Genomic DNA, 225459 nt, shown 5'->3' on the forward strand with positions numbered 1-225459 from the left:
GACGGTGCCGCTGACGCAGCGGACGGTGCGCAGCAGGATGTGCTCGGCGTCCCAGTCCATCGGGGTGCGACGGTGTGTGCGCGAACGGGTCTCGATGTCGTGCCACGGCCCCATCACGAGGGCGTCGCGCACGATGGCCCAGCCCGTGTGCGTCTGCCAGGTGGTCTCCAGGATCAACGAGCCCGGAAGGTACCGCCGCGCCGACGGCACCGTCACCCCGTAGGGCGCCAGGCGGAAGTGGCCGGCACCGCGGTCCAGGATCGAGCCGAAGACGCTGGGGGAGTCCGGTCGCGGCACGCACATCCACTCGACGGAGCCCGCGGACGAGATCAGGCAGGTGTTCTCGCAGTCGGACAGGAAGGCGTAATCCGCGATCGGCGGAAACGGCGTGCGGACCGCGGTCGAGATCGCACCGCCGGTCAGTGAATCGTCGCCCGCTGCGGCGAGGTGAGGAATCCCGTGGCCGTTCGCCAGGATGTGGCCTGGGTCGCTGGATTGGCCCGACTTGTCCGTTTGTGGCAGCACCATTCGCACATCATCGACTGCATCTACGGTTGCCGTCCACCGAAAGCCCTGACGGGGCCTGCCGGATTCGACCCAGCGCGATTCGAAAGGGCACACACCGTAGGCTGAGAATCGATGAACGGCATTCTGAATTGGTGGGACGGCGTCGAACTGTGGCTGTCCGGTCTGTCGTTCGTGGTGCAGACGATCATCGTGATGCCCGTGGTGCTGGCACTCGCATATGGCCTGGCAGTGCTGCTCGACGTGGCGCTGGGCTACTCCATCACGCTGCTGCACCGGGCCCGCCACGTCGAGGAGGACGCACTGTGAACGGACTGCCGCAGTCACGGGTGACGCTGATCCTGGTGCTGCTGGTGGTGCTCGTCATCGTCACGTGGCTGCTGACTCGCTGAGCAGTGGCTACGAGCCGGCCTCTGATATTCTTCCGGCCATGTACGCAGCGTCCGGCACAACCGAGGGCCACATCCTGGCCCTCATTGCCGTGGGTACCCGCGCTGTTGCTGACGTCGCCTGTTGTCGCTGACCCCGTTTCCGTCCGCGGTTTCCGGGATCGGCGTCGGCTTCTGCTATGCCCACGTGCTGATCGATCACCTTGCCGTGTGACGGGTAGTCCATCCGTAAACCAGCAAGGAAGGCCCATCAATGCACAAGATCATCAAGAACTGGCGGCCCGCCACCGCGGTCGCTGCCGTCGTGGCCAGCACCACGGTGCTCGCCGCTTGCGGTGGCGGAGCGAGTGACGTCGCCGGCGGTGGCGGTGCACAGTCGGGTGCCAACACCACCCTGACCCTGGTGGCCTACGCCGTGCCGGAGCCCGGCTGGAGCAAGATCATCCCGGCATTCGCCGCCACCCCTGAGGGCAAGGGTGTCGCTGTGACCACGTCGTACGGTGCCTCCGGTGATCAGTCGCGCAAGGTCGAGTCCGGTGCCCCCGCCGACATCGTCAACTTCTCGGTGGAGCCCGACGTCACCCGCCTGGTGAAGGCCGGCAAGGTCAGCAAGGACTGGAACGCCGACGCCACGAAGGGCATCCCGTTCGGTTCGGTGGTGTCGCTGGTCGTGCGCAAGGGCAACCCCAAGGGCATCAAGGACTGGGACGACCTGCTCAAGCCGGGCGTCGAGGTCGTCACGCCCAGTCCGCTGAGCTCGGGTTCGGCCAAGTGGAACCTGCTGGCGCCTTACGCCGTGAAGAGCAACGGCGGCAAGGACGCCCAGGCCGGCATCGACTTCGTGCGGCAGCTGGTCGTCGAGCACATCAAGACCCGTCCGGGTTCGGGCCGGGAAGCCACCGACCTCTTCCTGCACGGCACCGGTGACGTGCTGATCAGCTACGAGAACGAAGCCATCAACGTCGAGCGGCAGGGCAAGGACGTCGAGCACATCAACCCGCCGCAGACCTTCAAGATCGAGAACCCGGTGGCTGTCGTGACGTCGGGCCCGCACCAGGACAAGGCCAACGCGCTGAAGAACTTCCTCTACACCGCGGACGGCCAGAAGCTGTGGGCGCAGGCCGGGTTCCGTCCGGTCGATCCGGCCGTGACCGCCGAGTTCGCCAAGGACTTCCCGACCCCGGAGAAGCTGTGGACCATCGCTGACCTCGGTGGATGGAAGACCGTCGATCCCGCGTTGTTCGACAAGGAGAACGGCAGCATCACCAAGATCTACAAGCAGGCCACTGGATGACATCCGCAACCACGTTTGACGGCACCCCGGCCCGGCCCGAGTCCACCAGCAACGGTGGCTCGACCGGGCCGGGGTCCGGCGTACGGCACGCATTCGGCACCACGTCGTTGCGCGTGGGGGCGGCGAGCATCTGGCTCTCCGTCATCGTGCTGCTGCCGCTCGCCGCGATCCTGGTCCAATCCGCTCGCGGCGGCTGGGGTTACTTCTGGTCCGCGGTCACATCGAATTCGGCCATCGCGTCGTTTCGCGTGACGCTCGAGGTCTCGGCGGCCGTCGCGCTCATCAACCTGGTCTTCGGGCTGTTGGTGGCGTGGGTGCTGACCCGGGACGACTTCGTCGGCAAGCGACTGGTGGACGCCGTCATCGACCTGCCGTTCGCGCTGCCGACCATCGTGGCCAGCCTCGTGATGCTGGCGCTGTACGGTCCGGCCAGCCCGGTGAATCTGCATCTGCAGCACACCAAGTGGGGCATCGGCGTCGCGCTGCTGTTCGTCACGCTGCCGTTCGTGGTGCGGTCGGTGCAGCCGGTGCTGCTCGAACTCGACCAGGAGACCGAAGAGGCCGCCGCGTCGCTCGGCGCCAACAACTTCGTCATCTTCACCAAGGTCGTACTGCCGGCGCTACTGCCGTCCCTGCTGTCGGGAGCCGGCCTGGCCTTCTCCCGCGCCATCGGTGAATTCGGTTCGGTGGTGCTGATCGGCGGCGCGGTGCCTGGCGAGACCGAGGTGTCGTCGCAGTGGATCCGCACCCTGATCGAGAACGACGACCGTACCGGCGCGGCCGCGATCTCGATTGTGCTGCTGGTGATTTCGTTCCTGGTGCTGTTCGTGTTGCGGGTCATCGGATCGCGGGCGGCCAAGCGTGAGGAGCTGGCGCCATGACTCTCTCGCCACTGGTCCGCTACCTGGCCCGGTACGTGGCGCTGGCCTACATCACCGTGCTCGTCATCGTGCCCGTCGGCCTGATCCTGTGGCGCACGTTCCAGCCCGGCCTGGGGGAGTTCTTCGCCCAGATCACCACGCCGGCAGCCATTTCCGCGCTGCAGCTGTCGCTGCTCGTCGTCGCCATCGTGGTGCCGCTCAACGTGCTGTTCGGCGTCCCGACCGCACTCGTGTTGGCCCGCAACCGGTTCCGCGGCAAGAGCGTGCTGCAAGCGGTGATCGACCTGCCGTTCGCGGTGTCGCCCGTCGTCGTCGGTGTGGCCCTGATCCTGCTGTGGGGCTCGGCCGGCCTGCTCGGCTTCGTCGAGAACAGCTGGGGCCTCAAGATCATCTTCGGCTTCCCCGGCATCGTGCTCGCCAGCATCTTCGTCACGGTTCCGTTCGTGATCCGCGAGGTCGAACCGGTGCTGCATGAACTGGGCACCGACCAGGAAGAGGCGGCCTCCACCCTCGGCGCGCAGTGGTGGCAGACGTTCTGGCGTATCACGCTGCCGTCCATCCGCTGGGGCCTGACCTACGGCATCGTGCTGACCGTCGCCCGCACGCTGGGGGAGTACGGCGCCGTCATCATGGTGTCCTCCAATCTGCCCGGCCAGTCCCAGACCCTCACCCTGCTGGTCTCGGACCGGTACAGCCGCGGCGCCGAATACGGCGCCTATGCCGTGTCGACTCTGTTGATGGCGGTCGCGGTGATCGTGCTGATCGTGCAGGTAATCCTCGACGCCCGGCGTGTCCGGGCGGCACAATAGCTTTTCGATAGGAAGAACCGATCATGAGTGACGAGCAGAAGCAGGGCAGCACTCCCGCCATCACGGTGCGTGGTGCCAACAAGCGGTACGGCGACTTCGCGGCCCTCGACAACGTCGACTTCGACGTGCCCGAGGGCTCGCTGACCGCGCTGCTGGGCCCCAGTGGGTCGGGCAAGTCCACGCTGTTGCGGGCCATCGCCGGCCTCGACACCCCGGACACCGGCACCATCACCATCAAGGGCAACGACGTCACCGGGGTGCCGCCGCAGCGCCGCGGCATCGGGTTCGTCTTCCAGCACTACGCGGCGTTCAAGCACCTGACCGTGCGCGAGAACGTCGCGTTCGGCCTGAAGATCCGCAAGAAGCCGAAGGCGGAGATCCAGGAGAAGGTCGACAGCCTGCTCGAGGTCGTGGGCCTCAGCGGCTTCCAGACGCGCTACCCCAGCCAGTTGTCGGGCGGCCAGCGTCAGCGCATGGCGCTGGCCCGGGCCCTCGCGGTCGATCCCCAGGTGCTGCTGCTCGACGAGCCGTTCGGCGCCCTCGACGCCAAGGTGCGTGACGACCTGCGCAGCTGGCTGCGCCGTCTGCACGACGAGGTGCACGTGACCACGGTGCTCGTCACGCACGACCAGGCCGAGGCGCTCGACGTCGCCGACCGGATCGCGGTGCTGAACAAGGGCCGCATCGAGCAGGTCGGGTCCCCGACCGAGGTCTACGACAGCCCGGCCAACCCGTTCGTGATGTCGTTCCTCGGCGCCGTGTCGACCATCAACGGCACGCTGGTGCGCCCGCACGACATCCGCGTGGGCCGCAACCCCGACATGGCGATCTCGCAGGCCGACGACGACGTCGCGGCCACCGGCGTACTCCGCGCCAAGGTCGACCGCGTCGTCGTCCTCGGCTTCGAGGTTCGCGTCGAGCTGACGACCGCAGCGGACCACACGCCGTTCACGGCCCAGATCACGCGCGGTGACGCCGAGGCGTTGCAGCTCATCGAGGGCGACACCGTGTACGTCCGGGCCACCCGCATCCCGCCGATCGCGGGGCAGACGCAAGAAGTCGAGGCGGTCCTCGCCGGGGCCTGAGCCACCAGGGATCACGCACTGCGGCCGCGCAACCAGACTGGTTGCGCGGCCGCAGTGTTTTGCGTGTTGACCCGGTGGCCGGGTGCGTCAGATGTACATCGCGGGGTCGATGTAGGTTGTCGGGTCGACGGCGGGTTCGCGCTGTTTCTCGGTGCGCGGGCGCACGATCGCTGGAATGCCGGTGGCGATGGAGTCCGCCGGAACATCGTGTGTCACAACGGCATTCGCGCCGATGGCCGAGTCGTCGCCGACGAGGATGGGGCCGAGCACCTTGGCGCCGGCGCCGACGGTCACGCGGTTGCCGATTGTCGGGTGGCGCTTGCCCTTGTTGAGGCTGCGGCCGCCGAGGGTCACGCCGTGGTAGACCATGACGTCGTCGCCGATCTCGGTGGTCTCGCCGATCACCACGCCCATGCCGTGGTCGATGAAGAACCGCCGCCCGATGGTCGCACCCGGGTGAATCTCGATGCCGGTGAGGAACCGCGTCACCTGAGCCAGCACGCGGGCCGGCCCACGCCCGGCCGGCCGGGCCCACAGCCGGTGGGCCAGGCGGTGCGACCAGATGGCGTGCAGGCCGGAGTACACCAGGGCGTTCTCGAAGTCCCCGCGTCCCGCCGGGTCGTGGCTGCGCGCGTTGTCCAGGTCCTCGCGGAGGGTCGAAAGAGCCCCGGCGAACAGCGTCATTTTTGTTTCTTTTCCCGTCGCTTCGCTCGCCCCGGTCAGTCCCGGATGTGCTCGTACAGCGCCGTGGAGACGTACCGCTCGCCGAAGTCGGGGATGACCACCACGATGAGCTTGCCGTCGTTCTCGGGACGCTTGGCGAGCTGCAGGGCCGCCCACACGTTGGCGCCCGCCGAGATGCCGCCGAGGATGCCCTCCTGGGTGCCCAGCTGCCGCGCCACCTCGATGGCGTCCGGGAAGGAGACGTCGATGATCTCGTCGTACACGTCGCGGTCCAGCACCTCGGGGATGAAGTTGGCGCCGATGCCCTGAATTTTGTGCGGCCCGGCCTGGCCGCCGGTGAGGATGGGGGAGTCGACCGGTTCGACGCCGACGATCTTCACATCGGGCTTGCGGGACTTGAGGACGTGCCCGACGCCCGTGAGGGTGCCGCCCGTGCCGATACCTGCGACGAAGATGTCGACCGCACCGTCGGTGTCGGCCCAGACCTCCTCGGCCGTGGTCTTCTCGTGGATCGCCGGGTTGGCCGGGTTGGCGAACTGATCGGCAGCGACGGAGTTCGGGGTCTCGGCGAGAATCTGCTTGGCCTTGGCGACAGCGCCGGCCATGCCTTCGGCACCCGGGGTCAGCACGATCTCGGCGCCATACGCGCGCAGCATCACGCGTCGTTCGAGGGACATCGTCTCCGGCATGGTCAGGATGACCTTGTAGCCACGGGCCGCACCCACCAGCGCCAGCGCGATGCCCGTGTTGCCGCTCGTGGCCTCCACGATGGTGCCACCGGGCTTGAGTTCACCGGACTGCTCGGCGGCGTCGACGATCGCCACACCGATGCGGTCCTTCACGCTGTTCGCCGGGTTGTAGAACTCCAGCTTCGCGACGACCTGCGCGCCGGCGCCATCGGTCAACCGGTTGAGCCGGACCAGCGGCGTGCGCCCGACCAATTCGGTGACATTGGCGTAGATCTTGCCCATCGGTGACCTCTCGTCGGCGCTAGCTTGGTGAAATTGTGGTGCCCGCGCAGGCACCTGCCGAATCTGCTGAATGGCAGGTGTCCCGTCAAGGGTTTCATTCATCACAAAATCTATCTGTTTGCGACAACGCGCGAGCCCGGGGTGGGTATTTCACACCTCGATGCGGGAGCCCAGGATCACCGTGCGGTCGAGGGGCAGCCGGAAGTAGGCCGCGGCATCTGACGTGATGTAGGACGTGCCGATGAAAAGCCTTGTCCGCCATGGGGCCATCGATGGTTCCTTGCCCATCACCAGATCGACTTTGGACAGGAAGTAGGTCGCACCGGCCAGATCCAGTGGACCTTCGGTGCGAGCCGAGTCGAGCAGCGCCAGCGCGGCGGGCACGTCGGGCCGGTCCATGTATCCGTAGGTGGCCGTGACGTGGATGATGCCGTCGTCGCGGTAGCCCAGATCGTCGACCGCCAAGCGGGCGCCGTCGGCGACCCTCGGCACCGTCGCGGTCTCGAGCGACAGCACCACGACGTGCTCGTGCAGCATGCGGTTGTACTTCACGTTGGCGCGCATGGCCAGCGGTGCGGTCTCGATGCCGCGGTTGAGGAACACCGCGGTGCCCGGCACCCGCGTCAACGGCGGATCGCTGGTGACGATCGATTCCACGAACTGCCGCAGCGGGCCTTCGACCGCGTCACGGGCCCGCGTCACCACCGCGCGGCCGTCCTGCCACGTCGTCATCACCGTGAACGCGATCAACCCGATCAGCAATGGCAGCCAGGCGCCGTGGACCAGCTTGGTGAGGTTGGCGGCGAGGAACAACAGGTCCACGGTGAGCAGCGGGACCCCGATCGTGATCACGGACCACAGGGGCCAGTTCCACCTGGCACGGGCGATGTTGAGGAACAGCAGCGTGGTGATGGTCATGGTCCCGGTGACCGCCATGCCGTACGCGTAGCCCAGCGCCGCGGAGCTGCGGAAGGCGAAGACCAGGGTCAGCACCGCGATCAGGAGCATGCTGTTGATCCACGGCACGTAGATCTGGCCCATCGTGGACGCCGACGTGTGCAGGATCCGCAGCCGCGGCAGATAACCGAGGTGTGCGGCCTGGGCGGCGACGGAGAACGCCCCGGTGATGACGGCTTGCGACGCGATCACGGTTGCCGCGGTGGCGAGCAGGACCATCGGCAGCCGGCCCCATTCGGGCGTCAGCAGGAAGAACGGGGCATCGTGGACGTTCGGGTTCTGCAGCAGCAGCGCGCCTTGCCCGAAGTAGCTCAACATGCAGGCCGGGAACACCAGCAGCAGCCAGGCGACGGTGATCGGTTTGCGGCCGAAATGCCCCATGTCGGCGTACAGGGCCTCGGCGCCCGTCACCGACAGCACCACGGCGGCCAGCGCGAAGAACGCGATGTGGAAATGCCCGGCCATGAAGCCCAGCGCGTACAGCGGATTCAGGGCGCGCAGGATCTCGGGCTCCCTGATGATGCCGCCGACGCCGCAGGCGCCGATCACCGTGAACCACACGATCATCACCGGACCGAAGAACTTGCCGACGACCGCGGTGCCGCGGTGCTGCACGCTGAACAACGCGATGATGATCACCGCGGTGATGGGCACCACCCAGTCCGCAAGGCCCGGGTCGATGGTTTTCGAGCCTTCGACGGCCGACAGCACCGAGATGGCCGGGGTGATCATCGAGTCGCCGAAAAACAGTGCGGCACCGAGGATTCCGAGCGCGGCGAGGAAGGCCGCGGTGCGCCTGCCGAGCTTGTTCGACGACTGCTTCACCAGGGTGATCAGCGCCATGACGCCGCCCTCGCCGTCGTTGTCGGCGCGCATCACCAAGCTGACGTAGGTGATGGTGACGATCAGCATCACCGACCAGAACACCAGGGAGACGACGCCATAGATGTTGTCGTGGCTGATCGGCACCGGATGCGGGTCATCGGGGTTGAACAGCGTCTGCATCGTGTAGATCGGGCTGGTGCCGATGTCGCCGAACACGACGCCCAGTGCGCTGATGGCCAGGCCCGCTCCCAGCCCCTTCCGACCGGTGTCGGGGTGTGTGCCCACGCGCGGCGTCTCCTTCGTCCGGATCGTTGACCAACCGTCCGGATCGTAGGCGACGTAGCCGTGCAGTGTTGTCAGGTTCGGACTGCGCCCGACGGCGGGTTGCGCCGGTTGACGCGTCGGCACACCAGCAGCACCGTCGCCGGCAGCGCCATCATCGACAGCAGTTGCAGCAGCTCAGACATCGGCGATCCCGAAAATTCGCATGAGGCCGAGTCAACCGGCGCCGTCGGTGCAATTCCACGATCTATACGCAATCCATACGGCGCCGGCCGCGGTCTTGCCGGGATTCAGACGAGTTACGCGGCGCGTGGAATCGCGGCGACCTCGTCGAAGCGGTCCAGTACGGTCTCGGCGACGAGCCGGTGTGCGCCCAGCGGCTGGGCCATGGCGAGGTGTTGTGCCGCAGCGAATTCGGCGACGCGATCGGTGATCGTGCCGTGGGCCAGGAACCAGGGCGCGATGACCAGACGCGTCGCACCCTGATCCCGCAACAGCTCGGCGGCTCGGGCCAGGTTGGCGTGCGGGCCGGTGGCGAACGCCGTCGTGGCGTGCCAGTGGGTGCCCGCGGCGAGCCCGGGGGCCACGGTGGCGGTGCGTGCGTTGGCGGCCGCCGACGACGACCCGACAGCCGTCACCAGGACGCCGACGCTCGAGTCCAGCCGGGACACCCCGCAGTGCGTCAGCCGCTGGCTCAGCACGTGGATCAGCCGATCGTCCTCGCCGAGCACGGCCGCTTGCCGGACCGCCGGACCGGCGTCGGCGATCATCGCGGGGATGTCGACGCGCGCGTGATAGGCGTCGGCCAGCAGCAGTGGCACCACGACGCCGTCGGCTGGGGAGTCGGCCAGCACGTCCCGCAGATTCGGCGAATTCTGTTCGCAGAACGCCACTTTGACGTCGACGTCGCGCCGTAGGGCGGCCACGGTGCGGGCCACCTCACGGGCGTTCGCCGCAGACCGCGGATCGGCACTGCCGTGCGCGGTGAGGATCAGTTGCACGGGTTCCTTCCCGTCGCTGCGCTCGCCCAGGGCGAACTCAGGACGCGTGCAGACCGCACTCGGTCTTGGCCAGACCGGCCCAGCGACCACTGCGGGGATCGGCGCCCTCGGCCGGCTTCTGGGTGCACGGTGCGCAGCCGATGGACGGATAGCCCTCGTCCACAAGCGGATTCACCAGAATGCCGTTGGCTTCGATGTACGCCTGCATGTCGTCATCGCTCCACGCGGCGATGGGGTTGATCTTCACCAGACCGAACGCCTCGTCGAAACTGATCAGCGGCGCGTTGGCGCGCGTCGGCGCCTCGACACGGCGGATGCCCGTCACCCACGCCGAGTAGCCCTTGAGTGCCTTGGACAGCGGCTGCACCTTGCGCAGGTTGCAGCACTGCGCCGCATCACGCGCGAACAGGTCCTTGCCGAGAAGCTGGTCCTGCTCGGCGACGGTGTGCTCGGGCGTCACGTTCACCACGTGCACGCCGTAGACGGCCTCGACGGCGTCCCGGGTGCCGATGGTCTCGGCGAAGTGGTAGCCGGTGTCCAGGAACAGGACATCGACGCCGGGACGGACCTTCGCGGCCATCTCGACGAGCACAGCGTCCTGCATGTTGGACGCCACGACATACCGGCCGGCGAAGTTCTCGTCGACCCAGCGCAGCAGTTCCTCGGCGCCGGCGTCGGCCAGTTCGGCAGCGCCGCGCTCGGCGAGTTCCCGTAGGTCAGTTTCCGATACGTCTGTCATGTCAGCGGTCACCTCAAGTCAGCTTCGTCGGCCCGAACGGCCCACTGGGCAAAACGCTCTCCGGCCTCGCGTTGTTTCACGAAGTTGCGCACGACACGGTCGATGTAGTCACCGAGCTCGGTGGCCAGCACCTTGTGCTGACGCAGCTTGCGCCCGAAACCGCTGTCCAGGCCCAGGCTGCCGCCCAGGTGCACCTGGAAGCCCTCCTCGGGATCGTTGCCGTCGTCGATCATCTGGCCCTTGAAGCCGATGTCGGCGATCTGGATACGGGCGCACGAGTTCGGGCAGCCGTTGAGATTGATCGTGACCGGCACGTCGAGCTGCGAGTTCAGGTCGGCGAGCCGCTGCTCGAGCTCGGGCACCAGCGACTGCGCCCGGACCCGGGTCTCGGCGAACGACAGCTTGCAGTACTCGATACCGGTGCAGGCCATCAGGTTCTTGCGCCAGTGCGACGGCCGGGTCTGCAGGCCAAGCGCGTCCAGGCCGGCGATCAGTTCCTCGACCTTGTCGTCGGGCACGTCGAGGATGATCAGCTTCTGGTACGGGGTGAGGCGGATCCGGTCGGAGCCGGCGGCCTCGGCCAGGTCGGCGACCTTGGTCAGGATGGTGCCCGACGAGCGGCCGGCGATGGCCGCGACACCGACGGCGTTCAGGCCGTTCTTCAGCTTCTGCACGCCGACGTGGTCGATGGTGTGCGGCACCTGCTCGGGCGCCGGGCCGTCGATGAGCTTGCGGCCGAGGTATTCGGTCTCGAGAACTTCGCGGAACTTCTCCACGCCCCAGTCCTTGATCAGGAACTTAAGGCGGGCCTTGGAGCGCAGACGGCGGTAGCCGTAGTCGCGGAAGACCTTGGTGATGCCCTCCCAGACTTCGGGCACCTCCGCCAGCGGCACCCACGCGCCGAGGCGCTGGGCCAGCATCGGGTTGGTGGACAGGCCGCCGCCGACCCAGACGTCCAGGCCGGGGCCGTGCTCGGGGTGGTTGACGCCGATGAAGGCGATGTCGTTGATCTCGTGCGCGACGTCCTGCAGACCCGAGATGGCGGTCTTGTACTTGCGCGGCAGGTTCGAGAACTCCGGGTTGCCGACGTAGCGGCGCACGATCTCGTCGACGGCCCAGCTCGGGTCGAGCACCTCGGTGAGGGACTCACCGGACAGTGGGCCACCGAGCACGACGCGCGGGCAGTCGCCGCACGCCTCGGTCGTCTGCAGACCGACCGATTCGAGGCGACGCCAGATCTCCGGCACGTCCTCGACGCGGATCCAGTGGTACTGGATGTTCTCGCGGTCGGTGATGTCGGCGCTGTCGCGGGCGAACTCGACCGAGATTTCGCCGATGGTCCGCAGCGCGGCGCTGGTCAGGGCGCCGCCGTCGCAGCGCACCCGCATCATGAAGTAGGGCGCCTCGAGAAGGTCGGCGTTGTCGTCGCCGGTGTAGGTGCCGTCGTAGCCCTGCTCGCGCTGCGTGTACAGACCCATCCAGCGGTAGCGTCCGCGCAGATCGTCCTTGCTGATCGACTCGAAGCCCTGCTTGGAGTGGACGTCGATGATGCGCTGCCGCACGTTGAGGGCGTCGTCCTCCTGCTTGAACACCTCGTTGGGGTTCAGCGGTTCACGGTTGCCCAGCGCCCACTGGCCTTCGTCGCGGGTCTTGGCGGGTTTTGCTGTTGTCACTGGGTGGTTTCCTTCGCGCAAGAGCTGGCGTTGGATCACGCGTACACCGGGGGGCTGTCCGGCACTGCCGATCCTGTGCCGGCTGAAAGATTCTGGTGGTCAGAACTAGGGCATCAAGGCAGCATCAAGGCAGACAGCAACAGCTGCATACGCGCTTGAAGTCGACATGCCGCCGCATTACCAATGCGGAACCGAGGGCGCGGTTGAGGCTGGCGGACACCCGGCCATTCTGCCACGAACAGGACATTCGGCCTAACCGGGCCAGGTTCGGAATCATCGCGAGCAAAACCTCGCTCGCCGCGGTGGGACACTGGTTGCCATGACCGACGCCCATACCAGCGCTACCGGGCCGTTCGGCATCTATATCCACGTCCCGTTCTGCGCAACCCGCTGCGGCTACTGCGACTTCAACACCTACACCGCCAGTGAGCTGGGCGGAGCCAGCCCCGAGGGCTGGCTGACGGCGCTGCGCACCGAGCTGGCGATGGCCGCCGCCCAGGTCGACCTGCCGGTCGACACGGTGTTCGTCGGCGGCGGCACCCCGTCGCTGCTGGGTGGCTCCGGCCTGCGGGCCGTGCTCGACGCGGTGCGGGACAATTTCCACCTCGGCCCCGGCGCCGAGGTGACGACCGAGTCCAACCCGGAGTCGACGTCGCCCGAGTTCTTCGCCGAGTTGCTGGACGCCGGCTACACGCGGGTTTCCCTCGGCATGCAGTCGACGGCGCCGCACGTGCTGGCGGCACTCGACCGCACCCACTCGGCCGGCCGCGCCCCGGCGGCGGCGCGGGAGGCGCTGGCGGCCGGGTTCGCGCACGTCAACCTCGACCTCATCTACGGGACGCCGGGGGAGTCCGACGACGATCTGCGCCGGTCCGCGGATGCGGCCATCGAGGCCGGTGTCGACCACGTCTCGGCGTACGCGCTGATCGTCGAGGACGGCACCGCGCTGGCCCGCAAGGTGCGGCGCGGCGAGATCCCGGCACCCGACGACGACGTGCTCGCGACCCGCTACGAGCTGCTGGATACGCACCTGAGCCAGGCCGGGCTGGACTGGTACGAGGTGTCGAACTGGAGCCGTCCGGGCGGCGAGTGCCGGCACAACCTCGGCTACTGGGACGGCGGCCAGTGGTGGGGCGCCGGGCCGGGTGCGCACGGTTTCGTCGGCGCCCGGCGCTGGTGGAATGTCAAGCACCCCAACGCTTATGCCGAGGCCCTCGCCGCGGGCAGACTGCCGGTCGCGGACTTCGAGGAGCTGGACGACGCCACCCGGCACGTCGAGGACGTCATGTTGCGGTTGCGGCTGCGCAGCGGTCTGCCGGTCGCCGTGCTCACCGCGGCCGAGCGGGACCGGGCCGAGGGCGCGGTGGCCGACGGCCTCGTGGCGGTCACCGACGACCGTCTGGTGCTGACGGAGTCCGGCCGGCTGCTGGCCGACGCCGTGGTGCGCACGGTCCTGGACTGAACCCAGCGGGCGGGTTCTCGCATCCCACAGCCAGTCGCTATGGTTAGGCAAACCTTAGTCTACGGGTGGAGTGGGTATTCCGATGACCGACGCAGAACCGTCGCCGCGTGCGCAGCTCAAACAGGCGAAGCTCGCGGCCGCGCAGGACCGCGCGGCGCTCAAGGAGCTGCTGGCCCCGGTGCGTGGGCGCACCGCGCTCGCGCAGTTGCTGCAGCTGATCGCGGCGGCCGCGACGGTGGTGCCGTTCATCGGCATCGTCGAGCTGGGCCGGTATCTGCTGGCGGGTGGCCCGATCGAGGCGGCCCGGGTGTGGACGATCGTCGCGGTCTTCATCGGCGGCGGCCTCGGCCTGCGCACCCTGGCCGGCGGCCTGGCGCTGACGCTCACCCACCACGCCGACGTCCAGTTGCAGGGCGAGCTGCGCCGCCGGTTGGTGACCGCGCTGGGACGGCTGCCGCTGGGCTGGTTCGATGCGACGTCCTCCGGCGAGGTGCGCAAGGCCGTCCAGCACGACGTCGGCGAGCTGCACCACCTGGTGGCCCACGCCGCGGTCGAGAAGACCGGCGCGCTCGCCACACCGGCATTCGGCCTGGCGTACTGCTGGTACCTGGACTGGCGGCTGGGGCTGCTGGCCATCGGCACCATTCCGATCTACCTCGTCGTCTACAGCGTCCTGATGCGCGGCGCGATGGCCCGCATGGCCCAGATGAACGAGGGCATCGCCCAGATCAGCGCGACCATCGTCGAGTTCATCGCCGGGGTCTCGGTCGTCAAGACCTTCGGGGAAACCGGCAAGGCGCACAAGCGATTTGCCGACGCTGCTGACGAGTTCAACGACGGCTTCGCCGGATTCGTGGGGCCCATGGTGCGGCTGCGCGCGGTGTCGTCGGTGTTCGTCGAGGCACCGGTGGTGCTGCTGGTGAACCTCGCCGGCGGGCTGTGGTTCATCCGCAGCGGCTGGGTGACGCCCATCGAGGTGCTGGGGTCGACGCTCGTCGCCGTCACCATCCCCACCGCCGTGCTGGCCGTCGGGTACTCCGCCGCCGCGAGCCGCCAGGCCGTCGCCGCGGCCGGCCGGCTGACGGCGCTGCTGACCGCCCCCGAGTTGCCGATCGACCAGAACCCGCAAGTGCCGCAAGATAATTCGGTCAGCTTCTCGGGCGTCGAATTCTCGTACGACGGCACCAACACGGTGCTGCACGACATCTCGCTCGATCTGCCCGCCGGCAGCATCACCGCGTTGGTCGGCCCGTCGGGCAGCGGCAAGTCGACGCTCGCGACGCTCGTCCCGCGCTTTCACGACGTCACCGGTGGCGAGGTGCGCATCGGCGGCGTGGACGTCCGTCAGATCGACCCCGCGGTGCTGTACCGGCACGTCGGTTTCGTCCTGCAGGACGTGCAGCTGCTGGGCATGAGCGTGGCCGACAACATCCGGCTGGGCCGCGCCGGTGCCGACGACGAGGAGGTGCGGCAGGCGGCGCGCGCCGCGCACATCCACGACCGGATCCTGGCACTGCCCAAGGGGTATGACTCGGTGGTCGGCGAGGACGCGCACTTCTCCGGTGGCGAGGCGCAGCGCATCAGCATCGCCCGCGCGCTGCTCGCCGACACCCCGATCCTCGTGCTCGACGAGGCCACGGCCTTCGCCGACCCCGACTCCGAGGCGCAGATCCAGGCCGCGCTGTCGACCCTGATCGAGGGCCGCACCGTGCTGGTGATCGCCCACCGGCTGGGGTCGATCGTCGGCGCCGACAACATCGTCGTCCTGCGGGAGGGGCGCATCGCCGAACAGGGGCGGTACGACGAATTGCTCGCTGCGGAAGGGGTTTTCGCGCGCATGTGGCAGACCTACACGGCCACCGGTGACTTGGAGGCGGCGCGATGACGATGATCAACGGGTTCCTGCGGATCCTCGGCCCCGAGCGCGGGCGGATGTACAGCTTCCTGGCCTGTGCCGTCGGTTACGGCCTGCTGCACGGTCTTTCGATGACGCTGCTGGTGCCGATCTCGCTGGCGTTGTTCGACGGTGACTTCGGTGCGGCGGGTCGCTGGCTCGTCGTCCTGGCGGTGGTGGTGCTGCTCAGCGCCGTCGCGCACTACGTGCAGGCCGCGCAGTCGATGCGGATGGCCCTGACCACGATGCGGCTGCTGCACCACCGGCTCGGCGACCACATGGTGACCCTGCCGCTGGGCTGGTTCACCCGCGAGCGGGTCGGCCAGGTATCCCAGATCGCGGTCAAGGGTACGACTTTCGTCGGCACGAGCAGCGCGCACCTGGTGACGCCGCTGGTGGTCAACACCACCAGCGCACTGACCGTCGTGGTCGGGCTGTTCGTCTTCGACTGGCGGATCGGCGTCGCGGCCCTGGCGGGTGGCGTGGTCCTGATCCTGGCCACCCGGGCGTCCGCGGCGTTGATCGCGTCGGCCGAGGCGCGCACGCATGCCGCCGAGATCGAGGTGAACTCCCGTGTCATCGAATTCGCGCGCTGCCAGCCGGTGCTGCGCGCGTTCGGGCGGACCGGGGCCGAATTCGATCCGCTGACCGGGGCGCTGGCCGAGCAAGAGCGGGTCGGCAAACGGGCGCTGTGGGCCTCGGTGGCGGGCATGATGCTGAGCGGCGTCGGCGTGCAGGCGGTGCTCGGCGGACTCATCACAGTGGGCGTCTGGCTGGCCGTCGGCGGTGCGATCAACCCGGTGACGCTGGTGGCCATCCTCGGGCTGGCGGCGCGCTTCACCTCGCCGCTGTCGGAACTGGCCGAATACGGCTCCGCGATGCGGATGGCCGGTGCCGAACTGGATCGGATCACGTCGGTGCTCGACACCCCGGCGCTCCCGGAACCGGCTGCACCGCAATCGGTCTCGATGCCCGGACAGGTCGAACTGGACGGCGTCGCCTTCAGTTATCCGGGGCGCCGCGTGCTCGAGGACGTCAGCTTCGTCGCGGCGCCGGGCACCATGACGGCGCTGGTCGGCCCGTCGGGCTCGGGCAAGACCACCATCACGCGGCTGCTGGCGCGCTTCTACGACGTCGACGCCGGCGTGGTCCGCGTCGGTGGCGTCGATGTCCGGGACCAGACCACCGCGGAGCTGATGGCCCAGCTGTCCCTGGTGTTCCAGGACGTGTACCTGTTCGACGACACGCTCTGGGAGAACGTGCGGATCGGGGCCCCGGCCGCGTCCGACGACGACATCCGGGAAGCGGCCCGCACCGCCGGCCTGCAGTCCGTCGTGGACCGGCTGCCGGCCGGTTGGCAGACGCGGGTCGGCGAGGGAGGTTCGGCGCTGTCCGGCGGTGAACGCCAGCGCGTCTCGATCGCGCGGGCATTGCTGAAAAACGCGCCGGTGGTGCTGTTCGACGAGGCCACCAGCGCGCTGGACCCCGAGAACGAACGCCACGTCGCCGCGTCCATCCGCGAACTGGCGGACCGCAGCACCGTCATCGTGATCGCGCACAAGCTGTCGACGGTCACGGCCGCCGACAACATCGTCGTGCTGTCCGATCGCGGCACGGTGGACGACATTGGCACGCATGACCAGCTGATGGCGCGCGGTGGCCGCTACGCCGACTTCTGGGCGCAGCGGACGTCGGCCAGTGGGTGGACCGTCGCGACGCGGGAGGCGAAAGCCGGCGCTGGGTCCTGAATCACAGGGGCGGGCAGTGTTTTTTGGGTGAGGTTAGGCTAAATTAACTTTCGTGACTGCTGAAGCTATAGACGCGGCGTCGGTGACGCGCATTGCTTTGCCCGCCGACGTCGTCCCGGCCGATCTGATCGCGCAACTGGCAGCCGAACTTCCGGAGCGCTCCGGCGCCGACTATGTCGGCTACGAGCACTCGGGCGAGTGGGTGCTGGCCATCGGAGTGCGCACCGCCATCGAATTCGACAGCGACGAATTGCGGATCGTCGACGCCGGCGGCGCAGTCGCCCGCCAGGCGTGGAGCGGCCGGCCCGGTGAGGTGCTGGGCGACGCCGTCGACCGGCTGCTCCTGGAGACGGACCGGCTTTTCGGTTGGGTCGCTTTCGAATTCGGCACCTACCGCTTCGGGCTGGCACAGCGACTGCCTGCGGGGACCCCGCTGGCGCGGGTCTTCAGCGCGCAGACGCAGGTGGTCGTCGCCGACGGCGAGGTGTGCGTGTCGGGCGACGGGGACGTGGTGGTCGAGACGCTGAATCGGCTGCTGCAGTCGGGTATTCCGGCGGCCGGGGCCACCCGCGCCGTCGACGTGAGCGTCGACGGCAGTGACTACCCGTCGCGGGTTGCCGCCGCCGTCGCCGAGATTGTGGCGGGCGACTACCAGAAGGTCATCCTGTCGCGCCGGTTCGAGGTGCCGTTCGCGGTCGACTTCCCGGCGACGTACCGGGTGGGCCGGGCGAACAACACCCCGGTGCGGTCATTCCTGTTGCGGCTGGGCGGAATTCGCGCGCTGGGCTTCAGTCCGGAGCTCGTCGCCGCGGTGCGGGCCGACGGCACCGTGGTCACCGAGCCGCTGGCCGGCACCCGCGCCTTCGGCCGCGGCGTGGATCACGACCGCGCTGCCCGCGCCGACCTGGAATCGAACTCGAAAGAGATTGTCGAGCATGCGATTTCGGTCCGCAGCTCGCAGGAGGAGATCGCCGAGGTGGCCAAGCCCGGCACCACGGTCGTCAGCGACTTCATGACGGTGCGGGAGCGCGGCAGCGTGCAGCACCTGGGCTCGACGGTGTCCGGCGAGCTGTCGGAACATATGAACCGGATGCATGCGCTGGAGGCGCTGTTCCCGGCGGTGACGGCCTCGGGCATTCCCAAGGCCGAGAGCGTCGACGCCATCATGCGGCTCGACGAGTCGCCGCGTGGTCTGTACTCCGGCGCGGTCGTGATGTTCAGCGCCGACGGCGGTATGGACGCCGCGTTGACGCTGCGCTCGGCCTACGAGGCCGACGGCCGGACCTGGCTGCGCGCCGGCGCCGGGATCATCGCCGAGTCGACGCCGGAACGCGAGTTCGAGGAGACCTGCGAGAAGCTGACGACGCTGGCCCCGTATCTGGTGCCCCGCGCCTGAGCTAGAAGTCCAGGCCGGCCGGGGCGTCGGCGGGCGGTTCGCCGCCGGCGTCGGTGAACGCGTGGAGCGCGCGGACCAACCCCATGCGCTCACGGGCCGGCATGACCTCGACGATCCGGGCGATCTCGGCACGGCGGCGGGCGGTCACGGTGTCCACGACGGCGCGTCCCCGGCGGGTCAGCTCCACGACGATCTCGCGGCGGGAACCGGGGTTCGGGTGCCGGTCGATCAGACCGGCCGTGACCAGGCGCTCGGTCATCCGGCCGATCGTCGAGGGCTGTACGTCGAGCTGACCGGCAAGTGTCGTCAGGTTGCTCGTGCCGTGTGCCGCCAGGATCGCCAGGACCCGCAGCTGGGGGATTGTCAGCATGTCGTCGACGACCGCAACGGAGCGGGCCGTGATGTCCAGGAGCAGGCGCGATGCGGTCACGAGAGCGTCGGCGATGGTGTCGACCGACGGCTCGGCGGCGGTTCTCGGTTGGGCGGACACCGCGGTTCCTCCTCGTGGGGTAGAGATAATTTACCAGCTCGCTAATTTTGAAGCCGTTATCAAACGGTGACCTGCGGGGTATGGTGCACCGGTGGACAAGGCCGGATTAGCTACCGCGACGCGCGCCAGGCGCCGCTGGTCGGTGGCTCTGGCGGCGCTCGTCATGCCGGCTGCGGCGTTCGTCACCGCCGGCACCGCGACCCAGGCCGTCACCACCGCCGCTGACGTGGATGTCTGCTGCGCGCAGGTGGTCCTGGCCGAGCGGGCCGCTTCCCATCCGGGTTCGCTGATCGTCGCCGAGGCCGCCGAGAGTTCGCGCGCCATGGTGCGCACCATGGCTTTGCCGGTGGGCGTCGCCGCCGAACGCGGCCTGCAGGTCGACACCATCCTCGCCGAACGCGCGGTCAGCGCGACGTTCCCGGAGATTCACACCATGACCGGGGTCCGGCCGGACGCGCTGCGCTGGCATCCCGAAGGCCTGGCGCTCGACGTGATGGTGCCCGACTACGGGTCGTCGGCAGGCAAGGCGCTCGGGGACCGCATCCTGCGGTACGTGCTGGCCAACGCGCAGAAGTTCGATCTGAACCATGTGATCTGGCGGCAGGCCATCTACTTCCCGGACGGCACCGCCCACCGGATGCCGGACTACGGCGGGCCCGACGCCAATCACTACACACACGTGCACATCTCGACCAACGGCGGCGGCTACCCCACGGGCAACGAGTCCTACGTCTTGTCCGCTTCCGGGCCGACGTTGGTCAAGGGTTCATCGACGCCGACCGTGACGTTCGTCAGCGCGCACTGAGTTCGACCCGCACTGAGTCGGGCCCCGGTGAGCGCACCGATGAAGAGCGCCAACAACATCCAGCCCGCGCTCGTGCCCAGCCCGTTCTTGGCCATCAGCAGCAGCGCCACCCCGGCCACGCAGACCAGCACACCGGCCGCGGTCGACGCGCGACCCGTCGCCCGCACGCGCGCGTCCCACCAGCGCAGCGGGTTGTGCTCGAGCGGGGACAGCAGCAGGAACATGACCGTCATCACCACGGCGAAGACCAGCGCGCGGATCGCGATGTTGCGCCAGAAGTACGGGGCCGCCGGGTCGTACGCGTCCAGGCCCACGGCATGCAGGCTGAACGTCGCGATGGCGATGGCCGCGATGTGCCACAGGTACAACGTCATCGCCCCGCTGTTGCCCACCACGATCAGGTACCAGATGCGGGGACGCCCGGCCCACCGGCGGACCGCACCGGCGCAGGCGATGAACAGACTGGACATCCAGACGCATTGCAGGGCAAGCAGCAGCGTCGGCGGGGTGACGTTCGACATCCGTTCGGTGCCGGTGACCACCAGTGACACGTCGTAGGGCCCGTACCTGGCAACCAGCACCTGGACGGCCAGGGTGCCGGCGGCGACGGCCAGCGCCGTCCTCGGTGCGATGAGCCGGTGCGCGTACGCCGCGCCGATGACCATCGGAATCAGCCAGACCACAATCAGATTCGCCGCGCCGGCTTCCAGCATGTGCGTGCTGATCCGGGCCCAGTCGCCGAGCGCCGCAGCCGCCATGAGGGCCGCGACGACCAGTGCGGCCGACCGCGCCGAGCGCAAGCGCGCCAAGGCGGGGACGAACGCCAGCACGATCAGATAGGTGCCGAGGAACCACAGCAGTGCGACGGCCTCGTTGCCCAGGGCCGCCGCGGACTCGGCACCCATGGTGAACCGCACCACGATCAGGGCGACGGTCCAGGCGCCCAGGTACCACAGCGCCGGTCGGCACAGGCGTTGCGCGCGGGTGAAAAGCCAGGTGCCCCAGGGCGTCCCGGCACGCCAGCTGTGAATGCCCGCCGTGGCTCCGGCGAAGAAGAACAACGGCATGACCTGCAACACCCAGGTGGCCGGCTGCAGGCCGGGAACGGCGCCCAGGGTGTTGCCGATGTGGATGCCGTCGGCCTTGATGGTGGCGAGCAGCATCGTGCAGTGACCGAACATCACCACCAGCAGCGCACCCAGGCGCGCCACGTCGATGCTGCGGTCGCGGTCGGGCGCGGTGCCGTCGATCACGGTGTGGAAATCGGGCAACAGTCTCGGCATGAGCTGATGATGCCCGAGCGCCGGGCGGCGCGGATGAGTGTGACTACTCAGACCCGCCGGCGACCACTGCGACGTCGGCGGCACCGTCGTGCTGCCCGACGAACCGGCGAATGCGGGCCACCGCGAACACGATGCACAGCACCACGAGCGTGGGGCCGGTCGCGACGATGACGAACTGCGAGATGTCGACCGGGTAGTTGAAGATCATGTACAGCGCGAAGACGGGATAGAAACCGCACAGGAGCCCGAGCCCGACGCACAGCTGCGTGTGCAGCCGGTGCCAGTCCTGGATGCTCTGCTCGGTCCAGCCGCGTTCGGGCAGCGCCGGCTCGGCGAGCGCGGGGGAGATGACGCCGGCCATCTTCTTCGAATTCGGTTTGCGCAGTAGCCCGCTGATGGCGAAGGACCACACCAGCAGCGACATGGGGACGAGTTCGAGGGCCTGCACGATGCGCGGGTTCCTGGTGGTGAGCGCGATGATCAGCGAGCACGCGGCGCCGACGATCACCACGACGTTCGCGGGCTCGACCTTGCGCTTGCGCACCATGGTCAGCGCGCCCTGCGCGGCGGCGGTGATGATGGCCCCGACCAGCGCGAGGTACGGCTCGAAGTCGAACACGCGCAGCACGTAGTACGCGATCAGCGGTGGAATGGTGTTGATCGCCGTGTTGACGATGTACTCGCGCAGGGTCTTCGGGGTATCGGACATGGAAGCTGGCTCCTAGCGGGGGTCGGTTTATCCCGCGAGCAGACGTAAAACTGTCGATATCTGGCGAAATTCGACAGTTTTGAGTCTGCTCGCGAGGGATTTCATGGTCAGGCGGATGTGGCGGCCGCGATGGCCCGGCTGATGGCCTTCTTGTCGACCTTGCCGACAGCAGTCACCGGCAGCGATGGCTGTGCGATCAGGGTGTCGGGCCGGCTGTGTACCGCAACGCCGCGGTCGTCGAGGTAGCTGTTGAGGTTGCTGAGGCTGACGGCAGGACCGCTGAATACGACCACCGCGCATATCTTTTCGCCCAGATAGGGGTCCGGCAGCGGGACCGCGGCCGCGGCCCGGATCGACGGGTGCGTGAGCAGGTGTTCCTCGAGATCGAGCGCCGAGATCGTCTCCCCGCCCCGGTGGATGACGTCCTTGATGCGTCCGGTGACCTCGAGGTAGCCGTCGGCCCGGCGGCGCACCCGATCCCCGCTGCGGTAGAAGCCATCCGGGCTGAATGACCGCTCGTTGTCGGACGGGGCCCGGTAGTAGCCGTTCAGGGTGTACGGCCCACGCACCAGCAGCTCACCCTCGCCGCCGACCGGCACGTCGGCGCCCTCGTCGTCGACGATGCGCAACTCGTCGTCCGGGCACAGCGGTGCCCCTTGGGTGTGGTCCAGCAGTTCGGGATCATCGCCGGGACGGGTGTAGTTGATCAGCCCCTCGGCCATGCCGAAAACCTGTTGCAGGCCGGGGGTCAGCGCGGCGCGCGCGGCCGCCGCGTCCGGTGCGGACAGTTTGGCGCCGCCGACCTGGAGCAGTCGCAAGGTGGTGGGGCGCTGCGGTTCCCAATCGCAGGCCTGCGTCCACAGGGTGGCCAGGGCGGGCACCAGAGCGCAGACGGTGACGCGGTGCCGGGCGATGGTGGCGAACGCGGACTCCGGGCTGGGATCGGTGGTGAAGACCGTGGTGGCGCCGACGGACATGGCGCCCAGCATCCCCGGGCACGACAGCGGGAAGTTGTGCGCAGCCGGCAGCACCGTCAGATACACGTCGTCACCGGTCATTTCGCACACCGCGGCGCTGGCGGTGGCGTTGTAGTAGTAGTCGTCGTGGGTGCGGGGGATCAGCTTCGGCGCCCCGGTGGTGCCGCCGGAGACCAGCAGCAGGGCGGGTTCCGCGGTGTCGATCGTCGGCGCGGCTGCCGCCGCGTGGCCGAAAAGGGAAGTCCAGCTGGTGAATTCGCCGGCATCGCCGCTGACGACCACGTGCCGCAGGCGCGGGTGCTCGGCAACCAGCTCGCGCGCCATGTCGCGATAGTCGAAGCCGCCGAACCGGTCGGCGATGACGAGCGCGACGGCGCCGCTGACCGTGGCGAAATGACCGAGTTCGGCGCGCCGATGAGCGGGCAGGCACATGACGGGCACCGCACCCGCGCGCAGCAGTCCGAACAGGGCGATGGCGAAGTCGGTGGTGTTGGGCATTTGCAGCAGTACGCGGTCGCCGGTTTCGATGCCGAGAGCGGCGAAGCCGGCGGCGGCTTCGGCGGCCAGCCGATCGAGTTCGGCAAACGTGTGTGACGCGGATGAGTCGACGACGGCGACGCGGTCCGGCCACTGTCGCGCGGCGTCGGACAACAAGCTGTCCAGCGGTTTGCCTGCCCAATAGCCCGCCTCGCGGTAACGCTCTGCGCGATCGTGCGGAAACGGAACGAATCCATTCAGCAAATGCTGGTCGGCCTCGGTGGAGACAGTGGTGCGCGTCACGGCGGATCCCTCGGGGTAGGCATGGAGGTAGCGGCAATATAGGGTAGCCTAATCAAAATTAGGACAGCCTGTCTTTAACGTGTTCGGGAGGGTTTTGTGGGCGTCGTGGCAGTGAATTCGCAGGCCATCCGCGAGGAGGTTGCCGAACTGCTGGGTGCCCGTGCCGACACCCTCGACCCGGGCGCCGACCTGATCAGCCAGGGCCTGGATTCCATCCGCATGATGTCCCTCGCCGGACGCTGGCGGAAGCAGGGCATCGACATCGACTTCGCCGCACTGGCCGCCGAGCCGACCATCGCGGCCTGGTCCGAACTGCTGTCGGCGGCGGGCGGCCTGCAGCGCGCCGAAACTTCGGCACCGCAGGATGATTCGGAACATGACCAGCCGTTCGGCCTGGCCCCGATGCAGCACGCCATGTGGATCGGCCGGGAAGACGACCAGCAATTGGGTGGCGTCGCCGGGCACCTCTATGTCGAATTCGACGGCCACGGCGTCGATGCCGGGCGACTGACCGCCGCCGCAACGGCTTTGGCGGCACGGCACCCCATGCTGCGCGTGCAGTTCCTCGCCGACGGCACGCAGCGCATCAAGGCGCTCGACGGCGACTTCCCGGTGACGGTCACCGACCTGCGGGACCTGCCGGCGGACCAGATTGCCGAGCAGCTGGCCGCGACCCAGCGCCGCAAGGCGCATCAGCAGTTGACCGACCAGGTCTTCGAACTGACCCTGACCCTGCTCCCGGACGGCAAGACCCGCCTGCACGTCGACCTGGACATGCAGGCCGCCGACGCCATGAGCTACCGCACCCTGATGACCGATCTCGCGGCCCTGTACCGCGGTGTCGAGCTGGCTCCGCTGGCCTACACGTACCGCGAATACCGCGTGGCCACAACGCAATCGGCGCAAGAACCCAATCCCCGCGCCGACGCGGATCGGCAGTGGTGGGGCGAGCGGCTCCCGGAACTGCCCGACCCGCCACGCCTGCCGCTGGTTCCGGTTGCCGAGCAGAACGACCCGCGGCACACCACGCGGCGCTGGCACTGGCTGGCCCCCGACGTGCGGGACGCGCTGTATGCCGCGGCCCGCCGGCGCGGCATCACGCCCGCGATGGCCCTGGCCGCGTCCTTCTCCGATGCCCTGGCCTGCTGGTCGGCCGGACAGCGCTTCCTGCTGAACGTGCCGCTGTTCGGGCGCGATCAGCGGCACGCCGACGTCGACCGCCTGGTGGGTGACTTCACGTCGTCGCTGCTGCTGGACGTCGACCTGACCGACGCGGCCACCGCGACGGCGCGCTGCGGCGTGCTGCAGGATGCATTCCGCAGCGCCGCAGCGCATTCCGAGTACTCCGGGCTCGAGGTGCTGCGCGACCTGAGCCGGCACCGCGGCACCCAGGTGCTGGCACCCGTCGTCTTCACCAGCGCCCTCGGCCTCGGCGAACTGTTCGGCTCGGCCGTGCTCGAGACGTTCGGCACGCCCGGGTGGATCAATTCGCAAGGGCCGCAGGTGATGCTGGACGCCCAGGTTACCGAGTTCAACGGCGGCGTGCTGGTCAACTGGGATGTGCGCGAGGACGCGTTCCCCGACGGCGTCATCGACGCCATGTTCGCCCGGCACATCGCCGAGCTCGAACGGCTGGCCGGCGACGACGCCGCATGGGAGGCACCCACCCCGGAGCCCTTGTCGGCGGCGCAGCGCGCGGTCCGTGACGCGGCCAACAGCCGCACCGCGGCGCCCAGCGGCGCGGCGCTGCACACCGGCTTCTTCGCCTCGGCAGCAGCCCGCCCCGACGCCATCGCCATGATCGGCGAGTCTCGGCAGTGGACGTATGCCGAACTGGCCGAGGAGGTTTCGGCCGTCGCGTCCGCGCTGCAGATCGCCGGTATCGTGCCGGGGGACACCGTGGCCGTCCTCGGACCCAAGGGCGCCGAACAGATCATCGCGCTGCTGGCCATCCTCGCCGCCGGCGCGGTCTACCTGCCGATCGGCGTGGACCAGCCCGCCGACCGCACCGAGAAGATCCTGGCCACCGGCGGCGTCCGCATGGCGCTCTACTGCGGTGACCTGGCACCGTCCTGGAAACCGTCGCTCACCGTGACGGAGGCATTGCGGATCGGCCGTCGCGCCGAGGGCCCGTTCGTCCCGGCCGCCACCGATCCGCACGAACTGGCCTACGTGCTGTTCACCTCCGGCTCCACCGGCGAGCCCAAGGGCGTCGAGGTCACCCACGACGCGGCGATGAACACCGCGGAATTCCTGTACGGGCACTTCGACATCGGACCGGCCGACCGCTGCCTCGCGCTGGCCACCCTCGAGTGCGACCTGTCGGTGCTCGACATGTTCGCCACGCTCGCGACGGGCGGCAGCATCGTCGTCGTCGACGAGCCGTACCGGCGCGACCCGGACCGCTGGGCCGCCCTCATCGCCCAGCACGGCGTGACGGTGCTCAACTTCCTGCCGGGCTGGCTGGAGATGCTCGTGGAGGTCGGTGCGGGGCGTCTGGACACCGTCCGGGTGGTGCTCACCGGCGGCGACTGGGTCCGGACCGCCATGGTCCGGCACCTGCAGGCGCAGGCGCCCGGTGTCCGCGTCGCGGGCCTCGGCGGAGCCACCGAAACCGCCATTCACGCAACGATTTTCGAGGCCGGCGAGTTGCCGGACACCTGGTCGGCGGTGCCCTACGGTGTGCCGTTCACCAACAACGCGTGCCGCGTGGTCAACGAGTCGGGCCAGGACTGCCCCGACTGGGTGGCCGGCGAACTGTGGTTCACCGGACGCGGCATCGCCTCGGGCTACCGCGGCCGGGCCGATCTGACCGCCGACCGCTTCGTGCGCTACGCGGGCCGAACCTGGTACCGCTCCGGCGATCTGGCGCGCTACCGGCCGGACGGCATCCTGGAGTTCGTCGGGCGTGCCGACCACCGCGTGAAGATCAGCGGCTACCGCATCGAGCTCGGTGACGTCGAGGCCGCACTGCAGCGGGTTCCGGGCGTGCGTGCCGCGGTGGCCGGCGTGGTCTCCGGCGGGGAGCGTGGACATGACGTGCTGGCGGCCCTGGTCTCGGTCGACGACGCGGAGCTGACCGCCGAGCGCATCTCCGCGGCCGTTGCCGAACTCGTACCGCCGCACATGATCCCGCGGCAGCTGCAGGTGGTTGCGGCGATTCCGTTCACCGTCGGTGGCAAGACCGACCGCCGGGCTGCGGCCGGTCAGCTCGCGGCACTGGTTCAGGCGGCCGACGGCGCCGGACGGGCGCAACCGGAGACCATGCTGGAGCGCGCCCTGGTGGCGATCGTCTCCGAGCTGGTCGCGGTCGATGCGGGTGTCGAGGACGACTTCTTCGAGCTCGGTGGTGATTCGGTTCTGGCGACCGCCACCGTGGCGCGGATCCGCAAGTGGCTGGACACCCCGACCGTGGGCGTGCCGGACATCTTCGCCGCCCGGACGGTGCGGGCGCTGGCGCAGCGGCTGACCGGCCGCGAGAACGGCAGCGACCGACTGGAAATGGTCGCCGAGCTCTACCTGGAGATTGCCGAGATGAACCACGACGACGTGCTCACCGCGCTGGATCCGGCGGCCGTCTCATGACCGACGTGCATACCGCCTCCGCGACCGAGCCGAAAAGCGCCTTCGCGCCCTGGATCAAGCACTACCCGGGCTCCGGCGACGCCGGGGCGGTCGTGATCTTCCCGCATGCCGGCGGGGCCGCGGTCGCCTACCGGGACCTGGCCACCGCCTTGTCGGGCAAGGGGATCGACGCGTATGTCGTCCAGTACCCGCGCCGCGCCGACCGGCTGGCGCATCCGGCGCACCCGACCGTCGAGCAGCTGGCCGCCGACCTGTACGCCGCGGGCGACTGGTCGGGCCTCGGCCCGCTGCGACTCGTCGGGCACTGCATGGGTGCCGTGGTGGCCTTCGAATTCGCGCGCGTGGCAGAACAGAGTGGGGCCACCGTGCACAGCCTGTGGGCATCGGCCGGCCAGGCGCCGTGCGATGTGGTCGACGCGCCGCCGCTGCCGACCGGCCCGCGCGAAATGCTCGCCGAGATGGTCGATCTCGGCGGTACCGACCCCCGGCTGCTCGCCGACGTGGATTTCGTGGAAATGCTGCTGATGGCGGTGGGGGCCGACTACGAAGCCCTCAACCGCTACGTGGGTGGCGGCCGCATCGCCGCCGATATCCATGCTCTCGGCGGACGCGACGACCACCGCATCGACCGGGACATGCTGCGTCGCTGGGAGAACCACACGTCGGGCGCTTTCACGCTGGCCGAGTTCGATGGCGGCCACTTCTACCTCAATGACCAGCTGGACGCGATCGCGGAAGTGATCAGTGCGCGCTGAATCGATGAGCGCCGACTCGGCAACGGACGATCCGGTGGTCATCGTCGGGATGGCGGTCGAGGCCCCTGGTGACGTGGACGACGCGGAAAGCTATTGGCAACTGCTGTCTTCCGGCCGCGAGGCGCTCGGCGCGTTCCCGGAGGACCGCGGCTGGGCCGTGCGCGACCTGCTCGCGGGCTCGCGCCGCGACGGGTTCAAGCGCATCCACAACCGTGGCGGATTCCTGACCGGCGCAGCGCTTTTCGACCCCTCGTTCTTCGGCATCTCGCCGCGCGAGGCGGTGGCGATGGACCCGCAGCAGCGCGTCGCGCTGCGCGTGACATGGCGGGCGCTGGAGAACGCGGGCATCAACCCCGATGATCTGGCCGGGCACGACGTCGGCTGCTACATCGGCGCCTCGGGCACCGGATACGGCCCCGATCTCGCCGAATACTCCGACCTGAGTGGGCATCTGATCACCGGGACGTCGCTGGGCGTGATCTCCGGACGAATCGGTTACCTGCTGGGCCTCGACGGCCCGGCGCTGACGATCGACACGTCGTGCTCGTCGGCGCTGACCGCGTTCCACACCGCGGTGCAGGCACTGCGCTCGGGTGACTGCAGCATGGCGCTCGCCGGCGGCGTGTGCGTGATGGGGTCGCCGGGATACTTCGTCGAATTCGCCAAACAGCACGCCCTCTCCGACGACGGACACTGCCGGCCGTACAGCGCGCAGGCCAGCGGCACCGTCTGGGCCGAAGGCGCCGGCATGTTCGTGCTGGCACGAAAGTCGGTGGCGCAGCGGAGCGGTCACCGCGTGCTCGCGGAGGTCCGGGCCAGCTGCCTCAACCAGGACGGCCGCAGCACCGGCCTGACCGCGCCGAGCGGGCCGGCGCAGGCGCGGCTGTTCGCCCGCGCGCTCGATCTCGCCGGTGCCCGGCCCGACCAGATCGGGATGATCGAAGGCCACGGCACCGGAACCAAACTCGGGGACCGCACCGAATTGAACTCGCTGGCGCAGACCTACGGTGCCACCGCACCCGGCCAGGGCGCGGTCCTCGGTTCGGTGAAATCCAACGTCGGACACAGCCAGGCCGCCGCCGGTGCGCTGGGACTGGCCAAGGTCCTCGTGTCGGCCGAGCACGCCACCATCCCGGCAAGCCTGCACACCGCGCAGGCCAGCGCCGAAATCGACTGGAGCGCACAGGGATTACGGCTCGCGACCGACCACACCCCATGGCCCGCCGTCGGTGGTGAGCGCCTTGCCGCGGTCTCGGCGTTCGGCATGAGCGGCACCAACGCGCACGTCGTCGTCGCGATGCCGGAGGGATTGGTGGCGTGATGAGCCTTTCGCACTTTCCCGACGGCCGCGTCCCCGTCCTGCTCAGCGCGCACACCGAGGAGCTCCTGGCCGCCGAGGCGACCGGCGTCGCCGACTACCTGGACCGGCATGGTGCCGTGGGCCTGGGCGCGGTGGCAGCGATGCTGCTGCGGCTGCGCCGTCGCCGGCGGTTCCGGGCCGTGGTCCGGGCCCATGACGCCGCCGAGTTGGCCGCCGCACTGCGGGCACTGGCGGCGGGGGAGGAGCATCCCCTGGTGGCCGTCTCCGCGCGGACCGCGGCGCCCCGGACGGCCTTCGTGTTCCCGGGTAACGGCGGCCAGTGGCCGTCGATGGGCACCGATGCATACCGGCAGCTGCCGGTGTACCGCGCCGCGGCCGACCGCTGCGCCGCCGCATTCGTCGCCGCGGGCATCGACTCGCCGCTGGCCTTCCTGGTCGACCCGGCCGACCGCGAGTGGACGCAAATCCACAGTCAGAGTGCGCAGTTCACGCACGCCGTCGGTCTCGCGGCGGTGTGGCGGGCACTGGGCATCGAGCCCGACGTCACGCTGGGGCACAGCCTCGGTGAGATCGCCGCGGCGTATGTCGCCGGGGCCATCACGCTGGACGAGGCCGTCGCCGTGGTCATCGCCCGGGCCGGGGCACTCGACAGCCTGACCGGTGATTTCGGCGCCGCGAGCCTGGGGATGAGCGTCGACGAAGCGCAGCAGGTGGTTTCGGACGCCGCCGGGTGGATGGAACTGTCCGTGGTCAACTCGTCGGCATCGGTCGTGGTGTCCGGCGAGCGCACCGCCGTGGCCGACCTGGTGTCCGACTTGCAATCGCGCGGCCGCTTCGCGCGCGTCATCGCCATGAGCTTCCCGGCGCATACCAGTGCCCTGGATCCGCTGCGCGCACAACTGCTTTCCGGCGTGCCGAAGGCACATTTCGGTGCCGGCGCGGTGCCGTTCATCGGATCGGTGACCGGCGCGGCAGTCGAGGCGGGCACCGAATTCGGTGAGTACTGGTACCAGAACCTGCGGAACACCGTGCGGTTCGACCGGGCCGCCGCCGCGGCGCGGGACAGCGGCGTCGAGGCCTTCGTCGAGATGTCGGCGCACCCGGCGCTGTTGCACGCGCTCGCCGATACCGATGCGCCGCTGACAGTCGGCTCGGGACGCCGCGACGAGGCGCTGCCCGACGTGCTGTCCGACAACATCGCCACGGTGGCCGTGTCCGACCCCGATTACGACTGGGCCGGGCACATCGAGCCGAATCAACCCCTGCTGCACGGATTTCCGCATGCCCCCATGGCGGCGATGCACCTCTGGGCGACTCCCGAACCGCTGCCCCCGGTGGCCGGCCTGACGGTCGGTGCCGAGCAGTGGCTGCCCCAGCCGGACGAGACCGTGCCGCTGATCATCCGGCGCGCTGCCGTGGTCGAACTGGCGGGACCAGGCGGCGAGCTCGCCGACCAGCTGCGCGACGGCGTGCGGGCCAACCTCGGCACGGTGCTGTCCGAGCCGGCCGACGCCGATCTGCTCATCGTCGTCGCACCGATGCTCGACCACCCAGACACCGAAGCGGCGGTCACCGACCTCGCCGAGCTGATCGCCGGCGGGCTGTGTGACTACCCGAATGCCATTGGGCCGCAATGCGCCGACGTGTGGCTGGTCACCGTCGGCGGCGAGCACGTGCGCGACGACGAGCCGGTGGCGCTGCCGGCCCAGGCGGCCCTCGCCGCCATGCACCGCAGCATCGGCTTCGACCATCCGGACCAGTCCTTCCGGCACCTCGACCTGGCATCCTGGGAACTCGACGTGACGGCGGCCACCGCCGTCATCGAAACCATGCTGGGCACCGGAACCGAAGTGGCGCTGCGTGATTCGCAGCAGTACCGCCGCGGTCTGCAGGCCCTGCCGGACGCCGACGCACCACCGCCCGGGCTCCTTGACAACGTGGTGATCACCGGCGGCAACGGCGCCGTCGGGCTGCATTTCGCACGGGCCCTCGCCGCCGCGGGCGCCCGCCGCATCGTGCTGGTGAGCCGCAGCGGTACCGGCGCGCAGCAACTGGCCGGCCTCGACGGCACCGACGTGGTGTCGGTGCAGTGCGACATCACGTCGCCCGAACAGCTTTCGGCCGCCGCGGCCACCCACGGCGGTGACGGTGCGACGCTCGTGGTCCATGCAGCCGGTGCGGCGGCGTTCGGCACCGAGGTCGGCGCGGACGAATTCATCACCACCGCGGCCGCCAAAGTCGGCGGTCTGGCCCGGCTGGCCGAGTACTGGCCGCTGCGTCCGGACGCCCGAATCCTGGTGTGCTCGTCGGTGTCCGGACTGTGGGGCGGGCTCGGTCATGTCGCGTACGCGGCCGTCAACCGCATGCAGGACGTGCTGGCCGGGCAGTTCCGCGCCAAGGGCCTTGACTGTGTCGCCGTGCGGTGGGGACTGTGGCCCGGTGCCGGCATCGTCGGGGCCGACGAAGTAGCGCGCATCGAGCGCGCCGGACTGCGGGAGATGGATCCCGACATCGCGATCGAGGCGGCTCTCGGAACCCAGGCGCCCGCACCGCTGATCTTCAGCGCGGACGCCGAGCGGCTGGCGACGTTGCTCGGCGCTGCGCCGCTGGCCGCGGAACCGGCTGCACCGCAGCATGTTCCGGCGACCCTCGGCGCCGGCGCCGGTGCCGACGCCGCGGACGTCGTCCGGCACGAACTTTCGGCAGTGCTCAAACTGGGCGACCCCGCTGCCATCGACCTGACCGCGGCCCTGTTCGACCTGGGCCTGGATTCGCTGCTGGCACTGGACCTGCGCAAGCGACTGCGCCGGGGCACCGGCCGGTCCGTGCCGCTGGCCGGGCTGCTCAGCGGCATCACCGGTATCGAACTGGTGGATTTGCTAACCGACAGAACAGAAAAGGTGGAGAGCTAGCGTGACCGAGACCGACATCGGGGCACTGCGCACGCGAGGAGCAAACGGGGCAGACGACGCGCGCCTGGAGCTGTTGCGGCGCAAGCTGGCCGAGCGCGGCCTGCAGTCCCAGAACGGCACGCAGTCGAGCGATGGCGCCCCCGTCGTGCCGGTGCTGTCCGACGGCCAGCGCCGGATGTGGTTCGTGCAGACCGCCGACCCTGCCGGCGCACTGCTCAATGTCTGTGTGTCCTTTGCGATCACCGGTGCGCTGGACCACGAGCGTCTGCGGGACGCGGTGAACGCGGTGGCCCGCCGCCACCCGGTCCTGCGCACCACGTACCGGGCCGATGCGACGGGCGAACCCGGGCTGACGGTCCACGACGAACTGGCGCCCGGCTGGAGCACACACGACCTCAGCGACCTCTCCGAATCGTCGCGCGCCCTGCGGCTCGAAGTGCTGGCACAGCGGGAGTTCGGCACGCCGTTCCAGCTCGACACCGAATCACCCTTGCGGATCAGCCTGATCCGTACGGGGACCGACGAGCACGTCATGCTGCTCACCGCACACCACATCGCCTGGGACGACGCCTCGTGGCAGGTCTTCTTCGCCGATCTCACGCGCGCGTACGAGGGCGAGCAGCTGGCCGAGGTGATTCCGGCCGCGGTGCCCGCCGACGACCACACCGAGGAACTCGAGTACTGGCGTTCGGTGCTCGCCGATCCACCTGAGCCCCTGGAACTTCCGGGTGCGCACGGCTCCCTCGTGCCGACCGGTCACCGCTCGCAGCGGGTCATCCGGCGCATCGACGCCGACACCGTGGCCCGGATTTCCGAGCTGGCGCGCCAGACCGGCTCCACCCCCTACACCGTGCTGCTGGCGGCGTTCGGGACCTTGCTGCACCGCTACACCCACGCCGACGACGTCCTGGTCGCCACGCCGGTCCTCAACCGCAGCGGTGGCACCGAGGAGGCGCTGGGGTACTACGGCAACACCGTGGCGCTGCGGCTGCGCCCCGACGCCCGGCAGAGCTTCGGGGAGTTCGTCAGCCATGCCAAGGACACCACCCACGGGGCCTTCGCCCATCAGCAGATCAACCTCGATCGCGTAGTGCGCGAGCTGAACCCGGACCGCCGCCACGGTGTGGAGCGGTTGGCCCGGGTCTCCTTCGGCGCCCGCGAGGCCGACGGCCGGGGCTTCTGCCCCTCCGGAATCACCTGCCGCCGGGCCGAGTACCGGGGTCACCAGACCCAGTTGCCGCTGGGTTTCATGGTGGAATTCGACGACGCCGGGGCAATCGTCGAGGCGGAGTACCTGACCGAGATCCTCGACGCCACACTGGCCGACCAGATGCTGCGGCACTACGTGGTGCTGCTGGAATCCGCGCTGGCCGACCCGGGCCGGGCCCTCGCCGAGCTGGACCTGATGGACGAGCACGACGCCGACTGGCTGCGCCGGATGGCCACCGGCGAGCAGTTCAGCACCCCGGACACGACGCTGGCCGCGCTGATCGAAGCCCAGGCCGAACGCACCCCGGACGCGGTCGCCGTCGCGTACGAGGGCCGGTACTACACCTACCGCGAGCTCAACGCCGAGGCGAACCGGTTGGCACACTGGCTGATCGGGCAGGGCATCGGTACCGAGGACCGCGTCGCGGTGCTGCTGGAGAAGTCGCCCGAGCTGGTGATCACGGCGCTGGCCATCGTCAAGGCCGGCGGTGTGTACCTGCCGGTAGACCCGACCTATCCCGAGGACCGGCTGTCGTTCATCCTGAGCGACGGTGACCCGAAACTGGTCATCCGTCAGCCGATCACCGACCTCGACGGCCTGCGGGACGACAACCCGACCGATGCCGATCGGATTCGGCCGCTCACGGCGGCCAACACCGCCTACCTGATCTACACGTCGGGTTCGACAGGGCTGCCCAAGGGCGTGCCGGTGCCGCACCGTCCGGTCGCCGAGTACTTCGTGTGGTTCGTCGACGAGTACCAGATCGACGCCGACGAACGCCTGCTGCAGGTGGCCTCGCCGAGCTTCGACGTGTCCATCGCCGAGGTGTTCGGCATGCTGGCCTGCGGTGCGCGCCTGGTCATTCCGCGCCCGGGCGGCCTCAACGACATCGGGTACCTGACCGAACTGCTGCGCACCGAAGGCATCACCTCGATGCACTTCGTGCCCTCGCTGCTGGGGCTGTTCCTGTCCCTGCCCGGCGTCAACGAATGGCGCAGCCTCAAGCGCGTGCCGATCGGCGGCGAAGCGCTGCCGGGCGAGGTGGCCGACAAGTTCCACGCCACGTTCGACGCGCTGCTGCACAACTTCTACGGGCCGACCGAGACGGTCATCAACGCCAGCCGGTACCGCGTCGAGGGCAAGCAGGGCACGCGCATCGTGCCGATCGGCAAGCCGAAGATCAACACGCAGATGCACCTGCTGGACGACGCGTTGCGCCCCGTCCCGGTCGGCGTCATCGGCGAGATCTACATCGGCGGAACCCATGTCGCGCATGGTTACCACCAGCGCCCCGGCCTGACCGCCGAGCGTTTCGTCGCCGATCCGTTCACCCCGGGTGGTCGGCTGTACCGGTCCGGCGACCTGGCCCGGCTCAATGCCGACGGTGACATCGAGTTCGTCGGCCGCGCCGACGAGCAGGTCAAGATCCGCGGCTTCCGCATCGAACTCGGTGAGATCGCCGCCGCCATCGCGGTGGATCCCAGCGTCGGCCAGGCGGTCGTCGTGGCGAGCGATCTTCCCGGGCTGGGCAAGAGCCTCGTCGGCTATCTCACCCCGGCCGAGCGCGGTGACCTGGATTCGGTCGACGTGCCACGGATCAAGGCGCGGGTGGCGGCAGCACTGCCCGAGTACATGGTGCCGGCCGGGTACGTCGTGCTCGACGAAATCCCGATCACCGCGCACGGCAAGATCGACCGCCGCGCGCTGCCTGATCCGGACATCCAGTCCCGCACCGCATTCCGGGAACTGACGACCGACACCGAGTGGAAGGTTGCCGAGCTGTTCGCCGACCTGCTCGGCGTCGAGCAGGTCGGTGCCGACGACTCCTTCTTCGAACTCGGCGGACACTCGCTGCTGGCCACCAAGCTGGTCGCGGCGATCCGGGCGCGGTGCAACGCCGACATCGGGGTGCGTGAGGTGTTCGAGTTGGGCACCGTGGCCGAGATCGCCGCGCGGGTCGACACGGGCGCGCCGCGCAACCGGCCGCCGCTGCTCGCCATCGAGCACACCGGCCCGCGCCAGATGTCGGCATCGCAGCTGCGCCAATGGTTCCAGTACCGCATCGACGGTCCTGGACCGGTCAACAACATCCCGTTCGCGGCCCGGATCACCGGACCATGCGACGTCGACGCCTTCGTCGCGGCGCTCGGTGACCTGGTCGAGCGGCACGAGGTGCTGCGCACCACGTACACCGAAATCGACGGCGTGCCATACCAGGTCGTGAACGACCCGGCGCCGCTGCCGGTGCGCCGCGCGCGCGGCGCCGACGAGGAGTGGCTGCAGGCCGAACTCGACGCGGAACGTCGCTACGTGTTCGACCTGGAAGCACAGTGGCCGATCCGGGCTGCGGTGCTGTCCATCCCCGGGCAGCACGTGTTGTCGATCATGGTGCACCACATCGCCGCCGACCACTGGTCGGCCGGCGTGCTGTTCACCGACCTGGTCACCGCCTACCGGGCGCGCCTCGAACAGCGGGCACCCGAGTTCGCGCCGCTGCCGGTGCAGTACTCGGATTACGCGGCCTGGCAGGCCACCCTGCTGGCCGACGAGTCGGGAACACTTGCCGCGCAACGGGACTACTGGCGCAGCCAGCTGGCCGAACCGCCCGCCGACCCGGGTCTGCGTCCCGACTTCACGCGGCCGCCGGTGCTCTCGGGCGAGGGTGCGTCGGTGCCGTTCGTCGTCGACCCCGAGGTGCGGACCAAGCTGACCGCGCTGACCCGCGAACTCGGTATCACCGACTTCATGCTGCTGCAGTCCGCGGTGGCGGTGGCGCTCGCGAAATCGGGTGAGGGGCTGGACATTCCGCTCGGCACCCCGGTGGCCGGGCGTACCGAGGCCGAACTCGACGCACTGGTCGGCTTCTTCATCAACATCCTGGTCCTGCGCAACGACCTGAGCGGGGATCCGACGCTGCGCGAGATTCTGGTCCGGTCCCGAGACACCGCACTGGCCGCCTACGCGCACCAGGACCTGCCGTTCGATCACGTCGTCGACGCGGTGAGCCCGGCGCGGTCGCTGTCACGCAACCCGCTGTTCGGTGTCGTCGTACACGTACGCGAGGACCTGCCCACCGATCACGTCATCGATTCCCGGGCCGACGGCGACACCACGTTCACCGCACTCGAGCCGACGTTCGACGTGGCGCACGCGGACCTGTCGGTGAATTTCTTTGCCACCCAGGACAGTTACCGTGGCCACCTGATCTACCGCACCGATCTGTACACGGCGGAGACCGCGCAGCGGCTCGCCGACCGGTTGGTCCGGGTGATCACGGGCATCGCCGAGAACGCCGATCAGCGGCTGCGGGACCTGCGGGTCGACGAAGCCGTCCGAGGCAAAGACGGCATGCAGGTGCTCGATGAGTGGCAGCAGCCCGTGGGCGTCGGCGTGGTGGGCGACATCTACCAGGATTCGGCACCCACCGGCGAACGCGGCAGGTGGCTGGCCGACGGACGGCTCGAGCGCATCGAGGCCGTCCAGTTGCGCGCCGTGCGCACCGGGTCGGCGGTGGCAGAGCCCGCGCGTACCGACACCGAACGCGCCCTCATCACCCTGCTGACCGAGGTGCTCGACGCCGAAGGCGAGATCGGCCGGGGCGACGACTATTTCAGCCTCGGCGGCGACAGCATCAAGGCGGTCCAGCTGGCGGCGCGGGGCCGCGACGCGGGCATGAAGCTGACGGCCCGCATGGTCTTCGAGTACCCGACGGTGCACGAGCTGGCCGCGGCGATCGACGCCCGGTCGTCGGCGGAAACCCAAGGGGCACCAGGTGAGGACCGCGAACACGCGCCGATGACGGTCTCGGGCCTGTCGGCCGACGAACTCGCCGAGCTGACCGCATCGTTCGCGTCATCGTGGAACGCACCGCAGGAGCCGCAGTGACAACGGTGCAGCCGGCGCCGGTCATCGAGGACGTCCTGGCGCTCAGCCCGCTGCAGCAGGGGCTGTACTCGATGGCGCAACTCGATCAGGCGGACGACCCGTATCTGATCGCGATGTCCGCCGACATCGACGGCGACGTGGATGCGGCGCTGCTACGGGACTGCGCGGCCGCACTGCTGGTGCGTCACCCCAACCTGCGGGCCAGCTTCGTGCAGGCCGGAGCCCGCACGGTGCAGGTGATCCCGAGTGCGGTCGACCTGCCGTGGCGGCAGCTGACCGCAGCGTCGCCCGATGCCGCCGACGACCTCGAAGCGCAGGAACGGCGCCGGCCCTTCAGCCTGGAGCGCGGCCCGGCGATCCGGTTCCTGCTCATCGAAATGCCGCAGCAGCGTTGGCGTTTCGCGGTCGTCGCGCACCACATCGTCATCGACGGGTGGTCGCTGCCGTTGTTCGTCGGTGAACTGCTCGCGCTGTATGCCGCCGGCGGCGACATCTCCGTGCTGCCTGCCGCGCCACGCCCGTACCGCGACTACATCGGCTGGCTCGCGGCCCGTGACCCGGAGACCAGCCGCGGGCTGTGGCGGCAGCACCTGGCCGGGCTCGACGGCCCCACGATGCTGGCTCCGGCCCTCGGCTCCGGTGAACTCGGCGACGACCTGCCGCACACCACCGAGATCAAGGCACCCCGCGACGAGACGCACCGTCTGGTCGAGGCCGTGCGGGCCCGCGGTGTCACACTCAACACCCTCACCCAGATGGCCTGGGCGGCAATCCTGTCGGTGCTCACCGACCGCCGCGACGTTGTCTTCGGCGTCACGGTCTCGGGCCGGCCGGGCGAGCTCGCCGGCGTCGAGACCATGGTCGGTCTCTTCATCAACACCGTGCCGCTGCGAGTTCGCCTGGACCCGCTGCGCCGCGTCGGCGAGCAGTGCCTGGCCCTGCAGCGGGACGCCGCCGAGCTGCGCGAGCACAGCTACCTGTCGCACACCGAGCTGCGCTCGCTCGGCGGTGTGGGCGAACTGTTCGACAGCCTCCTGGTCTATGAGAACTTCCCGCCGGGCGGCCTCGTCGGCGGTGGCGAATTCGACGTCCGCGGAGCCACATTCCGGCCCCGGGCTCTGCAGAGCCTGGCGCATTTCCCGGTCACCGTCGCGGCGCACCTGACGGAAGGCGAACTGACCATCCTGGTCGAGACGAAAGACGGTGCCACCGGACTCGTGCCACCGGAGAGCCTCGGCCGGCAGGTGCTCGCGGTGATGCAGCGCCTCGTCGACGGCTGGGACCGACCGTTGCGCGACGTCGGTATCCATCTCAACGCGCCCACCGTGGCAGCACATCCCGCCAGCACCGAAACCGGTGGCATCCACGAGAAGTTCACCACTACCGCGCGCAGCAAGCCGGGTTCGGTGGCACTGAGCTATGACGGCGGCGCGCTGACCTTCCGCGGTCTCGACGAGGCGTCCGACCGCGTCGCCACCGAACTGCGGCGCCGCGGCGTCGAGACCGAGACGCCGGTGCCGGTGCTGCTGCGCCGGGGACCCGACTACGTGGTGGCGATGCTCGGCGTGCTCAAGGCCGGTGGGTTGATCGTGCCGCTGGATCCGTCGATGCCCGCCGACCGGATCGAGGAGATCCTCGGCCAGACCAATGCGTCGGTGGTCGTGGACGACGCCCTGCTGGCGGCCGCGGGCAACCACCCGGCCGGTGAATTCACGCCGCTGCCAACACATCCCGGACAGGGCGCCTACATCGTGTTCACGTCGGGTACCACCGGCAAGCCCAAGGGCGTCATCGGTACCCATGACGCGGTGCTGGCCTATGCTGCAGACCATGCCGCCCGGGTGCTGCGGCCCGCGGTGGCGAAAGCCGGTCGGCCACTTCGGGTTGCGCACGCCTGGTCGTTCACGTTCGACGCGGCCTGGCAGCCGCTGGCCGCGCTGCTGGACGGCCACGGTCTGCACATCGTCGGCGACGAGGTGCAGCGTGATGCCGAGGCACTGGTGGCGACCATCGGGCAGTACGGCGTCGACCTGATCGACACGACACCGTCGATGTTCACGCAGCTGCAGGCCGAAGGCCTCCTGACGACGGTGCCGCTGACCGCGCTGGCGCTGGGCGGTGAAGCCGTCGACCCGAACGCGTGGGCGGCCATCCGCAACGAGTGCGACCGCACCGGCATGTCGGCCTACAACTGTTACGGCCCAACCGAAACCACGGTCGAAGCCGTCGTGGCCGCATTCACCGAGCACGACACCCCCTCGATCGGGCACCCGACCACTGCGACGCGCGCCTACGTCCTCGACGCCTGGCTGCGCCCGGTGCCGGACGGTGTCACCGGTGAGCTCTACCTGGCCGGTGGACAGCTCACGCGCGGCTATCTGGGCCGCGCCGCCGAGACCGCCGCGCGATTCGTCGCCGACCCGTTCGTCGCCGGCGCGCGGATGTACCGCACCGGCGACGTGGTGCGCCGCGATCCCGGCACCGGTGGCCTGCAATTCCAGGGGCGGTCGGACGATCAGGTGAAGATTCGCGGGTTCCGGGTGGAACCCGGTGAGGTCGCCGCGGTCCTGCACGCGCACCCGGGTGTGCGGCAGGCGCACGTCACCGTCCGGCGGCACGGCAGCGGGCCGCGGCTGGTCGCGTACGTCGCCGGGGCGGCAGGGGCCACCGAGTTGCGGCGCATGCTGGCGTCCCGGCTGCCCAGATACCTGGTGCCGCACCACATCATCGCCGTGGACGAGATTCCGCTGACGGTCAACGGCAAAGTGGACGACGCGGCATTGGCCGCGATCGATGCCGCCGCCGGCACCGGGCAGGCGGCAGCGCCGGCCACCGCGACCGAACTGGCCGTGGCCGAGTTGTTCGCCGACGTGCTGGAGGTGGCCGACCCGGCCGGACTCGACGTCACCGCCGATTTCCTGGATCTGGGGCTCGACAGCATCGTCGCGCTGTCGGTGGTCCAGGCCGCGCGCCGCCGCGGCCTGGCGCTGCGCGCGCGGATGATGCTGGACTGCAGCAGCATTCGCGAACTGGCCGACGAACTGGACGCCGAGAACGAATTGGCCGCCACGGCGGTCGAGGAGGCGGGCCCGGTACCCGTGCTGCCCAACGTGCATTGGCTGTATCAGTACGGCGACGGCCGCCGCCTGGCCCAGACCCAGGCGGTGCGGCTACCGGATGCCATCACCGCCGAGCACCTGACCACGTTGCTGCACAGCGTCATTGCCGCGCACCCCGCCCTGCGCAGCCGCTTGGACCGGGCCACCATGACCCTGGTCGACCATCCGGTGGACGACGTCCTGTCCGAGGTCACCGTCGACGGTGACGTCGTGGCCGCGGTGGCCGAGCAGACCGATCTCGCGGTCGAACGACTCGATCCCGAGCAGGGGCGCCTGCTGCAGGCGGTGCTGCTGAACACCAAGTCCAGCGGCAAGGTGCTGGTCCTCAGTGCTCACGTGCTGGCTGTCGACCCGGCATCCTGGCGAATCGTGCTCGGCGAGTTGGAGAATGGCTGGCACGCGCTGGCCTCCGGTGCCCGGCCCGCAGTCATCCGCGAGCACACCAGCTACCGGGCCTGGTCACGGCTGGTCGCCGAACGGGCGCAGCACCTCGACACCGTGGACTTCTGGGAGGCACAGGTCGCCGGCCCGGATCCCGCGCTCGGCCGTCGCCGCGTGCAGCCCGAGACCGACTGTGCCGCAGACGTGGTGGTCGCCATGTCGATCCTCGACACCGACCTGACGGCGCGCGTACTGGGCGCCGGCCAACCGGTCACCGATCTGCTGGCCGCGGCGACCGCGCGCACCATCACCCGGTGGCGGCAGCGTCGCGGCCAGGACACCCCGGCGCCGCTGGTGGCGCTGGAGACCCATGGCCGCGCGGACACCGTGGTCGCCGGTGACGAGGTAGACACCGGCGACACCGTCGGACTGTTCAGCGCCATCTACCCGGTGCGCATCAGTTCCGAAGCGCCACAACAGGTCAGCGCCGAGATCGCCGCGGTCCCCGGCCACGGCATCGACTTCGGGCTGCTGCGGTATCTGCGCGCGGACACCGCGGAGCGGTTGGCGGCCTACCCCGAACCACAAGTGCTGCTGAACTACCTGGGCCGGGTACACCTCGGGGCGAGTGGGGCCGCACTGCAGCTCGACGGTGCGCTCCTGGCCGGTGCGTCACCGGTGCCCGAACCGAACTACGCGGTGCACCACGACCTGACCCTCCTGGCGGGAATCATCGACCATGACGGCACCGCGGCGCTCGGTGTCCAATGGCGCACGGTGCCAGACATTTTCAGCGCAGACGACATTGCCGAATTGCAACAGCTGTGGGAATCGCAGCTCAGGGAAGTGATGAAATGACCGACACCCGAAATACCCTGGCCGTCATCGGCGCCGGCGCCAAGGCGGTCGCCGTGGCCGCCAAGGCCGCCGAGCTGCGGGCCATGGGCGTGGACGCGCCCGACGTCATCGCGGTGGAGCGCCTGGGCGTCGGCGCCAACTGGCAGGCCGCAGGCGGCTGGACCGACGGCCGGCACCGGCTGGGCACCGGCCCGGAAAAGGACGTCGGCTTCCCGTACCGGTCGGCGCTCGTGCCGCGCCGCAACGTCGAGCTCGACGAACGCATGATGCGGCACAGCTGGCAGTCGTACCTGATCTCGACGGGACAGTTCGCCGAGTGGATCGACCGCGGCCGGCCCGCACCCACCCACCGGCGCTGGAGCCAGTACCTGGCGTGGGTCGCGGAAAGCGTTGCCATGCAGGTGGTCACGGGTGAGGTCACGCAGCTGTCGGTCGACGGCGACCAGTGGGTGCTGCACTGCCGCGATCAGCAGGTGCGCGCCGATGGCGTGATGATCACCGGTCCGGGACAGGCCGAGCGGTCCATCCTGCCGGGGCATCCGCGGGTGCTGTCGATCGCTCAGTTCTGGCACCGCGTCGCCCAGGACGAGCGCATCAATGCCGAGCGGGTCGCCGTCATCGGTGGTGGCGAAACCGCCGCCACCATGCTCGATGAGCTGTTTTCGCACCGGGTTTCGACCATCACGGTGATCTCCCCGGGCGTCACGCTGTTCACCCGCGGCGAGGGCTACTTCGAGAACACCCTGTTCTCCGACCCCACGGGCTGGGCCGGGCTCAGCATCTCCGAGCGCCGAGATGCCATGGCCCGCACCGACCGTGGCGTGTTCTCCGCCCGCGTCCAGGACTCACTGCTGGCCGACGACCGCATCCGGCACCTGCGCGGCCGCGTCGCCCATGCCGTGCCCCGCGAAGACCGGATCCGGTTGACCCTGCAGACCGAACGCGACTCCGGCTGCCTGGAGACGGTGCACGGCTTCGATCTGGTGATCGACGGTTCCGGCGCCGATTCGATGTGGTTCGCGCCGCTGTTGAGCCAGGACGCGTTGGACGTGCTGGAGCTCGGTATCGGTGCGCCGCTGTCGGCCGACTCCCTGCAGCGGTCCATCGGCTACGACCTCGCCGTCAGCGGCGTCACACCGAAGTTGTTCCTGCCCAGTCTGTCCTGGCTCACGCAGGGCCCCGGATTCCCCAACCTCAGCTGCCTCGGTCTGCTCAGCGACCGCGTGCTGGGGGCCGAATATGCCACACCATCCGTGAGGAGAAGCGATGAGCAGCAATCCGTTCGATGACGACAGCGGCGCGTTCTACGTCCTGATCAACGACGAAGAGCAGCACAGCCTGTGGCCGGTGTTCGCCGACGTGCCCGCCGGCTGGCGGGTCGTGTTCGGTGAGAGCACGCGCGCCGACTGCCTGGCCTACGTCGAAGAGACCTGGACCGACATCCGGCCGAAGACGCTGCGGGAGACCCTGGCCGGCTGAGCCGGGGTAAAGTCGCGGAAGCCAGAGCTGACCAGGGGGAGTGCAGCAATGACGTATCCGGATCCGCGGTATCCGCAGCAACAACCGCCGGCGGGGTCGTATCCGCAAGGCCATCCCGCCAGGCATGGGTACGGATATCCGCCGGCCGGCGACCCGTACCCCCAGCAGCCATACGTCCCACAGCAACCGCCCGAGCCGAAGAGCAATGGCAACTCCGCGGGCTGGCACGCCGCGAGCATCGCGATGGCCACGTTGTTCCGTGGCACCTACCGGCTGGGTGGCGACGCCCGCAGCCGCGTCGTCACAGCGCTGATGTGCCTGGGCATCGGGCTCGTCGCGCTGGTGCTCGTAGTGCTGGTCGGCACGTACCTGCGCTAGCGCACGCTCATTCGCCGGCCGGCGAAAGCTGCTGCGACAGCGGCACATCCATGTCGTACACCCGGGCGTGCAGCACCACCCGGTTCCGCAACGCCGACCGCACCGCACGGTGCAGGCCGTCCTCCAGGTAAATGGTGCCCTGCCAGCGCACGGCATGCGGGAACAGATCGCCGTAGAACGTCGAATCCTCGGACAGCAGCCGGTCCAGGGCGAGCACCGTCGTCGTGGTGACGATTTCGTCGAGACGCAACTGGCGCGGCGGAATCTGGGCCCATTCGCGGTAGCTCAGCCCATGCTCCGGGTAGGGCTTTCCGTCGCGTACCCCTTTGAAAATCATGAGTAGATCACTCTGCAAAGCTCCCCGTGAGCCGAGCGGGTCCGCGGTGACAGCGTCGGCATACAGGTGACCCTAGCGGGTCGACTCGGCGTTTGCCGAGGCATCCGACCACCAGATGCTGCCGAATGACGTCTGTCGACCGCCCGAATCCATCGTCACCGTAAAATGGCGGTGAAACTGGAGGTGACGAATGGGTAGTGCCGACGACCGTCGCTTTGAAGTGCTGCGTGCCATCGTTGCCGACTTCGTCTCCACGAAGGAGCCCATCGGCTCCAAGACGCTTGTCGAGCGCCACAACCTCGGCGTTTCGAGCGCCACGGTGCGCAACGACATGGCTGTGCTGGAGGCGGAGGGCTACATCACGCAGCCACACACCAGCTCGGGCCGGGTGCCCACCGAGAAGGGCTATCGCGAGTTCGTCGACCGGATCGACGACGTCAAGCCGCTGTCGTCCAGCGAGCGCCGGGCCATCCTGAGTTTCCTCGAATCCGGCGTCGACCTGGACGACGTGTTGCGCCGCGCGGTGCGCCTGCTCGCGCAGCTCACCCGGCAGGTCGCCATCGTGCAGTACCCCACCCTGTCGCGCTCCACGGTGCGCCACCTCGAGGTCGTGGCGCTCACCCCGGCCCGGCTGTTGCTGGTGGTCATCACCGATACCGGACGCGTCGACCAGCGCGTCGTCGAGCTCGGCGACGCCATCGGTGAGCACGAGCTGTCGCAGCTGCGGGAGCGGCTCGGCGCGGCCCTGGAAGGCAAGCTGTTGTCGGCCGCGTCGGTCGCGGTGGCCGACCTGGCATCGCAGATGGACGGTCACGGCGGCCTGGGCGACGCGGTGGGCCGCGCGGCGACGGTCTTGGTCGAGACGCTGGTCGAGCACCAGGAGGAGCGGCTGTTGCTCGGCGGCACCGCCAACCTGACGCGCAACACCGCCGATTTCGGCGGGTCCCTGCGGTCGGTGCTGGAGGCGCTGGAGGAGCAGGTCGTGGTCCTGCGGTTGCTGGCCGCCCAACAGGAGGCAGGTAAAGTCACGGTACGCATCGGCCACGAAACCGAGGCCGAGCAGATGGCTGGGACGTCCGTCGTGAGCACCGCCTACGGCAGTTTGGGCAAGGTTTACGGCGGCATGGGCGTGGTGGGCCCCACCCGGATGGACTATCCGGGCACCATCGCCAACGTCGCGGCTGTCGCCCGGTACATAGGCGAGGTACTGGGCACCCGGTGAGGGTGCCCAGCAGTTCGAGAGATTAGGCAAGGTTCTTAGGCGTGGCACGCGATTACTACGGCCTGCTCGGCGTGAGCAAGGGCGCCAGCGACTCGGAGATCAAGAAGGCCTACCGCAGGCTGGCCCGGGAGCTGCACCCCGACGTCAATCCCGACGAGGGTGCACAGCAGCGGTTCGCCGAGATCAGCACCGCGTACGAGGTCCTCAGCGACCCGGAGAAGCGGCGCATCGTCGACCTCGGCGGTGATCCCATGGAGAGCGGCGGCGGTGGCGGCGGTGCCGGTGGCTTCGCCGGTTTCGGAGGCCTCGGCGACGTGTTCGAGGCCTTCTTCGGTGGCGGCGCGTCCGCGCGCGGTCCGATCGGCCGGGTGCGCCCGGGCTCGGACTCGCTGCTGCGCCTGCGGCTGAACCTCGAGGAGTGCGCGACGGGCGTCACCAAGCAGGTCACCGTCGACACCGCGGTGCTGTGCGACCTGTGCCAGGGCAAGGGCACGCACGGCAATTCGCAGCCCGCCCGCTGTGATACCTGCCACGGCCAGGGTGAGGTCCAGACGGTCCAGCGCTCGCTGCTCGGGAACGTCATGACATCGCGGCCCTGCCCGGTGTGCGGTGGTGTCGGCGAGGTCATCCCCGACCCGTGTCACCGCTGCGGCGGCGACGGCCGGGTGCGCGCACGGCGCGACGTCAGCGTGAAGATTCCGGCCGGCGTCGGTGAGGGCATGCGGGTGCGCCTGGCGGCGCAGGGCGAGGTCGGCCCGGGCGGTGGCCCCGCCGGCGACCTGTACGTCGAGGTCCACGAGCAGCCTCATGAACTGTTCCTGCGCGACGGCGACGACCTGCACTGCACCGTCTCGGTGCCGATGGTCGACGCCGCGCTGGGCACCACCGTCACCGTCGACGCCATCCTCGATGGGCCCACCGAGATCACCATCGCGCCGGGTACCCAGCCCGGTTCGATCACCACGCTGCGCGGCCACGGTATGCCGCACCTGCGGTCCGGGGTCCGCGGCAACCTGCACGCGCACATCGACGTCGTGGTGCCGACGCGGCTCGACAACCGTGACCTCGAACTGCTGCGCAAGTTCAAGGAGCAGCGGTCCCGCGACGTCACCGAGGTGCGCTCGACGCAGGCCGTCGCCGGCGGCGGGGGCGGCCTGTTCAGCCGCCTGCGCGAAACCTTCAGTGGCCGTTAGCCTTCGGGGCTATTGGTGAGCCGGGCGCTGTTCTACGTCGACGCGGTACCGGAGGTCGGCGGTCTCGCCGTCGTCGACGGCGACGAGGGCTTCCACGCGGCGACGGTGCGACGCATCCGTCCGGGCGAGGAACTCGACCTGTCCGACGGTGCCGGGGCGCTGGCGCACTGCGTCATCGAAGACGCCGTGAAGGGCCGGTTGACAGCACGGGTGCTGTCGATCACCGACGTCCCGGCCGCGGTGCCGGCGGTGACGGTGGTGCAGGCCCTGCCCAAGTCCGAACGCTCCGAGCTGGCCATCGAATTGGCCACCGAGGCCGGTGCCGACGCGTTCGTCGCGTGGCAGTCCGAGCGCTGCGTCGCGCGCTGGGACGGTACGGCCAAGGTGGAGAAGGGTTTACGGCGCTGGAGTGCGGTGGCCCGGTCGGCGGCGCGGCAGTCCCGTCGCCCGTACGTACCTTCGGTCAGTGGCCCGGTGTCGACGGCTGAGCTGGTCGCGTCGATCGGCGAGGGAAGCGACGGGACGGGTCACGTCACGCTCGTGTTGCACGAATCCGCGGAAGTTCCCCTGCGCGAGGTGGTTTCGGCAGCCACCGAGGCGGTGACGCTGATCGTGGGTCCGGAAGGCGGCATCACCGACGGCGAGGTGGCGGCGTTGGTGGGCGCCGGCGCCGTTGCCGTTCGGCTGGGGCCGTCGGTGTTGCGCACGTCGACTGCGGCCGCGGTTGCCTTGGGTGCGCTGGGTGTGCTGACGCCGCGCTGGCAGGTCTAGAACTCAGCGCGGCCGGTCAAGGGCAGCCGAACCTCTCAGCCGCCCAACCATGTTCGGGCAGGTGTCGCCGGCCGGCTAGCGATGCTCACCGCGCAGGTATGCCGCCTCTGCCTCGGCGACCGCGTCGTCGGCCTGTCGCGGTGTCGGCAGGTCGGGCGCGTTCATCTCGATGATGGTCTCGACGCGCTCTTCGTCGAGCCCTTCGGCCGCGAGGACGCCTTCGATGAGTGCCCGTTGCACCGCACGGCCCTTCATGTTCGCGAGCTTCGCGGTCGCCAGGATGCTGCGGGCGAGTTCGGCCTCGGGCATCGAGGCCGCCTTGGGCGCCAGCTTGATCCGCTGGATCGACCCGGCGATGGACGCCTCGGCCGTGACGTTTCCGGCGGGATCGGAGACCGCGAACACCACCACCCGGGGTGCGTCGTCGTCCGACGTTTCGTCGTCGGCGTCGTCCACCGCGCCACGGACATTCGGCGCGATGGCGTCCGCATAGGAGCCCGCCGTCTCGTCGTCGTACGTCTCGTGATCCGACGTCACCAGGTGGTCGAGACCCGAATCGCCCGGGTCCGGGTCGTCAGTGCCGTCGGTGGTGAAGTAGTCGAGCGAGCTCTCGGGTTCGGCGAGATGCTCGTCGTCGTCGTGGTCGTCCCAAGAATGGTCTGACATCGATCAGATCTGCATCTGCTTGCCGAGGTTGGAACCTTCCTGCGCATCCGTCTGGTCGTATTGCGCCGCGGCCTTTTTCAGGTTCGAGGCCAGGTTGCGCGACTTGTTCATCATCTGCTCGCAGGCGGCCTTGCGCGCGTTGTTCGCAGCACTCAGTGCCGACTGTGTCGACATGCACAGCGGCCCGTGGGTCGCGAGCACCTTGACCTCGACGTAGGACGTGGTGTTGCCGGCGGCGCTGAACGTCGCGGCCGCATCGGTCTGTTTGGTGGAGAGCGCCTGCAACTCTGAGGTCTCCACGGTGAGCTTGCCGCCCATGTGTTGCTCCTTTCGGGAAAGCCGGAAAAACTAGGTTTCGGTCGTGATGCGCGGGGGCGCAGTGGGATTCGACGGGTCCAGGCTCACGTGCACGGGGCCTTTGGCGGTGTCGGGATCGACGGCCACCTCGACGTGGTGCGCGCCGTCGTCGAACGACACCTGGATGGGCGCCCGTCCCGCGCGCGACTCCGTCCCGGCTGCCGCGCCCGGCGGATTCGCTTCCGCGGGTTGGGCATTGGGGTCGGCGGCCGGATCGTCCGGCTTGCCGTCGCCGTCTTTGTCTTCGCCGAGCGCGTTGGGGTCCTGTGCGTTCGGATCCTGCTTGCCCTGCTGGGCGGCCTGGGCCGCCTGCGTCGCGGTCTGTGCCGCCTGGCCGGCCAGGCCGGCGAGGGTGCCGAGGAGACCGCCGCCTCCGCTGCCGGAGCCACCGCCGCCCATCTGCGGCAGCGACGGCATACCGCCCATACCGGACCCGGCGCCGGTGCCGGCACCCGATGCCGCTGGGGCGGAAGGCATCTCGGGTACCTCGGGCATCTTCGGCATGCTCGGGGTGCCGCCGCCACCGGCGCCCGAACCGCCGCCGGAGCCCGAGCCGCCGCCACTGCCCGAACCGCCACCGCCGCCACCGGTGCCCGTCGGGCTGCCGGTGGCGGGCGGGTTGCCCGTGGGCGGACCGGACGGCGTGCCCGTCCCCGGCCGCCCGGGCTGGTTGGGATTGCCCGGCGCGTTGGGGTCGGCATTGCCGAAATCCGGTCCGTCGCCCGGCTTTTTGGCCGGGGGCGGCATGGTGCTCAGCGGCGGAGCGTGCGAGGCGCTCTGGTACATGCTCGTCGCCTGGCTCAATTGCGCTGCGTTGCTCGATGACTGAGCCATCATGTTGTTCATCGTCACGGCCGAAGCCGCGGCGGCGACGGCGACGGATGCGGCCTGCAGCGCGAGCGACTCGGGAGCGCCGATGACCGTCGCCTCCAGGGCGAGGCAGACGGGGATCATCGCGCCCAGGCAGGTGGCGATGTTGTCCATCTGCTGGCGGCCCGCGTCGACCTGCTCGGCTTCGGCGCTCAGGATTTGTACGACGAGATTGTCGGCCTGCAGCAGCTGTTCGGCGCTGCCGATCTGTTCGGCGTTCCGGTTGGAGTAGGCCGTGGAGGAGGTGCCCTGCCAGACGGTCGGATAGGCGCTGCTGAGTCCGTCGCCGGCGGCCTGGAAGAGCTCGGCACCGTCGGAGAACGATTCGCCGGTGTCCGGATCGCCGATGCCGAAACCGAGCCCCGCGAGATCCAGGGCCCACAAGCCGCCCTCGATGATGGGCGTGCCGGCGGCCGCGGGCATCAGCATCTTGGCGATGTCGCCGGCATCGCTGATCAGCCCGACGGCGCCCATCGGATCGCCTTCCATCAGCTTCTTGACGTTGTCGGCGATGTCCGAGGCGGTGTCCAGGACGTCGTTGGCCTTGTCGAGGATGTCGTTGATCTTCTCGCCGAGGCTCGGGCTGTCACCGCCGTCGTGGTCACGCTGGTGCGAGTTGCCGTCGTGATCGTCGTGGCGCCGCGGGTTGTGGTCGTTGCGGTCGTTGTGGTTCGGCCGGGGGATGCGGACGGTGGGCTCGTCGTCGTGGCGCGGATGGCGGTTGCTCGGCGAATTGTGCGAACCGCCGTGATGACCGCGACCCCTACCCATGCAGAACCCTCCCCGATTCCTCATCGCCCCGGCGGACCCTCGCCGGTGAATCGAGCGTAACAGCGGCCGGCGCCCCTCCAATGCGCTAATTCCGAACTCCGCGACGTGGCCTTTCGGGCCATTCCTGTGGCCTGGGTTACAGCAATTCCTGCCAGTAAACACTAATTTCCTGCCAGCGGAATTAATCCTTTGACCTGCCTGTTTACATGGATGTCACAGCGGCTCGGGCCGCCAGGGGACAAAGACGGACAGAAGACGCGAAGGGAACACTCCATGAAGAATTTCGGAATTGCAGCAGTTATCGCCGGTGCATTGGCCGCCGGTGCCATGGGGTTCGCCGTTCCCGCCGTAGCCGCCACCGGACCGGCCCCGACAGGGGTGCAGGCAACTGTGGTGCCGACGGGAGTTGATCACCTGAACTGGCTGGACGACGTGCACCAGGGCGCCAAGTCGCCCAAGGTCGACACCAACGTCCACCAGAGCCGGTAATCGGCGACCCAACTACTACGCAACCCGCGGGCGGTACCGAAAGGTGCCGCCCGCGGCTTGCGTGACCAGCCAACTCGTTGGGCGTGCCTTCGGCCCGGCGGTAGAATGTGCTCCTCAGCTCGACACCAGAAAGCAGGCATCGAAAACCACGTGACGCCCCGCGATACGAACGCCGCCGCGTCGCGCTCCTCGGAGCTCGACCCGTCGGTTCGAAGCAGCATCACTGTTCCGCCTGATCTTGTCGTGGGCCTGCTCGGCTCGGCCGACGAGAATCTGCGAGCTCTCGAGAACCTGCTGGCGGCCGACATCCACGTCCGCGGCAATTCGCTCTCGATATCGGGCTCGCCCGCCGACGTGGCGAAGGCCGAGCGCGTGGTCAGTGAGCTCATCACGATTGCCGCCGGCGGGCAGACACTGACCCCGGACGTCGTGCGCCGCAGCGTCGGCATGCTCGACGGCGCCGACGCCGAGTCGCCGGCACAGGTGCTGACGCTCGACATCCTGTCGCGGCGTGGCAAGACCATCCGGCCCAAGACGCTCAACCAGAAGCGCTACGTCGACGCCATCGATGCCCACACCATCGTCTTCGGCATCGGCCCCGCCGGTACAGGCAAGACCTATCTGGCAATGGCCAAGGCCGTCAGCGCTTTACAGACCAAACAGGTCAGCCGGATCATCCTGACGCGTCCCGCCGTCGAAGCGGGGGAGCGCCTCGGCTTCCTGCCGGGCACGCTCAACGAGAAGATCGACCCGTATCTGCGGCCGCTGTACGACGCGCTGCACGACATGATGGACGCCGAGATGATCCCGAAGCTGATGGCAGCCGGGGTGATCGAGGTCGCGCCGCTGGCATACATGCGCGGCCGTACGTTGAACGACGCCTTCATCATCCTCGACGAGGCGCAGAACACGACCGCCGAACAGATGAAGATGTTCCTGACCCGCTTGGGTTTCGGTTCGAAGATCGTCGTCACCGGTGACGTCACACAGGTCGACCTGCCCGGCGGATCGAAGTCGGGTCTGCGGTCGGCCATCGAGGTCCTGGACGGTATCGACGACATCCACATCGCTGAGCTCACGAGTGCAGACGTGGTGCGCCACAAGCTGGTTTCGGAGATCGTCGACGCATACGAAGCGGCGGAAGCCAAAGTGAGCGAGCACGGTCTGGCCAACCGCGCGCACCGTCGAGCCACCGGCCGGACGAGGCGGTGACGCAGTGACGGTCGAGGTTTCCAACGAGTCGGGAATCGACGTATCCGAAGACGAGCTGATCAGCGTGGCGCGGTTCGTCATCTCCAAGATGGACGTCAACCCCGCCGCTGAACTCTCGATGGTCCTGGTGGACCAGTCGGCCATGGCCGATCTCCACATGCGCTGGATGGACCTGCCGGGCCCCACCGACGTGATGAGCTTCCCGATGGACGAGCTCGAGCCCGGCGGCCGGCCGGATGCGCCCGAGCCCGGGCCGTCGATGCTCGGGGACATCGTGCTGTGTCCCGAGTTCGCCGCGAATCAGGCTGAGGCCGCCGGACATTCACTGGGTCACGAGCTGGCGCTGTTGACCGTGCACGGCGTGCTGCACCTGCTGGGCTACGACCACGCCGAGCCGGACGAGGAAAAAGAAATGTTCGACCTGCAGCGTCAGCTGCTCGAGGAGTGGGTCGCCGACCAGGTGCACGCCTACCACAAGGATCGGCAGACCGAGAAAGACCGCCGGCTGCTGGACAAGTCGCGGTACTTCGACGAACCGTGACCGGGTTGACGCCGTTGATCGGCGCCATAGTGCTCGTCGTGATCGGCGGGGTGTTCGCGGCGATCGATGCCGCCATCAACACCGTCTCGATCGCGCGGGTCGACGAGCTGATCCGTGATGAGCGGCCCGGTGCGGTGCGGCTGGCCAAGATCGTCCGGAACCGGCCGCAGTACGTCAATCTCGTTGTGCTGCTGCGGGTTGTCTGCGAGGCTTCGGCGACCGTCCTGCTGGTCGACTACCTCGACGAGCTGATGACGCGCGGGTGGGCCCTGGTGTCCGCCGCGGCCATCATGGTTGTCGTCAGCTTCGTCGCCATCGGTGTCGGCCCCCGCACCGTGGGGCGGCAGAACGCCTATTCCATCTCGCTGCTGTCGGCGCTTCCGCTGCAGGTGATCGCGGTGCTGCTGACCCCGATCAGCCGGCTGCTGGTGCTCATCGGTAACGCCCTGACGCCGGGCCGCGGTTTCCGCAACGGACCCTTCGCCTCGGAAATCGAACTGCTCGAGGTCGTCGACCTCGCGCAGCAGCGGGGTGTCGTGGCCGCCGAAGAGCGGCGAATGATCAAGTCCGTCTTCGAACTCGGTGACACCCCGGCACGCGAGGTCATGGTGCCCCGCACCGAGATGGTGTGGATCGAGAGCGACAAGTCGGCCGGGCAGGCGACCTCGCTGGCGGTCCGCAGCGGACACTCCCGCATCCCGGTGATCGGGGAGAACGTCGACGACGTCGTCGGCGTCGTCTATCTCAAAGACCTTGTGGAGCAGACCTACAACTCCACCAACGGCGGCCGCGAGACCAAGGTGGCCGCGGTGATGCGTCCCGCGGTGTTCATGCCGGACTCCAAACCGCTCGACGAGCTGCTCAACGAGATGCAGCGCACCCGCAACCACATGGCGTTGCTGGTCGACGAGTACGGCGCGATCGCCGGCCTGGTGTCGATCGAGGACGTGCTCGAGGAGATCGTCGGTGAGATCGCCGACGAATACGACACCGACGAGGTGCTGCCGGTAGAAGAACTGGGCGACAACCGGTTTCGGGTGTCGGCCCGGCTACCGCTGGAGGACCTGGCCGAACTGTGCGGCTTCGAGGTCGACGGCGACCTCGACGTGGACACCGTCGGCGGGCTCCTGGCGCACGAACTGGGGCGCGTGCCGCTGCCGGGCGCCGAGGTCCGGGTGTCGTTCCCGTCGCATCGATCGCAGTACCCGGCGACCCTCCAGCTGCGGGCCGAGGGCGGCCGGGACCATCGCGGCCGGGTCCGGATCGGCACCGTCCTGGTGACGCCGGTGGAGCCGGAACGCACTGATGACGTGGAAGAAGGAGAACCCGATGAGTGACGAATTCCGTTCCGGCTTCGTCTGTTTGGTCGGCCGGCCGAACACCGGCAAGTCGACGCTGACCAACGCGCTCGTCGGCACCAAGGTCGCGATCACGTCGAATCGCCCGCAGACCACGCGGCACACCATCCGCGGCATCGTGCACCGCGAGGACTTCCAGATCATCCTGGTGGACACGCCCGGTCTGCACCGGCCGCGCACGCTGCTCGGCCAGCGGCTCAACGAACTGGTCAAGGACACCTATTCCGAGGTCGACATCATCTGTCTGTGCATCCCGGCAGACGAGGCCATCGGGCCCGGCGACCGCTGGATCTACCAGCAGATCCGTGCTGTCGCACCGCGAACCACGTTGCTGGTGGTCGTCACCAAGACCGACAAGGTGCCGCGCGACAAGGTGGCCGCGCAGCTGCTGGCGGTCAGTGAGCTCACCGAGGGCAAGGCCGAGATCGTGCCGGTGTCCGCGGTGGCCGGCGAACAGGTCGACGTCCTGATCGACGTGCTGGCCAGCAAGTTGCCGCCGGGTCCGGCGTTCTACCCGGACGGCGAACTGACCGACGAACCCGAGGAAGTGCTCATCGCCGAGCTCATCCGCGAAGCCGCGCTGGAAGGCGTCCGCGACGAACTGCCGCACTCCCTGGCGGTGGTCATCGAGGAGTTCACCGAGCGCGAAGGCCGCACCCCCGAGCAGGGCGAGATGTGCGACATCCACGCCATCATCTACGTCGAGCGCGACAGCCAGAAGGGCATCGTGATCGGCAAGGGCGGCTCCCGCTTGCGTGAGGTCGGGACGGCGGCGCGGACGCAGATCGAGAAGCTGCTCGGCACCAAGGTGTACCTGAACCTGCGGGTCAAGATCGCCAAGAACTGGCAGCGTGACCCGAAACAGCTTGGCAAGCTGGGCTTTTAATCTCGCGCGAGCGGCCGTGTCTGTACGCGACACGCGGGTCGTGGTGCGCCGTCCGCGCACGCTCGCGGCTGGCGAGCGCGACGATAGTGCTCGGTTCACGCGGCGTGTCGCGGGCAGACACGCACGCTCGCGGAAAATGAATGGCCAGGGCCTAGGGCTGAGTCCACCAGTTGTCGGGCTGCTTGGTGGCCCAGCCGCTGATCGCCTCCAGACTGGCGGCCAGGGAAATCAGCAGCGGCTCGCTGCCTTCGGGACCCATCAGCTGCACACCGATGGGCAGCCCGTCGGCGGTGAAGCCGGCCGGGACGTTGATCGACGGCCAGCCGAGCGCGTTCCACGGCCAGCACACCGGGCACGCCGCGATGATGGCGCGGTCGGTGGCGGTGCTGCCGAGCCGGTCGAAGGCGTCGATCAGCGGTGGCGGCTGCGCGGTGGTCGGCGCCAGCACGACGTCGACGAGATTGAAAATCCAGCCGATGCGGCGCTGATGGGCGGCTTCACGCCGCCGTGCCTCGCGGAGCGCGTGCTCCGACAGCAGCCATCCCGTCCGGATGTTGGCCCGGGTGCGGCGGTCGAGGGTCACGTCGGGTCCCACCCGGTCGCGCCATTCGGCGAGTCCCGTCGTGGAACGGGCGAGGAAGTCCACGGACAGCTGCAGTCCGTACTCCGGATCGTCCGGCCGGACGGTGTGCCCGAGTTCTTCGAGTTGTCCCGCAACGGTGTTCAGCGCGGCCCGGATCTCCGGATGCAACCGGGCGGGGAACAGGGTGAACGGAAACTTGGTCGACAACGCGACGCGCAAAGGACCCGGTGCCCGGCCGACGGCCTCGGCCGCGGCGATGGGCGCCGGTTTGTGGAGATCACCGTCGACGTTGCCGGAGGCGGCGTCGAGAACCAGGGCCGCGTCGGCGACCGTCCGGGCCAGCACCCCGTTGACCGTGATGCCGTTGAAGGCCTCGGGCAGCGGCCAGGTGGAGATGCGTCCGCGCTGCGGCTTGATGCCGACCAGATGGGTCCATGCGGCGGGGATGCGGACGCTGCCCGCACCGTCGGATCCGATTGCGGCGGTGACCAATCCGGCCGCGACGGCCGCGGCGCTACCGCCCGACGACCCGCCCGGGGTGTGCTCGCGCGACCAGGGATTGCGGGTGTGCCCGAAACCGGGCCCGCTGGTGAACGGCCACTGGCCGAGTTCGCAGGTGTTGGTCTTGCCGACGATCACCGCGCCGGCCGCCTTCAGCCGGCGCACCACCTCGGCGTCCGCGGTGGCCGGGGGCACGTCGCCGTCGGTGCCGAACCGGGTGGGCACGCCCGCGACGTCGACGTCGTCCTTGATCGCGATGGGTACGCCGAGAAGCGGAAGATGTTGTCCGGCAGCACGTTTGCGGTCTGCTTCGGCGGCGTCGGCGAGCGCCTGTTCGGTGAAGACCACCCGGAAGGCGTTCAGCTCGAGCTGACTGGCCGCGATGGCATCCAGCGACTGCCGCACGATCTGCTGTGACGTCACCGTGCCGCTCGCGAGGCGGTACAACTGCTGGGTCAGAGTCGGGAATCGGGGCTGCGCGGAACGTTCGGCCATGTCGGTTCCGAGGATAGTGGTGCGCACTTGCCCGGCGCTGCCTAACGGAAGTTGTCGGTCCGTGATGGGACAATCGCCCGATGCGGTTGTACCGGGATCGAGCGGTCGTGCTGCGCCAGCACAAGCTCGGCGAGGCCGACCGGATCGTCACGCTGCTCACCCGCGAACACGGGCTGGTCCGCGCGGTGGCCAAGGGCGTGCGGCGGACCCGCAGCAAGTTCGGCTCGCGGCTGGAGCCGTTCGCCCACATCGACGTGCAGCTGCATCCCGGCCGCAACCTCGACATCGTCACCCAGGTGGTGTCCCTCGACGCGTTCGCCGCCGACATCGTCAACGACTACGGCCGCTACACCTGCGGCTGCGCCATCCTGGAGACCGCCGAGCGGCTGGCCGGTGAGGAACGCAACCCGATGCCGGCACTGCAGCGGCTCACCGTCGGCGCACTGCGGGCCGTCGCCGACGGCAGCCGGCCCCGTGAACTGGTCCTCGACGCCTATCTGCTGCGGGCCATGGGGATCGCCGGCTGGGCGCCGGCCATCACCGAGTGCGCGCGCTGCGCCGCACCCGGTCCGCACCGGGCGTTCCATGTCGCGGCAGGCGGCAGCGTGTGTGTGCACTGCCGGCCGTCGGGATCGGTCACCCCGCCGCAGGGTGTGCTGGATCTGATGGCCGCGCTGCACGACGGCGACTGGGAGTTTGCGCAGGCCTCGCCGACCGGGCACCGCAGCCAGGCCAGCGGGCTGGTGGCCGCGCACCTGCAGTGGCATCTGGAGCGTCAGCTGCGGACATTGCCCCTCGTCGAGCGTGCGTACCGTCCCGATACCGCACTCATTGAGCAGCGCGTGACCCTACTCAGGCAGGATATTGCCCATGGCACTCAACCGGGCGCGCAAGACCAGCTATCCACAGCTGCCTCAGGCGCCTGACGACTATCCGATCTTCCCGGACGTTTCGACCTGGCCCGTGGTCTTTCCGGAGCTCCCACCGAACTCCAACGGCCGCTTCGCACGGCCGCCGCAGCACCCGTCCAAGGCCGTCGCACCGCAGATTCCCGCCGACCAGGTACCCAACCACGTCGCCGTCGTCATGGACGGCAACGGCCGGTGGGCCACCCAGCGCGGGCTCGGACGCACCGAGGGCCACAAGATGGGTGAGGCGGTGTTGATCGACATCACCTGCGGAGCCATCGAACTGGGCATCAAACACCTGTCGGTGTACGCGTTCTCCACCGAGAACTGGAAGCGCAGCACCGAAGAGGTGCGGTTCCTGATGGGCTTCAACCGCGAGGTGGTGCGCCGCCGCCGCGAGAACCTCAACGCGATGGGCGTCAACATGCGGTGGGTCGGGTCGCGGCCGCGCATGTGGAGCAGCGTCATCAAGGAGTTCGACATCGCCGAGCAGATGACCGTCGGCAACGACGTCATCACCGTCAACTACTGCGTGAACTACGGCGGGCGTACCGAGATCGTCGAAGCGGCGCGCGAACTCGCCGAGCAGGCGGCGGCCGGCAAGATCAACCCGAACCGCATCTCCGAGGCGTCGTTCGCCAAGCACCTGCACCGCCCCGACATCCCCGACGTCGACCTGTTCATCCGCACCTCGGGCGAGCAGCGCGCCAGCAACTTCATGCTGTGGCAGGCGGCGTACGCCGAGTACGTCTTCCAGGACAAGCTCTGGCCGGACTACGACCGCCGCGACCTGTGGGCGGCGTGCGAGGAGTACGTCAACCGCAACCGACGGTTCGGGAGGGCCTGATGGCGGACTTGTTGCAGCGGTTGGCAGCCGTGCTCGCGGATTCGGTGACCATCGTCGAAGAGACCGACGGCGCCCTCACCGTCGCACACGACGGGACGGTGGCGTCACTGCGCGTGGTGAACATCGGCGAGGGACTCGACCTGGTCTCACTGACGCAGCCACTGGCATGGGATATCAAGCTGGACAACAAGGTTCGGGACCGCGTGGCCGATCACGCGGGTCGCACCATGCTCGGCTCGGTGGTGCTGGTGGAGCGGGCCGGTGATCCGCGGTCCAACGGCGCCAAGAAGGTCGGCGACGTGATGCTGCGCTACAACTTCCCGGCCGCCGGACTCAGCGACGACGCCTTGTCCACCCTCGTCATGCTGGTGCTGTCCACCGGCGTCGACGTGCGGGCCGACCTGACGTCGTGACGCCGGCGTGACCGTCATCCGGATCGTCGCCGCGGTGGTCGCCGACGAACGCGGGCACCTGCTGGTCGTCCGCAAACGTGGCACGACGACGTTCATGCAACCCGGCGGCAAGTTCGAACCGGGGGAGTCGCCGGTCGACGCGCTGGCCCGCGAGATCCGGGAGGAACTCGGGGTCGGCATCACCGACGTGCGGGAGTTGGGTCACCACACGGCGGTCGCGGCCAACGAGCCCGGGCACACGGTCGACGCCGAGCTGTTCCTCGTGCAGCTCGACGGCGCGCCGCAGATCGCGGCCGAGATCGAGGAGATGGCCTGGATCGATCCGTCGGCACCCGGCGACATCAGGCTGGCGCCGCTGACGGCCGAGGCGGTGCTGGACTGGGCGCGGAGCCGGGCGGCTCTGGAGCCCTGAACGTCAGGCGCCGGTGCAGGCCGAGCACACCCCGAAAATCTCGATGGTGTGACTGACATCGGAAAAGCCATGGGCGGCAGCGGTTTCGGTGGCCCACGCCTCGACCTCGGTGCCGGCCACCTCGACCGTGGCGCCGCACTGCCGGCACACGAGGTGATGGTGATGGTGGGCCTGCGAGCAGCGCCGGTAGAGCGCCTCACCGCTGTCGTTGCGCAGGCTGTCGACCTGTCCGGCCGCGGCCATCGACTGCAGGGTGCGGTAGACGGTCGTCAGGCCGATGCCCTCGCCGCGGCGGCGCAGTTCGTCGTGCAGCTCCTGTGCGGACCGGAATTCTTCGACGTTGGTGAGCAGCGCCGCGATCGCGGTGCGCTGCTTGGTGGACCGGGTGGGAGCGCTCACGACCGGTCCTCCTCGACGTGCGCGATCGCGTCGACGACGATGTGCGCGAGGTGATGGTCGACCAGGCGGTACATCACCTCGCGGCCGGCGCGTTCACCCGCGACGACCCCGGCCGACTTGAGGATGCGCAGGTGCTGGCTGACCAGGGGCTGCGGGACTTCCAGGGCGTCGACGAGTTCGTGCACGCAGCGCTGTGACTCGCGCAGCTGCATCACGATGGCGATGCGGATGGGCGCGGCGAGGGCGCGCAGCAGGTCGCCGGCGGCGTCGAGCGTGTCCCGCGGCGGGGACGACGGAAACGGCGCGCCGCTGTGCTGGTGGTCGAGCTCGTCATGCGTAGTGGTGGGTGGCACCCCGGTAACTCCCGGCTATTGGAAATAGTTTTCATTTAGCTTTCCATGCGCGCATACGCATGTCAAAGGTGGGTGCGACATTGGCCGATCAGCGGGGCCTTTAGGCTGGACGGGTTGCATCCCAGCTGACTCGAGGAGTGCTCGAACATCGTGGCGTCCATCATCGACACCGTTGCCAACCTGGCCAAACGCCGTGGTCTGGTCTTCCAGTCCGGCGAAATCTACGGCGGCACAAAGTCTGCGTGGGATTACGGGCCACTGGGTGTCGAGCTCAAGGAGAACATCAAGCGCCAGTGGTGGAAGTCCGTCGTCACGTCCCGCGACGACGTCGTCGGCCTGGACAGCGCGATCATCCTGCCCCGTCAGGTGTGGGTGGCCTCGGGCCACGTCGCGGTGTTCAACGACCCGCTGGTCGAGTGCCTGAACTGCCACAAGCGGCACCGTCAGGACCACATGCAGGAGGCCTACGCCCTGAAGAAGGGTCTCGATGACCCCGATGCCGTGCCGATGGACGAGATCGTCTGCCCGGACTGCGGCACCAAGGGCCAGTGGACCGAGCCCCGTGACTTCAACATGATGCTCAAGACCTACCTCGGGCCCATCGAGTCCGAGGAAGGCATGCACTACCTGCGCCCGGAGACCGCACAGGGCATCTTCGTGAACTTCGCCAACGTGGTGACCACCGCGCGCAAGAAGCCGCCGTTCGGCATCGGCCAGATCGGCAAGAGCTTCCGCAACGAGATCACGCCCGGCAACTTCATCTTCCGCACCCGCGAGTTCGAGCAGATGGAGATGGAGTTCTTCGTCGAGCCCTCGACCGCGCCCGAGTGGCACAAGTACTGGATCGACACCCGCTTCCAGTGGTACGTCGACCTGGGCATCAACCCGGAGAACCTGCGGCTCTACGAGCACCCGCTGGAGAAGCTGTCGCACTACAGCGCCGGCACCACCGACATCGAGTACAAGTTCGGCTTCGCCGGCAACCCGTGGGGTGAGCTCGAAGGTATCGCCAACCGCACCAACTTCGACCTCAGCACGCACGCCGAGCACTCGGGCGTCGACCTGTCGTTCTACGACCAGGGCACCGACACCCGCTACGTGCCGTACGTCATCGAACCCGCGGCCGGCCTGACCCGCTCGCTGATGGCGTTCCTGGTCGACTCGTACCACGAGGACGAGGCCCCCAACGCCAAGGGCGGCGTCGACAAGCGCACGGTGCTCAAGCTCGACCCGCGCCTCGCGCCGGTCAAGGCCGCGGTGCTGCCGCTGTCGCGCAACGCCGATCTGTCGCCCAAGGCCCGCGACCTGGCCGCCGAGCTGCGCAAGAACTGGAACGTCGAGTTCGACGACGCCGGCGCCATCGGCCGCCGCTACCGTCGCCAGGACGAGATCGGCACGCCGTTCTGCATCACGGTCGACTTCGACTCGCTCGAGGACCACGCCGTGACCATCCGCGAGCGTGACGCCATGACCCAGGAGCGCGTCGCCATCGACGCCGTCAGCGACTACCTCGCGGTGCGCCTCAAGGGCTGCTGACGGCCAACTGCCAACCGTCGTATGCGCACCGGTGAGAAATTGCCGCCGGGGACCCGCCGCGGGCTCGAATAGGCTTGTGGGCCAGGGGCAAGGGACGCCGGAGGGGGCGACAGTGACGGTTCTCGGCGCATTTCTTTCGACGTGGGACGACGCGCGCGCGACGTTCGGGTCGGGTACGCCGGTCGGCGGTGCCGAATTCGACATGAGCGACCAGTTCCACGAACTTCGCAGCACAGTGCTGTCGGCGGCGAGCGGCGGCGAGTGGACGGGCACCGCGGCCGAGGCGTACGACGACCGCAATCGCGCGCATGCCGGGGCCATCGGCAGGCTCGCCGAACTCGACCGACGGCTCGGTGTCGAGGTCGACCGGTCGGCGGCCGTGGTGACGGCGGGCCGCCGCGATCTCGACTCCGTCAAACAGTGGGTGGTCGACGCGGCCGCCAGCGTGCCGCCCACCGCCGCGGGCGACCGTGTACTGCTTCCCGTGGTGGTGAAGGGGACGGCCGAGATCGCCGACATCATCAGTCGGTCGAACGCCGATATGGATGCCATCGCGGCGCGCATCCGCGAGATTGGTTCGGGCTATGAGGAAATCGCCGGGCGGGACGGACGCGATCCCGGCGATCCGAACGGAAAACCGGAGGACCCGCCGGCCGACAAACACCCGGGCGACACCATTCCGGCGCCGCCGCCATGGGCGAAACATGATGGCGGGGCTGGAGAGTGGGGTTCGCAGCCGTGGTACGCGCGGGGTGACGACGCCGCCTTCAAAGCCGCCATCGAGGCCGGGTTGCCATTGATCGGGCTCAAGTGGCCGCATGCGGCCGACCTGATGGATCACTATCTCGACAACACCGGGAAGCCCTACAACCTCGATGTGAATTCGATGATGAACGACATCCCGCAGATGCGCGCGCGAGCCGACGCCAGGATCAACGACGAGGTCAACCGGATTGTCGCGGACGCCGCGGCGACGGGGCAGTACGGCCGGCCGGTGGCGTTCCGGACGGGCTGGGACGGCTATTACATGGACGCCGAGGCCAATCCCGACTGGTACCACGCTGTCGGCGGCGTCGACATGTCGGTCGGTGGGGTGGTCACCGTCTACCCGCCGGACACTCCGGGCGGGCCGCCTCGCGTCCACGTCGAATCGCAGGTGAACGTGGCGGATCAGTACAACTGGGACGAAGGGAAGGAGACCAAGGTGGGACCCATCACGATCACCGACAAGGACATGGGCGGCCTCCAGACCGCCGGCATGGCAAGGGAATTCGAGATCGCGGGTGCGTCGTCGGTCACGACGTACGACGGGGTGCCGCGGTGATGCGGCACCTGGGAATGTTGGCCGCCGTCCTGGTGATGTGCGCGTTCTCCGCGTGTTCGGTCGAGAAAACAGGAGAGCAGAAGGTGTCTGCGGAAACGGCCGCGGCGTTCGGCGATGTGACCCTGCCGCAGGGCGCGCAGGTTCTGGCCACCGCCACCGATGCGGGCCGGGACACCCGCTACCGGCTGTCCCTGCGGCTGACCGACAGCCAGCTGCGCGAATTCCTGGGCCAGTTCCCGGCGCAGCCGCGGCCGTCCGAGATTCCGAAAACCATCACCGTGCTCGCCGGGCCGTCGCCGGTGACCGCGTCCAAGCCGTTGTTCCTGCAGGACAAGGTCACGACCAAGGACCACAAGCTGGTCAACCGTGAGGTCGTCGTCGACGAGCGCGGGCCCGACGAGGTGTACGTCCACCTGTCGCTGTACACCACCTGACCGAAGTGCTGAGCAGTCTCTCAGCACCCGTCGTCGATCCCGTTGCACTCTCGGTATAGCGTGGCGCCCATGACACGAGTTTCGGTGATCACCGGCGGTGCCGGCGGGATGGGCCGGGCGACGGCCAAGATCGTCGGGCGGGACCACACGGTGGTGCTGGCCGATGTGCGTCAGGACCGTCTCGACGCCGCGGCGGCAGAACTGTCCGGTCTCGGAATCGCCGCAATACCGGTCCACGCCGATGTCACCGACCGGGTCGCAGTGGACCAATTGTTCGCCACCGCAACAGAGTTCGGTCCGATCGTGTCGGTGATCCACGCTGCCGGCGTCAGCCCGAGCATGGGGCCGGCGGAGTACGTGGCACGCACCAATGCGATCGGCACCGTCAACGTCAACGAGGCCTTCTACCGCTTCGCGGACGCAGGTGCGGCGATCGTCAACGTGGCGTCGATGGCGGCACACCTGCTGCCCGACGAGATCATCCCGACGGCGAAGTTCCCGCTGGCCCTCACCGATGAGGCCGCGTTTCTGGCCGAGATGCTGGCGGCCTGTGCGTTCGCGCCCGAGGAACTGCGCTCGGGCATGGCCTATGGCGTGAGCAAGAATTTCGTCAAGTGGTGCAGCAGCTCGCAGGCCGAGCGCTTCAACGGCAAGGGGCTGCGCATCGTCTCGGTGTCACCGGGCTCGGTCGACACCGAGATGGGACTGCTCGAGGCCGACGCGGGCGCCGGTGCGATGGTCATGAACGCCGCGGTACCGCGCTGGGGCAAGGCCGAGGAGATGGCCGAGCTGTTCGCATTCTGCGCCAGCGACAGGGCCGGGTACCTCACCGGCACCGACATCCTGAACGACGGTGGCGTGGTCGCCTCGATGCGCGAGCGGGCCCGTCGCGACGCCGCGGCGGGCTGATCGCTCACCGCGACTAGAACCGCCCGCCACCGCCGGAGAAGCCGCCGCCGGAGCCACCGAAACTCGTTGAGCTCCAACCGCCTCCGTGGCTGCCACCACCGCTGCCGCCGCCGCGGATCATCCCCGACAAGATGCCGCCGATGATGATGCCGCCGATGTCGCCTGCGGTACTCGTACCGGTCCCGGCGTAGGCCTGGCGGGCGGCGCGGACGTCGTCGTCGGCCAGTCTCTGGGCCTGAGCTGCCAGGGCGTCCGCGGCGTTGGCCTGTTCGATGGCCGCCGGCAGGTCGGTGGCCTGTGCTGCCTGGGCGGCTTCGAGGCGGCGCTGCGCCTCGGCCAGGCGGGTACGGGCTTCGGAACCGACGCTGCCGCGGCGGGTGTCGATGAAATCCGAGACGCCCCGCACCCGGGACTGGGCCGCCAGCAGTGCCTGACCGAACGACTGCCGGAGCCGGTTCAGGGCAGCGGTTTCCTCCGAGATGGTCGCGAGGAGCTTGTCGAGCTGCGAGTCGGCGGCGGTCAGTTGCGTGAACGCACTCAGCGGATCGGCCGCACCCGACGCCTGCGCGTTCGAAACCGCTTGTACCGCAGCGGTACGCGCGGCCATCAGCTCGGCGTAGTGCGCGCCGGGCGGTGTGGCCTCCGCCGCCGCGATGCCGTTCTGGATGTCGGTGATCGCGGCGGGCAGCGCGCTGATCGCGTGGGCGATATCGGACGCGGCGCTGTCGACCGAATCGAGCAGGCGTTGCGCCTGGCCCACTGCGGATTCCGCGGCCCGGATGGCGTTGACCAGCGCGGCCTGACTGTCGCTCGGCTTGCTGACCAATCCGCGGGCGGCGGTGATGTTCTGATCGGCGAACGCGAGGCGCTCTCTGGCGCCGTCCACATTGCCGGCCACCGAGGCCAGTGCGGTCTCGGTGAACTGGCCGTGCAGCCCGGTCAGGGTCTGCTGGGCCGGCTCGATGCGGGCGGTCAGGGCGACCATCTGCTGTGTCAGCGCGTCCAGCCGGGTCGGTGCGTTGATGACAAGGTCGCGCATCTGATGGAAGGCAGTGCGCTGGTTCTCCAGTTCTCTGTCGGCGCGGGCCGCCGAGACGACCACCTGGGTCAGGAGATCGCGGCGTTGTTGCGGCGTCTCGGGCACCGCGTCGTCGAGCGTCTGGCGCACGCTGAACGCCTGTGCTATGGCGGCTTTCGCGTTCTGCACGGCGGCGATGAACGGCGCGGTGTCGCGCTCGCCGAATTCGCCGACGGCCAGGGCCAGCTCGTTGTCGCTGGTGCGCACGGCGTTGTCGACCTCGACGAGGATCGACTTGGACAGGTCCTCCAACGTCTCCGGCGACATCTTCGCGAGGACCGCGGGATCGGTGGCGTCGGCCTGCTGTGCCGCGTTGAGGTCGGCCTGCCGGCGCTGCCGACGCCGCCGCCGGGCCCACCAGATGAGCCCGGCGAACGCGACGCCGATGACGGCCAGCGCAATCACCAGCCCGACCCAGTTGAACGGCGCAGACGAGGCACCCCGAAGTCCGTCGGCTGCCGCGACGGCCGCGCCCGCCCAGTCGCCGTCGTGCAGCTTGGCCTCGACGACCTCCTGGCGCAGGCGGTCGACGTCCACATCGCCCGTCGCGGCCTCGGGGACCAGGAGCGCGTAGGCACGATCCTTGATCGCCACGGCGAGGATGGCGTCGTGGTTGCCCAGAAAGCTTTTGCGCCAGGTGCTTTCTGCCCAGTCGCGGGGACTGGACTCGGAGAAGGTGTCGACATAGACGACCCACAACCGGGTACCGCGCTTGTCGTACAGCTGTTGCACCGCGCCGGAGACCTGGCTGTGTTGTTGCGCGTTGAGCGCACCGGCCTCGTCGGTGACGTAGTCCGGGAGCCGCATGGGTGGTTCAGCGCACGCGACCGGGGCCAGCAGCGTTCCCACCAACAGGACCGAAATCATCAGCCAGAGCACTCGCACGATGCGCATGTCGCTCAATGTAGTGACAGGGTATGTGGTAGGCGGACGCGCCCGGGCTGGCAGACTTCGGCCGTGGGCATTGCAAGCGACGGATACAGCGACTTCGACCGGCAGCGGCTGGTCGGGGAGGGCACGAAGAGCGCCACGCTGCCCGGCACAGATTCCGGCCACCGTACGGATTTCGCGCGGGACCGGGCCCGTGTGCTGCACAGCGCCGCGCTCCGCCGGCTCGCCGACAAGACACAGGTGGTCGGACCCCGGCAGGGCGAGACCCCGCGCACCCGGCTCACCCACTCGCTCGAAGTGGCGCAGATCGGACGCCACATGGCGGTGGGTCTGGGCTGTGATCCCGACCTGGTCGACCTCGCCGGTCTGGCCCACGACATCGGCCACCCGCCCTACGGCCACAACGGCGAACGCGCGCTCGACGAGATCGCCAAGCCGTTCGGCGGGTTCGAGGGCAATGCCCAGAACTTCCGCATCCTGACCCGGCTCGAACCGAAAACGCTTGACAGCGAAGGGCGTTCGGCCGGACTGAACCTGACCCGGGCCGCACTGGACGCCGTGATCAAATACCCGTGGTTCCGTGAGGACCGCGTGAAGTTCGGCTTCTATGACGACGACGCGGCGGCCGCCGCCTGGGTGCGGGAGGGCGCGCCCGCCGAGCGGCTGTGCCTGGAAGCCCAGGTCATGGACTGGGCCGACGACGTCGCGTACTCCGTGCACGACGTCGAGGACGGCATCATCTCGGGCCGTATCGACTTGCGCGTCCTCGCCGACGCCGACGCCGCCGACACCCTGGCCAAACTGGGTGCCCGGTCGCATCCGACGGTGACGCACGACGACATGCTGGCCGCCGCCGCGCGGTTGTCGCAGCTGCCCGTCGTCACCGCCGTCGGCAAGTACGACGGTTCGGTCGCGACGTCGGTGGCGCTCAAGCGGCTCACCAGTGAGTTGGTCGGCCGGTTCGCCAATGCCGCGGTCACCGAGACCAAGAAGCAGGCGGGCCGCGCGACGATGCGCCGTTTCGACGCCGAGCTCGCGGTGCCGACCCTGGTCCGGGCCGAGGTGGCGGTGCTCAAGATGCTGGCCCTGCAGTTCATCATGTCCGACCACCAGCACCTGCAGATTCAGGCCGACCAGCGCACCATGGTCCGCGAGGTCGCGCTGTCGCTGTGGGGCCAGGCCCCGGCGAGTCTCGACCCGCAGTTCGCCGCCGAGTTCGCCCTCGCCGACGACGACGGGGCCCGGCTGCGGGTGGTCGTCGACCAGATCGCGTCGTACACGGAGACCCGGCTGGAACGCGTGCACGAGGCGCGCTCGCCGCGGCCGCTGGACTGAATCCCGCGCCGCCTACACTGGGCGCGTGGCCGGCCGGATTCCTGATCGCGATATCGCGGCCATTCGTGAACGCACCCGCATCGAGGACATCGTCGGCGAGCACGTGCAGTTGCGGCGCGCGGGCGCCGACTCGCTCAAAGGCCTGTGCCCGTTCCACGACGAGAAGTCGCCGTCGTTCCATGTGCGGCCCAACCACGGGCTGTTCCACTGCTTCGGCTGCGCCGAGGGCGGCGACGTCTACGCGTTCGTGCAGAAGATCGAGCACGTCACCTTCGTAGAAGCCGTGGAGCTGCTGGCCGACCGGCTGAACTACACCATCAGTTACGAGGGGTCGTCGACCACCAACGTGCAGCGCGACAAGGGCAGCCGCAGCCGCCTGCTCGCCGCCAACGCCGCCGCGCAGGAGTTCTACGCCGAGGCGTTGCAGTCGGCAGAAGCCGCCGCCGCCCGCCAGTACCTGATCGACCGGAACTTCGATGCCGACGCCGCCAAGCGTTTCGGCTGCGGATTCGCCCCGTCGGGCTGGGACACCCTGACAAAACACCTGCTGCGCAAGGGATTCACCTTCAAGGAGCTGGAGGCCGCCGGGTTGTCCCGGGAGGGTCGCCGCGGCCCCATGGACCGCTTCCACCGCCGGCTGCTGTGGCCCATCCGGGGCGCGACGGGTGAGGTGATCGGGTTCGGCGCCCGCCGCCTGTTCGACGACGACCACATGGAAGCCAAGTACGTCAACACGCCGGAAACGGTGCTGTACAAGAAGTCCCACGTGTTGTTCGGCCTCGACCTGGCCAAGCGTGACATCGCCAAGGGCCATCAGGCCGTCGTCGTCGAGGGCTACACCGACGTCATGGCCATGCACCTTGCCGGGGTGACCACCGCGGTCGCATCGTGCGGCACGGCCTTCGGCGACGAGCACCTGTCGATGCTGCGGCGCCTGATGATGGACGACAACTTCTTTCGCGGCGAGCTGATCTACGTGTTCGACGGTGACGCCGCCGGACGCGCCGCCGCCGTGAAAGCCTTTGAGGGCGAACAGAATCTGACTGGCCAGTCGTTCGTGGCGGTCGCCTCCGACGGCATGGATCCGTGCGATCTGCGGCTCAAGTCCGGTGACGGTGCGCTGCGGGATCTAGTGGCGCGCCGAACCCCGTTGTTCGAGTTCGTGATTCGCACCGCGCTCGAAGAGCACGACCTGGACAGCGCGGAGGGCCGCGTGGCGGCGCTGCGCCGGTGTGTGCCGCTGACGGCCCGGATCAAGGACCCCACCCTGCGTGACGAGTACGCCCGCCAGCTCGCCGGCTGGGTCGGTTGGGACGACGTGGCACAGGTGATCGCGCGGGTGCGCGAGACCGCCAAGTCGGGCCCGGTGGCGTCGAAGCGGGACGCGCGGCGTCCGGCGGCGCCGGCGGCCCCGGCCGCGGCAGTGGGGCGCCCGAACCCGAAGGACCCGACGCTGTGGCCGCAGCGCGAGGCACTCAAGTCGGCTCTGCAGTACCCGGCGATGGCCGGCCCGGTGTTCGACGGGCTGCCGGTCGACAGCTTCACCCATCCCGGGTACGCCGCCGTCCGGCAGGCGATCACCGCGGCAGGCGGGACATCGTCGGGCCTGGGCGGTGCGGAATGGATCGAGGCGGTCCGGGCGGCCGAGCCGTCGGCCGCGAACCTGATCAACGAACTGTCGGTCGAGGCCTTCCAGGCCGAAGAGGACAAGCTGCCGCGGTACATCGCGAGCGTGCTGGCCCGCTTGCAGGAGGTCTGGGTCGGCCGCGAGATCGCCGAGCTGAAGTCGAAACTGCAGCGCATGTCGCCCGTCGAGCAGAGCGACGAGTACCACGCCCTGTTCGGCGACCTCGTCGCCATGGAGCAGTACCGGCGCAGCCTGCTGCAGCAGGCCAGCGGCGACGATCTCAGCTGAGGGCTTTCGTCTGCTGTAACGCGGGGACGCAGTCTGCGCGATATGGTGGGGCAGAACCGACCCCAGGGGAGAGGCCAATCATGACCTTCGGAGCAACCCGGCTCTTCGCCGCAGCAGCGCTCGTGGCCACCGCAGTGGCCGCCCCCGTCGTCGTTGCGCTCAGCAGCGCCCCGTCATCGCAGACGACGGCCGACGGTGGCTGCCTCGCCTGGTTCGGTAACAAGGAAGACGGCTACTGCATGGGCCGTTCCAACGGCCAGCCCGTGAACGTGGGCACGCCGTGGGGCGTCTGGGGACCGCAGGGCGGCATCAGCAGCGGCCCGCTGCTGCCGGGCCAGAGCTGGAACCAGCCGCTCGGCTGACGCCGCCCGCACCGATAACCGCCCGATTGTCGGTCGGGTCAGTCGTGAACCGACTCCGGATGCAGCACAGCGGTCTGTGAGTCGATAGCCGTCAACCGCACCATGTTCGGGTCCGGTGACACCTTGTCGGCCAGCTTGCGCCGCCCGGCATCCAGCATCGCCTTGGTCATCGGGCTCTCGGTGATGGCGCGGTATGTGCCGGCGATCTGCTCGTAACGGCGACGGCCTGCTTTGGCTCCCAGAACATAGCCAACGGCCATGACGGCGACGGCTCGGATCACTGGACCCCTCCCTGATGACGGTGCGTGGCTCCATCCTGCCTCACGATCGCCGATGCGTCTGGCCCGACCGGCAGCTACCAGCCGATTCAAAGATCCGCGCAGTCATGCGCTAGAGTCATGCCTCGGTTCAGGGACACGCGCCCAGGGCCTGAGCACAATCCCCTGTAGCTCAATTGGCAGAGCTCCCGACTGTTAATCGGGCGGTTATTGGTTCGAGTCCAATCGGGGGAGCAACGGTGACCAGCACGGAAGTGCTGGTCATTTTGCATTTCAGGGTCACGTGACCACCGAAATCTGGCCGCGTGGGCACAATTTGGGCACAACCGAATCGATCTTCTGTGCGACGGCAGCCAGATCGTCGTCAAACAGATCGGCGTAGGTATCCAGCGTCATCGCCGCCGACTTGTGTCCGAGCATCCGCTGCACCGCCTTCACGTTCGCGCCCACGCTGATGGCCAGCGAGGCCGCAGTGTGCCGCAGATCGTGCGGCGTGAGGTCCGGGAAGACCGGCGTGGTCGGCAGCACGGTGGCCGGCGTCCTGTCCGGGTGCGCGGCCAGCTCGGCCGCCCGGGCCGCCTCGGCTGCCTTCAGCTCGGCCGCGCGGGCCGCTGTCGCCGCTTTCTGACACCTGCTGACCGCACCGGACCACCACGAGTCATGCGTTGACGGTGGCTTGAGCCAGCCGCCCTTCTCCGACGGCCAGATCGGCGCGTCCAGCGCTGTGCCCCGGCAGGTGGCCGCCAGCTCGTCCACGACCTTCTGGGGGAGCACTACCGTTCGGTGCTCGGAGCCCTTCAGCGTTCGGGATCCAGCGCGCGTGGCGTTGCGGTGAATCAACGCGGTCACCGGCATCGGCCGCCCCGCGCTGTCGCGGCGGCCGGCAGCCAGGAAATCGATGTCACCGGGCGTCAGGCCCAGGGCCTCACCGATCCGCAGACCCACCGTGCCCAGCAACAGCACCAGCGACCGGTACCGGCCCGCCTCATCAGCCAACGCGCCCAGCTGCTCGGCCGTCAGGTAAGTGTTCGGCTTCTTGACCAACGCCGGCAGGTCCACCCCGGCCGCGGGATTGTTCGCGATCCGACGGTCTTTCACCGCGCCATTGAGGATGCCCGACAACACCCCGTGCGCGTTGCGGACCGTCTTCGCGCCGTCCTTGCCGCCGTCCTGGAACTGCTGATACAGCTCCGTGAGCCACGACTGCACCGCAGTGTGCCGAATATTGCTCAAACGCGTTGAACCCCAACGAGGTTCAACATGATTGCGCCACGTTGACTCGTACACGTTGTAGGTACTCGCCGCCCGGGCCTTCTTGCTGGCCAGCCACACCGGCCCCAACGCACCAACGGTGATCTTGCCGGCCGACGGGTCGACATACTCACCGCGATTCGACGCCACAGTGATCTCAGCCAGGTAATTACTCGCGTCGAGCTTGCGCACAAACCCACGCTTTTTCTTCTGCGCACCCGTATCAGGATCACGCCACCGAACCACGTAACGCGTTGCCCCGCTGGACAATTGGTACGGCTCAATCGACCCGATCATTCCGCATCCTCGGCGTCCTCGGCCACGATCAGCCCGAGCTCGCGCATGCCGTCGATGATCTTCCGGCGCTGCTCGCGTAGGAGCCGAAGCTGTGCCATCCACTGCTCAAATGGGACCTTCGACAATCGCGCCTCGGCATGCAGCATCGGCGCAGCCACGTCGTACTCATGGCGCTCCCGGACCAGGTCAAGTGCGTTTCTGGGTTCGTCGATCGGGATCAGCGAGCTAGATAGAACAGCCAGCTCATGAGCAGCCTGGTCGTAGTCGAGCGGAACTTCTCCAGTAGTCCACAGCGCCGCGTGCGCAGCGGTAGTCGCCACCCCCGGCAGCACCTCCACCGTGCCATCCGCGAACCGATCCTCATAAAGCAAAGCGACGGGCGAAATCTCAAGTGCCGCAGCGAAAACAAGCAACTCGGCGACGGAGATCGACTTGCGGTTGCCGTTTTCGAACTGGCTTATCGTCGCTCTGCCTATCGGGTGGCCGAGTTCGGCGGTCCGGTCGGCCAGCCATTGAGCCGAGCGCTTGCCCCTGGATTTGACGAGCTGTCTACCAACTCGGTTGGTCAGCTCCTGCTCCCAGTCTTGCTTCATGGTTGAGCAATCTACCGATATTTCTGCGCGTGTTGCTTGATTGCCGGACACCCGTTCTGATATTGCTATCTCAGGTTGCAGATATGAACACATAACGTGACCTATTGCTACAAAATCGAACAAGAGAGGTTTGCTATGGAGCAAGTGAAGCCAGAGCTGGTCTCGCCAGCAGATGTGGCCAAGGCTTTGAGCACGTCGACGCAGGCCCTGGCCATGATGCGGTACCAGGGAACCGGCCCGAAGTTCATCAAGCTCACCACTGGAGCGCGTGGGGCTGTGCGTTACCGCTGGTCAGACGTTCAGGCCTGGCTGGACCAGAACACCCGCCAGTGCACCAGGCCAGGTGTCGCCTGATGCACACCCTCAACGCCGAAACGGCACCCGCTTATCCCGAGGTTGCCGCCTCGGGCGAGTGCCGTTCGAACCCCACCAACCATGAAAGAAGAGAGGTTGACTCGATGATGTCACACGCAACCGACACGGGGCGGCAGCTCAACTATGTCGCCAACCTGGTGAGCAATGCGCGGTGCGAGCTGAAGAACGCGCTCGACGTGCTGCCGGACGATGCGCCACTGTTCGCGGCTGTCGACATCGTTGCAGCGCTGGACACCCTGAGCCGCGTGCGCGATCAGCTCGCCAAGGCAGCTGCCGAGCAGGTGACCCGATGAGCGATCTGAATACGCAAGTGGAAACCTGGCGCGACCTGGCAGGCCAGCTCACGCCCGAACAGATCGCCTACATGGAGCGCTCCGAGCATTTCCCGATTCCGTCTGCGGACGGGACTTTCGACGCGGAACGTCAGCGTGGGTTGCTGTTGTTCGGCGCTCGGGAGTTCGCCGAGCAGAACATCGCCGCTGAACGCTTCCGTCATGTGCAGCTTCCGGCCGGTTCCGAGCAGGTCGACGCCTGGTGGCCGGGCGATAGCGACGACGACAGTTGGGCACGCGCATGGTGGGGGACATCGCGCGCCGTCAAGATCGCTGCGGGCAAGCGCCCCGTCGAGGTCCAGTTGACGGGCACTCAATGGTCAGACGGCCGCGTCGAAACTGGTGCCACGGTGTACGCCAGCGACGACCGCATGACCGCTGACGAAGCGCGAAGACTCGCCGCCGCCCTGGTTGAAGTGGCGGCCGAGCTCGACGCGCTGGACACCCGCACGGAGGTGCCGCAGTGACCAGTGTCGACAAATTCAGCCCGTCCACAGTTGCGTTGTCGGGCCTGCTGGCTAAGTGGCGGACGTATCAGCGCGGCAAATCGCTGTCGGAGAGAACGATCACCGAGCGTGTTGGTGCTGTTCAACGGTGCGCTCAATGGAACGAGATTTCACCGGAACATCTTGATGCTGAGCAGATTTCGGCGTGGCTGGCACACGACGACAGCTGGTCGCCGCGTACGCGCTGGTCCTATCACCAGTGCCTGTGGTCGTGGTTCACCTGGCTCGAACTGAAAGAGCACATCAGTGCGAACCCGATGGCCCGTGAGCAGGTGGGCCGGCCTAAGCGGTTGCGATCAGTGCCGAGGCCGATCACCACCGAGCAGGCCCGCCGGCTGTGGTCCTCCAACATCCGCAACCGTCGCACTCGCGCCATGATCGCGCTCGCACTGTTCCAAGGCTTGCGCGCTCACGAGATCGCCAAAGTGAAGGGCGAGGACCTGGACCTGATCGCCCGCACGATCGTGGTTACTGGGAAGGGCGGCTACACGCACACGCTGCCGCTGCATCATCTGGTGGTCGAAACGGCGTATCAGATGCCTAGGCAAGGGTTTTGGTTTCCGGGCACAGTGAAGGGCCACCAGCGGCGCGAATCGGTCGGGAGCACCATCGCTGACGCGATGCGCCGCGCGGACATCAACGGCACGGCGCACCAGCTGCGCCATTGGTTCGGTACGTCGCTGGTGCGGGCCGGGGTCGATCTGCGCACCGTTCAGACGCTCATGCGTCACCAGGAGCTGTCCTCGACCGCGATCTACACCGAGGTGGCCGACGAGACGAAAGCTGCGGCGATCGACCGACTGGACCCGTTCGCGCTCGGAACACTCTCTAGCCCGGACGGGCGGTAGGGAACGGCGATGGGTGCGACGCGGCCGGAGTTCATTCGAGTAGTGCCCGGGGAGGTGGAGCTGTACGGCGGTAACGCTGCTTTGGTGCTGGCTCATATCCGGTTCCGGTGTGAGTCGGATGGCCCCGGCCGCGTTGTGCTCGGCGGCGTGAGGCACTGGCGGGTGTCCCGCAAGGACCTGGGTGAGGAGATCGGGTTGATCGCGGAGTCATGCCGTCGCGCCATCGAGAGGTTGACCAAGGCTGGCGTGATTACAGCAAAGTCTGTAGCGCCGCTAAACGACAAGGCAATGGCATATGCCTTGACCTGCGATAAGGCATCAGTGCCGTTCCGTGACCAGCCAGAAGGCGCCAGTGCCGCACCGAACGGCACCAGTGCCGCACCGAACGGCACCAGTGCCGCACCGAACGGCACCAGTGCCGTTGCCACTACTTATAGAGAAGTTGGAGAAGGGGGAGAAGGCGTAGGGCCTGTTGGGGATGGAACGGACGGCGCCGTCGTGGCTGAGTCAGCTAACGAGCAAAAGCAACCCCAGCGGTATTGCGATCTGCATATGCCTGACGGCACCGACGCGCCTTGCGGCGCGTGCGGTCGCAGGCGTGAGGCTTTCGAAGCCAGGACGTGATCCGGGCCGGAATTCGGTTCTTCGTCGGCGGCCGCCGGGGGCGTCAGCAGGTCGCCCCAATGCTTCAGAGCGATTCGCATCGCGTCGGGTCGAGACCCTCCCGCCAGCCGCAGCGAATGGCCACCGGACAGTTCGACCAGGGCCTCGGCCAGGACGTACGGCGACATGTCGGAATCGTGGGCGACGCCGATCAACTCGACGGCCGCATCCTGCCACCGCCGTCGCTGCAGTCCGACGAGAACGCCGACGGCAAGGGCCAGTACGCGACGTTGCGCCTTGCTGCCCGCGGCCGGCCAGGTGCCGCCGCCGTAGAGACCGGCGACGCCTCCAGGCAAATCACCGTCATACTCCGGTGGCCCACTACCGACCGTGATCGACATGGCCATTGTTTACCCGCGCGACAGTGCGGCGAAACGCACAGCTATCCGGAGCGGTGCAGGCGCACCGCCCCGGATGACTCGCTGACGCTACTTCTTCGTGGTGTTCTTCGGCGCGGTGTTCTTCGGGCCGGAGTTAGTCGGCGCCGACTTCGCCTTCGGGCCCTGTTTCGGTGCTGTTGCCTTCGAGGACGCCGCCGGTGCTGCGGTATCGGCGGTTGCCGTCGAGGTGGCCGCTGACGCTGTGGGCGCCAACGCCTTTGGCGCGGCAGGGGCCGTTGGCACGGCCGGCGCCGAGATGGGTGCGGCCGGCGTCGCCGGAGCTGCCGGTGTGGCCGGAGTGGCCCGTGTTGCCGGGGTGGCCCGGGTCGCCGGCGTGGCTGCGGTGGCCGGGACTGCCGGCGTGGCTGCGGTGGCCGGGGTGGCCGGAGCGGCAGGCGTCGCGGGAACGGCAGTGACGGGCGCGGTGGCCGCGGCTATCGGGCCGGCGATCACGGGCACCGCCGCCGGGTCGGTCGCTGCCGAGGTCGTGCTCGTCGTCTTCAGCGCTGCCGCAGGCTCACTGGAGGCAGTGCGCATCGTCGAAACCGACGGGTCGGCGACGGGATCGGCGGTGGCGCTCAGTGTCGAAACCGATGGATCGGCAAGGGATTTGGTGGCGCTGAGTGTCGTGATGGCCATCATCGGGCTCGAGACCGTCGCCGGGTCCGACGCGCCGATCGGCGTCTGCGGATGCGTCGCCGTCCATTGGGCGATGACGTTCGCTGCGGGCTTGGGCGTCCAATCCGTCTGGAAGACACCGAGAGTGTCCTGGTCGCTCGTGCTGGCGGTGTTCCGGTCGCGGGTGGTGTAGATGAACATCGGCCCGGTGTAGTCGAAGCTGCTCCACGAGTTCAGGAAGTTGGAGATGAACGCCGCCTGGGTGTTGTTGTCGACGACCGAGGTCGGCTCTCCGTACTCGGTTGCCCAGATATGCTTGCTGCCGTCGCCGGCCGCGACCATTTCCTGATGGATCGTCGCGAGCTGGTTGATCGGGGCCACCTGCCCGTACGGCGTGCCGTTCCCGAACGGCACCTGGTACTGGTACGGGTGGAACGAGAGCGCGTCGAAATACCCTTGGGCTCCGTTGTCGTACATGCCCTGGACGTATGAGGCCGCGTTGATGGCCAGGCCAGGGGTATCGGTGACCCAACCGACCACGCCGCCGATCACCGTCGCGTTGGGGTCAGCGGCCTTGATCGCCGGATATGCCGCCTGCAGCAGCCGGGTGTACGCCGCGGGATCGGGTGTCGGGTACCAGGAGGGTGCCGCGTTGGGCTCGTTCCACACTTCGTAGGCCGACACCTTGCCCGCGTAGCGCTCCGCCACTGCGCTGACGAATTGCGCGTACTGAGTGTTGTCGGCCGGCGGCGCGGCCACGGCCGGATAGCCGGGCTGCACTGCCCACGCCGGCGTCGCGTTGAGCACGCCGAGGATGCCCATGTTGCGTTCGGCGGCAGCGTTCACCAGGGTGTCGACGGTGCTCCAGTTCCAATAGCCCGGTGCGGGCTCGATGTTGTTCCACGGGAGCAGGATCCGCACGTTCTGCACGCCGAGGGACTGCATCTCGTCGAGTGTCTTGTTGATGTCGGCAGTCGACATCCCGATGATGTCCGAATCGGCGAAACCCACCGTCGTGTTCGATTCGGTGATCGCCGCGGACAGCAAATAGGGCACCGGTCCAGGACCGGTGCCCACGCTCGCAAAAATCAGACCTGCAACCCCAACGGGCAATGCCGCCGAGATTGCCACTCTCACACCGGTCTTGATCACCGGCCGTTGCTGTTGACCTCGCTTCTGTCTGTGCCACATCGAAATTCCCCTAATCACAATTGATTTCGCTCCCGGCTAACCCCGCCGGGGCGTCAAAGACAAGGTTTGGGTGCCCCGTGCAAACTGTGGGCAAACCAGGTTCCTGTCAAAAAGCTTGGTGCGCTTGGCCGTAGGCTGGCCGCATGCGGTCCTCCGGCTACCTCTCGGCGTTCGTCCTGCTCTCGGCATCTGCCCTGCTCACCGCGGGATGTGGGTGGAGTCCGAAAGGTCCCGACCCGATGCCGCAGGCTGACAAATGCACACCCTCCGACGGGCCGGCGCAGAACGTCGTGACCGCAGCCATCTACGCGCTGCCGGCGCCGCCGTCGGGCAAGTGGACCCAGATGGGCAGTGGCCACACCGCGAACTGCGCGTTGTACTGGGTGCAGGTGGGGCAGAACAATTCGACGCCGGACAGCCTGCAGCAGGTGGTGTTCTTCAACAAGAACACGATGATCGGCACGCCGACGCCCGACGCGCGGCCGTACATCACCGTGACCGCGAGCGCTCCGGACACCGCGACGGTGCAGTACCAATGGCAGCAGCCGAAGGATCAGCCGGGGATGCCGACCGGTATCGGCAGCGTGCGGTTCACCGTCGACGGTGGCGCGCTCAAGGCGCTGGACCCGATCCCCGGGCCGTGAGCGTCAGTGCGCGGCGAGCAGCCCGCGCATGATCTCGACGGCCGCGGCCAGGGTGTCCCGATCGGCGCTGTCGAGTTCCGCCAGGAACGGGTCGATGGCGTTGCCGCGGTCGGCGCGCACCTGCGCCAGCGTGGCGATGCCCTGCGGCGTGATGCTGATGAGGACGGCGCGGGCATCGTCGGGGTCGACGGTGCGGGACACCAGTCCGGCGTCCTCGAGGCGACGGACCTGGGTCGTCATCGTCGGTTGTGAACAGTGGTCGAGCGCGGCGAGATCGGAGATGCGCGCGCGGCCCTCGGCTTCGATGGTGGAGAGCAGGCGGGCCTGGGCGAAGGGCAGCGGGAGCCGGACGCGCTGATTGGCCAGGCGGTTGATGCGTGCGACGACGGCGAGCAGATCCGAGGCGAGGGTCGTTTCGGTCGCCGGTGCAACTGTCATGTTCAACATGGTTCCATAGATTCTCTATGTAGTCGAACCTGTCATCGAGAGTGGTGACGGTCACAACACCGTCGAGTTTACGCGTCTGCGCAGCTGGCAGAATTGTGCAATGACTGCTGCCGGCACCAGAGATAAGGCCGGTCCCCTCAATCCGGGCGAGTACGCCCAGGCCGCTGTGATGGCGGCACTGAGCGCGGCCACCGCCATCATCGCCGTCGTCGTCCCGTTCGCCGCGGGGCTCGGCATGCTGGGCACGGTCCCGATGGGACTGCTGGCCTACCGCTACCGGATTCGGGTGCTGGTCGCCGCGACCATCGCCGGCAGCACCATCGCGTTCCTCATCGCCGGCATGGGCGGTCTGATGACCGTGGTGTTCTGTGCCTACATCGGCGGACTGACCGGCATCGTCAAGCGCACGGGGCGCGGGATCGTCACGGTCCTGTGGGCGTCAGTGGTCGCGGGCGCCGCATTCGGCGCCTACGTCATCGGCATCCTGCTCGTGGTGGCGCGGCTGCGAGAGCTGATCTTCGCGTCGATGACCTCGAACATCCACGGCATCGCCAACGTCATCGCGGCGGTCCCGGGCGGGGAGCGCGCGGCCGAGGATCTGCGCACCGATTTCGCCGTGTTCCTGCACTACTGGCCGGTGCCGGTGATGATCTCCGTGATCATGCACATCATCGTCGTCACGCTGCTGGGCTGGTGGGCGCTGTCGCGGGTGCTGAAGCGGCTCTTCGGAATTCCCGATGTGCACAAGCTCGACACCGTCGAATCCACCGGCCTCGTCGCGCCGGTGCCGGCGCGCCTGCGCGATGTCCGATTCCGGTATCCGGGTACCGATCGCGATGCGCTCGGCCCGGTCAGCATGGACATCGACGCGGGTGAACATGTCGCCGTCACGGGCGCCAACGGATCGGGCAAGACCACCCTCATGCTGACGCTCGCCGGCCGTGCGCCGACTGCCGGCACCATCGACCGGCCGGGTGCGGTGGGGCTCGGCAAGGCCGGCGGCACCGCGGTCGTCATGCAGCATCCGGAGAGTCAGGTGCTCGGCACCCGCGTCGCCGACGATGTGGTGTGGGGTCTGCCGTCGGGGACGACGATCGACGTCGAAAAGCTGTTGGGCGAAGTCGGTTTGAGCGGCATGGCGGACCGGGACACCGGCGGGCTGTCCGGTGGTGAACTGCAGCGCCTCGCAGTCGCCGCCGCCCTGGCCCGCGAGCCGGCACTGCTGATCGCCGACGAAGTCACCAGCATGGTCGACCAGGAGGGCCGCGATGTGCTGCTCTCGGTGCTGTCCGACCTCACCCGTCACCACCGCACCTCGCTGGTGCACATCACGCACTACAACGACGAGGCCGACTCGGCTGACCGGGTCGTCCGGCTCGACGGCGCCAGTGACAACATCGAGATGGTCGCGACCGCACCGGTGCCGATCGTGTCCGCCGGCGTCGAACCCGACGGCCCGGCGGTGCTCGAGGTCCAGGGTGTGGGACACCAGTACGGCAGCGGGACGCCCTGGGAATCAACGGCATTGCGCGACATCAGCTTCACCGTCCACGAGGGCGAGGGTGTGCTGATCCACGGGCTCAACGGCTCCGGCAAGTCGACACTGGCCTGGATTCTGGCCGGCCTCACGGTGCCGACCACCGGCAGCTGTCTGCTCGACGGCAAGCCTGTTTCCGACCAGGTTGGCGCCGTGGCGATCTCGTTCCAGGCGGCGCGGCTGCAGTTGATGCGGTCCCGCGTCGGTGCCGAAATCGCCTCGGCTGCGGGCTTCTCGAAGCGCGACACCGTCCGGATCACCGAGGCGCTCGCGATGGTCGGGCTGGACCCCGAACTGGCCGACCGCCGCATCGATCAGCTCAGCGGCGGCCAGATGCGCCGGGTCGTGCTGGCGGGCTTGCTGTCTCGTCGTCCGCGGGCGCTGATCCTCGACGAGCCGCTGGCCGGCTTGGATGCGGCCAGCCAGCGCGGCCTGGTGACGTTGCTCGCTGAACTGCGCCGGACCACGGGGCTGACGGTAGTCGTCATCTCGCATGACTTCGCCGGGCTCGACGAGCTGTGCCCGCGCATCCTGCGGCTGCACCGCGGCGAACTCGTCGAGGCTCCGATCACTGCGGGAGGACGATCATGACGGCTCCCGCGACGCAGCGCCGTTCGATGGTGCTGTTGCGTCCCGTGCCGGGGACGTCGCCCATTCACGAACTGTGGGCCGGTACCAAGCTCATCGTGGTGGCGCTGATCGGCATTGTCCTGACGATGTACCCCGGCTGGGTGCCGATCGGCCTGGTCGCCCTGCTGGTGCTGTTCACGGCGTGGCTGGCCCACATCCCGCGCAGCGTGCTGCCGTCGGTACCGCGCTTGGTGTGGGTGCTGCTGTTGCTCGGTGGTGGAACGGCGGCCCTGGCCGGCGGCGAGCCGTTCCTCGACTTCGGGTCTGTGCATCTGGGAGTGGGTGGTCTGCTGAACTTCCTGCGGATCACCGTGCTGTCGATCGTGCTGCTGGGACTCGGCGGGCTGGTCTCGTGGACCACCAACGTCGCTGAAATCGCGCCCGCGGTGGCCACTTTGGGTCGGCCGCTGAAGTGGCTGCGCATCCCTGTCGACGAGTGGGCGGTCACGCTGGCCTTGGCGCTGCGCGCCTTCCCGATGTTGATCGACGAATACCGGGTGCTGTTCGCGGCCCGCCGGTTGCGGCCGAAGGTGCGGCCCGAGACGCGACGGGAGCGCAGCCGGCAGCGCCGCGCCGAGATCGTCGACCTGCTGGCGGCCGCCATCACGGTGGCGCTGCGCCGCGGCGATGAGATGGGCGACGCCATCACGGCGCGCGGTGGTGTGGGCCAGATCGTCGCCAGTCCGGCACGGCCGGGACGGGCCGATACGGTGGCGCTGCTGATGGTCGTCGCGATGTGCGCGTTGTCGCTGTGGGTCGAGGTGGCCACGCCGCTGGCCACCCACCGGCTTTAGCGATCAGAGGCGGCATTGGCTGCGCGCTGGGCATCGGCCAGGGTTGATGCGACCGGCGCGCGGCCCAGGAACATCTCGTCGAAAAATGGCCTGATGGCGAGGAACCCGGCCGGGAAGCCCGCGCCGCCGGGGGCCGGGAGACGGGGGCCGTCCAGCACCGAGAAGAACGGCTGCACGTCGACACCGCGCCGTTTCCAGTAGTCGAAGTAGACCGGCTGGGCAGCCAGTACGGCCGGCACTGCCGCCCCTTTGGTGCCCAGGAACGCATTTCCGTCGGCGCTGCCCATCCACTGCAGTACCGCGCGCACCGCATCGGGATGGCGGGTGGCCGAATTGGCCGCGGCGGCAATCCCGTTGGTGACGCTGACGCGGCCGTCCGGTCCGCTGGGCAGCATGGCCACACCCCACCGGAAGCGCGCCTGATCGGCGATGGCGGCCAGGTTGTAGGTGCCCGACTGGAACAGCGCCATGCGGCCCTGCAGGAACTGGTTGCGGGAGAAGTCGCCGTTGCCGTTGGTGTCGGCGGCAGAAGGGGAGACGTGGTCGGTGTTGATCAGCCGCACCAGGTACTCGAAAGCCTCCCGGGCTCCCGGATTGTCGAACGCGAACCGGTCACCGTCGCTGAATATCCCACCGGCCGAACCGATGTAGTTGAGATAGATACCCTGCAGATCGTTGGCGGCGTTGTAGCCCCACTGCCGTACCTGCTCGGGGTCGAATCCCGGTGTCCCGGCCTGGTTTCCGTGCCGATCCAGCGTCAGCCGGGCCAACAGCGGACGCAGCGTGTCATCGGCGCCGGGAGACCAGCGCACCGCATCCAGGTCGGCGGGCTCGACGCCGGCGGCCGCCAGCAGGTCGGCGTTGTAGTACACCGCGATGCCGCCGTCGGTCAGTTGCGGTACCGCCCACAGTGTCCCGTCGCGGGTGAACTGCTGATTCACCGACGGCTCCCACGCATCGGCGGCGCCGCGGCCCAACAACTTTCCGATGTCGAGCAGCCGGCCGGTGTCCGCGTAGCCGGCCAGGTAGGCGTTGGACAGCCAGAAGATGTCGTCGGCGCCGCCGCCGGCGACATCGGTGCGCAGCGAATCGAAGTACGACGCATAGGCGACGACGTCGACCCGGACCTCGATGCCCGGGTGCCGGCGGGCGAACTCCGCGAATGACGACCGGTACGCGGCTGCGACCTGCGCGTCCCACAGCCGCACCGTGACAACGGTTTTCCCGGTGTCCTGCGTCCGGCCCATCAGCACGGCGGCCACCAGCAGCACCGCCATGGTGGCGGCCAGCGCGATGACGAACCGGGTCGAGAACTTCATTTCAAGCCGGTGACGACGATCGAGCGGACGATGTGCCGGCCCAGCACGCTGAACAGCAGGATCAGCGGCACGATCGCGACGGTCGTCGCGGCGAGTACGACGGTCCACTGGGTGTCGAACTGGGATTGCAGCCCTGCGGTCGCGACGGTCAGCACCCGCCAGGACGAGCCGCTGGTGATCACCAGCGGCCACATGAAGCTGTTCCATTGCGAGACAACGGTGATCAGTCCGAGCGTGACGAGAATCGACCGGCTGGCTGGCAGCACCACGTGCACGATGACGTCCAGCGTGCCGGCACCGTCGATGCGGGCGGCGCGGATCAGGTCGGCCGGGATGGACCGGAAGTACTCGCGCAGCAGGAAGATCGCGTAGGGCGAGCCGAACATGAACGGCAGCACCAACGCCCAGAAGGTGTTACGCAGCCCGGCCTCGGCCATCATGAGATACAGCGGCACGACCGTCACCGTCGCGGGCACCATCAGCGTCGCCAGGTACAGCCAGAACAGGGTGTCGCGTCCCGGAAATTCGAGCCGGGCGAAGGCGTACGCGGCGGTCACCGAAAACGCCAGCTGGCCCAACAGGATCACCGCGGTCATCAACGCGGTGACCAGCGCGGCCCGGCCGAAGCCGGCGTCGGACAGGGCGGTGTAGTTGGCCAGCGTCGGTGGATTCGGCAGGGACAGCGGCGATTCGGTGTTGAACTGGCGCGCCGAGGTGAACGACGTCAGCAGGCCCAGGCCGAACGGCACGAGGGTGATCGCAGCGGTGAGCACCAGCACCGTATAGATGAGTGCGTTACGTGAGGTCATAGGTGACCCGCCGGCGGAAGTAGAGGTGCTGCACCAGCGTGATGCCGAGCAGCAGGACGAACAGGATGAGGGCCATGACCGCGGCGCGGCCCACGGCCGCCGAGCCGAAGGCCTCGGCATAGATGCGGTGGGCGATCAGGTCGGTGCGGCCCTCGGGGCCGCCGCCTGTGAGCGCGTAGACGGTGTCGAAGACCTGCGCCGCGCTGACGACACCCGTCACCAGGACGAAGAAGAATGTCGGCCGCAGCATCGGCAGCGTGATGCGGCGGAACCGTTGCCAGGCGCTCGCCCCGTCGATGCGGGCCGCGTCGTGAACGTCGTTGGGGATGGCCAGGATTCCGGCGAGGAAGAACAGCGTCACATAGCCGACGTTGGTCCACACGGTCACCGCCGAAACCAGCGGCAGCGCCAGGGTGGGGTCGGTCAGCCATTCGATGCGGTGCCCGAGCACGGTGCTCACTGCGCCGTCGGTGGGGCTGAGAATCCAGCGCCACAGCACCGCGATCGCCAAGGGCGAGCAGATCCAGGGCAGGACATAGAGCGTGCGGAAGAATCCGGTGCCCGGCAGTCCGCGGGCCAGCTGCATCGCGGCCGCCAGACCCAGCACCGTCTGGACCGGCACCACCAGTGCGACGAAACCCAGCGTCACCGCCAGCGAGCGGTCGAATGTCGGGTCGGTCAGCACGGCGTGCCAGTTGTCGAGTCCGACGAACCGGATGGGTCCGAGCAGGTCCCACCGCTGCAGGCTCAGCCAGCCGACGACCAGCATGGGGAGCAGCAGGAACATCACCACGCCGAACAGGCTGGGGGCGAGCAGCGCATAGCCGGTCAGGGTGTCCCGAAACCTGCGGCGTGCCACCGGATCATTAAAGCGTGTGGTGCTACTACGGTGTAGCCGTGACTGCGCTGCGACGGGTTGACGCCGACTTCCTGGCCTTGCCGCGCCATTTGCTGGCCGAGGCCGCGGTGTCGGCCGCGCTGGCTGCCGGTGCGAGCTACGCCGACCTCCGGATTCACCGGATCACCACCGAACACATCCAGCTGCGTGACGGCGAGCTGGAATCCTCGGTGGTCAACCGGGAAATCGGGCTGGCGGTGCGGGTGATCGTGGACGGCACCTGGGGTTTCGCCTCGCACGCCGAGCTGAACCCCGAGGTCGCGGCCGAGACCGCCCGTCGCGCCGTGCAGGTCGCGGTGGCGCTGGCGCCGCTCAATGCCGAGCGCATCGAGCTGGCTTCCGAACCGGTCTACACCGATGTGTCATGGGTGTCGCCGTACCGGATCGACCCGTTCGAGGTCACCGCTGCCGACAAGATCGCGCTACTGGGCGAGTACTCGGGCCGGTTGCTCGCGGCCGACGGCGTGGACCACGTGTCGGCGGGACTGCAGGCCGTGAAGGAGCAGGTGTTCTACGCCGATGCGTTCGGTTCGTCGATCACGCAACAACGGGTCCGGGTGCAGCCGACGATCGAGGCCGTCGCGGTGGATGCCGCAGCCGGTGCGTTCGAAACGATGCGCACACTGGCGCCGCCGACCGCGCGTGGTTGGGAGGCCGTCGCCGGTGACGAGGTCTGGGACTGGACAACCGAATTGGCGGAGCTGCCGACGCTGTTGGCCGAGAAGATGAAGGCGCCCAGCGTGACGGCCGGTCCCACCGATCTGGTGATCGACCCGACCAACCTGTGGCTGACCATCCACGAATCCATCGGCCACGCCACCGAATACGACCGGGCCATCGGCTACGAAGCGGCGTACGCCGGTACGTCGTTCGCCACCCCGGACAAGCTGGGGACCATGCAGTACGGGTCACCGATCATGAACGTCACCGCCGACCGCACCGTCGAACACGGTTTGGCCACCATCGGATTCGACGACGAAGGCGTCCGCGCGCAGAGCTGGGACCTGGTGCGCGACGGTGTCTTCGTCGGCTATCAGCTGGACCGCGTGTTCGCGCCGAAGCTCGGGGTCAGCCGGTCCAACGGCTGCTCGTACGCGGATTCGCCGCATCATGTGCCGATCCAGCGGATGGCCAACGTCTCGCTGCAGCCGGGTACTGACGACCTCAGCACCGAGGATCTGATCAGCCGGGTCGAGAACGGTATCTACATCGTCGGCGACAAATCGTGGTCAATCGACATGCAGCGGTACAACTTCCAGTTCACCGGGCAGCGGTTCTTCAAGATCCGCGACGGCAAGCTGGACGGCCAGGTGCGCGACGTCGCCTACCAGGCGACCACCACCGACTTCTGGGGATCGATGGAAGCCGTTGGCGGAGAGTCGACCTGGCGACTCGGTGGCGCGTTCAACTGCGGCAAGGCCCAGCCCGGCCAGGTGGCCGCCGTCAGCCACGGCTGCCCGTCCGCGCTGTTCCGCGGAATCAATGTGCTCAACACGCGAACTGAATCGGGGCGTTGATGCTGAATAATTCTCCCGGTCGCTACGCTCGCCCTGCTGCACCGCAGGTTGTCGACCTGGTGTTGGACGAGGCTGCCCGCCGGGGTCGAGCCGACGAGACCATCGTCCTGGTGACCGACAGGTCCACCGCGTCACTGCGCTGGGCCCGCAACACCATGACCACCAACGGTGAGTCGGTGAGCCGCGAGACCACCGTCATTTCGATTGTCCGCCAAGGGGATAAGGCCCGGGTCGGCGTCGTGAAGTCCAGTGAGGTCGATCCGTCGACCATCGCGGGCCTGGTGGCGGCGTCGCAGGACGCCGCGGAGGCGGCGCCCGAGGCGCGTGACAGCGCGCCGCCGCTGGCCGGCGTGGAGACCTCCGACGACTGGGACGCACCGTCGCCGTTGACCGGTGCCTCGGTGTTCGGGAACGTGGCCACGCGTCTGGTCGACGGCTTCCACCGCAGCGACGCGCTGTACGGGTTCGCGCGGCACGAACTCGACACCACGTACCTGGCGACGTCCGGTGGCATCCGGCGGCGGTTCACCCAACCGACGGGCTCGGTGGAGATCAACGCCAAACGCGATGGTGCCAGCGCGTGGGCGGGCGTCAGTACCGCCGACTTCGTCGACGTGCCAGTCGATTCCATGCTCGACGATCTGTGCCTGCGTCTCGGCTGGGCCTCGCGGACCGTCGAGTTGCCCGCCGGTCGGTACGAGACGCTGATGCCGCCGTCGACCGTCGCGGACATGATGATCTACCTCGGCTGGAGCATGGACGGTCGTGGCGCGCAGGAAGGCCGAACCGCGCTGTCGGCGCCGGGCGGCACCCGGGTGGGGGAGAAGCTCACCGACCTCGGGCTGACGCTGTACTCGGATCCCTTTGCGCCCGGGCTGGATTGCCTGCCGTTCGTGGCGACGTCGAGTTCGTCGGAGCGGGTGTCGGTGTTCGACAACGGCTTGGACATCGGTCGCGTCGACTGGATTCGCGACGGTGTCGTGAACGCGTTGGCGTATCCGCGTTCTGCCGCAGCCGAATTCGACGCGCCCGTGGCCGTGCCGGCCGACAATCTGCTGATGACGGGCGGCACGGTGAGTCTGTCGGACATGATCGCCGGCACCGAACGCGGCCTGCTGCTGACCACGCTGTGGTACATGCGTGAGGTCGATCCGACGGTGCTGCTGCTGACCGGCCTGACGCGTGACGGCGTCTACCTCATCGAGGACGGGGAAGTGACGGCCGCGGTCAACAACTTCCGGTTCAACGAGAGTCCGCTGGACCTGCTGCGGCGCGCGACCGAGGCCGGCGTCAGCGAAACCACGCTGCCGCGCGAATGGGGCGACTGGGCCACCCGGGCCCAGATGCCGTCACTGCGGATTCCGGACTTCCACATGTCGTCGGTCAGTCAGGCGCAATAACTTTCAGCGCCCCGGCGACGTCGTCGTTGGTGGTGGCCCAGGAGCAGACGAAGCGCACGATCGGTCTCAGCGGGTCGGGAGCATGGATCGCGAACCGCTCCCGGACACGCGCTGTGGTCGCGGCGTCGAGGATGACGAACACCTCGTTGGCCTCGGTCGGCGCCGCCAGCTGCAGCCCTGCCTCCGCGAATCCGGCGCTCAATGTCGCCGCCATGCGGTTGGCGTGGGCTGCCGTCTGCAACCAGAGATCGTCGTGCAGCATGGCCTCGAACTGAGCCGAGATGAAGCGGTGCTTGCTGGCGAGGTGGCCGATCTGCTTCTGTACGAAGCGAATTCCCTCGAAATGTGCGGGCCGGCGGATCAGTACCGCGTCGCCGAACAGCATGCCGTTCTTGGTGCCGCCAACCGTGACGATGTCGGCGTCACCGATGGCTTCCTGTGGACTGATACCAAGGGCGGCAATGGCATTGGCGACCCGCGAGCCGTCCACGTGGACCAGCAGGTCGTGCTGGTGGGCGTAGTCGATGAACTCCGTCAGCGCGGCGGGCGACCAGACGCGGCCGTTCTCGGTCGACTGGGTGATGGTGACGATGCGCGGCTGCGAGTGGTGCACCTCGCCGCGGCGCGCAATGTGTCGATCGAGCTCCTTCGGTGAGATCAGGCCGTCATCGCTCGGTAGTGGTGTCAGTTGTGCCGCCGCGATTCGTACCGGCCCACCGGCTTCGTCGAGCAACGAGTGCGCGATATCGCTGCACAGAATTTCCTGCCAGGGCCGCACTGCCGAAGCCAGCGCGATGATGTTGGCCGCGGTGCCGGTCAGCGCGAACAGGACCTCGGCATCGGGGGCCCCGAAGGCCGCTCTGAGGGCCTGCGCTGCGCGTTCGGTGCCCGGGTCGGTGCCGTACGAGCTCACCGGGCCCTGGTTGGCGGCGACGATCGCCTCCAACACCCGTGGGTGAGCACCAGCAGCGTTGTCGGAGGCGAATGCGGCCGAGACGGTCGAACTCATGCGTCGATGGTCTCATCGCGGCAATAATCCGGGGTGTGGAGGAGCTACTGACGTCCCTGATCGCACTGTCGCCACCCGCCGATCGGCGGCTCAACGCGGCGATGCGGCAGACGTGTGCCGAGACCCTGGGCCTCGCGCCATTGCCCTATGAAGCAGTGTTCGGGCCCGTGTCCGACGCCGAGCCGCTGGTGGCTGAGTTCGCCGAGCAGTTCAGCACCGACGTGTCGGTGATTTCTGTGGCTCAGCGCGGAGAGCTCACTGCAGCGCTGGGCGCCAACAGTTTTCGCATCGTGGCGTTGATGTACGTCGCGGACTTCGTGCCGCGAGTGCGGGCCGGATTTGCGGCGCTCGGGCTGCCGCCGATCGCCGATCCCGACGGCTGGGACCACGACACTGACCCGGTGGACCTGCTGTTGAACCGCTTCGCAAGTTCGGTAGGGGCGCGTCGCGAACTCGATCCGGTGATGACCGAGGTGGTGCGACTGCGCGGCGCGGCCGCGCACAACTGCCGGCTGTGCAAGTCGCTGCGCGAGGGCACAGCATTGGATGCCGGCGGCAATGAGTCGCTGTACTCGGAGATCGAGCTGTACGAGTCGTCGACGCTGCTCGACGAGAGGCAGAAAGCCGCGCTGCGCTACGTCGACGCCCTGGTGTGGACGCCGTCGCGGATACCGGCCGACGTTGCCGCGGGCGTACGGGCGCACTTCTCCGACGCGGAGGCCACCGAGATCACCCTCGACGTGATGCGCAACGGCATCAACAAGATTGCCGTCGCGTTGGGTGGGGACGCGCCGCGGGTCAGCGAGGGCACCGAGCGCTATCTGCTCGGAGCCGACGGGCAGCCGGTGTTCTCCTAGGCGTTCTTCGGGAGCTCTCTGAAAAACTTTGGTCACTTTGTTTGCGCTGGTCACAGTGGGTAACTAGCGTCACATTCGCGGCGGCTTCTTGTCGGTGGTTCGAACTAATGTTCGATGTATGGGGTTGACCGATCCGGCTGTTGTCGAGGAGGCGTACGCCGCCTACGAAGCGGCGCACGCGCGGCTCGCGTCCCTGGATTACAGCGGTCTGGATGTGGCGACGTTGTTGGCGTTGAAGTCGCGCCGCGAGAGGTTGAGGTGTGCGGCCGAGGCGGTGGATCACCGGATCTTGGTTGCGGCGCAGTCTCAGGTCACGGCCCGAGAACTTGGCGCGAAAAACTGGGCCGAGGTGCTGCGTATCCGGCTGCGCCTGGACACCACCGAAGCCAACCGCCAGGTCCGCGACGCCCAGTATTTGGCGCCCCGCACCGGGCTGACCGGCGAACCGTTGCCGCCGCTGTGGGAGTTCGTCGCCGCCGCCCAGGCCGAAGGCGCGCTCAACACCGAGCACGTGAAAGTGATCGGCCAGTTCATCAACAAACTCCCCGGCTGGATCGACCCCGCCACCCGTGGGCAGTTCGAACAGTCCCTCGTTGCCGGGGCGCGGCACCAGACCCCCGAAGAACTGCGCGCCGCCGCCGAGGCGCTGCTGTACCTGCTCGATCAGGACGGGCCGCTGCCCGATGACGCCGAACGCGCCCGCAAACGCAGCTTCCGCATCGGCAAACAACAACCCGACGGCATGTCCAAAGTGGACGGCTGGCTCGACCCCGAAGCACGCGCCACCCTCGAAGCAGTCCACGACAAACTCGGCGCCCCCGGCATGTGCAACCCCGCCGACCCCACACCCTGCCAATCGGGCACCCCCACCCAGGCCCAGATCGACCACGACACCCGCAGCACCGACCAACGCAACCACGACGCCCTGGCCGCCATGGGCCGCATCGCCCTCGGCACCGACCTCGGCGACCACAACGGCCTACCTGTGGCCATCGCGGCCACCTGCACTGTCGCCGAATTGGAGCGCGGCACCGGCCACGCACTGACCCTCACCGGCAGCCGGTTACCGATCCGCGATCTCATCCGCATGGCTGCCCGCGGCGCCGACCACTACCTCGTCGTCTTTGACGACCACACCGAACAACCGCTGTACCTGGGCCGAGCGCGTCGCACCGCCACCGTCGCCCAACGCTTTGCCCTGTTCGCCCGCGACCTGGGCTGCACCAAACCCAACTGCACCGCCCCCGCCTCCCGCTGCCAGGCCCATCACGTCGACACCGACTGGCGCGATGATGGCCCCACCGACATCACCAACCTTGCCCTGGCCTGCGGCCGCGACAACCGCCTCGCCGACACCGGCGGCTGGACCACCACCATGGCCAACGGCCGCGCCCACTGGACCCCACCACCACTACTGGACGTCGGCCAACCCCGAACCAACCACTACTGGCATCCCACGCTCTACCCACCCGAGAGCGGCGATGATGACGGTGAAACAGACAGGCCCGCAAGCTAACTCGGCACCGCGCCACGGCATCCGATGCCGCGACGGCAGTGCCACGTGCGTCGCAACGAGTCGCTCGCCGGTGAGGACGTCAGCCCTTGAAGTAGACGACCTGGTGGGTGCTGGCGAGCAGCGCGCCGTCGCGGGCCCACGCATGCGCACTCTGGTCGAAGTATCCGTCCGAGAAGCGATTTGCGTGCGCACTGCCCAATACGTAGTCCCCGCCGATGCTTTCGAGCTCCTGCCCATTGGCGTGGAAGTACGTGGTGAGTGAGATGGTGCCGGCCGGGAAGAATCCGCCGCGCCGCAGGAAAACCCGGGGATAGAAGATGTCGGACATCGCGGCCAGGGCGGCGAAGTCGAGGCCGCGCTGGTTGGCGTCCCGCACCCACAGCGTCGTCCGCGAGGACTCACTGGGCTCGGCATCCTCTGCCGGGAAAGGGTTTTCGACGAAACGCATGTCGTACTGGCTGACCCATGGCAGGGGAGGGCCGCTGACTTCGAGTCCCTCGGGCCCGGGCGCACTCGGCATGCGTGACTCGTCGTCCGACCAGGTGTCGCGGCGGATGCCGAAAACCATGGTGGCCGTGGTCTTGATGTCGCCGTCCTGGCTGAGTTCGGCGATCCAGTGCTGGTTCGTCCGGTTGGTGCGGGCGGGCTTCAGTGCGATATCGAACTCGCCGTCGGCGATGGGTGCCGCGAAGTTGACCGTGAGTGCCAGCGGTTCACCGATGCGGTCGGGCCGCAGCTCGACTGCATGCAGCAGCGTCGCCGCAGTGATGCCGCCGAAGGGGCCGACCATGTTCGCCCAGTCCGGGTGCGTCTGCCCACGCATGCGCGTGTCATCGACGGGCTGTAGTTCCAGGGCTTGGTCGAACGGATGAGAGTCGGTCACGCTCCACATGATGCCTGGTGGCAGTGCGGTCAAAGAGACGCATCCGCTCAGGGCCGATCAGATGCCCGTTTACACAGAGCCACGATGACAAACGGCGCGGTGCGCAGTCTCGATAGATAGGCGGTGAATTCGCAGAGGAGATCAGTGATGGCTATCCAACACAGCCGCATACAGGTATCGCGTGTCGTGGACGCGAGTGCAGATCTCGTGTTCGCGTTTCTGACCACGCCGGACAACCATGTTGTGCTCGATGCGAGCGGCATGATCCTCAGTGCGGCCGACCATCGCCCCTTCAGCGAATTGGGTGCGGTGTTCGTGATGAACATGCGTGCGGGCAACCGCGTCGAGAACCACGTCATCTGTTACGAGCCCGACCGTGCTGTCGGATGGGCCCCCGCCGAACCCGGCCAGGAACCTGCGGGTCACACCTGGATATGGCGGCTCACGCCGATCGGACCGGAGCGGACACTTGTCACTGAGACATACGACTGGTCGGCATTCCGACACACCGACATGCTGGAGCACCTGCCGGTCATCGGCCGCGCGCAGATGGAAGAGTCGACGGAGCGGCTGGCGGAAGCGCTCTGCCGGCGTGGCATCTCTTAGACCGCAACGCCGATGGCAGCCCATGGGGTGCCCGCCCGTGGCGCCATGCGAACATGGTGGCCGCGATCTTCGCGATGGGGCGGTAGCTCAGTTGGTTAGAGCCGGGGACTCATAATCCCTTGGTCGCGGGTTCGAGCCCCGCCCGCCCTACTCAAAGCCGCTGGGACGGTGGACTCAACGACACCCGCCGCGTCACCCGTGCCGAACTGCCCCGACTATCCGTCGCTTCGACTTCGATCACGGCGATGACGGGTTCGCCTCGTTTCAGTGCGCGAGCGGCCTTGCGCTGCGCGACGGGAGGAATCTCGACAGCAAGCGTGGCTTTGCGCAAGGGCGGCAGGTTCAGCATGGCGGGCCGCAGATGCAGTGTCCGCGGCTGGCGCATCCGGCGCGGGACGTCGATCTCGCCGGTGGCGATGACATCGCAGGGCAGGCCGGCCGAGCGCACTTGCAGAACCACCGAATCGCCAAGTGGCTGATTGCGTTCGCCGCCGAGCCACAGCCGCACGTTCGGCAGCGTCATCCCGCCGACTTCTTCATCGCGACTTAGCCGCGATGCGATGGCAGCGCTGATCAACCTGCTGGTCAGCCCACCTTTGCGACGCGCCACGACGGTAACTTACGCCCGTTGGCAACGCTGCGAAGCCAGAACCGCGACGTCCACCGAGCTGGACATGCCACACAGGCTGATGCCGCAGAATTGGCCTGTGCAGGTAGCGGCGGTGGTGCGGAGAGCGAGTGTCCTCGGCGCTGCCGACCCCGGACGCATCCGGTTGCGCAGCGCGGCGGCGACCACCTTCTCGCTGCTGCTGGCGATCGGCGCGATGCTGGTGTTCACCCGTGCGGCCGGCCAGCCGGTGACGGTCGCGATGCTGGGCGCGGTGGTGGCGATGCAGGCCTCGGCCGCCGTGAAGGACCGAGACCAGCGCAGCCGCAACATCACGACGCTGCTGCTGTTCTTCCCGGCGATCGGCGCCATGGCCTTGGCCGCATTCCTGGTGCCCCACGGGAAGATCGTCGACGTCGGCTTCATCGCTGTTCTCTTCGCCGCGGTGTGGGTGCGGCGGTACGGCCCGCGCGGAAACGCGCTCGGGATGGTCGCCTTCATCTCGTACTTCTTCGTCATGTTCCTGCGGACCCCGGTGCATCAGATTCCGGTGTTGGCAGTGGCCGTTGCGGTGGGCATCGTGTCGTCACTGTTGGTGCACGTGCTGCTGTTTCCCGAACGGCCACGTGTCGAGGCACGTCGCCTCCTGTCGGCACTGCGTGCCGCGTCGCTTTCGACACTGGATGTCGCCACCCGGCGCGGCGAGGTGAGTGTTGAGGTCGCCCGGCACCAACTCGACCAACTCGGTGAGACGGCGCTGCTCATCGACGACTGGCTCGATCGGCACGAGGCCGCCAAATCACTGAGCGTCACCAGTAAGGACCTGGCGCTGCGGGTTTTCGAGGCGCAGATCATGCTGGAGCAGGCGGCGTCGTTCCTGTGGTGGCTGGACCAGGACGAGCCGTGGCCCGACGGCCTGGTTGATGCGGTCGCGGCGCTGCGGATCTGCCTGGACAACAACCCCACCGACGAACAGTTGCGGCAGGCCCGGCGGATGGGTGCCGCAGCGGCGGACAAGGCTGACCTTTCGACCTCGGCGGGCGTCGCGACCGTCACGGCGTACCGGGCGATGCAGGCGCACTTGGCAATTCACCACATCACCACCAACGCCCGCGGCATCAGCGACGACGATATCGCCGCCGCCGAGACCGACGGCGACGACGACCACGACACGCCTCAGGGGCTCAATCCCAGCACCAAGGCCGCGATTCAGGTCGCGGTGGCGACCAGTGCCGCAACGGTTCTGGGCAATCTGATCTCGCCCGATCGCGGATATTGGGCGGTGCTGACGGCCTTCCTGGTGTTCACGGGCGTCTCGACGCGCGGCGAGATCCTTTCGCGTGCCGGTCATCGCATCGTCGGCACCATCGCCGGGGTGGTGGCGGGCGTGCTGCTCGCCGCGGAGATCGGGCGGAACCCGGCGCTGCAGATCGTCGTCCTCGTGGTCTGCGTGTTCTTCGCGTTCTACCTGGCAACCGTCGCCTACTTCTGGTTGACCTTCTTCGTGACGGTCCTGCTGGCGATGTTGTATGGCCTCCTCGGCAATTTCAGTGCCCAGGTGCTAGAGGTGCGCATCGCGGAAACAGCAGTGGGAAGCCTGGTGGGTATCGCGTCCGCGTACTTCGTCTTCTCCACCAAGACCCGCGCCACGTTCGCCGAAAAGGTCACCGATTACCTCGACCAGATGGAGCGGGTGATCGACACCGCGGTGACGGCGGTACTGACCGCCGGCGATGCCGGCGATCTGGTTGTCGACACCCGCCGGATGGACAACTCGTTGAAGGCAGCCATCACTGCCGGCAAACCGCTCCAGATGGGCCCGGTTTCGGAACTGCGGCACGGGGTGCGGCGGCTGATGCGCGGATTGCAGGTCGCCAACCGTTCGGCGCATGCCCTGGCGCGTGCCGGGGTGACCGCGTCGCATGCCGGGCAGCCTCCCGATGGCGCCGACGACGCGTTGCATCAGGCCGCCGCACGCGCCGATGAAGCGATAGCGCGGGTGCGGAGACTGATCGCCGGCGAAGACGTCGGAGCTGAGAAGCGAAGCGACGCAGCCGTATTCGATGTCGGTCTACCGGAGATGCGGCCGGGCCCGGTGCGTGCGTCGGTGCGTGCGCTCAACATGCTGGATCGGGCGCTGACCGAGGTCACCAGCAGGGTCTGAGTCATGCGTAGGGCCTCCGAGAATCGGGGCTGCCGTTTACGCATCTGAAAGCGGGGAATGCCGGTCGATGAGAGGAGTCGATCGATGTCACTGCGAACCCTGGGCAGGCACGCGTCAGCGCACGTCATCCGCTCCGTCGCGATCGAGGCGCCCGACGGGGTACCGCCGGTGGACGTGCTGGAACAGCTGATCGGCGATGCGCGAATCGTCCTCATCGGGGAGGCGTCACACGGAACGCATGAGTTCTACGCCGCACGTGCCGCGATCACGCGGTGGCTCATCCGGCAGAAGGGATTCTGCGCCGTTGCGGCCGAGGCGGATTGGCCGGACTCCTACCGGGTGAACAGGTTCGTTCGTGGACTGGGCGACGATCGGTCCGCGGATCAGGCGCTGAGTGGGTTCGAACGATTTCCGGCCTGGATGTGGCGCAACATCGTGGTCCGGGATTTCGTCGATTGGCTGCGCCGCTGCAACACCGAATTCGCCGATCGCAGCGGCAGGCCGGCCGGTTTCTACGGCTTGGACCTCTACAGCATGCACCGCTCCATGAGTGAGGTCATCGCGTATCTCGACAAGGTTGATCCGCGAGCCGCGGGGAGGGCCCGCGAGCGCTACGCCTGCTTCGACCATGTCGCGTCGGCCGAAGACGGTCAGGAATACGGCTATGCCGCGGCCTTCGGCGCGGGACGGACGTGTGAACGCCAGGCGATCGAACAGCTCTTGGATATGCAGCGCAACGCGGCGGATATCGCCAATCAGGACGGCCTGCTCGGTGAGGACGAGGCGTTCTACGCCGAACAGAACGCGCAGGCCGTTCGTGACGCCGAAGAGTATTACCGCACGATGTTCGGTGGCCGGGTTTCGTCATGGAATCTGCGCGACGAACACATGGCTCGCACGTTGAGCGCGTTGCTGGACCACCTGGACCGCGACGGCGCCAAAGACTCAAAAGTCGTTGTCTGGGCGCATAATTCGCATGTCGGTGACGCTCGCGCGACGGAGGTGGGTCGTGATGGAGAGCTCACGCTCGGCCAGTTGGTCCGGGAACGGTATGGCCGTGAATGCCGGTTGATCGGCTTCAGTACCTACGCAGGCACCGTGACCGCGGCGAGCAGGTGGGGTGGCGTCGCCCAACGCAAGGCGGTCCGGCCTGCACTCAGCGGCAGTGTCGAGGAGCTCTTGCACGCAGTGGGTGGCCCGTCATTCTTCGTATCGCCCCTGCTCACTCGCCAAGCCGCCGAACCGCTTTCGGTCGCGCGCCTGAGCCGCGCCATCGGCGTCATCTACCGCCCCGAGACGGAACGGCAGAGCCACTACTACCACGTGCGTGCCGCCGATCAGTACGACGCGATGATCCACATCGACCGGACCCGGGCGCTGGAACCACTCGAGCCGACCAGCGTCTGGCACGAAGGGGAAACGCCGGAGACGTATCCGAGTGGGCTCTGAACCGCTCGCCTCAGCGTGAGGTCGATGCCGCGCCTACGGGAGGGAGCGGACGACCGTCAGCCGTGCAGTCCGTTCTTGATGGCCAGGGCCTGTTTCTGGCCGACGTCGAGCACGAAGTCGGACGGCGGGGTGGCGTCCTTCGGTCCGTCGAATTCGAGGGTGACGAATGCGCGGCCTTCGGTGAACAGCACGACGGTCACTGATTTGGAGTCGTCTGGCGAGTTCCCCGACACCGAAATGCCGCCGCTACCAACCTCGATCGGCGTGGGGGTACCGCCGACCACGCTGCCCCCGAGCGTGGCTTTGGCTGCCTCGAGCGCCGCGGTGGCGGCGGCCGGGTCCGGCAGGATCAGGATGGTGTCGCCGACGACGTGGGTGCGGTCGGCGTTGCCGAACGACGTTGCGACACCGGGTTTACCGCCCGGGTCCGGTACGGGCGGGGTTGCGATGAATTCCTCGGGTGCGACGAGGTCGGTAGCCTTGATCAGCAGCGCCGAGTAGTCGACGGGCTGGGCCGGAGTGGAGGCGGTCGTCGACGTGGCGGCGCTCGACGACGTCGCCGACTTCGACGCGGCGGGTGGCGCAGAATCCTTGCTGCATCCGGTGATCGTCACGATCACCGCCGCGCTGACCGCAACCGCGCCGCCGGCCACCCTCATGCGAGAGCTCATCGGTTTCACTCCTCTCCGGCCCCCGCCGTCAGTTCAGCGGACCGTCCGGCATCGGGGCGTTGCAGCGCGCGCGGAAGTCGGCCGCAGGCTGGCGGATACCCTCGATGTCGGTCTTCACCTGCGGGTTCGCATCCATGTACGCGGTGATATCGGTCCGCATCTGATCCCGAGTCTTGCCCTTGAGACCCGTGAAGAACGCATTCACATCGGGGTGCGTGAACAGGTACGACGCGGTTGCGGCGTTCACGCCGGACATCACGTTCGCGAGGTCGCCGGCAGTGCAGTCCGGCGGGTCGGCAATGGCGGTCGTGGCTGTGCCGATGAACGTCGCACCGGCGATCAGGCCGGCACCGATGATGTTGCGGATTCTCATGTTTGGTTGCTCCTCGAGGTTGTCGAAATAAAGGGATCAGCGACGCGGACCGATACCGCCACCGCCGCCGGGGCGCAGCGGCGGGCGCGGGGGCAGGGGCACGATGACGTCCACGCCCCAGCCGTCGTCGCAATACCAGGGATCAGCGCAGTACGACGGGTAGGCCGCGCTGGGCGGCGTGGGGCCGCCGCCACGAACGTCACCCTGTGCGCACACGGTGGCGTATCCGGCGCCGGTGCAGTCGGCCGAGGCCGGCGCTGCCGCACTGAGGCCGATGGGCACAAACGTGAGCGCCAGACCCAGACTCAGGGAGCGCTGCTTCAGTCGCATGGTCTTCTTCCTTCGAACGGCTGGCTCGCGGTGGTCGGCACGGTGCCGGTGCGCGGAACCGGTGTCGGCTGAGCATAATTGGGCGTTGCCGCTCAAGAAGCGGTTGCGCGATTATTGCGTTGTTTAGGCTGTGTTAATCCTTGGTGCGGTTTGCTGAGCGGCCGGGCCACAATCGCCGAGCGAAGCATGGCGGCGGTGGTACCGTCCGTCCCGTCGAGTATGCGTGACGAAGGGGTCAATATGAGCGAGAACAGCCAGGATTGGACCAAACCGGCGGCCATGGCGATCCCCAAGGAGGGCTACTTCGAGGAGGTGCGGGGCCGCTACGGCCCGGTGTTCCCGAAGACGCCGGCCTGCTACGGCTTCTCAATCATCGCGAAGGTGAAAGAGGGCCGCGAGGAAACGGTCAGGGCGTACGGCAAGACCATCGAGGAGACCATCAAGGCGAGCCCGGACGCGTTGGCGCCGCTGCGCTTGCACTACCTGCGCTGGAACCTCTTCGACGTGGGCTCGGGTCTGCACTTTCAGTACATGGGCATCTTCGACACCGATTTCGACAAGTACACCGAGGACGCGGTGGCACTGTTCAGCGCGACCGGCATCACGACGGTGTTCACCAATCTCGAAGGCTTCCCCGAGGATTGGAAGACCAACACCGAGGCGTTCATCAAATTCGTCCGGGACCACCAACAGCCGAGCTTCCTGGAGTACGGCGAGTACCCCTACGTGACCGCGGACGAGATCAAGAAGGCGTTGCGGCTCAAGGCGGCGTTCTCGACGATGCTCGATCAGATGCAATGACCGATACCCCACTGGGTGCGGTCCGTGCCTACATCGATGCGTTCAACGCCAACGATCCGGATGCGATGTCGGCTGCCTTCGCTCCCGATGGGGCGATCCTCGATGGCATGACTCCGCACCTGTGGGTGGGTCCGACCGCGGCGAAGGACTGGCATCGCGATGTCGTCGCCGAAGGAGCCCACCTCGGAGCCGCGAACTACCGGGTCACCCTCGGCGACCCGCTGCACGACGAGACTTCCGGCGACAGTGCGTATGTGGTGGCCCCGGCAACCATGACGTTCGACCTCAACGGCGTCCCCGTGACCCAGACGGGAGCGGTGTTCACCGTGGCGCTGCGCCGACTTCCGGACGGCTGGCGAGTCGCGGCATGGGCTTGGGCGAAGGGGCAGCGCACACCGTGACGGGCACTCCCAACCTGGAATTCGACGATATTCAGCACATCCTGCTGACCCGGACCCCTGCGCTGACCGGGCGCTACGAGCTCCTGACGTTCGACACCCCTGAAGGTGGCCGGGCATGGCTGGCAGAGATGCAGGACAAGGTGCAGTCGGCGACCGACGCCAAGGCCACGATGGACGAGTCCGATCGTTGGGTCACGTTGGCGTTCACGTGGAATGGCCTGCGCGCGTTGGGCGTGCCCGAGGAGTCATTGGCGACGTTTCCCGATGCGTTTCGGGAGGGTATGGCATCGCGGGCCGCCATCCTCGGTGACGTCGGGCCCGCGGCACCGGAGCACTGGGTCGGCGGGTTGGCCGGTGACGACCTGCACGCCATCGCAATCCTGTTCTCCCGCACGGACGAACAGAATGCGAAGTCCATCGCGGCGCATGACGACCTGCTCGCGCGGACCGACGGCGTGCGCAGCCTGTCGTATCTGGATCTCAATGCCACGCCGCCGTTCAACTACGCCCACGACCACTTCGGATTCCGGGACCGGTTGTCGCAGCCGGTCATGAAGGGGTCGGGGGAGGAGCCGACGCCAGGCTCGGGCGACCCGTTGGCGCCCGGGGAGTTCATTCTCGGGTACGACGACGAGAACGGGCCGGTGGTGGATCTGCCTCAGCCCGAGGTGCTTTCGCGCAACGGCAGCTACATGGCGTACCGCAGGCTCGAGGAGCACGTCGCCGTCTTTCGCGAGTACCTGCGCCAGAACGCGGACAGCCCGGAAGGTGAAGAGCTGCTGGCCGCCAAGTTCATGGGCCGGTGGCGCAGCGGCGCCCCGCTGGTGCTGGCTCCGGACAAGGACGACCCCGAGTTGGGCGCGGATCCGATGCGCAACAACGACTTCAACTACAAGGAAGAGGATCCGTTCGGTTACGCGTGTCCGTTGGGGGCGCACGCACGGCGGCTCAATCCGCGCGATACCGCGCACTACATGAATCGCCGCCGGATGATCCGGCGCGGCGCGACGTACGGTCCGGCACTGCCCGACGGAGCACCGGACGACGGTGTCGACCGCGGTATCGCGGCCTTCATCATCTGCGCGGATCTGGTGCGCCAGTTCGAGTTTGCGCAGAACGTCTGGATCAACGACAAGGCGTTTCACGAACTCGGCAACGAGCATGATCCGATATGCGGTACGCAGGACGGCACGCTCGACTTCACCGTCCCGAAACGGCCGATTCGCAAGGTGCACAAGGGACTTCCGGCCTTCACCACATTGAAGGGCGGCGGCTACTTCTTCCTGCCGGGTATCGGCGGCATCCGTTACCTGGCGTCGTTGGGGGACTGAGACTTCTCCGCGGCCGGCGTGGGCCGATGTTGTGCAGCCACGTGGGCCCATGTTTCGCATCCGACGGTCGGGGAACCCATCCAGTGGCGGCTGGATGGCTCGGCCGTCGCGAAACCACGACCGGAAAGAGGAGCTCATGGGTAAGAGCGGTCCGGAAGAAGCTGCCAGGGGTGTCGTCGAAGGCATCAAAGGCAAGGTGAAGACGTTGCTCGGTGCGCTGATCGGCCGCGACGACCTGTTCCGTGAGGGGCAGGCGCAGCAGGACAAGGGCGAGGCGCAGCGCGATGCGGCGAAGCGGGAAGCCGAGGCGGAATCCGCCCGGGCGGCCGCAAAGGCGGCAGAGGCGCGGGAGCGCGCGAACCAGCAGGATCAGTAGTTGGCGCTACATCGGAGAGGCGCGCGTATGACTTCATTCGGCTACACCTTGATGACTGAACAATGCGGCCCGAAAGAGCTTGTCAGACATGCTGTTCGGGCCGAGGAAGTGGGCTTCGACTTCGAAGTCTGCAGTGACCACTACTCGCCGTGGCTGGTCTCGCAGGGGCATGCGCCGAACGCCTGGGTGGTGCTCGGTGCCGTTGCGCATGCGACCAGCCGGGTGGAGCTCTGTTCCTACGTCACGTGTCCGACGATGCGGTACCACCCGACCGTCGTCGCACAACAGGCGGCGACCGCACAGATTCTCGCGGACGGCAGGTTCCTCCTCGGGCTGGGCACCGGCGAGAACCTCAACGAACACGTGGCGGGTCAGGGCTGGCCGGCCTACGAGCGCCGGCTCGACATGCTGTGCGAGGCGACCAAGATCATCCGCCAGCTCCTCGACGGCGCGGTCGTCAACCACAAGGGTGAGTACTTCCAGGTCGACTCCGCGCGACTGTGGGATCTGCCGGCCGATCCCGTCCCGATCGGCATCTCGATGACAGGGGAGAAGGCGGTCGGGCGGTTGGCTGACTTCGCCGACTTCATGATCGACGTGTCACCTGACAAACCGATCGTCGACCAGTGGATCCATGAGCGTCGGGTGCAGGGCCTGGAGACGACGGGACGCGCGGTGGCGCAGTTGCCGATCTGCTGGGACCGCGATCGCGACAAGGCAGTGGCGCGTGCGCACGAACAGTTCCGGTGGTTCGGCGGTGGCTGGCCGACGAACGCGGAATTGCCCAACCCCAAGGCTTTTGATGCCGCGACGCGGTTCGTGCGACCGGAGGACGTGGCAGAGCAGATTCCCTGTGGCCCGGACATCGACGCCGTCGTTGAGGCCGTCAGCGCCTACCGGGACGCCGGCTTCACCGATATCGCACTCGTGCAGATCGGCGGAGATTCCCAGGACAGCTTCTTCGATGAGGCGGCCCCGGCGCTGTTGGCGGCACTGCGCGCCGACGCCGCCTGACGGGCGTCGTGTCGCGGAGCGCGGCACGGTCTCACGACGATTGCGCGCGACACGCGCACGGCACGCCAACGTGCGCGACATGTGATGCAGCCGTATCCAAAATGTGACGCGTGTAGACCAGTGTGATCAGAGTGGCCGGAGGGCAGTCAGGCCATTCAGTTCGTGGTTGGGAGCGTCCAATGATGTCTACAGCTCGCAAGGTGGAACGCATCGTCGCGCAGGTCACCGCCGCCGTCACCCGTCGTCCGTCCGACGACCAGGCCTACCGGGCCGAGATGGAGCGCTTGGTCACCGAGCAGGAACTCGCGATGCTGACCAGCAGGTAGTTCTCCTGGCCGTCAGCGGAAGACGCTGAGCAGCGTCCGGCACAGGAACGGCAGGTTCGACAGCGGGATGAACTGCACGAGAGTGCGGCACACGTTGGGCGCTTGAGCCTGTCCAGCCGCGCTACCGCATACCGGCCATGCGCCGATTCCCTGTGTCTTCATGACATTTCGGGCCACGCGGATCTGTTCTCCGCGGCTGGCCGCCGCCGGTGAGCCGGTGCCGCCGTTGGCGGTCCAGGTGCCGGGGCTGAATTGGAGCCCGCCGTAGTAGCCGTTGCCGGTATTGGCCGACCAGTTGCCCCCCGATTCGCACTGGGCGATGGCGTCCCAGTTGGGTTCGGCGTTTGCCTCGGAGATCGCCAACGACAGTTGGGAGATCGCGAGGACGCCGGAGATGGCGACCGCACGAACAAATAGGTGCCCGCTCATACCCACCTCGATCCTGTTGTGCGAACGGCCTGATTCCGCTCGCAAAAATGGTTCGCAATTGACGCATGGTGCTGTCTATACAGACGTTAAACCTGATAATCAGCTGTGCTAATGGGGTAATTGTTATTCTTCGAGTAATTTTAGTGTTTCTGCATATTTCTGATGCAGAAGCGACGGCGCTGACTGTTGTTACTGGGCGTGTCGCTGCAGGTCAGTGAGTTGTTACGTGAGTAGTGTTTACCGTGTGGTTATAGGCACTACTGGGGCCTGTGATTCTTTTGTTATTAGTGATTCAATCGCGCTCAGTGATGCAATTGTTATTGAAGTGATCTGAGTTACTAATCCACATTAGAGTTTCCTATGTGACAGCTGTGACTGCTGTTACTAGAGTGAATTGGACCGTCTGGCATTCGTTCGGAATGGTCCTGGCGTCCCGAATCGGCCGGGCGCAAACTGGTCACAAGGCGGAAACCGGCATGGCGACGAATGCCCGAGCAATGACGAGTGCAATGAACGCGATGAACAAGACAGCGCGGCTGGCCGCCGGACTGTCGGCGGCTCTCTGTGCCGGATTCCTCACGGCGCCGACCGCGACCGCCGACCAGCCGGCCACCTGCCAGAGCCGGCACGTCGACGGCGTCGAGGAGGACGTCTGCGTCGGCATTCCGGGACAGGCCGGCGGCGCCAACCCGCGCGACCTCTTTCCGGGCGTCGTGCCCGAGCTGTATTTCGGCGTGGGGATCGGCTAGCCCGAAGCTCACGAGCCTCATGCGGTCAGCACAGCCGGCGCACAGCTACCGCCACCATCATCGAATTCTGTGACGACGACGCTCCTTGCCGACGCCTCCGGCGGCCCCGCCGCCCCGACTCTTCCGCCCGTTGTCGCCCCCAATCACCACGGACTGTCCCTGCTCTACGGCTGGCTGCCGGTGACCATCCAGGTGATCGCCGCGATCGTGCTGCTCGTCGCCATCGGCTGGCGGGGCCGGCGGTGGCGCTACCTGTGGCTGCCGGTCTGCGCCATTCTCGGCATCGCGGCCGCCGCATGGGCGAACTGGTTCACCACATCGCAAGGCCTGGCGGGGAACCCGGCGCCGCCGGCCCTGTGGATCTGGGTGGGCCTGTCGGGCCTGGCGCTGGGCGTGCTGATACTCGGCTGGCGCGGCACCCCGTGGTGGCGCCGCGGCGTCGCGGTCCTCGCCGTGCCGCTGTGTGTGCTCAGTACCGGCGTTGCCCTCAACGACTGGGTCGGCTACTTCCCGACGGTGCAGACCGCGTGGGGCGAGCTCACCGCCGGCCCGTTGACCGACGAGACCGAGATGTCCAGCGTCACCTCGATGAAGGCCGCCGGTGTCGTCCCGTCGCACGGCGCGGTGGTCGAGGTGGACATCCCGGACACCGCATCGGGCTTCAAACACCGCACCGAGATCGTCTACCTGCCGCCGGCATGGTTCGCGCGCAACACCCCGCCGCTGCCGGCTGTGATGATGGTCGCCGGCGAGTTCAACACCCCGGCGGACTGGCTGCGCATCGGCAACGTCGCCAGCCTCTTCGACAACTTCGCCGCGACCCACGGCGGCAACGCGCCGGTGTTCGTCTTCGTGGACGCGGGCGGTTCGTTCAACAACGACACCGAGTGCGTCAACGGCCCGCGCGGCAACGTCGCCGACCACCTCACCAAGGACGTCCCGCCCTATATGGAATCGACGTTCGGCGTCAGCGCCACACCCGCCAACTGGGGCGTCGTGGGCTGGTCCATGGGCGGCACCTGCGCGGTGGACCTCTCGGTGATGCACCCCGAGCAGTTCGGCACGTTCGTGGACATCGCCGGGGACATGGGACCCAACGCGGGTACCAAGGAGCAGACCATCGCCCGGCTCTACGGCGGCAGTGAAGCTCAGTGGGCGGCGTTCGATCCGCGCACGGTGATGGCCAAACACGGTCCTTATCAAGGTGTTTCGGGCTGGTTCGCCATCTCGTCGGATGCCCCGACGCAGTGGAAGGGCGCCAAGGCACACCCCGATGCCATCGGCCTCGGCGGCCGCGACGGCGCCGGCAACCCGGGCGACCAGACCGAGGCCGGGAAGACGCTGTGTGCCCAGGGGCGTCAGCTGGGCATCGACTGCGCCGTCGTGGCGCAGCCGGGCAAGCACGACTGGCCGTTCGCGGTGACGGCGTTCCAGACCAGCCTGCCGTGGCTGGCGGGACGCGTCGGCACTCCCGGTGTGCCGGTGACCGGGTTCCCGGCGGGATCGACGACCCCCGCACCGCCCGCCGGCCCGGCCGCGACGATCGCGGCCGGAACAAACCCGGGCAAGTAGACGTCGAATGTAACGCCGAGCCCGTCTAAGTAGATGGACTCGGTGAGACGTTGCGACACAGCAGGGAGTCGATGCGCGATGGGTACTCGAACCGATAAAACCGATAACAAAAATTTTGGCCAGGCACGCCGGCAGAGCCGGCTCGTGGGAGTCGTCGCCACTGGTGTGGTGACGACGTTGACCGCGCTCACCGTGGGCGCGGCGCCGGTGTCCGCCAAACCGAGCAGTGATTCAGACAGCTCGAGCACCACCACGCTGGTGCCGAAGCCGCCGCGGCAGGATTCGTCCGCTGCGCAGGACGGCTCCGGTTCCGGTGGCGGCTACGGGCAGGACGGCGGCCAGCGGGGACGCAAGCAGCGCGAGCAGCCGGTAGAGGCAGAGGCGCCGAGCCGGCCTGTTCCTGCCGACGTTCCCGCCGTTCAGGCCAAGCCGCCGGCCGATCCGCCCGCGGCGCCCGTCACCCCGGTGGCGCCGGTGATCGCCGCTCCGGAGAACAAGGTCCCGGAGAACAAGGCTCCCGAGAAGGCACCGGAGAAGACGCCACAGGCTCCGGCGACCACGACCCCGCCGGTCGAGACGCCTGTCGTCGCGGCCCCGCCGTCGCACACCGAGGCTCCCGCGCCGACCACCAAGGTCACCAAGGCGCAGGAAGCGCCTGTCGACCCGACCACGCCGGCGCGGCCATCGACCGCCGTCGCCGAGCCCGACAAGTCGGCGCCGTCCGCCACCTCGGTGACGCAGGGCCCGACCACCGCGCTCGCCGAGCGTCCGGCGCCGGCCGGTGCTGTCGATCCGGACAAGTCGACGGCGCCCACGGATCGCACTGTGGCAGAAGGCAAGCCGGTCGCCGGTGTGGAGGGCCAGCTCGGTGAGCGCGTCGAGGCCGGGCCGGGACGGGTCGAAGCCTCGGCCTCCGCGTCGGCCACGGTGACGGCAGGTTCGTCGAAGTCGGCGTCGCCGTCGACCGCCGCGGCCCGCGAAGTCCGCGACGTGAAGCCGATCGAGCTGCTCAAGCCCGAGACGCTGACCGCTCCGGTCGAGGACATCGCCACCGCAAAGGCCGCCGCAGCAGTCGACGTGAAACTGCCTGCGCCGGCCCCGGTGCACGACGTGGCCGATCTCGCCAAGGTCGTCAACGTCGCCAACTTCCAGTTCGACAGCCGCGCCGACTGGAACCTTCGTGACAACCGGCGGGACTGGGACCGTCGCGACGACCGGCCCATGGGCCGGGACTGGGACAACCGCGTGCGGCAGTGGCGGCCGGACTGGGTGCAGTACGACGACTACTACCGTCCGGTGCTGTTCAACCCGTACCGCGACCCCGTGCGGGTGGTGTACGTCTACCGGAACGCGCCGCGCATCGTGTACATCCCGCCGCTACAGCGCATCGTCATGGAGGTCGCCGACCTCGCGGCGTACAGCTTCACCGCAGTCGTGGTGAACGCCGTCAACACCGCCGTCAACGTGGCAGTCGGCAGCTTCTTCGGTGGCGGCTACTACCCGGGTGTCGGCGTGCCGCTGCCCCCGCCGCCTCCGCCGGTGCTGAGCTACGCGAATGTGCCTGTCCAGGTTCGCTATTCGGATGCGGTCTACCAGCCGTTCCGGGTGCAGCGCATCGTCGACGCCGGTGACGACGTGCAGTACGGCGAACGCCGCGTGCTGCTCGACGGTGTCACCCCGGCCTGGGGTCAGTGGACCCAGAGCCCCAGTGGCGAACGGCAATTCGAGGTGCACCGGACGCAGCAGTTCCCGGGCCTCGACGAGCCGCGTGAGGCGCCGCTGCCCGGTGACTACAACCTGCAACTGGTCAACGACCAGAAGGGGCTGGAGAACCCGAACAAGGCGCTGACCATCGCCGCGGTGACCTGCGGCGTGCTGAGCCTCGGTGCGGTCGGCCTGGCCGTCTACATCGGGCGCCGTCGCCGCGAGGTGGTCTGACGTTGTCCCCGCGGTCAGTCGCGCTGCTCGAGCCGGCTGCCGCGGGGAAACGTGATCGACATGATGTCGCTGGGACGTGACAACGCGATGCGGTGCCACGTCCCACTCGGCACGACCAGCGCGTGTCCCGTCGTCAGGGTGACACCTGGACCGTCGTCGGCAGCCCTTAGGAACAGCCGAATCTCCCCGGCGAGGCAGACGACGAGTTCGTCTGCCTCCGTGTGGATTTCCCAATAGTCCGCATGCACCTCGGCGTCGGTCTCCGCGTGGAATGTCATGACGTGCCACCCTGGCTCGCCGGAGCCGAACGTGCGCTCGGCCGGTTCGATGCGGCCGTCGTCGTAGAGATGGACGAACGAGGCGAACAGATCGACGGCGGTGGTCATGCCGGCACCGCCCGCAGGTCCGCCGAGCCGGCGGTCAACCCGCGGCGCAACGCACCGCTGATCTCGGCGAGCAGACGAACCGAGACGTCGGCACCGAGGATCACCTGAGATCCGTGGAACGTGCCGGGCCACTGGTGCAGTTCGACGGACACGCCGGCCTGCAGCAGCCGGATCCCGAATTCGAGCGCTTCGTCGCGGTTGGGGTCGAACTCCGCGGTGGCGAGGTACGTGGGCGGCAGCCCGGACAGATCCTCGGCCCGGGCCGGTGCCGCGTAGGCCGTCGCGGGTCGGCCGCCGAGATAGTGCCGCCAGCTGGCGGCGACCTTGGCGCGCGTCATGAAGACGGTGTCGGTGAAGGTGCGGGCCGACCAGCTGCGCTGACGGTCGTCGAGCGGTGGCTGGTTCAGCAGTTGAAAAGCGATCCGGGGGCCACCCTCGTCACGTGCCCGCAGCGCGGCCGCGGCGGCCAGGTTGGCGCCCGCCGCGTGACCCCCGACGGCGATGCGGCCCGGCTCGACACCGAGCAGTGACGCATTCGACGCCAGCCAGGTCAGTGCCTCGTAGACGTCGTCCAGCGCTGCGGGATAAGGGTTTTCGGGTGCGCAGCGGTAGCCGACGGACACCACGACGGCGTTGGTGGCCTGGGCGATGCGCGCCGCCCAGGGGTGCTCGGTGTCGAGATCACCCATGACGAATCCGCCGCCACGCAACCACAGGATCGCGCCGACCGGTTCCGCGGGTTGGTACAGCCGTACCGGAACGTCGGGGCGGCCGGGAACGCTACGGTCGCTGATCTGCAGGCCGGCGGTGTCGGGGGCGGGCACGGCGGCGGACAGTTCGGCGAGCCGCCGGCGGGCGGCCACGGGATCGTCCAACTCGGCTTTCGGGAACAGCGACAGGAAGGGCTGCAGCTCGGGGTCCATGCCCCCACGATGGCGGCCCGGTGCGGCGGTGTCTTGGAGGAATGTTCCCGCGGACTACCGCCACGCCACGGGGTCGACGTCGAGCCACGGTGCCTCGGCGACACCCGCCGGTGTCAACCCCGCGAACAACCGGGCGTCGCGGTGCAGATGCGACTGGTCGGCATAGCCGCAGGCGTCGGCCACCTCGGCGGGCGCGGCGCCGGTCGCAAGACGGTGCGCGGCATCGTCGAACCTGACCAGTCGCGCGGCCCGCTTGGGTGGCAGGCCGATCTGCGTGCCGAACCGATGCCACAGTCGCTTGCGACTCCAGCCGATCTCGTCGGCGATGTGCTCGATGCGGACCTGTCCACGGCTGCGCACCATCGCGCGCCAGGCGGCAGAGACCTCAGGGTCCACGGCGGGCCCGGTTTCGCGCCGGTGCGCCAATTCCGTTGTGGCGATGGCGAACCGCTCGTCCCACGACGCTGCCGTGTGCAGCCGGTCGCACAGCCGCTCGGCGGCACGGCCCCAGACCGCGTCGAGGGACAGCACGCCGGTGGGGTCGCAGCCGCCGAACACCGTGTGGGCGAGTGTCGGCGACAGTCGGATCTGCAGGCAGTCGACGTTGCGGCCGACGGCGGTCACGGTGCCGGGCGTCAGGCCGACGACCCCGCCGCCGGTCCGGCGTACGCCTGTGGCGTCGACGAGTACACCGTCGCCGAACTCGATGAACACCGTCACCGCGGGGTAGGGCACGTGCTGCAGCGCGAGCTGCGACGGCGCCCGGCCGCGGAAACCGGCCATCGCCATCCCCGGCTGCCGATGCGCCGGAATCGCGAGGTCCCACACGGCGGCACTCAGCCGCCGCGTGCTCGCTTCCATGTCTCGATGGTAGGCGCGGCGCGGGCTTGCCGAGGGTTCTCGACACAGCCGAATCCGGACTCCGTAAGGTGGCTCTGTAACAGCGTTACGGAACGCCGGATCAGCAGAGGTGGACAGTTGAGAACCGTATTGATCGACGCCCCCGGGAATGTCTACGTCGACACCGTGCCCGACCCGGCGCTGCCGGGGCCCGACGGCGCCGTCGTCCAGATCACCACGGCGGCCATCTGCGGATCGGACCTGCATTTCTACGAAGGCGACTACCCGTTGGCCACGCCGCTGGCGCTCGGTCACGAGGCCATCGGCACGGTCGTCGAGGTGGGTCCGGAGGTGCGCACCGTCAAAGTCGGTGACCCGGTGCTGATCTCGTCGGTGGCCGGTTGCGGCCACTGCGTGGGCTGCGACACCAAAGACCCGATCACCTGTGTATCGGGCCCGCTGATCTTCGGCTCCGGCGTGCTCGGTGGCGCGCAGGCCGAACTGCTCGCGGTGCCGTCCGCCGATTTCCAGTTACACCGGCTGCCAAGCGATCTCAGCACCGAGGCCGCACTGCTGCTGACCGACAACCTCGCCACCGGCTGGGCGGCGGCGCAACGTGCCGACATCCCGCCCGGCGGCACCGTCGTCGTCTTCGGTCTGGGTGCGGTCGGCCTGTGTGCCGTGCGCTGCGCCATCGCGCAGGGCGCGGGTCAGGTGTTCGCCGTCGACCCGGTCGAGGGGCGCCGCGAGATGGCCGCGCTCAGTGGCGCCACCGCGATCACGCCGGAGCAGATCGGCGCCGTCCACGAAGCGACGGGCGGCAGGGGAGCAGCCGCGGTCATCGACGCTGTCGGCAACGACACCACCATGAACGCGGCGCTGGCCACCGTGCGCGCCGGCGGCACGGTGTCCGTCGTCGGCGTGCACGACCTCAACCCGTTCCCGTTCCCCGCGACCCTGTCACTCATCCGCAGCATCACGCTGCGCATGACCACTGCGCCGGTCCAGCAGACCTGGCCGGCGTTGATCCCGCTGCTGCAGTCGGGCCGGCTCGACGTCGACGGCATCTTCACTCACGCCATGTCGCTCGATGACGCGCCGAAGGCCTATGCCGCGGTTGCGGCCCGGACCGCGGATTGCATCAAGGTCACGCTGACCCCGTAGTGATGATGGCCAATCAGGAGACCCTGGACCTCACGCTGCCGCGACTGCGCATGCGGGCGCTGGCGTGGGGGCCGGCTGACGGACGATTGATGTTGTGCCTGCACGGTTTTCCGGACAGCGCACATGGCTGGCGCCGGGTCGCCCCGCTGCTCGCCGAGGCGGGCTACCGGGTTGTGGCACCCTTCATGCGCGGCTACGCCCCGAGTGGCGTGCCCGCCGACGGCAACTACCACGTCGGCGCGCTGGTGTCCGACGTGCTCGACCTCTACGACGCGTTGGGCGGCGGGCCCGACGCGGTGCTGGTGGGGCATGACTGGGGCGCCTTCGCCGCCAATGCCGTTGCCGCGTATCAGGATTCGCCGTTCGCTGCGGTGGTCTCGATGTCCGTCCCGCCGCTGGCGGCAATGAGCCAGGCCAAGTTCAGCCCGGCCCGCACCGCCCGGATGGGCCTGGTCCAACTCCGAATGAGTTGGTACATCATGTACTTTCAGCTCCCCTGCCTGCCGGAACGCACGCTGCACCGGGTCATCCCGCGACTCTGGCGCGACTGGTCGCCGGCCGGCACCGACGTCGCCGCGGATGTCGCGACGACGCTCGCGGCGCTGCCGACACCCGAGCACCGTGCGGCCGCCGTCGGCTACTACCGGGCGCTGGTGCGGCCGGGCAGTGTCGGTGGGCCGTACGCCGAGTTCGAACGCTATCTGCGGGAGCTGCCGTGCGCGCCGATCCTGTACCTGCACGGTACGGACGACGGCGCCATGCAGGTGGGCTACACCGAGCAGCTGCTGACCGCGCTGCCGGCCGGTTCGGTGGTCCGAACCATCGACGGGGCAGGGCATTTCCTGCAGGTCGACCGTCCGGCCGACGTGGCCGCGGCGATCCTGAGCTACGTCGGGCGCAGCTAGGCGGCGCCGTTGCGGTGCTCGCGACCCTGACAACAGGGTGATTTTCGACGCCGGTTCCGCCACCTGGTCAGGGCCGCGGAACCGGCGGCCGGCATGTGCCCCCTTCAATTACATCGTGTCATTGACAACGCGTAATTATGGGCGCAAGCTGGTGCCATGACCACGACAAAGCGAATTGTCTTCATCGGTGCAGCCGGCGAGATGTGCCGCGTCGCCATCGAACGTTTCGCCACGGCGGCCGGCGACGGCGGCTGGGCGCTCGAGCTCTACGACATCCGGCCCGAACTCCTGCACGACTTCGCGGCGAAGCTGCCCGGCACCGCGACGGTCGGCTCGTTCGACCTCTTCGACGGCGGCGCGTTGCGCCGGGCCATCGAGGGTGCCGACCTCGTCGTCCTCGGCGCGGGGCCGTACAACCGCACCGCCGAGCCGGTGATGGCCGCCTGCATCGAGAAGAAGGTGCCCTACCTGGATCTCGACGACGACGAGGCGAGCACCCGCGCGGCGCTGGCACTCGACGCCAAGGCGAAGGCCGCGGGCGTGCCGATCCTGATCTGTTGCGGGGCCTCACCCGGATACACCAACGTGATGACGGCGGACGCCGCTCGCGACATGGATGTTGTTGAGCGCATTGACATCTGCTGGGTCACCGGCGACGAAGGACCGGTGCCGTATGGCCGCGCGGTGCTCGACCACGCGATCCGGGGCTTCGCCGGGCCGTGCTGGACCTGGGAAGGCGGCCGCGCCGTGCAGCATCAGACGTTCATCGAGAACGACGTCTTCGACGTCGGCAACTCACTCGGCGATGCCTACCGGTTCTACGAGTGCGCGCATCCGGAAGCGGTGACGTTGCCGCGGCGCTGGCCGGGCGCCGACCGGGTTCGCGTGCTGGGCGCGCTCGACCCGCCACCCACGAACGGCATCATGCGCGGCGTCGCAGTTGCCGTACAGGACAACAAGATCACCATGGACGAGGCCATCGACTTCGTCAACGACCTGCTGACCGACAAGACCGGCTCGGTCAAGGTGTGGCGGCACGCGCTGTCCGGGCTCTGGGGCACCATCCGTCGCGGCGAGATCGGGGCCGTCGAGGTGCTGAAGTTCATGGCGACATCGGCGGCCAAGAAGCACCCGCCGTTCCGGGGCACCAACTACGTGCGGGTGACCGGCACCCGCGATGGGCAGCCGGTGGTTTCCGTGCGGCGGGCGCCCGTGAGTGGGCCGGGCACGCCGTGGACCACCATGGCGTCGCTCACCGGATCGGCCACCGCGGCGTTCATGCTGTTGGCACTCGATCGGTTGGGTGAACGGTCGGGTGTCCTGGCGCCAGAGGACTGGGCGGACCCGGAGACGTTCTACCGCGCGCTGGCGGCGACCGGCCGGGCGCCGCTGCACCAGGTGGTCGAGGCAGTGGTCACGCCGAGCACCGCGGTGACCTCCCGGAAGGCGGTCTCGGCATGAACCTGTTGACGGAAACCGGTTGGGCCGAGGTACCGGTCGGCGAACCCGCGCTCGCCGGCGAGGTGACATGTGATGTCGCGGTCGTCGGGGGCGGCGTCGGCGGGATGACGGCAGCCCTGCGGCTCGCCGAGTCCGGTGCCGACGTCGTGCTGATCGAGGCACAGACCTGCGGCTGGGGCGCCAGTTCGCGCAACGCCGGCTATGTCACCAACTCGATCGCCGCTGACCCGGCGCTCCTGGCGCTGCTGTTCCGGCGGGAAAAGGTCCGCGCGCTGTTCCAATTCGCCGAATGCGCAGTCGAATTCACCGAGGAAGCCATTGCGCGCCGGGGCATCGACTGCGACTTCGAGAAGGTCGGCATCGTGCAGGCCGCCGTGTCGAAGGGGCAATTGCGCAAGGCCCGCCGCAACGCGAAGATCATGGCGGAGGCCGGATCGTCGGCCGAATTCGTCGAAGGACCCGCGGCGGGGTTGCCGGACGGGTTCCTCGGCGGCATGCGCGAGGGCATCGGCGGCACCCTGAACCCGGGCAAGTACGTGCTCGGTCTCCGTGACGCCGTCTTGCGCTCGGGGGCAAGGGTTTTCGAGCATACGGCCGTGCAGGACGTCGATGCGGGTCCGGCCGGGGTGACGGTCCGGACCGCAGGTGGTCGCGTCCGCGCCAAGCAGGCGCTGCTCACCGCCAACGCCTACGGCAAGGACCTCGCCGTCACGCCGCGGCGGCTGGTGTCGCCGGTGTGGACCTCGCTGGTGGAGACCGAGCCGGTCGCACCGGAACGGCTGGATGCGATCGGCTGGACGAGTCGTGCACCCCTGGTGACCGCCCACATGATCCTGGAGAGCTACCGCGTAACCCCCAGGAAAACCATCGTTTTCGGCACGCGCCGGCTGGAGACCACCAACGGCCCGCTGCGCGCACGGACGCCGTCGGCGCCCGTCGTCGACGACCTCGTGCGCGGCTTCCGGGAACGCTTCCCCGGACTGAGTGATGTTGCGCCTGGGCGGGCGTGGGGTGGCTGGATCGGCATGAGCTCCACGTGGCTGCCGGTCGCCGGAGAAGCGGCGCCCAATGTCCTGTATTCGTTGGCGTGCAACGGACATGGCTTCGCCCAGGCACAGTATGTCGGCAGCATGCTCGCCGACAGGCTGTCCGGCGCACCCGTGCCGGACGACCTCGCGGCCATCTGGCACGAGGGCCGATTCTGGCCCAGCTTCGTCAGCCAGCCGGCGCTGACCCTCGGCTGGTTCGGCGACCGGGTTCTCGACCGTCTGGCCCGGGTGTAGCCATGGACGTCATCGGCGCGCTGTTCGTCCTCGCGGACCTGCTCATGATCTTCGCCGGGTTCACTTACGGGTGGAAGTTCATCCGGCGCCATGGGAACTACCTGCTCGGCCTCGAATGGATCATCGTCGCGACCTCCGGGGTCAACTTCCTGCTCTACGCGGTGCTGCGGCTGAGCCAGGACAGCCCGAGTTTCCACGTCGCGATCTTCTTCGACGCGTTCTCCCGGTCGGTCGGCATCACCTTGATCCTCGTGTTGGGGTTGATGGCGGTGACCCACGGCTACAAGCCGTCGCGCGCCGTCGACATCGGTGTCTTCGCGCTCGCCGGTGCGGTCGGTCTCGGCCTGACGTTCTACGCGCTGCGGACGGCGTCGCCCGTCACCCACCACATCGGGTTGGCCGGCGCGGTGTTCCTGGTCACGGTCAACGTCCTCACGAGCATCTTCCTCGTCTATTTCGCGGCCCGGCTGTGGCGCGTGGGGGAGCGCAAACATGCGGTTCTCGTCGGCGCCGTCACGGCGATGGGAGCCGTCATCGCCGCGACGTACGACTTCTATGACGTCCCCGGTGATGATCCGAACCGGACGATCTTCTACACCGCGGCGTTGACGACGTGGGGGCTGCAGTTGATCGTCTACTACTACGCCTACCGCGCACTGGACAAACACAATCGAGCGGTTGTGATGAACTAGGGACACGATGAGCAGACGTCCGAAGCACGACCCCAAAGAGTCTGAACGCGAGATCCTCGTCGCCGCGGAGGAGTTCTTGCGGGAGCGGCCCTTTCGCGAGATGACGGTCGACGCCGTGATGAGCCGGACCGGGCTCAAGCGGCCGGCGTTCTACGTGCACTTCCGCGACCGCCACGACCTGGCGCTGCGCGTCGTCGAGCATCTCGGGATGGAGATCGGAGAAATGGTCGACCGGTGGCTCGTGGGAACCGATCTCGTCAACGATGCCCGGTCGGCATTCCGGGGCCTGACCGAGGTCTACTCGCAGCACGGGCGCGTCTTGCGTGCGCTGTCGGATGCGGCGGGCTCCGACGAGAAGGTCGAGGCCGCATACGCACAACTGATTCAGCAGTTCATCGACGCCACCGCCAAGCGCATCGCCGACGACCAGGCGGACGGGAAGATCAAGGCCGGCCTCGATGCGGTGGAAACCGCGCGGGCCTTGGTGTGGATGGACGAACGCTATCTGACACAGTCGTTTTCGGCCGAGCCGCACCCGGATCCCGATGTCGTCGTCGAGGTGCTGTACAACATTTGGATGGCAGCGTTATACGGACCGCGGTAGTCATGCGGGTACAACTGCAGATCGACGGAGCACCGCAGCGGGCGGCCGACCACGCCCGCGAGCTGGCGGGTCTCGGTGCCGACGGGGTGTTCACCTTCGAAGGCCCGCACGATGTCTTCCTGCCGCTCGTCGCGGCGGCCGGCGCGGCGAACGTGGACCTGATGACCAACGTCGCGATCGCCGGCCCGCGCAGCCCGCTGCATCTCGCGCACGCCGCCTACGACCTGCAGGTGTACAGCGGTGGCAGGTTCCGGCTGGGCCTGGGCTCACAGATCAAGGTGCACATCGAAAAGCGTTACGGCGCACAGTGGGCCAAACCCGCCGAGAAGATGGCCGAGACCGTCACCGCGATCAAGGCGATCTTCGACTGCTGGGAAGGCAAGGCGCCGTTGAATTTTCGCGGCAAGCACTTCACCCACACCTTGATGCCGCCGAACTTCAACCCCGGGCCCAACCCCTTCGGTCCGCCGGCGGTGCTCATGGGGGCGCTGGGGCCGATCATGACCCGCACCGCCGCGCAGGTCGCCGACGGGCTGCTGGTGATGCCGTTCCACAGCGCGCGGCATTTCGCCGACCGGACCCTGACGGCAGTGGGGGAGGGCTTGCAGATCGCCGGGCGCGCGCCCGGCGATCTGCAGATCATCGCGCAGGCCATGGTGGCGGTGGCACGGACCGAGGTAGATCTGACCGCGGCGATCAACGGCGTCGCCACGCTGATCGCGTTCTACGGCTCCACGCCCGCCTACCTGCCGGTGCTCGAGACCGAGGGGTGGGCGGACCTGCAGCCCCAACTCAACGCGATGTCCAAGGTCGGTGACTTCGCGGGCATGCGCGCCTTGATCAGTGACGACATGGTGCGCACCATCGGCATCGTCGGCACCCCGGAGGAATGCGCCGCCGAGATCGGCCGCCGCTTCGGCGGACACGTCGACGAAATCTGTTGCTATTTCCCGGGTTACGAACAGCGGCCCGAGGACGTACGGGACCTGGTCACGGCCCTGCACACCCAGTGATTTGTGCACGAAAATCCGCGGTCCGCGCGGAAAATCGTGCACAAATCGCTAGGAGACTACGGTGCCTGGACCCAGTTCCAGACGCTCAGGTCGCCCTTGGGGTAGTTCTGGCAGACGTCGGTGGCCTTGGCGACGACGCCCTTGTTATTGAAGAAGATCTTGGCCCAGTTGCCCCAGTGCGTGGCCACCTGCTCGTAGTAGACGTTGGTGGCGGTGTCCTCGGAGTACTGGCGGCGGCCGACCGGGTCGAGCGAGAAGAACCAGTGGATGCGGTCCTGGGCCATCTGCTGGATGTCGGCCGGGCGGTTGTGCATGTCGATCATGTACCGCGAGTAGTAGACCGGGCTGGTGTCGCGGGCGGCGGCCAGGTACTGCTCGGCATCACAGGTGGTGATGATGATGCGGTGGGGGATCGGGTAGTCGTCGGTGGCATCGGCGGCTGCCGGTCCGGCGAGCGTCGTCGCGACCGCGCCCAGGGCTGCGACCGCGGTACCGGCGCGCTTCAGGCCACGCTTGATCTGGACCATAGTCATTACTCCTGTTTCCTAGATACCTGTGCTGCTGGAGGCTGATTGCAGTTCGCCGGTCGGCTTGGGCTGGGGCCACGGCTCTGGCACCGGACGCTGACGCACCCGCTGCGGCCACCAGAACCACTTGCCCATCAGGGCGGCGATGGCCGGTGTCATCAGAGATCGGATGATCAACGTGTCGAACAACAGACCCAGACCGATGGTTGTTCCCACCTGACCGACCACGTGCAGCTCACTGACCGCCATGGACATCATGGTGAAGGCGAAGACCAGGCCGGCCGAGGTGACCACGGAACCGGTGCCGCCCATCGACCGGATGATGCCGGTGTTGAGGCCGGCGTGGATCTCTTCCTTGAACCGGGCGACGAGCAGCAGGTTGTAGTCCGCGCCGACGGCCAGCAGGATGATGACCGCCATCGCGATGACCATCCAGTGCAGGTTGAGCCCGATCAGGTGCTGCCACAGCAGAACCGACAGACCGAATGATGCGCCGAGTGAGAGCACCACGGTGCCCACGATGACCGCCGCGGCCACCACGGACCGCGTGATGATCAGCATGATGACGAAAATCAGTGCGAGGGCGGAGATTCCGGCGATCAGCAGGTCGTAGTCGGCGCCCTCCTGCAGATCCTTGAAGGTCGCCGCGGTGCCGCCGAGGTAGATCCTGGAGCCCTCCAGGGGAGTGCCCTTGATGGCCTCCTTGGCGGCGTTCTTGATCGCGTCGATGTGCGAGATGCCTTCGGCACTCATCGGTTCGCCCTCATGCGAGATGATCAGCCGCACGGCTTTGCCGTCGGGCGAGATGAAGTTCTTCATGCCGCGCTTGAATTCGGCGTTGTCGAAGACCTCGGGCGGCAGGTAGAACGAGTCGTCGTTGCGGGAGTTGTCGAACGCCTCGCCCATGGCGCTCGCGTTGTCCTGCTGCGCCTGCATCTGATCCTGCAGACCTTTCTGGGTCTGGTACATGGTCAGCATGTACTGCTTCATGTTGGTCATCGTCGAGATCATCTCGGGCATCAACGCGACCATCTGAGGCATCAGCTTGTCGAGCTTCAACATGTCCGGCATCAGGTTCTGGATGTCGTCGGTCATGGTGTCGATGCCGTCGAGGGTGTCGAAGACCGAGCGCATGGTCCAGCAGACCGGGATGTCGTAGCAGTGCGGTTCCCAGTACAGGTAGTTGCGGATCGGCCGGAAGAAGTCGTCGAAGTCCGAGATGTGGTCGCGCAGGTCGGCCACGTCCAGGGTCATGTTCACCATCTTGGCGACCATGCTGTGCGTGGTGGCCGCCATCTGGGTGGTGATGCCCTGCATCTTCTTCATCGTGTCGATGTTGATCTGCATGTCGTTGGCCTGCTTGAGCATGTTGGCCATCGAGTCCTGCGCGTACTTCTCGTTCATCTTCTGAGAGGTGCCGCTCATGCTCATCAGGAACGGGATCGAGGTGTGCTCGATCGGCTTGCCCTCGGGGCGCGTGATCGTCTGCGACCGCGAGACGCCGGGGACCTTGAAGATGGCCTTGGCGATCTTGTCGATCACCAGGAAGTCGGCGGAGTTGCGCAGATCGTGGTCGCTCTCGATGAGCATCAACTCGGGGTTCATCCGGGCCGGCGAGAAGTGCCGGTCCGCCGCCGCATAGCCCTCGTTGGCGGGGATGTCGGCGGGCAGGTACAGGCGGTCGTTGTAGGCGGGCTCGTAACCCGGCAGCGTCAGAAGGCCGACCAGGGACAGCGCGATGGTGCCGACCAGGATGGGAGCCGGCCACCGGACCACGACGGCGCCGAGCTTGCGCCAGCCGCGCACGCGCATGGCGCGCTTGGGCTCGAGCGTCTTGCGGAACCGGCTGGCGAGCGAGATCACGGCCGGGCCCAGGGTCAGGGCGGCGAACACCACGGTGATCATGCCGATGGCCAGCGGGACGCCGAGCGACACGAAGTACGGCATGCGGGTGAAGTGCAGACAGAACGTGGCGCCGGCGACGGTCAGGCCGGAGCCGAGCACGACGTGGGCGGTGCCCTCGAACATCGTGTAGTAGGCGTCTTCGCGGGATTCGCCCGCGCCGCGCGCCTCCTGATACCGGCCGATCAGGAAGATGGCGTAGTCGGTGGCTGCGGCGATGGCCAGCGTGACCAGCAGGTTGGTGGCGAAGGTCGACAGACCGATGATGTCGTAGAAGCCCAGCGCCGCGACGACGCCCTGTGCCGCGGACAGCTCGAGGACCACCATCAGCAACGTCAGCAGCACGGTGATGAACGACCGGTACACCAGCAGCAGGGTGACGATGATGACGAGGAACGTGACGCCCTCGATCATCTTGACGCTGCGGTCACCGGCGATGTGCTGATCCGCCGCCAGTGCCGCGGGGCCGGTCACGTAGACCTTCAGGCCGGGCGGCGTCTTGATGCTCTTGATGATGTCCTGCGCGGCCTGAACGGACTCGTTGGCCAGCGCCTCGCCCTGATTACCGCGCAGGTAGACCTGGACGTATGAGGCCTTGCCGTCATTGCTCTGGGAGCCGGCGGCGGTGAGCGGGTCGCTCCAGAAGTCCTGGATGTGCTCGACATGCGTGGTGTCGGCCTGGAGCTTCTTGATCATCTCGTCGTAGTAGGCATGTGCCTCTGCGCCGAGCGGCTGATCGCCTTCCAGCACGACCATGACCGAGCTGTTCGACTTGAACTCCTGGAACACCTCGCCGACGCGCTTCGTCGCGATGACCGACGCGGCCTGGTCCGGCGACATGGAGACCGAGCGCATCTTGCCGACCTCGTCGAGCGACGGGACGGCGCTGCCGAGGAAGACGATGACGCCGATCCAGAAGAGGATGACCGGGATCGCGAAGGTGCGGATCAGGCGGGCGATGAGCGGCCGGTGCGGCGGCTGCTCGGCCTTCGGGAAGATGACGGTGTCTTCGTCTGTTGGCTGTGTCATGCGGATTTCACCAGGCAGAAGGTCTGGGCGTGCACGCCGGTGGAGGTGCGGGTGTCTTTGAGTTCGTCGTCGACGTGGACGGTGCAGGTGATGGAGTCACCGTCGCCCTGGGCGACGATGTTGGGCGATGCTGCCGGTGCGGTGGTGGACAGGGTGAGCTTCCAGGGCAGCGGCGCGTGGTCGATGCGCTGGGGCTTGGCGTCCAGGTCGAGGTAGTTGATGTCGGCGTAGCTGCCGGTGCCGGTGATCTCGTAGGTGACGACCTTGGGTTTGAACGGTTTGGCATCGTCGGCGAAGTTGCGTGGGGTGACGATGACGGGGTTCTGGCCGAAGTAGGTGCGTACGCGCTGCACGGTGAAGCCGGCGACGAGGGCCACGGCGAGGATGAGCAACGGGATCCACGCCTTCTTGAGCGCATTGCCGATCACGCTGCGGACACCATGGTCGACTGCACTCGCTGTTCCCCGCTTCCCGTACCCTGACCCCGACAGATTAGGTCATTTAAGTGTTAGATTAGACCAGTTAAGTTAATCATGGGAAACCTACGCTGCGGGTGGCTCGTATCACCGTAGCCGGTAACGCGCAGCAGATCGAACCAAATACGCAGCAGTTCAATGGGATTGAACAGGCGGCGACGACTGTTCAGGGAGCAGGGGCACATGGCAACCAGCACGAATAGACTCCGTCACATGAAGGCACGCACTCTGGTCGCAGTTGCGGGTGCCGTGGCGGCTGCCGTCACCATGGCGGCTCCCGCGCAGGCCGACCCCGACACCGATTTCGCCAACCAGCTGCACACCTACGGGATCTACGGCCCCAAGGACTACAACGCCTGGATCGGCAAGATCACCTGTCAGCGGCTCGACAACAACGTCGACCACAGCGCCACCGACTCGGCGGCGTTCCTGAAGAAGAACCTGCCCCGCAACAGCAGCTCGGAGCAGCAGGTGTACCAGTTCCTCAACGCCGCTTTCGACACGTACTGCCCCGAGAAGCACGACCTGCTGGTCGCGCTCGCGCACTAGTCGCCGGACTCGATTCCGGCCGGTCAGGCCGGGCCCTTGCCGTTGTCGACGCGGTACACCGAGCCGTGGATCGCGGCGGCGTCGTCGCTCGCCAGGAACGCGATGACGTTCGCGACGTCACGCGGCTCCATGAAGCCACGCGGCGCGGCGATCCGCATGATCAGGTCCCAGTCGGCGTTCTCGGGCGCCGCGAACTCGGTGACCTGTGCGGTGAGCATGCCGCCCGGGCACACCGCGTTGACCCGGAGCTTTTCCTTCGTGTACTCGACGGCCAGTGCCCGCGTCAGACCGATCAGCCCGTGCTTGGCGGCGCAGTAGCCCGCCGAGTAGATCTCGCCCTCGACGCCGGCGATCGACGAGACGTTGACGATGTTGCCGCCGTTCTCCAGCAACTGCGGCAGCGCCGCCCGGGTCAGGTAGAACGGGCCGTTCAGGTTCACCGCGAGGTCGCGGTCCCAGTCGTCATCGGTCATCGACAGGGTGTGCCGCATGACATGGAATCCCGCGACGTTCACCAGCACGTCCAGCCGCCCGAATTTCGCGATGCAATCCTCGACCGCCTGCCGGCAGGCGTCGGCCGTGCTGATGTCCACCGCGGCGAACGCGCCGCCGGGCTCGTCGCCGTAGGCGTCGGCGAATACCGTCGCCATCCGCTCGGCGTCCCGCGCGATACCGAAGACCGATGCGCCGCGTTCGGCGAAAACCTTGACCGTGGCCGCGCCCAGGCCGGCCGAGGCCCCGGTGATCAACGCGACCTTCCCGCTGAGTGAACTCATACGGTGACTTTCTCACGCCGTGGGCAAGTCATTTGCGATACTCGGGCGGTGAAAATGAAACGTGTTCTCGCTATGGTTTCGAGTTTTGGCTTCGTCGCAGCGGGCGCACTCTTCGGCACGGCGGCGCCGGCGCAGGCCGACAACATCCGGCTGCCCGAAGGCATCTACACCTACATCCAAGAGGGCACGCCGATGAGCGTGTGGACCATCTGGCCCGTCTGCGCCCCGACCGTCGGCGATCTGCGCAACAACCTGGAACTGCCGGTGGGCTGCCTCGTGCACGTCGGCTCCGACCAGTACGGCGGCACGCTGGGCGGCGATGCCCGCCAGACCGGCGGTGAGGGACATTGGATGTTCACCCAGACCGACCTCCAGGGTTTCACGTGCCCGGACGGCACCAAGTCGAAGCTCGTAGAGACCTACGAGTGGGAGGACACCAACTGGACCGGTACCCGGACCACCACCAACAACGAACAGTGCGGCGTGCAGGCGGCCATGACGAAGAAGTCGTTCCGGCTGGAATTCCAGAAGCCGCTGCCGATTCCGGTGCAGCAGTTCCCGTTGTTCTGTGATCCCAACGACGGCCTCAAGCGCTGCCGCTGACGGCCGGGCCGGTCAGGCCGAGCCCTGCTCCTCGGCGACCGCGGCGGCGGCCTCGTCGATGATGGCGCGCATCGCGCGTTCGGCGCCGGCCTGATCGCGCATCCGCACGGCGCGGGCCACTTCGTCGTGCAGCGCGATGGCCGCCGGGTTGGGGGAGTCGGGCATCATGCCGTGGTGGGTGCGTCCCGCCAGGACCTCCGACACCACCGCGGTGAGCGCGCGGAACATCTCGTTGCCGCTGGCCTCCAGCAACGTCTGGTGGAAGATCTTGTCCGCCAGCAGGTATGCCTCGAGATTGCCGTCGCGCCCGTGTACCGCCATGTCCGACACGGCGGCGGCCATGATCCGGCACTGGTGCGGGTCGGCGCGCTCGGCAGCCAGGGCGGCCGCGACGGGTTCGAATCCGCGCCGCAACTCCGACAACGACACCAGTTGGGCGGCCCGGTCGCCGGACTCGAGTCGCCAGCGAATCAGCCTGGGGTCGAACACATTCCAGTTGGCCGCCGGCTGAATCGTGATGCCGACCCGGCGGCGGGAGGCGACCATGCCCATCGATTCGAGGACCCGGATCGCTTCCCGGACGACGCTGCGGGAGACGCCGTGTTCCGCGCTCACTCCTTCGAGCGTGATCACCTCGCCGGGGGCGTACCTACCGGAGACCACCGCGGCCCCCAGCGCGCTCAGCACGTTGTCGTGGAGAGCGCCGACGTTTGACGGGGTGGACACGCATAACATCCTGTCATAACTCCGGAGATCTGACTTAGAACCGATGTTTTTCTGTGGCCTCTTGAAAAAGTATGACTTTTGAGTCACGCTGTGTGAGTCAAACCACAACAAGGGGCGGGTGCAGAACATGCCATCACCCATCGTCGTCATGGGCGTTTCAGGATCCGGTAAGTCCACCGTCGGCGCGGCGCTCGCGCAGCGGCTCCGCGTGCCGTTCGCCGATGCGGACGACTTCCATCCCGCCGCCAACATCGCCAAGATGAAGGCCGGTCACCCGCTGAACGACGACGATCGCCGGCCCTGGCTCGAGACCATCGGCCGATGGCTCGGGGAGCACTGCGGCACCGGCGGCGTGATGAGCTGTTCGGCGCTGAAATACAAGTACCGCGTGCAGCTGCGCAGCCACTGCCCGGAGACCCGGTTTCTGCACCTGTTCGGCACCCCCGAGGTCATCGGCGCCCGGCAGGCCAGCCGCCCCGGCCACTTCATGCCGGCGTCGCTGCTCGCCTCACAGTTCGAGACCCTCGAACCCCTGCAAGCCGATGAGGCCGGCATCGTGATCGACGTCGGGCAGAGCATCGATTCGATTGTCGACGAATACATTTCGCGCACCCAAGGGGAGAACCGACGGGGCGAGCGGAGCGACGGGGAGAAGATCTGATGCGCACCGCCGTCACCGTCCTCGCCGACGCACCCAAACTCATCGAACCGGTCTCCTCGGCCACTCAGCTGATCCTGGCCTTCGTGGCCGGCATCAGCGTCATCGTCGTGCTCATCACGCTGCTCAAGCTGCACCCGTTCCTGTCGCTGATCTTCGGTGGCCTGACGGTGGGGCTGACGGCCGGCGAGAACCTCGCCGCGGTTCTCAAATCGTTCTCCGACGGGTTCGGCGCGACGGCGGCCGGCGTGGGCATCCTGATCGCGCTCGGCGCGATGTTCGCCAAGCTGCTCGCGGACTCCGGTGGCGCCGACGAGATCGTCGACACCATCGTGGGTGCCGCCTCGCCCCGAGCCCTGCCGTGGGCGATGGCGCTGGTCGGCGCGATCATCGGGCTGCCGATGTTCTTCGAGATCGGGCTCGTGCTGCTGATGCCCGTCATCTATCTGGTGGCCCGGCGCTCGCAGCAGTCGCTCATCACCATCGGCATCCCGGCACTGGCCGGCCTGTCGGCCATGCACGGCTTCGTGCCACCGCACCCCGGGCCGCTGACCGCCGTCGGACTGCTCAATGCCGACCTCGGGGTCACGCTCGGCCTCGGCGTGCTCGTCGCGGTCCCGACGATCGTCGTCGCGGGCCCGCTGTTCGGCCGCCTCGCCGGCAAGTGGGTCGTCGTCGCGGCACCGGACACCTTCACCACCGATCCGGAAGCCCTTCGGGCACATGGCAAACGGCCCCGCTTCAGCGTCACGCTGTTCTCGGTGCTGCTGCCCGTGGCGCTCATGCTGGGCAAGGCCCTCGTCGACATCTTCATCGACGACAAGACGCAGTGGTTCCGCCGGATCTTCGACGCCGTGGGCACTCCGCTGGTCGCGCTGCTCATCGCCGTCGTGGTCGGCACCGTCACCCTCGGTCGCGGCGCCGGCATGGACCGCACCGCGATCACCAAGTGCATCGAGTCGAGCCTGCCCCCGGTCGCGGGCATCTTCCTGATCGTCGCCGCCGGCGGTGGCTTCAAGCAGGTGCTGGTCGACACCGGCATCGGCACCATGCTGGCGCGCTGGGCCGAAGGCGTGCACATCTCGGTGCTCGTGCTGGCCTGGGTGCTCGCGGTCCTGATCCGGCTGGCCACCGGGTCGGCCACAGTCGCCACCATCACGGCGTCGTCGCTGGTGCTGGGTCTGGTGCATGGGATGGGCACCGGCGAACTGTCTCTGGTGGTGCTCGCCGTGGGCGCCGGCTCGCTGTTCTTCTCGCACGTGAACGACGCCGGCTTCTGGTTGGTCAAGGAGTACTTCAAGCTCAGCGTCGGCCAGACCATCAAGACCTGGTCGATCATGGAGACCGTGCTCTCGGTGTCCGGTCTGGCCATGGTCCTGATCCTGGACGTGTTCGTCTAACTTTCGCGCTGCTGTTTCTCGACGACGATGTGCGCCACCGGAATCGGCATCGGGCGGGGTGCGGCGGACAGTAGCTCCACCAGTGCGGCGTCCAGGGCATCGGCGAGCTGACATCGGCGCGCCGGGTCGGCCGGCTCCAACGCTTCCAGCAGGGTGTCGAACACCGCCGCCCTGGTGAAACCGACCCAGCTCTTGGCGAAAGCCGTTGCGTCACCGTCGGTCTGGTATCGCTGCCAGAAGCGGTCCGGTTCGTCGGCGACCACGAGGTGGGTGATCCGCAGGCGCTCGAAGCGACCCGAAGGGGCGAACGGTGAGCGGAAGTCGGCTTCACTGCGGCCCACGATCGGCAGCCGCATGCGCCGCACCTCCTCGGAGGTGACGAGCCGTTGGTCCTGCAGGTCGGACAGCGCACGCATCAGTCCGTCGAAAAGCGGCTCGAGTCCGAGCCGTCCGTCGTCGTGCTGGCCCATGGTCATGACCACGAGGCGGCCGCCCGGACTCAACTCGCGGCCGCGGAACGCGATGAACTCATGCCAGTCGTGCGCCGCCTGCCGCGCGTACGCGGCGCGCACCTGCGCGTCGGCGCTGTAGGACGGCTGGATGTGATCGGGGATGTCGGACGGCATGCGGCTGAGCCAGTGGATGGCCCACGCCGACCAGCCCAGGTGCACGCCTTCCGACGGCAGGATCTGGCTCAGATACGACCGCCCCACCGCCGAGGCGAACGTGGCCCGATCGGTCCGCAGGTAGCTGAATGCGTCGTCGCGCAAGGTGCGGAACAGGGCGCTGAAATCGTTGTCGGGGATGTCGGTGTGCGTCACCGCGATGGGGTGCTCGGGCCGGATGCGCTTGCGCAGCGCGGTGATGCCCGCGCCGATGGGCAGCAGGCCGTTGTGCGCGTTGCCGCAGCCGTACTCGGCGATCACCACCGGCCGCGGCGCCGCCGGGAGCGGCACCTCGGCGGCGGCCTGTTCGAAAAGCTTTGTGGCCGTGCGGAGTCCGACGGTCTGCAGGCGCGCGCTCCCGATCGGGTCGGGCTGCACCACCACGCTGGACTCGGGCATGTCTCACGGTAGCGCCGTGAGCTGTGTGGCGCGCTCTGAACCAGCGTGGAATCAGTGGCCGGTGCTCGATCGGCAGCTCAGCTGCCGCGGGCCACCCATTCGTCGTAGTGGACCAGCTCGCCGCCGATGGTCGTGGTGTCACCGTGGCCGGTGTAGACGACAGTGTCGCCGGGCAGCTTGCCGAGCTTCTCCGATATCGACGCCAGGATGGTCGGGAAATCCGAGTACGAGCGGCCGGTCGCGCCGGGGCCGCCGTGGAACAGGGTGTCGCCCGAGATCACCGCGCCCAGTTCGGGGATGTGCCAGCACACCGAGCCGGGGGAGTGCCCCGGGGTGTGGATGGCCTTGATCTCCAGGCCGCCCACGGTGAGCACCTGGTCGTCGTCCACGGTGTGAAAAGGGTTGTCCGGGTGGACATCCCGCCACAGCATCTCGTCGGCCGGGTGCAGCAGCACCGGGGCGTCGAGGGCCGCGGACAGTTCCGGGGCGACGGTGATGTGGTCGTTGTGGCCGTGGGTGCAGACGACGGCGACGACGTTGCGGCCGTTCACCGCCTCGATGATGGGCGCGGCGGTGTGGGCGGCGTCGAACACGATGACGTCCGTGTCGTCGCCGACGAGCCAGATGTTGTTGTCGACGTCCCAGGTGCCGCCGTCCAGGCTGAAGGTGCCGCTGGTGACGACGCGCTGGATGGCACTCATTTGAGGACCACCACCGAGCGCAGCACCTCGCCGCTGTGCATCTTGTGGAAGGCGTCCTCGATCTGGTCGAGCCCGATGCGTTCGGTGACGAACTTCTCCAGCGGGAGCCGGCCCTGCAGGTACAGGCTGATGAGGGTGGGGAAGTCGCGTTCGGGCAGGCAGTCGCCGTACCACGACGACTTCAGCGACCCGCCGTGGGAGAAGAAGTCGATCAGCGGCATCTCGAGGGTCATGTCGGGCGTCGGAACACCCACGAGGACAACGGTTCCGGCGAGGTCGCGGGCGTAGAACGCCTGCTTCCAGGTCTCGGGCCGGCCGACGGCGTCGATCACGACGTCGGCGCCGAAACCGTCGGTCAGGTCCTGGATGGTCTCGACGGCGTCGAGGTCGCGGGCGTTGATGGTGTGGGTGGCGCCGAACTCGCGGGCCCAGTGCAGCTTCTTGTTGTCGGTGTCGACGGCGATGATGCGCTTGGCGCCGACCAGGGCGGCGCCGGCGATGGCCGCGTCGCCCACGCCGCCGCAGCCGATGACCGCGACGGTGTCGTCACGCGTCACGCCGCCGGTGTTGATGGCGGCGCCGATGCCGGCCATCACGCCGCAGCCCAGCAGTCCGGCGACGGCCGGGTCGGCCTCGGAATCGACCTTGGTGCACTGGCGTTCGTGCACGAGGGTCTTGTCGGCGAAGGCCCCGATGCCCAGGGCGGGGGTCAGTTCGGTGCCGTCGGTCAGCGTCATCTTCTGGGTGGCGTTGAAGGTGTCGAAGCACAGGTGCGGGCGGCCGCGCTTGCAGGCGCGGCACTCGCCGCACACGGCGCGCCAGTTGAGGATGACGAAGTCGCCGGGGGCGACGTGGGTGACGCCCTCGCCGACCGACTCGACGGTGCCGGCGGCTTCGTGGCCGAGCAGGAAGGGATATTCGTCGTTGATGCCGCCCTCGCGGTAGGTGAGGTCGGTATGGCACACCCCGCAGGCGATGATGTCCACGACGACCTCACCGGGTCCGGGATCGGGGATGACGATGTCGACGAGCTCGATGGGCTGCTTCTTGGCCCGGGAAATCACACCACGCACTGTCTGACTCATGGCTATAACCTAATGCCTCCGGGAAGGGTTGGAATGGTGTCCATACAAATGTCTGGTCAACGGCGGCTCGGCGCCCGCCCATCGGCGCTGCGATGTGTGACAGGGTCGATGACGTGACCGCTCTCGAGCTGCTGGATTCCTGGCCGGTACCGAACGCCGCGGCGGCGGTCGTGTCGCCCGCCGGTGTGCTCGCCACGCACGGACCCGTCGACCGCGCGTTCCGGCTCGCGTCGGTGACCAAGCCTCTGGTGGCCCGCGCCGCGCAGATCGCGATCGAAGAGGGCGTCGTCGAGTTGGACACCCCGGCCGGCCCGCCCGGGTCGACGGTGCGCCACCTCCTGGCACACACCTCGGGTCTCGCGATGCAGACACCCGACGCCATCGCCGCGCCCGGCACGCGCCGCATCTACTCGAATGTCGGGTTCGCGGTACTGGCTCAGGTGCTGCAGCACGAGTCCGGCATCGAATTCGCGCAGTACCTGCGGGAAGCGGTTTTCGAGCCGCTGGGGATGAGCGATTCCGACCTGCCGGGCGCGGCCGAAACCGCCGGCTACGGCGCCTGGTCCACGGTGGCCGACCTGGCGGCATTCGCCGGTGACCTGCTGCGTCCCGCCCTGGTGTCGACGCCCATGCATGCCGACGCGATCTCGGTGCAGTTCCCGGGTCTCGACGGCGTGCTGCCGGGATTCGGATCGCAGCGCCCGAACGACTGGGGTCTGGGTTTCGAGATTCGGGACGGCAAGCAGCCGCACTGGACGGCGGCGGGCAACTCGGGCCGGACGTTCGGCCACTTCGGTCAGTCGGGGACGTTCCTCTGGGTGGATCCCGAAGCGGACCTGGCGCTTGTCGTGCTGACGGACCGCGATTTCGGCGACTGGACGCACGCCGTCTGGCCGGAAGTGTCCGCCGCGGTTCTGCGCGAGTTCGCCTAGCGGACGACCCCGATCATGCTGTCGATCCAGCCGCGCGCGAAGAACAGCAGGAACCCGGCGGCGACGACCCAGAGCAGCGGACTGATCTCTTTGATGCGGCCCGACGCCGCACGCAGCACCGCCCAGGCGATGAAGCCGACGCCGATGCCGTTGGCGATCGAGTAGGACAGCGGCATGACGGCCACGGTCAGCACGACCGGCAGGGCCACCGAAAAGTCGGAGAAGTCGATCTCGCGGAGCACCGAGACCATCAGGGTGCCGACGATGACCAGCGCGGCGGCCGCGACCTCGGTGGGCACGATCTCCGTCAGCGGTGTCAAGAACATTGCGGCCAAGAACAATCCACCGGTCACGAGGCTGGCCAGACCGGTGCGGGCACCTTCGCCGATGCCGGTGCCCGATTCGACGAACACCGTGTTGGACGATGCCGACACCGCGCCGCCGACCACGGCGCCAGTGCCCTCGATCACCAGCGCGGACTGCAGGCGCGGGAAGTTGCCGTGTTCGTCGGACAGACCGGCCTGCCGGGACAGGCCCGTCATGGTGCCCATGGCGTCGAAGAAGTTCGTGAAAAGCAGCGTGAACACCAGCATGAGCGCGGCGATGGCGCCGATCCGGCCGAAGCTGCCGAAGTCCACGTGACCGATCAGGGCCAGGTTGGGCACCGCGAACGGCGAACCGGACAGCGTCGGGACGGACAGGCTCCAGCCGCCGGGCTTTTCCGTCGCCGAGCCGAGGTGCCAGATCGCCTCGATGATGGCGGCCAGCACGGTGCCCGAGATGAGGCCGATGAGGATGCCGCCGCGCACCTTGCGGGCCACCAGCACACCTGAGGTCAGCAGGGTGAACACGAACACCAGGGTCGGGATGGCTCGGACCGAGCCGGTGCCGCCGGCGCCCAGACCCAGCGGCGGCGACGGGTGCCCGGTCGACGCGACGAAGCCGGCGTTGACCAGGCCGATGAACATGATGAACAGCCCGATGCCTGCGGTGATGGCCAGTTTCAGAGGCATGGGCACGGCATCGAAGATCATGCGCCGCAGGCCGGTGACGGCCATCGCGACGATGATCAGGCCTTCGATGACCACCAGCCCCATGGCTTCCGGCCACGTCAGGACGCCCACCACGGAGCTGGCCAGGAACGAGTTGATGCCGAGGCCGGCGGCGAACGCGAAGGGCAGGCGGGCGACGACGCCGAACAGGATCGTCATGGCGCCGGCCGCCAGTGATGTCACCGCCGAGACCTGGCCGAACGGGAGCTTGTGCCCGGCGATGTCTGCCGTGCTCGACAGGATGATGGGGTTCAGCACGATGATGTACGCCATCGCGATGAAGGTCACCGCGCCGCCGCGCAGTTCAGCAGCGACAGTCGAGCCGCGTGCGGAGATCTCGAAGAACCGGTCCAGGGCAGTCACGGCTTAGAAGATAGATGGCGCGCTGGTGCTCCGCGCGGGTGTTTGGGTGTGTCCGGTAATTGCCGGGATCGGCGACGCCGAGTCGGCAACGCCCCTGATCGCGGTGCGATTCTGTGGCCGTCCTGAGAGATTGCGCGACAGACTAGCGCAACAGGGGTCTCAGGCGGCACAATAGACACGCACTAAACAACTGCAACATTTCAGCAACACCAGGTCGTTGGGGAAGACGTCCCTCGTGTAGCTGAAGGAGCAGATGATGCGTGCGTCGAACCAACTCGCCGACGCGACGACGGGCGTGGTGTATATCCATGCCTCTCCCGCGGCGGTATGCCCGCATGTGGAGTGGGCACTTTCGTCGACTCTGTCGGCGCGGGCGAACCTCAAGTGGACGCCCCAACCCGCCATGCCCGGTCAGCTGCGCGCCATCACCAATTGGATGGGACCCGTCGGCACCGGAGCTCAACTCGCCAGCGCTTTGCGGTCGTGGTCGGTGCTGCGCTTCGAGGTGACCGAGGATCCGAGCACCGGCGTCGACGGCCACCGCTGGTGCCACACCCCGACGCTGGGCCTGTGGAGCGGATCGATGAGCGCCAACGGCGACACCGTGGTCGGCGAGCAGCGGCTGCGCGCGCTGATGGAGGGCGGCGCCGACATGCTCGCCGCTGAACTCGACACCGTGCTCGGCACCGCCTGGGACGAGGCGCTGGAGCCGTATCGCGGCGGCGGCGCCGAGGTCGGCGAGGTCAGCTGGCTGAACCGGGGCGTCGGCTAGTTCGACCGGTCCACGCGGCTGTCGCATCGACGCGAGCGTGCACACAGCTCGCCGAACCGGCGAGATTCGCGATCCACGTGCACCTTCGCGGTCGATAGAGTTCTACGCGCCGATCCATCCCCGGCTAGCTGACCCGGTAGTGCTCCGGTTCGGGCTCGCTCAGCATGCTGGTGATCGTGGCGACGTCGAACGGCCACAGGTCGATGGTGCCGCCTTCGCTGAAGTACCAGGAGTTGCAGCCGGTGTTCCACACCGTCGGCTCCATGGCCTCGACAGCGGCGGCGTTGAATTCGTCGGTGGCCGCCTCGGTCACTTCGACCTCGTTGATCTCGCCACGCTCGAAACGCTTGAGCCACTTCACGATGTACCGCGCGGTGAGTTCCGCGGTGTACTGCAGCGAGATGGACCCCGTGGGTGAGTTCGGGCCCAGCACGGTGAACAGATTCGGGAAGCCGGGGATCGCGGTCATCCGGTAGGCGCGCGGGCCTTTGACCCAGGCGTCGTCCAGGGTGACGCCGTCGCGCCCCACCACCTGCATCGGACGCATGTAGTTGTGCGCCTGAAAACCGGTGGCCAGCACGGCGATATCGATCCTGTGGTGCTCGCCCTCCGTGGTGCGGATGCCGGTGGGCGTGAACTCCGCGATGCGATCGGTGACGAGTTGGGCATTGGGGGCCTTGATCGCCTGGTAGTACGTGCCCGACAACACCTGCCGTTTGCACAGCGGCTGGTAGTCGGGCGTCAGCTCGGCACGCAACTTCGGGTCGCGGACCTGGGCCCGCAGGCTCAGTCGGGCGTACTGCTGCACCAGCTTGCGACGCCACGTCGGCTTGGTCACGATGTCGACGAGAACGCTCGAACCCCACAGCGGAATGCGTTCGGCGACAGCCTGATACAGCTGCGGCATGGCGCGCAGCAGCGCGGTGACGGCACCCAGCTGCGGCAACTTCATCGGTGCCCACAGCATCCACTGCGGCGACCGCGCGAAGTGCAGCAGCCTGCCGGCGGTGGGCTGCAACGCCGAAACCACCTGCACGCCGGTCGACCCGGTGCCGATCACGGCGATGCGCTTGCCCGCGGTCTCGAGTTCGGGATCCCACCGGGCGGTGTGCACGACGGTGCCCTCGAAGGCGTCCATGCCGGGGATGTCCGGCGTGAAGGGGTGGTGCAGCACGCCCGTGGCACAGATGACGAAATCGGCTGTCAGCGTCTCGTTCTGGGTCGTGACGGTCCAGGTGTGTTCGTCCTGGTTGTAGTGCAGCGCCGTGACCTCGGTGTTGAGGCGCAGGTGCTTGTCGAGCCCGAAGCGCTCGACGACGTCGCGGTGATACTCCTGAATCTCCTGGCCACCGGCCCAGATATGGCTCCAGTCGGGCTTGGGCGCGAAGGCGAACTGGTAGATGTGCGACGGCACATCACACGTCAGCCCGGGGTAGCGGTTCCAGTGCCACACCCCGCCGACGTCCGAACCCTTCTCCAGGATGGTGAAGTTGGTGAACCCGGCCTGCTGGAAGGTGTACGCGGAGGCGATCCCGGCGACGCCGGCGCCGATGATGACGATGCGCGGATCACGTGTGCTCATCAGGACTCCCAGGCTCGACGCACCGTGTTCGGTGCGGTGGTCATGGCGGATTCGAACGCCGCGCGCCGCTTGCCGCGCAGCATGAAGTTGGCACCCAGGCCGGCCAGATCGTCGGCGTCCGGTTGGATCACGACGACCTCGATGCCGCGGGCCCGGGCGGTGGCGACTTCGGCATCCAGCACGGTGGACATCGGGCGGCGCAGCAGTCGGTGTTCGAGGATGCCGCCCAACCCCGGTGCGCGAACGCCGCTTTCGGAGGCCATCGGCGTGATGACGTAGATGAGGTCGGCGTCGTCAGGGCTGATGAGGTCGACCGACGCGGTGGACGCGGCGCCGCCGTCGACGAACGTGCGATCGCCGATACGGACCGGTGGCATCCAGCCGGGGACACCCCATGACGCCCGGAGTGCTTCGCCCGCCGTGGCTTTCGGCGCGCCGGGGGCGCCGAAAGCCACCCGCTCGCCGCGCTGGTAGTCGAATGCCACCATGCGGGCGCCCGGGTGATCCAGCCAACCCGATTTGTTGGCGAAGCCAGATGCCAAGTGCTGCAGCCAGTCTGCGTTGCCGCGGCCGGTCGGTGCGATGCCGGTGACCGCGGCCAGGCCGTTCTGACTGCGCAGAAGTGCGGGGTTGAGCAGGCGGGGTGCCGGCAGCGGCGGCAGGCTCGGCGGCGTCGCCTCGATGTGCCGGCGCAGACGTTCGTCGGTACTGGTGCCGCGGTGCATCGCGACCAGGTCGTCGACGGACGCGCCGCCGCCGAGCATCGTGACGATCTCGGCGCCCGCCGAGGTGCCCTGCAACACCGAGGCTTCCCGCGGGTCCCAACCGGTCTGCTCCTGGAGGGCGTGCAGGGCCGCGACGATCCAGGCGCCGCCGATGGTCCCGCCGCAGCCGATGACGAGCGCCCGCTTCATCGGCGCGCTTCCGAGTTCGACTCGACATCATGGTCTTTCGACTGCCGCTCGATCCGATCCAGGTAGGCCGAACGGCCGACGGGGTCGAGGGCGGTCAGGGCGCGGCGATCGTCGATGAGCGCGCGTGCCGCACGCTGGACGAACTCCGGCACCAGCGCGTCGACCAGAGCCCAGCCTGGTGCCACCCATTGGGGTACCGAGGTCCGGGCGGCCTTGGTGCGCAACGTCTTGAGGACCGCCTGCGCGACATCTTCCGGGTCGACCGTCGGCATGCCGCCGCCGAGTTGGACGCCGGAGGACAGTTCGGTGCGGACTGCTGACGGCAGCACCGCGCACACGGTGACGCCCGTTCCGGCGTATTCGGTTCTCGCCGCCAGCGACGCCCCGACGGCGGCGAACTTGCTGGCGTTGTAGGTCACCATGCCCGGGACGGGAATCATGCCCGCCATCGATGCGATGTTCACGACGTGGCCGCTGCCGCGCGTGATCATCAGCGGGATCACTGCCCGCATGCCGTTGAGCACGCCCCGGACGTTGACGTCGAGGATCAGGTCGGTCGTGGCCTCGGCTTCGGACTCGAAAGCGCCCAGCGGCATCACGCCGGCGTTGTTGATAAGGATGTCGATGCGGCCGGACTCCTTGACCACCTGCCCGACGAACTGGTCCCAGGAGTCACGCCGGGTGACATCGAGGCGTGCGCTGCGACAGCGGGGGATTTTGCGGGCCGTCTGCTCGGCGATGTCGGCGTCGACGTCGCCGATCCACACGGTGGCGCCGTGCTGAGAGAACAGCTCGGCGGTCTTGGCGCCGATGCCCCTGGCACCTCCGGTGATGATGACTGTGGCGCCGTCGAGTGACATGGCGCGTCGTGCTAGCTGCATCGATAGCCTCGAATCTGCTGGTAGGAGCCTTGCTGGCTCGTTCGAATACTCACGGTATCCGAATTCTCCGAGTAAAGCCAGTACTCCCGGTATCGCAAACCATTAATATCAACGCATGCCGCGATTGACCAGGGTGCAGCGTCAGGAACAGACGCGTGCCGAACTGCTCGACGCGGCGAAGGCCCGGTTTCTCGAGCACGGTTATGCCTCCACGAGCCTCGAGGACATCGCCGACGACGCCGGCTACAGCAAGGGCGCGGTGTATTCGAATTTCGGCAGCAAGCCGGTCCTGTGCCGGGAGGTGCTCGAGGCCATCCACCGCGAGAAGTTCGCCGAGATGTCAGAGCTGGCGATGTCGGATGCCGATGTGCCGAGCCGCGTCGAGGCGGTGAACGCCTGGCTGGAACGGACCGCCGGCGACGTGGGCTGGACGATGCTGGAACTCGAATTCGTGGTGCTGTCGCGCAACGATCCCGAGTTGGGGCAGATGGTCACGGACCTTCGCAACGAAGCCGCTCAGATGGTCGTCGACGTATTGCGTTCGCTCGCGGTCGATTTGGGGCTCGGCGAAGAGCAGATGGTCGCCGCCGGGGTGATCGACAGCTTCGACGACATCGGCAACCTGTTTCTCAGCGCCGGCATCGGGCTCGGGATTCAGCGTGCCGTCGATCCGACACTGCCGGCCCGGCCGGTCACCGGCGCCATCACCCGGTTGATGAATCTGCTTGCGCTGCTTGCCGCTACGCAGGACTGACGACCGCCGGACTACGGAACCAGGACCCGCAGCGCGTTGGGCACCGCGGACACCGTCACCGGCAGCGGGCACACGTATTCGCCGTCGGCATAGGCGTTGATGCCCGGCACGTCGATGGTGACGGTTCGGGCCCGCCGCGTGGTCACCTCGTCGAGGTGGACATGCGTGCCCTTGAACACCGTGGGGAACAGCCGGATCAGTTTGGTGCGCGACGCCGAGGCCGCCATCGTGACATCGAGCAGGCCGTCGCCCAGGTCGGCGCCCGGGCAGATCAGCATGCCGCCGCCATAGCTCTTGCCATTGCCGAAAGTCGCCAGTGTCACGGGGATTTCCTGCTCGGGACCGCCGTCGAAACTGACCCGCGCCGTGTGCAGCCGCAACTGCGACAGCTCGACCAGCATGGCCGCGTTGTAGCGCATCCGGCCCCGCGGCCACGTCATCCGGTTGGCGCGATCGGTGACCAGCGAGTCGAAGCCTGCTGACATCACCGTGCCGAACCAGCGGACGGTGCCGTCGGCGCCCTCGATCCGGCCCAGGTCGATGGTGCGGGTGCGGCCTGTCGCGATGATGTCGGCGGCGGCTTCCGGGTCGTCGCGCGGAATCTCGAACTCGCGGGCATGGTCGTTGCCGGTGCCGGCCGGGATGATGCCGAGCGGCACGTCGCCCTGCGCAAGTGCCTGCAGCGCAAGGGAGATGATGCCGTCACCGCCGGCCACCACCACCGCGTCGGTGCCGTGGTCGAGTGCCTCGTCGAGCAGTTGGCGGGCATGGGCGGCGTCGGACCCGATCAGCTCGACCACGTCGACACCGCGGCGTTGCAGCCGCACGACGGCGCGCTGCGCTGCCGCCGAGCCGCGTCCCTGGCCCGAGGCGGGGTTGGTCAGCAGGGTGACTCTCACGGGATCAGCTTGCCCGGGTTGAGGATTCCGCCGGGATCGAGCACGTTCTTGACGGCGCGCAGTACCTCGACGCCCAGGTCGCCGACCTCGGCCGTCATCCACGGCTTGTGGTCGGCGCCGACGGCGTGGTGGTGGGTGATGGTGGCGCCGCAGCGCACCATGGCCTCGGACGCCGCGGTTTTCGCCGCGCGCCACTGCTCGATGGGGTTGCCGCGCTGGCCGGCCACGACCGTGAAGTACAGCGAGGCACCGGTGGGGTAGACGTGCGAGATGTGGCACATCACCAAAGCCGGTGTGCCGCTTTCCTGTAGCGAGCTGGTGAGGGCCTCGGTGACGGCCGCCTTCAGCGCCGGCACGTTGGACCACGTCGTCGCGGTCTCCAAGGTCTCGCACAGGGCGCCGGCCGTGAGCAGTGAGTCGCGTAGATACGGGGCGCCGAACCGGCCGTGCTGCCACGCGCGGGCCGGGGCCTCGCCGAGCGAGGTGCCACCCTGAGCGGCCAGCAGCGCACGCGTCTCGTCGTGGCGGCTCTCGGTGTGCGCGGCCGTGCCTTCGAACAGCGTGATGGCCAGGCAGCCACCGGTGATGGTCTGCTCGCCGATGCTGTCGGTGGTGGCCAGGTTGATGCCGGTCTCCACCTCATCGGACAGGCGGATGACCGTCGGGCCGGTGCCGGTCTGCACGACGGCGCGCAAAGCCGCTGCGCCGGTGGCGAAGTCGGGGAAGGACCACGCCTCGTAGCGGGTGGTCTCGGGCACCGGGTGCACGCGCACCCGCACCCGGGTGATGACGCCGAAGGTGCCCTCCGAGCCGACGATCAGCTGACGCAGGTCGGGCCCGGCTGCCGACGCGGGGGCGCGGCCCAGGTCCAGGACGCCGGCCGGGGTGACGACGGTGAGTCCGCGCACCATGTCGTCGAACCGGTTGTAGCCGGCCGAGTTCTGCCCCGACGACCGCGTCGCGGCGAACCCGCCGATGGTCGCGAATTCGAAGCTCTGCGGGAAGTGGCCGAGCGAAAAGCCCTCGGCGCCAAGGAGTTCCTCGGCCTGGGGGCCGGTGACGCCGGCCTCGAGCTCGGCCTCGCCGGATTCCTTGTCGAGCCCGACCAGCCGGTCCAGGCGGCGCAGGTCCAGCGATACGACGGCGCTGAAGCCGTTCCGGATCGGGTCGAGTCCGCCGACCACACTGGTGCCACCACCGAACGGGACGACGGCGATGCGGTGTTCGGTGCAGTACTGGAGCACCCGGGCGATCTCGTCCTCGGAGCCGGGCAGCAGGATCGCGTCCGCTGCGTCCTGCTCGCCGGTGTCCTTGCGGCGCAACAGGTCCAGTGTCGACTTGCCGCCGGCCCGCAGCAGGCGGTCGTGATCGTCGGTTCGGCAGAACTCGTCGCCGACGATCGCCGCGAGTGCAACGCGGTCGGCGTCCGCCAGGGCGGACGGGCGCAACGTGACCTGGTCGGCCTCGAGCTCGTCGGCCGGCGTCGCGTCGATGCCCAGGGCCGCGGTCAGCAGGCCGCGGATGCCGTCGGACAGGGGCTTGGCTGCAGCGGGGTCACCCCAGGCGTTCCACTTCATCGGCGGTTCGAGGTGGTCACGTGTCGCGGTCATGCGTTACAGTATTACACATGATGTCAATCAGTAACGATGAAGCTCGGGATTCTCTGGATGCCCGAATCATCGACGCTGCGGCTGATTGCGTGATCGCCTTCGGCGTGGATCGCGTGACGTTGGCCGAGATCGCACGTCGTGCCGGCGTCAGCCGGCCGACGGTGTACCGGCGCTGGCCGGACACGCAGGCGATCCTCGCGGCGCTGCTGACGGCACGAATCACCAACGCGCTCAATGAGGTTGCCGTCACTGGCGACGACCGCGAGGCGATCGTCAAACGCATGGTCGGCATGGCGGAGCGGCTGCGCGCCGACGAAGTCATCATGTCCGTCCTGAGCAGCGCACCCGCGCTGGCGATGGTCTACATCTCGCAGCGCATGGGCACCAGCCAGCAGATCCTGCTGGAAGTGCTGGCCGGCGCGCTCGCCACGGCGCAGGCCGACGGCAGCGTCCGCCCCGGCGACCCCAGGCAACTCGCCGCCATGTGCCTGCTGATCGTCCAGTCCGCCATCCAGTCGGCGCAGATGGTCGCGCCTGTCCTCGACGTTGCCGCGCTGGACATCGAACTCGCGCACTCCCTGAACGGATACCTGAAACCATGAGCAGCAGTGCCCTCAACGCCGCCCGCCGCACAGCCGAGCTGACGGCGCTGGCGGACGGCGAGACCGTCGACGTCGTCGTCATCGGCGGCGGCATCACCGGCGTGGGCATCGCGCTGGACGCCGCGACCCGCGGACTGTCGACGGTGCTCGTCGAGAAGCACGACCTGGCGTTCGGCACCAGCCGGTGGAGTTCCAAACTCGTGCACGGCGGCCTGCGCTACCTGGCCACCGGAAACGTGGGCATCGCCCGGCGCAGCGCCATCGAGCGCGGCATCCTGATGAGCCGCAACGCCCCGCACCTCGTGCACGCCATGCCGCAACTCGTGCCGCTGCTGTCCGAGATTAACCGGGCCTCAAGGGCTTTGGTGCGTACCGGATTCATCGCCGGCGACGGCCTGCGCCGGCTGGCCGGCACATCGGCGTCGATCCTGCCGCGGTCGGGACGGGTCGACGCGGCCCGCGCGGCGGAGTTGGTGCCCGCGGTGCGCCGCGACGGACTCGACGGCGCGTTGCTCGCCTACGATGGCCAACTGATCGACGACGCCCGTCTGGTCACCGCGGTGGCGCGCACCGCCGCCCAGCATGGCGCCCGCATCCTGACCCGGGTGGCGGCGTCCGACGCCACCGGCACCTCGGTGCGGCTGACCGACCAACTCACCGGGGAAACTTTCGATCTGACGGCGCGCGCGGTGATCAACGCCGCCGGCGTGTGGGCCGGTGAGCTCGACGGCGCGATCAAGCTGCGGCCCAGCCGCGGCACCCACCTGGTGTTCGACGCCGCGGCGTTCGGCAATCCGACTGCGGCGCTGACGGTTCCGATCCCGGGCGAGCTCAACCGGTTCGTCTTCGCCATGCCCGAACAGCTCGGCCGCGTCTACCTCGGCCTCACCGACGAGGACGCGCCCGGCCCCATTCCGGATGTGCCGCAACCGACTCCGGCCGAGATCACGTTCCTGCTCGACACCGTCAACACCGCGCTGGCGACGAGCCTGGGGCCGGACGACGTCCTGGGTGCCTACGCGGGGCTGCGGCCATTGATCGATACCGGCGAGGGCAACACCGCCGACGTGTCGCGCGATCACGCCGTCGTCGTGTCCGGCAGCGGTGTGCTCAGCGTCATCGGTGGCAAGCTCACCGAATACCGGTACATGGCCGAGGATGTGCTGAATCGGGCGATGTCGCTGCGCGGGCTCGGCGCGGGGGAGTGCCGGACCCGGAATCTGCCGCTGGTCGGCGCTCCGGAGAACCCGGTGTCAGTGGATCGTCTTGCGGCGCTGCCGGAGTCGCTCGTGGCGCGCTACGGCGCCGAGGCGCCGAACGTGTTCGCCGCCGCCACGTGTGAGCGTCCCACCGAGCCGGTGGCCGACGGCATCGACGTCACCCGCGCCGAATTCGAATACGCCGTCACGCACGAAGGCGCGCTGACCGCCGACGACATCCTGGACCGCCGGACCCGGATCGGGCTCGTCGACGCCGACCGCGACCGCGTCGCCGCGGTGGCGCAGGAGTTCATCTAGCTGCCGGATCGGCGGCGTTGGAATCAGCATGATTCTGACGGAATCGCAGGCACGTCCGGTGGTCACGCCTGTCGCGGCGCCGGGATCCGAGGCAACGGCAGTTCCCGGTGACGGCGCTTGGCTCTAGATTCCGGAGAGAAGTCTGCATTCGCCACTGCTCTTCTCGTGTGGTGGCATCACGTTCCCGGGAGTTGAGACATGCCTGTTCTGACCACGACCACTCGCAACGGCAGTCGCGTCGAGTTCTCGCTGTAGACCGATGGCAATCACCCTGCACTGGTTCCTGCCGACCAACGGTGACTCGCGCACCGACCTGAGTCTCGGCAACGCGGTCGGTGGCGCAGGCAGCCGGGCCGACGCCTTCGGCGCGGATCGGGCTCCCGACCTCGAATACCTCAGCCTGGTGGCCGGCGCCGCGGAGAAACTCGGGTTCACCGGGGCGCTGACCCCGACGAGTAGCTGGTGTGAGGACGCCTGGGTGTTCACGGCAGCGCTGACGCAGCGGACCGAACACTTCAAGTACCTCGTGGCCTTCCGGCCGGGGCTGCAGGCCCCGACCCTGGTCGCCCAGGCCGCCGCCACGTACCAGCGCATCTCGCGAAACCGATTGCTGCTCAACGTCGTCACCGGCGGTGATGACATCGAGCAGCGCCGCTTCGGCGACTACCTCGGCAAGTCCGAGCGCTACGAGCGGGCCGCCGAGTTCCTCACGATCTTCCGGCAGCTGTGGTCCGGCAAGCCGGTCACCTTCACCGGCAAGCACCTGTCCGTGGAGAACGCGACGATCATCCCGGCCGAGACCTGGCCGGACATCTACCTCGGCGGCTCGTCGGCCGAAGCGCTGGAAGTGGCCGCCGAACACGCCGACGTGCACCTGACGTGGGGTGAGCCACCCGCTCAGGTCGCGGAGAAGCTCGACGCCGTGCGCCACCAGGTCAAGAACCTGGGCCGAGCGCGGCGGGCGGCCGGGGAACTGCGGTTCGGTATTCGTTTGCACGTCATCAGCCGGCCCACCGAAGAAGAGGCGTGGGCGCAGGCCAACAAACTGCTGGCGGGCCTCGATCCCGAGAGCATCAAGCGCGCCCAGCAGGTGCAGCGCAGCTCGCAGTCCGAGGGGCAGCGCCGGATGTCGGCCCTCCACGGCGGTCGGACCGACAACCTGGAGGTCTCGCCCAACCTGTGGGCCGGTATCGGTCTGGTCCGTGGCGGCGCCGGCACCGCACTGGTCGGCAGTCATGAGCAGGTCGCCGACCGCATCGCCGAGTACCACGAGCTGGGCCTCGACGAGTTCATCCTGTCCGGGTATCCGCATCTGGAAGAGGCCTTCAGCTTTGGCGAGGGCGTCATCCCGATCCTGGCGGAGCGCGGCCTACTCGCTGATCGGCGCTCCTGAGACATGGCCCGCACCCGGGCTCCCCGGAGCCACGCCGACGTCGTCGCCGTCGCGGAAGAGTTCGCGGCATCGGTGAAGCCCGGTGCGGCAGAACGTGATCGGGCCGGTGCGGTACCCCGCGCCGAAGTGGCCGAGTTCGACAAGCTGGGCCTGCCGGCCATCACGGTGCCGATCGACGACGGGGGAGACGGGCTCGGGCCGCGCACGCTGGCCGAGGTCATCAGGATCGTCGCGGCCGCGGATCCCGCGCTGGCACAGACGCCGCAGGGTCACTACCTGGCCGTGGACATCCTGCGCCTGCTCGGCACACCACTGCAGCGGGCCCGCATCCTGCCCGCTGTCGTCGACGGCGCGCGCATCGGCCCGGTGCTCGCCGAGCGGGGTGGCCATCATGCCCAAGACCTCAAGACGCGCCTGATCCGCGATGGGGCGCGGTGGCGACTCGACGGCACCAAGTACTACTGCACCGGCGCCATCACCTCGCAGTGGCTCGCGGTCAGCGCGCTCGATCCCGACGATCGTCTCGTGCTGGCGTTCGTCGAACGTGATGCGCCCGGCGTGACCATCGACGAAGACTGGGCCGCCATGGGGCAGCGCTCGACGGTGAGTGGCACCACGACGTTGGATGGCGTCGCCGTCGACGGCGACCTGGTCCTGCCCTACTGGTCGGCATTCGAGAAGCCGCAACTGCTCGGTGCCCGCGCCCAGTTGGTCCACACCGCCATCGAAGCCGGTATCGCCGAAGGCGCCCTGGCCGACGCCGCCGAGTTCGTCCGCACCCGCAGCCGGCCGTTCTTCGAGGCGGTGCGTTACGGAGCGGCGACGACGGCAAGCGACGATCCGCACATCCTGCTGCGATTCGGCCAACTCGCCACCCGCACCCGGGCGTCGACCCAGCTCTTACGTTGGGCCGCAGGCGAACTCGAGGAGATCGGCCTCGATGTCGCCGATCCCGACGCGGCCGCGCACGGCTCGATAGCGGTGGCGCAGGCCAAGGCCTTCGCCAGTGATGTGGCCGTCGACGTTGCCAGTCAGCTCTTTGCGCTGACCGGCGCGAGCGGCACGGACCGCCGTCACGACCTCGACCGGCACTGGCGCAACGCGCGGACCCACAGCGTGCACGACCCCGTCGACTGGAAATACCACCACATCGGCGCGTGGGAACTGTCCGGCGTGGCACCGCCGAATCACGGGCAGATCTGAAAGCACTTGCGATCCTGCGGATTCTGAATATTCGGACGCGGTCTGTTACCCGATAGCGTCGCGAGATGTCCGCGAATCTAGAAGAGGCACAGACCGATTCGCCATCGGCTAAATCACAGCCGTTCAAACCGGCGCTGTTCGTGGCGGTGACGGCCGGGCTGGGGTACGGCTTCGACTCGTATGCCGTCAACATCTACGGCCTGGTCCTGCCCGAGATCAAGAAGACCCTGCAGATCACCGAGGCCCAGGCCGGGTACATCGGGTCGATCTTCCTGGTCGGCTACACCATCGGGACCATTGGCTTCGGCATCGCTGCCGACCGGTGGGGACGCAAAACCACTCTGGGTGCGTCGATCCTGCTGTACGGCATCACCACGGCACTGGCGGGCATCACCACCAACCTGTCCGCATTCACCGGCCTGCGGTTCCTCACCGGAGTGGGCGGCGCCGGCGAGCTGGCGGTGGGCGCGCCCTACACCGCCGAGGTATGGCCCACCAAGACCCGGGCGATCGGCGTGGGCGGGGTGATCTTCTCGCTCTTCTCGCTCGGTTATGTCCTCGCGGCCGCCGTCGCGCTCGTGCTGGTGCCGCGGTACGGCTGGCAGTCGTCGTTCATCGTGGCCATCGTGCCGGCCATCATCTTGTTCCTTGTCCGCCAGGGCATCACGGAATCGCCGCGCTACACCGAGGTCAACGAGACGCGCAAGCGAGACGGTATCCCGCGCGCCAAACTGTGGCAGCTGCCCGGCGTACGGCGGCGGCTGGTCGTGGGCTGGCTGATCTACACGGCCAACGCGGTCGGCTACTGGGGTTCGACCCTGTTTCTCACCACGTACATCGTCAAGCGATTCCATGCGTCCACCACCGACGCGATCCGTTACGCCCTGGTGTTCTTCCTGCTGCAGGTTGTCTTCGTCTTCATCGGCACCGCGTTGGCCGACAGATTCGGGCGCCGCCCCTCGGCCATCCTCGGCGCCGTCATCGAGGCCGGTTCCGCGATTTTGGCGGCCACCTCGGATTCGCTGGCCGAATACCAGGTTTACGGCGCCATCTCCATCGCCACGCTGGGCTGGCTGTGGGGCGTCGGGGACGCCTACATTTCCGAGTTGTTCCCAACAGTGCTGCGCGGCACCGGATTTGGTGTGGCCGTCGGCGGCGGCCGCATCGTGTCGATAGCGGCGCCGACCGTCGTGGGCTGGGCCATCGGCCATTACGGCGTGCAGACGCCCTATCTGGCGCTCTCCGGCATCTGGCTGCTGACCGTGATCGGTTACCTGTTCGGGCCCGAGACCAAGGGCAAGGAGCTCGACGACCTCGCCGACGAGGCTCTGGTGGCGCGCGCCTGACTACCCCTGCTGGGCGAGCAGCAGGTCCCGGATCGGCGACCGCGTATGCCGCTGCCACATGGCCTGCACCGGGACGAGTAGTGGCGGCCGGAGGTCGACGACCGTCACCCGGCCGCTCATCACCGGACCCACCGGATGCGTCACGAACGCCACCGCTCCCGTCGTCAACGGCGCGGCAATCGTGGCCGCGCCCTGCACGCGGCTGACGACGTAGTCCGGCTCGAATCCGGCTCGGCGACAGGCGCCGAGCAGGAGGTCGCTGTAGTACGACGCGCCAGGCGGTGCCCAGAGCGCGATCCGTTCGTCGGTCAGATCGGTGAGGTCGACGGCGTCGCGCTGCGCCAGGGGGTGCGAACTCAGCACCGCCACGCACACCTGGTGATAGCCCAGCACCGCGGTGGCGAGGTCGCGGTCCGGCACCACGCCGCGGCGCAGTGCGAGCTGGATCGACCCGTCGAGGAGCGCGGGAGACAGCTGGTCCGGAAACATCTGGCGGAACGTGAAGGACACGTCGGCGAAGGCGTCGATCACCGGCTCCAGCAGCGCGTACGCCTCGATGCTCTCGAGGGCGGGGGTGTGCCCGACGACGTAGTTCTCCCGCGCGGCGCTGGCCGCGCGCTGCACGTGATCGGTGACGGTGTGGGCGGCGGCGAGCAGGGTCCGGGCATCGCTGTGCAGTTGCCGGCCCGCCGGCGTCAAGATGACCCGGCGGCCGTCGCGGTCGAAAAGCGTTGCGCCCAGCTCTTTTTCGAGTTGGCGGATCGAGCTGCTGAGGGCCTGCTGGCTCAGGTGCAGCTGGTCCGCGGCGCGGGTGAAGCCACCGGCGTCGGCGACCGCGAGGAAGTGCTGCAGCCGACGCAGATCGGGATACGGCCTGGTCATGCCGTCACCCTATCTACAACTGCTGCTTGTGGATAGGTAGAAAAGTTTCGTTTCTATTTGTGGCTGGCCGTGGCTAGCGTGGGCGACATGAGCAATCTCGAAGGTAAGTCAGCAGTCGTCGCCGCCGGAGCCAAGAACCTGGGCGGTCTGATCAGCACCACCCTCGGCGCGCGCGGCGTCAACGTCGCGGTGCACTACAACAGCGCCGCGACCGAGGCCGACGCCGACCAGACCGTCGCCGCCGTCGAGGCCGCCGGCGCCAAGGCCATCAAGGTCCAGGGCGACCTGACGGTGCCCGGCAACGTGGGGAAGTTGTTCGACGCGGCGGTCGAGGCATTCGGCGGTGTCGACGTCGCGATCAACACCGTCGGCAAGGTGCTGCGCAAGCCGATCGTGGAAACGACTGAGGCCGAATACGATTCGATGTTCGACATCAACGCCAAGGCCGCGTACTTCTTCCTGCAGCAGGCCGGCCGCCGGCTCAACGACGGCGGCTCGGTGATCACCATCGTAACGGCGCTGCTGGCGGCCTTCACCGACGGTTACAGCACCTACGCCGGCGCGAAGAGCCCCGTCGAGCACTTCACCCGGGCCGCCGCGAAAGAGTTCGCGGCCCGCGGCATCAACGTCAACAACGTCGGCCCCGGACCCATGGACACGCCGTTCTTCTACGGCCAGGAGACCCCGGAGCGCGTGGAGTTCCACAAGTCGCAGGCGATGGGCGGCCGGTTGACCCTGATCGAGGACATCGCGCCGCTGGTCGTGTTCCTCGCCGGCGAAGGCCACTGGATCACCGGCCAGACCATCTTCGCCAACGGCGGCTACACGACGCGGTAGCTACTGCCGAGCAGACGTAAAACTGTCCAAAATCAAGGTTTTTCGACAGTTTTACGTCTGCTCGCGGGTGAACTCTGCTCGCGAGTGAAGCTCAGCGGCGCCAGAACAAGTGGTGAATGACGCCGCTGGAGCTGGGTACCACGTCGCAGTGGTAGCGGTCGAGCAGCTCGTCGGGGGATTCCCAGAGTCGTGAGCCCTCGCCGAGCGTCACGGTGGGGGACACCACGATGTGCAGGGTGTCGATGAGGTCGGCGTCGAGGAACTCGCGGACCGTAGTGGCACCGCCGCCGATGCGGATGTCCTTGCCCTGCGCGGCCTCCCGCGCCTGCGCCAGGACCTCGGCCGGTGCCGCGTCGACGAAGTGGAAGGTGGTGTCCGACAACGTGAACGACGGCCGCACGTGGTGCGTCATCACGAAAACCGGGGTGTGGAACGGCGGCTCGTCGCCCCACCAGCCCTGCCAGTCGAGCCGGGCCGGCCCGCGGTAGGGGCTGAACTTGCCCGCGCCCATGATCTCTGCGCCGATGTTGTGGTGGAAGTCGCGCACGAGGTGGTCGTCGAGCCCGCGGGTGCCGCCCGGATCCGTGCGGTTGGGCCAGCTGGCGGTGGCGCCGGCCCAGGCGAACATGGTGCCCGGGTCGGCGTGGCCGAAGGGCCGCTCGAAGCTCTGCCCGACACCGGCGCCGAAGCCGTCCGCCGAGACGTTGAAGTTCTGCACTTTCACCAGTTGCGTCATGGACGTGTTGACCTCCGTGGTTACCGAAACTCATCGCGACGGTGGGGGCACCTCCCGCTTGCGGGGGAACGCAAAACTGCCCCTTTTCCAACGAAAAGGGGCAGTTTTGCGTGAGTCGCGAACGAACTACAGCGCGATGTTCTTGTGGCGACCGCGGCGGGCCGGGGCCTCGGCGAGGGCCTGGGTGATCTTCGACCGGGTGTGGGCCGGGTCGATCTTCTCGTCGACCACGCCGATCTCGATGGCCGAGTCGACGCCACCGGCGATGCGTTCGTGCTCGAGGGCGAGCTCTTCGTGCAGGGCCTCACGCTCGGCGGCGTCCTCGACGGCGGCCAGCTTGCGCTTGTGCAGGATGCCGACGGCGGCCTTGGCGCCCATGACGGCGACCTCGGCGTCCGGCCACGCGAACACCTTCGTCGCACCGAGCGACCGCGAGTTCATCGCGATGTACGCGCCGCCGTAGATCTTGCGGGTCACCAGCGTGACGCGGGGGACCACGGCCTCACCGAACGCGTGCAGCAGCTTGGCGCCACGGCGCACGACGCCGCCCCACTCCTGGTCCACACCGGGCAGGTAGCCGGGGACGTCGACCAGAACGATCAGCGGGATGCCGAAGGCGTCGCACAGGCGCACGAAACGTGCTGCCTTCTCGGCGCTTTCGGAGTTCAGGCAGCCGCCCAGACGCAGCGGGTTGTTGGCGATGACGCCGACGGAGCGACCGGCGAGGCGGCCCAGGCCGACCACGATGGACGGCGCCCACTTGGACTGGAACTCTTCGAACGGCACGCCCTCGTCGAGCAGGGCCTCCACGATCGGGTGCACGTCGTAGGCACGACGTGCCGACTCGGGCATGAGGGCCTTGATGTCGGTGTCGCCGGCCTCGGCCTTGGTGCGGTCGAAGTGGCCCTGCTGGCTGAACAGGCCGACCAGGCGACGGCCGCGCTCGTAGCAGTCGAGTTCGTCGTCGGCGACGATGTGGCACACACCGGACTTCTTGTGGTGGGTGTCGGGGCCACCGAGCGAGACCATGTCGACGTCCTCGCCGGTGACGCTGCGGACGACGTCCGGGCCGGTGACGAAGACGCGGCCCTCGGGGGCCATGACGATGACGTCGGTCAGGGCGGGGCCGTACGCGGCACCACCGGCGGCGAAGCCGACGACCAGCGAGATCTGCGGGATGTAGCCCGAGGCCCGGATCATGGCCTCGAAGACCTGGCCGACCGCGTGCAGCGCGCGCACACCCTCGGCGAGGCGGGCACCACCGGAGTGCCAGATGCCCACGATGGGCGCCTGCTCATCGATGGCGGTGTCGTAGGCGCGGACGATGTGCGCGCAGCCGTCGACGCCCATGGCACCACCCATGACGGTGCCGTCGGTGGCGAACGCGATGGTGTGCACGCCGTTGACGGTGCCGGAGGCGGCCAGGACGCCCGACTTGTCGCGCTCGTGCAGCGGCTTGACGCTGCCCGGGTCGAAGAAGGTCGAGAGCCGCAGCAGCGGGTCGCGAGGATCAAGTGATTCGGCGGCCGTCGCCTCAGGTGCCAGGGTCGTCATTTTCTAATCTCCTTGATCTCGCGGTATGCGCTTCGTCGCTCAGTACCGGCCGAATACGAGTGCGACGTTGTGTCCGCCGAACCCGAACGAGTTGTTGATCGCGTACTTGTAGTCGCCCTGCCGCGGAGCCTTGGAGACCACATCCAGATCGATCTCCGGATCCAGGTTGTCCAGGTTCAGTGTGGGCGGAATTACGCCGTCGCGCAGCGCGAGCACGGTGAGGATGGACTCCACCGCACCAACTGCACCCACCGAGTGGCCCAGCGCCGACTTGGGGGCGTACACCGCCGGCCGGTGGCCCTTCATGGCGTTGTTGATGGCCACGCCCTCGGCGACGTCACCGACGCTGGTGCCGGTCGCGTGCGCGTTGACGTGGTCGATGTCGGACGGCACGAGCCCGGCCAGTTCGATGGCCCGGGTCATGGCGTAGCCGGCCTGCTCACCGTTGGGGTCCGGCGCCACGATGTGGTAGCCGTCCGAGGTGACGCTCGCGCCCATCAGGCGGGCCAGAATGTTGGCGCCGCGGGCCTTGGCGTGTTCCTCGGTCTCGAGCACCAGCATGGCGCCACCCTCGCCGAACACGAAGCCGTTGCGGTCGCGGTCGAACGGGCGGCAGGCACCGGCCGGGTTGTCGTTGGTGTTGGACAGCACGATGCGCATCTGGGCGAACCCGGCGATCGGCACTGCCTCGATCTTGGTTTCGACACCGCCGGTGATGGCGACGTCGGCCTCGCCCAGCACCAGCTGGCGCCAGGCGTTGGCGATGGCTTCGGACCCGGACGCGCAGGCCGAGATCAGGGTGGACACCCCGGCCTTGGCCTTGCGCTCCAGTCCGACAGCGGCCGCCGCCCCGTTGGGCATGTACATCTGCACGACCAGCGGCGAAACCGCTCGCAGGCCGCGCTCGCGCATGCCGTCGTAGGCGAAGACCAGTTCCTCGGTCGAGCCGAGGCCGGTGCCGATCGACACCATCAGTCGTCGGGGGTCAACGTCCGGCGAGCCTGCGTTTTCCCAGACTCGCCGGCCGATGACCGTCGACATTTTCTGCAGATATGACAGCCGACGCAGTTCGACGCGCGTCAGTTCACTGTCGAAATCCTCGTGCAGATGCCCACCGATACGGACGGGAAGGTCGTACTTCTCGATGAAGTCATCTTCGAGAAGACGGATCCCGCTCTGCCCGTCAAGGAGCTTCTGCCACGTGGTTTCGGCATCGGTCGCCAGGGCAGTCGTCATGGCTACACCAGTGACGACCACATTGGGGAGACCATTCCCCGTTGACAACCTCTGTGCGGTTACCCCTGCCATTACTGCTCAATGTCCCTTCGACTTAATAACGCCCAAAGGCCAGGGCGACATTGTGTCCACCGAACCCGAACGAGTTGTTGATGGCGTACTTGTAGTCGCCATAACGAGGCTCGCCCGCAACAACATCGAGATCGATGGCGGGATCCGGCGTCTCGTAGTTGAGCGTCGGGGGGATGACCCCGTCGCGCAACGCGAGCACCGTCAACACGGACTCCAGCGCACCGACCGCACCGATGGAGTGGCCGAGCGCCGACTTCGGCGCGTACACCGCGGCGTTCTGACATCCGGCGACGCGGATGGCATTGGCCTCGGCGGTGTCACCGATCGGGGTGGCAGTGCCGTGGGCATTGACGTGGTCGATGTCCTTGGCGTCCAGCCCCGCGGTCTCCAGTGCACGCTTCATCGCGGCACCGGCGCGCACGCCGCCGTCTGCCGGGGCCACCATGTGGAACGCGTCCGAGGTGATACCGGCACCCAGCAGGCGGGCGATCGGCTTGGCGCCACGCGCCAGCGCGTGCTCTTCGGTCTCGATGATCATCATCGCGCCGGCTTCACCGAACACGAAGCCGTCACGATCCTTGTCGAACGGCCGCGACGCACCCGCGGGATCGTCGTTGCGGGTCGACATGGCGCGCATCATCGAGAACGCCGCGATGGGCAGTGCCTCGATGCCGCCTTCCACGCCACCGACGACGGCGAAGTCCGCGTCGCCCATGACGATCTGACGCCAGCCGTGGGCGATGGCCTCAGAACCCGACGAGCACGCCGACACCGGGGTGATGACCCCGGCGCGGGCGCCCAGCTCCAAGCCGGCGACCGCAGCCGCGCCGTTGGGCATGATCATCTGAACGGCGAGCGGGCTGACCTTGCGGATGCCGCCCTCGTTCATGGCGTCGTAGGTTTCGACGATCTTCTCGCCGCCACCGAGACCCGTGCCGATCACGACGGCGAAACGGTCGGGATCGACCTCGGGCGCACCCGCGTTCTTCCACAACCGTCGCGCCAGCACGAGCGACATGCGCTGCACGTACGAGTTACGGCGCAGTTCGACGCGGGTGAGCTCGGCCTCGAGATCGTCGACCAGGTGGCCACCGATACGCACCGGAAGGTCCCACTTGGTGACGAAATCGTCGGTCAACTCACGGATGCCGCTTTCGCCTGCCAGGAGGCCCTTCCACGTGCTCTCGATGTCAGCAGCGAGCGCCGTGGTTGCCTCCACGGCGGTCACCACGACGTTCGGGAAGCCTCCGTTAGCCGTGGAAGGCCTGGTCACTTGCTGAACTTATCGCGCAGCGCGGCAGCAGCCTCGGGGTTCTCTTCCTCGAGCTTCTGGATGTAGGCGACGACGTCACCAACGGTGCGCAGGCCGGCCAGGTCCTCGTCCGGGATCTTCACGCCGTACTTGTCCTCGGTCTGGACGGCGATCTCGACCATCGACAGCGAGTCGATGTCCAGGTCGTCGACGAAGGACTTCTCGGGGGTCACCTCAGACGGCTCGATGCCGGTGACCTCTTCGATGATCTCGGCGAGGCCGGCGATGATTTCTTCTTGACTGGCAGCCACGATGGCTCCTTCTTTTTGTTGTGTCGGCACACCGGATTTGGTGTGCCGGGTCGGTTGATTCGGGTTGGTTGCTTTTCAGGCCTACAGCCCTGTCAGAACTCGGTGAGTCCGTCCAAATCTGCGGGGGTCTTGATGGCGAAGGTGGGCACGCCCTTGACTTCGCGCTTGGCGATACCGGTGAGGGTGCCCGCCGGGGGGAACTCGATGATGCCGGTCACTTCCTGGCCTTCCTGTGCGGCACTGAAGCGCTTCCGCATCGTTTCCGAGCACAGGTCCCAGCGGACCGGGCGGGTCATCTGGGCGACCAGCTTGGCCATGGCGTCCGCGGCGTCGGCGACCGGCTGGCCGTCGGCGTTGGACAGCAGCGTGGTGGTCGGCTCGCTGGGGGTGACGGTCGCCGCGGCAGCCGCGTACGGCTCCTGCGCCGAGCCCATGAAGTGCGTGTGGAAGGCGCCGGCGGTGGCCAGGACACGGACGCGGGCCTTGGCCGGCGGATCCTCGGCCAGCTTCTCCAGCGCCGAGACGGCACCGGCCGCGACGATCTGACCCGCCGCGTTGCGGTTGGCCGGGACCAGTTCCAGGGCTTCCAGACGTGCGAGCACCTCGGCCTCGTCGCCACCGAGCACCGCGGCCATGCCGGTGGGCTCCAGGGCGCAGGCCTTGGCCATCTCGGCGCCGCGGGTGGCGGCGAGCTTGATGGCCTCGTCGGCGGAGATGACGCCCGCGATGGCGTAGGCGGCGATCTCGCCGACCGAGTGGCCGGCCACGATCGTGGTGGCACCGGCCAGGAGGCCGCGCTTGGTCAGCTCTTCGTGTGCGAGCAGCGTGGCCGCGACGACCAGCGGCTGGGTCACCGCGGTGTCGGTGATCTCCTCGGCGGTCGCCGTGGTGCCCAGCTGGGCGAGATCGAGACCGCTGATCTCCGACCAGGTGGCCAGACGGTCAGCCGCACCGGCCAGCTCCAACCATGGGGTGAGCATGCCGGGCGTCTGAGATCCCTGCCCGGGGGCAAGCAGCGCAAGCACAGGTGTTTGAGGCACGGATTAAGAAAACACTGTGAAGCGGGATTTATGCCGTGTAAGAGATTATGAACCTGGTCTTAAAGTTTTGTGGAATGTCTACAAAAACGCACGTTATGCAACGTTGGCGAGACCTGGCTGCGATGTGGATCACAGTCGGGGGTCGATAGCTACCGGCGGGTAGGTTTGCTGTAACTGTGCTGATCAGGCCGTTTGCTGGTTGGCTTGAGCGGGGGTACGGCTCAATCGACCCACTGTCGAGGCCACTCGGAGCACATAGGCGTCCCTGGGCACCATCGGATCGCGGCCGGTGAAGTCCGCGATCCGGCGCAGCCGGTACCGGACGGTGTTTGGATGAACGAACAATTTACGGGCGCACGCTTCTATGGCGCCGCCGGCGTCGAGGTAGGCGTCGAGCGTCTCTGTCAGCGCCGGACCCGCGTCTGCCAGCGGCCGGACGACCTCGAGTTCCAGGGCCGCGATGGCCGTGCGGTCCCCGAGCAGGGCGCGTTCGGGCAGCAGTTCGCGCGCGGCGACGGGGCGCGGTGCACCCGTCCAGCCGCTCACCGCATTCATTCCGGAGATGGCTTCGGTGGCGCTGTAATGGGCGGCTGCCAGCGTGGCGGCGGTCGGGCCGATGACCACCGGGGCGTCGGCGAACACGCCCATCAGTTCGCCCAGGAACCGATCGGTGGGCGAGATCTGTCCGGAGATGATGGCCACCAGCCAGGTGCCGTGGACGTCGGACAGGGCGACGCGACCGTTGCGGCTGGCGACGTCGTGGACGTCCTCGCTGGCCAGATCGGCGCGGTCGGGTTGCGGGTAGCCCACCACGACGGTGGCGGGCGCGGTGGCGTCCCAGTTCAGTGCCGCCGCCTGCGACTGCAGGCTGGTGCCGACGTCGCCACGCACCACGGCGTCGACGACGTTGGCCTCCATCCGGGTGTCCCAGGCGCCGCGGGCCTCGGCCTGATCGGCGTACGCGCTGGCGGCAGCGAACGCCAGGTCGCGGCTGTACCGCAGGATGCCCGCGGTCAGCGCCGTCAGCTGTTCCTCGGTGCGGGCCAGTAGCGGCACCACTTCCTCGAAGAACTCCATGGTGGTCCGCACCATCTCCACCGACTGCCGCAGCGCGATGCGGCGCCGCAGATCCTGGGGCACGACCTCGAAGGCCTCCGCGGTGTAGCTGACGTCGCTGTTCGGGTCGCGCATCCACTCGACGAAGTTGACGACGGCGGTCTGCACCACCAGGTGAACGCTGGCGCGCTGCGAGGCCTCCAACTCGGCGAAGAACGGCAGGCGCTCCTCGAGGGCGTGCACGGCCTGCGTCGCCAAGGTGCCGGAGTACTGCTTGAGGCGACGCAGCACCGTGTCCGGGACGTTCTCGAGGACTTCGAGCGTCGACTTGGGCGGAACGAACCGCTTACCGCCGTTCGTGTTGTCAGGCATGACTAAAAGCTACGCCTGATTTCTGGAGACTTCTGCCAATCCGGTCGCGCCGAGATGACGGTTCCTGTCGGAAACCGTCATCTCAGCGTCTGCGGACTACGCGCTGCCGGTGTCGGCGTACGACACCTCGGCGGCCGAGACGTCGTCGATCCGGTACTGCTTGGCCGCCGCGACGGCCACCGACGGGTCGATCTCGCCGTCGCGGGCCAGGGCCTCCAGCACCGCCACCACCACCGACTCGGCGTCGGTGTTGAAGTAACGCCGGGCCGCCGGGCGGGTGTCGGAGAAGCCGAACCCGTCGGTGCCGAGCGTGACGTAGGTGTTCGGCACCCACGGCCGGATCTGCTCGGGCACCGCGCGCATCCAGTCGGACACCGCGACCACGGGGCCCGCGGTCTTCGCGAGCTGGGCGGTCACGTACGGGACGCCGGCCTGCTGGTCGGGGTGGCGCAGCGCCTGCCGGTCGATGGCCACGCCGTCGCGGTTCAGCTCACCCCAGCTCGTCACCGACCACACGTCGGCCGCCACATCCCAGTCGGCGGCCAGGATGTCGGCCGCCCGCAGCGCGTCGGGCATCGAGACGCCCGACGCCAGGATCTGCGCCGTGCTGGAGCGCTTCTCCGTCGCGGCGCGGAACCGGTACATGCCGCGCAGTACGCCCTCGGGGTCGAAGTTCTCGGGCTCGGCCGGCTGGACGTACGGCTCGTTGTAGATGGTGATGTAGAAGTAGACGTTCTCGGGGTTGTCGCCGTACATGCGCTCGAGGCCGCTCTCGATGATGTACGCGATCTCGTAGGCGAACGCCGGGTCGTAGGCCACCACCGCGGGGTTGGTCGAGGCCAGCAGCAGCGAGTGACCGTCCGCGTGCTGCAGGCCCTCACCGGTGAGCGTGGTGCGCCCGGCTGTCGCGCCCAGCACGAAGCCGCGGCCCATCTGGTCGGCGGCCGCCCAGAAGCCGTCGCCGGTGCGCTGGAACCCGAACATCGAATAGAAGATGTAGATCGGGATCATCGGCAGGTCGTGCGTGGCGTACGACGTCGACACCGCGGTGAACGACGCCGTCGACCCGGCCTCGTTGATGCCCTCGTGCAGAATCTGGCCGACTTCGGATTCCTTGTACGCCAACATCAGATCCGCATCCACGGCGGTGTAGAGCTGGCCGTTGCGGTTGTAGATCTTGAGGCTCGGGAACCACGAGTCCATGCCGAAGGTGCGGGCCTCGTCGGGAATGATCGGGACGATGCGCGGTCCGATGTTCTTGTCCCGCAACAGTTCTTTGAAGGTTCGCACCGTCGCCATCGTGGTGGCGACGGCCTGGTTGCCCGAGCCCTTCTTGAGCGACTTGTAGACGTCGCGGCCCGGCAGCTGCAGCGGCTTGGACTTGGTGCGCCGCTCCGGCAGGAAGCCGCCGAGCGCCCGGCGCCGGTCGAGCATGTACCGGATTTCCGGCGACTCCGAGCCCGGGTGGTAGTAGGGCGGCAGGTACGGGTTCTCCTCGAGCTGGGCGTCGGTGATCGGCACCCGCGTCGCGTCGCGGAACTTCTTGAGGTCGTCGAGCGCCAGCTTCTTCATCTGGTGCGTCGCGTTGCGGCCCTCGAAGTGGCTGCCCAGGGTGTAGCCCTTGATGGTCTTGGCGAGGATGACGGTCGGCTGGCCCTTGTGCTCCATGGCCGCGCGGTAGGCGGCGTACAGCTTGCGGTAGTCGTGGCCACCGCGCTTGAGGTTCCAGATCTCCTGGTCGGTCATCGGGTCGACCAGCGCCTTGGTGCGGGGGTCGCGGCCGAAGAAGTGGTCGCGGACATACGCGCCGTCATTGGCCTTGTAGGTCTGGTAGTCACCGTCGGGCGTGACGTTCATCAGGTTCACCAGTGCGCCGTCCTTGTCGGCGTGCAGCAGGGCGTCCCACTCGCGGCCCCACACCACCTTGATGACGTTCCAGCCGGCGCCGCGGAAGAACGACTCCAGCTCCTGGATGATCTTGCCGTTGCCGCGGACCGGGCCGTCGAGGCGCTGCAGGTTGCAGTTGACGACGAACGTCAGGTTGTCGAGCGCCTCGTTGGCGGCAACCTGGATCAGGCCGCGGCTCTCGGGCTCGTCCATCTCGCCGTCGCCGAGGAACGCCCACACGTGCTGATCGCTGGTGTCCTTGAGCCCGCGGTCGTGCAGGTAGTGGTTGAAGCGGGCCTGGTAGATGGCGTTCATCGGGCCCAAACCCATTGACACCGTGGGGAATTCCCAGAAATCGGGCATCAGGCGGGGGTGCGGGTACGACGGCAGGCCGCCGCCGAGGCCGGCATGCGAGTGCTCCTGGCGGAAGCCGTCCAGCCGGTGTTCGTCGATGCGGCCCTCGAGGAAGGCGCGGGCGTAGATGCCGGGGGAGGCGTGGCCCTGGATGAAGATCTGGTCGCCGCCGCCCGGGTGGTTCTTGCCGCGGAAGAAGTGGTTGAAGCCGACCTCGTACAGCGAAGCCGACGACGCATACGTCGAAATGTGGCCGCCCACACCGACTCCCGGCCGCTGTGCGCGGTGCACCATGATGGCGGCGTTCCAGCGGATCCAGCGGCGGAAGCGGCGCTCGACCTCTTCGTCACCGGGGAACCACGGCTCCAGATCGGTGGGGATGGTGTTGACGTAGTCGGTGGACGTCAGCGCGGGGATGGACACGCGCATCTCCCGCGAGCGCTCCAACAGCCGAAGCATCAGATACCGCGCACGTGCGGGCCCGGACCGAGCCAACAGGTCGTCGAACGATTCCAGCCATTCGGCGGTCTCGTCCGGGTCGATGTCGGGAAGATACGACGCGACGCCATCACGGATCACCCGAACCCGGTCCGGTTCGGCTGAGGTACTGGAGTTTTGAGCCAGGTCTTGGCGCACGAACTCAGTGGTCAACTGCCACTCCTTGGTATGCGATTTTGGGGATGCTTTTGGCACTGCCCATGGTCCCCCCATCGTTCCGCAGATTAGGCGTTGGGGTGGGCTACCGGCGAGTACGCGTTCGGATGCCTGTGATTGCCGCATCGACCCTGTACGGTCAGCTGATGATGACCAGCGCGGCTAGTGTGTCGCGGCTTCGCGCAGCCGCTTTGGTATCCGGGGCCCTGGCGATGGTCGGGATGATGATCGTCGGCTGCAGTAAGTCCGTCGAAGGCAGCTCCACGGTCGACCAGCCCGGCGCGGCGGCGTACCGCACCTCGGTGTCGCTGTCCGCGGCAGCGTCGGCCAGTTCCAGTTCGTCGAGCGCCTCCGCGGCGGCGACAGAGGCTGCGTGCCAGACGTTCGTCGACACCGGCAAACCGGCGATGCAGGCGGTCAACGCCTACGTCGACGCCGAGAACGCCGGTGGCACCGACGCCGCCAAGCTGCAGGCCGCGGTCGACGCACTGCACCATGCCGCGGACGCGGTGACCAAGAGCGCCACGACGGTGCAGTCCGACACCCTCAAGGCGGCGCTCGCCGGCTGGTCGGCGGCGGCCCAGGCGCTGGCGACGGCGATCAGCACCAACGCGTCGACCTCTGATTTCAATGCGGCGGTCGACTCGTTCAACAACGCCAAGTCGGCCACCGAGACCGCGTGCGGGTAACACGTGCGCTGATCTTGTCGATCAAAGATGTGTCTTGCGTCGAATGAATCGTCGTCGCGTGCGACTATTGGGTTCCACACACACGGGCTGCAAACAAGCAGGTTAGAGGAGGACACCGGTGGCCGCGGCGGACGCGCCGAACTACGCCCAGAGACTGGGCATTCACAAAGATCAGATCGTCCAGGAGCTGGGTTGGGACGAGGACACCGACGACGACATCCGCGCTGACATCGAAGATGCGTGCGGCGGAGAGCTTCTCGACGAGGATTCCGACGAAGTCGTGGACGTCGTGCTGCTGTGGTGGCGCGATGACGACGGCGACCTGGTCGACCGTTTGATGGACGCGATCACCCCGCTGGCCGATGACGGCGTCATCTGGGTGGTCACTCCGAAAACCGGCAAGGGTGGCCACGTCCAGCCCGCCGAGATCGCCGAGTCCGCGCCCACCGCCGGGCTGGTCGTCACCTCGTCGGCCAACCTCGGGGACTGGATCGCCAGCCGCCTGGTGCAGCCCAAGTCGAAGGCCGCGGGCCGGCACTAGTGGTGGTCGGTGCCCTGGCGCCGCGGTCTCGTAGGTCCGACGTGCCCGGCTCCGTGCGAGGTTTGTGGGCCGCTGTCAGTTTGCGGGCCGCTGTCGCCTCGAGTGCAACCCCACGGCGGAAAAACAGCCTGATCTCCGCCACCAGGTTGCGTTCGCGGGTTGAGTCGTGATCCCGGTCGGGTCCGTCGCGCCGGACTTCACTCTCAAAGACCAGCACGGTCGCGCCGTGACACTGTCGGCGTTGCGCGGTCGGAATGTGCTGTTGGTGTTCTTCCCACTGGCGTTCACCCCGGTGTGCGCGGGGGAGCTCGGCGAGATTCAGGAAAACCTGGCCCGGTACCGCAATGAGTCGGTGGAAACGCTGACCATCTCGGTCGGACCGCCGGCCACCCACAAGGTGTGGGCGCGGGAATCGGGCTTCGAGTTCCCGATCCTGTGCGACTTCTGGCCGCATGGCGAGGTGGCCCAGCTCTACGGGGTTTTCAACTCCGATGCCGGCTACCCGGACCGTGGGACATTCCTGGTGGATCGGGAGGGCACCGTGCGGTTCGCGGAGTGCACATCGCCTGGCGAGGCCCGGGACCAGTCGGTCTGGGTTTCGGCGCTCAACGCGCTGGAGTGATTTTCACTTGGCCGCCATCGGCGTGTAGCGTGCCCGGGGCGGGGCGCGTAGCTCAGTGGTAGAGCTCTGGTTTTACACACCAGCGGTCGGCGGTTCGATACCGTCCGCGCCCACCATCAAAATCCCATTTCAGCGGCTCGAGCCGATTTCTCTTGTGCAGCCCCGGCCCCCGTTGTGCCATGCGTGTGCCAACAGTTTCGAGTGCGGGTTCGGTGTCGTACCTGACAAGTAGTGTGCCGTCATGCGGTTCAAAGCACTAACTGTTGCCAACATCGGTGGTCTTGTAGATCAGCGTCTCGAACTACCAGAATCGCCGGTCGTGGCATTCGCAGGCCCAAACGGAACCGGTAAAACCAAATTACTTGCGGCATTGCTCGGCTTCTGGGCGGGAGACCTTCCAACACCACGCTCCAAGACAAAGGCTCTGGTGACTCTGGAGGCGACGCTCGATCAAACCGATCGCGTAGCCCTCGACGCACTCAGCCGTGAAATGGGTTGGGGCGAAGTAGCGGTGCCAGAAACCGTCACTCTCAAGACCTCGCAGAGCGAGATGGCTGGCATGGCACGCAGCGCCGAGCCGGCGATGACTGTCGTCGCACACTTCCCGACCAACCAACCGTTCCTGCGAAGCTCGCCGAACTTGAACCCGATGTACTTGCCAGCTGAGCGACGGCTACTTGCTGCCAGAACGGGTGGCATCGATCTTGCCCAGCTCGCTGAGGCCTTTGCCTTCCAACAGAGTGAACAATCGCGTGCCGCAATCAAGAACTATGGCCGCCTCGACGACCAGGAGTTTGAGCAATTCGCCAAGGCCTTATGCGTTGCACACAGTCTTGAGGATGATCCCAACGAAGAACCAGCTGCACCCCTGTCGCGAATCCAATGGCCTGAATTTCTCGATACGGTCAACGCTCTCCTGCACCCAAAAAAGCTGCTGCCCCTCAGCAGGCAGCACGCCGATCAATTGCGCATACAGCTCCCGAACGGTGACGTCCATGCCGTGCCGGACCTGTCCAGCGGCGAACGTCAGGCGCTAATCATCATCAGCCGCGTGCTCCGGGCGGGTGCGGGTCACAGCGTCGTAATCATCGATGAACCGGATGCGTACTTGCATCCCAACCTCAGTCAGCGCCTTATCCAGGCTCTCCAACGCGGAACGGGTAACGCAGGGCAGCTGATTGTTGCCACCCACAGCCCGGCGATCCTCGATCGCATCCCGACCGACTCGATCGTGAGGCTTAACTACGACACGGCTGCTACACGAGTCGGCAACGAAACCGGATTGATTGAGCTATATAGGACGACCGGCTTCAAAGCCAGCGCGTTGACGCAGTCAGAACTGCTGGTAGTAACTGAAGGCGATTCAGACGATGTCGTGCTTAAAGCGATGTTTCCGTGCCTTGCTCGTGCGTCAGTCCAACAGGGCCAGGGTCGGCGCGGAGTGATTCAGCGAGTCCAGCACCTACTCATCTACAACATTCCCGTGATCGGATTGATCGATCGCGACGTCGCGCCGCCAGCCCTCGACCCAGCGATCGAGTCTCACGTTTGCGTACTGCCCACTGCGGATCTCGAAGGCGCATTCCTCTCTGACGATGCCGCGCTTCAAGTCATGCTTGATGAGCGTTATGTGAAGCCGGAATATCGCGACATCGCAAGCATCCGCGCCGTTCGCGACCGCTTGTACGTGAGCAAACGTGACAACACAATCGCCGAACTAGTGTCCTGCGCCGTAAATTAGTTGATTAATTGTAGAATTGGCGGGTGGGAACCAGGGGTAGGCCGGTAGTCGAGTTGGTGTTGACCGACGACGAACGTGAGACGTTGCAGCGGTGGGCCCGTCGATCGAAGTCCTCGCAGGCGTTGGCCCAACGTTGTCGGATCGTGTTGGGTTGCGCGGCAGGGAAATCCAACAAGGAAGTCGCCGCTGATGAAGGTGTGTGGCCGCAAACGGTCGGCAAATGGCGTGGACGGTTCCTGGAGGCGCGACTGGAGGGTCTGGCCGATGAGCCGCGTCCTGGTGCGCCGCGCAAGATCACCGACGAGGCGGTCGAGCAGCTGATCGTGGCCACGTTGGAGCGTCAACCCAAAGGCGCCACGCACTGGTCGCGGTCTTCGATGGCGGCTGAGACCGGGTTGTCGAAGTCAACGGTCGGACGGATCTGGAAGTCGTTCGGCCTCAAGCCGCATCAGGTGGACACCTTCAAGATCAGCAACGACCCGCAGTTCGTCGACAAGGTCCGTGACGTCGTGGGGTTGTATCTGGACCCGCCGGAGAAGGCACTGGTGCTCTGCGTCGATGAAAAATCGCAGATCCAGGCCTTGGATCGCAGCGCGCCGGTGCTGCCGATGATGCCCGGCATGCCCGAGCGCCGCACCCATGACTACGTGCGGCACGGAATCACCACCTTGTTCGCCGCCCTGGATGTGGCCACCGGCGAGGTCTACGGCTCGATTCACCGCCGGCACCGCGCGATCGAGTTCAAGAAGTTCTTGACCAAGTTGGACAACACCGTGCCCGCTGACCTGGACGTCCATCTGATCTGCGACAACTACTCGACGCACAAATCGCCGACAGTAACCAAATGGCTTGCCGCCCATCCCCGATTCCACATGCACTTCACCCCGACCTACTCGTCGTGGCTCAACCAGGTCGAGCGGTGGTTCGGGTTACTCACCGACCAGAAACTGCGCCGCGGCGTTCACCGCTCAATTCAGGCCCTCGAGAAGGACATTCGCGAGTGGATCGCAGACTGGAACGACAACCCCCGCCCGTTCAACTGGACGAAGACCGCCGACGAGATCTTCGAACGACTCGGTTCATATCTTCAACGAATTCCCGGCGCAGGACACTAGCTCAGCAAGAACTCCGCAATGCCTTCGGTGTGCGGTGGCCGAGTTCTCGAGGCGATGACGCGCTTGCGTTACTACGCGCAACGTCCAATCTAGCCTCAACTCCGCCTGTGGCCAACGTGGAAGAGGCAATAACGAGGGCGACTGCCTTATGGGATGCAAATGCCGCGACTCCCTGGAGGCTAGTGCGTGGGAAATATATCCTGGGCGAATTCACTCGGACGTGTACCAACTGGACCAAAGGTTCCACGCTGCTTGAGGCGGTAGCGGGTAAGCGGCCGAAACTTACTGCACTGCAACAGTTTACGGAGAGAATCGACACTCTCCTCGCTTAGCGTCGCGGGCCTGAACGTGCCACAAGAAAATGACTACCACGGCGCGTCTCGGGTATCGATACCGAGAGCAATCTCCTTGGTGCCGAACGGCTTGACGACGGCACGCGTGTTCTCCTTGGCCTGGACTACTTCCGCGAGCACATCAGCCTCGGCTACGCCACCGTGCACTCCGCCCTAGGAATCACCGCCGACACCAGCCTTGCCGTCCTGCGCGAGGACGCCAACCGTAGCCAGCTCTACGTCGCTATGCCTGCGGACGCCACGCCAACATCGTCTATATCTACGGACGCGGCTCTCAAGCAGACGAATTCAGCCACCGCGACGCCACCGCAATTCAAGTCGCCCGACGGCGTGACACTCGGGAAGCCGCCATCGTCGTTCACGGCATATTGGCCAACGACGAACGGGCCACCTCGGCCCACGATTATGCGGCGCGGGGCTCGGGCGAGGCACTACCCCCTGTCGATGACCTCATCAACATGCGCGCGCAGCCACCGATTACCGGCGCGACAGCTATCAAGCGTGGAAGGCCTGACGCAAGAACAGGGCCGCAGCGCGGACGAACGTTGAGCGCAGGACATTGACGAAAGCTAATATCGTAGTGCAGATTACAGATTCGAACTCGGACGAGGTGACACAAGTCCTTGTGACAGACCGCGGTGAGGATTCTGTACTGAATCAAGTTTGCTGCGTACTAGTTGTCCGCGAAGAGCTCGGTCTCAAGTGCATCGAGTCGTTGCCGTGCGGTCGCGATGAACTTGCGGGCACAGTCCGTGCAGTAGTGGGGCTTGTCACGATCGACCTTGACGATCAGGATCGGATCACCTTTGAGCAGAACGTGATTCGCGTTGGTTCTACAAGTGTGTCGCTTACCGGCCGTGCCCGCTGACACGGACCGTAGTAGTGACCGTTGACCACTCATTTGTTCAACCTTTTCTCGACAGTCTCTACGATCTGGGGCAGCTGGTCGATGAGGTAGTCACAGTCTTCGGAGGTGTAATCTTTGCGGGCTGTCGCCCCACTGGGCACCAGTTCTTTGATCCGCCTGTCGATCGCGGCCTTGACAGCTTTGAAGTTCTCCTGGGTCTTGTCGAGGTCACGGCCGGCGTGCTTAAGGCTGTTCTCGGCCAAGAACTTTCCAGCCGCAGTCTTGACCAGCTCGTCGAGCAGGGCGCGTTTGGCCTGGCGCGACTTCTGTTTCGTGGGCTGGATTCGTTGCAGCTGATCAAACTGGGTGCCGCCCGTGATGCCCTTGCCCCGCAACACTTCTAGCGCCTTCACTACCTCGGGATCGGCACTGATGCTGATCAAAGAAAGGGACTCCAGCTGAACATCGTCCTGGGCGGTGATCACCGGCTGCGGGTTGTCCGTTTCGCGCGGGCCGGTGGGTTCGCGGGTGGGGGTCGGCTCCACGACGGTCTCGTCGATCAGCTGAGCGAAGAAACTCTGATCGGCCTCGGCGAATTCCTGGAAGTCGTTCCAGACTCCGGTGACATTGCCGCCCACGTGGAATACGACGACCCCCTCGTTGACCGGATCGAACGCGTCGACGTTGGGGATGACCCGCATGATACGGCCAACGAACTGCATGAACGGCCCCAAGTTGCCGAAGATGCTAAACACCGCCGCCACACTGAGATAGGGATGATCGAACCCCTCGCCGAGCTTGCGGACCTGGACGATGACATCGAGTTGATGGTTGTCGAGCTTGTCGTGTACTCGATCGTTGGCCTTGCCGTCCTCTTTGCTATGGACGTAGTCGGCTCGCAGGCCCAGTTCGCGGTACTTTGCGACGACCTGCTTGCAGTGCTCCATGTTCAGCGCCGAGGCGATGATCTTCAATCGGTTCTCGCCGGTCTTCTCCCTCAGTTCGAACAGCTTCTGGCGGGAGGCCTCGGCGATGGTCGTCAAGCTGGCTTCGGAACTGACGATGCTGCGCCGGAAGCCGGAATCGGTCTCCCCCAGGCGGCGGACCTCTTCGAGCGGGACCTCGACTTCGGCCGCGCCGTCCCGGCGCACGTAGTGCAATGTTGTGGGGTTGAGCCGGTAGCCGTTGATGCGCTTGACGTAGCCCTTGTCGACTGCGCGGGAGATCGGGTAGCTGTAGATGATCTCACCCGCCATCACCAGCCCGTCAGCGCGGGTGGGGGTCGCACTGACATTAAGGATTCGCGCGGTCGCGAAGTGCTGGCGCAGCGTGTCCCAGCTCTCGGCGACGTTGTGGTGACCCTCGTCGAACATGATCAGGTCGAAGAAATCGCCTGGCAGGGCGGCCAGCCAGGTGTTGTCATCGCGCTGCAACTGCTGGATGTTGGTCACCACGATGTCGGCTTCCTCCAGATCGCCCACGTTCGTTTTCGGGCCCCGGATCTCGGCTGGCTCGGGGAACGGCGGCCCGCATAGGACCCCGCGCTTGGCGTAAAAGTACTTCGGGTCGCTCGGGGTGAGGTCCCTGAGCAGTTGCTCGGCAATCTTGACATTGGGCGCTACCAGCAGAGCCCGCCTCGACTGTGTTGCGAAGGGCGCCAACGCCAGAAGGCCCGACTTTCCGCAACCAACTGGCAGCACCATGGCCACCTCGCGCTGGTCAGGCTGGCCGAAGTCGTGCTGGGCCAGCGCGTCGAACGCGTCGATCTGCGGCTCCCGCAGGTTCGCGTTGCCGTCGATGCAAGGCCGCAGGCTGATGTACTGGTCAGGCTTCACTGTGGTCTCCAGTCCGTGAAATAGTCTGATAGATAACGTATTTTGTGATGCGGCCGCGCCATCGTGGTCGGTCCATCACCGGGCCGTGCGCAACAACTCGACACCAGATCGCACGCCCGGCGGCAGAGTCCGGAGAGCGAAGTCGCTGATTGACCACTCCACTGCGTCGGGGTCAGCGGCCCGCAACGCCTCGATGGCGGCCATGGCCGCTTCCTCTTTCTTCACGTCCTGCAGGATGCTCACGACGACGTCACGTACGTGCCAGCGGTTGTGGTAGTGGCCGAGACCGAGCAGGGCTTCGACGGTCATGCGCAGGATGTCAGCGTCCTTGGTCTCGATAACGGCGCGTTTGCCGAAGTCGGCTAGCAGGTCGCAGTATTCGAAGGAGAACGGTGTGTGTTGCACATGGTCGGCGAACCGCTGATACACCCGTCGGAAGGTAGTGCGGTGGTTGTTCCACAGGTACTTGACCGCTGGTCTCCGGCACCACGGCAGCACCCTGGTCAGCGCCTGCATGTCGTCGTGATCAGACTCGTTCAGCGCGGCGGCCCATTCGATCATCTCGACCAAGTCGGCGTCGGTGATTGAGGGACTGCGCATCCGGTCTCGCAGCCGCTCCGCGGCGTCGTCCTGCGATTCGTACGAGGAGAGCTCTTCGTGGGCGTCGACCGCGCGCTCAAGTGCTTCCATGAACTGGTCGACGGAACGATAGCGGGCATCGGGCTTGTTGGCGATCGCGGTCTCGACAACCGCGCGCAGTGGCCCAGCCGGGATCTCGGTATTGACCGGAGGTTCCTGGGTGACCAGCTCCTGCAGGATCTTGCCCAGGCTGAAGATGTCGGAGCGGTGATCAGCGCTCCGTGCTTTGGCCCACTGCTCAGGCGCGGTGTACAACCAGGTGCCCATCCCGGCCCGCAGTGTTGAGGTCACGGGGTTAGAACCGCGCTCGGCTTGGACCGCCAGTCCGAAATCCGACACGGCCCAGTCGCCGTTAGCCAATCGCAGCACGTTGGCCGGCTTGAGGTCGCGGTGATACACGCCTTCTCGGTGCACATGACTCAAGCCCGCACACACCTGGCGCATCACCTCGACGATCAGCTTTTCCTGATCTTCGAAGGTGCCCACAAAGTCGGCCAGGCTGCCCTGCGCCAGCGGCATCGCATACCAGATGTCGTTGTCATCGGTCTGTCCATGCCCGATCACGGAGATCACGTTCGGATGGTCCAACTTCTCCAAGATCTTGAGTTCGCGTTGGAATCGGTGAATCGCCTCAGGATTCATGGCCGCGGTGTCGCGCAGCACCTTCACGGCGGCGAGTTCGCCGGTCTTGCGGTCGGTCGCGCGGAAGACCTCAGCGAAGCCGCCGTCGCCGATGGGGTCGGGCTCCAGCACGAAGCGCTTGCCCAACGTCCTGTTCGCCACGTCAGCTTTCGGTCGGCCTGCCTTCGTCTGTCGCAGGCCAGATCCATTCCATGCGGCCACCACGTCGAGGTCCCAGATGGGCCCCTGCGCGATCTCGGCAATGGGGTCGGGGAAGTCTTCGCGCTGCCTGATGGTCGCGAAGCGCTGGGCACTGATTTTGAGTAAGTCTGCGACCTCTGCAGATCCGCCGAGCGGCATGAGTCACCTCCAAATGGTTGTTCTTAACCCAACCATATCAGCTTAATGCTTGAGCTCTAATCAACTATTAGCGCAGTAACCTCGTTGGGCGCCCGTGAGGAGCGCGCTCGTCGTATGGCAGCGGCATTGCCCGGTCGCAGACCCTCACGGCCGAGCGGCGATCGGAGATCGCGCGCCAAGCGGTCGGCGCGACCGGAGCGTGGATGCGCCGCCGGCCATTGCCGGCTTCGATCAGCCGTTGACGATCGAGGCTGTCCAGCTTCGCCCAGTCCTTGGGGGCCAGACTTGGGAACGCTGGGGACGTAACGCTGCGAAAGAGCTGACCGGTGGCACCGAACTGCGTGAGGTCATCGGCAGGCAGATCGACGGGCTCCTCGGCCGCCATCCGGGCATGCAGCTCCCGAAACGCTCGCCAGGGAGCAGTCGGCCCCGGCCTGAGCTTTCGTTTTCGAGTCAGTCCACCGGGCTCATATCGTCGGCACTCCACCGCACCGCGGTGACCGCAGGTGCCTTGATGACATCGGCAAGCGCGGCCTCGATGCGGTGGTCGTCGCGTTCGTCGGCGATGACGGTGGCGGTGATGCGCACCCCTTCGTCATCGGGCAGATCGACCGCGGAAATGGAGCGCACCGTGAGGTTGGGGTGCGAGATGGCATCGAAGATGAGGCTGCGGATGTGCAGCTCGGCGGTCGTGGCGCACCGAACCTCGAACCGGTATTCGGCGGAGGACTCTTCGGCGCCCGGGCGGCGGTGCCGGTCCAGCGTGCGTCCGACCGGCCGCAGGAAGATGTTGGCGGCGATCACCGCGCAGCTGCCGATCACGGCGGGCCCCAGCAGGCCTCCGCCGGCCAGGGCGCCGATGGCGGCGGAGGCCCACAGGGTGGCCGCGGTATTGAGTCCGGAGATCCTCGCGCCCTGCTGCATGATCACGCCGGCGCCGAGGAAGCCGATACCGGACGCGACCTGGGCGGCGACGCGGGTCGGGTCGGCGTGTTCGCCCGCGAACGTGTAGCCGCCCATGATGACGAACAACGTCGACCCGAGGCTGACAAGCGCGGCCGTGCGCAATCCGGCGTTACGGGACCGCCACTGACGCTCCAGCCCGATCGCCGCGCCGAGGCCGAGGCCGGCGGCGATCCGCAGCGCGGTATCCAGTGTGTCGATCACGTTGTGCTCCTGTTGCTTTCGAATCCCGCGGGGCGCGCTCTCGGCGCGTCCGCGGCTGCGACGGCAGTAGGGGCGGATGGTAGGGATCGACTACGAACTCAAGGTGAACGGCGGGCGACCCGCCGTTCACCTTGAGGCGCGGATATCGTTGAATCAGTGCGTATTTCGCTTAGCTGGGGTCGCCTGTGAATTACCTTCGGCTGTGCTGGGCCTCAGGCGGCGGCCTGCGATGTCGACGCGGCCTTCTTGCCCGGGGTCTTCTTGCCGGACTTCGACTTCGGCTTCTTCGGGGTGGTCTGCTTCTCGGCCTTGCTGCCGGTGTCCGACGATCCCGAGCCGGCGTTCGAGTTGGTTGCCGCCCCGGTGGTGTCGGGCTTGGTACTGGCGTCGGTGTCGTGCTTCGTCGTCGAGACGGTGTCGGGCGCCGTTGAATCCTTGGTGTCTGTCGGATCTTTGGTGTCCTTGGGGTCCGTCGCCGTGGGCTTGGCCGCCGTCGGCGCAAGTTTGACCGTGGGCTTGACCTTGGTCGTGGTGATCTTCGGTATGGCGGTGGCTTCGACCCCGGATGCCGCGGTCGGCGCGGGCGTGTCGACCGCGGCGACGGCCGCGGGCTTCGTCGCGAGCGCGTTGGCAATGGTGTTCTGCGCGAAGGCGATTCCGTCGATGACGTTGGCGGCGCCGGTGTTGAGGCCCTGGACGACGAGTTTGACGCCGTCGACGACGGCAGTGACGAGATTGCCGATATTGATGGGCAGTAGGGCCGCCACGACGTTCTGGGTGGCGATGATCGCCGAGGTCGCGAAAGCGTTGAATCCGCCGAGCAGACCGGTGCCGAGACCGATCAGCGCTACCGGTACTGCTTGCACCAACGCCTGGTCCACCGCCAGCACGCGTTGGTCGCGCGCGATCATGGACACCAGGAGCGGTCCGCCGATGACGGTCACCGCACCGATGAGTCCGGCTTCGACGGTGCCGAGGGCGCCGATGAAGTCTCGGGCCAGAACCTGCTGCGCGACGGTGACCACGAGCCCCGGGATGGCGCTGATGGTCTGACCGACGCCCTGGCCTGCTTTGGCCAGGCCCGCGCCGATGGTCACGAAGTCGGTGATCTGGTTGGCGACCCACTGCTTGAACGCGGGGAACTGCAGGATGTCGGCGATGGTGGCAGTGAGCTGGATGTCCGGCGTCTGCACGCTGTGTATCACCGGTGCGGGCAGGGCCCGCAACACCGGTGGCGGGGGAGCGGTGACGATGATGCCCGCGGCCATCACGGCAGCGGCGGTGGGCAGGCTCAAACGGGCGGTGAGTGTATGCATGTGAAGCTCCTGACCGAAGGGGAACTCAAGCAATATTGACGGTAGCGACAAAATTGCCACGGCGTGGAGCTATCGGAATGTTGGTGACGCGACGTCGCCGCGCCTAGTGCTGTGGTCGGTGCCCGTCGGGGTGGAAGGTCCCCGGCGCCATCTTCGGCGCCTCGGGTTCGGAAGCCAGGGTCCGGCGCAGGCGCTGGCCCAGTTCGTGGTTCTGCACCGGCTTGCCGACGTGCGGAGCGAGCGTGCGGGCGATGGCCTGCAGTGCGGGCTCCCGCGGCGGGATCGGATAGAAGTGATCGCCGATGACCAGCCAGCCGTTCCCGCCTGCGGCCGCCCCGCCGATCAGCTTGCCGACCAGATCGGGAAGGTCGATGCCGCCGGCCGGAACGTGCAATTGGGCGAGCACCGACACGGTGTTGTTGTAGCGATTGGTCACGTAAATCCGCGAACCGTCGGGTGAAACGGCAACTGCCCCCGCATAATTCCCGATGTTGACGGTGTCTGACACGGTCATGGTGGCGGCGTCGATCCGGCTCACATCGCCGGTCAGTTGGCTGGCGTAGATGGCCGAACCGTCGGGCGCGACAGCGATGTCGGTGAGCTCTTCGCCCAGGGGGTAGGTGATGCCGGTGGTGACCGTACCGGTGGCGACGTCGACCACGGTCACGTTGCTGGTGGTCACACCGAACTGGACCTCGCCCAAGACGTAGAGGCGACTGCTGTCGGGGCCGACGACGAATCCGCCGATCGGCTTGTTGAACGCAAACGTTTTGACGACGCTGTGGCTGACGGTGTCGACGGCCCAGATCAGTTCGTCGTTGTAGCCCGAGACGTAGAGCCGGGCGCCGTTCGGGCTGACGGCCAGGTAGTACGCCCCGTCGACTTCGATGGTTCCGGCCACGGTGTTGGTGGCGGTGTCGATCACCATGATCTTCGGGTCGGGATTGCCACTGCTGTCCCCGCCCGACGCGACGTAGACGGTGGAGCCGTCGGGGTGCATCGCTATCTGCCCGCCCCACGAGAACGGAACCACGGCCACAACGGATTTGGTATCGATATCGATCACCGACATCCCGCCGAAGCCGTTGCAGTACAGCCGTTTACCGTCCGGGTGCACGATCAATTGCTGTGGGCTCTGCAGTCCGGCGCCGGGTCCGATGGTGTCGACGACGGTGTTGGTGACGGCGGCGACGACCGAGACCGTCAAGCTCGCGGAGTTCCCCACGTAGATGCGGTCGCCGCTCGGGCTCGGCGCGGGCGCGGTGGGGCCACCGCTCACCGGAATCGTGGCAATTACCGCGAGCATGGCATCACAGGGATTCGATGACCCGCGTCGCGGTGGGCAGGTCGACGCCGGCCTCGTCGCGGTATGCCTTGACGGCGGCGATCTTGTTGCCGGCGGCAAGTAGCTCGAGCACGCGGTTCGACACCTGTGTTTGCGCCATCGACCGCACATCGGGCAACGGGATGCCGGTCTGCGCGTAGAGATGTCGGACCAGCTGTTCCAGTGCGCCGAGTCGCTCGTAGACATCGTTCGTCGTCACGTGGCCAGTGTGGCACCTATGCGCCGGCTGTGGGCCGAAAGCGCCATCAGGTATCGGCGGACTCGGGGCCGAATTCGTTGGCCAGCACCGCGACTTTGTCGGCGGGGAAGCCACCTCGGCGCGCGTGCTCGCGGATCGCGTCCTCGCTGGGTGCCTCGTGGATGCAATAGATCCTGTCGCCCGCCACATAGCTGGTGATCCAGCGATAGGGCACGCCGAGGTTCGCCACGACTTCGTTCGACTTCGCCGCGATGTCGGCCAGCTCCGCTTCGGTCAGCTCGCTGGCTCCCGGAATCTCCCGCTCGATGAGGTAGCGCTTCATGATTTCTCCGTCCCTGGTGCTGCTGTCCGCGACGGTCGCCGCGGTCGTCTCGAACAATGCGCTCGGTCGATTGCCGTGGCTTTGACGGAATCCTGAAATCTGCAGGTCACGGTGGTGCCTGGCAGGTCGCCCGGCGCAGTTTCGCGTGCCGGTGTTTCACAACTGCTTCAGCCGCACGCAACGGCCCAGGTGCACCGTCGAACCGTCCGATGGCTTCGTCGGGCAGCGACCTGATCGGGAACGGAGAAGACGGTGGTGGACATGAAGTCAGTCGGGTGGGTGGGCCCGCCGGTGGTCGCAATGGGTATTGGAATTGCCATGCTGCCAATGTCATTCGCCTCGCAGGAGGCGGCGCCGGCACTGCCGCGCCACGTTGATGTGGTGACAGTGCGGGCCGCGGCGAAGGAACCGGTCCGAGCTGCTGCGGGCCGGACAAATCCGGCTGCGCCGCAAGTGCCAGTGGAATCCATTGCGGGGCAGCGGCAGTCAGACGTTCCGCTCGACAGTTCTCCGGATGTCGCGAGCCGTCCATCGCACCACGAACCACGGGTGCGCGTCGCGGGCGACACGGCGCTCGTCTTCGGTCCCGCGCCGCTCGCTCCCAAGACGGTGCGCACGGTCGCGGGGAACGGGGCGCCGACGGCACTTCAACCCGGCGTCGGCGGCAATCCTCTCGGCGAGCTTGTCGGCATCTTCGTGAGCAACGGCGACGCACCGGGTGAGAACGGCGGGCTGTTGATCGGCAACGGCGCAGACGGAGCCGCGGGTCAGAACGGCGGCCGGGGCGGACTGCTCTTCGGCAACGGCGGCAAGGGCGGCGATGCGACCGCAAACCAGGGACCGGGAAACGGCGGCAACGCGGGCTTGTTCGGGAACGGCGGCGACGGCGGCGCGGGCGCCAACGCGTCGTCGGCCGACGGCGGCATGGGCCATCCGGGCGGCACCGGCGGGAACGGTGGCACCATCGCCGGGAATGGGGGCAACGGGGGTCGGGGTGGCAACGCCACCAATGTCGGTACGGCGGTGGGTGGCACCGGCGGACATGGCGGCAAAGCCGGGACGTTCGTCGGGACAGGCGGCCGCGGGGGTGACGGCGGCAACGGCGCGAGCAGCCAGGGCCAGGGCGTCGGTGGGAGCGGCGGCGCGGGCGGCGACGGTGGATTCTCCGGGACCGGCGGCGCGGGCGGAGCCGGTGGCAGCGGAGCGGGGGTGAGCGCCAGCGGCGGCTACGCCGGTTCCGGCGCGAATTCACAAGTCGGACGGGGTGGCGCCGGTGGTACCGGCGGTGCGGCGTCGTCGACGTCGGGCGCGGCGAAAGCGGGCGGTGGCGGTCACGGCGGCAACAGCGGCCCGCTGGGCACCGGCGGCCGTGGTGGCGACGGCGGAAATGCAACCACGAAAACCGGGACCGCCAAGGGCGGCGACGGCGGTGACGGCGGTAGCCCGCGAGGTACTGGCGGTACCGGCGGCCAGGGCAACAACGGCAACGGCAACAATGGCAGCAACGGGTAGGTGGTGCACCGGCACTGATTGCCGCGATTGCCGGGCGTCGCGCCGAAACTTGGAGGACGCTGTACGTCGATGGCGGTGGAGTTTCGGGTGCTCGGCGACGTCGAGGTGCTGGTCGATGGCCGGCGCCTCGATGTCGGTCATGCGCGCCAGCGGTGTGTGCTGGTGTCGTTGGTGGTCGACGTCAATCGTCCGGTGTCGTCCGATCAGCTCATCGACCGGGTGTGGGCCGATGAGCCACCGCACAAGGCGCGTAATGCGTTGGCGGCGTATATCTCTCGACTGCGTCAGCTCTTCTCGGACGCCGATGGCGTGCAGATCGTCCGGGGGCCCGCCGGCTACGCGCTGCAGGCCGATCCGCGTACCGTGGACGTGCATCTCTTCCGGGACATGCTGGCCCGGGCCCGGGCGGCGTCCGCCCCGGCCGAGGCCGCCGGCCTGTTCGACGCCGCACTGGCGCTGTGGCGCGGGGAGCCGTTCGCCACGATCGACACGCCGTGGGCCAACGAGGTACGGGGTTCGCTTGAAGCCGAACGGTTTTCGGCTGTGCTCGATCGCAATGACGCGGCGCTCGGCGCGGGGCGCCACGGTGAGTTCCTCAATGAGCTGACAACGACGCTGCAGGCACATCCGCTCGATGAGCGGGTGGCCGGACAGCTGATGCTGGCGCAGTACCGGTGCGGGCGACAGGCCGCCGCCCTCGATACGTACCGCGCGATGCGCGAACGGCTCGTCGAGGAATTGGGTGTCGACCCCAGTGCCGCCCTGCAGGCCGTCCAGCAACAGATCCTCGACGGCAACCCGGCTCGTCGGTCGCGACGACGACGTGCGGCGCGTGCTGTCCGCGTTCGGCGACGGGCCGGTCGTCACCCTCACGGGAGTCGGCGGCGTCGGCAAGACCCGGCTTGCCCTCGAAACGGCGGCGCGCGAAGAGAGCAATTTCGTTGACGGCGTGTGGGTTTGCGAGTTGGCGCCGCTGAGTGACGGCTCGGCCATCGGCCGCGCCGTCGCTGCCGCGCTGCGGGTGCAGGCCGGGTACGGCCAGGACGTCGATGATGCCGTGATCGATCATCTGCGTCCGCTGGCACTGCTGCTGGTCATCGACAACTGCGAGCACGTCCTCGCCAACGCGGCCGCCCTGATCGACCGGATCACCTACGAGTGTCCCGGCGTGCGGGTATTGGCAACGAGCCGAGAATCCCTCGGGGTGGAAGCCGAACGCCTCGTGCCGGTGCATCCGTTGTCGGAGGACGACGCCGCCGTGCTGTTCGTCGATCGGGCCAGGGCCAGCCGGCCCGACTTCGATCCCGATCGCGAGCCGGTGGGCGCAGTGGCGGAAATCTGCCGGCGGCTCGACGGCGTGCCGTTGGCCATCGAGCTGGCCGCCGCCCGGATGCGGGCGATGTCGAGTGGGGACGTCGCCCGCCGACTGGACCGGTTACGCCTGCTCAGCGGCGGTAAGCGCGGCGCGCACCCGCGGCAGCAGAGCGTCACCGCGACAATCGACTGGTCCTACCGATTGCTCTCCGAAACCGAACAACAGTTGTTCGCGCGATTGTCGGTGTTCGCGGGCGGGTTCGATCTCGACGCGGTTCACGGTGTGTGCGCCGATGCCGGCACCACCGACGACGACGTGTTGGACATGCTCATGGGCCTGGTCGACAAGTCGATGGTCATGGTGCGCACCGGCCCGACCGGCACCCGCTACGACGTCCTGGAGACATTGCGCGCGTACGGGCGGGAACGCCTGCAGGACAACGGGACCGCCGACGCGGTGGCGTCGCGCCACGCGACGTACTTCGTCGAACTCGCCGAGCGCGCGTCGGCGGGAATGCGCGGCCGTGACGAAGCGGCCTGGGTGCAGCGGGTACTGCCCAAGGCCGGAACAACTTTTGTCGCACCGGATTTCGACAATCTGCGGACGGCATTCGAGTTCGCGATGGCGAGGCACGACATCGACCTGGCGCTGCGGCTGGCCACGTCGCTGCCGGAGATCCATCTTCGGGTGGGTTATGACCCCATGGACTGGGTGGAGCGGGCGATCCAGGCCGCCGACCGCCAACATCCGTTGTTTCCGGCCGCGGTCGGCACCGTCGCGCGCGGCTACCAGGTACTCGGGGAGTTCGCACACGCGCGGACGATCATCGCCTTGGCCGAAGGCCGCGAGCCGGCCGCGGGTGTGTCCTTTCTCGCGTACCCGGCCGATGTGCTCGCCGACGTGGTGATGAATGACGGCGACTTGTCGACCAGCACAGCATATTTCGAGGACCTGTTCTTCCGGTCGGGCGAAGGCACCGATCCACTGCGGAGGCTGCTGGCGGCGGAGCGGATCTCCCTCGGATACCAGGCGATGGAGACCAACGACGCGGCGTTGCCGGCCGCGCGGGAAGCGGTGCGGATCGCGGACAGCGTCGGGAACCCCACGGGACGGGCGTTGGCGCGCTGCGCGCTGGCGCGGGCGCTTGCCGTCAGCCGGCCGGACGATGCGTTGCCGATCATCAGCGACGCCCACGAGTTGGCCTCCGCCGTGGAGAACACCTGGCTCATCGCCATGGCCGAAATGGAGTCGGCGACCATTCACGCCGCCCGCGGTGACCGGCGCGCGGCAGCGCGGGGCCACCACGTGACACTCGAGATGTTCGTGATCGCCGGACCGTCCAAAGTCATTCCTTTGCAGTGGGACAACCTGGGACGCATGGCGCGGTTCCTGCTGCAGGCGGGCGCCACCGTAGAAGCCGCGGCGCTGCACGGGGCTGCCGTCGCGGCAGGCCGGCGACCACCGCTCAACGCCGCCGAGGTGGCGCAGTTGGACGGCGTCGAGGGCGTTGTGCTGACGGGTACGGAAATCGTCGACTACGCGCGAACGGCGTTGCGCCGCTTCATGTGAGACATCCACAATTTGTCGGACCCTTCTGCTTTGATGGTGTTATGTCCAGCAGCGCAGCGGCTTTCGATGTTGAGTCGTCGCCGTGTGAGCGTATGGATGCGTTCTTCGCCGAGATCGGTGAGCTGACCGGTCAGCGCAATGCGATCGACGCGCGGCTGGTGGAGATTGCCGCCGAGATCGATCGTGGCGGGCTGTGGGGCGCGACGGGTGCCCGGTCGATGGCGTCGTTGATGGCGTGGAAAACCGGGGTGTCGCCGCGTAATGCGGAAGTGATGGTGGCGGTGGCGCACCGGCTGGAGGAGTTCCCGCGCTGCGCTGAGGCGATGCGTGCGGGCCGGTTGTCGTTGGATCAGGTTGGGGTGGTCGCCGAGCATGCCGCCGACGGTTCGGATGAGCATTACGCCCAGTTCGCCGAGAGCGCCACGGTCACCCAGTTGCGGACTGCGGTGAAGTTGGAGCCGCGCCCCGAGCCGGAGTCGGCGCCGGAGCCGGAGCGGTCGATCCGCAAGACCAGCCATGAGGACGGGTCGGCCACGTACAAGATCCGGCTGCCGAAGTTGGAGGCGGTGAAGTTCGATGCCGCGGTGGCGTCGCATCAGGATGCGTTGGTGGCGGACTGGAAACGCGACCACGAGAATTCAGAAACCGGTGACCCGGTGTGGGATGTGGTGCCGCCGTTCCCGAACCAGGTGGATGCGTTCATGAGCCTGATCGAATCCGGCTGGGACGCCGACGTGGAACGTCGTCCGCATGGGCAGCACACCGCCGTGGTGGTGCACTTTGACCTCGAACAGCGCACGGCCGCCTTGCATCTGGGGTTGCTGCTCACCGACGACGAACGCCGGCTGTTGTTGTGCGATGCCACCTGCGAGGTGTGGTTGGAGCGGCGTGGTCAGCCGATTGGCGCCGGGCGCAGCACCCGCACCATCAGCCGGCGGCTGCGCCGCGCGCTGGAACACCGCGACCGCTGCTGCCGGGTACCGGGTTGCGGGGCGACCCGGGGCCTGCACGCCCACCACATCATTCATTGGGAGAACGGCGGTGCCACGGAACTGCACAACCTGGTGTTGGTGTGCCCGTATCACCACCGGCTGCATCACCAGCGGGTCATCACGATCACCGGACCCGCTGATCGGCTGGTCGTCACCGACGCCGCGGGCCGACAACTCGACGGTGGATCCCTTGCGCGGCCACCCACCACAGCCCGCCCTGAGGTTCCGCCGTGCCCCGGGCCGACCGGTGAACGCGCCCAATGGTGGTGGTACCAACCCTTCGAACCACCACCCACACCACCGGCAGCCTAGGAACAGCACCCGTCGCAGATGCCGGGCGCGGTGAAGTCCTTGGTGATCTGCTGGCTGATCTGCGTCCGCGCACCACCGTCGGCGTCGATGAATGTTGCCGCGGCATAGATCTCGTCGAGGTCTTCGCCGGTGACCCGGTCGGGGTCGTACCACTTGGTGCCGTCGGCATCGAGGTCGTAGGTGCGCACCGACAGCTCGCGCTGATACTCCAATCCGCCAGGGCCGGCTCGGAGGAATCCACCCGCATCCGAATGCCGATGCGGCACTTGAAGGTAGGCGATGCTGCTGTCTCCTTCGTGGCCATGGCCGTCGTCGTCCTGGAGGTAATATTTCATGTGGCCCGGCTTGGCCGGATTGTCGTCGATGTGGATGAGGTAGCCCTCGGCGTCGGCCTGCGTCATCGGGAAGACGCCGCGGATGGTCACCCGGTAATAGCCCGGCTTCCCGAAATCGGGGCAGAGGAAAAGCGTTGCGCCGCTGGGCTTGGGAGCTGCGACCGCGGGTGCGGTGGCAACGGCGGTCAGCGCGAGAACGGCTGCGGCGAGTTTCACCGGCCATGAGTTGTTGTTCATTGTCGTGTTCCTCGTGTCTCAGTGGCAGCAGCCGTCGCAGATGCCGGGCACCTCGAAATTGCGCGTGATCACCTGCGTCACGGCACGCCGTTCACCCCCGCCGCCGTCGCGGAACGTCGCGACGGCGTAGACCTCGTCGACGTCGTCGTCTGACCCGGGCTGTCGGTAGTCCTCGTTGAAATTCGGTCGGGGAACGACCATTTCGCGTCGATACTCCAGACCACCGGGACCCGCCTGCAGATAGCCCTCGCTGGTGGTCTGGGTCGTGGGGTAGAAGCCGTAGCCGATGTCGTAATCGGAGTTGTTGCCGGGATTGTCGGCCTTGAGCTGAACGCGCAGCCCGCCGGGACCGGAGCCACCGGGATGATTGCCGTCGTTCATGTGGATCAGGTAGCCGGCCGCGTCGGGCTGCTGCATCGGATAGGCGCCCTTGACCGTGATCCGGTAGCTGCTGGGGTTCCCGACGTCCTGGCAGATGTAGAGCATGGCGCCGTCGGTCTGCGCGGGCGCCGCTACGGCGGTGCCGGTGCCGAGGCCGACGATCGTGGCGACGGCGGCCACGCCGCCCAGGTGGATGATTCCGTTCATTGCTGCTCTCCTTCGGCAGTGGTCGTTGTCGGACTGATGGTGCGCGCGTGGCGTTGCCCGCTGCTGAAGAAGTCGTGAAAGGCGCAGGTGGCCGGCATGCGCCGACGGCGGAGGCGGCGCCGCACGAGGTGGGCGTGCCTGTCGGCGACCGCGTTGACCTCGGCATTTCATAGCGGTGCAACGTTTGGTGCAGAGCGGGGACGCATCGTCGGGTGACTACCAAACCGCACTACCCGAGAGGAACTCCCATGAGCTCGACCCCGCCGCCGGATGTTGTTGCCGGACCGAAGATCACCAGTCGTCCGGTGCTCCGTCACCCCACCCACCGGCCCGACGATCGACCGGGAGTCCGCGCGGCCGCGCTGGCCTACGGCGCGGTGAGCTACGCGTTGTTTCTCGGTGTGTTCCTGTACGCCATGTGGTTCGTCGCCGATGTCATCGTGCCGCGCACCGTCGACCGCGCAATCCACGCGCCGGTCGGACAAGCGGTGATCATCGACCTCGGCTTGTTGAGCGTTTTCGCGGTCCAGCACAGCGTGATGGCCCGGCCGGCTTTCAAACGGTGGTGGACCCGTCTCGTGCCGGTCGCCATCGAGCGGAGCACCTACGTGCTGTTCGCCTCGGCGACGCTCGCCCTGGTGTTCTGGCAGTGGCGCTCGATCGACGCGGTGGTGTGGCGGGTGGATTCCGAGCCGGCTGCCGTGGCGCTCTACGCACTGGCGACCGTGGGCTGGATGACGGTGCTTGCGTCGACGTTCATGATCGACCATTTCGAGCTCTTCGGCGTCCGTCAGGTGGTGCTCGCGTGGCAGTCGAAAGCCCATGTGGACAAGGGCTTCCGCACGGTGCTGCTCTACCGTCTGGTGCGGCACCCGCTGATGCTCGGATTCGTCATCGCGTTCTGGGCCACGCCGACCATGACGGCCGGGCATCTGCTGTTCTCGCTCACCACGACCGCGTACATCCTGGTGGCGATCCAGCTCGAGGAGCGCGACCTGACGGCCGCGCTGGGCGATCAGTACCGCACGTATCGCGACCGGGTGCCGATGCTCGTGCCGAAGCTGTGGCGGTGATCAGCCGCCGGTCAGGCCTCCAGCCTGGCCCGCACGCTGGCGAGTCGTTCCTGCAACTCGGCTTCGCTGATGACACCGCGCGCGACCAGTGAATGTGCGAGTGAAACCAGCTGGCTCTCGGGGTACGGCAGGCTCGCATACACGCTGGCCGAGAGGGCGTCCTCCTCGTCGCGGCGGTCCTTGAAGTTGAGCACCCCGGTATCGCAGGCCGAATGGTCCAGTGCGTCACACAGGCCGTCGAGGCTGGTTTTCCATGGGGGAACAGGGTTTTCGACGCCCCACTTGGCGGCCATGCGCGACCACACCTGGTCGCGGGCCACGATGTCCCGCAGCGGCGCGATCTCACTCATCCGGCCGTCCCCGGGTGCATGGCCGGGCGCGTCGTCACGATCGCATTGGTGGTCACGCCCGGCTTGGGGAGTGCCACGCCGATCAGGCAGTCGCGCGTGATGATCTCGGCGAGTTGATCTTCGGTCCACCCGTCGGTGCCCTCGGGGCGCATCGGCATCACCATGAACCGGTGCTTCTGGTTGGAGTCCTCTACCCGGACTTCGATGTCGTCGGGCAGATAGAGCCCGAACTCGGCCAGCACCTGACGCGGCCAACGGACCAGGCGCCGACGGTAATTGGGCGTGCGGTACCACTCGGGGGAGTTCCCGAGGATCGGCCGCGGATAGCACGAGCACAACGCGCAGACGATGACGTGATGCACCGTTGGCGTATCCGCGAGAATCTGGAACGCGACGAAATCGCTCGGGGTCCCGAAGCCCGTCGGCTCCAGCCAGTCGACGCCGACGGCCTTGCTGGCGGCCAGCGAATCGTTGACGGCCAGTTCCTTGAACTCGGGATCGAGCCACGCGCGTGCGACGAGCCGGGCTGCCGGGGTGGGGCCGATCTGTTCGGCGAACTCGGTGAACCGTCGATGCTCCTCGGCGGTGAAAATGCCCTTTTCGATGCACAATTCGCGCAGGGCGATCTCGAGGACCTCGAAGTCGGTGATCTCGTCGACCATGGGCTTCACGGTGCGGGCGTGGTCGTGGTCATGATCGTGATGGTGATCCGACATGCAAATCCTTTCTGGCTGAGGTGATTCGAGCTAGGTGGCTGCTTCCAGCCAGCGTTCGGGGATTTCGGTGCGCAGGGTGTCCTGCGACGTGCCGGTGTAGTCGTGCCACAGCTCGGACTGGTTGAACTCGACGACGTAGAACCACTCGGGCGGCGCCTCGGGGATGTCCCAGGTCTCGTCCTCGGGCGCCGGACTTTCGTAGGCCAGCACGGCGATCTTGCCGGTCGCGCCGCGCACGTACTCCGGGGTGCGGGTGTAGAAGATCACCGGCAACTCCCGCACCCGCACAGCGTCGCCGACCTTGAACTTCGGGTTGCCGGCCTTACCGGCGTAGATCTGCGGATCACCGATGCCGACGGCTTCGATGTGGTGCTTGTTGCGCTTGACGTTCGCGCCGTCGCCTTCGGACCGGGGCGTCGCCTCGAGCGTCTTGCCGTCGAGCCCGCCCTCGTAGCGCGCCTTGACCTCGGCCATGCGCTCCATGAGCTCGCCGAGGCTGATGTGGTGTTTCTCGATCAGCACCCGGGCGACCGACAGCAGCCAGCGGCCGTAATACGGGAGGCCCAGGTACTCCGCGCGGCCGACGTCGACGTTGCCGATCCGGCGGCGCTCCTCCGACAGCCAGATGCCGCGCCAGGCCAGCACCTCGCAGATCACGTACGTCATGTGTTCCCACAGTTCGTACTGCTTGTTGACGTACTCCATGGGCGCATCGGGCTCACCGCCCACGTCGTGCACCGGCTTCAGATACGCCTGGATCCGGGCCGCGTCCAGCATGTCGGGGTACGGGGCGTCGGGAAGTTCCGGGTAGGACGATTTCAGTCGGGACACCAAGCCCAATTGGGCTGCGCGCTCGGCCGCTGTGCTCATGGCAGCTCCTCGGGTTGTGCTGACGCAACAAACTGACGCGAGGGCCGATTCGGCATCCAACACGTGCTGAGGAACGAACGCACCCCCGCGTCCTGGCTCACATGACTACGTACCGACGATAACTCTGCAGTGTCGGTCGCGGGCAGGTTTGGTCGTATTCGTCAAAGGCATTGCCATGCAACGCTATTCAATGTTCACGCGACAGTATCGGACGGGTTGCTGCCGCAGGTGTGGTCCGGCGGCCGTACCGATCGAGTTCGCCGTGGCACTCGCCGGCAAATCTCGTCTTTCGTCGGCAGGCATGACGTGTGATGCTGTGCTCGGGGATCGGCGGAAGGGCCTGGCGGTGGACGTGAGCACGATCGGCGACGACATGCGGGAATTGTTGGAACGCGCACTGGGCCCCTTGCCCGACCCCTGCGATCTGCCACTGCCGCCCATGGGTCTGTCGGTCGAAGAGGAACGCGAGCAGCGCAAGCGCGACCTCGCCGTCGCGTTCCGGGTGTTCGGCAAGTTCGGGTTCTCCGAAGGTGTCGCCGGGCACATGACCGCTCGCGACCCGGAGCACCCGGAACTGTTCTGGGTCAATCCGTTTGGCATGAGCTTCAACCAGATTCGTGTCAGTGACCTGATCTGCGTCGACCATCAGGGTCGCGTCGTGCACGGTACGCGGCCGGTCAACGCGGCGGCGTTCACGATCCATGCGCAGGTGCACAACGCCCGGCCCGACGCCGTCGCCGCCGCACATACTCACTCGCTGTACGGCAAGGCGTTCTCGGCGCTCGGCATCCCGCTCGAGCCGCTCACGCAGGATGCCTGCCCCTTCTATGAAGACCAGGGGCTGTACCTCGACTACCGCGGTGTGGTTCTCGCGGAGGAAGAGGGCAAGAACATCGCCGCCGCGATCGGTGACCACAAGGCGGCGATCCTGCGTAACCACGGCCTGATCACGGTCGGCACGTCAGTTTCGGCGGCTGCGTGGTGGTTCGTCACCATGGAGCGGTCGTGTCAGGCGCAACTGCTCGCGATGGCTGCGGGCACACCCACCGTCATCGACCACGACACCGCCAAACTGGTGCACAGCCAGATCGGCAGCGACCTGGTCGCCTGGTTCCAGTTCCGGCCGCTGTGGGAGCAGGTCGTCGCGAGCCAGCCGGACGTCTTCGACTGATGGGCCTCTTCCCGGGGTTCACCGACGAACGGTTGGCCGTCAACGGCGTCGAGATTCAGGCCGTCATCGGCGGCGCCGGCCCGCCGCTGCTGTTGCTCCACGGCGCACCGCAGTCCCACGTCATGTGGCACCGTCTCGCGCCGCGACTGGCCGAGCGGTTCACCGTCGTCGCGACGGACCTGCGCGGCTACGGCGACAGCTCGAAACCACCCGGCGGTGGCGACCACGCCGACTACAGCTTCCGGACGATGGCCGCCGATCAGGTCGCGGTCATGAACCAGTTGGGCCTGGGCGAGTTCAGCGTGGTCGCGCACGACCGCGGTGCGCGCGTGACGCACCGGATGTTGCTCGACCATCCCGAGGCCGTCACCCGGGCCGCGCTGCTCGACATCCTGCCCACCAAGTACGTCTACGACCACACGGACCGGGCCCTGGCCACCGCCTACTTCCACTGGTTCTTCTTCATCCAGCCGGCGCCGCTGCCCGAACTGATGATGGAGTCGAACGCCACGCTGTTGCTCAAGGCCTTTCTCGGAGCCTTCGGCGGCACGGACTGCTACGACCCCGCGGCCATGGCCGAGTACGAGCGCTGCTTCGCCACCCCGGACGCCATCCATGCGATGTGCGAGGACTACCGCGCCGCGGCGAGCATCGATCTGGTGCACGACGCCGCCGACGCGGGCCGGAAGGTCGAGTGCCCGTTGCTGATCCTGTGGGGGACGCGCGGCGTCGTCGGGCAGCTCTACCGTCCGCTCGAGGTGTGGCAGCAGTACGCGAGCGATGTGCGCGGCCAGGGCATCGACGCCGGCCACTTCCTGGCGGAAGAGCGCCCCGACGACACACTCGTGGCGTTGGCGGCATTCCTCAGCTGACCGTCGCGCCCAGCGTCTTCATATCAAGATCTGAGCTGATTCATGGCTGGGCCGGTCACTGTGGGCTCATGTCCACAACATCCCGTTCCCGGCGCTGCGGCGTCGTCACCCTCGCCGGATTCGCTGCGCTGTCCCTGGCGGCATGCGGATCATCGAGCACCCCGTCGGCCGGCTCGACCGCCGCGGGCAGCTCATCGCCGTCGTCCACCAGTCCGGCGCCCCAAGGTCCGGGCGGCAAAGACCGGCTGTCGGGTCTGGTCAACTCGGTCTCGGGCGGCACCGTGTCGATCACCGGGAAAGACGGACCGGGGACCGTGGACATCACGCCCTCGACCCGCATCACGCAGCTCGGCCCCGGTCAGCTGACCGACGTCACGGCCGGCGAGTGCGTCGCGGTCCGCCCGGTCAAGGGCGCCGACACCGGTTCCGCGGTCACCGCCGCCAACGTCCTCGTCGGCCAAGGCGGCAACGCACAATGTGGTCAGAAGGGCGGCAAGCGCGAGCACGGGATCAACGGCACGGTCGCGTCGGTGAACGGCAGCACGATCATGGTCACCGACGCCGACAACGCGCAGGTCACCGTCACGGTGACGCCCGATACCCGCTACACCAAGAGTGCCGCCGCGGACGCGAAGGTGATCGCGGCCGGGATGTGTCTGGGCGCGCGCGGCACCAAGGACGGCAACGGCGCCCTCCAGGCGACATTCGCGATGGTGCGGCCGGCCGTGAACGGGGCGTGTGGCGGCGGGCACCGCTGACGGTCACTCCGGCGGCGCGAAGAACTCCAGGGCGATGCCGTCGGGGTCGCGGAAGCTCAGGCCGGAGCCGTAGGGCGCGTCGACCACGCCGCCGTGGGTGATGCCCAGCGCCTCGAGTTTGGCGGCCCAGTCGACGAGCTCGCCCCGGGAGGCGCAGCCGAAGCCGACGTGGTCGAGGCCGGCCCGGAACTCGCTGAACTGGCCCGGTTCGATGGCGCGGTCGTGCTGATGGATGCCGAACAACGTGCCGCCGGGCAGTGCCCACACCAGGTGTCGGTAGCCGGCGTCGGTGTGTTCGTCGAGCACCGGATCCTCGCCGATCAGGTTGCGGTACCAGGGGCCGCTGACCGCCATGTCGCTGACGGTGACCGCGACATGGTTAAGGGCCGCAAATGCCATGAGATGCCTCCTGATCGTGAATGTTGTTTCATACCACTGGTTTTCCGCGCCGGGCGCGCGACCGCATGTCCCACAGGTACAGCCGGTAGCCCAGCAGCCAGACGTCGCGCGGGATCACCCGGTCGGCCAGCCGCACCGCCGTCAGCAGCCGGTCGAACCAGCGCTGCTGGGTGGGTGTCCACGCCAGCTTCATGTGGGTGCGGAACTCGGCGGGCAGGAAGCCCGTCGTCGCGAACAGGTTGAAGGGACCGGCCAGCTGCCGCAGTGGGGTGGGCAGGAACGCCAGGGCCGCCACGCCGTGCAGGTGTTGGCGGACGGGCTCGTCGATCTGCAGCTCGTCGAGCGTGCGTTTCCAGTACTCGTCGAAGGCGACGCGGTCGGCCGGCCACATGCCCTCGCGCACCTGCAGCGTGGTGCCGAGGGTGCGGGCGTCCTGATAGATGGCGTCCGCGGCCGCGGCCGCGGGGCTCAGCGGGCCGTAGAGGAACTCGTGCTGGTCGATGTAATAGCGGTAGAGGCACGACGCCACCCACAGCTGCAGCTTCGGATCGAACGCGGTGTATTTCACGGGGCTCGACGCCGTCGACCGCACCAGCGCGTGCACCCGGTCGACTTCGCGGCGGATCAGCGCGCGGTCGTCGTCGGTGCCGTACACCGCGGCCGCGAGATAGGTGCCGGTGGTGCGGGCGCGTTTGAACGGGTGCTTGTAGACGTTGCCGCTGTCGACGGGACTCTCCAGCACGCCGTAACCCACGCCGGGCAGGGCCAGTTGCATGATGACGTTGGCCGCCGGCGCCAGTGCCGCCGCGGGGTTGATGAGGTCGACAACCCGCTTCGGATGCCGAGGTGGACCGAGCCGCATGGTGCCGAGTAAACACCCTGTGAGACGCTGCCCGGCGTGTTTGACAGAAGCGCCCCGCGGGCGGCCGGTCTGGCGCTCGGCTACCTGGCCGACGTGTGCTGGGCCGACCCCCGCCGCGGCCATCCGGTAGCGCTGTTCGGGACGACGGCCGCCGCCCTGGAACGGCGTACATACAGCGACAACCGACTGGCGGGGGCCGCCCACACCGCGGCGCTGCTGGTCGGGCTGGGCGCACTGGGTCTGGGCCTGGAACGCGTCGCGCGGGGTCCGGTGGCGAAGACGCTGGTGACCGCCGCGGCGACCTACACCGTGCTGGGCGGGACGTCGCTGGCCCGGACCGGCGCCGACATGGCGGCGCGGCTCGAGCGCGGTGACGTGGCTGCGGCGCGCGAGCTACTGCCGTCTCTGTGCGGGCGTGATCCGTCGGCGCTCGACGCCGACGGGCTGGCCCGGGCCGCGCTGGAGTCGGTCGCGGAGAACACCTCCGACGCGCAGGTGGCACCTATCCTGTGGGGTGCGGTCGCCGGGGTGCCGGGCCTGCTGGTGTACCGCGGCGCCAACACCCTCGATGCCATGATCGGCCACCTCAACTCGCGCTACACCCGGTTCGGTTGGGCGGCAGCCCGATTCGACGATGTCCTCAACTACCTGCCGGCCCGCGTGACGGGGCTGTGCGTCATGGCGGCGTCGCGCCGGCCCGCCGCGGCGTGGCGGGCGTGGCGCGCCGACGCGCACAAGCACCCGAGCCCCAATGCCGGGGTGGCGGAAGCGTCCTTCGCCGGCGCACTGGGCGTGCGGCTCGGGGGAGCGACGCAGTACGCGCACCGGCTGGAGATGCGGCCGACCCTCGGTGCCGGGCCCGCGCCGGTGCCCGCCGATCTGCGTCACGCGGTACGGCTGACCCGCCGGGTACAGGCGCTGGCGACGGTCGTGGCCGTCGGGCTCAGCGGCGCCGGCCGTAGCGGTCGGCGAGCTTCTGCTCGGTCTTCTCCTCGGCGGTGAGTGGCGTGGCCGGTTCCTCGGGGTCGGGCCCGCCGGAAGTGTCGGTGGCCGAGCCGGATTGGGCCTTCTCCAGCCGGCGCTGCCGGATTTCGGCCATCACGAAGTAGCCGAGCCCGATGGGTGCGACGATGCCGAACGCGATCCACTGGATGCCGTACGACAGGAACGGGCCGGCATCCAGATGGGGGAGCGCGATGACCCCGAGACCGCCCGGCTGGCCGTCGACGAGCTGCAGGTACTCCGCCGTCAGCGGCACCCCGGTCAGCTGCGAGATCTGCGTCGGGGCGATCGAATAGACCTGCTGGATGCCGTCCTGCTTGAACGGTTCCTTGCCCGACATGACCGGCTCGGCGTCGCGTAGGCGCCCGGTGATCGTGACCGTGCCCGTCGGCGGCGCGGCGAACGGCGGCACGCCCGGCCCGTCGCCCTGCTTGACGTAGCCGCGGTTCACCAGCACGGTCGGGCCACCGTCGACCGCGAACGGGGTCAGCACTTCGTACGACGGGTCGCCGTCGTCGGTCCGCAGCCGGACCAGCACCTGCGCCTCGGGGCGGTAGTGGCCCGTCGCCGTGAGCCGTCGCCACTGCGCGTCCGGGGCCGACGAATCCTGGTGCGGCAGGACCGAGATCAGGGGCGCGGGTTCGGTGTTCAGCGACGACGCGATCTGGTTGTTCTCCCGCGAGGTGCGGGTGTTCTTGCCCAGCTGCCACGGCGCGAGAACCGTGAAGCACAGGTAGGCGAACGCGATCACCACGACGAACAGCGCCAGCCACTGCGGCCGGAGCAGGAACCCGAGCCGGCGCATCAGTCGCCTCGCTCCGCCAGCTGCTTGTCGACCCAGTCGTGCAGGCCCGGCAGCGCGGCCTCGATGACCGCGAAGGTCTCCTCGAAATCGTCGATGCCGCCGTAGTACGGGTCTTCGACGTCCAGGGCGTGGGCGCCCGAACGCGGGTCGAACGAGCGCATCATCCGGACCCGGTCCGGGTCGGCGCCCAGGTCGCTCAGGATGCGGGTGTGGTTGCGGCCCATGGGAACGATCATGTCGGCGGCGAGATGGTCGTCGTCGATCGCCGCGGCGGCGTGCGCGGTGGGGTAGCCGTGCGCGCGCAGCACCCGCTCGGCGCGGCTGTCGGCCGGGTCACCCGCGTGCCAGCCGCCGGTGCCGGCGCTGGTCACCCGGACCAGGTCGGCCAGCCCGCGCTCGTTGATCTGGTGGGCGAACATCTTCTCGGCCATCGGCGACCGGCAGATGTTGCCCGAACAGATGAACGTCACGTGCACGGGGTCAGACACCCAGCACCTCCCGTAGCTCGGCGACGGTGGCGACCCGCCGGACCGTCGAATCGTCGGCGAAATCGGTTGCGCCGTAACCCCAGTCGACGACGACGGTGTCGATGCCGTGGTGCGCGGCGCCATGCACGTCGTGCGACCGGTCGCCGACCATCAGCACCTGTTCGGGTACCGGGGCCAGCTGGGCGAGGGCATGGGCGACGACATCGGCCTTGGCTGACCGGGTGCCGTCCACGCTGGCGCCGGCGACGACCTCGAAGTGCTCGTGGATACCGAAGTGCTCGACGATGCGCCGGGCGGTCGGTTCGGCCTTCGACGTCGCGACGGCCAGGCGCACTCCCGCGGCCCGCAGGTCCGCCAGGAGATCCTCGATGCCGTCGAACATGCGGTTCATGGACCAGCCGCGGGTGGTGTAGTCGGCGCGGTAGGCGGCGATGGCGTCGGCGGCCTTCTCGCCGAGGCCCAGCGAGCCCAGCGTCACGTGCATCGGCGGGCCGACGATCCGTTCCACGAGGTCACCGTCGGGGATGTCGGCGCCGACAGCGCCGAGCGCATGACGGAAGCTGGCGACGATGCCCTCGGCGGAGTCGGTCAGCGTCCCGTCGAGGTCGAATAGCACCAACTGCGGGGTCACGGTGTCATTGTCCCTGATGTGTCTGGCCGCCTGCGCCGCGCATTAGGGTCTACCTGTGGAACTCGGGGCGCGCTATCACGGCGATCAGGCGGTGGCGCCCGGCATGCTCGACTTCGCGGTGAACGTCCGCGGCGCCGGTCCGCCGCAGTGGCTGGCCGACCGCCTCGCGGCCCGGCTGGCCGAACTGGGCAGTTATCCGGCCTCCGCCGACGTGGCTGCAGCCCAAGCGGCCGTGGCGGCCCGGCACGGCCGTGACCTCGACGAAGTGGCGCTGCTGGCGGGCGGCGCCGAGGGTTTTGCGCTGCTCCCGTTGCTGCAGCCCAGCCTGGCGGCGCTCATCGCGCCGTCGTTCACCGAGCCGCAAGCCGTCTTCGACGCCGCCGGCGTGCCCGTCGCGCACGTGGTGCTGGACGCGCCGTTCCGGCTGTCCGGCGCGGCGGTGCCGGCGGACGCGGACCTCGTGGTTGTGGGCAATCCCACCAATCCGACCGGCGTCCTGCACCGCCGCGACGAGATTCTGGCGCTGCGGGCACCCGGTCGCATCGTCGTCGTCGACGAGGCCTTCGCCGACGCGGTGCCCGGTGAACCGGAGTCGCTGGCCGGGCGGTCGCTGCCCGACGTCGTGGTGCTGCGCAGCCTGACCAAGACGTGGTCGCTGGCCGGGCTGCGGGTCGGCTACGCGCTGGGCGCGCCCGAGGTGCTGGCGCGGCTGACGGCGCAGCGGCCGCACTGGCCGCTGGGCACGCTGCAGTTGGAGGCGTTGACGGGGTGCAGCACGCCGGCCGCGGTCGCCGAGGCCGAGGCCGGGGCGCGCCGGTTGGCCGACCTGCGGGCCGAGATGGCGGCGGGTCTGACGGCGGCGGGTTTCGCGGTGGCCGACGGTGCCGCACCCTTCGTGTTGTTCTCGGTGCCGGACGCCGAGCTGGCCCGGAAGCACCTGGCGGAGAAGGGGATTGCGGTGCGCCGCTGCGACACGTTCGTCGGCCTGCCCGGCGGCTACCTGCGCGCCGCGGTCCGCCCGGAATGGCCGGTCCTCGTCGAAGCCCTACAGGAGGTGCCCTGGTGAGTGTGCCGCTGCGTGACGTCATCGCCGCGCTGGACCGCGCCTACCCGCCGGCGCTCGCGCACAGCTGGGACTCCGTGGGCCTGGTGTGCGGTGACCCGTCCGAGGCCGTGGAGTCGGTGACCGTCGCGGTCGACGCCACCGCGGCCGTCGCCGCGTCGGTGCCCGAGGGCGGACTGCTGCTGGCGCACCATCCGCTGCTGCTGCGCGGCGTCGACACCGTGGCCGCCGACACCGGCAAGGGCGCCCTGATCCACTCGCTGATCCGCCGCGGCGCGGCGCTGTTCAGCGCGCACACCAATGCCGATGCGGCCGCGCCCGGGGTGTCGGACGCCCTCGCCGAGGCACTGGGCCTGCAGGTCGAGGGTGTGCTCGACCCCGCCGAGGCGCGCGCTGACCTGGACAAATGGGTCGTGTTCGTGCCGCACGTGAACGCCGACGCGGTGCGGGACGCGATGTTCGCCGCCGGTGGCGGCCAGATCGGCGACTACTCGCACTGCAGCTGGGCGACCATGGGCGTAGGCCAGTTCCTGCCGCACGAGGGCGCGACACCGACCATCGGCATGGTCGGCGCCATCGAGCAGGTCGCCGAGGACCGCGTCGAGGTGATCGCGCCGTCCCGGCTGCGGCGGGCGGTGCTGACGGCGATGCGCGCGGCGCACCCCTATGAGGAACCGGCGTTCGACGTGCTCACGCTGGCGCCGCTGCCGTCGGACGTCGGGATCGGGCGCATCTGCTCGTTGCCGGAGCCGGAACCGTTGTCGGCCTTCGCGTCCCGCGTCGCGCGCGGCCTGCCCACCACATCGTGGGGGGTACGGGCAGCGGGCGATCCGGACGCCCTGGTGTCACGCGTCGCGGTCTGCGGGGGCGCCGGCGACTCGCTGCTGGGCGCGGTGACGAGGTCGGGAGTCGATGTCTACGTGACGTCCGATCTGCGCCATCATCCCGCCGACGAGCACCGCCGCGCATCGGACGTGGCGCTGGTCGATGTAGCGCATTGGGCGAGTGAATTTCCGTGGTGCGAGCAGGCCGCCGGGGTCTTGCGTGCACAATTCGGTGATGCGTTGCCGGTGCGGGTCAGCCAGATCCGTACCGACCCCTGGAACGTCGAGATAACCTGCTGAGAGACGTGAAGATGAAAGCTGAAGTGTCGCAACAACGTTTGTTGCTCGAGGTGGCCGAAGTGGACGCCGCGCTGACCCGCCTGACGCACCGGTCGACGCACCTGGTCGAGCAGCAGCGCTTCGACGCCGTGCAGGCAGAGCACCGCGAGGCCAACGATCGGTTGGCGGCGCTGAGCATCGCTGTCGAGGATTTGGACGCGCAGATCGCCAAGTTCGAGTCCGAGATCGACGCCGTGCGTCAGCGTGAGGCCCGTGACCAGAAGCTGATGGACAGTGGTTCGGTCGGCGCCAAGCAGGTGGCCGAACTGCAGCACGAGCTCGAGACGCTGCAGCGCCGGCAGGCCGCTCTCGAGGAGCAGCAGCTGGAGATCATGGAGCGTCGGGAAGAGCTGCAGGGTGAGCGGAACGAGGAACTGGCCCTGATCGACGCGTTGCAGGGGGATCTGACCTCGGCGCAGGTCGAGCGCGACCAGGCGCTGGTGTCCATCGACGAGTCGCGCAAGGTCGCTGCCGACCGGCGCAAAGCGCTGCTGGACTCGGTGTCCCCGGAACTTGCCGAGATGTACGAGAAACAGCGCAAGCTGGGCGGCCCCGGCGCGGGGCTGCTCCAGGGCAGCCGCTGCGGCGCCTGCCGCATCGACCTGGATCGTGGTGAGCTGTCCCGGGTTTCGGCGGCCGCCCCCGACGACGTGCTGCGCTGCCCCGAGTGCGGGGCGATCCTGGTGCGGGTCAAGGACTTCCGTGCGGGAGAAACCGGTCTGTGAGAGTTCTGGTCGAGGCCGACGGTGGGTCGCGCGGCAACCCGGGACCCGCAGGCTATGGCGCCGTGGTGTTTTCCGCCGACCGGGCCGAGGTGCTCGCCGAGAGCAGCGCCTCCATCGGCGTGGCGACCAACAACGTCGCCGAGTACCGAGGTCTGATCGCGGGGCTGGAGGCCGCGGCCGCACTGGACGCCGACGACGTTGCGGTGTCGATGGATTCGAAGCTCGTGGTCGAGCAGATGTCGGGCCGCTGGCAGGTCAAGCACCCGGACCTGATCCCGTTGAACCGCGAGGCGGTGGCGCTGGCCCGGCGGTTCGGGCGGGTGAGCTACACGTGGATTCCGCGGGCGCAGAACGCGCACGCCGACCGGTTGGCCAACGAGGCCATGGACGCCGCGGCGTCGGCGCCGGTGGCGGCCCCGGTGCCTGTGGTGGTTCCGGAGCCGAAAGCCACTGCGGCACAACCGGCGGCCCCCGGGTGGACCGGTGCCGTCGGGGCGCCGACGCGGTTCCTGCTGCTGCGCCACGGGCAGACCGAGCTGTCGGTGCACCGCCGCTACTCGGGTCGGGGCAACCCTCCGCTCACCGATTTGGGGCGCGAGCAGGCCGCGGCGGCCGCGGCGTATGTCGCTGGTATCGAGGGCATCTCGGCCGTGATCAGCTCTCCGTTGCAGCGGGCGCTGGACACCGCGAAGGCGGCGGCGAGTGCGCTCGACCTTGATGTCACCGTCGACGACGACCTGATCGAGACCGACTTCGGTGCCTGGGAAGGCCTGACCTTCCGCGAAGCGGCCGAACGGGATCCGGAATTGCACCGCAGCTGGCTGGGGGACACCAGCGTCGCGCCGCCGGATGGGGAGAGCTTCGATACGGTGACGCACCGGATTCGCCGCGCCCGCAACCGGATCATTGCCGAGCACGGCGCGACGACGGTACTCGTGGTCTCGCATGTCACGCCGATCAAGACGATCCTGCGGCAGGCGCTCGATGCGGGGCCCGGCATCCTGTACCGCCTGCACCTGGATCTGGCGTCGCTGAGCATCGCGGAGTTCTTCGGCGACGGCGGTTCCGCGGTCCGGTTGGTCAATCAGACCGCTTATCTCTAAGCCGGTCTGTAGCTCCGGCGGTTTGCTGACTCACAGATTTGTCGTGTCAGGACAGAGCAGAGCGGGCGACGCTGGTTTTTTCGTCGGTTGCGGACATAGGTCGAAAGCTGTCGCCCACGCAGAATCTGCGTAGCAACATTTCAAACGGTTGTTGAACGCGCATCGGTCGCAGCTGGGCAGAGCTGCCGCGGGTCCGACCCGTCTGGCCGCGCACACCGCGGAACATGTTGGCACCAGTCCCGTTTTCGACCTCGAGGCAGGGGAGTGAATGGCCACGCTCATCGCCGGGCACGCTGCGACGACGACGGGAGCGGACCGCCTGCACTCGCTAGGCCGCAATCTTCGCGATCCCGGCGCATACCACGAGCTGGACCGGCAACTCGACCGCTTCCGCCGCCGCCTCGAACGCCAGCGCAGTGCCGGCACCGCGACCGAAGACGTGTTGGCCGGCGTCCAGCGGCTCCGTCGTGAGCTGAGCCGTCGCGCGGTGGCCCATGGTGCCGGGCGCGTGACCGCCATTCGCCACGCCGTCGATTCGTTGCGCGGCACCTCGTCGCGGGAGACCATCAAGGCCGCCATGACACTGCTGTGCCGGGACTTCGGATTCAGCCGCGTCATGGTCTCCACGGTCCGCGAGCACGATTGGCTGCCGCGGCATCTGCATGGCCGCGGTGCGACATCGCTGTCCTTCCATGGGTTCTCGGTGGGCGTGCCCGTCCGGTTCGAGGAAACCGAGGCAGAGGCCGCCCTGATCCGCGGGCGACACGGCGTCGTCGTGTCCCGCCCGACCGCGTCGGCCCGGCTGGACTACCTCGCGGCACCGATCACCGTCGGCGGCGCGGTGATCGGGATGCTGCACGCCGATTTCCCCGAAGCCCCCGGCACCACGGTCATGGATCAGTTCGATCTGCTCGAGGCATTCGCCGAATGCCTGGCCGTGGTGTACGAGCGGGCCGTTCTGGCAGAGAAGGTCTCGCAGCAGCGCGTCGAGGTCGACAAACTCTGCGCCACAATGGATCACCTCATGACGCGGCCCGCACCGGGTGGCGCTGTCGTGTCGGATGCAGGCGAGTGCGAGCCGGATGTCCAGCCGACGAGCGCGCCCGTCGTCGCGGCCGAGCTGACCCCGCGTGAGCGGGAGGTCATGTCCTACGTGGCGACCGGAGCCACCAATCGCGACATCGCGCGCTGTCTGGAGATCTCCGAGGGCACCGTCAAATCCCATCTCAAGCGCATCGCCGAGAAATTCGGCACCACCAACCGCGCGGCCGCCCTCGCGATGTATCTGGCCATGGATGCCGGCGTGGGGAGCGGACGGTCGCGATGACGCGCCGTGCGATGGTGACCAGGCTCAACCAGATCGACGGACACCTGCGCAGCGTGCTCAACCTGCCGAGACCGGCCGATCGCGATCAGCTGATCGGACAGGTCGTCACCAACCTGAACACCGTGCTCGGCACCTTCGGCGGCAAGAGCGACAAGCTCGACAAGGCCGTGGTGTCACTGTCGGAGCTGGTCGACCGGCTGGCACAACGCAAGACCGACATCTCGCAGGCCGTGGCCTACACCGACGCGGCGGCCAACTCGATCGCCGGCCTGCTGACCGAGGCCCGGCCGCCACTGGCCAAGACCGTCCACGAAGTTGACCGGACCGCCGGAATCGTGCTGGCCGACCACGACTACTTCGACAACTTCATCAACACCCTGCCCGACAAGTACAAAGCCCTGACGCGCCAGGGGATTTACGGCGACTTCTTCAGCTTCTACTTGTGCGACGCGGTACTCAAACTCAACGGCAAAGGGGGACAACCGGTTTACGTGAAGGTGGCCGGACAGAGCACGGGACGGTGCACGCCGAGATGAAACCTTTTGCCGAGCGAAGTCATTTCGCCCTGGGCGCGATCGGGATCAGCGCCGTGGTGGTGATCGCCACCGTCGCGCTGCTGTTCCAGAAGATCCCGTTCGTCAGCGGCACCACCACGTACTCCGGGTACTTCGAAGACGCCAGCGGCCTGCACACCGGTGCGCCCGTAGACATCTCGGGGTTTCCGGCCGGTCGGGTCGCCAGCATCGACCTCGACGGTCCGCGCGTGCTGATCAAGTTCACCGTCGACGACAACGTGCATCTCGGCGAGCGCACCGAGGCCGCCATCAAGACCAAGGGGCTGCTGGGCAGCAAGATGCTGGAAGTCGTCCCCAAGGGCGACGGCGACCTCAAGGGCACCATCCCGCTCGAGCGGACCGTGTCCGCATACCAGCTGCCGGACGCCCTCGGTGACGTCACCAACGCGATCAGCGGCCTGGACACCCATCAGCTGTCGGACTCGCTGGCCACGGTCTCGGAGGCGTTCGCGAACACCGCCCCGGATCTGCGGGACGCGGTGAACGGCATCGCGCGGTTCTCCAAGACGCTGAACGATCGTGACGCGCAACTGCGCGGCCTCCTGGACAACGCCGCCAAGGCGACGACGGTGCTGGCCAAGCGCAGCGATCAGGTGGTCAGCCTGGTGAAGAACACCAATGCGCTTCTCGTGCAACTGCGTTCGCAGAGCGCCGCGGTGAGCCGGCTGTGGAACAGCCTGTCGGCGGTCTCCCAGCAGTTGAAGGGACTGATCGCGGAGAACAAGACGCAGCTGCGGCCGGCGCTGGACAAGCTCAACGGCGTCGTCACGATGCTCGACAACCGCAAGGAACGGCTGCAGGAGGCCGTCAAGCGACTCAGCCAGTACGCCATGGCACTGGGTGATGCGGTCGGTTCGGGCCCGTTCTTCAAGGCGCACATCGTGAACCTGTTGCCGGGCCAGTTCGTGCAGCCGTTCGTCGATGCCGCGTTCTCGGACCTCGGGGTGGACCCGAACACGAAACTGCCGTCGCAGCTTCAGGATCCGCAGGTCGGCCAGCCGGGCACCCCGCCGTTGCCGGTGCCGTTCCCGCGGACCGGCCAGGCCGGCGACCCACGCATGACCATCCCGGACGCGATCACCGGCAAGCCCGGCGACACCGCGTGTGGCCCGCCCGGAATCCCGCTGCCCGGGCCCGGCTGCTACCCGGCTCGGGAAACGCAACCGGCGCCGCCGCCCGGTGGGCCGCCGCCCGGACCGCCGGCGCTCGCACCCGGCCAGACCGCCATGCCCGAACCACCGAAAACCCCGCCACTGCATGTGTCGGACCCCGTTGAAGTACCCACACCGACGCCAGGAGGACAGTGATGAGCAAGCTGTCCACGCGTCTGCTCGCGGTGGCAGCCGCACTGGCCCTTGTCGTGGGCGGTGGCTATTTCGCCGTGACGGCGTTCCAGCGGGCGTCACGCATCCCACGGTGCCGTTCCCGAGCGACACCATCGAGAAGTGGCAGCGCGGCGACTACGCGAACCTCACCGCGATCGTCGACCTCACCCTCAGCCGCATCGATCAGGCGTTCTTCACCGGTACCCGCTGGGAGTGCGACCTGACCGAGCTGGAACTGCAGTGGGGCCGCACCATCGGCCAGTTCCCCAGTCCGTGCACCGCCGGCGGGCCGAACAACCCGGGTAATCCGCTGACCATTCCGTACCGCTGGGATCAGGGGCCGTAAATGCATCTCGACAAACGCGTGAGAATTCAGCTCGCGATCTTCGCCCTCGTCGCCCTGGTCGCGGTGACGATGATGAGCCTGATCTATATGCAGTTGCCCGCCAAGCTTTTCGGCATCGGGCGCTACGTGGTCAAGATGGAGTTGCCCGAGACCGGCGGCCTCTACGCCACCGGCAACGTCACCTACCGCGGCACGGTGGTGGGCCGGGTGCAGTCTGTCGGGCTCACGCCCACCGGGGTGCAGGCCGAGCTGTCGCTCAATTCGGGCACCGACATTCCGTCCGACGTGCAGGCCGACGTGCACAGCCAGATGGCGATCGGTGAGCAGTTCGTGTCGTTGACGCCCCGGGGTACCGGCTCGCGACCACTGAAGGACGGCGACGTGATCCCGCTGGCGCACACCTCGGTGCCGCCCGACATCAACACCGTCATCGACTCGCTGACCAAGGGGCTGCAAGCGGTGCCCAAGGACAACCTGAAGACGGTCATCGACGAATCCGCCACGGCTGTGGGCGGTTTGGGGCCGGAGCTCTCCCACATCGTGAAGGGCGGCAGCCAGCTGGCCATCGACGCGCGCGCCAACCTCGACCCGCTGCTGAGCCTGATCGATCAGGTCAAACCCGTGCTCGACTCGCAGAACAACACCTCGGGTGCCATCCAGGCGTGGGCGGCGAACCTCGCCACGGTGACCGGTGAGCTGCAGGCACAGGACAAGGCCGTGGGCACCCTGCTCGACAAGGGCGGACCGGCATTCGGCGAGATGGGGCAGTTGTTCAACCGGCTGCGTCCGACACTGCCGATCCTGTTGCAGAACCTGGTGTCCATCAACAAGGTGGCGATCACCTACCAGCCGAACCTCGAACAACTTCTGGTGCTGCTGCCGCGCACAACCGAAGCGGCGCAAGGCGTCACGTTGGCCAACCGCGACACCAAGCAGGCCTACAAGGGCGCGTATCTGAGCTTCAATCTGAACCTCAACCTGCCGCCGCCATGCACCACCGGGTATCTGCCGGCGCAGCAGATGCGCAACCCGGCCTTGGAGGACTACCCCGAGCTGCCGGCCGGTGAGCTGTACTGCCGGACCCCGCAGGACGGCATGTTCAACGTGCGCTGTGCCAAGAACCTGCCGTGCGAGACGGTGCCCGGCAAGCGCGCCGCGACCGTCAAGCAATGCGAGAGCAACGAGCCGTACGTGCCCCTCAACGACGGCTACAACTGGAAGGGCGATCCCAACGCCACCTGGACCGGGCAGGACGTGCCACAACTGCGGCCGGGCGCGGCCCCGCCTCCGGGCGCGCCGCCACCGCCACCGCCACCGGTCGCCGTGGCCGAGTACGACCCGGCCAGTGGGTCGTATGTCGGCCCGGACGGAAAGACCTATACCCAAGCCGATCTGGCCCACACGGCTCCGAAGGAGAAGACATGGCAGAGCATGATGACGCCGCAGCCGGGGAGCTGACCGACGGCGGTGGGGTCGCCGTCCTCGACCCCGAGATCGATGACATCGACGAGACGGATGCCGATGACGCCGGTGACACGGACGGTGCCGATGAGCGCGTCGACGAGCCCGCGAAGCCGAAGCGGGTGCGCCGGCTCGCGGCGGTGCTCGGGCTGGTCCTGGTGGTCGCGCTGAGCACGCTGGTCGGCTGGCTGGTGGTCCGCACGCACCGCGCGACCGACGTCGACGAGCGGCAGAGCCAGATCGTGCAGGCCGCCCGGCAGGGCGCCCTGAACCTGACGACCATCGACTGGCAGCGCGCCGACGCCGACGTCCAGCGCATCCTCGACAGCGCGACCGGCGAGTTCTACGACGACTTCGCCAAGCGCTCAGCACCTTTCATCAATGTCGTCAAGGAGGCGAAGTCGACGTCCACCGGGTCGATCACCGAGGCCGGGCTGGAATCGGAGTCTGGCGACTCGGCTCAGGTGCTGGTCGCGGTGGCCGTCAAGACCTCCAATGTCGGTGCGCCGGAACAACAACCACGCGAGTGGCGGATGCGCCTCGCGGTGCAGAAAGTCGGTGATGTGATGAAGGTGTCGAACGTGGAGTTTGTGCCGTGAAACTGATCAAGACCAGCGGCGGCGAGGCCGCAGCCGAAAAATCTTTCGAGGCAACGGCATCGGTGGATGAGCTCGCCGCCGATGAGGGTGAAGGTGCGGCCGAGTCCGATGCCGCAGAGACCACCGACGCGGCGCCTGCCGCCGGGCGGCGCCGCGTCGCGTGGGCGAACGTGGCGGTCTACGGACTGCTGCCCGCCGTCGTCCTCGCGCTCGGTGGCGCGGCCGGCTACCTGCAGTGGAAAGACGTGTCGCTGAGCCGATCCGACACGGCCAAAAAGGAATCCACGAAGGCCGCCACCGACGGCACGGTCGCGCTGCTGTCCTACAAGCCCGAGACGGTCGACAAGGATCTGGAGGCCGCCAAGAAGTACATGACCGGCAACTTCCTGAACTCCTACACCTCGCTCACCCGCGACGTGGTGATCCCCGGGTCCAAGCAGAAGAAGATCTCGGCCGTCGCCACCGTACCCGCAGCCGCCTGGACGAAGGCGACGCCGAACCATGCGGTCGTGATGCTGTTCGTGGATCAGACGATGATCATCGGCGACAGCGCCCCGACGAGTACCGCGTCGAGCGTGCGTGTGACGCTCGACAAGGTCGATAACCGTTGGCTCATATCGCAATTCGATCCGATGTGAGCGCCATGATTCGACGCTGGACCTGTGGGCTGCTCGCGGCGGCGACGCTGGCCGTCCCGGCGGTATCCGCGCCGTCGGCTCATGCCGATGCGACGGCGTATCTGATCGGTGTGACCGTGCGACCGGGCTACAACTTTCCCAATGCCGATGCGGCACTGGGCTATGGCTACGGCATCTGCGACAAGGTGGCGGCCGGCCGACCGTTCGCCGAGGTGATGGGCGACGTACGAGGCGATTTCGGCACCGACGACGACTATCAGGCGTCCTACCTCGTCTCACAGGCCGTCAACGAACTGTGCCCCGCGCAGATCTGGCAGCTGCGCAACTCCGCGGCGCACTACCAGTCACCGCCCGGTGTTCACCCCTGATGCAAAGGAATTCACGATGAGGTGTCGGCCGCTGGTGATGTCCGCGTTGACCGTCGTGCCCGTCACCGCGGCGCTGTGCGCGCCGCTGGCGCACGCCGACAACGGCAACACCCTCATTCCGAACAACAAGCGGCTCAACGATTCCGTCGTGTCGAACGTCTACACCGTGCAGCACCAGGCCGGTTGTACCAACGACATCGCCGTCAACCCGCAACTGCAGCAGGCCGCCGCGCGGCAGGCCCGGGACATGATGGCCAACCGGGACCTGGACGGGGACATCGGTTCTGACGGATCGACGCCGCAGATTCGGGCCGAGCAGGCGGGCTACCGCGGTGGCCCGGTGGCGCAGACGGTGGCCACCAACCCGGCGCTCGCGATCAGCGGCGTCGAGCTGATCAACCGGTGGTACTACGACCCCGTCATCAAACAGATCATGTCCAACTGCGCCAACAACCAGATGGGGGTGTGGTCCGAGAACAGTCTGGACCGCACCGTCGTCGTCGCCGTCTATGGCCAGCTGCCCGAGCCGCCGCACCGCGACGAGAAGGAAGGCGGCGGCAACAACGGCTTCGACCCGAGCCCCGACTACGACGGCAGCGACGAAGTCGAGCATTTCTTCAACTGGTTCCCCTGGATCCTGCGCGAGGTGAACCCGCCGCCGGCGTATCCGGCGAACTAGCCGGACCGTCGCGGCATGTCCGCATTGGTTCTGCGCTGGGGGCGACAACTGTCGAGTAGATGCCGCCCTGGCCGCAGGGTCGATTGTGGTGCCTGGTTGATCCTGCGGTTGTGGCGGGAAAAGCCGAGTGCCTGACGCCGCTGACGCAGAGCCAACGACCGTGCTCAGTTGCGGATGTGCAGCTTCTCGCCATGCGGCCCGAAGATGGCGATCGCCTCGACGGGGCCGTCCACGGTGCCGAACCAGTGCGGGGTCCACGTCGAGAACTCCACGGCCTCACCGGGTTTGATGGTGAAGTCGCGGTCGCCCAGCAACAGTCGCAGATTGCCCGACAACACGTAGAGCCACTCCTGGCCGTCGTGCACCGGCAGCTCGGCAGGTGGCGTCCGGCGCCGGGTGCTCACGCGGATCTTGAAGGTGTGCAGCCCGCCGGCCGGCCCGCCGCGGGTGAGCGGCCAGTAGGTGATGCCGTCCCGGCTGTGTGACGCCCCACGGACCCGCGGGTCCTCGGCCTCGGGTGCGCGCATGAGTTCGTCGGTGCTGATCGACAGTGCCGCGGCGAGCCTGGGCAGATGGTCGAGCGCGAACCGCCGCTTGCCCGATTCCAGACGGCTCAACGTCGAGATGTCGATATCGGCCGCGCGCGCAACATCTTCCAGCGTCATGCCGCGTTGCGTGCGCAGTTCCCGCAGTCGCCGCCGGACCCGCGCTTCGATGTCGTCGTCCTCAGGGTTTGCCTGCATGGCAAATCAGCTTGGCATTTTCGCCGGCGCCCGGCAAGGTCGATGTCATGAACAACGAATGGGAATGCGCCATCGTCGGTGGCGGCGCGGCGGGGCTGAGCGCCGCACTGGTGCTCGGCCGCGCGCGCCGGCGGACGCTGGTCATCGACGCCGGCGAGCAGAGCAACCGCGCGGCCCACGGCATCGGGGGTCTGCTGGGACAGGACGGACGGCCGCCTGCCGAGCTGTACGCCGACGGCCGCCGTGAGCTGACCAAGTACCCGTCGGTGCAGGTCGTCGAGGGGGAAGTCACCGGTGCGACGGCGCAAGAGGGCCCCGCGTTCCGGCTCGAACTCGCCGACGGCTCGGTGCACCACGCCCAGCGGGTACTGCTGGCCGGCGGCATGCAGTACGACGCTCCCGACATCCCGGGGTTGCACGAGCACTGGGGCCGGGCGGTGTTCCACTGCCCGTTCTGCCACGGCTGGGAAGCGCGCGACCAGGCGCTGGCCGTCCTCGCCGACGGCGACCGGGCCGTGCACATGGCGCTGATGCTGCGCGGCTGGACCGACGACGTCGTCGCCCTCACGAACGGTTCCTCCGGCCTGGACGACGCCCAGAACCGCGCCCTGGCCGACGCCGGTGTGCGGGTCGACGAACGCAAGGTCGTCGAATTCGCCTCGCGCAATGGCGAATTGGCTGCCGTGGTGTTCGCCGACGGCGACGAACTCAAGCGCGAGGGCGTGCTGGTGGCCAGCGCGTTGCGGCAGCGGACCGACCTGGCGACGCAGCTCGGTGTGCGGATCGCCCCGCCCGGCCCGGTCGTCGTCGACGCCGTGAAGGTCGACCCGATGCAGCGCACGTCGGTGCCCGGCGTCTTCGCCGCGGGCGACGTCTGCGCTCAGATGCCTCAGGTGGCGGCGGCGATCGCCACCGGTTCCGCCGCGGCCGCCGCGATCGTGCAGAGTCTGCTGCACGACGAGTTCGGCCTACCCGTCATGCCCTGGCCCCATTTCGATCAGCAGGAGGATTGATGTCCACGACGGAAACGCCCCAAGAGCACTGGGAAAGCCGGTACGCCGAGAAGCCACAGATGTGGAGCGGCCGGGTCAACGCCCATCTCGCGAGGATTGCCGGCGAGTTGAGCCCGGGCCGGGCGCTGGATCTGGGGTGCGGCGAGGGCGCCGACGCGATCTGGCTCGCCACCGAGGGCTGGCAGGTCGTCGCGGTCGACATCGCCACCAATGCCCTCGACCGGGCCCGCAGCGCGGCCGAGGCCAGGGGAGTGGCCGAGCGCATCGACTTCCAGCATCACGACCTGTCCCACAGTTTCCCGGCGGGCAGCTTCGATCTGGTGTCGGCGCAGTTCCTGCATTCCACGGTCCATCTCGAGCGCCGGCAAATACTGCAACAGGCGTCAGCGGCCGTCGCTCCCGGCGGCACGCTGCTGATCGTCGACCATGGCGAGGCGCCGCCCTGGGCCGCCAAACACGTCCATGACCACCACTTTCAGTCCGCGGACGAGGTCGTCGCAGAGCTGGACCTGCCCGACGAAGGCTGGCAGCGGCAGCACGTCGGTACTCTGGAACGCGAGGCGATCGGCCCCACTGGCGAAGCCGCCGTTTTGCGGGACAATCTGATTGTCCTGCGCCGCACGCACTGATCGGAGGTCACCAGGTGGTCAAGCACCGGCTCGACGTCCGGCTGATTGCCGAGTCGATGCTCCTGGTGACCGCGTGCCTGTGCCTGCTGTTGGGTGGTCACCAGGCCATTCAGCTGCTGACCGATGCCGTGGGAAACTCACTGGCCACCTCCGGCGACTGGTCGCTGGGTCCGGCTGCCGCGCTGCTGGTGTACGGACCGCGGCAGGTGTGGTCGGAGTGGGCGATCACGGTGCCGCTGATCCTGGTGCTGGGCATCGGCCTGGCGCTCGCCCGCACGCATCGCGACGGGCCGCGCTGGCTGGAACAGGTGCTCTTGGCGTACGGCGCGGTCGTCGTCCTGGACTCGTTGGTCGCGGCGCTCTGACCAGCTGATATGGTGGTCGACGCGGACGAGTTGGCCGGGCGGCCGCGGGACCGGAAGGTTTCGAGGAAAGTCCGGACTTCACAGAGCAGGGTGATTGCTAACGGCAATCCGAGGTGACTCGCGGGACAGTGCCACAGAAAACAGACCGCCGTCTGAGCCTGGTGCGAAGACGGTAAGGGTGAAACGGTGCGGTAAGAGCGCACCAGCATTCCGGGTGACCGGAGTGGCTAGGTAAACCCCACCCGAAGCAAGGCCAAGAAGGCCGCAACCTGGTTGCGGCCCGCGCAGGTGCCCGAGGGCTGCTCGCCCGAGCCTGCGGGTAGGCCGCTCGAGGCACCCGGCGACGGTGTGCCCAGATGGATGGTCGCCGCCCCGGCACCAGTGATGGTGGCGGGGAACAGAATCCGGCTTACAGGCCAGCTCGTCCGCCCGCCACCGTTTAACAGGCAATATAAGGCCGCTGGGCCCAGCCGCTACGCAGAGGCTACGCACGGCAGATTACGATCCCGTCTCGTGAGCACACCGGGCGTGAAGCGTCGTTCCCCAGGGGCACGCGTTGAAGATCAATGGCACCGAGTACCCCGTAAGGGTGAGCAGGTGTTTTACCCCGCCGACAACGCAGACGGCGCGTTGTGGTGCACCGACCGCACCCACTTCAAAACGCCCGGCACGATGGTGTGTACCAAGCTCCATGACAAGGGCCGAAGGTGGCGTTGCCGGTGGGTCGATGAGACGGGCAGGGAACTCACCAAGTCATACGCGAAGCGCGCCGAAGCAGATGCGCATAAAAGGCAAGTTGACTCCGACTTGCACACCGGCAGTTACATCGACCCCGGCGGCGGGACAGGTCACGTTCCGTGACTACGCGGAGGCGTGGCGCAAGCGACAGGTTCACCGGGACAGCTCAGCGGACCACGTCGAGAGCCGCTTACGGCTCCACACCTATCCGGTGTTCGGTGACCGCCCGATATCTGCGATCCTCCCGAGTGAGATACAGGTGTTGACGACGCCTGAAAACTGACCCCCTGTCGACGGGTGAATTTTGACCCCCGTCATTGATAGGAGGGTGATTTCAGTGGAGCAGTGGGCGGAGATCCGCCGTTTGCATCGCACGGAGCAGGTGCCGATTAAGGAGATCGCGCGTCAGCTCGGTGTGGCCCGTAATACGGTGCGGTCGGCGTTGGCGGCCGATGCGCCGCCGCAGTACTCGCGGGCACCGCGGGGTTCGGCAGTGGATGCGTTCGAACCGCAGATCCGGGCGTTGCTCAAGGACCATCCGCGGATGCCAGCGACGGTGATCGCACAGCGGATCGGGTGGACCAGGTCGATCACGGTGCTCAAAGACCGGGTGCGGGTGATCCGCCCGGAGTACCGCGGCCTCGATCCGGCTGATCGAGTGATCTACGAGCCGGGGGCCTGTTCGCAGTGGGACCTGTGGTTCCCCGACTACCGTATCCCGTTGGGCCACAACCAGTTAGCGATCTTGCCGGTGTTGGTGATGACGTTGGCGTATTCGAGGTTCCGGGCCGGGTTGATGATCCCCTCGCGCCAGGGCGGCGACATTCTGGCCGGGATGTGGCAGCTGCTGAGCCGGATCGGCGCGGTGACCGCCAAACTGGTGTGGGACCGCGAGTCTGCGATCGGCGGCACGGGCCGGCCCACGGTGGTGGCCACGTCGTTTGTTGGGACGTTGGGCACCCGCCTGGAGCTGGCTCCACCGGCGGACCCTGAGTACAAGGGCATGGTTGAACGCAACAACAGGTTCTTTGAGACCTCGTTCCTGCCAGGCAGGGTGTTCGGTTCGCCGGCCGATTTCAACACCCAGTTCGAGGCGTGGCTGACCGAGCACGCCAACACCACTCGGGTGCGTTCGATCCGGGCCCGTCCGATCGATCTGCTGGCCGAGGACCTGGCCGGGATGACACTGCTGCCGCCGGTACCCCCGGCGACCGGCATCTGCCATCGGGTGCGCCTGGCGCGGGACTACTACGTGCGGGTCGCCGGTAACGACTACTCGGTGCATCCGGCGGTCATCGGTCGGCTTGTTGATATCACCGCCACCCTCGATCGCGTGATCGTCACCTGCGAAGGGCAGGTAGTCGCCACCCATCAGCGGTGCTGGGCCCGGCACATGACGCTCACCGACCCGCAGCACGTGGCCGCCGCCGCGCTGCTGCGCCGCCACTACCACCAACAACGCACCACCGGCGATAGCGGTCGGGTGCGCACCCACCGTGACGGGCACCTGGTGCCGATCCGTTCCCTGCCCGATTACGACGACCTGTTCGGCGTTGATTTCACCGTCCTGGGAGAACCATCATGAACGACCCAAACATGCACGGCCACAGCGAGATTGGTAAACAGATCGAGTATCTGGCCCGGGTGTTGAAAACCCCGACGATCCGGCGGATGTGGGCTGAGCTGGCTGAGCGGGCTCGCGCCGAAACGTGGAGCCACGAACAATATTTGGCCGCGGTCCTGGAGCGCCAAGTCAACGAACGCGAAGCCAACGGCACCGCATTACGTATTGCCGGTGCCCGGTTCCCGGCGACAAAAACGTTGGAAGACTTCACCTTTGACCATGTACCGTCATTGCCGCGGGATGTGATCGCACACTTGGCGACAAGCACATGGATCGCCAAGGGCGACAACGTGATTCTGCTCGGACCACCCGGGGTCGGCAAAACTCATCTGGGCATCGCTCTGGGCATCAAGGCCGCCCAGAGCAGCTACCCGGTGCTCTTTGATACCGCGACCGGCTGGGCGGCCCGGCTCACCGACGCCCACAACAGCGGCCGCCTGCCACAAGAGCTCAAACGGCTGCGCCGCTACCGACTGCTGATCATCGACGAGATCGGCTACCTGCCGTTCGATTCGGACACCGCCAACCTGTTCTTCCAACTGATCGCCAGCCGCTACGAACAGGGATCGATCCTGATCACCTCGAACATGCCGTTCGGCCGCTGGGGCGAAGTCTTCGCCGACGAGATCGTCGCCGCCGCCCTGATCGACCGACTGGTCCACCACGCCGAAGTCATCACCATCAACGGCGACTCCTACCGGACCAAAACACGCCGAGAACTGGTCAGAACCAGCAAGTAACCACAACCAAGGGGGTCAAAATTCAACCGACGCTACGGGGTCAATTTTCGACCGTCGTTGACAACAGGCATGGATTGCCGGGGTTGAGCTGGCACCTGCGACCGTGGGGGTTCTCCACGGCGTCGTGTTCGGCATCTTCAAGGATGCGGTGCGCGACAAGTGCATCGCGTCTAATCCGTGCGATGGCACCAAGCTCCCGAAAGCGGAACCCAAGCGGGTTGTGCCGCCGACGACTGAACAATTCGAGATTGTGCGGAGCAAGTTGCCCGTAGAGCTGCAAGTGTTGGCGACGTTCGCGGCTGGAACCGGGATGCGGAAAGGGGAGTGCTTCGGCCTGGTCGTAGATCGGCTTTACCTGCCCGAGAAGCCCGGCGACCGTAGTGGCACCGTGAAAGTTGACCAGCAACTCGTCCGAGCGAACCCCCTGACGTTGGGGCCGCTGAAAACGCGGGCGAGCTACCGGACTATTCCGCTGCCCGATGTGGTGGTGGCGGCACTAAAAGAGCACTTGGAACAGTTTCCGCCCGGTCCCGATGGGCTGGTGTTCACGTGGCGCGGAAAGCCTATCCCTCGTTTGTCAATGGCCAGGTTGAAGTATCCACTGGTGGCCGGAATAAAGTATCCGCCCCGTGTTTGGTGATTGTTAGGTCGGTGGTGGGTTCTCCTTTCGGTGTTGGGCGTCTTTCATGCGGTAGGAGTCGCCGTCGGTGATGACGACGGTGGCGTGGTGCAGGAGGCGGTCCAGGATGCTGACAGCGGTGGTCTGCTCGGGCAGGAATCGACCCCATTGTTCGAAGGGCCAGTGCGAGCCGATGGCCAGGGAGCGGCGTTCGTAGGCGCCGGCAACCAAGCGAAACAACAGTTGGGTGCCGGTGTCATCCAGCGGGGCGAAGCCCAGCTCATCCAAAATGATGAGGTCGACCCGCAGTAGGGATTCGATGATCTTGCCGACGGTGTTGTCGGCCAGGCCGCGGTAGAGGGTTTCGACGAGGTCAGCGGCGGTGAAGTAGCGGACCTTGTGCCCGGCGTGAATCGCGGCGGTCCCCAGCCCGATCAGGGTATGGCTTTTGCCGGTGCCGGCGGGGCCGATGATCGCCAGATTCTGGTGCGCCCGTATCCATTCCAGGCTGGCAAGGTAGTCGAGAACTTTCGACTGGATCGACGAGGCGGTGACGTCGAAGGACTCCAGTGTCTTGGGTACCGGGAAGGCTGCGGCCTTGAGTCGGTTGACGATGTTGGAGGCATCGCGGGAGGCCAGTTCGGTATCGATGAGGGTGCGCAGCACTTCCTCAGGGGTCCAGCGTTGCGTCTTGGCGGTGAGCAGAACCTCCGGTGCGCTGCGTCGTATCGCGGCCAGCTTCAACCGCCGCAGCCCGGCATCCAGATCAGCGGCCAGCGGTGGGATCGAAGGTGGTGCAACAGGTTTGGCGGATATCACCGATGATGTCTTGGTCATGGGGTGGCCTCGCCGTCGAGGGCGGGGGTGATTTTGTAGGCGTCCAGGGAGCGGGTCGGGGCCACGGGTAGGTCCAGGATCAACGCATCGCCGGCCGGTCGGGGTTGCGGTGTTCCGGTGCCGGCAGCCAGGATCGAGCGCACGTCAGCAGCCCGAAATCGCCGAAACGCCACCGCCCGGCGCAGTGCGGCCACCAACGCCTGTTCACCGTGAGCGGCACCTAGGGCGAGCAGGATTTCCAACTCCGCGCCCAGGCGGGTGTTGCCGATCGCTGCCGCGCCGACCAGGAATGCCTCGGCCTCGGCGCCGAGTTCGCAGAACTGTTTCTCCACAGTGGTTTTCGGTCGCGGGCCACGGCTGGGTTCGGGCCGTGGCCCGTCGTAGTGGTCATCGAGAATCGATGCGCCGCCAGGGGCAACCAGTTCGTGTTCAGCCACGATCATTCCCGTACTGGGTTCGACCAGGCAGACCGCGCCGTGATCGACCACCACCGCCACGGTGGACCCGATCAGCCGGACGGGTACCGAGTAGCGGGCCGAACCGTAACGGATACACGAGAGCCGGTCGACCTTGCGGAGCACCGACGGCGCCCCGATCTGCAGCCGCAACGACGGCAAGCGTTGCAGCAGTTCACGTTCGGCTATCAGCCGCTCATCGGGGATCGCGCAGATCTCCGAGTGCATCGCGGCGTTGACTTCGGCGCACCACGCCGCCGCAGCAGCATTGGCGGACCGCAGATCGACCGCCACGCCATCAACAGCGGCCTGGGTCAACAATGGCACCGCGAGGTCGCGTTGGGCATACCCGCACAGGTTCTCCACAATGCCCTTCGATTCGGGATCAGCTGCGTGGCAGAAGTCCGGGGCGAACCCATAATGAGACGCCAAACGGACGTAATCAGGCGTGGGGACAACAACATTGGCGACCACACCACCTTTGAGGCAAGCCATCCGGTCGGCCAGCACCCGCGCCGGGACCCCGCCGATCGCGGCCAGGGCCTCGCCGATCAACGCCAACGTCGTCGACGCCCGCTGATCGGCGGCGAACCGCACGAACCGCCATCGGGAGAACGCCAGCACCGCACAGAACAGGAACAACCCCGGCGCGGCCTGGGCCCAGTCGATCACCAGATACTGTCCCGGTGACCACACCGCCGGGCGGCGGCCACGGTGATTCTCACTGCGCCACAACGCTTTCGCATCAGCGACCAGGCGCCGAAAGTTCCGATCAGAACCGACATAGCCGGCGGCCACCGCGATCGGCAGCAGTCGCTTGGCCGAGATGCGGCCCTGCGATTTCTCGACACGCTCGGCGACCAGGTCGGCCACCGCATCGTAGTTGTGGGTTCGTTCGGCCCGTGGTTGCGGCGGCACGCCCGCCTGGTCGGCTTCGAACCTGTCCATGACCTTCTTGACGGTCCGGTGAGTGGTGCCGCACGCATCGGCGGCGGCTCGGTACGACCCGAGCTGTTGATAGGTAGAAATGATGTCCATACGGTCCCTCGCAGACTTCAATGGAACTCCCCGGTGGTGACGGCGATTGGTTGGCGCCTTCACCGTCACCATCGGGGCCCGCAGTTCCTGATCGACACGACGAACACAGGGTGGATACTTTTACCTGGCCAAAACTGGATACCTCTACCTGGCCACCAGTGGGTACTTTTTCATGGCCGCGGACATCGTTCGTCGTTTAGCTACCACTGGAACGTGGGGGCGCGAGCTGCGAAGCTCCCGCCACGTAGCGGGCTGCATACCTTGAGGCACTACTACGCAAGCTTGCTTATCCGGTACGGGGAGTCTGTCAAGACGGTTCAGGCCCGCTTAGGCCATGCGTCGGCGGCGGAGACGCTGGACACCTATTCGCACTTGTGGCCGGACTCAGACGACCGGACGCGGGACGCGATTGACTCAGTGCTCAAGTAGGGCGACGCGCCGACATGAGCGCGGTGTGCCGCCGTCGCACACATGTTCGGTACACTTCTCACCAGTGGACGCCCACAGCAGCTAGAAACGACAGCTAACCCAGCAACTTCACGTAACCCCGGTGTCCAGTGCGCAACCGCGCAACGCCTATACGGCACGGGTTATTCATGGTGCCGAGGAAGCCAGGGTTAGAAAGTGTCAGATCAGCCATTTATTGATGCTGCCGGTATCGCTGGGGTCTGCGGTCGGAGCATCGACACTGTGCGCTACTGGGAACGGCTAGGTCAACTCCCCAAATCGGCCAAGTTGGGCCGTCGTCGCGTATGGAAGCGCGATGAGATTGTGGCGCATTTCGACGCCATGTTTAGCGCCGCTTAGCTGCGCTTAGCAGGTTCGGCAATTAACTAAGCGCATCTCTATTTGTGCTGCAAAATATGAAAGATGGACGATGAATAGTGATGAGTTCTTCCTGAACTCTGGTAGTGAACAGTTAGAAAAAATTCATGGATGGGCGAGGGCACGTTATGCGGCACCGTGGGCGGTGTTCTTCGGCGTGTTGTTGCGGGTCGCTGCCAGCGTTCCGGCTGCCGTGCAATTGCCGCCCGTTATTGGTGGTCGTGCCAGCCTGAATCTGTTTTGTGCATTTGTGGGTAAGTCGGGCAGCGGTAAGGGTGTTAGCGATAGCGTGGCGCGGGCCGCATTGCCCGGTGACATCTTTGAATTGCCGCTAGGTTCTGGCGAAGGTATAGCGCAACAGTTCACGAACGGTAATAACGACCCGGTTATTTTCACGGTGTCCGAGATTGACAAGCTGGCCGGTATCGCGGGCCGGGCAGGCAGCATCCTATTGGCGGAACTTAAAGCGGCTCTTCACAGATGAGGGTGTAGAGGTGGTTGGCGCGTCGTTGCCGGGATAGAGGTCGAGGTCTCTCGAAAATGAGGGTTCCTACACTCCTCATCCGAAAGACCTCGACGTGCCTGACGCTACCGGTCGGGCGGGCTTCGCCTGCGCTGACCTGACGACTTTCTGCCGCCTCGACGAACTTGGGCTGCAGGTGACCGGACAACGCCTTGAGCCCGGCCGTGCTGTGCTGGCGTGCCGGGTGACCGACGAGGACCGGTGGTGTCGTCGCTGCGGCGAAGAAGGCATCCCACGCGACAGCCTCACCCGTACTCTGGCCCATGAGCCGTTCGGGTGGCGCCCCACCACACTGCTGGTGACCATCCGTCGCTACCGGTGCGCCGGCTGCGCCCACGTGTGGCGACAAGACACCACCAGGATGGCCGAACCACGTGCCAAGCTGTCGCGGCGTGCTCTGCGGTGGGCGCTGGAAGCCATTGTCTGCCAGCATCTATCCGTGGCTCGCATCGCCGAAGCGCTCGCGGTGTCGTGGAACACCGCCAACAACGCGGTGCTGGCAGAAGGCCGACGGGTGCTGATCGCCGATCCGGCCCGTTTCGACGGCGTGGCGGTGATCGGCGTCGATGAGCACGTCTGGCGGCACACCCGTCGCGGTGACAGGTACGTCACCGTCATCATCGATCTCACCCCTGTGCGTGACGGGACCGGTCCGGCTCGGCTGCTCGACATGGTCGAGGGTCGCTCAAAAAAGGCGTTTCAGGACTGGTTGGCCGAGCGGCCGCAGGACTGGCGTGACGGCGTGGACGTTGTTGCTATGGATGGCTTCTCCGGGTTCAAGACCGCTACCGCCGAGGAACTGCCCGAGGCGGCGACGGTGATGGACCCTTTCCACGTGGTGCGCCTGGCTGGCAACGCCCTCGATGAGTGCCGCCGCCGGGTGCAGCTGGCGACATGTGGGCACCGCGGCCGCAAGTCCGACCCGCTCTACACCTGCCGACGCACCCTGCACACCGGTGCCGATCTGCTCACCGACCGCCAGCGCACCCGGCTGGCCGCCTTGTTCGCCGCCGACGCCCACGCAGAAGTCGAGGCCACCTGGCAGATGTATCAGCGCACCGTGGCCGCGTATCGTGAACCCGACCGCACGAAAGGCCGCACGATGATGGCGGCGCTGATCACCACGCTGAGCACCGGCGTTCCCAAGCCGCTGACCGAACTGATCACCCTGGGACGGACCCTGAAGAAGCGTGCCGCCGACGTGCTGGCCTACTTCGACCGCCCCGGCACCTCCAACGGGCCCACCGAAGCGATCAACGGCCGCCTCGAACACCTGCGCGGATCCGCGCTGGGCTTCCGCAACCTCACCAACTACATCGCCCGGTCACTGCTCGAGACCGGAGGCTTCCGAACTCAGCTCCTTGCACCTCGGCAGTGAAGAGTCCTCAACGCATATTCGACGCGGCCAGAGCGTCATTGGTCTCGGTCACCGAGAAACGATCGGGGTGCCAGCCTCGGGGCAGCCAGTCGCGCATCTCCTGCGCACCCAGCCCCATCGGTGTTGCCCGCGGGTCGTACCCGCCACGAACCCACGCAGCCAATTCCTCATAGCCGCCCAAGCCACCACAATCCTCCGGCGGGCAGGCCATCTTGCCCGCCAGGCACACCGGAGCCGAAGGTGGATCATCGAGAACGTCTTCGACCACCAGCACGTGCTCCCATCCGTCGCCGAAGTCGTAGTCATAGAACAACCGGTCGCCCTTACCGGAGACCACCTGATCCAGGCGCACACCGTCCTCGACGAGACCGTCGTCGCCTTCGCTGAGATCAAATCTGGTGACGAAGTAGACACGGGTACGCCGGTCCGCCCCGACACCGAACTTATGCAGATGACCGTCCTGCCAGCCCATCGCAACCTGCAGCACGTCATGCAGCTCATCGAGCACGAGGTCACCCGGCAGGACCAGACGACGCCAGATCGGCGGCTTGGCGTACATCAGGTCGACCCGCACCCGGAAACCCCGCACACGCTCCGGCACAGCTCCCACCTCGGGTGTCGGTTCATCGAACACTCCCGCGAACAAATCCCGGCCAGCATCGGCCATCAGCTGTTGCAGCATCGACAGGTCCACACCACCCCCGGACACCGCGCTCTTCCTCTTACTCTTCCGCTTCTCCTCCGGCACACACCCAGCCAACCAGACACCCCAATCACAGGCCGACAGCAGCTGACCGTTCTACACCCTCAATCATGAAGAGCCCTTAAAGCTGCCGCGATGGGTGAGCCGATTGGGCAGGCGAATGCCAAGGCCGACACCCGCCGGATAGTTCCTGCACACTCCTACCGCATGTGCCTGTCCGTGGGGGCACAGCCCGGCCATACAGGCGTCATCTTCGGCGACACGACAGGTGGTACGCCGCAGCGGTTCTTGTGGGCACCGACCACTGACCCGACTTAGGACATTTGGCTTAGTACCCCGTTTTGATCCCGAGTGAGTCGAGAATGTGGCGTTGATGTGGGGGAATGTGTGGCGGGAAGGTTTGGGTGGTGCCGTTGATGGTGATCGTGGCGCTACGCAGGGGCCGGAGCTGTTTGACGACTTGGGCTATGGATAGGCCGGTGCGGGACTGGATGGCGTGGGAGACGGCCAGGGCGGTGAACACGATGCTCAGGTGCGCTTCGATCGAGTCACGGGTGTGGTGGAAGATCGGTCGGGCCGCCAGGTCAGACTTGGACATCCGGAACGATTTCTCGACTTTCCAGAGGTCGTGGTATTTGGCGATCACCTCGGTGCCCGCCATCACGGTGACGGGCACGTTGGTCACATAGCCTTTGAGGCCGACCAGAGACTGCGCCCGCGCCAGGGCGGTTTCGTCGAGATGGCGGTCGGAGCCTTTGACCTTGACGAAGCGTACTGACTTGCTGGATCGTTCGCCGTCGACGATGGCGCGGGCGCGTTCCTCCTGGGCCGCCAGAGTCTTCTGGTCGCGGCGGGCCCGGGTGGCCGAGTAAGCCCAGATCGCCCGCCACGCCTTGGGATGCTGATCGGGATCCCAGACCGGTTCGGCCCTCAACGCGGTGTCGTTGACTTCGCTGTTGCCGTGCCGCGGGGTCACGGTGTCCACGATCTGCCCGTCGGTGAAAACGTCGCCGTTCCAATGGAAATGGGATTCCAGGTCCCCCGGAGCCTTGGTGGTGCGGGAGCCGACGATAAAGGAGCAGCCGAGCTCGTCGAGAGCTTTGAGGTTGGCCGCCGACAACATCCCGGCGTCGGCGGCCACCACCACCGGCGTGCCCTCCAGATGGTGGCGTTGCACGAAGGTGGTGATGATCGGCACGATCGTGGTGGTCTCGGCGGTATTACCTTCGTGGCAACTGATTTCGAGCGGGAACCCCGTACGGTCGACCAGCAGCCCGACCACGATTTGCGGGTCCACCCGCCGTTCCTTGGAATAGCCAACCTTACGCAGATCGTCCTCGCGCTCGGCCTCGAAGTACAACGTCGTAGCGTCATAAAGGATTAAGCTCAACCCACCGCAATCCGATGAATAGACGAAGCATTTCGCGGCGATCATGTCCCGGTACCGGCCCTCGATGGTCTTGACCAGATGCCGCTGAACGCTGCGGTAGGACACCGTCTTGACACCCAGATCGGCCAACACCCTCGCCGAGTCAAGCTTGCTGGTCGGCTCAACGATCCGGGCGATCGGAGGTTCCCCAGTTTCAGTGGACACCTGAGATAGCGGGACGGTGTCCTGCTGGAAGGATGTCGATATGTCGCGGACGCGTCGGTCGTTCACACCGGAGTTCAAGGTGGAGGCTGCTCGTCGGGTGATTGACAGGGGCCGGCCGGTCTCGGAGGTGGCCCGCGAACTGAACCTGCACGAGAGTCTGCTGGGCAAGTGGGTGCGTCAGGAGAGGGTCCGCGACGGGGTGGCCAGCGATGCCCGCCATGGGCCGCCAGAAGGCGATCTGACGGCCCGTGAACGCGCCGAATTGGTGCGGCTGCGTGCGGAACTGGCCGAGAAGGACCGAGATATCGCCTTCTTGAAAAAAGTATCGGCGTACTTTGCGGCACAGCAACATCGGTGAGTCGGTTTGAGCTCATCGCCGCGGAGTGCGCCGACCACGACATCGCCACACTGACCGAGCTCCTCGACGTCTCACGCTCGGGCTATTACGCCTGGGAAGCACGGCAGCGACGCACCGAACCCACGCCGCGGCAGCAGTGGCGCCGCGATCTCGAGGTCAAGATCCTGGCCCACTGGCAAGAATCCCGACGCACTTACGGTTCACCACGGATCACCGCCGACCTGCACGCCGCTGGGGTCTCGGTGTCGGTCAACACCGTCGCGGCGATCATGGCCGAGATGGGCATCGAAGGCATCAGCCCGCGCACCTTCAAGGTCAAAACCACAGTCGTCGACCCGGCGGCGTCTTTCCCACCCGACCGGGTGGGCCGGGTCTTCGATCAAGGCCGCCTCGATGCGGTATGGACCTCCGACATCACCTATCTGACCTGCGGTGAAGGCGATGCCTACCTGTGCGCGATCCGCGACGAGCACTCGCGACGGGTGCTGGGCTGGTCGGTGGCTGACCACATGCGCACTGAGCTCGTCGAGCAGGCGGTGGACGCGGCGGTGTTCACCCGCGGCGGGTCGGTGGCCGGCACCATCTTGCACTCGGACCGGGGCAGTCAATACACCAGTCACGACTTGGCCACAGTCTGCTCCGATCACGGCCTGCGCCGCTCTATGGGGGCCACCGGCATATGTTGGGACAACGCCGGGTCCGAATCACTGTGGTCGACGGTCAAGCACGAGTACTACAAGCGGCATGCCTTCACAACGTATGCGAATCTTGCTGCGGGACTTGACAATTACCTTCGCTACTACAACCATGACAGGCGGCATAGTTCACTGGGAATGATCTCACCTATCGACTTCGAGATCACCGCACGGATCAATCAGCAATCAAGCTAACCGTGTCCACTTTTTCAGGGGAACCCCAATCACCAAGTCCCGGAACACCGGATCATCGACGACATCGAAACCCAACCAGTCATAGACCGCGCCGAGCACCCCGTAGAGCAGCCGGGAACCGGTACCGGTGGTGCGCCCCGGCGGCGCGACCAACGCCCGGCCCGCCGTCGATGCCTTCAGCAGCGCCGCCTCGCGGTAGTCGGCGACGTCGGTCAGCGACTGCGCGCGAGCGCTGACCTCAAAATCGAGACTCTGCTGGCCATCGGCCACCACCTCCTGGGCGCGCGCCAACAGAACCCCCAGCTCGGCATCGGTATGCGCCGAACCCAAGTGCGCCAGCACCACCACCCGACCGTTGTCCTTGCGCGCGACCTGCACCGCGACCGCGCCCGAGGTCGTGCGCACCTTCCGCACGTACGCCACGGCCCAAAACTACTCGCCTAGTACCCCCAGCACCGAACCCCACCCAGAGAACCCGCAGGTCAAACCCACGCGCGCCAAGTTACCAACCGGTAATGTCCTAACTCAGGTACGACGCGGCGACGTGGGACCCAGTGCTGCGAGTTGCAAACTCTAGACGTAACGATCAGCGCGGCCCATAATGACGTGGAATCGGTCTGCAATCGGGAGGACTTGTGCCGGTATCAGTTTCGTTGACGTCCATAAAGTGCAATCAGAAGGCCCTGCAGGGTGACTACGTAGACCATATTCTGGTCTATCTGGAAACAATCAACACCAGCGGCGATCGTGTGGGCACTCCGCGGGCGATCGTGATTGGCGCGCCGAAGCCCATGGGCTTCAAGCCCTCGGTAGAGGCCACATTTGACGACAAAATGACGCTTAGCGTTGACGGTGGGCCAGCCCAGCAGTGGGAGCCGGGATTGACCACAGTGTATGAACCCGTTCCTCACTCAGACTCTCACTCCCTGCGCGTGACCGTCGTTAACGTTCGTGGGGTCGATGACCCGTACAAGCTCGCGAAAGCGCTGCTATTGGTGGGCTCTGCGGCAGCGGCGGCAGCCGCAAGTGCCGCCTTGTATAAGGCCCTAGGGGCACTCTTCGCCGCCGAGAAGGGAAGCGACATCCTTGATCTGACCAAGAAGATCGTCGCTGGTGGAGGTGGTGGTTTGGTAGAGGCAGGCATCGAGTACTTGGCTGGACTGCTCACCGACATCTTCGATGACTGGCCTGACTGCAGCGGGACAGTACTGGACGGAACTATTTCGTTCCAAGAGCCTGGCGGGACGAACTTCACGCTGAAAACCGAATTAGACAGGGAGTTTCCCAAAGGCTGCAACCAACCGAGCTACGAGGCCGAGTTGTACGTCCACTTCGACGACACGCTGCCGCCGGTGAAGCCTGTCAAATGGGACTGCCGCTATCGCCCTCACACGAACGTCAACGTTCGAACCTTCACGCCCTGGTGGCGTAGCCGCGAGGGCACCCGAACTACGTCCTACGCCGTCATTGACCATTCCCTAGAAGGAACGCCCATCAAGGTGTTCATTGAACCGACGCAAGACGGCACGCTCGACGTACATGTCATCGAGAAGTCGCGTGACGGCAAAGGTAACGTTCTCGACCAGACAGTTAGCGGTGTCAAACCGCAATTAGCCGGGGTACGGATGAATTCACCAATTGCCGTGCGACTTAAGCCCGATCCTGGCGAGGACGAAGGCTCTCGGCGACCGCTGGGTCTTACTCATCAAGTGGACACCACCGAGGTCAAGTTGAAAAGAGGGCAGCTTCCATGGTGGCAGGCACCGATGCTGCGGGTCCAGAATCCAGACCGGTTCGTTTCCCGAATCACGCTGCCTGACATAGATGTTCAGATGGATCTCTACGAACGGTTTTGCACCGCCAAGGACGATGCCGGACACGACAGATATCAGACCGAGACCGTGATCTACTACCGCCGCGGCGGCCGAACTGCTCGACAAGCACAGGGCAACCCCGGATACACGGTGTCGACTGCCACTCTGGTCGTCACTACCCGTGCCCCGGGTTAGCCGACACTTTTAACACGCACGCATCAGCCTCACTCGCGACAGTCTGTCAGTTCGTCTACATGCTGAGAATCTGGTTACTCTGCTTCATGATGGTCCCCTTGCTGTAGGAGTTCTTGGCGGAACCCTGCGTGTCAGGGTGAGTTGAGTCCACTGGTTCATAGCAAACCGGCCTGACGCAGGGCGGAGGAATTGTCAATACCTGTGGATCGGCTTGTTTCAGGCGACCTCCGTTCCAGTTGATTCGGTCGGTGCCGAGTCCGCCGACGGGGTGATGTCGGTGGGTCGCTCGAGCAGTTTGCCTTTGTGGAAGATCGCGCCGGCCCGGACCAGAGCGACCAGGTGCGGTGCGTTGACGGCTCGCCAGCGGGCTTGCGCGGCGTCGATCAGCTTGTAAGCCATGGCCATTCCGGCGACGCGTGAACCCGGCCCCTTGGTCACCTTGGTCCTCAAACGTACCGTGGCAAACGTTGATTCGATCGGGTTGGTAGTGCGCAGATGGACCCAGTGCTCGGCCGGGTACTTATAGAACTCCAGCAGCACATCGGCGTCATCGACGATCTTGGCGACCGCCTTGGGGTACTTGGCGCCGTAGTCCACCTCGAACGCCTTGATCGCCACCTGCGCGTGGTCGATATCCTCGGCGTTGTAGATCTCCCGCATCGCCGCGATCGCCCCCGGATGAGCCGACTTTGGCAGGCAGGCAAGAACATTGGCCTGCTTGTGAAACCAGCACCGCTGCTCGCCGGTGGCCGGGAACACCTCACGCACGGCCTTCCAGAACCCCAGGGCCCCATCGCCGACGGCCAGCACCGGTGCGGTCATCCCGCGACGTCGGCACGACCGCAACAGATCAGCCCACGACTCGGCCGACTCCCGGTACCCGTCGGTGAGCGCGACCAGCTCCTTGCGGCCGTCAGCGCGCACACCGATCATCACCAGCAAACAGAGCTTCTCCTGCTCCAGGCGCACCTTGAGATGGATGCCGTCGACCCACAGGTAGACGTAGTCGGTGCCCGACAGATCACGGGCCTCGAAGGCCTTGGCCTCGTCCTGCCACTGCGTGGTGAGTCGGGTGATCGTCGTGGCCGACAAGCCGGCACCCGAGCCCAGGAACTGCTCCAACGCCGGACCGAAATCACTGGTCGACAAGCCATGCAGATACAGCAACGGCAACACCTCGGTCATCTGCGGCGACTTGCGCACCCACGCCGGCAGGATCGCCGAGGAAAACCGTTGCCGCTCACCAGTGTCCGGGTCAACACGTTTGTCATTGACCCGCGGCGCGGTCACACTCACCGCGCCCGCCGCGGTGAGCACCTCGCGCTCGCGGTGATAGCCATTGCGCACCACCAGCCGGTGCCCGTTCTCATCAAGCTCACCGGCATGAGCCTCGATGTAGGCGGCGACCTCAGCCCGCAACGCTGCGGCCAGCATCTGGCGGGCACCGTCGCGGACAATCTCATCGAGCAACGACCGCGACGAGCCAGCATCCTCGTTGGATGAATCCGCATCGTGAACTACCGTGAGCATGGGCGTACCTTCCCGAACCAGCGCGCCAACGCCGGCTCTTGATCAGACCTTCGACATTCAGATCATCCTCGGGAAGGTGCGCCCTTTCCTACGCCGCCTCGCCGAGGCTCATCCACAGGTTCTGATCATTGCTCCGCAGGGCGAGATACGGATCGGCACATCATGACGAGCTCCACGATTATCCCGGTGAACGACAATGAACGGATGGATCCGACTCACCCGAGAGCTGACGGGCCGCGGCGGCGTCGCGTGTTCACAGCGTCCGAGAAGCTGGCCCATTTGCAGGGCTACGAGCAGGCGTGCGAGCACGGCGACGGCGGTGCCTATTTGCGGCGTGAGGGGTTGTATTCGTCGTTGATCTGCGAGTGGCGCAAGCAGCGCGACGCCGGGGTGCTGGCAGGCAAGAAGCCCGGTGAAAAGGTCGGCAGACTCACCGCCGAGCAGGCCGAGATGGCTCGGCTGCGGCGGGAGAACGCCCGAATGAGCAAGCGGTTGAGCACCACCGAAGCCGCCCTGGACATCATGGGAAAAGCGCACGCTCTCTTGGAGACTCTCTCCGAGAGAGCGGATTCCGACGAGCAGCGCAAGAAGCGATGACCGAAACCTACGTGTCGCTGATCGCCGGCGGTGTGCCCACGAGACGGGCAGCGGGGTTGACCGGGATGGTGCGCTCGACGGCGACCCGGCGGCGCACCGCCGCTACCGCGCCCACGCCCGCGGTGGCGGCCCAACCAGCGCCCGATCCGGTCAACAAGCTGACAGAGCTGGAACGGCGGCGGGTCCTTGAGGTGCTCACCAGCGACCGGTTCGTCGATCTCGCGCCGTTGCAGATCTATGCCCAACTGCTCGACGAGGGCGTCTACCTGTGTTCGGTGTCCACGATGTATCGGGTGTTGGCAGAGAACACGCTGGTCGCCGAACGCCGCCGGCTGGCGCGGCACCCGGCCAAGGTGTGCCCGGAGTTGGTCGCGACCGCTCCGCGGCAGGTGTACAGCTGGGACATCACCAAACTCGCAGGGCCGGTGAAGGGCACCTACTTCGATGCCTACGTGATGATCGACATCTACTCCCGCTACATCGTCGGTGTCGATGTTCATGCCCACGAATCCGGGGTGCTGGCCAAGGAACTGATGGAGCAGATCTTCACGGTGCATGGTGTACCGCAGATCGTGCACGCCGACCGGGGAACGTCGATGACCAGCAAGACCGTCGCCGCGCTGCTCGCCGATCTGGAGGTCACCCGGTCGCATTCGCGGCCACGGGTGTCCAACGACAACCCGTACTCGGAGTCGCTGTTCAAGACATTGAAGTACGGGCCGCAATTTCCTGAACGCTTCGGATCACTCAGTGAGGCAAGGCACTTCATGAACACCTTCACCAACTGGTACAACCACGAGCATCGGCACACCGGCATCGGACTACACACACCCGCCGACGTGCACTATGTGGTTCCCCCGAAATCGTGGAGGGTTTCCTATGCCGCTTGCGGCTTGGTCTTGGATTCCCTGATCTCGTAGTTGACGGGCGAGAGCCCGTCGGCGGCACTGTGCCGGCGTTGGTGATTGTAGAAGGTGTAGCACCAGTCGATAACCGCCGCCTGCGCATGAATGGTATCACGGAAACTATTGCGCGACAACACTTCCCATTCCAGTGAGGAAAAGAACGCCTCGGCGGCAGCATTGTCGAAACACGACCCGACCCGGCCCATCGACTGCCGAATCCCCAACTGCCGGCACAGCGTGGTGAACGCGTTCGCGGTATAGGTGCTGCCGCGGTCGGTGTGGAAGATCACCCGATCGGACTGCTCATCGCGCCAGATCACCTGGCGGCCGCCGCGCGCGGCCACCGCCATCTTGATCGCCGCACACGCCAGCTCAGCATCAGGATGCAGGCCCATCGCCGCCCCCAACAACCGGCGGCTATAGAGGTCGATCACGGTCGCCAAATACAATTTCTGACCGGACTCAGTGGGGATCTCGGTCATGTCACCGACCCACTTGCGGTTCGGCGCCGCCGCGGAGAAATCTCGTTTGACCAGGTCAGGGAACTTCGGTGCGGTCTTGTCCTGCTTGGTGAGCCCGTTACGGCGTTTGATGCGGCGCGCCACCAAACCCTGGCGGCGCATCGAGTCGGCCACCGACTTCTCCGAGACCTGCCAGCCCAGATCACGCAGGTCGGCGATCAGCCGCGGCGAACCATGCAGCCCCTTGGCCGCCGTGAACGCCGCCGCCACTGCCGTATCGAGGCGCGCGCGGCGCCGATCGGTGTCGGTGTGCAACCCATCGGTGAACTCAGCGCGGGTGATCCACTTGTAGAACCACGACACGCTCACACCCAACAGCACGCACGTCATCGTATGCGGCACTCGGTATTTGGTCCTCTGGTCGGCGATGAAACGTGCCACGCTCACTTCGTCGCCTCCTTCACCCACAGGACCACTGATCGCTTGAGGACATCACGCTCCATCCGCAGCTCAGCATTCTCGCTGCGCAGGCGTTTGAGCTCCTCGACATCGTCGCGAGTCAACTCACCCCGGCCCTCCCGGGCCTCGCGGTCCTGGGCCACCCAATTGCCCAACGTGCCCTCGTGGACGCCAAGATCCCGCGCCACCGCCGCGATCGACTTACCCGTCTCACGCACGATCCGAACAGCCCCCTCACGGAACTCCCGGTCGTACTTCTTCCGCTTCTCTGACATCACTACCCCTTATCCTGGATTCACCGATTGAGGTGGTGTCTGGGGCGGGTTGAATCAGTGAAATGCCCTGTCGTAGTGAGAGAATGAGATTTCTCTAGGATCAAATTCGGCCACTACGAAGGGCATCTCGTAGATGCAACTATCTCATACTCGGCCCGTCGCGTCGGCTATCTTCGATGACCCGAACCTGGTGTCGTGCGCCGGGCTGGTCCCGATCGCCGCGTTGGCCCAGCAGTGCGGTCTCAAGGCTTTGACTGACGAGCACCTCAGCGTGCCGACCGACAAGGGCGCCAACGCCGGAGCGAAAGTCAGTGCGCTGGTCGCGGGCATGATCGCCGGCGCCGACAGCATCGACGACATGAGGCTGCTGCGCCACGGCGCGATGGGCACCCTGTTCGACCGCCCGTATGCGCCCTCGACGCTGGGATCGTTTCTGCGGGAATTCAGCTTCGGCCACGTCCGCCAACTCGACGCCGTGGCATCGCGGCTGCTGGCCGGCCTGCACGCCCGTACGCCGCTGCTGGCCGGGATCGACGGCGCGGTCATGGTCGATGTCGACGACACCATCATCGAAGTGCATGGTTATGCCAAACAAGGATCGGGATACGGCTACTCCGGGGTCCGCGGGCTCAATGCGCTGATCGCGACCATCACCACCGACGAGGGCGCACCGGTGATCACCGGCCAGCGCCTACGCAAAGGATCCTGCGGCTCCCCACGCGGGGCGGCCCGGATGATCGGCGACACCCTGGCCACCGTGAAACGGCTGCGTAGCACCGAGGCCACCGGCACGCCGCTGCTACGGGCTGACTCCGCGTTCTACGGCCATCGGACCGTCGCCGCAGCCCTGCGCGGCGGCGCCGAGGTGTCGATCACCGTGCGCCTGGACTCGACAGTCAGGACCGCGATCGCCGCCATCGACGACGACTCGTGGACCCCCATCGAGTACACCGACGCGATCTACGACGACACCACCGGCCAGTGGATTTCCCGGGCCGAGGTCGCCGAGATCGGATTCACCGCGTTCAGCTCCAAGAAAGCCAGCCAGCAGGCCCCAGGCAGGCTGGTGGTGCGCCGCATCCCCGACCTCAACCCCACCGCCGACAAGCAGGCCACACTGTTCGACGTATGGCGTTTCCACGCCTTCTTCACCACCACAGACCTCGACACCGTCACCGCCGACAAGACCCACCGCGGCCACGCCATCATCGAGCAGGTCCACGCCGACCTGAAAGACTCCGCCCTGGCCCATCTGCCCTCCGGACGATTCGCCGCCAATAGTGGCTGGTTGGTGCTGGCGGTGATGGCATTCAACCTCACCCGCGCCGCGGCCACCCTCACCGGGCCGGCGCTGGCCAAGTCCCGCACCGCGACCATCCGCCGCACCCTGATCAGCGTGCCGGCACGCATCGCGTCCTCAGCCCGACGCCTCCGGCTGCACCTACCGCGCGGCTGGCCATGGGAAACAGCATGGAACACGCTGTTTAACAGCCTGTTTGGCAGAAACCAGCCGATCATCGCCTAACAGAACACCCCGGCCGCTCACCCGACACGAAAAACCCACAGGAACAACCCGATACCGAGGTCGGGCGATCACCCACGCCCTCACCACCGCGCACCCACAATTCAACGCACATAACCGAACTCGACTCCACAACCACAGCCCATCGGTGGATCGAGGCTTATAGCTGATGCCTCCACGGTTTCGGGGGAATACCACTACGGGTTGGCCACCGACAAAGCCGCCGACCGGCACACGGTACTGACCCAAGCCCGCGCCCGACACCCGCACCGCTTCGGCACCACCCACGCGCCGAAGATCCTCGACCTACCCGACACCGCCTGGATCAACCGACCAGCCGAAAACACCACCCAGGAGACCGACACGACAGCCGCTTAACTCATCCACCTTGACAAGTTCCGGAAGCCCGATACCTACCACACGGCAGGTTTCGAGCAGGGGACCGCCACCTCAACTTCTACGAGACTCGGGACAACCTCAAGACGATGGCCGGTGTCAGAGTCAGCGCTTAACCTCAACCCATGCTCGTAGCTTCGCCGGCTCCAGGCCTCGCCGCCCAATGGCATCACGCGTTGAACGTTGCGGCCGCCAAGCTCGCGGTCGCCGCAGGCGTCGCACCCGACTTAGGACATTTGGCTTAGTACCCCGTTTTGATCCCGAGTGAGTCGAGAATGTGGCGTTGATGTGGGGGAATGTGTGGCGGGAAGGTTTGGGTGGTGCCGTTGATGGTGATCGTGGCGCTACGCAGGGGCCGGAGCTGTTTGACGACTTGGGCTATGGATAGGCCGGTGCGGGACTGGATGGCGTGGGAGACGGCCAGGGCGGTGAACACGATGCTCAGGTGCGCTTCGATCGAGTCACGGGTGTGGTGGAAGATCGGTCGGGCCGCCAGGTCAGACTTGGACATCCGGAACGATTTCTCGACTTTCCAGAGGTCGTGGTATTTGGCGATCACCTCGGTGCCCGCCATCACGGTGACGGGCACGTTGGTCACATAGCCTTTGAGGCCGACCAGAGACTGCGCCCGCGCCAGGGCGGTTTCGTCGAGATGGCGGTCGGAGCCTTTGACCTTGACGAAGCGTACTGACTTGCTGGATCGTTCGCCGTCGACGATGGCGCGGGCGCGTTCCTCCTGGGCCGCCAGAGTCTTCTGGTCGCGGCGGGCCCGGGTGGCCGAGTAAGCCCAGATCGCCCGCCACGCCTTGGGATGCTGATCGGGATCCCAGACCGGTTCGGCCCTCAACGCGGTGTCGTTGACTTCGCTGTTGCCGTGCCGCGGGGTCACGGTGTCCACGATCTGCCCGTCGGTGAAAACGTCGCCGTTCCAATGGAAATGGGATTCCAGGTCCCCCGGAGCCTTGGTGGTGCGGGAGCCGACGATAAAGGAGCAGCCGAGCTCGTCGAGAGCTTTGAGGTTGGCCGCCGACAACATCCCGGCGTCGGCGGCCACCACCACCGGCGTGCCCTCCAGATGGTGGCGTTGCACGAAGGTGGTGATGATCGGCACGATCGTGGTGGTCTCGGCGGTATTACCTTCGTGGCAACTGATTTCGAGCGGGAACCCCGTACGGTCGACCAGCAGCCCGACCACGATTTGCGGGTCCACCCGCCGTTCCTTGGAATAGCCAACCTTACGCAGATCGTCCTCGCGCTCGGCCTCGAAGTACAACGTCGTAGCGTCATAAAGGATTAAGCTCAACCCACCGCAATCCGATGAATAGACGAAGCATTTCGCGGCGATCATGTCCCGGTACCGGCCCTCGATGGTCTTGACCAGATGCCGCTGAACGCTGCGGTAGGACACCGTCTTGACACCCAGATCGGCCAACACCCTCGCCGAGTCAAGCTTGCTGGTCGGCTCAACGATCCGGGCGATCACCAAGTCCCGGAACACCGGATCATCGACGACATCGAAACCCAACCAGTCATAGACCGCGCCGAGCACCCCGTAGAGCAGCCGGGAACCGGTACCGGTGGTGCGCCCCGGCGGCGCGACCAACGCCCGGCCCGCCGTCGATGCCTTCAGCAGCGCCGCCTCGCGGTAGTCGGCGACGTCGGTCAGCGACTGCGCGCGAGCGCTGACCTCAAAATCGAGACTCTGCTGGCCATCGGCCACCACCTCCTGGGCGCGCGCCAACAGAACCCCCAGCTCGGCATCGGTATGCGCCGAACCCAAGTGCGCCAGCACCACCACCCGACCGTTGTCCTTGCGCGCGACCTGCACCGCGACCGCGCCCGAGGTCGTGCGCACCTTCCGCACGTACGCCACGGCCCAAAACTACTCGCCTAGTACCCCCAGCACCGAACCCCACCCAGAGAACCCGCAGGTCAAACCCACGCGCGCCAAGTTACCAACCGGTAATGTCCTAACTCAGGCGGTATCGCTGGGGTCTGCGGTCGGAGCATCGACACTGTGCGCTACTGGGAACGGCTAGGTCAACTCCCCAAATCGGCCAAGTTGGGCCGTCGTCGCGTATGGAAGCGCGATGAGATTGTGGCGCATTTCGACGCCATGTTTAGCGCCGCTTAGCTGCGCTTAGCAGGTTCGGCAATTAACTAAGCGCATCTCTATTTGTGCTGCAAAATATGAAAGATGGACGATGAATAGTGATGAGTTCTTCCTGAACTCTGGTAGTGAACAGTTAGAAAAAATTCATGGATGGGCGAGGGCACGTTATGCGGCACCGTGGGCGGTGTTCTTCGGCGTGTTGTTGCGGGTCGCTGCCAGCGTTCCGGCTGCCGTGCAATTGCCGCCCGTTATTGGTGGTCGTGCCAGCCTGAATCTGTTTTGTGCATTTGTGGGTAAGTCGGGCAGCGGTAAGGGTGTTAGCGATAGCGTGGCGCGGGCCGCATTGCCCGGTGACATCTTTGAATTGCCGCTAGGTTCTGGCGAAGGTATAGCGCAACAGTTCACGAACGGTAATAACGACCCGGTTATTTTCACGGTGTCCGAGATTGACAAGCTGGCCGGTATCGCGGGCCGGGCAGGCAGCATCCTATTGGCGGAACTTAAAGCTGCCGCGATGGGTGAGCCGATTGGGCAGGCGAATGCCAAGGCCGACACCCGCCGGATAGTTCCTGCACACTCCTACCGCATGTGCCTGTCCGTGGGGGCACAGCCCGGCCATACAGGCGTCATCTTCGGCGACACGACAGGTGGTACGCCGCAGCGGTTCTTGTGGGCACCGACCACTGACCCGGATATGCCCGAATTGACGACCAACCCGCCGGCCTCACTGGACGTGGTGCTACCGCCATGGGAACCCGGTGAGGATGGCGTGGTGGAGGTGGTCTACGGGCCACCGGAGATAGGACAGACGCTTGTCTCGGCTCATCTTGCGCGGCAACGCGGCGAAGGCGACGCTCTGGACGGGCACGCCTTGCTCACTCGCTGTAAAGTCGCGGCGCTGTTGGCGATCATGCACGGGCGTCTCACGGTGAGTCAGTGGGACTGGGACCAGTCAGCGACGGTGATGGCGGTATCGGAGCAGACGCGCACCGAACTTGTCGCGTATGAAGAGCAGGCGCGGCTGGAGCATGCCCGGCGCGAAGGCGAAAAGCGTGCCGTGATAGGCGCTGCACAGGACGATGCCATGTTGCTATCTACTAAAAGCAGCATCGTTGGCTTCCTTGGCGAAGGTGAGCAGTCGGGCGGTGACCTCAAGCGCAGGTTGGGTAGCAGTACCGGGCGGGGTAAGTGGTTTGATTCGGCGGTTGCGGAGTTAGCTGCCGAGGGCGTCATAGAGGCGGTTTCAGTTCCTGGCGGAAACCGCTATCGACTCACTAATGCTGGTCGTGGTGACCACGACGGTCACCCCCGATATTTGCAGTTCAACACCGGTGACCAGGTTGGTCACGGTGACCACGCCGGTAATGTCGTAAGTTTGCAAAATAGCAGGTCACGAAAAAGGGGTCAGCCCAAGCTGTCGTGCCAGAAGTGGTTCGACCAACACATAGCGGAGTTGGTTGCGTCAGGAAAATCCACCGCCGAATCGTTAGCCGTGAACGAAGCCGGGCGCGCTGCGGGCTACAGCGACATCAGCCTCAACGTCGCCAAGACGAAGCGTCCTGACATCAAGGTCATCGAACGTCGTGGCCGTCGCGGGAGTACCTGGTCGCTGACCGACGTGGCGTAGGGGTCGTACCCGAGTACATGCGTGCCGTCGCGGGCCGCGTACTCGGGATACAGCCGCATTTTCCGGAGAGAAAAGACACGCTGGCCATACGAGGAGGTTGACAGCTCGTTGCTTTGGGCACCCCCCAGGGGGTCGTCGCAGCGAGCCTGTCAGGCCGCGTAGTTGTAGACGGTCTGACGGCTGATCCCGTACTCACGGGCGAGGGCGGTGACGGACTCACCGGCTGCCAGGCGTGCACGAAGCTCACCGGCCTGGTCGTCAGTGAGGGATGCCTTGCGGCCCTTGTACTTGCCAGCAGCCTTGGCAATAGCGATGCCTTCGCGCTGACGCTCAAGGATCATTGATCGCTCGAACTCCGCAACGGCTCCCAGCATCGACAGCAGCAGCGTGTTCATGGGCGAGTCGTTCCCGGCGAAGATCAGGTTTTCTTTGACGAACTCGACTTTCACGCCCTGGCCGGTTAGTTCCCTCACCAGACGACGGAGGTCTTCGAGGTTACGTGCGAGCCGGTCCATTGAGTGCACGACGAGCGTGTCACCTTCGCGTACGTAGTCGATGGCGCGGGCCAGCTCGGGGCGGTCGGTGTTCTTGCCGCTTGCCTTGTCGGTAAACACCTTGTCCAGCTCGACACCATCGAGTTGCCGGTCAGTGTTTTGGTCGACTGTGCTGACCCGCTGGTATCCGATGCGCTGTCCCATGTCCATCTCCCTCGCTGGCCGAACTGTCAAGTTAGATTCTATGGGGTTGATAGACATGTGTCAATCAATTGGCCAATGGACTCTATTTTGACATATCGGGAGGTGGCGGCGAGTGTCGAATATGGGCGTACCTCAATTGGATATCGGTTGTCGCCGATACGTCCCACAGGGCACGTCCGCCCTCGTGCGTCATGGGCTCGCCCTGTAGGCGACAGTCCGGGCCGGCTCGATGCGAGACAAGCGCGTCGGGGTGGCAAGCTTCCGCGATGTCATTTGGTTTACCGCCACGCCCGCTGGCATACGCCGATTGAATGCCCCGTCGCATTACCCTGATCAACACCACTACCGTCGTCATCGATGGCCAGGGGAGAGCTGGAAGGCCATGACGCATGTTGGACCAAGACCTCGACTCGCTGCTCCGATGCATCGACACGTGCACATCGCGAGCTCTAGAGGCATTGGACGGTGACGGCGGCCCGAGGGAGGCTCAGCAGTGGGTGATTCGTATACGCAAGTCTGTGTTTGACTTCGTGATCGCCAACGCGCCAGAAGGCGACGAGAGTTGACTCTCGCATCGTCTATCGACGCCAGCCCACATCAAAGGAGGAGATACCGATTCCAACGTTACCGCCGTTGACCTTGGAGCTGTTTCAAGCGGCTGCAACCGAGTTCGCTGATCAGCTATCAGTGACGCCACTGCCAGCAATCTACGGCGCGACCGACGGCAAGGCTGTGGGAACGTTGGTGGAGGCGATGTTTAAGGGCTCTTCATGATTGACGGTGTAGTTGGGGTCTGAATCCGCCGGTTTCGAGTAGGGATCGGGCGATGTAGTGGGTGAGGTTGCGAAAGCCCAGGGCGGAGCCACGGAGGTGTTCGAGACGGCCGTTGATCGCTTCGGTCGGTCCGTTGCTGGTGCCGGGCCGGTCGAAATAGGCCAGCACATCGACAGCCCGCTTGGTCAGTGTGCGTCCGAGGGTGATCAGCTCGGTCAGCGGTTTGGGAACGCCGGCGCTCAGCGTGTCGATCAGCGCCGCCATCATGGCTCGGCCTTTCGTGCGGTCGGGTTCGCGGTAGGCGGCCACGGCGCGTTGGTACATGTGCCAGGTCGCTTCGACCTCCACATGAATGTCGCCGGTGAACAAGGCTGCCAGCCGGGCTTTCTGGCGGTCGGTGAGCAGATCGACGCCGGTGTGCAGGGTGCGTCGGCAGGCATAGAGCGGGTCGGTCTTGCGGCCGCGGTGCCCACACGTGGCCACCTGGATACGGCGGCGGCAGTCGTCGAGAGCGTTGCCGGACAACCTCACCACGTGGAAGGGATCCATCACCGTGGCTGCCTCAGGAAGTTCTTCGGTGGTGGCGGTCTTGAACCCGGAGAAGCCGTCCA

General features: G+C 67.3%; 211 protein-coding genes, 3 tRNA genes, 1 other RNA gene and 6 pseudogenes (2 of these 221 cut by a window edge). 129 read left to right on the top strand and 92 right to left on the bottom strand.

All coding sequences use genetic code 11. The features are described from left to right. Positions 1–528 carry the start of a glycoside hydrolase family 15 protein gene (locus ACZ5IQ_RS08775; RefSeq protein WP_110767782.1) on the bottom strand. Its footprint begins 1509 nt before the window's first position, so 528 of the gene's 2037 nt are visible here — the first part of the coding sequence; its start codon is at positions 526–528; its stop codon lies off the left edge, out of view. A gap of 111 nt (positions 529–639) precedes the next feature. On the opposite strand from ACZ5IQ_RS08775, the gene ACZ5IQ_RS08780 reads away from it, so the two are divergent. From ACZ5IQ_RS08780 to ACZ5IQ_RS08805, 6 genes are all read left to right on the top strand, one after another. Further along, positions 640–834 carry a hypothetical protein gene (locus tag ACZ5IQ_RS08780; protein ID WP_020102126.1) on the top strand — a complete coding sequence of 65 codons (195 nt, stop codon included), beginning with the start codon at positions 640–642 and terminating at the stop codon, positions 832–834. A gap of 121 nt (positions 835–955) precedes the next feature. Beyond that, entirely contained in the window at positions 956–1048 is a 93-nt protein-coding gene (locus ACZ5IQ_RS08785) for an Ms4533A family Cys-rich leader peptide (RefSeq protein WP_353651654.1), read from the top strand. 119 nt (positions 1049–1167) lie between these two features. Further along, a complete protein-coding gene (locus ACZ5IQ_RS08790) occupies positions 1168–2208 on the top strand; it encodes a sulfate ABC transporter substrate-binding protein (protein ID WP_061006468.1) in 1041 nt (346 codons plus the stop codon). Further along, positions 2205–3089, top strand: a complete 885-nt coding sequence (cysT, locus tag ACZ5IQ_RS08795) for a sulfate ABC transporter permease subunit CysT (protein WP_346414399.1) — start codon at positions 2205–2207, stop codon at positions 3087–3089. The genes ACZ5IQ_RS08790 and cysT overlap by 4 nt, the downstream gene beginning before the upstream one ends. Then, positions 3086–3898 (top strand): sulfate ABC transporter permease subunit CysW, encoded by an 813-nt coding sequence (gene cysW / locus ACZ5IQ_RS08800; protein ID WP_318985331.1) that lies wholly within the window; start codon positions 3086–3088, stop codon positions 3896–3898. The genes cysT and cysW overlap by 4 nt, the downstream gene beginning before the upstream one ends. Positions 3899–3921: 23 nt before the next feature. After that, complete coding sequence (locus ACZ5IQ_RS08805) at positions 3922–4983, top strand: sulfate/molybdate ABC transporter ATP-binding protein (protein ID WP_318985330.1); 1062 nt, start codon at positions 3922–3924, stop codon at positions 4981–4983. Positions 4984–5070: 87 nt separating this feature from the next. Here ACZ5IQ_RS08805 and epsC read toward each other — a convergent pair whose 3' ends face one another. The 7 genes from epsC to ACZ5IQ_RS08840 form a co-directional block, all read right to left on the bottom strand. Continuing rightward, entirely contained in the window at positions 5071–5667 is a 597-nt protein-coding gene (gene epsC, locus ACZ5IQ_RS08810; RefSeq protein WP_318985329.1) for a serine O-acetyltransferase EpsC, read from the bottom strand. 35 nt (positions 5668–5702) lie between these two features. Continuing rightward, a complete protein-coding gene (gene cysK, locus ACZ5IQ_RS08815) occupies positions 5703–6638 on the bottom strand; it encodes a cysteine synthase A (protein WP_318985328.1) in 936 nt (311 codons plus the stop codon). A gap of 150 nt (positions 6639–6788) precedes the next feature. Then, complete coding sequence (locus ACZ5IQ_RS08820) at positions 6789–8705, bottom strand: potassium transporter Kup (protein ID WP_318985327.1); 1917 nt, start codon at positions 8703–8705, stop codon at positions 6789–6791. A gap of 296 nt (positions 8706–9001) precedes the next feature. Beyond that, positions 9002–9703 (bottom strand): sirohydrochlorin chelatase, encoded by a 702-nt coding sequence (locus tag ACZ5IQ_RS08825; RefSeq protein WP_406804037.1) that lies wholly within the window; start codon positions 9701–9703, stop codon positions 9002–9004. A gap of 37 nt (positions 9704–9740) precedes the next feature. Beyond that, positions 9741–10442, bottom strand: coding sequence for a phosphoadenylyl-sulfate reductase (locus ACZ5IQ_RS08830; RefSeq protein WP_318985326.1), 702 nt, complete (start codon positions 10440–10442; stop codon positions 9741–9743). A gap of 8 nt (positions 10443–10450) precedes the next feature. Then, on the bottom strand, positions 10451–12115 hold the full coding sequence (locus ACZ5IQ_RS08835) for a nitrite/sulfite reductase (RefSeq protein WP_464481140.1): 1665 nt from the start codon (positions 12113–12115) through the stop codon (positions 10451–10453). Between the two features lie 124 nt (positions 12116–12239). Further along, on the bottom strand, positions 12240–12449 hold the full coding sequence (locus ACZ5IQ_RS08840; protein WP_406804039.1) for an Ms4527A family Cys-rich leader peptide: 210 nt from the start codon (positions 12447–12449) through the stop codon (positions 12240–12242). On the opposite strand from ACZ5IQ_RS08840, the gene hemW reads away from it, so the two are divergent. The 4 genes from hemW (at position 12435) to ACZ5IQ_RS08860 (ending at position 18615) form a co-directional block, all read left to right on the top strand. After that, entirely contained in the window at positions 12435–13577 is a 1143-nt protein-coding gene (hemW, locus tag ACZ5IQ_RS08845) for a radical SAM family heme chaperone HemW (RefSeq protein ID WP_346414400.1), read from the top strand. The genes ACZ5IQ_RS08840 and hemW overlap by 15 nt on opposite strands. 82 nt (positions 13578–13659) lie before the next feature. Then, on the top strand, positions 13660–15462 hold the full coding sequence (locus ACZ5IQ_RS08850) for an ABC transporter ATP-binding protein (RefSeq protein WP_346414401.1): 1803 nt from the start codon (positions 13660–13662) through the stop codon (positions 15460–15462). A gap of 2 nt (positions 15463–15464) precedes the next feature. Beyond that, positions 15465–17219, top strand: a complete 1755-nt coding sequence (locus tag ACZ5IQ_RS08855; RefSeq protein WP_464481450.1) for an ABC transporter ATP-binding protein — start codon at positions 15465–15467, stop codon at positions 17217–17219. A gap of 52 nt (positions 17220–17271) precedes the next feature. After that, positions 17272–18615 (top strand): salicylate synthase, encoded by a 1344-nt coding sequence (locus ACZ5IQ_RS08860; protein WP_318985323.1) that lies wholly within the window; start codon positions 17272–17274, stop codon positions 18613–18615. A 1-nt stretch (position 18616) separates the two neighbouring features. Here the strand turns inward: ACZ5IQ_RS08860 and ACZ5IQ_RS08865 are convergent, their stop codons facing one another. Continuing rightward, entirely contained in the window at positions 18617–19105 is a 489-nt protein-coding gene (locus ACZ5IQ_RS08865; RefSeq protein WP_318985322.1) for a MarR family winged helix-turn-helix transcriptional regulator, read from the bottom strand. Positions 19106–19196: 91 nt separating this feature from the next. On the opposite strand from ACZ5IQ_RS08865, the gene ACZ5IQ_RS08870 reads away from it, so the two are divergent. After that, the gene (locus tag ACZ5IQ_RS08870) at positions 19197–19910 is read left to right on the top strand and encodes a VldE C-terminal domain-containing protein (RefSeq protein WP_244872614.1); all 714 of its coding nucleotides are present in this window, start codon (positions 19197–19199) and stop codon (positions 19908–19910) included. Here ACZ5IQ_RS08870 and ACZ5IQ_RS08875 read toward each other — a convergent pair. From ACZ5IQ_RS08875 to ACZ5IQ_RS08885, 3 genes are all read right to left on the bottom strand, one after another. After that, a complete protein-coding gene (locus ACZ5IQ_RS08875; protein ID WP_464481141.1) occupies positions 19832–21193 on the bottom strand; it encodes an acyltransferase family protein in 1362 nt (453 codons plus the stop codon). The two genes, ACZ5IQ_RS08870 and ACZ5IQ_RS08875, sit on opposite strands and share 79 nt — an antisense overlap. Positions 21194–21236: 43 nt before the next feature. Further along, a complete protein-coding gene (locus ACZ5IQ_RS08880; RefSeq protein WP_318985320.1) occupies positions 21237–21902 on the bottom strand; it encodes a VC0807 family protein in 666 nt (221 codons plus the stop codon). A gap of 107 nt (positions 21903–22009) precedes the next feature. Beyond that, positions 22010–23659 (bottom strand): (2,3-dihydroxybenzoyl)adenylate synthase, encoded by a 1650-nt coding sequence (locus tag ACZ5IQ_RS08885; protein WP_318985319.1) that lies wholly within the window; start codon positions 23657–23659, stop codon positions 22010–22012. Between the two features lie 105 nt (positions 23660–23764). On the opposite strand from ACZ5IQ_RS08885, the gene ACZ5IQ_RS08890 reads away from it, so the two are divergent. The 9 genes from ACZ5IQ_RS08890 to ACZ5IQ_RS08930 are packed head-to-tail and all read left to right on the top strand — an operon-like array spanning position 23765 to position 43542. Next, positions 23765–27244: a non-ribosomal peptide synthetase gene (locus tag ACZ5IQ_RS08890; RefSeq protein ID WP_318985318.1), complete on the top strand. Its 3480-nt coding sequence runs from the start codon at positions 23765–23767 to the stop codon at positions 27242–27244. Next, a complete protein-coding gene (locus tag ACZ5IQ_RS08895; protein WP_318985317.1) occupies positions 27241–27999 on the top strand; it encodes a thioesterase II family protein in 759 nt (252 codons plus the stop codon). Before ACZ5IQ_RS08890 ends, ACZ5IQ_RS08895 begins: the two co-directional genes overlap by 4 nt. A 4-nt stretch (positions 28000–28003) precedes the next feature. Then, a complete protein-coding gene (locus ACZ5IQ_RS08900) occupies positions 28004–29320 on the top strand; it encodes a beta-ketoacyl [acyl carrier protein] synthase domain-containing protein (protein ID WP_318985316.1) in 1317 nt (438 codons plus the stop codon). Continuing rightward, positions 29320–32232 carry a mycobactin polyketide synthase MbtD gene (gene mbtD, locus ACZ5IQ_RS08905; protein ID WP_318985315.1) on the top strand — a complete coding sequence of 971 codons (2913 nt, stop codon included), beginning with the start codon at positions 29320–29322 and terminating at the stop codon, positions 32230–32232. Before ACZ5IQ_RS08900 ends, mbtD begins: the two co-directional genes overlap by 1 nt. A 1-nt stretch (position 32233) precedes the next feature. Beyond that, entirely contained in the window at positions 32234–37327 is a 5094-nt protein-coding gene (locus ACZ5IQ_RS08910; protein ID WP_318985314.1) for a non-ribosomal peptide synthetase, read from the top strand. Beyond that, entirely contained in the window at positions 37324–41685 is a 4362-nt protein-coding gene (locus ACZ5IQ_RS08915) for an amino acid adenylation domain-containing protein (protein ID WP_318985313.1), read from the top strand. Before ACZ5IQ_RS08910 ends, ACZ5IQ_RS08915 begins: the two co-directional genes overlap by 4 nt. Continuing rightward, positions 41682–42974, top strand: coding sequence for an NADPH-dependent L-lysine N(6)-monooxygenase MbtG (gene mbtG / locus ACZ5IQ_RS08920; protein ID WP_318985312.1), 1293 nt, complete (start codon positions 41682–41684; stop codon positions 42972–42974). Before ACZ5IQ_RS08915 ends, mbtG begins: the two co-directional genes overlap by 4 nt. Then, positions 42952–43164, top strand: coding sequence for an MbtH family protein (locus tag ACZ5IQ_RS08925; protein WP_318985311.1), 213 nt, complete (start codon positions 42952–42954; stop codon positions 43162–43164). The genes mbtG and ACZ5IQ_RS08925 overlap by 23 nt, the downstream gene beginning before the upstream one ends. A gap of 48 nt (positions 43165–43212) precedes the next feature. After that, on the top strand, positions 43213–43542 hold the full coding sequence (locus tag ACZ5IQ_RS08930) for a hypothetical protein (RefSeq protein ID WP_318985310.1): 330 nt from the start codon (positions 43213–43215) through the stop codon (positions 43540–43542). Positions 43543–43549: 7 nt separating this feature from the next. Here ACZ5IQ_RS08930 and ACZ5IQ_RS08935 read toward each other — a convergent pair whose 3' ends face one another. Next, the gene (locus ACZ5IQ_RS08935) at positions 43550–43879 is read right to left on the bottom strand and encodes a type II toxin-antitoxin system VapB family antitoxin (RefSeq protein WP_064860908.1); all 330 of its coding nucleotides are present in this window, start codon (positions 43877–43879) and stop codon (positions 43550–43552) included. A gap of 190 nt (positions 43880–44069) precedes the next feature. Here ACZ5IQ_RS08935 and hrcA point away from each other — a divergent pair, with 190 nt between their 5' ends. Genes hrcA through ACZ5IQ_RS08950 form a run of 3 tightly spaced genes read left to right on the top strand, consistent with a single transcriptional unit; the run spans position 44070 to position 47065 of the window. After that, the gene (gene hrcA, locus ACZ5IQ_RS08940) at positions 44070–45101 is read left to right on the top strand and encodes a heat-inducible transcriptional repressor HrcA (protein WP_212812251.1); all 1032 of its coding nucleotides are present in this window, start codon (positions 44070–44072) and stop codon (positions 45099–45101) included. A gap of 41 nt (positions 45102–45142) precedes the next feature. Beyond that, positions 45143–46294: a molecular chaperone DnaJ gene (gene dnaJ / locus ACZ5IQ_RS08945; protein WP_212812250.1), complete on the top strand. Its 1152-nt coding sequence runs from the start codon at positions 45143–45145 to the stop codon at positions 46292–46294. A 15-nt stretch (positions 46295–46309) separates the two neighbouring features. Next, the gene (locus tag ACZ5IQ_RS08950; RefSeq protein ID WP_318985309.1) at positions 46310–47065 is read left to right on the top strand and encodes a 16S rRNA (uracil(1498)-N(3))-methyltransferase; all 756 of its coding nucleotides are present in this window, start codon (positions 46310–46312) and stop codon (positions 47063–47065) included. Positions 47066–47140: 75 nt separating this feature from the next. Here the strand turns inward: ACZ5IQ_RS08950 and ACZ5IQ_RS08955 are convergent, their stop codons facing one another. The 3 genes from ACZ5IQ_RS08955 to ACZ5IQ_RS08965 are packed head-to-tail and all read right to left on the bottom strand — an operon-like array spanning position 47141 to position 49729. After that, positions 47141–47731 carry a hypothetical protein gene (locus ACZ5IQ_RS08955; protein ID WP_212812248.1) on the bottom strand — a complete coding sequence of 197 codons (591 nt, stop codon included), beginning with the start codon at positions 47729–47731 and terminating at the stop codon, positions 47141–47143. 3 nt (positions 47732–47734) lie between these two features. Next, positions 47735–48049, bottom strand: a complete 315-nt coding sequence (locus ACZ5IQ_RS08960) for an ESX-1 secretion-associated protein (RefSeq protein ID WP_464481142.1) — start codon at positions 48047–48049, stop codon at positions 47735–47737. A gap of 30 nt (positions 48050–48079) precedes the next feature. Next, a complete protein-coding gene (locus ACZ5IQ_RS08965; RefSeq protein ID WP_406784136.1) occupies positions 48080–49729 on the bottom strand; it encodes an EspA/EspE family type VII secretion system effector in 1650 nt (549 codons plus the stop codon). Between the two features lie 273 nt (positions 49730–50002). Here ACZ5IQ_RS08965 and ACZ5IQ_RS08970 point away from each other — a divergent pair, with 273 nt between their 5' ends. The 5 genes from ACZ5IQ_RS08970 to era all read left to right on the top strand — a co-directional run bounded on the left by ACZ5IQ_RS08970 (position 50003) and on the right by era (position 54215). Then, positions 50003–50218, top strand: coding sequence for a hypothetical protein (locus ACZ5IQ_RS08970; RefSeq protein ID WP_029105369.1), 216 nt, complete (start codon positions 50003–50005; stop codon positions 50216–50218). 150 nt (positions 50219–50368) lie between these two features. After that, positions 50369–51430, top strand: coding sequence for a PhoH family protein (locus ACZ5IQ_RS08975; RefSeq protein ID WP_064982702.1), 1062 nt, complete (start codon positions 50369–50371; stop codon positions 51428–51430). A gap of 4 nt (positions 51431–51434) precedes the next feature. Then, a complete protein-coding gene (gene ybeY, locus ACZ5IQ_RS08980) occupies positions 51435–51971 on the top strand; it encodes an rRNA maturation RNase YbeY (RefSeq protein ID WP_020102089.1) in 537 nt (178 codons plus the stop codon). Beyond that, on the top strand, positions 51968–53308 hold the full coding sequence (locus ACZ5IQ_RS08985; protein ID WP_212812245.1) for a hemolysin family protein: 1341 nt from the start codon (positions 51968–51970) through the stop codon (positions 53306–53308). Before ybeY ends, ACZ5IQ_RS08985 begins: the two co-directional genes overlap by 4 nt. Continuing rightward, positions 53301–54215 (top strand): GTPase Era, encoded by a 915-nt coding sequence (gene era, locus ACZ5IQ_RS08990; protein WP_406801276.1) that lies wholly within the window; start codon positions 53301–53303, stop codon positions 54213–54215. The genes ACZ5IQ_RS08985 and era overlap by 8 nt, the downstream gene beginning before the upstream one ends. A gap of 151 nt (positions 54216–54366) precedes the next feature. Here the strand turns inward: era and ACZ5IQ_RS08995 are convergent, their stop codons facing one another. Beyond that, positions 54367–55794, bottom strand: a complete 1428-nt coding sequence (locus ACZ5IQ_RS08995) for an amidase (RefSeq protein WP_464481143.1) — start codon at positions 55792–55794, stop codon at positions 54367–54369. Positions 55795–55874: 80 nt separating this feature from the next. Between ACZ5IQ_RS08995 and recO the strand changes: the two genes are divergently transcribed. From recO to ACZ5IQ_RS09015, 4 genes are read left to right on the top strand one after another with little or no spacing between them, the layout of a single operon-like run. Further along, positions 55875–56720 carry a DNA repair protein RecO gene (gene recO / locus ACZ5IQ_RS09000; protein ID WP_212812242.1) on the top strand — a complete coding sequence of 282 codons (846 nt, stop codon included), beginning with the start codon at positions 55875–55877 and terminating at the stop codon, positions 56718–56720. Next, positions 56665–57549 (top strand): decaprenyl diphosphate synthase, encoded by an 885-nt coding sequence (locus ACZ5IQ_RS09005; RefSeq protein WP_212812241.1) that lies wholly within the window; start codon positions 56665–56667, stop codon positions 57547–57549. Before recO ends, ACZ5IQ_RS09005 begins: the two co-directional genes overlap by 56 nt. Then, on the top strand, positions 57549–57962 hold the full coding sequence (locus tag ACZ5IQ_RS09010; RefSeq protein ID WP_212812240.1) for a hypothetical protein: 414 nt from the start codon (positions 57549–57551) through the stop codon (positions 57960–57962). The genes ACZ5IQ_RS09005 and ACZ5IQ_RS09010 overlap by 1 nt, the downstream gene beginning before the upstream one ends. A 7-nt stretch (positions 57963–57969) precedes the next feature. Beyond that, positions 57970–58374, top strand: coding sequence for an NUDIX hydrolase (locus ACZ5IQ_RS09015; protein WP_212812239.1), 405 nt, complete (start codon positions 57970–57972; stop codon positions 58372–58374). 3 nt (positions 58375–58377) lie between these two features. On the opposite strand, the gene ACZ5IQ_RS09020 is transcribed toward ACZ5IQ_RS09015, so the two are convergent. Both ACZ5IQ_RS09020 and ACZ5IQ_RS09025 read right to left on the bottom strand, forming a co-directional pair. Continuing rightward, a complete protein-coding gene (locus ACZ5IQ_RS09020) occupies positions 58378–58773 on the bottom strand; it encodes a Fur family transcriptional regulator (protein WP_212812238.1) in 396 nt (131 codons plus the stop codon). Further along, a complete protein-coding gene (locus ACZ5IQ_RS09025) occupies positions 58770–59126 on the bottom strand; it encodes an ArsR/SmtB family transcription factor (RefSeq protein ID WP_212812237.1) in 357 nt (118 codons plus the stop codon). The genes ACZ5IQ_RS09020 and ACZ5IQ_RS09025 overlap by 4 nt, the downstream gene beginning before the upstream one ends. 150 nt (positions 59127–59276) lie before the next feature. Here ACZ5IQ_RS09025 and ACZ5IQ_RS09030 point away from each other — a divergent pair, with 150 nt between their 5' ends. The 4 genes from ACZ5IQ_RS09030 to ACZ5IQ_RS09045 all read left to right on the top strand — a co-directional run bounded on the left by ACZ5IQ_RS09030 (position 59277) and on the right by ACZ5IQ_RS09045 (position 63329). Beyond that, on the top strand, positions 59277–60662 hold the full coding sequence (locus ACZ5IQ_RS09030; RefSeq protein WP_464481144.1) for a glycine--tRNA ligase: 1386 nt from the start codon (positions 59277–59279) through the stop codon (positions 60660–60662). Positions 60663–60774: 112 nt separating this feature from the next. After that, complete coding sequence (locus ACZ5IQ_RS09035) at positions 60775–61986, top strand: EspA/EspE family type VII secretion system effector (protein WP_212812235.1); 1212 nt, start codon at positions 60775–60777, stop codon at positions 61984–61986. Then, the gene (locus tag ACZ5IQ_RS09040) at positions 61986–62420 is read left to right on the top strand and encodes a hypothetical protein (protein ID WP_212812234.1); all 435 of its coding nucleotides are present in this window, start codon (positions 61986–61988) and stop codon (positions 62418–62420) included. Before ACZ5IQ_RS09035 ends, ACZ5IQ_RS09040 begins: the two co-directional genes overlap by 1 nt. Before the next feature lie 69 nt (positions 62421–62489). Beyond that, positions 62490–63329: an SDR family oxidoreductase gene (locus tag ACZ5IQ_RS09045; RefSeq protein WP_212812233.1), complete on the top strand. Its 840-nt coding sequence runs from the start codon at positions 62490–62492 to the stop codon at positions 63327–63329. Between the two features lie 13 nt (positions 63330–63342). Here the strand turns inward: ACZ5IQ_RS09045 and ACZ5IQ_RS09050 are convergent, their stop codons facing one another. Further along, on the bottom strand, positions 63343–65301 hold the full coding sequence (locus ACZ5IQ_RS09050; RefSeq protein WP_212812232.1) for a TPM domain-containing protein: 1959 nt from the start codon (positions 65299–65301) through the stop codon (positions 63343–63345). A gap of 63 nt (positions 65302–65364) precedes the next feature. Here ACZ5IQ_RS09050 and ACZ5IQ_RS09055 point away from each other — a divergent pair, with 63 nt between their 5' ends. The 3 genes from ACZ5IQ_RS09055 (at position 65365) to ACZ5IQ_RS09065 (ending at position 68910) form a co-directional block, all read left to right on the top strand. Continuing rightward, the gene (locus ACZ5IQ_RS09055) at positions 65365–66633 is read left to right on the top strand and encodes a deoxyguanosinetriphosphate triphosphohydrolase (protein WP_346414413.1); all 1269 of its coding nucleotides are present in this window, start codon (positions 65365–65367) and stop codon (positions 66631–66633) included. Positions 66634–66658: 25 nt separating this feature from the next. Next, entirely contained in the window at positions 66659–68548 is a 1890-nt protein-coding gene (dnaG, locus tag ACZ5IQ_RS09060; protein ID WP_212812230.1) for a DNA primase, read from the top strand. A gap of 80 nt (positions 68549–68628) precedes the next feature. Further along, positions 68629–68910, top strand: a complete 282-nt coding sequence (locus tag ACZ5IQ_RS09065; RefSeq protein ID WP_212812229.1) for a DUF7155 family protein — start codon at positions 68629–68631, stop codon at positions 68908–68910. A 38-nt stretch (positions 68911–68948) separates the two neighbouring features. Here ACZ5IQ_RS09065 and ACZ5IQ_RS09070 read toward each other — a convergent pair whose 3' ends face one another. Next, entirely contained in the window at positions 68949–69191 is a 243-nt protein-coding gene (locus ACZ5IQ_RS09070; protein ID WP_212812228.1) for a hypothetical protein, read from the bottom strand. A gap of 158 nt (positions 69192–69349) precedes the next feature. On the opposite strand from ACZ5IQ_RS09070, the gene ACZ5IQ_RS09075 reads away from it, so the two are divergent. Further along, a tRNA-Asn gene (locus ACZ5IQ_RS09075) sits at positions 69350–69422 on the top strand. 45 nt (positions 69423–69467) lie between these two features. On the opposite strand, the gene ACZ5IQ_RS09080 is transcribed toward ACZ5IQ_RS09075, so the two are convergent. Together ACZ5IQ_RS09080 and ACZ5IQ_RS09085 are read right to left on the bottom strand one after the other, a co-directional pair. After that, a complete protein-coding gene (locus ACZ5IQ_RS09080) occupies positions 69468–70631 on the bottom strand; it encodes a tyrosine-type recombinase/integrase (protein WP_464481145.1) in 1164 nt (387 codons plus the stop codon). 101 nt (positions 70632–70732) lie between these two features. Further along, positions 70733–71329 carry a hypothetical protein gene (locus ACZ5IQ_RS09085; protein ID WP_464481146.1) on the bottom strand — a complete coding sequence of 199 codons (597 nt, stop codon included), beginning with the start codon at positions 71327–71329 and terminating at the stop codon, positions 70733–70735. Positions 71330–71464: 135 nt separating this feature from the next. On the opposite strand from ACZ5IQ_RS09085, the gene ACZ5IQ_RS09090 reads away from it, so the two are divergent. From ACZ5IQ_RS09090 to ACZ5IQ_RS09105, 4 genes are read left to right on the top strand one after another with little or no spacing between them, the layout of a single operon-like run. Then, positions 71465–71683, top strand: coding sequence for a helix-turn-helix transcriptional regulator (locus tag ACZ5IQ_RS09090; protein WP_464481147.1), 219 nt, complete (start codon positions 71465–71467; stop codon positions 71681–71683). Continuing rightward, the gene (locus ACZ5IQ_RS09095) at positions 71683–71997 is read left to right on the top strand and encodes a hypothetical protein (RefSeq protein WP_464481148.1); all 315 of its coding nucleotides are present in this window, start codon (positions 71683–71685) and stop codon (positions 71995–71997) included. The genes ACZ5IQ_RS09090 and ACZ5IQ_RS09095 overlap by 1 nt, the downstream gene beginning before the upstream one ends. Beyond that, entirely contained in the window at positions 71994–72503 is a 510-nt protein-coding gene (locus ACZ5IQ_RS09100; protein ID WP_464481149.1) for a hypothetical protein, read from the top strand. The genes ACZ5IQ_RS09095 and ACZ5IQ_RS09100 overlap by 4 nt, the downstream gene beginning before the upstream one ends. Then, positions 72500–73390: a tyrosine-type recombinase/integrase gene (locus ACZ5IQ_RS09105; RefSeq protein WP_464481150.1), complete on the top strand. Its 891-nt coding sequence runs from the start codon at positions 72500–72502 to the stop codon at positions 73388–73390. Before ACZ5IQ_RS09100 ends, ACZ5IQ_RS09105 begins: the two co-directional genes overlap by 4 nt. 431 nt (positions 73391–73821) lie before the next feature. Here ACZ5IQ_RS09105 and ACZ5IQ_RS09110 read toward each other — a convergent pair whose 3' ends face one another. Continuing rightward, on the bottom strand, positions 73822–74394 hold the full coding sequence (locus tag ACZ5IQ_RS09110) for a hypothetical protein (RefSeq protein ID WP_464481151.1): 573 nt from the start codon (positions 74392–74394) through the stop codon (positions 73822–73824). Positions 74395–74481: 87 nt separating this feature from the next. Beyond that, positions 74482–76128 (bottom strand): cellulase family glycosylhydrolase, encoded by a 1647-nt coding sequence (locus ACZ5IQ_RS09115; RefSeq protein ID WP_464481152.1) that lies wholly within the window; start codon positions 76126–76128, stop codon positions 74482–74484. A gap of 257 nt (positions 76129–76385) precedes the next feature. Between ACZ5IQ_RS09115 and ACZ5IQ_RS09120 the strand changes: the two genes are divergently transcribed. Continuing rightward, positions 76386–76886 (top strand): LppP/LprE family lipoprotein, encoded by a 501-nt coding sequence (locus ACZ5IQ_RS09120; RefSeq protein WP_406804045.1) that lies wholly within the window; start codon positions 76386–76388, stop codon positions 76884–76886. Between the two features lie 3 nt (positions 76887–76889). On the opposite strand, the gene ACZ5IQ_RS09125 is transcribed toward ACZ5IQ_RS09120, so the two are convergent. Beyond that, positions 76890–77333 (bottom strand): MarR family winged helix-turn-helix transcriptional regulator, encoded by a 444-nt coding sequence (locus ACZ5IQ_RS09125; RefSeq protein WP_212812223.1) that lies wholly within the window; start codon positions 77331–77333, stop codon positions 76890–76892. 100 nt (positions 77334–77433) lie between these two features. Between ACZ5IQ_RS09125 and ACZ5IQ_RS09130 the strand changes: the two genes are divergently transcribed. Both ACZ5IQ_RS09130 and ACZ5IQ_RS09135 read left to right on the top strand, forming a co-directional pair. Then, positions 77434–79461, top strand: a complete 2028-nt coding sequence (locus tag ACZ5IQ_RS09130; RefSeq protein ID WP_318985292.1) for an ABC transporter ATP-binding protein — start codon at positions 77434–77436, stop codon at positions 79459–79461. Continuing rightward, positions 79458–80294, top strand: coding sequence for a CbiQ family ECF transporter T component (locus ACZ5IQ_RS09135; RefSeq protein WP_406775429.1), 837 nt, complete (start codon positions 79458–79460; stop codon positions 80292–80294). The genes ACZ5IQ_RS09130 and ACZ5IQ_RS09135 overlap by 4 nt, the downstream gene beginning before the upstream one ends. On the opposite strand, the gene ACZ5IQ_RS09140 is transcribed toward ACZ5IQ_RS09135, so the two are convergent. The 3 genes from ACZ5IQ_RS09140 to ACZ5IQ_RS09150 are packed head-to-tail and all read right to left on the bottom strand — an operon-like array spanning position 80291 to position 83281. Next, positions 80291–81613, bottom strand: coding sequence for an ABC transporter substrate-binding protein (locus tag ACZ5IQ_RS09140; protein ID WP_406775428.1), 1323 nt, complete (start codon positions 81611–81613; stop codon positions 80291–80293). The genes ACZ5IQ_RS09135 and ACZ5IQ_RS09140 overlap by 4 nt on opposite strands. Further along, on the bottom strand, positions 81610–82422 hold the full coding sequence (locus ACZ5IQ_RS09145; RefSeq protein WP_406801289.1) for a carbohydrate ABC transporter permease: 813 nt from the start codon (positions 82420–82422) through the stop codon (positions 81610–81612). Before ACZ5IQ_RS09145 ends, ACZ5IQ_RS09140 begins: the two co-directional genes overlap by 4 nt. Further along, on the bottom strand, positions 82409–83281 hold the full coding sequence (locus tag ACZ5IQ_RS09150) for a carbohydrate ABC transporter permease (RefSeq protein WP_406801290.1): 873 nt from the start codon (positions 83279–83281) through the stop codon (positions 82409–82411). Before ACZ5IQ_RS09150 ends, ACZ5IQ_RS09145 begins: the two co-directional genes overlap by 14 nt. A 38-nt stretch (positions 83282–83319) precedes the next feature. On the opposite strand from ACZ5IQ_RS09150, the gene ACZ5IQ_RS09155 reads away from it, so the two are divergent. Next, a complete protein-coding gene (locus tag ACZ5IQ_RS09155) occupies positions 83320–84837 on the top strand; it encodes a TldD/PmbA family protein (RefSeq protein ID WP_212812217.1) in 1518 nt (505 codons plus the stop codon). Then, the gene (locus ACZ5IQ_RS09160) at positions 84837–86237 is read left to right on the top strand and encodes a metallopeptidase TldD-related protein (protein WP_212812216.1); all 1401 of its coding nucleotides are present in this window, start codon (positions 84837–84839) and stop codon (positions 86235–86237) included. The genes ACZ5IQ_RS09155 and ACZ5IQ_RS09160 overlap by 1 nt, the downstream gene beginning before the upstream one ends. Here ACZ5IQ_RS09160 and ACZ5IQ_RS09165 read toward each other — a convergent pair. After that, positions 86221–87246, bottom strand: coding sequence for a threonine aldolase family protein (locus tag ACZ5IQ_RS09165; RefSeq protein WP_212812215.1), 1026 nt, complete (start codon positions 87244–87246; stop codon positions 86221–86223). The two genes, ACZ5IQ_RS09160 and ACZ5IQ_RS09165, sit on opposite strands and share 17 nt — an antisense overlap. 14 nt (positions 87247–87260) lie before the next feature. Between ACZ5IQ_RS09165 and ACZ5IQ_RS09170 the strand changes: the two genes are divergently transcribed. Together ACZ5IQ_RS09170 and ACZ5IQ_RS09175 are read left to right on the top strand one after the other, a co-directional pair. Then, entirely contained in the window at positions 87261–88103 is an 843-nt protein-coding gene (locus ACZ5IQ_RS09170; protein ID WP_212814887.1) for a carboxymuconolactone decarboxylase family protein, read from the top strand. Between the two features lie 118 nt (positions 88104–88221). Beyond that, positions 88222–89619, top strand: coding sequence for an HNH endonuclease signature motif containing protein (locus tag ACZ5IQ_RS09175; RefSeq protein WP_212812214.1), 1398 nt, complete (start codon positions 88222–88224; stop codon positions 89617–89619). 79 nt (positions 89620–89698) lie between these two features. Here the strand turns inward: ACZ5IQ_RS09175 and ACZ5IQ_RS09180 are convergent, their stop codons facing one another. Next, positions 89699–90502, bottom strand: a complete 804-nt coding sequence (locus ACZ5IQ_RS09180; protein WP_212812213.1) for an acyl-CoA thioesterase — start codon at positions 90500–90502, stop codon at positions 89699–89701. Between the two features lie 123 nt (positions 90503–90625). On the opposite strand from ACZ5IQ_RS09180, the gene ACZ5IQ_RS09185 reads away from it, so the two are divergent. Beyond that, positions 90626–91108 (top strand): SRPBCC family protein, encoded by a 483-nt coding sequence (locus ACZ5IQ_RS09185; RefSeq protein ID WP_212812212.1) that lies wholly within the window; start codon positions 90626–90628, stop codon positions 91106–91108. 76 nt (positions 91109–91184) lie between these two features. After that, positions 91185–91258 (top strand) — tRNA-Ile (locus ACZ5IQ_RS09190). Position 91259: 1 nt separating this feature from the next. Here ACZ5IQ_RS09190 and ACZ5IQ_RS09195 read toward each other — a convergent pair. Continuing rightward, on the bottom strand, positions 91260–91631 hold the full coding sequence (locus ACZ5IQ_RS09195; protein ID WP_212812211.1) for a hypothetical protein: 372 nt from the start codon (positions 91629–91631) through the stop codon (positions 91260–91262). A 166-nt stretch (positions 91632–91797) separates the two neighbouring features. Between ACZ5IQ_RS09195 and ACZ5IQ_RS09200 the strand changes: the two genes are divergently transcribed. Then, a complete protein-coding gene (locus ACZ5IQ_RS09200) occupies positions 91798–93879 on the top strand; it encodes an FUSC family protein (RefSeq protein WP_371824561.1) in 2082 nt (693 codons plus the stop codon). A gap of 117 nt (positions 93880–93996) precedes the next feature. Further along, a pseudogene (locus ACZ5IQ_RS09205) lies at positions 93997–95328 on the top strand (erythromycin esterase family protein); the annotation flags it as partial. Positions 95329–95384: 56 nt separating this feature from the next. On the opposite strand, the gene ACZ5IQ_RS09210 reads toward ACZ5IQ_RS09205, so the two are convergent. The 3 genes from ACZ5IQ_RS09210 to ACZ5IQ_RS09220 are packed head-to-tail and all read right to left on the bottom strand — an operon-like array spanning position 95385 to position 96702. After that, positions 95385–95999 (bottom strand): hypothetical protein, encoded by a 615-nt coding sequence (locus ACZ5IQ_RS09210; protein WP_244872610.1) that lies wholly within the window; start codon positions 95997–95999, stop codon positions 95385–95387. A 28-nt stretch (positions 96000–96027) separates the two neighbouring features. Further along, the gene (locus ACZ5IQ_RS09215; protein ID WP_212812209.1) at positions 96028–96372 is read right to left on the bottom strand and encodes a heme-binding protein; all 345 of its coding nucleotides are present in this window, start codon (positions 96370–96372) and stop codon (positions 96028–96030) included. 36 nt (positions 96373–96408) lie between these two features. Continuing rightward, positions 96409–96702, bottom strand: a complete 294-nt coding sequence (locus tag ACZ5IQ_RS09220; protein WP_064860199.1) for a hypothetical protein — start codon at positions 96700–96702, stop codon at positions 96409–96411. 240 nt (positions 96703–96942) lie between these two features. Here ACZ5IQ_RS09220 and ACZ5IQ_RS09225 point away from each other — a divergent pair, with 240 nt between their 5' ends. The 6 genes from ACZ5IQ_RS09225 (at position 96943) to ACZ5IQ_RS09250 (ending at position 100951) form a co-directional block, all read left to right on the top strand. Further along, positions 96943–97503 carry a hypothetical protein gene (locus ACZ5IQ_RS09225; RefSeq protein WP_212812208.1) on the top strand — a complete coding sequence of 187 codons (561 nt, stop codon included), beginning with the start codon at positions 96943–96945 and terminating at the stop codon, positions 97501–97503. Next, positions 97500–97904 carry a YybH family protein gene (locus ACZ5IQ_RS09230; RefSeq protein ID WP_212812207.1) on the top strand — a complete coding sequence of 135 codons (405 nt, stop codon included), beginning with the start codon at positions 97500–97502 and terminating at the stop codon, positions 97902–97904. The genes ACZ5IQ_RS09225 and ACZ5IQ_RS09230 overlap by 4 nt, the downstream gene beginning before the upstream one ends. Next, positions 97871–99235, top strand: coding sequence for a Dyp-type peroxidase (locus ACZ5IQ_RS09235; RefSeq protein ID WP_212812206.1), 1365 nt, complete (start codon positions 97871–97873; stop codon positions 99233–99235). The genes ACZ5IQ_RS09230 and ACZ5IQ_RS09235 overlap by 34 nt, the downstream gene beginning before the upstream one ends. 136 nt (positions 99236–99371) lie before the next feature. Continuing rightward, on the top strand, positions 99372–99611 hold the full coding sequence (gene mbp1, locus ACZ5IQ_RS09240; RefSeq protein WP_212812205.1) for a microaggregate-binding protein 1: 240 nt from the start codon (positions 99372–99374) through the stop codon (positions 99609–99611). Positions 99612–99638: 27 nt separating this feature from the next. After that, a complete protein-coding gene (locus ACZ5IQ_RS09245) occupies positions 99639–100625 on the top strand; it encodes a TIGR03557 family F420-dependent LLM class oxidoreductase (protein WP_212812204.1) in 987 nt (328 codons plus the stop codon). A gap of 179 nt (positions 100626–100804) precedes the next feature. Then, on the top strand, positions 100805–100951 hold the full coding sequence (locus ACZ5IQ_RS09250; protein WP_212812203.1) for a hypothetical protein: 147 nt from the start codon (positions 100805–100807) through the stop codon (positions 100949–100951). A 12-nt stretch (positions 100952–100963) separates the two neighbouring features. On the opposite strand, the gene ACZ5IQ_RS09255 is transcribed toward ACZ5IQ_RS09250, so the two are convergent. Further along, on the bottom strand, positions 100964–101380 hold the full coding sequence (locus tag ACZ5IQ_RS09255) for a transglycosylase family protein (protein WP_020104397.1): 417 nt from the start codon (positions 101378–101380) through the stop codon (positions 100964–100966). 518 nt (positions 101381–101898) lie between these two features. Here ACZ5IQ_RS09255 and ACZ5IQ_RS09260 point away from each other — a divergent pair. The 3 genes from ACZ5IQ_RS09260 (at position 101899) to ACZ5IQ_RS09270 (ending at position 105639) form a co-directional block, all read left to right on the top strand. After that, a complete protein-coding gene (locus ACZ5IQ_RS09260; RefSeq protein WP_212812202.1) occupies positions 101899–102129 on the top strand; it encodes a hypothetical protein in 231 nt (76 codons plus the stop codon). A gap of 69 nt (positions 102130–102198) precedes the next feature. After that, entirely contained in the window at positions 102199–103701 is a 1503-nt protein-coding gene (locus ACZ5IQ_RS09265; protein ID WP_212812201.1) for an alpha/beta hydrolase, read from the top strand. Between the two features lie 144 nt (positions 103702–103845). Further along, entirely contained in the window at positions 103846–105639 is a 1794-nt protein-coding gene (locus tag ACZ5IQ_RS09270; protein WP_212812200.1) for a hypothetical protein, read from the top strand. Positions 105640–105653: 14 nt separating this feature from the next. Here the strand turns inward: ACZ5IQ_RS09270 and ACZ5IQ_RS09275 are convergent, their stop codons facing one another. Genes ACZ5IQ_RS09275 through ACZ5IQ_RS09285 form a run of 3 tightly spaced genes read right to left on the bottom strand, consistent with a single transcriptional unit; the run spans position 105654 to position 107809 of the window. Next, positions 105654–106025, bottom strand: coding sequence for a cupin domain-containing protein (locus ACZ5IQ_RS09275; RefSeq protein ID WP_212812199.1), 372 nt, complete (start codon positions 106023–106025; stop codon positions 105654–105656). Next, positions 106022–106948, bottom strand: a complete 927-nt coding sequence (locus ACZ5IQ_RS09280; protein WP_406804051.1) for an alpha/beta hydrolase — start codon at positions 106946–106948, stop codon at positions 106022–106024. The genes ACZ5IQ_RS09275 and ACZ5IQ_RS09280 overlap by 4 nt, the downstream gene beginning before the upstream one ends. A gap of 54 nt (positions 106949–107002) precedes the next feature. Further along, on the bottom strand, positions 107003–107809 hold the full coding sequence (locus ACZ5IQ_RS09285; protein WP_406804052.1) for a helix-turn-helix domain-containing protein: 807 nt from the start codon (positions 107807–107809) through the stop codon (positions 107003–107005). Between the two features lie 117 nt (positions 107810–107926). On the opposite strand from ACZ5IQ_RS09285, the gene ACZ5IQ_RS09290 reads away from it, so the two are divergent. The 7 genes from ACZ5IQ_RS09290 to ACZ5IQ_RS09320 all read left to right on the top strand — a co-directional run bounded on the left by ACZ5IQ_RS09290 (position 107927) and on the right by ACZ5IQ_RS09320 (position 114910). Beyond that, a complete protein-coding gene (locus ACZ5IQ_RS09290; protein ID WP_406804053.1) occupies positions 107927–108952 on the top strand; it encodes a zinc-binding dehydrogenase in 1026 nt (341 codons plus the stop codon). A gap of 5 nt (positions 108953–108957) precedes the next feature. Then, positions 108958–109857, top strand: coding sequence for an alpha/beta fold hydrolase (locus tag ACZ5IQ_RS09295; protein WP_212814884.1), 900 nt, complete (start codon positions 108958–108960; stop codon positions 109855–109857). A 156-nt stretch (positions 109858–110013) separates the two neighbouring features. Further along, positions 110014–111318, top strand: coding sequence for a saccharopine dehydrogenase family protein (locus ACZ5IQ_RS09300; protein ID WP_212812195.1), 1305 nt, complete (start codon positions 110014–110016; stop codon positions 111316–111318). Continuing rightward, positions 111315–112601 carry an NAD(P)/FAD-dependent oxidoreductase gene (locus ACZ5IQ_RS09305; RefSeq protein WP_212812194.1) on the top strand — a complete coding sequence of 429 codons (1287 nt, stop codon included), beginning with the start codon at positions 111315–111317 and terminating at the stop codon, positions 112599–112601. The genes ACZ5IQ_RS09300 and ACZ5IQ_RS09305 overlap by 4 nt, the downstream gene beginning before the upstream one ends. A 2-nt stretch (positions 112602–112603) precedes the next feature. Further along, positions 112604–113293 (top strand): transporter, encoded by a 690-nt coding sequence (locus tag ACZ5IQ_RS09310; RefSeq protein WP_212812193.1) that lies wholly within the window; start codon positions 112604–112606, stop codon positions 113291–113293. 7 nt (positions 113294–113300) lie between these two features. Continuing rightward, complete coding sequence (locus ACZ5IQ_RS09315; RefSeq protein ID WP_212812192.1) at positions 113301–113897, top strand: TetR/AcrR family transcriptional regulator; 597 nt, start codon at positions 113301–113303, stop codon at positions 113895–113897. A 2-nt stretch (positions 113898–113899) separates the two neighbouring features. Further along, entirely contained in the window at positions 113900–114910 is a 1011-nt protein-coding gene (locus ACZ5IQ_RS09320; RefSeq protein ID WP_212812191.1) for a TIGR03617 family F420-dependent LLM class oxidoreductase, read from the top strand. Between the two features lie 56 nt (positions 114911–114966). Here ACZ5IQ_RS09320 and ACZ5IQ_RS09325 read toward each other — a convergent pair whose 3' ends face one another. From ACZ5IQ_RS09325 to ACZ5IQ_RS09335, 3 genes are read right to left on the bottom strand one after another with little or no spacing between them, the layout of a single operon-like run. Further along, on the bottom strand, positions 114967–115437 hold the full coding sequence (locus ACZ5IQ_RS09325) for a DUF5078 domain-containing protein (protein WP_020104387.1): 471 nt from the start codon (positions 115435–115437) through the stop codon (positions 114967–114969). Between the two features lie 18 nt (positions 115438–115455). Further along, on the bottom strand, positions 115456–118368 hold the full coding sequence (locus tag ACZ5IQ_RS09330) for an MMPL/RND family transporter (RefSeq protein ID WP_212812190.1): 2913 nt from the start codon (positions 118366–118368) through the stop codon (positions 115456–115458). After that, on the bottom strand, positions 118365–118796 hold the full coding sequence (locus ACZ5IQ_RS09335) for an MmpS family transport accessory protein (RefSeq protein ID WP_133425868.1): 432 nt from the start codon (positions 118794–118796) through the stop codon (positions 118365–118367). Before ACZ5IQ_RS09335 ends, ACZ5IQ_RS09330 begins: the two co-directional genes overlap by 4 nt. A gap of 261 nt (positions 118797–119057) precedes the next feature. On the opposite strand from ACZ5IQ_RS09335, the gene ACZ5IQ_RS09340 reads away from it, so the two are divergent. Continuing rightward, complete coding sequence (locus ACZ5IQ_RS09340) at positions 119058–119393, top strand: DUF732 domain-containing protein (RefSeq protein WP_053853988.1); 336 nt, start codon at positions 119058–119060, stop codon at positions 119391–119393. Between the two features lie 23 nt (positions 119394–119416). On the opposite strand, the gene ACZ5IQ_RS09345 is transcribed toward ACZ5IQ_RS09340, so the two are convergent. After that, the gene (locus ACZ5IQ_RS09345; RefSeq protein ID WP_064860214.1) at positions 119417–120169 is read right to left on the bottom strand and encodes an SDR family NAD(P)-dependent oxidoreductase; all 753 of its coding nucleotides are present in this window, start codon (positions 120167–120169) and stop codon (positions 119417–119419) included. Between the two features lie 72 nt (positions 120170–120241). Here ACZ5IQ_RS09345 and ACZ5IQ_RS09350 point away from each other — a divergent pair, with 72 nt between their 5' ends. After that, positions 120242–120772, top strand: a complete 531-nt coding sequence (locus tag ACZ5IQ_RS09350) for a hypothetical protein (RefSeq protein WP_212812189.1) — start codon at positions 120242–120244, stop codon at positions 120770–120772. 12 nt (positions 120773–120784) lie between these two features. Here the strand turns inward: ACZ5IQ_RS09350 and ACZ5IQ_RS09355 are convergent, their stop codons facing one another. Continuing rightward, entirely contained in the window at positions 120785–121498 is a 714-nt protein-coding gene (locus ACZ5IQ_RS09355; RefSeq protein WP_371824531.1) for a FadR/GntR family transcriptional regulator, read from the bottom strand. A gap of 127 nt (positions 121499–121625) precedes the next feature. On the opposite strand from ACZ5IQ_RS09355, the gene ACZ5IQ_RS09360 reads away from it, so the two are divergent. Both ACZ5IQ_RS09360 and ACZ5IQ_RS09365 read left to right on the top strand, forming a co-directional pair. Next, entirely contained in the window at positions 121626–122159 is a 534-nt protein-coding gene (locus tag ACZ5IQ_RS09360) for a gluconokinase (RefSeq protein WP_212812187.1), read from the top strand. After that, a complete protein-coding gene (locus tag ACZ5IQ_RS09365; protein WP_212812186.1) occupies positions 122159–123556 on the top strand; it encodes a GntP family permease in 1398 nt (465 codons plus the stop codon). Before ACZ5IQ_RS09360 ends, ACZ5IQ_RS09365 begins: the two co-directional genes overlap by 1 nt. On the opposite strand, the gene ACZ5IQ_RS09370 is transcribed toward ACZ5IQ_RS09365, so the two are convergent. The 3 genes from ACZ5IQ_RS09370 to ACZ5IQ_RS09380 all read right to left on the bottom strand — a co-directional run bounded on the left by ACZ5IQ_RS09370 (position 123553) and on the right by ACZ5IQ_RS09380 (position 126406). After that, a complete protein-coding gene (locus ACZ5IQ_RS09370) occupies positions 123553–124620 on the bottom strand; it encodes a class I SAM-dependent methyltransferase (protein ID WP_212812185.1) in 1068 nt (355 codons plus the stop codon). The two genes, ACZ5IQ_RS09365 and ACZ5IQ_RS09370, sit on opposite strands and share 4 nt — an antisense overlap. Before the next feature lie 77 nt (positions 124621–124697). Further along, positions 124698–125321: an MBL fold metallo-hydrolase gene (locus ACZ5IQ_RS09375; protein ID WP_212812184.1), complete on the bottom strand. Its 624-nt coding sequence runs from the start codon at positions 125319–125321 to the stop codon at positions 124698–124700. Further along, a complete protein-coding gene (locus tag ACZ5IQ_RS09380; RefSeq protein ID WP_053853984.1) occupies positions 125318–126406 on the bottom strand; it encodes an S-(hydroxymethyl)mycothiol dehydrogenase in 1089 nt (362 codons plus the stop codon). The genes ACZ5IQ_RS09375 and ACZ5IQ_RS09380 overlap by 4 nt, the downstream gene beginning before the upstream one ends. Before the next feature lie 113 nt (positions 126407–126519). Between ACZ5IQ_RS09380 and ACZ5IQ_RS09385 the strand changes: the two genes are divergently transcribed. Then, entirely contained in the window at positions 126520–127338 is an 819-nt protein-coding gene (locus ACZ5IQ_RS09385; protein WP_212812183.1) for a serine hydrolase domain-containing protein, read from the top strand. On the opposite strand, the gene ACZ5IQ_RS09390 is transcribed toward ACZ5IQ_RS09385, so the two are convergent. Further along, entirely contained in the window at positions 127335–128753 is a 1419-nt protein-coding gene (locus ACZ5IQ_RS09390) for an NCS2 family permease (protein WP_212812182.1), read from the bottom strand. The two genes, ACZ5IQ_RS09385 and ACZ5IQ_RS09390, sit on opposite strands and share 4 nt — an antisense overlap. A 256-nt stretch (positions 128754–129009) precedes the next feature. On the opposite strand from ACZ5IQ_RS09390, the gene ACZ5IQ_RS09395 reads away from it, so the two are divergent. Then, entirely contained in the window at positions 129010–129525 is a 516-nt protein-coding gene (locus ACZ5IQ_RS09395) for a DUF3145 domain-containing protein (protein ID WP_212812181.1), read from the top strand. 124 nt (positions 129526–129649) lie between these two features. On the opposite strand, the gene ACZ5IQ_RS09400 is transcribed toward ACZ5IQ_RS09395, so the two are convergent. The 3 genes from ACZ5IQ_RS09400 to ACZ5IQ_RS09410 are packed head-to-tail and all read right to left on the bottom strand — an operon-like array spanning position 129650 to position 132881. Next, positions 129650–131107: a flavin-containing monooxygenase gene (locus ACZ5IQ_RS09400; protein ID WP_212812180.1), complete on the bottom strand. Its 1458-nt coding sequence runs from the start codon at positions 131105–131107 to the stop codon at positions 129650–129652. Continuing rightward, the gene (locus ACZ5IQ_RS09405) at positions 131107–132021 is read right to left on the bottom strand and encodes a patatin-like phospholipase family protein (protein WP_212812179.1); all 915 of its coding nucleotides are present in this window, start codon (positions 132019–132021) and stop codon (positions 131107–131109) included. The genes ACZ5IQ_RS09400 and ACZ5IQ_RS09405 overlap by 1 nt, the downstream gene beginning before the upstream one ends. Further along, positions 132018–132881, bottom strand: coding sequence for an SDR family oxidoreductase (locus ACZ5IQ_RS09410; RefSeq protein WP_244872608.1), 864 nt, complete (start codon positions 132879–132881; stop codon positions 132018–132020). The genes ACZ5IQ_RS09405 and ACZ5IQ_RS09410 overlap by 4 nt, the downstream gene beginning before the upstream one ends. Before the next feature lie 136 nt (positions 132882–133017). Between ACZ5IQ_RS09410 and ACZ5IQ_RS09415 the strand changes: the two genes are divergently transcribed. Continuing rightward, positions 133018–133656 (top strand): TetR/AcrR family transcriptional regulator, encoded by a 639-nt coding sequence (locus tag ACZ5IQ_RS09415; RefSeq protein ID WP_212812177.1) that lies wholly within the window; start codon positions 133018–133020, stop codon positions 133654–133656. Between the two features lie 11 nt (positions 133657–133667). Here ACZ5IQ_RS09415 and ACZ5IQ_RS09420 read toward each other — a convergent pair whose 3' ends face one another. Both ACZ5IQ_RS09420 and ACZ5IQ_RS09425 read right to left on the bottom strand, forming a co-directional pair. Further along, positions 133668–134555: a diacylglycerol kinase gene (locus tag ACZ5IQ_RS09420; RefSeq protein WP_212812176.1), complete on the bottom strand. Its 888-nt coding sequence runs from the start codon at positions 134553–134555 to the stop codon at positions 133668–133670. Further along, on the bottom strand, positions 134552–136132 hold the full coding sequence (locus tag ACZ5IQ_RS09425) for an FAD-binding oxidoreductase (RefSeq protein ID WP_371824562.1): 1581 nt from the start codon (positions 136130–136132) through the stop codon (positions 134552–134554). The genes ACZ5IQ_RS09420 and ACZ5IQ_RS09425 overlap by 4 nt, the downstream gene beginning before the upstream one ends. Before the next feature lie 50 nt (positions 136133–136182). Here ACZ5IQ_RS09425 and ACZ5IQ_RS09430 point away from each other — a divergent pair, with 50 nt between their 5' ends. The 5 genes from ACZ5IQ_RS09430 (at position 136183) to ACZ5IQ_RS09450 (ending at position 142226) form a co-directional block, all read left to right on the top strand. Then, positions 136183–136767 carry a TetR/AcrR family transcriptional regulator gene (locus ACZ5IQ_RS09430; RefSeq protein ID WP_212812174.1) on the top strand — a complete coding sequence of 195 codons (585 nt, stop codon included), beginning with the start codon at positions 136183–136185 and terminating at the stop codon, positions 136765–136767. Next, positions 136764–138284 carry a glycerol-3-phosphate dehydrogenase/oxidase gene (locus ACZ5IQ_RS09435; RefSeq protein WP_464481153.1) on the top strand — a complete coding sequence of 507 codons (1521 nt, stop codon included), beginning with the start codon at positions 136764–136766 and terminating at the stop codon, positions 138282–138284. The genes ACZ5IQ_RS09430 and ACZ5IQ_RS09435 overlap by 4 nt, the downstream gene beginning before the upstream one ends. 259 nt (positions 138285–138543) lie before the next feature. Then, complete coding sequence (locus ACZ5IQ_RS09440) at positions 138544–139677, top strand: LLM class flavin-dependent oxidoreductase (RefSeq protein ID WP_464481154.1); 1134 nt, start codon at positions 138544–138546, stop codon at positions 139675–139677. Positions 139678–139680: 3 nt separating this feature from the next. After that, positions 139681–140880, top strand: coding sequence for an SfnB family sulfur acquisition oxidoreductase (locus ACZ5IQ_RS09445; RefSeq protein ID WP_464481155.1), 1200 nt, complete (start codon positions 139681–139683; stop codon positions 140878–140880). Between the two features lie 65 nt (positions 140881–140945). Beyond that, positions 140946–142226 (top strand): MFS transporter, encoded by a 1281-nt coding sequence (locus ACZ5IQ_RS09450; RefSeq protein WP_061006267.1) that lies wholly within the window; start codon positions 140946–140948, stop codon positions 142224–142226. On the opposite strand, the gene ACZ5IQ_RS09455 is transcribed toward ACZ5IQ_RS09450, so the two are convergent. After that, positions 142227–143108 (bottom strand): LysR family transcriptional regulator, encoded by an 882-nt coding sequence (locus ACZ5IQ_RS09455; RefSeq protein ID WP_061006268.1) that lies wholly within the window; start codon positions 143106–143108, stop codon positions 142227–142229. It lies immediately after the preceding gene. Positions 143109–143195: 87 nt separating this feature from the next. Between ACZ5IQ_RS09455 and ACZ5IQ_RS09460 the strand changes: the two genes are divergently transcribed. Continuing rightward, positions 143196–143945 (top strand): SDR family oxidoreductase, encoded by a 750-nt coding sequence (locus ACZ5IQ_RS09460; protein WP_061006286.1) that lies wholly within the window; start codon positions 143196–143198, stop codon positions 143943–143945. Between the two features lie 91 nt (positions 143946–144036). Here the strand turns inward: ACZ5IQ_RS09460 and ACZ5IQ_RS09465 are convergent, their stop codons facing one another. From ACZ5IQ_RS09465 to aceE, 8 genes are all read right to left on the bottom strand, one after another. After that, positions 144037–144681, bottom strand: a complete 645-nt coding sequence (locus ACZ5IQ_RS09465) for a dihydrofolate reductase family protein (protein WP_061010566.1) — start codon at positions 144679–144681, stop codon at positions 144037–144039. A 126-nt stretch (positions 144682–144807) separates the two neighbouring features. Then, a complete protein-coding gene (locus ACZ5IQ_RS09470) occupies positions 144808–146235 on the bottom strand; it encodes an acyl-CoA carboxylase subunit beta (protein WP_020104225.1) in 1428 nt (475 codons plus the stop codon). 39 nt (positions 146236–146274) lie between these two features. Continuing rightward, complete coding sequence (kasB, locus tag ACZ5IQ_RS09475; RefSeq protein WP_464481156.1) at positions 146275–147543, bottom strand: 3-oxoacyl-ACP synthase KasB; 1269 nt, start codon at positions 147541–147543, stop codon at positions 146275–146277. Positions 147544–147565: 22 nt separating this feature from the next. After that, positions 147566–148816 carry a 3-oxoacyl-ACP synthase KasA gene (gene kasA / locus ACZ5IQ_RS09480; RefSeq protein WP_212812164.1) on the bottom strand — a complete coding sequence of 417 codons (1251 nt, stop codon included), beginning with the start codon at positions 148814–148816 and terminating at the stop codon, positions 147566–147568. Then, positions 148813–149106: a meromycolate extension acyl carrier protein AcpM gene (gene acpM / locus ACZ5IQ_RS09485; RefSeq protein ID WP_061006272.1), complete on the bottom strand. Its 294-nt coding sequence runs from the start codon at positions 149104–149106 to the stop codon at positions 148813–148815. The genes kasA and acpM overlap by 4 nt, the downstream gene beginning before the upstream one ends. A gap of 92 nt (positions 149107–149198) precedes the next feature. Then, a complete protein-coding gene (locus tag ACZ5IQ_RS09490) occupies positions 149199–150131 on the bottom strand; it encodes an ACP S-malonyltransferase (protein WP_212814883.1) in 933 nt (310 codons plus the stop codon). Between the two features lie 198 nt (positions 150132–150329). Then, positions 150330–151574 (bottom strand): PucR family transcriptional regulator, encoded by a 1245-nt coding sequence (locus tag ACZ5IQ_RS09495; protein ID WP_212812163.1) that lies wholly within the window; start codon positions 151572–151574, stop codon positions 150330–150332. A 96-nt stretch (positions 151575–151670) separates the two neighbouring features. Then, positions 151671–154466, bottom strand: a complete 2796-nt coding sequence (aceE, locus tag ACZ5IQ_RS09500) for a pyruvate dehydrogenase (acetyl-transferring), homodimeric type (protein WP_212812162.1) — start codon at positions 154464–154466, stop codon at positions 151671–151673. Positions 154467–154615: 149 nt separating this feature from the next. Here aceE and ACZ5IQ_RS09505 point away from each other — a divergent pair, with 149 nt between their 5' ends. The 6 genes from ACZ5IQ_RS09505 (at position 154616) to ACZ5IQ_RS09530 (ending at position 159177) form a co-directional block, all read left to right on the top strand. Next, complete coding sequence (locus tag ACZ5IQ_RS09505) at positions 154616–155158, top strand: hypothetical protein (RefSeq protein ID WP_464481157.1); 543 nt, start codon at positions 154616–154618, stop codon at positions 155156–155158. A 118-nt stretch (positions 155159–155276) separates the two neighbouring features. Further along, positions 155277–155699 (top strand): DUF3052 domain-containing protein, encoded by a 423-nt coding sequence (locus ACZ5IQ_RS09510; protein WP_020104234.1) that lies wholly within the window; start codon positions 155277–155279, stop codon positions 155697–155699. A 166-nt stretch (positions 155700–155865) separates the two neighbouring features. Beyond that, positions 155866–156321, top strand: a complete 456-nt coding sequence (locus tag ACZ5IQ_RS09515; protein ID WP_064861040.1) for a peroxiredoxin — start codon at positions 155866–155868, stop codon at positions 156319–156321. 41 nt (positions 156322–156362) lie between these two features. Beyond that, a tRNA-Val gene (locus ACZ5IQ_RS09520) sits at positions 156363–156437 on the top strand. 125 nt (positions 156438–156562) lie between these two features. Beyond that, positions 156563–158062, top strand: coding sequence for an AAA family ATPase (locus tag ACZ5IQ_RS09525; RefSeq protein WP_464481158.1), 1500 nt, complete (start codon positions 156563–156565; stop codon positions 158060–158062). Between the two features lie 23 nt (positions 158063–158085). Then, positions 158086–159177 (top strand): IS630 family transposase, encoded by a 1092-nt coding sequence (locus ACZ5IQ_RS09530; RefSeq protein WP_036429724.1) that lies wholly within the window; start codon positions 158086–158088, stop codon positions 159175–159177. A 1250-nt stretch (positions 159178–160427) separates the two neighbouring features. Here ACZ5IQ_RS09530 and ACZ5IQ_RS09535 read toward each other — a convergent pair. From ACZ5IQ_RS09535 to ACZ5IQ_RS09570, 8 genes are all read right to left on the bottom strand, one after another. After that, positions 160428–162212, bottom strand: coding sequence for a DEAD/DEAH box helicase (locus ACZ5IQ_RS09535; RefSeq protein WP_064859978.1), 1785 nt, complete (start codon positions 162210–162212; stop codon positions 160428–160430). 75 nt (positions 162213–162287) lie between these two features. After that, the gene (locus ACZ5IQ_RS09540) at positions 162288–163832 is read right to left on the bottom strand and encodes a serine/threonine-protein kinase (RefSeq protein WP_064859977.1); all 1545 of its coding nucleotides are present in this window, start codon (positions 163830–163832) and stop codon (positions 162288–162290) included. Positions 163833–163899: 67 nt separating this feature from the next. Then, a complete protein-coding gene (locus tag ACZ5IQ_RS09545) occupies positions 163900–164217 on the bottom strand; it encodes a hypothetical protein (RefSeq protein ID WP_064859976.1) in 318 nt (105 codons plus the stop codon). A 68-nt stretch (positions 164218–164285) separates the two neighbouring features. Beyond that, the gene (locus tag ACZ5IQ_RS09550) at positions 164286–164996 is read right to left on the bottom strand and encodes an MgtC/SapB family protein (RefSeq protein ID WP_464481451.1); all 711 of its coding nucleotides are present in this window, start codon (positions 164994–164996) and stop codon (positions 164286–164288) included. A 215-nt stretch (positions 164997–165211) separates the two neighbouring features. After that, positions 165212–166315 (bottom strand): hypothetical protein, encoded by a 1104-nt coding sequence (locus ACZ5IQ_RS09555; protein ID WP_464481159.1) that lies wholly within the window; start codon positions 166313–166315, stop codon positions 165212–165214. 103 nt (positions 166316–166418) lie between these two features. Further along, a complete protein-coding gene (locus ACZ5IQ_RS09560) occupies positions 166419–167621 on the bottom strand; it encodes a YncE family protein (protein ID WP_464481160.1) in 1203 nt (400 codons plus the stop codon). A gap of 4 nt (positions 167622–167625) precedes the next feature. Then, positions 167626–167859 carry a hypothetical protein gene (locus ACZ5IQ_RS09565; protein ID WP_061006281.1) on the bottom strand — a complete coding sequence of 78 codons (234 nt, stop codon included), beginning with the start codon at positions 167857–167859 and terminating at the stop codon, positions 167626–167628. Between the two features lie 46 nt (positions 167860–167905). Beyond that, complete coding sequence (locus tag ACZ5IQ_RS09570; RefSeq protein WP_064859982.1) at positions 167906–168181, bottom strand: DUF4242 domain-containing protein; 276 nt, start codon at positions 168179–168181, stop codon at positions 167906–167908. Positions 168182–168508: 327 nt separating this feature from the next. On the opposite strand from ACZ5IQ_RS09570, the gene ACZ5IQ_RS09575 reads away from it, so the two are divergent. The 4 genes from ACZ5IQ_RS09575 to ACZ5IQ_RS09590 all read left to right on the top strand — a co-directional run bounded on the left by ACZ5IQ_RS09575 (position 168509) and on the right by ACZ5IQ_RS09590 (position 173881). Beyond that, positions 168509–169693 carry a PGRS repeat-containing protein gene (locus ACZ5IQ_RS09575; RefSeq protein WP_464481161.1) on the top strand — a complete coding sequence of 395 codons (1185 nt, stop codon included), beginning with the start codon at positions 168509–168511 and terminating at the stop codon, positions 169691–169693. Between the two features lie 87 nt (positions 169694–169780). Continuing rightward, positions 169781–170638 (top strand): AfsR/SARP family transcriptional regulator, encoded by an 858-nt coding sequence (locus tag ACZ5IQ_RS09580; protein ID WP_464481162.1) that lies wholly within the window; start codon positions 169781–169783, stop codon positions 170636–170638. Then, positions 170526–172577, top strand: coding sequence for an ATP-binding protein (locus tag ACZ5IQ_RS09585; protein WP_237162892.1), 2052 nt, complete (start codon positions 170526–170528; stop codon positions 172575–172577). The genes ACZ5IQ_RS09580 and ACZ5IQ_RS09585 overlap by 113 nt, the downstream gene beginning before the upstream one ends. A gap of 41 nt (positions 172578–172618) precedes the next feature. After that, entirely contained in the window at positions 172619–173881 is a 1263-nt protein-coding gene (locus ACZ5IQ_RS09590; RefSeq protein ID WP_464481163.1) for an HNH endonuclease signature motif containing protein, read from the top strand. Here ACZ5IQ_RS09590 and ACZ5IQ_RS09595 read toward each other — a convergent pair. Both ACZ5IQ_RS09595 and ACZ5IQ_RS09600 read right to left on the bottom strand, forming a co-directional pair. Next, positions 173878–174453, bottom strand: coding sequence for a hypothetical protein (locus ACZ5IQ_RS09595; RefSeq protein ID WP_064859970.1), 576 nt, complete (start codon positions 174451–174453; stop codon positions 173878–173880). The two genes, ACZ5IQ_RS09590 and ACZ5IQ_RS09595, sit on opposite strands and share 4 nt — an antisense overlap. An 18-nt stretch (positions 174454–174471) precedes the next feature. Beyond that, the gene (locus tag ACZ5IQ_RS09600; protein WP_064859969.1) at positions 174472–175041 is read right to left on the bottom strand and encodes a hypothetical protein; all 570 of its coding nucleotides are present in this window, start codon (positions 175039–175041) and stop codon (positions 174472–174474) included. Between the two features lie 248 nt (positions 175042–175289). Between ACZ5IQ_RS09600 and mddA the strand changes: the two genes are divergently transcribed. Further along, positions 175290–176114 (top strand): methanethiol S-methyltransferase, encoded by an 825-nt coding sequence (gene mddA, locus ACZ5IQ_RS09605; protein ID WP_464481164.1) that lies wholly within the window; start codon positions 175290–175292, stop codon positions 176112–176114. Positions 176115–176125: 11 nt separating this feature from the next. On the opposite strand, the gene ACZ5IQ_RS09610 is transcribed toward mddA, so the two are convergent. The 3 genes from ACZ5IQ_RS09610 to ACZ5IQ_RS09620 are packed head-to-tail and all read right to left on the bottom strand — an operon-like array spanning position 176126 to position 178050. After that, complete coding sequence (locus tag ACZ5IQ_RS09610; protein WP_464481165.1) at positions 176126–176464, bottom strand: thiocyanate hydrolase; 339 nt, start codon at positions 176462–176464, stop codon at positions 176126–176128. Next, positions 176461–177180 carry a thiocyanate hydrolase subunit gamma gene (gene scnC / locus ACZ5IQ_RS09615; protein WP_138248552.1) on the bottom strand — a complete coding sequence of 240 codons (720 nt, stop codon included), beginning with the start codon at positions 177178–177180 and terminating at the stop codon, positions 176461–176463. The genes ACZ5IQ_RS09610 and scnC overlap by 4 nt, the downstream gene beginning before the upstream one ends. A 30-nt stretch (positions 177181–177210) precedes the next feature. Next, positions 177211–178050, bottom strand: a complete 840-nt coding sequence (locus ACZ5IQ_RS09620; protein WP_061005437.1) for an SH3-like domain-containing protein — start codon at positions 178048–178050, stop codon at positions 177211–177213. 373 nt (positions 178051–178423) lie between these two features. On the opposite strand from ACZ5IQ_RS09620, the gene ACZ5IQ_RS09625 reads away from it, so the two are divergent. From ACZ5IQ_RS09625 to ACZ5IQ_RS09635, 3 genes are all read left to right on the top strand, one after another. After that, the gene (locus tag ACZ5IQ_RS09625) at positions 178424–179221 is read left to right on the top strand and encodes a class II aldolase/adducin family protein (protein WP_061005456.1); all 798 of its coding nucleotides are present in this window, start codon (positions 178424–178426) and stop codon (positions 179219–179221) included. Next, positions 179221–180093: an alpha/beta fold hydrolase gene (locus ACZ5IQ_RS09630; protein ID WP_061005435.1), complete on the top strand. Its 873-nt coding sequence runs from the start codon at positions 179221–179223 to the stop codon at positions 180091–180093. Before ACZ5IQ_RS09625 ends, ACZ5IQ_RS09630 begins: the two co-directional genes overlap by 1 nt. Positions 180094–180161: 68 nt before the next feature. Further along, positions 180162–180851: a DUF5666 domain-containing protein gene (locus ACZ5IQ_RS09635; RefSeq protein WP_061005433.1), complete on the top strand. Its 690-nt coding sequence runs from the start codon at positions 180162–180164 to the stop codon at positions 180849–180851. Between the two features lie 3 nt (positions 180852–180854). Here ACZ5IQ_RS09635 and ACZ5IQ_RS09640 read toward each other — a convergent pair whose 3' ends face one another. Both ACZ5IQ_RS09640 and ACZ5IQ_RS09645 read right to left on the bottom strand, forming a co-directional pair. Then, positions 180855–181250: a VOC family protein gene (locus ACZ5IQ_RS09640; RefSeq protein ID WP_061005432.1), complete on the bottom strand. Its 396-nt coding sequence runs from the start codon at positions 181248–181250 to the stop codon at positions 180855–180857. A gap of 28 nt (positions 181251–181278) precedes the next feature. Next, complete coding sequence (locus ACZ5IQ_RS09645) at positions 181279–182112, bottom strand: oxygenase MpaB family protein (protein WP_061005429.1); 834 nt, start codon at positions 182110–182112, stop codon at positions 181279–181281. A 36-nt stretch (positions 182113–182148) separates the two neighbouring features. On the opposite strand from ACZ5IQ_RS09645, the gene ACZ5IQ_RS09650 reads away from it, so the two are divergent. After that, complete coding sequence (locus ACZ5IQ_RS09650; RefSeq protein WP_464481166.1) at positions 182149–183114, top strand: cobalamin biosynthesis protein; 966 nt, start codon at positions 182149–182151, stop codon at positions 183112–183114. Here ACZ5IQ_RS09650 and ACZ5IQ_RS09655 read toward each other — a convergent pair. From ACZ5IQ_RS09655 to ACZ5IQ_RS09665, 3 genes are read right to left on the bottom strand one after another with little or no spacing between them, the layout of a single operon-like run. Next, positions 183056–183919, bottom strand: coding sequence for an SURF1 family cytochrome oxidase biogenesis protein (locus tag ACZ5IQ_RS09655; RefSeq protein WP_464481167.1), 864 nt, complete (start codon positions 183917–183919; stop codon positions 183056–183058). The genes ACZ5IQ_RS09650 and ACZ5IQ_RS09655 overlap by 59 nt on opposite strands. Continuing rightward, positions 183919–184407: a low molecular weight protein-tyrosine-phosphatase gene (locus tag ACZ5IQ_RS09660; RefSeq protein ID WP_212812139.1), complete on the bottom strand. Its 489-nt coding sequence runs from the start codon at positions 184405–184407 to the stop codon at positions 183919–183921. The genes ACZ5IQ_RS09655 and ACZ5IQ_RS09660 overlap by 1 nt, the downstream gene beginning before the upstream one ends. Then, positions 184400–185038, bottom strand: coding sequence for an HAD-IA family hydrolase (locus ACZ5IQ_RS09665; protein WP_212812138.1), 639 nt, complete (start codon positions 185036–185038; stop codon positions 184400–184402). Before ACZ5IQ_RS09665 ends, ACZ5IQ_RS09660 begins: the two co-directional genes overlap by 8 nt. A 55-nt stretch (positions 185039–185093) precedes the next feature. Between ACZ5IQ_RS09665 and cobC the strand changes: the two genes are divergently transcribed. From cobC to ACZ5IQ_RS09730, 13 genes and pseudogenes are all read left to right on the top strand, one after another. After that, a complete protein-coding gene (gene cobC, locus ACZ5IQ_RS09670) occupies positions 185094–186104 on the top strand; it encodes an Rv2231c family pyridoxal phosphate-dependent protein CobC (RefSeq protein WP_212812137.1) in 1011 nt (336 codons plus the stop codon). Then, entirely contained in the window at positions 186101–187225 is a 1125-nt protein-coding gene (locus tag ACZ5IQ_RS09675; RefSeq protein ID WP_212812136.1) for a Nif3-like dinuclear metal center hexameric protein, read from the top strand. The genes cobC and ACZ5IQ_RS09675 overlap by 4 nt, the downstream gene beginning before the upstream one ends. Positions 187226–187236: 11 nt before the next feature. Beyond that, a complete protein-coding gene (locus tag ACZ5IQ_RS09680; RefSeq protein ID WP_138248607.1) occupies positions 187237–187989 on the top strand; it encodes a zinc ribbon domain-containing protein in 753 nt (250 codons plus the stop codon). Continuing rightward, positions 187986–189092: a bifunctional RNase H/acid phosphatase gene (locus tag ACZ5IQ_RS09685; RefSeq protein ID WP_133427061.1), complete on the top strand. Its 1107-nt coding sequence runs from the start codon at positions 187986–187988 to the stop codon at positions 189090–189092. Before ACZ5IQ_RS09680 ends, ACZ5IQ_RS09685 begins: the two co-directional genes overlap by 4 nt. 268 nt (positions 189093–189360) lie before the next feature. After that, the gene (locus tag ACZ5IQ_RS09690) at positions 189361–190419 is read left to right on the top strand and encodes a LuxR C-terminal-related transcriptional regulator (RefSeq protein WP_212812135.1); all 1059 of its coding nucleotides are present in this window, start codon (positions 189361–189363) and stop codon (positions 190417–190419) included. Positions 190420–190493: 74 nt separating this feature from the next. Continuing rightward, positions 190494–190955 (top strand): annotated as a pseudogene (locus ACZ5IQ_RS09695) (MCE family protein); the annotation flags it as partial. Beyond that, a complete protein-coding gene (locus tag ACZ5IQ_RS09700; RefSeq protein ID WP_212812134.1) occupies positions 190952–192301 on the top strand; it encodes an MCE family protein in 1350 nt (449 codons plus the stop codon). The pseudogene ACZ5IQ_RS09695 and the gene ACZ5IQ_RS09700, both read left to right, overlap by 4 nt. Positions 192302–192407: 106 nt before the next feature. After that, positions 192408–192665, top strand: a pseudogene (locus ACZ5IQ_RS09705) (mammalian cell entry protein); the annotation flags it as partial. Then, a complete protein-coding gene (locus ACZ5IQ_RS09710; protein WP_212812133.1) occupies positions 192666–194123 on the top strand; it encodes an MCE family protein in 1458 nt (485 codons plus the stop codon). After that, positions 194087–194725 (top strand): mammalian cell entry protein, encoded by a 639-nt coding sequence (locus ACZ5IQ_RS09715; RefSeq protein WP_212812132.1) that lies wholly within the window; start codon positions 194087–194089, stop codon positions 194723–194725. The genes ACZ5IQ_RS09710 and ACZ5IQ_RS09715 overlap by 37 nt, the downstream gene beginning before the upstream one ends. Then, complete coding sequence (locus tag ACZ5IQ_RS09720; RefSeq protein ID WP_212812131.1) at positions 194722–195363, top strand: hypothetical protein; 642 nt, start codon at positions 194722–194724, stop codon at positions 195361–195363. Before ACZ5IQ_RS09715 ends, ACZ5IQ_RS09720 begins: the two co-directional genes overlap by 4 nt. A gap of 5 nt (positions 195364–195368) precedes the next feature. Continuing rightward, positions 195369–195731, top strand: a complete 363-nt coding sequence (locus ACZ5IQ_RS09725; protein ID WP_061003089.1) for a DUF732 domain-containing protein — start codon at positions 195369–195371, stop codon at positions 195729–195731. A 16-nt stretch (positions 195732–195747) separates the two neighbouring features. Beyond that, positions 195748–196410 carry a CAP domain-containing protein gene (locus ACZ5IQ_RS09730; protein ID WP_244872605.1) on the top strand — a complete coding sequence of 221 codons (663 nt, stop codon included), beginning with the start codon at positions 195748–195750 and terminating at the stop codon, positions 196408–196410. A gap of 164 nt (positions 196411–196574) precedes the next feature. Here ACZ5IQ_RS09730 and ACZ5IQ_RS09735 read toward each other — a convergent pair whose 3' ends face one another. Continuing rightward, positions 196575–197153: a helix-turn-helix domain-containing protein gene (locus tag ACZ5IQ_RS09735; RefSeq protein ID WP_138248576.1), complete on the bottom strand. Its 579-nt coding sequence runs from the start codon at positions 197151–197153 to the stop codon at positions 196575–196577. Between the two features lie 47 nt (positions 197154–197200). Here ACZ5IQ_RS09735 and ACZ5IQ_RS09740 point away from each other — a divergent pair, with 47 nt between their 5' ends. From ACZ5IQ_RS09740 to ACZ5IQ_RS09770, 7 genes are all read left to right on the top strand, one after another. Continuing rightward, positions 197201–198166, top strand: coding sequence for an NAD(P)/FAD-dependent oxidoreductase (locus ACZ5IQ_RS09740; RefSeq protein ID WP_212812130.1), 966 nt, complete (start codon positions 197201–197203; stop codon positions 198164–198166). Next, the gene (locus ACZ5IQ_RS09745) at positions 198166–198795 is read left to right on the top strand and encodes a class I SAM-dependent methyltransferase (RefSeq protein WP_212812129.1); all 630 of its coding nucleotides are present in this window, start codon (positions 198166–198168) and stop codon (positions 198793–198795) included. The genes ACZ5IQ_RS09740 and ACZ5IQ_RS09745 overlap by 1 nt, the downstream gene beginning before the upstream one ends. A gap of 14 nt (positions 198796–198809) precedes the next feature. After that, complete coding sequence (locus ACZ5IQ_RS09750) at positions 198810–199160, top strand: hypothetical protein (RefSeq protein WP_212812128.1); 351 nt, start codon at positions 198810–198812, stop codon at positions 199158–199160. A 26-nt stretch (positions 199161–199186) separates the two neighbouring features. Next, an RNA gene (gene rnpB, locus ACZ5IQ_RS09755) (RNase P RNA component class A) lies at positions 199187–199588 on the top strand. A 638-nt stretch (positions 199589–200226) separates the two neighbouring features. Continuing rightward, positions 200227–201483 carry an IS21 family transposase gene (gene istA, locus ACZ5IQ_RS09760; RefSeq protein WP_165605542.1) on the top strand — a complete coding sequence of 419 codons (1257 nt, stop codon included), beginning with the start codon at positions 200227–200229 and terminating at the stop codon, positions 201481–201483. Further along, on the top strand, positions 201480–202262 hold the full coding sequence (gene istB, locus ACZ5IQ_RS09765; RefSeq protein ID WP_212812412.1) for an IS21-like element helper ATPase IstB: 783 nt from the start codon (positions 201480–201482) through the stop codon (positions 202260–202262). The genes istA (ACZ5IQ_RS09760) and istB (ACZ5IQ_RS09765) overlap by 4 nt, the downstream gene beginning before the upstream one ends. Before the next feature lie 124 nt (positions 202263–202386). After that, the gene (locus ACZ5IQ_RS09770; RefSeq protein WP_464481168.1) at positions 202387–202902 is read left to right on the top strand and encodes a tyrosine-type recombinase/integrase; all 516 of its coding nucleotides are present in this window, start codon (positions 202387–202389) and stop codon (positions 202900–202902) included. Positions 202903–202905: 3 nt separating this feature from the next. Here ACZ5IQ_RS09770 and istB (ACZ5IQ_RS09775) read toward each other — a convergent pair whose 3' ends face one another. Together istB (ACZ5IQ_RS09775) and istA (ACZ5IQ_RS09780) are read right to left on the bottom strand one after the other, a co-directional pair. After that, complete coding sequence (istB, locus tag ACZ5IQ_RS09775; protein WP_138248115.1) at positions 202906–203718, bottom strand: IS21-like element helper ATPase IstB; 813 nt, start codon at positions 203716–203718, stop codon at positions 202906–202908. Then, on the bottom strand, positions 203715–205232 hold the full coding sequence (gene istA / locus ACZ5IQ_RS09780) for an IS21 family transposase (RefSeq protein WP_138248116.1): 1518 nt from the start codon (positions 205230–205232) through the stop codon (positions 203715–203717). Before istA (ACZ5IQ_RS09780) ends, istB (ACZ5IQ_RS09775) begins: the two co-directional genes overlap by 4 nt. Positions 205233–205247: 15 nt before the next feature. On the opposite strand from istA (ACZ5IQ_RS09780), the gene ACZ5IQ_RS09785 reads away from it, so the two are divergent. The 3 genes from ACZ5IQ_RS09785 to ACZ5IQ_RS09795 all read left to right on the top strand — a co-directional run bounded on the left by ACZ5IQ_RS09785 (position 205248) and on the right by ACZ5IQ_RS09795 (position 207937). Further along, positions 205248–205640, top strand: coding sequence for a tyrosine-type recombinase/integrase (locus ACZ5IQ_RS09785; RefSeq protein WP_371824564.1), 393 nt, complete (start codon positions 205248–205250; stop codon positions 205638–205640). Between the two features lie 448 nt (positions 205641–206088). Next, positions 206089–206520 carry a hypothetical protein gene (locus tag ACZ5IQ_RS09790; protein ID WP_464481169.1) on the top strand — a complete coding sequence of 144 codons (432 nt, stop codon included), beginning with the start codon at positions 206089–206091 and terminating at the stop codon, positions 206518–206520. A 94-nt stretch (positions 206521–206614) separates the two neighbouring features. After that, positions 206615–207937, top strand: a complete 1323-nt coding sequence (locus ACZ5IQ_RS09795) for an ISL3 family transposase (RefSeq protein WP_052545499.1) — start codon at positions 206615–206617, stop codon at positions 207935–207937. A 7-nt stretch (positions 207938–207944) separates the two neighbouring features. Here the strand turns inward: ACZ5IQ_RS09795 and ACZ5IQ_RS09800 are convergent, their stop codons facing one another. Both ACZ5IQ_RS09800 and ACZ5IQ_RS09805 read right to left on the bottom strand, forming a co-directional pair. Further along, on the bottom strand, positions 207945–208646 hold the full coding sequence (locus ACZ5IQ_RS09800) for a plasmid pRiA4b ORF-3 family protein (RefSeq protein ID WP_052583420.1): 702 nt from the start codon (positions 208644–208646) through the stop codon (positions 207945–207947). Between the two features lie 322 nt (positions 208647–208968). After that, positions 208969–210207 (bottom strand): annotated as a pseudogene (locus tag ACZ5IQ_RS09805) (IS1634 family transposase); the annotation flags it as partial. Between the two features lie 67 nt (positions 210208–210274). On the opposite strand from ACZ5IQ_RS09805, the gene ACZ5IQ_RS09810 reads away from it, so the two are divergent. Both ACZ5IQ_RS09810 and ACZ5IQ_RS09815 read left to right on the top strand, forming a co-directional pair. Then, entirely contained in the window at positions 210275–210592 is a 318-nt protein-coding gene (locus ACZ5IQ_RS09810) for a transposase (RefSeq protein ID WP_260932170.1), read from the top strand. Then, positions 210589–211482 carry an IS3 family transposase gene (locus tag ACZ5IQ_RS09815; RefSeq protein WP_260932168.1) on the top strand — a complete coding sequence of 298 codons (894 nt, stop codon included), beginning with the start codon at positions 210589–210591 and terminating at the stop codon, positions 211480–211482. Before ACZ5IQ_RS09810 ends, ACZ5IQ_RS09815 begins: the two co-directional genes overlap by 4 nt. 27 nt (positions 211483–211509) lie before the next feature. Here ACZ5IQ_RS09815 and ACZ5IQ_RS09820 read toward each other — a convergent pair. Beyond that, positions 211510–211905: pseudogene (locus tag ACZ5IQ_RS09820) on the bottom strand (IS1634 family transposase); the annotation flags it as partial. 212 nt (positions 211906–212117) lie between these two features. Between ACZ5IQ_RS09820 and ACZ5IQ_RS09825 the strand changes: the two are divergent. Next, positions 212118–213491, top strand: a complete 1374-nt coding sequence (locus ACZ5IQ_RS09825; RefSeq protein ID WP_464481170.1) for a hypothetical protein — start codon at positions 212118–212120, stop codon at positions 213489–213491. A gap of 216 nt (positions 213492–213707) precedes the next feature. On the opposite strand, the gene ACZ5IQ_RS09830 is transcribed toward ACZ5IQ_RS09825, so the two are convergent. Next, a complete protein-coding gene (locus ACZ5IQ_RS09830) occupies positions 213708–215021 on the bottom strand; it encodes an IS256 family transposase (RefSeq protein WP_052536990.1) in 1314 nt (437 codons plus the stop codon). 204 nt (positions 215022–215225) lie between these two features. Between ACZ5IQ_RS09830 and ACZ5IQ_RS09835 the strand changes: the two are divergent. Then, a pseudogene (locus ACZ5IQ_RS09835) lies at positions 215226–216466 on the top strand (IS3 family transposase); the annotation flags it as partial. Positions 216467–216495: 29 nt separating this feature from the next. Here ACZ5IQ_RS09835 and ACZ5IQ_RS09840 read toward each other — a convergent pair. Both ACZ5IQ_RS09840 and ACZ5IQ_RS09845 read right to left on the bottom strand, forming a co-directional pair. Next, the gene (locus tag ACZ5IQ_RS09840; protein ID WP_179476348.1) at positions 216496–217431 is read right to left on the bottom strand and encodes an IS3 family transposase; all 936 of its coding nucleotides are present in this window, start codon (positions 217429–217431) and stop codon (positions 216496–216498) included. Further along, on the bottom strand, positions 217428–217718 hold the full coding sequence (locus ACZ5IQ_RS09845; protein WP_179476349.1) for a transposase: 291 nt from the start codon (positions 217716–217718) through the stop codon (positions 217428–217430). Before ACZ5IQ_RS09845 ends, ACZ5IQ_RS09840 begins: the two co-directional genes overlap by 4 nt. A 133-nt stretch (positions 217719–217851) precedes the next feature. Between ACZ5IQ_RS09845 and ACZ5IQ_RS09850 the strand changes: the two genes are divergently transcribed. Together ACZ5IQ_RS09850 and ACZ5IQ_RS09855 are read left to right on the top strand one after the other, a co-directional pair. Then, positions 217852–219243: an IS1380 family transposase gene (locus ACZ5IQ_RS09850; protein WP_464481171.1), complete on the top strand. Its 1392-nt coding sequence runs from the start codon at positions 217852–217854 to the stop codon at positions 219241–219243. A 201-nt stretch (positions 219244–219444) separates the two neighbouring features. Further along, positions 219445–219618 (top strand): hypothetical protein, encoded by a 174-nt coding sequence (locus ACZ5IQ_RS09855; RefSeq protein ID WP_179476465.1) that lies wholly within the window; start codon positions 219445–219447, stop codon positions 219616–219618. A gap of 259 nt (positions 219619–219877) precedes the next feature. Here ACZ5IQ_RS09855 and ACZ5IQ_RS09860 read toward each other — a convergent pair whose 3' ends face one another. Further along, positions 219878–221509 (bottom strand): IS1634 family transposase, encoded by a 1632-nt coding sequence (locus ACZ5IQ_RS09860; protein ID WP_464481172.1) that lies wholly within the window; start codon positions 221507–221509, stop codon positions 219878–219880. A gap of 331 nt (positions 221510–221840) precedes the next feature. On the opposite strand from ACZ5IQ_RS09860, the gene ACZ5IQ_RS09865 reads away from it, so the two are divergent. Continuing rightward, positions 221841–223376 carry a hypothetical protein gene (locus ACZ5IQ_RS09865; protein ID WP_464481173.1) on the top strand — a complete coding sequence of 512 codons (1536 nt, stop codon included), beginning with the start codon at positions 221841–221843 and terminating at the stop codon, positions 223374–223376. Positions 223377–223525: 149 nt separating this feature from the next. Here the strand turns inward: ACZ5IQ_RS09865 and ACZ5IQ_RS09870 are convergent, their stop codons facing one another. Both ACZ5IQ_RS09870 and ACZ5IQ_RS09875 read right to left on the bottom strand, forming a co-directional pair. Further along, the gene (locus ACZ5IQ_RS09870) at positions 223526–224074 is read right to left on the bottom strand and encodes a recombinase family protein (RefSeq protein WP_464481174.1); all 549 of its coding nucleotides are present in this window, start codon (positions 224072–224074) and stop codon (positions 223526–223528) included. A 768-nt stretch (positions 224075–224842) separates the two neighbouring features. Further along, positions 224843–225459, bottom strand: the final stretch of a protein-coding gene (locus tag ACZ5IQ_RS09875; RefSeq protein WP_073698465.1) for an ISL3 family transposase. Its footprint extends 703 nt past the window's final position; 617 of the gene's 1320 nt are visible here — the last part of the coding sequence; the start codon falls outside the window, past its right edge; the stop codon is at positions 224843–224845.

The sequence above is a fragment of the Mycobacterium toneyamaense genome, assembly GCF_055384815.1.

Excerpts from the sequence above, each read along its gene's own strand:
- ACZ5IQ_RS08780 (WP_020102126.1), top strand. The coding sequence starts at position 640 with ATGAACGGCATTCTGAATTGGTGGGACGGCGTCGAACTGTGGCTGTCC.
- ACZ5IQ_RS08785 (WP_353651654.1), top strand. The coding sequence starts at position 956 with ATGTACGCAGCGTCCGGCACAACCGAGGGCCACATCCTGGCCCTCATT.
- ACZ5IQ_RS08790 (WP_061006468.1), top strand. The coding sequence starts at position 1,168 with ATGCACAAGATCATCAAGAACTGGCGGCCCGCCACCGCGGTCGCTGCC.
- cysT (WP_346414399.1), top strand. The coding sequence starts at position 2,205 with ATGACATCCGCAACCACGTTTGACGGCACCCCGGCCCGGCCCGAGTCC.
- cysW (WP_318985331.1), top strand. The coding sequence starts at position 3,086 with ATGACTCTCTCGCCACTGGTCCGCTACCTGGCCCGGTACGTGGCGCTG.
- ACZ5IQ_RS08805 (WP_318985330.1), top strand. The coding sequence starts at position 3,922 with ATGAGTGACGAGCAGAAGCAGGGCAGCACTCCCGCCATCACGGTGCGT.
- epsC (WP_318985329.1), bottom strand. The coding sequence starts at position 5,667 with ATGACGCTGTTCGCCGGGGCTCTTTCGACCCTCCGCGAGGACCTGGAC.
- cysK (WP_318985328.1), bottom strand. The coding sequence starts at position 6,638 with ATGGGCAAGATCTACGCCAATGTCACCGAATTGGTCGGGCGCACGCCG.
- ACZ5IQ_RS08830 (WP_318985326.1), bottom strand. The coding sequence starts at position 10,442 with ATGACAGACGTATCGGAAACTGACCTACGGGAACTCGCCGAGCGCGGC.
- hemW (WP_346414400.1), top strand. The coding sequence starts at position 12,435 with ATGACCGACGCCCATACCAGCGCTACCGGGCCGTTCGGCATCTATATC.
- ACZ5IQ_RS08840 (WP_406804039.1), bottom strand. The coding sequence starts at position 12,449 with ATGGGCGTCGGTCATGGCAACCAGTGTCCCACCGCGGCGAGCGAGGTT.
- ACZ5IQ_RS08850 (WP_346414401.1), top strand. The coding sequence starts at position 13,660 with ATGACCGACGCAGAACCGTCGCCGCGTGCGCAGCTCAAACAGGCGAAG.
- ACZ5IQ_RS08855 (WP_464481450.1), top strand. The coding sequence starts at position 15,465 with ATGATCAACGGGTTCCTGCGGATCCTCGGCCCCGAGCGCGGGCGGATG.
- ACZ5IQ_RS08875 (WP_464481141.1), bottom strand. The coding sequence starts at position 21,193 with ATGCCGAGACTGTTGCCCGATTTCCACACCGTGATCGACGGCACCGCG.
- ACZ5IQ_RS08880 (WP_318985320.1), bottom strand. The coding sequence starts at position 21,902 with ATGTCCGATACCCCGAAGACCCTGCGCGAGTACATCGTCAACACGGCG.
- ACZ5IQ_RS08895 (WP_318985317.1), top strand. The coding sequence starts at position 27,241 with ATGACCGACGTGCATACCGCCTCCGCGACCGAGCCGAAAAGCGCCTTC.
- ACZ5IQ_RS08900 (WP_318985316.1), top strand. The coding sequence starts at position 28,004 with ATGAGCGCCGACTCGGCAACGGACGATCCGGTGGTCATCGTCGGGATG.
- mbtD (WP_318985315.1), top strand. The coding sequence starts at position 29,320 with ATGAGCCTTTCGCACTTTCCCGACGGCCGCGTCCCCGTCCTGCTCAGC.
- mbtG (WP_318985312.1), top strand. The coding sequence starts at position 41,682 with ATGACCGACACCCGAAATACCCTGGCCGTCATCGGCGCCGGCGCCAAG.
- ACZ5IQ_RS08925 (WP_318985311.1), top strand. The coding sequence starts at position 42,952 with ATGAGCAGCAATCCGTTCGATGACGACAGCGGCGCGTTCTACGTCCTG.
- ACZ5IQ_RS08930 (WP_318985310.1), top strand. The coding sequence starts at position 43,213 with ATGACGTATCCGGATCCGCGGTATCCGCAGCAACAACCGCCGGCGGGG.
- ACZ5IQ_RS08935 (WP_064860908.1), bottom strand. The coding sequence starts at position 43,879 with ATGATTTTCAAAGGGGTACGCGACGGAAAGCCCTACCCGGAGCATGGG.
- hrcA (WP_212812251.1), top strand. The coding sequence starts at position 44,070 with ATGGGTAGTGCCGACGACCGTCGCTTTGAAGTGCTGCGTGCCATCGTT.
- ACZ5IQ_RS08955 (WP_212812248.1), bottom strand. The coding sequence starts at position 47,731 with ATGTCAGACCATTCTTGGGACGACCACGACGACGACGAGCATCTCGCC.
- ACZ5IQ_RS08960 (WP_464481142.1), bottom strand. The coding sequence starts at position 48,049 with ATGGGCGGCAAGCTCACCGTGGAGACCTCAGAGTTGCAGGCGCTCTCC.
- ACZ5IQ_RS08965 (WP_406784136.1), bottom strand. The coding sequence starts at position 49,729 with ATGGGTAGGGGTCGCGGTCATCACGGCGGTTCGCACAATTCGCCGAGC.
- ACZ5IQ_RS08970 (WP_029105369.1), top strand. The coding sequence starts at position 50,003 with ATGAAGAATTTCGGAATTGCAGCAGTTATCGCCGGTGCATTGGCCGCC.
- era (WP_406801276.1), top strand. The coding sequence starts at position 53,301 with ATGAGTGACGAATTCCGTTCCGGCTTCGTCTGTTTGGTCGGCCGGCCG.
- ACZ5IQ_RS08995 (WP_464481143.1), bottom strand. The coding sequence starts at position 55,794 with ATGGCCGAACGTTCCGCGCAGCCCCGATTCCCGACTCTGACCCAGCAG.
- recO (WP_212812242.1), top strand. The coding sequence starts at position 55,875 with ATGCGGTTGTACCGGGATCGAGCGGTCGTGCTGCGCCAGCACAAGCTC.
- ACZ5IQ_RS09005 (WP_212812241.1), top strand. The coding sequence starts at position 56,665 with ATGGCACTCAACCGGGCGCGCAAGACCAGCTATCCACAGCTGCCTCAG.
- ACZ5IQ_RS09010 (WP_212812240.1), top strand. The coding sequence starts at position 57,549 with ATGGCGGACTTGTTGCAGCGGTTGGCAGCCGTGCTCGCGGATTCGGTG.
- ACZ5IQ_RS09040 (WP_212812234.1), top strand. The coding sequence starts at position 61,986 with ATGCGGCACCTGGGAATGTTGGCCGCCGTCCTGGTGATGTGCGCGTTC.
- ACZ5IQ_RS09045 (WP_212812233.1), top strand. The coding sequence starts at position 62,490 with ATGACACGAGTTTCGGTGATCACCGGCGGTGCCGGCGGGATGGGCCGG.
- ACZ5IQ_RS09050 (WP_212812232.1), bottom strand. The coding sequence starts at position 65,301 with ATGCGCATCGTGCGAGTGCTCTGGCTGATGATTTCGGTCCTGTTGGTG.
- ACZ5IQ_RS09065 (WP_212812229.1), top strand. The coding sequence starts at position 68,629 with ATGACCTTCGGAGCAACCCGGCTCTTCGCCGCAGCAGCGCTCGTGGCC.
- ACZ5IQ_RS09085 (WP_464481146.1), bottom strand. The coding sequence starts at position 71,329 with ATGAAGCAAGACTGGGAGCAGGAGCTGACCAACCGAGTTGGTAGACAG.
- ACZ5IQ_RS09090 (WP_464481147.1), top strand. The coding sequence starts at position 71,465 with ATGGAGCAAGTGAAGCCAGAGCTGGTCTCGCCAGCAGATGTGGCCAAG.
- ACZ5IQ_RS09095 (WP_464481148.1), top strand. The coding sequence starts at position 71,683 with ATGCACACCCTCAACGCCGAAACGGCACCCGCTTATCCCGAGGTTGCC.
- ACZ5IQ_RS09100 (WP_464481149.1), top strand. The coding sequence starts at position 71,994 with ATGAGCGATCTGAATACGCAAGTGGAAACCTGGCGCGACCTGGCAGGC.
- ACZ5IQ_RS09110 (WP_464481151.1), bottom strand. The coding sequence starts at position 74,394 with ATGTCGATCACGGTCGGTAGTGGGCCACCGGAGTATGACGGTGATTTG.
- ACZ5IQ_RS09120 (WP_406804045.1), top strand. The coding sequence starts at position 76,386 with ATGCGGTCCTCCGGCTACCTCTCGGCGTTCGTCCTGCTCTCGGCATCT.
- ACZ5IQ_RS09125 (WP_212812223.1), bottom strand. The coding sequence starts at position 77,333 with ATGTTGAACATGACAGTTGCACCGGCGACCGAAACGACCCTCGCCTCG.
- ACZ5IQ_RS09130 (WP_318985292.1), top strand. The coding sequence starts at position 77,434 with ATGACTGCTGCCGGCACCAGAGATAAGGCCGGTCCCCTCAATCCGGGC.
- ACZ5IQ_RS09135 (WP_406775429.1), top strand. The coding sequence starts at position 79,458 with ATGACGGCTCCCGCGACGCAGCGCCGTTCGATGGTGCTGTTGCGTCCC.
- ACZ5IQ_RS09140 (WP_406775428.1), bottom strand. The coding sequence starts at position 81,613 with ATGAAGTTCTCGACCCGGTTCGTCATCGCGCTGGCCGCCACCATGGCG.
- ACZ5IQ_RS09145 (WP_406801289.1), bottom strand. The coding sequence starts at position 82,422 with ATGACCTCACGTAACGCACTCATCTATACGGTGCTGGTGCTCACCGCT.
- ACZ5IQ_RS09160 (WP_212812216.1), top strand. The coding sequence starts at position 84,837 with ATGCTGAATAATTCTCCCGGTCGCTACGCTCGCCCTGCTGCACCGCAG.
- ACZ5IQ_RS09165 (WP_212812215.1), bottom strand. The coding sequence starts at position 87,246 with ATGAGTTCGACCGTCTCGGCCGCATTCGCCTCCGACAACGCTGCTGGT.
- ACZ5IQ_RS09175 (WP_212812214.1), top strand. The coding sequence starts at position 88,222 with ATGGGGTTGACCGATCCGGCTGTTGTCGAGGAGGCGTACGCCGCCTAC.
- ACZ5IQ_RS09195 (WP_212812211.1), bottom strand. The coding sequence starts at position 91,631 with ATGACGCTGCCGAACGTGCGGCTGTGGCTCGGCGGCGAACGCAATCAG.
- ACZ5IQ_RS09200 (WP_371824561.1), top strand. The coding sequence starts at position 91,798 with ATGCCGCAGAATTGGCCTGTGCAGGTAGCGGCGGTGGTGCGGAGAGCG.
- ACZ5IQ_RS09210 (WP_244872610.1), bottom strand. The coding sequence starts at position 95,999 with ATGAGCTCTCGCATGAGGGTGGCCGGCGGCGCGGTTGCGGTCAGCGCG.
- ACZ5IQ_RS09215 (WP_212812209.1), bottom strand. The coding sequence starts at position 96,372 with ATGAGAATCCGCAACATCATCGGTGCCGGCCTGATCGCCGGTGCGACG.
- ACZ5IQ_RS09220 (WP_064860199.1), bottom strand. The coding sequence starts at position 96,702 with ATGCGACTGAAGCAGCGCTCCCTGAGTCTGGGTCTGGCGCTCACGTTT.
- ACZ5IQ_RS09225 (WP_212812208.1), top strand. The coding sequence starts at position 96,943 with ATGAGCGAGAACAGCCAGGATTGGACCAAACCGGCGGCCATGGCGATC.
- ACZ5IQ_RS09230 (WP_212812207.1), top strand. The coding sequence starts at position 97,500 with ATGACCGATACCCCACTGGGTGCGGTCCGTGCCTACATCGATGCGTTC.
- ACZ5IQ_RS09235 (WP_212812206.1), top strand. The coding sequence starts at position 97,871 with ATGGGCTTGGGCGAAGGGGCAGCGCACACCGTGACGGGCACTCCCAAC.
- mbp1 (WP_212812205.1), top strand. The coding sequence starts at position 99,372 with ATGGGTAAGAGCGGTCCGGAAGAAGCTGCCAGGGGTGTCGTCGAAGGC.
- ACZ5IQ_RS09245 (WP_212812204.1), top strand. The coding sequence starts at position 99,639 with ATGACTTCATTCGGCTACACCTTGATGACTGAACAATGCGGCCCGAAA.
- ACZ5IQ_RS09250 (WP_212812203.1), top strand. The coding sequence starts at position 100,805 with ATGATGTCTACAGCTCGCAAGGTGGAACGCATCGTCGCGCAGGTCACC.
- ACZ5IQ_RS09255 (WP_020104397.1), bottom strand. The coding sequence starts at position 101,380 with ATGAGCGGGCACCTATTTGTTCGTGCGGTCGCCATCTCCGGCGTCCTC.
- ACZ5IQ_RS09260 (WP_212812202.1), top strand. The coding sequence starts at position 101,899 with ATGAACAAGACAGCGCGGCTGGCCGCCGGACTGTCGGCGGCTCTCTGT.
- ACZ5IQ_RS09275 (WP_212812199.1), bottom strand. The coding sequence starts at position 106,025 with ATGACCACCGCCGTCGATCTGTTCGCCTCGTTCGTCCATCTCTACGAC.
- ACZ5IQ_RS09280 (WP_406804051.1), bottom strand. The coding sequence starts at position 106,948 with ATGGACCCCGAGCTGCAGCCCTTCCTGTCGCTGTTCCCGAAAGCCGAG.
- ACZ5IQ_RS09285 (WP_406804052.1), bottom strand. The coding sequence starts at position 107,809 with ATGGAAGCGAGCACGCGGCGGCTGAGTGCCGCCGTGTGGGACCTCGCG.
- ACZ5IQ_RS09295 (WP_212814884.1), top strand. The coding sequence starts at position 108,958 with ATGGCCAATCAGGAGACCCTGGACCTCACGCTGCCGCGACTGCGCATG.
- ACZ5IQ_RS09300 (WP_212812195.1), top strand. The coding sequence starts at position 110,014 with ATGACCACGACAAAGCGAATTGTCTTCATCGGTGCAGCCGGCGAGATG.
- ACZ5IQ_RS09305 (WP_212812194.1), top strand. The coding sequence starts at position 111,315 with ATGAACCTGTTGACGGAAACCGGTTGGGCCGAGGTACCGGTCGGCGAA.
- ACZ5IQ_RS09310 (WP_212812193.1), top strand. The coding sequence starts at position 112,604 with ATGGACGTCATCGGCGCGCTGTTCGTCCTCGCGGACCTGCTCATGATC.
- ACZ5IQ_RS09315 (WP_212812192.1), top strand. The coding sequence starts at position 113,301 with ATGAGCAGACGTCCGAAGCACGACCCCAAAGAGTCTGAACGCGAGATC.
- ACZ5IQ_RS09320 (WP_212812191.1), top strand. The coding sequence starts at position 113,900 with ATGCGGGTACAACTGCAGATCGACGGAGCACCGCAGCGGGCGGCCGAC.
- ACZ5IQ_RS09325 (WP_020104387.1), bottom strand. The coding sequence starts at position 115,437 with ATGGTCCAGATCAAGCGTGGCCTGAAGCGCGCCGGTACCGCGGTCGCA.
- ACZ5IQ_RS09330 (WP_212812190.1), bottom strand. The coding sequence starts at position 118,368 with ATGACACAGCCAACAGACGAAGACACCGTCATCTTCCCGAAGGCCGAG.
- ACZ5IQ_RS09340 (WP_053853988.1), top strand. The coding sequence starts at position 119,058 with ATGAAGGCACGCACTCTGGTCGCAGTTGCGGGTGCCGTGGCGGCTGCC.
- ACZ5IQ_RS09345 (WP_064860214.1), bottom strand. The coding sequence starts at position 120,169 with ATGAGTTCACTCAGCGGGAAGGTCGCGTTGATCACCGGGGCCTCGGCC.
- ACZ5IQ_RS09350 (WP_212812189.1), top strand. The coding sequence starts at position 120,242 with ATGGTTTCGAGTTTTGGCTTCGTCGCAGCGGGCGCACTCTTCGGCACG.
- ACZ5IQ_RS09360 (WP_212812187.1), top strand. The coding sequence starts at position 121,626 with ATGCCATCACCCATCGTCGTCATGGGCGTTTCAGGATCCGGTAAGTCC.
- ACZ5IQ_RS09365 (WP_212812186.1), top strand. The coding sequence starts at position 122,159 with ATGCGCACCGCCGTCACCGTCCTCGCCGACGCACCCAAACTCATCGAA.
- ACZ5IQ_RS09370 (WP_212812185.1), bottom strand. The coding sequence starts at position 124,620 with ATGCCCGAGTCCAGCGTGGTGGTGCAGCCCGACCCGATCGGGAGCGCG.
- ACZ5IQ_RS09375 (WP_212812184.1), bottom strand. The coding sequence starts at position 125,321 with ATGAGTGCCATCCAGCGCGTCGTCACCAGCGGCACCTTCAGCCTGGAC.
- ACZ5IQ_RS09380 (WP_053853984.1), bottom strand. The coding sequence starts at position 126,406 with ATGAGTCAGACAGTGCGTGGTGTGATTTCCCGGGCCAAGAAGCAGCCC.
- ACZ5IQ_RS09395 (WP_212812181.1), top strand. The coding sequence starts at position 129,010 with ATGCGTGCGTCGAACCAACTCGCCGACGCGACGACGGGCGTGGTGTAT.
- ACZ5IQ_RS09400 (WP_212812180.1), bottom strand. The coding sequence starts at position 131,107 with ATGAGCACACGTGATCCGCGCATCGTCATCATCGGCGCCGGCGTCGCC.
- ACZ5IQ_RS09405 (WP_212812179.1), bottom strand. The coding sequence starts at position 132,021 with ATGAAGCGGGCGCTCGTCATCGGCTGCGGCGGGACCATCGGCGGCGCC.
- ACZ5IQ_RS09410 (WP_244872608.1), bottom strand. The coding sequence starts at position 132,881 with ATGTCACTCGACGGCGCCACAGTCATCATCACCGGAGGTGCCAGGGGC.
- ACZ5IQ_RS09415 (WP_212812177.1), top strand. The coding sequence starts at position 133,018 with ATGCCGCGATTGACCAGGGTGCAGCGTCAGGAACAGACGCGTGCCGAA.
- ACZ5IQ_RS09425 (WP_371824562.1), bottom strand. The coding sequence starts at position 136,132 with ATGAAGTGGAACGCCTGGGGTGACCCCGCTGCAGCCAAGCCCCTGTCC.
- ACZ5IQ_RS09430 (WP_212812174.1), top strand. The coding sequence starts at position 136,183 with ATGATGTCAATCAGTAACGATGAAGCTCGGGATTCTCTGGATGCCCGA.
- ACZ5IQ_RS09435 (WP_464481153.1), top strand. The coding sequence starts at position 136,764 with ATGAGCAGCAGTGCCCTCAACGCCGCCCGCCGCACAGCCGAGCTGACG.
- ACZ5IQ_RS09440 (WP_464481154.1), top strand. The coding sequence starts at position 138,544 with ATGGCAATCACCCTGCACTGGTTCCTGCCGACCAACGGTGACTCGCGC.
- ACZ5IQ_RS09445 (WP_464481155.1), top strand. The coding sequence starts at position 139,681 with ATGGCCCGCACCCGGGCTCCCCGGAGCCACGCCGACGTCGTCGCCGTC.
- ACZ5IQ_RS09450 (WP_061006267.1), top strand. The coding sequence starts at position 140,946 with ATGTCCGCGAATCTAGAAGAGGCACAGACCGATTCGCCATCGGCTAAA.
- ACZ5IQ_RS09455 (WP_061006268.1), bottom strand. The coding sequence starts at position 143,108 with ATGACCAGGCCGTATCCCGATCTGCGTCGGCTGCAGCACTTCCTCGCG.
- ACZ5IQ_RS09460 (WP_061006286.1), top strand. The coding sequence starts at position 143,196 with ATGAGCAATCTCGAAGGTAAGTCAGCAGTCGTCGCCGCCGGAGCCAAG.
- ACZ5IQ_RS09465 (WP_061010566.1), bottom strand. The coding sequence starts at position 144,681 with ATGACGCAACTGGTGAAAGTGCAGAACTTCAACGTCTCGGCGGACGGC.
- ACZ5IQ_RS09470 (WP_020104225.1), bottom strand. The coding sequence starts at position 146,235 with ATGACGACCCTGGCACCTGAGGCGACGGCCGCCGAATCACTTGATCCT.
- kasB (WP_464481156.1), bottom strand. The coding sequence starts at position 147,543 with ATGGCAGGGGTAACCGCACAGAGGTTGTCAACGGGGAATGGTCTCCCC.
- ACZ5IQ_RS09495 (WP_212812163.1), bottom strand. The coding sequence starts at position 151,574 with ATGCCTGACAACACGAACGGCGGTAAGCGGTTCGTTCCGCCCAAGTCG.
- ACZ5IQ_RS09505 (WP_464481157.1), top strand. The coding sequence starts at position 154,616 with ATGATGACCAGCGCGGCTAGTGTGTCGCGGCTTCGCGCAGCCGCTTTG.
- ACZ5IQ_RS09525 (WP_464481158.1), top strand. The coding sequence starts at position 156,563 with ATGCGGTTCAAAGCACTAACTGTTGCCAACATCGGTGGTCTTGTAGAT.
- ACZ5IQ_RS09540 (WP_064859977.1), bottom strand. The coding sequence starts at position 163,832 with ATGCCGCTCGGCGGATCTGCAGAGGTCGCAGACTTACTCAAAATCAGT.
- ACZ5IQ_RS09545 (WP_064859976.1), bottom strand. The coding sequence starts at position 164,217 with ATGGCGGCCGAGGAGCCCGTCGATCTGCCTGCCGATGACCTCACGCAG.
- ACZ5IQ_RS09555 (WP_464481159.1), bottom strand. The coding sequence starts at position 166,315 with ATGCATACACTCACCGCCCGTTTGAGCCTGCCCACCGCCGCTGCCGTG.
- ACZ5IQ_RS09560 (WP_464481160.1), bottom strand. The coding sequence starts at position 167,621 with ATGCTCGCGGTAATTGCCACGATTCCGGTGAGCGGTGGCCCCACCGCG.
- ACZ5IQ_RS09570 (WP_064859982.1), bottom strand. The coding sequence starts at position 168,181 with ATGAAGCGCTACCTCATCGAGCGGGAGATTCCGGGAGCCAGCGAGCTG.
- ACZ5IQ_RS09575 (WP_464481161.1), top strand. The coding sequence starts at position 168,509 with ATGTCATTCGCCTCGCAGGAGGCGGCGCCGGCACTGCCGCGCCACGTT.
- ACZ5IQ_RS09590 (WP_464481163.1), top strand. The coding sequence starts at position 172,619 with ATGTCCAGCAGCGCAGCGGCTTTCGATGTTGAGTCGTCGCCGTGTGAG.
- ACZ5IQ_RS09595 (WP_064859970.1), bottom strand. The coding sequence starts at position 174,453 with ATGAACAACAACTCATGGCCGGTGAAACTCGCCGCAGCCGTTCTCGCG.
- ACZ5IQ_RS09600 (WP_064859969.1), bottom strand. The coding sequence starts at position 175,041 with ATGAACGGAATCATCCACCTGGGCGGCGTGGCCGCCGTCGCCACGATC.
- mddA (WP_464481164.1), top strand. The coding sequence starts at position 175,290 with ATGAGCTCGACCCCGCCGCCGGATGTTGTTGCCGGACCGAAGATCACC.
- ACZ5IQ_RS09610 (WP_464481165.1), bottom strand. The coding sequence starts at position 176,464 with ATGAGTGAGATCGCGCCGCTGCGGGACATCGTGGCCCGCGACCAGGTG.
- scnC (WP_138248552.1), bottom strand. The coding sequence starts at position 177,180 with ATGTCGGATCACCATCACGATCATGACCACGACCACGCCCGCACCGTG.
- ACZ5IQ_RS09620 (WP_061005437.1), bottom strand. The coding sequence starts at position 178,050 with ATGAGCACAGCGGCCGAGCGCGCAGCCCAATTGGGCTTGGTGTCCCGA.
- ACZ5IQ_RS09625 (WP_061005456.1), top strand. The coding sequence starts at position 178,424 with ATGCGGGAATTGTTGGAACGCGCACTGGGCCCCTTGCCCGACCCCTGC.
- ACZ5IQ_RS09630 (WP_061005435.1), top strand. The coding sequence starts at position 179,221 with ATGGGCCTCTTCCCGGGGTTCACCGACGAACGGTTGGCCGTCAACGGC.
- ACZ5IQ_RS09635 (WP_061005433.1), top strand. The coding sequence starts at position 180,162 with ATGTCCACAACATCCCGTTCCCGGCGCTGCGGCGTCGTCACCCTCGCC.
- ACZ5IQ_RS09640 (WP_061005432.1), bottom strand. The coding sequence starts at position 181,250 with ATGGCATTTGCGGCCCTTAACCATGTCGCGGTCACCGTCAGCGACATG.
- ACZ5IQ_RS09645 (WP_061005429.1), bottom strand. The coding sequence starts at position 182,112 with ATGCGGCTCGGTCCACCTCGGCATCCGAAGCGGGTTGTCGACCTCATC.
- ACZ5IQ_RS09655 (WP_464481167.1), bottom strand. The coding sequence starts at position 183,919 with ATGCGCCGGCTCGGGTTCCTGCTCCGGCCGCAGTGGCTGGCGCTGTTC.
- ACZ5IQ_RS09680 (WP_138248607.1), top strand. The coding sequence starts at position 187,237 with ATGAAAGCTGAAGTGTCGCAACAACGTTTGTTGCTCGAGGTGGCCGAA.
- ACZ5IQ_RS09690 (WP_212812135.1), top strand. The coding sequence starts at position 189,361 with ATGGCCACGCTCATCGCCGGGCACGCTGCGACGACGACGGGAGCGGAC.
- ACZ5IQ_RS09700 (WP_212812134.1), top strand. The coding sequence starts at position 190,952 with ATGAAACCTTTTGCCGAGCGAAGTCATTTCGCCCTGGGCGCGATCGGG.
- ACZ5IQ_RS09710 (WP_212812133.1), top strand. The coding sequence starts at position 192,666 with ATGCATCTCGACAAACGCGTGAGAATTCAGCTCGCGATCTTCGCCCTC.
- ACZ5IQ_RS09715 (WP_212812132.1), top strand. The coding sequence starts at position 194,087 with ATGGCAGAGCATGATGACGCCGCAGCCGGGGAGCTGACCGACGGCGGT.
- ACZ5IQ_RS09725 (WP_061003089.1), top strand. The coding sequence starts at position 195,369 with ATGATTCGACGCTGGACCTGTGGGCTGCTCGCGGCGGCGACGCTGGCC.
- ACZ5IQ_RS09730 (WP_244872605.1), top strand. The coding sequence starts at position 195,748 with ATGAGGTGTCGGCCGCTGGTGATGTCCGCGTTGACCGTCGTGCCCGTC.
- ACZ5IQ_RS09735 (WP_138248576.1), bottom strand. The coding sequence starts at position 197,153 with ATGCAGGCAAACCCTGAGGACGACGACATCGAAGCGCGGGTCCGGCGG.
- ACZ5IQ_RS09740 (WP_212812130.1), top strand. The coding sequence starts at position 197,201 with ATGAACAACGAATGGGAATGCGCCATCGTCGGTGGCGGCGCGGCGGGG.
- ACZ5IQ_RS09745 (WP_212812129.1), top strand. The coding sequence starts at position 198,166 with ATGTCCACGACGGAAACGCCCCAAGAGCACTGGGAAAGCCGGTACGCC.
- istB (WP_212812412.1), top strand. The coding sequence starts at position 201,480 with ATGAACGACCCAAACATGCACGGCCACAGCGAGATTGGTAAACAGATC.
- istB (WP_138248115.1), bottom strand. The coding sequence starts at position 203,718 with ATGACCAAGACATCATCGGTGATATCCGCCAAACCTGTTGCACCACCT.
- ACZ5IQ_RS09790 (WP_464481169.1), top strand. The coding sequence starts at position 206,089 with ATGAATAGTGATGAGTTCTTCCTGAACTCTGGTAGTGAACAGTTAGAA.
- ACZ5IQ_RS09810 (WP_260932170.1), top strand. The coding sequence starts at position 210,275 with ATGTCGCGGACGCGTCGGTCGTTCACACCGGAGTTCAAGGTGGAGGCT.
- ACZ5IQ_RS09830 (WP_052536990.1), bottom strand. The coding sequence starts at position 215,021 with ATGCTCACGGTAGTTCACGATGCGGATTCATCCAACGAGGATGCTGGC.
- ACZ5IQ_RS09845 (WP_179476349.1), bottom strand. The coding sequence starts at position 217,718 with ATGTCAGAGAAGCGGAAGAAGTACGACCGGGAGTTCCGTGAGGGGGCT.
- ACZ5IQ_RS09850 (WP_464481171.1), top strand. The coding sequence starts at position 217,852 with ATGCAACTATCTCATACTCGGCCCGTCGCGTCGGCTATCTTCGATGAC.
- ACZ5IQ_RS09865 (WP_464481173.1), top strand. The coding sequence starts at position 221,841 with ATGAATAGTGATGAGTTCTTCCTGAACTCTGGTAGTGAACAGTTAGAA.
- ACZ5IQ_RS09870 (WP_464481174.1), bottom strand. The coding sequence starts at position 224,074 with ATGGGACAGCGCATCGGATACCAGCGGGTCAGCACAGTCGACCAAAAC.